Genomic DNA, 226,750 nt, shown 5'->3' on the forward strand with positions numbered 1-226,750 from the left:
ACGAGCTACCTGCCCACGTCGACATCCGCGACGTCTCACTGCGCGACGGGCTGCAGATCGAAGCGCCGATTCCGTTGGAGGCCAAGCTCGAACTGCTGGCGGCGGTCGCCGCGACGGGCGTGCGGGAGATGGAGGCGACGGCGTTCGTGTCGCCGACCAAGGTGCCCGCGCTGGCCGACGCGGCAGAGCTGGCCGCGCAGCTGCGCAACTTTCCCGGCATCGAGTTCTCCGCGCTGGTGGCCAGCCCCAACGGCGCCAAACGCGCGATCGGCGCGGGCCTGTCGTCGATCGAGTACGTGGTGTCGGCGGCCGACGGGCACAGCCGCGCCAACGTCGGGCGCAGCACGGCTGAGGCCACCGCGTTGATCCCCGAGATCGTCGCGATCGCCCACGACAGCGGGGCGTCGGTGGAGGTCATCATCGCCACCGCGTGGGACTGCCCGTTCGACGGGCCCACGCCGTCGCAGCGCGTCGTCGACATCGTGACCGCGGCAACCGACGCCGGGGCGGATCGGCTCGCCATCGCCGACACCATCGGCACGACCACGCCGCGGCGGGTCAGCGAGCTCATCGACCGGATCCGTCCATCGGTCGGTGACCGCCCCCTCGGGGCGCACTTCCACAACACCCGCGGCGCCGGGCTGGCCAGCGCCTATGCCGCGGTCAGCGCCGGTGTCACCAGGCTCGACGCCTCTTCCGGCGGGCTCGGCGGCTGCCCGTTCGCCCCGGGTGCGAGCGGCAACATCGCCACCGAGGATCTGGTGTACCTGTTGCGGGACAGCGGCATTTCCGTCGACGTCGACCTGCCGGCGGCGATCACCGCCGCGGAGGTGGCACAACGCGTCGTCGGCCATGAACTGCCCAGCTCGCTGCTGCGCGCCGGCGACCGGAAACTGAGCTGAGGCGCCGTGGCCACGGAACCGTCGGCGACGCTCAGCCCCAAGGGCCGCCAGACCCGTGAGGCCATCGAGCTGGCGGCCCGAAAGTTGTTCGCCGAACGTGGCTTTCACGGCACCACGCTGAGCGATATCACGTCGGCGGCGGGCAAGTCACCCGCGGCGTTCTACCGGTATTTCGCCGACAAGGAAGACTTGTTGGCCACGTTGGCGGAGTCGTTCCTGCACGACGTGGTGGCCCCGTCGGGATCCACCCTTGCGCTGCCCGAATCACCGGACGACGACGCGTTCTTTTCCTCGGTGGTCACCGGCTACTGGAACATGTTCAAGCAGAACATCGGCATCATGATCGCGGTCGCGCAGCTCGCCGCCACCCAACCGCGATTCGCCCACGTGCAGAACGAGTTTCGCCGCCTCGGTATGGACATCGTCGCGGCCTCCGTGCGCCACGCGCAAGAGCAGGGCTACGGCACCGACCTCAATCCCGAACACACCGCGGCGGCGATCGCGCTGCTGTTCGAGAACTTCACCACGGTCTTCGTCGGCACGTCGGGCCTGGACCTCGAGATCGGTGACGAGGACGCCATCGCGACCCTGTCGAAGATCTGGAAGAAGACGCTTTATGGCTCCTAGCAGTGGGCCGGGTGAACTACCGCGCGCTCGGCGACATAGTTGAAAGGAATCAGTGTGGATTTCGACCTGCCCGACCACCTACGGACACTGCTCGCCGAGATGGATGCGTTCATCGAAGCCGAGATCAAACCGCTGGAACGCGAGCACATCCAGTACTTCGACCATCGCCGCGAGCATGCCCGCACCGACTGGGACAACGGCGGCATACCCCGACGCGAGTGGGAGGATCTGCTCTCCGAGATGCGTCGTCGTGCCGACAAGGCAGGCTGGTTGCGGTACGGCCTGCCGTCGCGATTCGGCGGCCGCGACGGCACCAACCTCGACATGGCGGTCATCCGGGAACATCTGGCGCACAAGGGCCTTGGGCTGCACAATGACCTGCAAGACGAGTCGTCGATCGTCGGGAACTTCCCGCAGGTCATCATGATGGACCGGTTCGGCACCGCCGACCAGAAGAAGGAGTGGACCGAGGCGTTGATCACCGGTGAGCGGTCGATGGCCTTCGGGCTCACCGAGCCGAACCACGGCTCCGACGCCACGTGGCTGGAGACCCGCGCGGTGCGCGACGGCGACAGCTGGGTCATCAACGGCGCCAAGCGGTTCAACACCGGCGTGCATCGCGCCACCCACGACCTGGTCTTCGCGCGCACCTCGGGGGAAGACGGTCAGGCGCGCGGCATCACGGCGTTCCTGGTTCCGACCGACACGCCGGGCTTCACCGTGCCGTACTACTGGTGGACGTTCAACATGCCGACCGACCACGGCGAGGTCGAGCTCAAGGACGTGCGCGTGCCCGCCGACTCGGTTCTCGGCGAAGTGGACCGGGGACTCGAGGTGGGCCAGACCTTCCTGCACGAGAACAGGATTCGGCAAGCCGCCAGCAGCTTGGGCGCCGCACAGTACTGCATCGACCGTGCGGTGGCCTACGCGAACGAGCGCTCGGTCTTCGGCAAGCCGCTCGCGGTGAACCAGGCGGTGCAGTGGCCGCTGGTCGAGCTGCAGACCGAAGCGCAGATGGTGCGGCTGCTGGTCCGCTACGCCGCCACGGAGTTGGACCGCAACCACCACATGGAGGTCTCCGACAAGGTGTCGATGGCCAACTACCGCGCCAACCGGCTGGTGTGCGAGGCCGCCGACCGCGCGATGCAGGTGTTCGGCGGGGTCGGTTACAGCAGGCACGAACCGTTCGAACACATCTATCGCCATCACCGCCGCTACCGCATCACCGAAGGCGCCGAGGAGATTCAGATCCGCCGGGTGGCGCAGCGGATGTTCGGATTCGGTAAGCGTTGAGCGAGCCGCTGACCGACGCGCTGGCCGAGGTGCTCGAGCCGGTGCTCGGTGCGGGCGTCGTGGTGGCGAACCTGCGTCGGTTGACCGGCGGCGCGAGCCGCACAACATGGGCGTTCGACGCGGTCACCGACATCCGGTCGTCGCTCATCCTGCGCACCGGCCCACCCGACGACGTGCACGCCAGCATGGAGCTGGAGGCCACGGTGCAACAGCGCGCCGCGGCCGCGGGCGCGCCCGTTCCCCGCATCCTGGCCGCGGACAGTTCACCTGCCGCGCTGGGCAATCCGTATCTGATCTGCGACGCCATCGCCGGAGAGACGCTGGTACGCAGGATCCACCGCGCGCTCGACGACGCCGGCCGCAGCCGGCTGCTGCACCAGTGCGCACAGGCACTGGCCGCGATCCACCGCGCCGACCCCGACGGCATCGGCCTGGCCGCCGGTGACCAGCTCGCCGAATGGCGGGACCGGCTCGACGAGATGGGCGACCCCACCGCCCCGTTCGAATGGGCGTTTCGCCGGCTCCAGGCGCATCGTCCGCCGCCGTCGCGCCAGGTTCTCGTGCACGGCGACTTCCGGATGGGCAACCTCATCGTCGACGACGAAGGCCTGGCGGCCGTACTGGACTGGGAGCTGGTGCACCTCGGCGAGGTGTACGAGGATCTGGCCTGGTTCTGCATCCGGGCGTGGCGCTTCGGCGCCCCCGAGGAGCGCGGCGCCGGCGGGCTCGGCAGCGTGGAGACGTTTCTGGCCGCATACGAGGCCGCCGCCGACCTTACGCTGGACCGAAAGGCGTTTCGGTGGTGGCTGACCGTCGCGACGTTGCGCTGGGGCGTGATCTGCCGGTATCAAGCCGAGCGGCACCTGTCCGGCCAGACCCGGTCGGTGGAGTTGGCCGCGATCGGCCGCCGGGTCAGCGAAACCGAATGGGATGTACTGGATCTGCTGGCCGGAGGGGGGCCCAGATGACCGGCTACCACGGCCGTCCCACCGCGGCCGAACTCGTCGAAGCGGTGGCCGAGTTCCTCGAGGGCGACGTGCGCGCCGCGACGGCGCCGACCGAGCAGGCCGCCAACACCGCACAGGTCAACTTCCACGCCCGCGTCGCCGCCAACGTGCTGCGCATCGTCGAACGCGAGCTGCGCGACGAGTCGGCCGCCGAGGTCACCGACGCGCTTGCGGCGTTGGGTTATCGCGACGAACCCGCGCTGGCGGCCGCGATCCGCGCCGGCGAACTCGACGACCGGCCCGACGAGGTGCTGGCGGCGCTGCGCACCCTGGTGCGGCATCGGCTGACGATCGACCACCCCGGCTACGCCGAGGGGTGATTTGGGTGCGTTCAGGCGTGGTGAGCGCGCGTAACCGCACACAAATCGCTCAGAGCCGGCGTGCTCCTGGACTTGTAGATGTCCTCGAATAGGGACAAGGTTGGTGTCGTATCCATGCCGCCGAGTGTTTTACCTCAACAAATGTCGAGGTCAAGGGAGGACCGCGTATGGCCGTCGAGTCCGGCGTGATCACTACCGTCGCCGATCGCCTGTTCGACGCCATCGAGAAGGGCGACATCGCCACCGTGGAGCAACTGTGGAGCAATGACGTGGTGGTCTGGAAGGTCGCCGATCGTGACCGCGACAAGGACCGGGCGCTGCGGGTCATCGGCTGGTTCATGGACACCACCACGGCCCGTCGCTACGAGATCCTCGAGCGCAGGCTGTTCGACGGCGGGTTCGTCCAGCAGCACGTTCTGCACGCCGACGGCCGCAACGGAAAGACGATCGCGATGCGGGTCTGCATCGTGATCAAGGTGAACGCCGTCGGGCTGATCGACCGCATCGACGAGTACTTCGACCCGGCGGAGATCAGCCCGCTGCTGGACGGCTCGCGGACCACGGAGAAGGCGACATGACAGACGTTTCGGAGTTCCTCAGCGACCCGGCGTCGCTCGGCGAATGGCGCCTGGTGCCCGACAAGTCCACCGTCGCGGTCAACGTCAAGTCGATGTGGGGGCTGATGCCGGTCAAAGGCCGGTTCACCGAGCTGAGCGGCGAGGCGCAACTCACCGGCGGGCCAACGGTTTTCGGCCGCATGGTGATCAAGGCCGCGTCGCTGCGGACCGGGATCGGCAAGCGCGACAGGCATCTGCACTCGGCCGACTTCTTCGAGGCGGAGAGGTTTCCCGACATCACCGTGGAGGTCAACGGGCTGACGGCGACCGGTGCCGACACCGTCGACTTGGCTGCACAGCTGACGGTCAAGGACACCACCAAACCGCTGCCGCTGACCGCACAGGTCGCGGTGTTCAACGACGGGACGGTGCGGCTCACCACCAAATCCCTGGTGGACCGCCAAGAGTTCGGTGTCGACGGCAACCTGCTGGGGATGATCGTTGACACCGCAGCGATCTCGGGCGATGTCGTGTTCCGTCGCGTGAGCTAGCCGTACCATCGGCACATGGTCGAGTCATCGCGTCCGTTGCGGATCCTGGTTTACAGCGACAATCCACGGGTCAGGGAACAGGTCAAGCTGGCACTCGGCAAGCGGGTACACCCCGACCTGCCCGAACTGACCTACGTCGAGGTGGCCACCGGCCCGGTGGTGATCCGGCACATGGACAAGGGCGGGTTCGACCTCGTGATCCTGGACGGAGAGGCCTCCCCGGCAGGCGGCATGGGGATCGCCAAACAACTCAAGGACGAGATCGACGACTGCCCACCGATCCTGGTGTTGACGGGCCGCGAGGACGACGCCTGGCTGGCCCAGTGGTCGCGCGCGGAGGCCGCGGTTCCGCACCCGATCGATCCGATCCGTCTGGGCGACGCCGTGGTGTCGCTGCTGCGCACCCCCGTGCCATAGCCAGAAACGCCGAAATTTCCTGTCTCGCTTGCCGATTCAGGGCACGACAACATAGCCAGACCCGGCCAATAGCGATACTAACCAAAACTCGTGGTGCGGATCGCAAAGCCCGCTAGGCTGTGGGTAAGCTCACATCGACAGCCCACGAGGGAGCGAATTCGCGGTATGGATTTGTACACGCCAATCCTGGTGCTTGGCGCTATTGCGGCTGCGTTCGCGGTCGTCTCGGTAGGCATCGCTTTGGTTGTCGGCCCCCGGCGCTACAACCGGTCGAAGCTCGAGGCCTACGAGTGCGGCATCGAGCCGCTGCCGCCGGAGGACCTGTCGCGCCACGGCATCGGCCAACGGTTTCCGATCAAGTACTACCTGACCGCGATGTTGTTCATCATCTTCGACATCGAGATCGTGTTCCTGTACCCGTGGGCGGTGGCGTTCGACAGCCTGGGGCTGTTTGCGCTGGTAGAGATGCTTCTGTTCATGGCGGCGGTGTTTGTGGCCTACGCCTACGTGTGGCGGCGAGGAGGCCTGACGTGGGACTAGAGGAAAAGCTGCCCTCCGGGATTCTGCTGTCCACCGTCGAGACGGTGGCCGGCTACATCCGCAAGGGCTCGTTGTGGCCTGCGACCTTCGGCCTGGCCTGCTGCGCCATCGAGATGATGGCCACCGCGGGTCCGCGGTTCGACATCGCGCGGTTCGGCATGGAGCGGTTCTCCGCGACGCCGCGCCAGGCCGATCTGATGATCGTCGCAGGTCGGGTCAGCCAGAAGATGGCTCCGGTGCTGCGGCAGATCTACGACCAGATGGTCGAGCCCAAGTGGGTGCTGGCGATGGGGGTGTGCGCCTCGTCGGGCGGAATGTTCAACAATTACGCGATCGTGCAGGGCGTCGACCACGTCGTCCCGGTCGACATCTACCTGCCGGGCTGCCCGCCCCGCCCCGAGATGTTGCTGCACGCGATCCTCAAGCTGCACGACAAGATTCAGGAGATGCCGCTCGGGGTCAACCGCGAGCAAGCGATTCGCGAAGCCGAGGAGGCAGCACTGGCAGTGCCCCCGACCATCGAGCTCAAAGGGTTGTTGCGGTGAGCGAGAACGAAACCGACACCCCCGCAGACGAGCCCGAAATCATCGGCGTGCGCCGCGGCATGTTCGGTGTGCAGGACACCGGCGACACGTCCGGCTACGGGCGGCTGATCCAGCCGGTCGAACTGCCGGGCGGTTCACCTCGCCCCTACGGCGGGTATTTCGACGAGGTCGTCGACAAGCTGCACGCCGCGCTCGGCGCGGACACCTACGCCGAGTCGATCGAGCGGGTGGTGGTATATCGCGAGCAACTGACCCTGGAGGTGTTCCGCGGGAAGCTCCCCGTGGTGGCGCAGACGTTGCGTGACGATCCCGGTCTGCGCTTCGAGCTGTGCCTGGGTGTCAGCGGGGTGCACTACCCCGACGACGCCGGCCGCGAACTGCACGCCTTCTACCCGTTGATGTCGATCACGCACAACCGGCGGATCCATCTGGAGGTCGCCGCACCGGACGCCGATCCGCACATCCCATCGCTTTTCGGCGTGTACCCGACCGTGGACTGGCACGAGCGCGAGACCTACGACTTCTTCGGAATCATCTTCGATGGCCATCCGTCGTTGACCCGCATCGAAATGCCCGACGACTGGGTCGGGCATCCGCAACGCAAGGACTACCCGTTGGGCGGCATCCCGGTGGAGTTCCACGGGGCCGAGATCCCGCCGCCCGATCAGCGGAGGGCCTACAACTGATGAGCACATCCCCCACCCCGCCCGGACAGGGCGGTGCTGACCTCTCGGGCGCATCCGCGGACGGACCGGTTGTCCTTGTCGGCGGCCAGGATTGGGACCAGGTCGTGCAGGCCGCCAGGGAGGCGGCGACGCACGCCGACGAACGGATCGTCGTCAACATGGGCCCGCAGCACCCCTCCACGCACGGGGTGTTGCGGCTCATCCTCGAGATCGAGGGCGAGACCGTCGTTCAGGCCCGCTGCGGAATCGGCTACCTGCACACCGGGATCGAGAAGAACCTGGAGTTCCGCAATTGGACGCAAGGGGTCACCTTCGTGACCCGGATGGATTATCTCTCACCGTTTTTCAACGAGACCGCATACTGCCTCGCTGTCGAGAAGCTGCTCGGTGTCACCGACGAGATCCCCGAGCGGGCCAGCGTCATCCGGGTGATGATGATGGAGCTCAACCGGATCTCGTCACATCTGGTCGCGTTGGCCACCGGCGGCATGGAACTCGGCGCGATGAGCGCGATGTTCTACGGCTTCCGTGAACGCGAGTTGGTGCTGGACGTTTTCGAAGCGGTCAGCGGGCTGCGGATGAACCACGCCTACATCCGTCCCGGCGGGGTGGCCATGGACCTTCCGGACGACGCCATCCCCCAGATCCGCGATCTGCTCGAGCTGATGCCGAAGCGGGTGAAGGACCTCGAAGACCTGCTCAACGAGAACTACATCTGGAAAGCCCGCACGCAGGGCGTCGGCTACCTGGATCTGACCGGGTGTATGGCCCTTGGCATCACCGGGCCCTGCCTGCGGTCCACGGGTCTGCCCCACGATCTGCGAAAGGCCCAACCCTATTGCGGTTATGAGAATTACGAATTCGACGTCATCACCCATGAGGGTTGCGACTCCTACGGTCGCTATCTGATCAGGGTCAACGAGATGCACGAGTCGCTGAAGATCATCGAGCAGTGCTTGGACAAGCTCAAGCCGGGCCCGGTGATGTTGCAGGACAAGAAGTTGGCATGGCCGGCCGACCTGAAGGTCGGTCCCGACGGGCTCGGCAACTCGCCTGAGCACATCGCGCACATCATGGGACATTCGATGGAGGGGCTGATCCACCACTTCAAGCTCGTCACCGAGGGCATCCGGGTCCCGCCGGGCCAGGTGTACTCGGCCATCGAGTCGCCCCGCGGCGAGCTCGGCGTGCACATGGTGTCCGACGGCGGCACCCGCCCCTACCGGGTGCACTACCGCGACCCGTCGTTCAACAACCTGCAGGCGGTGGCGGCGATGTGCGAGGGCGGCATGGTGGCCGACTTGATCACCGCGGTGGCATCGATCGATCCGGTGATGGGCGGGGTGGACCGATGAGCGCTTGCGCGAAGTGGGGACGAGATAGATGAGCATCTTCTTCGAGCTTGGTCAGCGACCCGATGAACCGGGCCCACCGATAAGCGGACCCACGTCATATCCGGAGGACGTCACCGCCCGGCTTTCCGCTGACGCCGAGAAGATCATCGCGCGCTATCCGCAACCGCGCTCGGCCCTCTTGCCGCTGCTGCACCTCGTGCAGTCCGAGGACGGCTGCCTGACCAACGCGGGTATCGCGTTCTGTGCCAATCAGTTAGGGCTGACCAGCGCCGAAGTCACCGCGGTGGCCACGTTTTACACGATGTACCGACGCACCCCGACCGGCGACTATCTGGTCGGGGTGTGCACCAACACGTTGTGCGCGATCATGGGCGGCGACGCGATTCTGGACAGTCTTCAGGACCACCTTGGCATTTCCACGGGTGACACCACCGACGACGGCCGCGTCACGCTGGAGCACATCGAGTGCAACGCCGCATGCGACTACGCGCCGGTCGTGATGGTCAACTGGGAGTTCTTCGACAACCAGACGCCCGCCACAGCGCGGGACCTGGTCGACGGGTTACGCGTCGGCAACCCGCCGGAGCCCACCCGCGGTGCGCCGCTGTGCACGTTCCGTGAAACGGCGCGCACGCTGGCGGGGCTCCCCGATCCGCGCTCCGGCGGCGACCGGGTCGGTGACGCCACGCTCGTCGGCCTGCGGGTGGCACGTGAACGCGGCATGAGCGCTCCCGACCCGGACGCCGCAGCTGGATCCGACGACGGCGCGCCCGACGACCAGACGGTGGCGACGGAGGCGACGAAGGACGCCTCGGCGCCGGGGCCGTCAGCCACCGTCCCACCCGAGCCGAACACCGCTGAAACCAACCCAGACGCAACGGATTCGCATATATGACCGCACTGACCCCCGTACTGAGCAGGTTCTGGGACGAACCGGAGCCATGGTCAATGGACACCTACCGGCGGCACGGTGGATACCGCGCCCTCGAGAAGGCGTTGGCCATGTCCCCCGACGACGTCATCGCGCTCGTGAAGGATTCCGGCCTGCGGGGCCGCGGCGGTGCGGGCTTCCCGACCGGCACGAAATGGTCGTTCATCCCGCAGGACGACACCGGAGCGGGCGCTAAGCCGCACTACCTCGTCGTCAACGCCGACGAGTCGGAACCCGGTACCTGTAAAGACATTCCGCTGATGCTGACGACACCGCACTTCTTGATAGAAGGCGCGATCATCGCCTCGTATGCCATCCGGGCACATCACGCGTTCATCTATCTGCGCGGCGAAGTGGCCCCGGTGCTGCGACGGCTCAACGCCGCGGTGGCCGAGGCGTATGAGACCGGCTTCCTCGGGGACAACGTCGCGGGCTCCGGGTTCAGCCTGGAGCTGATCGTGCACGCAGGCGCGGGCGCCTACATCTGCGGCGAGGAGACCGCGCTGTTGGACTCGTTGGAAGGTCGACGCGGACAGCCCCGACTGCGTCCGCCGTTTCCGGCCGTCGCCGGGCTGTACTCCTGTCCGACGGTGGTCAACAACGTCGAGTCGATCGCCAGCGTGCCACCGATCGTGCTCAACGGGGTGGACTGGTTCCGGTCGATGGGCACGGAGAAATCTCCTGGCTTCACGCTGTATTCGCTGTCCGGGCATGTCGCCAAACCCGGACAGTACGAGGCGCCGCTCGGCATCACCTTGCGTGAGCTTCTCGAGTACGCCGGCGGTATCCGCGGCGGCCACAAGCTGAAGTTCTGGACGCCGGGCGGTTCGTCCACGCCCTTGTTGACCGATGAGCACCTCGACGTGCCACTGGATTACGAAGGCATGACGGGCGCCGGAACCATGCTCGGCACCAAGGCGCTGCAGATCTTCGATGAAACAACCTGCGTGGTGCGGGCCGTTCGTCGCTGGAGCGACTTCTACGCGCATGAATCGTGCGGTAAGTGCACCCCGTGCCGCGAGGGCACCTATTGGTACATCCAGATCTTCGAGCGCCTCGAGACAGGTCGCGGTACGGCCGCCGACCTTGACAAGCTTCTCGACATCTCCGACAACATCTTCGGTCGCGCGTTCTGCGCGTTGGGCGACGGGGCGACGGCACCGGTGGTGTCCTCGATCCAGTATTTCCGCGACGAGTACCTCGCTCATCTGGACGGCGGCTGCCCGTTCGACCCGCACGCCTCGACGTTGATGGCCACCGAAGGGGCGGGAGCATGACCATTCCGGCGAGCAGACGAGAAGACCCCCAGGACAGCAGGGCGAAGGACGGGGCGCCGACGCAGCCCCCGGTCGAGATGGTGACCCTCACCATCGACGACGTCGAGGTCAGCGTTCCTAAGGGCACCTTGGTGATTCGGGCCGCCGAGTTGATCGGCGTCGAGATTCCACGGTTCTGCGACCACCCGCTTCTTGACCCCGTCGGTGCGTGCAGGCAATGCCTGGTCGAGGTCGAAGGGCAGCGAAAGCCGATGGCGTCGTGCACGATCACGTGCACACCCGACATGGTGGTCCGCACCCAGTTCACCTCCGAGGTCGCCGACAAGGCGCAGGAGGGGATCATGGAGTTCCTGCTGATCAACCATCCCCTGGACTGCCCGGTGTGCGACAAGGGCGGCGAATGCCCGCTGCAGAACCAGGCCATGTCGGCCGGCCGCCCGGAAACCCGGTTCGAGGACGTCAAGCGGACCTTCCCCAAGCCGATCAACGTCTCCTCGCAGGTGCTGTTGGACCGTGAGCGCTGCATCATGTGCGCTCGCTGCACCCGGTTCTCCGAACAGATCGCCGGTGACCCGTTCATCGATCTGCTGGAACGCGGTGCACAGCAACAGGTCGGCATCGCACCGGGCGAACCGTTCGAATCGTATTTCTCCGGAAACACCGTCCAGATCTGCCCGGTCGGCGCGCTCACCGGCGCGGCGTACCGGTTCCGGGCCCGGCCGTTCGACCTGGTGTCCAGCCCCAGCGTGTGCGAGCACTGCGCGTCCGGATGTGCCCAGCGCACCGATCACCGGCGCGGAAAAGTGATGCGCCGCTTGGCCGGAGACGATCCACAGGTCAACGAGGAATGGAACTGCGACAAGGGGCGCTGGGCATTCACCTACGCCACCCAGGGTGATCGCATCACCAGCCCCTTGATCCGCGGCGAGGACGGCGAGCTACGGCCGGCGTCCTGGGCGGAGTCGCTCGCGGTGGCCGGTGCGCGCCTGGCGAAGGCCAACGGCCGCACGGGCCTGCTCGTGGGCGGAAGGGTGTCGGTGGAGGACGCCTACGCCTACGCCAAGTTCGCCCGGATCGCGCTGGACACCAACGACATCGACTTCCGCGCCCGCCCGCACAGCGCTGAGGAAACCGATTTCCTCGCCAGCCACGTCGCCGGCCATCCGATGACGGTCACCTACACCGACCTGGAGAACGCGCCCGCGGTGCTGCTCGTCGGGTTCGAACCCGAAGAGGAATCGCCGATCGTCTTCCTGCGGCTGCGCAAGGCCGCCCGCAAGAAGGGGCTGCAGGTGATCGGCGTCGCCCCGTTAGCCACCCGCGCCCTGACCAAGCTGCGCGGACGTCTCGTCAGGACGGCGCCGGGCGGCGAGGCCGCCGCGCTTGACGGGCTGGTCGACGACGAACAGCTGAAGCGGCCGGGAGCGATCATCCTCGCCGGCGAACGACTGGCCACCTCGCCCGGAGCCCTTTCCGCCGTAGGCAGATTGGCGGCACAGACCGGTGCCCGCCTGGCGTGGGTACCGCGACGCGCCGGCGAGCGGGGCGCCGCCGAGGCCGGTGCGCTGCCGAACCTGTTGCCCGGTGGCCGGCCGGTCGACGATGCGACCGCGCGTGCGCAGACCGCCGCGGCGTGGCATGTCGACGAGCTACCCAGCACACCGGGCCGTGACACCTCGGCGATTCTGGAAGCCGCCCGCAGCGGAGACTTGGACGCCCTGCTGGTCGGCGGTGTGGAACTCGCCGACCTGCCCGATCCCGACGCCGCACTGGCCGCGCTCGAAGCCGCCCCGTTCGTGGTGAGCCTCGAGCTTCGGGAAAGCGCGGTCACCGCGGTCGCCGATGTGGTCTTCCCCGTCGCACCCGTGGTGGAAAGGGGCGGCTCGTACATGAACTGGGAGGGACGGCTCCGCCCGTTCGAGCCCTCGTTGGAGACCAACGCCATTCCCGATTCTCGGGTGCTGAACTATCTGGCCGACGAACTCGGGGTCTCGTTGAACATGGCCGACCCGGGGATCGGCCGCGACGAGATGATCCGGTTGGGGGTCTGGGAGGGACCGCGACCCGCCGCACCGCAGGTGCCGGCCGCGGCGCCGACCGTGCCGGGCCCGGGTCAGGCGGTGCTGGCGAGCTGGCGTCTGCTGCTGGACGCGGGACGCCTGCAGGACGGCGAACCGCACCTGGCGGGTACCGCGCGTGACCCGATCGCGCGGCTCTCGGCGGCGACAGCCGCCGAGATCGGGGCCGCCGAAGGTGATTCGGTGACGGTTCGTACCGATCGCGGAGCCATCACGCTGCCACTGGTGATCACCGACATGGACGATCGCGTGGTCTGGCTGCCGTTGAACTCTCCGGGCTCCGCGGTACACCAGAGCCTGGGAGTGACGGCGGGAGCCGTGGTTTCGATAGAACGGGCAGAACAATGATCCATCCGGATCCGACGCTGTTCGGGCATGACCCGTTGTGGCTGATCATCGGGAAGGCGGTCGCGATCTTCGCGTTCCTGATGTTGACCGTCCTCGCGGCGATCCTCATCGAACGTAAGCTGTTGGGCCGCATGCAGATGCGGTTCGGCCCGAACCGAGTCGGGCCAGGCGGGCTCCTGCAGTCGCTGGTCGACGGCGTCAAGCTGGCGCTCAAAGAGGGCCTGATCCCCGCCGGCGCCGACAAGTTCATCTACCTGGCGGCGCCGGTGATCGCAGCGATCCCGGCGTTCATCGCGTTCGCGGTGATCCCGATGGGCGGCGAGGTGTCGATATTCGGGCACCGCACCGCGCTTCAGCTCACGGACATGCCCGTCGCGGTGCTCTACATCCTCGCCGCCACCTCGATCGGCGTGTACGGGATCGTGTTGGCCGGCTGGGCATCCGGTTCCACTTACCCGTTGCTGGGCGGGCTGCGTTCCACCGCACAGGTGATCTCGTACGAGATCGCGATGGGGCTGTCTTTCGTCGCGGTGTTCATCTACGCCGGCACGATGTCGACGTCGGGCATCATTGCCGCCCAGGACGGAACCTGGTTCATCTTCCTGCTGCTGCCGTCGTTCGTCATCTACGTGACGTCGATGGTCGGGGAGACCAACCGGGCGCCCTTCGACCTGCCCGAGGCCGAAGGTGAACTGGTCGGCGGATTCCACACCGAGTACTCGTCGATCAAGTTCGCGATGTTCATGCTCGCCGAGTACGTCAACATGACGACCGTGTCGGCGCTGGCCACCACGCTGTTCCTCGGCGGCTGGCACGCCCCGTGGCCGATCAACATGTGGGACGGCGCCAACACCGGTTGGTGGCCGCTGCTGTGGTTCACCCTCAAGGTGTGGGGCTTCTTGTTCCTGTACTTCTGGCTACGCGCCACGCTGCCGCGGATGCGTTACGACCAGTTCATGGCGATGGGCTGGAAGGTGCTGATCCCCATCTCGCTGGCATGGATCATGATCGTCGCCGTCGCCCGCGGTCTGCGCAACCAGGGTGTCGACGAGATGGCGACAGTGCTGTTCTCCGCGGGCGCGATCATCGCCCTGCTGATCCTCATCGCGCTGTGGCGATCTGCCCGAGGCAAGGAAACTCGCAAACCGCCCAGGCAGAAGCTGGATCCGGAAGTCTTCCCCACCCCGCCGCTGCCGACCGCAACCAAGGAGCGAGCCGATGCGTAAGTTCTTCGAGGCGATAGCGGGTTTCGCGGTCACGTTCGGGACCATGTTCAAAAAGCCCATCACCCAGGAGTATCCGGAGAAGCCGGGCCGAGTCGCACCCCGCTATCACGGCCGACACCAACTCAACCGCTACCCCGACGGGCTGGAGAAGTGCATCGGTTGCGAGCTGTGCGCATGGGCATGTCCGGCCGACGCCATCTACGTCGAGGGCGCCGACAACACCGACGAGGAACGGTACTCGCCGGGCGAACGTTACGGCCGCGTCTACCAGATCAACTACCTGCGCTGCATCGGTTGCGGCTACTGCGTCGAGGCCTGCCCGACCCGCGCGCTGACGATGACCAACGACTACGAGATGGCCGACGACAACCGCACCGACCTGATCCTCGGCAAGGACAAGCTGCTGGCCCCACTCGAGCCGGGGATGCTGCCGCCGCCGCACCCGATGGCCGAGGGCAGCACCGATGAGGACTACTACCTCGGGAACATCAAGCCCATCACCGAGGACATCCGATGACGCTCGAGCTGGTCGCCGCGATGGCCGCCGACACCGCCGGCCGCACGACAACCACCGAAGCGGTGCTGTTCTGGGTGCTCGGCGCTGTCGCGTTGATCGGCGCCCTGGGCGTGGTGGTCGCGCCCAAGGCGGTGTACTCCGCGATGTTCCTGGCGATGACGATGATCGTGCTGGCGATTTTCTACATCGCGCAGGACGCGCTGTTTCTCGGCGTCGTGCAGGTGGTGGTCTACACCGGCGCCGTGATGATGCTGTTCCTGTTCGTCATGATGCTCATCGGTGTCGACTCCTCGGAATCCCTGGTGGAAACCATTCGCGGACAACGTATCGCCGCGATCGTGTTCGGTATCGGCTTCGGCATCCTGATGATCGCCGGAATCGGCAACGTCTCGGCAGGCGGGTTCGTCGGGTTGGGGCAGGCCAACGCCGGTGGCAACGTCGAGGGGTTGGCGGCGTTGATCTTCATCCGCTACCTGTGGGCGTTCGAGTTGACCAGCGCACTGCTCATCACCGCGGCCCTGGGTGCCATGGTGCTGGCGCACCGGGAACGGTTCGCGCGCCGCAAGACCCAGCGTGAACTGGCCGAGGAGCGGTTCGAGCCGGGCGGCTATCCGACCACGCTGCCCAATCCCGGTGTCTACGCGCGTTATAACGCCGTCGACGTCCCCGCACGCCTGCCCGACGGGTCAGATTCCGAACTGTCGGTCAGCCCCATCCTGAAGAAGCGGTCCGTCACCTCGGCCAACGGTGGGAACAACGACACATGAACCCAGACAACTACCTGTACCTGTCGGCGCTGTTGTTCACGATCGGCGCCAGCGGTGTGCTGCTGCGCCGCAACGCCATCGTCATGTTCATGTCCGTCGAGTTGATGCTCAACGCCGCCAACCTGGCCCTGGTCGCGTTCTCGCGGATGCACGGCCAACTGGACGGCCAGGTGGTGGCGTTCTTCACCATGGTCGTCGCCGCATGCGAGGTGGTGGTTGGCCTCGCGATCATCATGACCATCTTCCGCACGCGCCGCTCGGCTTCCGTCGACGACGCCAATCTGCTGAAACACTAAGGGCACGATGACAACTCCGGTGTGGCTTACGATCGCCCTTCCGTTGGTGGGTGCCGCGATACTTCTGCTCGGCGGCCGACGCACCGACACCTGGGGCCATCTGTTGGGTTGTGCGGCGTCGATCGCGTCGTTCGTGGTCGGGGCGGTGCTGTTCACCGACATGCTCGGCCGCGACGCCGAACACCGCACGATCCACGAGAACCTGTTCTCCTGGGTCCCGGTGGCCGAGCTGCAGGTCGACTTCGGGCTGCAACTCGATCAACTCTCGATGTGCTTCGTGCTGTTGATCACCGGCGTCGGCTCACTGATCCACGTCTACTCGATCGGCTACATGGCCGAAGATCCCGATCGCCGACGGTTCTTCGCCTACCTGAACCTGTTTCTCGCGGCGATGCTGCTGCTGGTGCTCGCCGACAACTATCTCGGCCTCTACGTCGGATGGGAAGGCGTCGGTCTGGCGTCGTACCTGCTGATCGGTTTCTGGGCGCACAAACCCTCGGCGGCCACCGCGGCCAAGAAGGCATTCGTGGTCAACCGCGTTGGCGACATGGGGCTGGCCATCGCGATTTTCGCGATGTTCGCCAACATCGGCTCGATCTCCTACGAGGGCGTCTTCGCCGCAGCACCCCAGCTGAGCGATGGCGCCCTGACATTCATCGGCTTGCTGCTGCTGCTGGGAGCGTGCGCCAAGTCCGCGCAGGTGCCGCTGCAGTCCTGGCTCGGTGACGCGATGGAAGGCCCGACCCCGGTGTCGGCACTCATCCACGCCGCCACGATGGTGACGGCGGGTGTCTACCTGATCGTGCGCTCCGGGCCGGTGTTCGAGCTCTCCCCGACCGCGCAACTGGCCGTCGTCATCGTCGGCGCGGTCACCTTGATGTTCGGCGCGATCATCGGCTGCGCGAAGGACGACATCAAGAAAGCACTTGCGGCGTCGACGATGTCGCAGATCGGCTACATGGTGCTGGCCGCCGGCCTCGGCCCGGTCGGGTACGCGTTCGCGATCATGCACCTGCTGACCCACGGCTTCTTCAAGGCCGGGCTGTTCCTCGGCGCCGGGTCGGTGATGCACGCGATGAACGACGAGGTCGACATGCGCCGCTACGGCGGGCTGCGCAAGGCGCTGCCCATCACGTTCGCCACGTTCGGGCTCGGCTACCTCGCGATCATCGGTGTGCCGCCGCTGGCCGGCTTCTTCTCCAAGGACGGGATCATCGAAGCCGCGCTCGGCGCCGGCGGTGTCAAGGGTCCGATCCTCGGCGCCACCGCGATCCTCGGTGCGGGCATCACCGCGTTCTACATGACACGGGTGATGCTGATGACGTTCTTCGGTGAGAAGCGGTGGGCGCCCGAGGCGCACCCGCACGAGTCGCCGAAGGTGATGACCTGGCCGATGATCCTGCTGGCCGTCGGCTCGGTCGGGTCCGGCGCGGCGTTCGCGATCAACGGCACGCTCGAGCGCTGGCTGGAACCCGTTGTCGGAGCACACGAAGTGCACCACGTCGCGCCGGTATGGGTGGTCACGACGGTCATCCTCGCCGTGGTGGCGGTCGGCATCGTGATCGCCTACCGCATGTACGGCGTCCGGCCGGTGCCCGAAGAGGCGCCCGCCGGGTCGCTGCTGACCGTCGCGGCCCGCAGCGATCTGGGCGGCGACGCATTCAACGAAGAGGTCTTCATGGTGCCGGGACAGGCGCTCACCAGGGGGCTGGTCAAGATGGATGACGGAGCCATCGAAGGGGTGGCAGGCGGGCTCGCCTCCTTGGTGTCCCGAACCTCAAGGGGCCTGCGGCGACTGCAGACCGGGTTCGCCCGCTCGTATGCGTTGGCGATGCTGGCCGGCGCCGCACTGCTGGCCGGCGCGATCCTGGCGGTGCAGCTATGGTGACCTCGTTTCCCTGGTTGACGGTGCTGTGGGCGGTGCCGATCGTCGGCGCCGCCGTGGTGATCCTGCTACCGAGCGCACAACGGGTGCTGGCCAAGTGGGTGGCGCTGGTGGTCTCGCTCGTGGTGCTGGTCATCACTGTGTTCCTCGCGCTGCGCTTCGATCCCGGCGGCGAGCGGTACCAGTTCGTCGAATCCCACCGCTGGATACCGTCGTTCGGTACCGGATACATCCTGGGCCTGGACGGCATCGCGTTGGCGATCGTCGCACTGGCCGCGGTGCTGGTGCCGTTGCTGCTGATCGCCGGCTGGAACGACGTCAGCGATCACGCCGCATGGGGCGGCCGCTCCACGCACGCCTATTTCGCGTTGACGCTGGCCGTCGAGGGCATGGTGATCATGTCGCTCGTCTCGCTGGACGTGCTGCTGTTCTACGTGTTCTTCGAGGCGATGCTGATCCCGATGTACTTCCTCATCGGCGGCTTCGGCGGTGAGAACCGATCCAGGGCAGCCGTGAAGTTCTTGCTGTACAACCTTTTCGGCGGGCTGATCATGCTCGCGGCGGTGATCGGGTTGTACGTGGTCACCGCGCAGAGCGACGCGTTCGCCGCAGGCACGTTCGACTTCCGCGAGATCGTGGCCGCGGTGTCGAGCGGCGAATTCGTCGGCGACCCGGCCGTGATGAACCTGCTGTTCCTCGGGTTCATGTTCGCGTTCGCGATCAAGGCGCCGCTGTGGCCGTTCCACCGGTGGCTGCCCGACGCCGCCGTGGAGGCCACGCCCGCCAGCGCTGTGCTGATGATGGCCGTCATGGACAAGGTCGGTACGTTCGGCATGCTGCGGTACTGCCTGCAGTTGTTCCCGGAGTCCTCAACGGTTTTCCGACCGCTGATCATCACGCTCGCGGCAATCGGCGTCGTCTACGGCGCGATCGTGGCGATCGGCCAGAGCGACGTGATGCGGCTGATCGCCTACACGTCGATATCGCACTTCGGGTTCATCATCCTCGGCATCTTCGTGATGACCAGCCAGGGCCAGTCGGGTTCCACGCTGTACATGATCAACCACGGCCTTTCGACCGCCGCGCTGTTCTTGATCGCCGGATTCCTGGTGTCGCGCAGGGGCACTCGCCTGATCAACGCCTACGGCGGGGTGCAGAAGGTGGCGCCGGTGCTGGCGGGCACCTTCCTGGTGGCGGGGTTGGCCACTTTGTCGCTGCCCGGGCTCGCGCCGTTCATCAGCGAATTCCTGGTCCTGATCGGCACGTTCGCCCGCTACCCCGCGCTCGCGGTGTTCGCCTCGTCGGCGCTGGTGCTGTCCGCCATCTACATTCTGTGGACCTATCAGCGGATGATGACCGGGCCGGTGCCCGACGAGTTCATGGAGGGCAAGGACCGGCTGCGCGACCTGGTGCCGCGCGAGATCCTCGTCGTCACACCGCTCATCGCGCTGCTGCTGGTGTTGGGGGTCTATCCCAAACCCGCACTGGACGTGATCAACCCAGCGGTCACCCACACCCTGACCACCATCGATCAGCCTGATCCGGTACCCCAGATCGCGGAAGGGCCGACGCCATGACCCTCTCCCCGCCGGTCGTCGAATACGACCTGGTCTCCCCGATGCTCATCGTGTTCGGGGTGGCCATCGCCGGTGTCCTCATCGAAGCGTTGCTGCCGCGGCAGCGTCGGTACGCCATCCAACTCGCGCTCAGCCTCGGCGGCCTGATCGCCGCGCTGGTGGCGGTGGTGCTGGTCGCCCGCGACATCGGTGGCAGCGCCGGTCGGTCCGCGGTGATGGGCGCCGTCGTCATCGACGCGCCGGCCCTGTTCCTGCAGGGCACCATTCTGCTCGTCGGCGTGCTGGGCATCCTGGTGATCGCCGAACGCCGCCTCCCCGCGCTGGCCAACGCCGACAGCGACGGCCGCGGCCTGGACGGCTTCACACCGCAGGCATCCGCGGTGCCGGGCAGCGTCGCCGAGAAGCTGGCCACGAAGGCCGGTGTCATCCAGACCGAAGTGTTCCCGCTGACGATGTTCGCCATCGGCGGCATGCTGCTCTTCCCCGCGGCCGACGACCTGCTGAGCCTGTTCGTCGCGCTGGAAGTGCTCTCGCTGCCGCTGTACCTGTTGTGCGGGTTGGCTCGGCGTCGTCGCCTGCTGTCGCAGGAAGCGGCGCTGAAATACTTCCTGCTGGGCGCATTTTCGTCGGCGTTCTTCGTCTACGGCGTCGCGATGCTGTACGGCTACGCGGGCACGCTGGACCTGCGCGGCATCGCGGCGGTGGCCGAGGCCGGGACGGGCAAGACCTCGCTGGCGCTCATCGGCCTCGCCCTGGTGCTGGTCGGCGTGCTGTTCAAGATCGGTGCGGTGCCGTTCCATTCCTGGGTTCCCGACGTCTACCAGGGCGCGCCCACCCCGGTAACCGCGTTCATGGCCGCGGCCACCAAGATCGCCGCGTTCGGCGTGATGCTGCGGATCTTCTACGTCGCGTTCCCGCAACTGCACGAGTACTGGCGCCCAGCGCTGTGGGCGGTGGCGATCCTCACCATGGTGGTGGCGACGGTGGCCGCGATCACCCAGGCCGACGTCAAACGCATGCTGGCGTATTCGGCGGTGTCCCACACCGGTTTCATCCTCACCGGCGTGATCGCGGGCAACGAGGCCGGGGTGTCGTCGACGTTGTTCTACTTGTTCGCCTACGGTTTCAACACCGTCGGGGCGTTCGTCGTGGCGGGGCTGGTCCGCAACTCCGCCGACGAGGAGGACACCGCGATGGCCCGGTGGGCGGGCCTGGGCCGGCGTCATCCCGCTGTGGCGGTGGTGTTTTCGCTGTTTTTGCTCGCGTTCGCCGGTATTCCGCTGACCAGCGGCTTCGTCAGCAAGTTCGCGGTCTTCAAGGCGGCAGCCGAGGGCGGAGCGATGCCGCTGGTCATCGTGGGTGTCGTCGCCAGCGCCGTGGCCGCGTACTTCTACGTCCGGGTCATCGTGTTGATGTTCTTCACCGAACCGCCCGCGGATCCGCCGACGGTGGTGATCCCCAGCGCGTTGAGCACCGCTGTCGTCACGATCACCGCGGCCGTCACCTTCGCGCTCGGCGCGCTGCCGCAACCGCTGCTGGACCTCGCCAACAACGCCGACCAGTTCCTGACGTAGGGCACCGCGGCGCGTCAGGGCAATAGGCCGACCTGGCGGTAGGCGGCGGTCAGGTAGCGTTTCATCTGCCGGAAGTTGGGCGGATTCGGTTGCAGCACTCGGTATGTCACCGCACCCGCGAGCATGTCGACGATGACCTCGAGATCCGCGTCGGGTGCGACGGCGCTGTCGGCCTGAGCGTGCTGCAGCATGGCGATCGCGAGCTCGCGGCGCGGCGCGATGTAGTGCGTCCAGTAGGTCTGCATCAGCACGGGATGGGTGACGGCCGAGCCGTAGATCTGCGCGACCAGCGCCCGGAACTTAGGATCGGCCGCGGTACGGGCGGCCGCGTCGATGTTGCGCCTCACCAGCTGCTGCGGCGGCGTCGCGGCGATCTCCTCGGCGTCCGGCCAGCGGATGTCCGCACCGACCAGGTCCTCGATCGCGTCGGCGACCAACCGCTCCTTCGTCGGCCATCGACGGTAGATCGTCGGCTTGCCCACCCCGGCGCGTTTGGCGACCTGCTCGATGCTCATCGCCGAAATACCCTGCGCGATGAACAATTCCAGCGCCGCTGTCAGGATCGCCGTGTCCAGCGCCGGATCGCGTGGACGACCCCGGGCCGGCGTCGTCGTCACCGTGCGTCTCCCCTGCCCAGCGCCCGGCGCAGCCAGTCGGCCATTTCGTCCCCGGCACTGCCGCGCCAACCCAGGTGCCCGTCTGGCCGGATCAGCATCGCCTCGGCGTCGCCCGTGTCGTCGCAGCGCAGTTCTACCACGTGCTCGCCGAGATGGGCGCGTGCGGTCGCGGTCAGGGCGTCGTCGTCGCGGGACAGCAGCAGCGCCCATCCCTTGCCGAGTTCGGCGTACAACCGGGTCGGTGCGGCGTCGGCGACGCGTCGACAGGCCGTGTCGGCGACTCGGTCACCGGGTCGTGGTTTCTTTGCGCACAAACGCTTTTCGCCGAGCGGCCCGCGTCGGTAACTTACCCACAGCTGTGAGGTTCGGTACGTGACGGAGCGCTGCACCCGCGGCAGGTTGACCAACGGCACGATCACCCTGTCGCGCAGAAATCGGCCGACCGGTCCCTGGGCGATGTTGACCTTGGCGACGGTGCTGGTGTCGCGCAGCACCTCGGTGGCCAGGGGGCGTCGCTCGGCCTGGTAGGTGTCCAGCAGCGCGGTGTCGGCGCGCCCGCCGATTACCAGGGCCAGCTTCCAGGCGAGGTTTTCGACGTCGCCGAGCCCCGTCAGCATGCCCTGGCCACCGAACGGTGCGTGGGTGTGGGCGGCGTCGCCGGCGATCAGCACGCGATCGCGCCGATAGGTGTCGGCGAGCCTTCGATGTACTCGGAACATCGACAGCCACTCGGTGTCGGTGACCCGCACGTCGTGGCCGGTCCGCTCTGGCAGCATGCGTTCCAGCCGGGCCAGAAGCTCGGCATCCGTCGGCTTTTCGGCCGATAGTTCGGGGTCGTAGGCGATGACGCGCCACATGTCGCCCGGCATCGGCATCGCGCCGATCATCCCGTCCGGGTGGATCCAACCGGAGGTGCCCGAGCGATCGAGGTCCCAGTCCAGCCCGACGTCGGCGAGCAGAAAGCGTTCGGAGAGTTTGACTCCGGGAAACCCGATGTCGGCGAGACGGCGCGTCGCGCTGTTCGCGCCGTCACATCCGACCAGCCAGGGGACGCGCGCATCCTCACCGGTACCCAGCGTGGCAATCACACCGGCGTCGTGCTGGCGCAGGTTCACCAGCGGGGTGTTCCACTCGATATTTCCGCCGAGCCCGGCCAGCCGGTCCCGCAGCGCGGCTTCGACTTTGGCCTGCGAGATCACCATCGGCGGTGCGGCGGTGTCCATTCCGGGGTCGCCGAAGTGCAGCCGCATCACGGGCTTGCCGGCGAGGTAGGCGGTGATCCGCATGGCGCGAACCGAGCGCTCGGGCAGGTCGCCGAGCGCGCCGAGCCGATCGAGAACCTCGGAGCCACGAGCGTGCAGGAAGTTGGCCCGTGAGGTCGTCGCCGGTCCGGCCGCCTTGTCGACGACGCGCACGCCGACTCCCTGCGACAGCAGCCCACAGGCCAGCGCCAGCCCGGCGGGCCCCGCGCCCACCACCATCACATCCGGGTGCGCCATCCGACCTCCTTTATTACGAAACGGGTCCGTAACGTATACTAGGGGTTATGCCGGTCGAGGTCCAGCCCGCTACGTTCATGGAATGACCGCCGAACAGCTCGTCCTCGTCACCGACCACGGCCCGGTGCGCATGCTGACCATGAACCGGCCCGCTGCCCGCAACGCTCTGAGTCGCGAGTTGATTCGCGCCCTCTACGAGGCGTTGACGCGGGCCGATGCCGACGACGACGTCCGCGTCGTGGTCCTGACCGGCGCCGACCCTGCGTTCTGTGCCGGCGTGGATCTCAAGGAGGCCCAGCGCGACGGGTTGGCTTACTTCGAGGAGTTCCGGTCGCAGAGTTGTATCGCCGCGACCGCCAACATGCGCACCCCGATCATCGCCGCGATCAACGGCGCGACGTTCACCGGCGGCCTGGAGATGGCCCTCGGCTGCGACTTCCTCGTCGCGTCCGAGCGGGCGGTGTTCGCCGACACCCACGCCCGGGTCGGCATCCTGCCCGGCGGCGGGATGACGGCGCGGCTACCCCAGGTGGTCGGTTCGGCGATGGCGCGGCGGTTGTCGATGACCGGCGAGGTGATCGATGCGGCGCGCGCCGAGCGCATCGGGTTGGTGACCGAGGTCGTCGATCACGATCGCCTGCTGGACCGTGCTGTCGAGCTCGCGGCTCAGATCGCCGAGGTGCCCGGTCCGATCATGCGCGGGCTCAAGGAGATCTACACGACCGGGGCGGCGGCGGTCATCGACCCCGCGTTGGGCGCCGAGGAGCGGATCGCGTTCGCTCAGCATCGCGACTTCGAGGGGTTGGGCGATCAGTTCCGCGCGGTGAGCGAGCGCAACAAGCGGCAGATCGAGCGCTGAGTTCGACGGTGAGCGTGCGTAAACTCGCGCTCGAGCCCGGCGTGTCGCCCTCAGACCCGCACGCTCGCGGTCAAGCCGGGGGGCGCTTGAGGATGAAGCCGACCGTGGGAGCGCCACCGAAATCAGGGTGTGGCGGGGTGGCCATTTCCACCTGCTTGCGGGCCTGCTCGAGCACGGGTGTGTCGGGGTCGAGCACGCGCAGGTAGTTCTCGTGTGCGGCCAGCGAGGCGACGGCGTGGTCAAGGTAGCCGTCGACGGATTCGCCGTGGGTCATCTCCGGTCCGTTCTCGAACAGCCAGCGCGGCGGATCGGAAAGCGAATCGTATGCCTGCGCAACGGCTTTCGCGAACTCGATGTGATCGCGCTGGTTCGGGGCGCCCGGCCCCCACTCCGGGCCGCTGTAGATGGTGACCACCACGTCGGGTTTGACGCGGGTGATCGTGTCGACGATCGTGGCGCGCAGCGCCGGGGTGTTGCGGATCTCGCTGTCGGGAGAAGCCCAGAACTCCACCTCCTCGACGCCGACGATCGCCGCGGAGCGCCGCTGCTCGATCTCGCGCAGCGGGCCGGCCTGTTCGGGCATCATCCCGGCGATGCCCTGCTCGCCGCGGGAGGCCAGCGCGTAGTGCACCGTCTTGCCCTGCGACGTCCACTTGGCGACCGCCGCGCCGATGCCGTACTCGGGATCATCGGGGTGCGGCACCAGGACCAGGCAGCTACGCCAATCACGGGGAAACGGCTCGACTGCAGACACCGTCCTATGCCACCACACCGTGGCCCACGATGGCGGTGGTCTGCTCCACCCAGTCCTCGCCGAGGGGCTCATCGGGCTGCAGCAGCACGCGCAGCAGCGCGGCGCCACCGATCACCTCGAGCAGCCGGTCCGGGTCGACGTCGGGTTGCACCTTCCCGCGCTTGACGGCATCGGCCAACCGCATCCGAACCGCGATGAACAGTTCGCTGAACCGTTCCATCACCTTGGCGTTCAGCTCCGCGTCGGCAGCCATGTCGGCGATCAGCCCCGGTAGAGCCGCGCGCACCACAGGGCTGGTGAAGACGTCGCGCGCGGCGGCGATCATCGCGCGGATGTCGGCGGTGATGTCGCCCGGCGGCGTCTCGATCGCGGTGGGAGCGGCCGGAAACGCGGCCTCGTGAACCAGTTCGGCCTTGCTCGACCACCGGCGGTACAACGCGGTCTTCGTCGTTGCCGCCCGCTCGGCGACCGCGGCCATCGTGAGGTTCGAATAGCCGATTTCCACAAGTAGATCCGCGGTGGCGCGCAAGATGGCAGCGTCGATACGCGGATCCCGGGGCCTGCCGGCGCCGGAGGGCTTGTCAACCGATGACGGGTCTGCTTTCATAACGCTACCGACCGTATCGTATTTTGGGCCGACGAAGGAAGGGTTCAGATGGCTACCGAACCGGCTGTCGAAGACGTCAGCCGCCTCGAGCATTCCAGCCGAGACGTCAGCACCTTGCCCGGCGTGATGTCGCGGTGGTTGTCGACCGTGCTGCCGGGCGGCGCCACACCGGAGATCACCGTGGAGAGCGGCATAGACGCCAACGGCATGTCGTCGGAGACCATCATCCTGACCGGTCGTTGGGACGAAGACGGGCAACCCCGGGAACAGAAGTGGGTCGCCCGCATCGCGCCCGCCGCCCAGGACGTTCCGGTGTTCTCGTCCTACCGGATGGATCACCAGTTCGACGTCATCCGGTTGGTCGGCGAGAAGACGGATGTGCCGGTGCCGCCGGTGCGCTGGCTGGAGAACACCGGATCCGTGCTCGGCACACCGTTCTTCCTGATGGACTACGTCGACGGCCGGGTGCCGCCCGACGTCATGCCCTACACCTTCGGCGGCAACTGGCTCTTCGACTCCCCCGCCGAACAGCAACGGGAACTACAGGACGCCACCGTCGACGTGTTGGCCAAACTGCATTCGATCCCCGAGCCGCAGAAGACCTTCGGGTTTCTCGCCGACGGGTCCGACGACGACGCGTTGCGCCAGAACCTGAACTGGTTGAAGTCCTGGTATGAGTTCGCCGTCCCCGACATCGGGCGCTCGGCGCTGGTCGAACAAGCCCTCGACTGGCTGGAAGCCAACTGGCCCGCCGCGGCCGCGGCCCAGGACCCGGTGCTGGTGTGGGGCGACTCGCGCGTCGGCAACGTGCTCTACTCCGGATTCCGGCCCGTGGCCGTACTGGACTGGGAGATGGCCACGCTGGGGCCGCGCGAAATGGACGCCGCCTGGATGATGTTCGCGCACATGGTGTTTCAGGAGTTGGCGGGTCTGGGCGGACTGCCCGGGATGCCCGATTTCATGCGGGAAGAAGACGTCAAGGCCACCTACACCGCACGCACCGGCGTGGAACTCGGTGACCTGCACTGGTTTTACGTCTACTCCGGGGTGATCTGGGCGTGTGTGTTCATGCGGACCAGCGCCCGGCGGGTGCGCTTCGGTGAGATCGAACAACCCGAGGACGTCGAATCGCTGTTCTACCACGGGTCGTTGCTCAAGCGGCTCATAGGAGGAGAGGCCTGATGCTCGGACCGATCGACGAATTCCCCGTCCACCAGATCCCACAGCCGATCGCCTGGCCGGGGTCCTCGGACCGCAACTTCTATGACCGCTCGTACCTCAACGCCCACGACCGCACCGGTGACATCTTCCTGATCACCGGGATCGGCTACTACCCCAACCTCGGGGTGAAGGACGCCTTCGTGCTGATACGTCGGGCCGACGTCCAGACGGCCGTGCATCTGTCCGACGGTATCGACTCCGACCGGCTCAACCAGCACGTGATGGGCTACCGCGTCGAGGTCACCGAACCACTCAACAAGCTGCGGGTGGTGATGGAGGAGACCGAGGGCATCGCCGTCGACCTGACATGGGAGGGGTTGTTCCCCGTCGTGCAGGAACAACGGCATGTGCTGCGCACCGGCACCAGGATCACGCTGGACGCGCAGCGGTTCGCGCAGGTCGGCCGGTGGAGCGGGGTCATCGCGATCGACGGCGAGGAGATCACCGTCGATCCCTCGACGTGGATCGGCACCCGCGACCGCTCGTGGGGCATCCGCCCGATCGGAGAACCCGAGCCTCCTGGGCGCCCGGCAGATCCGCCGTTCGAGGGCATGTGGTGGCTGTATGTGCCGATGGCGTTCGACGACTTCGGGATCGTGCTCATCATCCAGGAGGAGCCCACCGGTTTCCGCAGCCTCAACGACTGCACGCGGGTGTGGCGCGACGGCCGGGTCGAGCAGCTCGGCTGGCCGCGGGTGAAGATCCACTACACCTCCGGCACGCGAATTCCACACGGCGCCACCATCGAAGCCACCACACCCGCGGGCGACCCGGTGCTGTTCGAGGTCGAGTCCAAGCTGGCGGTGCCCATCCACATCGGCGGCGGGTACGGCGGGGATTCGGACTGGCTGCACGGCATGTGGAAGGGCGAGAAGTTCACCGAGCGGCTCACCTACGACATGGCCGACCCGTCGGTCAACGGCCGCAGCATGTTCGGCGTGATCGACCATGTCGGGCGCGCGGTGTGCACGGAAGGCGGCAAGTCGGCAGAAGGGTGGGGGCTGTTCGAGCACGGCGCGCTGGGCCGCCACGACCCGTCGGGCTTCGCCGACTGGTTCACCGTCGCACCGTAATCAGCGATTTCGGCGCGCTGATGGACGCTGACGGGCCATAAGCGCGCCGAAATCGCAGATCAGCTGGCCGTCGCCTGTGGGACGCTGACCCTGCCGAACACCATCGACTCCTCGATCCGGTCGAAGCGGTGATCGATGGCGTCCAGCACGTAGTTGTGCCGCACGTTCCATGGCCGCTCGGTACCCGACTTCGGTAGCGCGTGGGCCGCGCGGTGCACGTAGCCGGCGTTGATGTTCCACGCCGGCTTCTCACCCATCGGGCGCTCACCGAGATGCGGATGGGCGTGCGTGTAGCCGTTCGCGTCCATGTAGGAGATCAGCTTGGCGAACGCGCGGGCGGTCAGGTCGGCGCGCAGCGTCCACGAGGCGTTGATGTAACCGACGCACCAGGCCAGGTTCGGCACATCTTCGAGCATGTGCTCTTTGTAGACGAACCGGTCCTGCGGCTTGAACTCCTCGCCGTCGATGCTCAACGCGACCCCGCCGAGCGCCTGCAGTTGGATGCCCGTCGCGGTGATGATCACGTCGGCGTCGATGCGCTCCCCCGACCGCAGCACGACGCCCTCGGCGTCGATGTGGTCGATGTGGTCGGTCACCACGTCCAGGCGGCCCTCACCGATCACCTTGTAGAAGTCGTAGTCCAGCATCGCGCACAACCGCTGGTCCCACGGGTCGTAGCGGGGGTTGAAGTGCACGTCGACCGGATAGCCTTCCGGCAGGTTCTGGATGGCCTTGCTGCGGATGAAACGCCTGGCGAGCTTCGGCGCCACCCGGGCGAAGCCGTAGACGAAGACCGTGAACAACGTGTTGTAGAAGCGGGCGACGTGGTAGCCGATCCGGCCGGGCAGCACCTTGCGGATCGCCTGCACGACGGGGTTGATCCGCTGGGTCGACAGCATGTAGGTCGGCGAGCGCTGCAGCATGGTGACATGACCGGCCTTCTCGGTCAGCGTCGGGATCATGCTGACCGCCGTTGCGCCGCTGCCGATCACCACGATCCGCTTGCCCTCGTAGTCCAGCGACTCCGGCCAGTGCTGCGGATGCACCACCTCGCCGGAGAACTCGTCGAGCCCGGGGAATTCCGGCTGGTAGGGCTCGTCGTAGTCGTAGTAGCCGGTGCCGAAGAACAGGAACCGCGCCCGAAAGGTCTTGGGCTTGCCCTCCTGCTCGGCCTGCACCGTCCACGTGTCGGTGGTCGAATCCCAATCCGCCGACAGGACATGGGTGTTGAACTGGATGTGCTTGTCGATGCCGTGCTTTTCGGCCGTCTGAACCAGGTAGTCGCGGATGTCGGGACCGTCGGCGACGTTCTCCGGGCGGGTCCACGGCTCGAAGGGGTAGCTCAGCGTGAAAATGTCGCTGTCGGAGCGGATCCCCGGATATCGGTGCAGGTCCCAGGTCCCGCCGATGCGGGCCCGCCGTTCCAGCACGGTGTAGGAGGTGTTCGGGTTCTTCTCCTGCACGCGGTACGCCGCACCGATCCCCGAAATTCCCGCGCCGATGATCAGCACGTCGGAGTAATCAGTCAGCTCGGCGGCGGCCTGTCCCTCGCTCGAGCGCCCATTGCCACTCATCGCAACCTCCCTTGGTCCTGCTGAGTACCAAGATATGTGTCAGCGGCCCAACGCGTCGACGATCTCGGCCAACGCCGAGGTCGCGATGGGTCCGGGCTGGTAGAGGCAGACCCGATCCGATACACCGGCCACGCGGTCGCGGATGTGCGCGGCGATCTGCGCGGGGCTGCCACAGGCGACGATGGTGTGCAGCATCTCGTCGTCGATCAACCCGCCCATCTCCTGCCAGCGGCCCTGCTTGGACAGCGCGTTGAGTTCCGGCTGCAACTCGCCCCAGCCGTGCACCTCCAGGACCGGGCGGTATGCCGGGGTGGACCCGTAGAAGGCCAGCAGCCGGCGCGCCGCCGCGTGGTCGTCGCTGCCCACCGACACGATGATCTCCGGGACGACGGCGAAGTCCTCGGCGCGGCGGCCCGCCACCGCCAGCCCCTCGCGCACCGCCGGCAGCGTCACCTCGTGTAAGAAGCGCTTCGAGCCGAACGGCATCACCAACAGGCCGTCGGCGACTTCGGCGGTGGCTCGGGTCAGCCGCGGACCCAGCGCGCCCAGATAGATCGGCGGCGGGCCGTACGGGTTGGGGCCCGGGTTGAAGGTCGGCGTCATCAGGGTGTGCCGGTAGAACTCCCCGCGAAAGTCCAGCCGCCGCCCGGTGCCCCAGGTGTCGAACACCGCCCGCAGTGCGCCGACCATCTCCTTCATCCGCGCCACCGGCCGGTCGAAGGCGGCGCCGTAGCGCTTCTCGACCTGAGCGCGCACCTGCGTGCCCAGGCCGAGGATGAAGCGCCCCTGTGCGAGCAGCTGCATGTCATTGGCCTGGTGCGCGAGCTGAACGGGGTTGCGCGGGAACGCGATCGCCACATTGGTCATCAGGTCCAGGCCGGGCACCGTGGACGCCAGCGTCAACGGCGCGAACACGTCGTGTGGCCCCTCGAAGGTGAAGACACCGCTGGCTCCGGCCTCACGCAGGGCGGTCGCCCGCTCGATCGCATCCGTTGGGCCGAACAGCGCTGTCATCACCTTCACGGCGTGAGAGCCTAATCGGGTGACTATCCCCGCCCTGCCCGCCGCCACCGATGTGGTGGTGGTCGGCGCCGGGTTCGCGGGGCTGACCGCGGCCCGCGAGCTGACCCGACTCGGGCACGACGTGCTGGTTCTCGAGGGCCGCGACCGCGTCGGAGGCCGGTCGATGACCGCGACGATCGCCGGTGTCCCCGTGGACCTCGGTGCGACGTTCGTCGGCCCGACGCAAGACTCCGTCGTCGCGCTCGCCGAAGAACTCGGCTGCCCGACCGAGCCGACCTACGTGCGCGGCAAGAACCTGATCCACTGGCGCGGCCGGGTGCGGTCGTACCGCAGCACGATTCCCCGGCTGTCGATCATCGAACTGCTCGACGTGTCGCGCATCCAGTGGCGGTTCGACCGCGCCTGCCGCCGGGTGCCGGTCGAGGAACCGTGGGCCTCACCCATCGCCGACATCCTGGACCACAAAACCCTCGACGAGTGGCTGCGCCACGTTCGCGCGAGCGCGTCCACCCGGGACCTGATGGCGATCATGTCGCGGGTGACGTGGGGAGCCGAACCCGACGAAGTCTCGATGTTGCACGCCGCGCGTTACGTCAAGGCCGCGGGCGGTATCGGCCGCATGCTCGACGTCGAGGGCGGCGCCCAGCAGGACCGCTTCCCCGGCGGCACCCAGCAGATCGCGCTGCGGATGGCCGAGGAACTGGGTTCACGGGTGGTGCTGGACGCCGCGGTGCGCCGCATCGAACGCCATCCCGACGGCACGCTGACCGTGAGTTGCGACCGCGGTGACGTCTCGGCGAAAGCCGTCGTCGTGGCTGTCCCGCCCGCGCACCGGGCCGGTATCGAGTTCCTGCCCGATCTTCCGCCCGAGCAGGGCAAGTTGGTGAACCATTGGCCCCAAGGCAATCTCAGCAAAGCCTATGTCGCCTACGAGACGCCGTTCTGGCGGGCCAACGGCTGCTCGGGTGAGGCGCTGTCCGACGAGGGCCCTGTCTTCATCACGTTCGACGTGAGCCCGAGCGACGACGGCCCCGGAATTCTGTTGGGGTTCACCGACGCCCGCACGTTCGACGCGCTGCCCGCCGCGCAACGCCGGGAGCGTGCGGTGGCCGGTTTCACGACGTTGTTCGGCAAGAAGGCCGCCAACCCGATCGATTATCTCGACCACCGTTGGAGCGCAGAGCAATTCGCTCCTGGCGGTCCGACGGCGGCGGTACCGACCGGATCGTGGACAACCTACGGTCCGTGGCTGCGCAAGCCGGTCGACAACATCTTCTGGGCAGGCACCGAAACCGCCGACCAGTGGACCGGGTTCCTCGACGGGGCGGTGCGGTCGGGTCAGCGGGCCGCTGATGAGGTGCACCGCGCGCTGACGCGCTAGGAGGTGACCCGGCGGGCCGGGCGGACCGACTCGACCAGCTGACGCAGGTGTTTGTTGACCTCGTCGGGACGTTCCAGGATCGCGCAGTGCCCGCCGGTCAGCTCGACGTATTGGGCGAGGTTGGGCACCTCCTCGGCGATGCGACGAGCCGAGGTGACCGGCAGCAGCCGATCCTTCTCGCTGCCTATCACCAGCGTCGGCACGACAAGGTTGTTGAGCCCGATGTGCTGCGGACCGAGGTGGTCGACGAGCGTGCGGGCCCAGCCGCCGCGGCCTGCGGGAGGCGTGGAGGCGAACAACTCGTGCACGAACGCCGCGATCGCGGGATCGGCGTCGCGGCCCACCGCCAGCATCGACAGGAAGCGCTGGTTCGGGCCGTAGATGACACGCGGCACCGGCGTCGCGCCGAATGTCTTGAGCAGCGTTCCCGCCGCGCGTACCCGCACGCCCGCAAGCGCCGGGGGCACCGGCAGCAACTGCACGTCGCGCAGCAGGTCACCGGTGGTGGTGTTGATCAGCGCCACCGCGGCCACGCGCTCGGGCACCCGGTCGGGATGACGCTCGGCCCAGGAGGTGATCGCGATGCCGCCCATCGAGTGGCCCGCGACCACCGCGCGTTCGCCGGGGGCCACCGTCGCATCGAGGACCGAGTCGAGGTCGGCAGCGAGGTGGTCGAGGCTGTAGCCGTCATGGCGCGGGGGAACTCCGCTGCGACCGTGGCCGCGGTGGTCGTAGGCGATCACCCGGTAGTCGCGGGACAGATCGGTGATCTGGTGGGCCCACACGCGGATGGCGCAGGTGATGCCGTGTGCGAGCACGATCGGCTGGCCGTGGTCGGGACCGAAGACCTCCGCGTGCAGCCGGGTGCCGTCCGCCGAGCGGACGGTGACCGGCCGTCCCGGCCGTAGTTCGTGGGCGGGGGCGAACGCCGGACCCCGCCTGACGGCGGTTTGACCACGTCTCATCAGCACTCCGATCGAACTCGGCAACGTTGCCGCATAAGTTAGCTTATCTTCCCGTCCGGGTCGGCGGTGGGACCGGCTCGCCCGACGCAGGGCGCCGCGGCTGACGGGGTTAAATGGGCGCCATGCGTGCGATACAGATAGCCAGCCTGGACGGGCCGCGGGCCGCCAAGCTCGTCGAGGTCGACGAGCCGGACGGTAAGGACGCCGTCGTTATCGACGTGCACGCGGCCGGCGTCGCGTTTCCCGACGTGCTGCAGTCCCGCGGGCTCTATCAGTACAAGCCGGACCTGCCCTACACCCCTGGCGGTGAGGTCGCGGGCGTGGTGCGCAGCGCGCCCGCCGACGCCCACGTGGCGGCGGGTGACCGGGTCGCCGGGCTGACCATGGTCTGCGGGGCGATGGCCGAGGTCGTCGCGCTGCCCGCGGAGCGGGTTTTCAAGCTGCCCGACAACGTGTCGTTCGAGGCGGGCGCCGGCCTGCTGTTCAACGACCTGACCATGCACCACGCGCTACGGACACGGGGCCGGCTGGCCGAGGGCGAAACGGTGCTGGTGCACGGGGCGGCCGGCGGCATCGGCACCTCGACGCTGCGGTTGGCGCCGGTGTGGGGCGCGTCGCGTGTGATCGCGGTGGTGAGCACCGAGGACAAGATGGAGGTGGCCAGGGCCGCCGGGGCGACCGACGTGGTGCTCGCCGACGGTTTCAAGGACGCGGCCAAGGAGCTCACGGGCGGGCGCGGTGTGGACATCGTGGTCGACCCGGTCGGCGGTGACCGGTTCACCGACTCGCTGCGCTCGCTGGCTCCTGGCGGGCGGCTGCTGGTCGTCGGGTTCACCGGCGGAGAGATTCCGACGGTCAAGGTGAACCGGCTGCTGCTGAACAATCTCGACGTGGTCGGAGTCGGTTGGGGCGCATGGACTTTCACCCATCCCAACTATCTTGCCGAGCAGTGGGCCGTACTCGAACCGTTGCTGGCGTCGGGCCGGGTGCCTGCCCCCGAGCCGGTGGTGTATCCGCTTGAGCGCGCCGCGGACGCGATCGCCGCGCTGGAGGACCGATCAGCCAAGGGCAAGGTCGTCATGAAAGTGCGCTGACTCGCGGTCCTTCGCGCGACATCTGCGCCGAAACTGCGCACAGATCGCCAGATTCGCCGAAATCGCGATCTGAGCACAGTCTCGGCGATCCAGTGCAGGCTCAAACGCCGCGCCCGGACGCGACTTCGCGTTTGACCTCCAGGCGGCGCAACTTGCCCGAAGTCGTCCTCGGCAGGGTGCCGGGACGAACGAAGATCACGTCGGAAGGGACGACGCCGCATGCCGACGCGACGCGCTTGACGACATCCGCGCGGGCGGCGTCCTCGTCGGGTCCGCGGTACTCGGCGACGATCGCCACACCGGGTCGCACCGAGCGTTCGCCGACACCGACGGCCACGACGGCGCCCTCCCGCATCCCGGGTGTCGTCGCGGCCACCTGTTCGACTTCCGCGGGAAAGACGTTTCGGCCCGCGACGGTGATCAGCTCCTTTGCGCGCCCACACACCACGAGGCCGCCGTCGACCAGATAGCCCAGATCGCCTGTGGCGAACCACTCTTCGGCGTCCAGCGGCTCCGATCCGCGGTAGCCCGTCATCATCGACGTGCCGCGGATCATCACCTCGCCGACATGAGACCCGTCGTCACGTGGCTCGATGCGCACCGACATCCCCGCTATCGGCTCGCCGAGGACCGCCTGGCCCGCGTTATCGATGACCAGGCCCCGGCCGGGCGCGGGAACGGTTACCGCACAGGTGGCTTCGGCCAACCCGTACGACGGGGCCAGCGCGCCGGCGTCGAACCCGAAGCGGGCCATCTCGTCGGCGAACCGCGCGGTGAGACCGCAATCGACGGGCTCACCGCCGTTCAGCGCGAAGCGCACGCTGCCCAGATCCACGTCGGCGACCCGCCGCGAGTACTTGCCGATCAGGCCGTAGGCCATGTTCGGCGCCGCGGTGATGGTGGCCCGGCTTTCGGTGAGCCAGCTCAGCCAACGAAAGGGCGACGCTTGAAACGCTGCGGTCGGCGCCTGCCACACGTCGGTGCCGCCGAGCGCGCCGGCGAGCAGAAAACTCAGCCCCATGTCGTGATACAACGGCAACCAGGAACAGCCGACGTCGGCCGGCGTCACACCGATGCGCGCGTTGAGGCCGTTGAGGTTGGCCAGCACCGCCTCCGGCGCCAACTGCACCGTCCGCGGAGTGCCCGTCGACCCGGCGGTGCCCTGCAGGATCGCCACCGGCGCCGGATCGTCCGGTGCGACGAACGTCGTCGAGCGGTGCACGGGTGCAACCGAGCCGAGTTCCTTGACGACAAGTGGCCCGTCGGCGACCGCCAGCCGTTCGAGGTGGGCACCGTGGCTGAGAACGTGGCTGACGCCCATGCCGGCAAACCGGGTCAGGGCCTGCTGCGCCCACTGGTCGGCGTCGGCGCCGCGCACCGGACCCGCGCCGATCGAGACCGCCGCGCCGGCCTGAAACGCACCCAGGATCGCGGCGATCAACTCGACAGTGGGCTCCCCGGTCACGCCCAGCGCGGCGACGTCGTCGTTGCGCAGCCACTCGGCGACGTTTTCGGCTCGCGCGTGCACCTCGGGCCACGGATGACGCGTCCACCGTCCGTCCTGCAGCACGGCCAGGAAGTTGTCGCTGTTCGATAGCCGCTCGGCAAGCGCGGCCGCCAACGAGTTCATCGCACCCTCGCACGTCTTGATCCAGGGAACCGGCAACCTCGACACGGTTCGCTCCCGCAAAATTAACGGATGCGCGTACGCGGTGGTCGGCTACGTCCGTAGGGCGGGCGGCCGCCGACGGGGTGGTTTGGGGTTGAGCCTCAGACAGGAGTTTTTCCGCTCGCGATGGACCGGGCGTCTGACGGCACCGGCTCGTCATCGGGCAACTCGACTCTGATCGCGCGTTCCGGACAGCCCTTCGCACCCTCGACGGCCTTCTCGAACAACTGCTCGTCGACATGGGGCCTGACGACGACGCAGTAGCCGTCGGCGTCGGGCTGATATATCTCCGGCGAATTCGTATAGCAGACGCCCCAGCCCATGCAGCGATTCCGGTTGACGACCACGCGCACCATTTCGCTTTCGTCCACCTCGGGCGCAGCGAAGCGGGCACGCAGGTCATCTTGCGTGGCGGGGCTGAACCCCCGCTTCGTGATGAGATGGACCGCCCGATCCACCATCTGGGCGTTGGTGACCCGCCGGTGGATGGCCGGGCAATCCCCGATGCCGACCCGAATGCCGAGCCCGCGGTCCAGCGCATGCTCCCAAAGTTCTTGGCAGCGTTCGGCAGAGCTCATCGCATACGGCACGACGACGATTTCGTGGTCGATCCACTTCGGGATTTGCGAGACCAGAAAGTCGAGTACGGCGGGGTCGGGATCGTTGTGGGACACCCACCGGTCGGAGAAGAACAGCTTGATCTTCAACGGTTGCCGCAAGATTCCGATGCGGGCCGCCAGCATCACCCAGCGTAGGTCGACGGCGTTGAACACCCCGATGCTCGGCACCAAACCGGCTTTCTTGAACCGATCGAGTTCAGGCGGGTATGCCGGATGTGAGCCGTTCGAGCGCTCGGTCGCTTCGAACCGACTCTCGTCTTCGTTCCACAGCGCGTGCGTTACGTGGCGGGCCGGATCGAAAGGCGCGAACAACAGCCCGGCACCGGCCGGTGGGTGCTCGGCCACCGCCCAGATGTGCTCGAGGCGACCGTCGTAGCCGGGATAGGCCAGCGGATCGACATCACGCGCCGCGGCGGCCAAGACGCTCCGCGAGATCTCGCCGTCGGACCAGGCCTGGCGGCCGTCGTCGAAGCGGGCGTGGTAGTGAACCACGGTGGCCCCGTGCTGAATGCACTCCACCACATCGCGAGCGGTCTCGTCAGCACCGTAGGGCACGTGCGGGTTCTCGTCCTTGCTGGCCTCCCCATTAACCCCGACTTCCAGGTACACCTTGCCGTCGTCGCGAAAACTCACTGCCTTCCGCCCTTTCTTCGCCGGTGTCCACAAGTGACGGACGCCGTCGCTCGGTTGCCGAAAAGTCGCTCTGGTCAATGCCTCCGGTGACGGTCTAGAGTTTACACAAGTATTACTTGTATAAATACCGGCCCTTGCCGGGGAGACGGCCTCATCAAGAACCAGAGGGTGCGTGGCAAAGGAGGAGCATCATGCGTGTTGTCGTGGACCTCGATCTGTGCGAGGGCAATGCGTTCTGCGTGAACATCGCGCCTGCCGTCTTCGAACTCAGCGATGACGAGTACTCCGTGGTGAAAGTCGACCCGATCCCCGTAGATCAGGAGGCACTCGTCACCAAGGCCATCGAAGCGTGCCCGCGCCAGGCGCTGTCACGCCGGGATTGACGCCATGCCACCTAGCAGCGCGCGGCCGCCCACATGTCGGTGCCGTGCACCGGCAGACCGTGCCCGGGTAGCAGATGCTCGACGGGCAGCGCCCGCAGGCGGTGCTCGCTGCGCGCCGCCGCGCCGCGATCCACGACCTCCGGAGTGAACCACGCCCGGGCCCGCGCACTGAGCACCGCGTCACCGGAGATCAGAGTCCGACTGTCGGCGTGCCAGAACGCGGCCGAGTCGTCGGTATGGCCCGGCACGTGCAGCACTTCCCAGCCGGTTGCGCCGGGCAGCGGCTGGCCGTCGGCCAACGGTTGGGCTCCGCTCAAGGCGTCCCCGACCATCCCCTTGCCTCCGCCGTATCCCGCGATGCGCTGGCCTTCGGCGAAGCCGCGCAACCCGGTCAGGTCCAGCGGCTGGCTGATCAGGGTGGGCCAGATCTTGGCGACCGCGCTGAGCGCCGGGGTGCGGGGCTTTCGGGTGCCGTCCAGATAGCTGAGCGTGACCTCGGGAAGATGCAGCGCCGCCCCGTGCTCGGCGGCCAACCGCGGCGCCCCGGAGACATGGTCGCTGTGACCGTGGGTGGCCACCACCGCGGCGACGGTGCCGCGGTGGACGGACAGCACGCCTGCGATGTCGTCGGCGCTGCCGGGCATACCCGCGTCGACCACCACGTAGGACCCGTCGCCGCGGATCAGGTAGCAGTTGAAGATCCACCGGGAGAGACGGATGACCCCGATGTCGTCGAGCGGCTCAACCACCAGCGCCATCGAGCCTCCTTCGTCGTGCAGGTTTGAAGCCGTCGCCCCGCCAGGCATCCTCGCAGGCGCATCGCCCAACAGAAAAGAAACGGCCCCCGGAGTCTTCTCCGGGGGCCGTTCCACCTAGTAGCGGGGGCAGGATTCGAACCTACGACCTCTGGGTTATGAGCCCAGCGAGCTACCGAGCTGCTCCACCCCGCGTCGGTAAACGCAAGGTTACCCAAGGGGCGGTGCACGGCCAAATCGCGCGGTCAGCAAGGGCGGTGAATCAGCTAACGGCTGAATTCTGCGGCGTGCCAACGGCCCGCGAGCGTGCGCGAACTCGCGCTCGAGCCCGGCGTGTCGGCCTCAGACTCGCACGCTCGCCGCAGGCTAGTTCGTGGTTTGGTACTTCTCCACCGCGTCGTCGAGGCGCTGCAGCGCCTGACCGAACTCGCCGAAGTCGCCGCTTCGCTGTGCCTGACGCAACGCGTCCAGGGCAGTGTTGACCTCGTCCAGCGCAGCGGCTTTGGCCGCCGACAACTGCGTTGGCACGCCGGGTGATGCCGCTGCGGGCGGCGGTGTCTGCGCCTCTCCAGGCGCGCTGCCCCGCTGGTTGGCCGGCGGCGGCTGGGCGGCCGGCGGCTCCCCGTCGGTGGTCGTCGCGGCCGGTGGCGTACCGCCGGGCATCGGCGCAGGCCCGGTCGCGGTGGCGTCGGCGCCGGGCCCGAACAGCTCGGTGAGCGCGTCACGCACGGTGGGGCCGTAGCCGACCTTGTCGTTGTACATCATCGCCACCCGGATGAGCCGGGGATACGTCGATGCGGCGTCGCTGGTGCCCGGCGAGGCGTAAACCGGCGCGACGTAGAGCAACCCGCCCTGAACCAACGGCAGTGTGAGCAGGTTGCCCCACCGGATGCGGTTCTGGTTATCGCGTCCGATGACGCCGAGGTCCTGGCTCACCGCGGTGTCGGTGCTGATCGCGTTGAACGCCAGCTTGGGACCGTTGACCTGGCCGGGAACGGTGAGCACCGTGAGCTTGCCGTAGGTCTCCGGGTCGGAGCTGGCGCTGATGTAGGCGGCCAGGAAGTCACGACGGAACCGGTTCATCGCGGTCGTCAACTGGAACGACGCCGTGCTGTCGTTGGCCGCAAGGTCCCTGGCCACGATGTAGTAGGGCGGCTGGAAGCTGCTGGCGGTCGGGTTGGGGTCCAGCGGGACGTCCCAGAAATCCGACGTCGAGAAGAACGTCACCGGGTCGTCGACGTGGTACTTGGCCAGCAATGCGCGCTGCACCTTGAACAGGTCTTCCGGATAGCGCAGGTGCTCGCGCAGCTCGTCGGAGATCTCGCTCTTCGGCTTCACCGTGTCCGGGAAGACCTTCATCCACGCTTGCAGCACCGGATCCTGCTCGTCCTGGGCGTACAACGTCACGGTGCCGTCGTAGGCGTCGACCGTGGCCTTGACGGAGTTGCGGATGTAAGACACCTGCTTGTCGGGTGGCAACCGGTTGAAGGCAACCTCGTTGGAATCCGCGGTGGCGCTCGACAGCACCGTGGACTCCGAGTACGGATAGTTGTCCAGCGTGGTGTAGCCGTCCACGATCCATACCAGGCGCTTGTTCACGATCGCCGGATACACGGTGGTGTCGGTGGTCAGCCACGGGGCGACCGCCTCGACCCGGTCGGCGGGATCACGGTTGAACAAAATCTTGCTGTTCTCACCGATCACGTTGGAGAACAGGAAGTTCCGCTCGGCGAACTTGGCGGCGAACAGCGACCGGGCCAGCCAGTTGCCGACCGGGACACCGCCGCGGCCGGTGTAGGTGTAGTTCCGCGTCTCGGTGCTGGTCTCGAAGTCGTACTCCCTAGGTGGGCCGTTCTCCCCCACGATCGCGTAATCGGCCGGGGTGTTGGCGATCACCGGGCCGTAGTAGATCCGCGGCTGCTCCAGCGGCGCAGGACCCTGGTTGATGATGCCGTCCGGTCCGACCGCGTTGACGAGAAACTCCGGATAGCCGCCGTTCTGGTTGGGGTCGTTGGCGATGCCGCGCACGGTGTTGGCCGGTGACGCGATGAAGCCGTTGCCGTGGGTGTAGACGGAGTGGCGGTTGATCCAGTCGCGCTGGTTGTCGATCAGCCGGTCGGGGTTGAGCTCCCGGGCGGCCACCACGTAGTCACGCAGGTTGCCGTCGGGCCCGGTGTAGCGGTCCATCGCCAGCTGGTCGGGGAAGTAGTAGAAGTTCTTGCCCTGCTGGAACTGGGTGAACGCGGGGCTGACGATGGTGGGGTCCAACAGCCGAATATTGGATGTGGTGGCCCGGTCGGCGGCCACCTGCTGCGCCGTCGCCTGCGCGTCGCCGCTGTAGCTGCGGTAGGTGACCACTTCATCGGTCAACCCGTAGGCATCCCTGGTGGCTTCGATGCTGCGGCCGATGTACTCGCTTTCCTTCTGCGCCGCATTGGGTTTGACGCTGAACTGTTCGACGATCAAGGGCCAGCCGGCTCCGACGATCAGCGAGGACAACAGCAGAAGCACCACACCGATGGCCGGAATCCGCAAGTCGCGCAGCACGATCGCGGAGAACACCGCCGCGGCGCAGATCACCGCGATCGCCATCAGGATCAGCTTGGCGGGCAGCACCGCGTTGATGTCGGTGTAGCCGGCGCCGGTGAACGGTTTTCCGGTGCGGGTGTGGCTCAGCAGCTCGTAGCGGTCGAACCAGTACGCGATCGCTTTGAGCAGCATCAGGGTGCCGACCAGCGAGATCAGCTGGATACGGGCCGGGCGGCTGAGCGCACCGGTCCGGCCGGAGAGCCGGATGCCGCCGAACAGGTAGTGGCCCAACAGGTTGGCGATGAATGCCAGGAACGTCGCGACGAACAGGTAGTTCAGCACGAGCCGGTAGAACGGCAGGTCGAAGGCGTAGAAGCCCATGTCCATGCCGAACTGGGGGTCGGTGATCCCGAAGTCACCGCCGTGCAGGAACAGCTGTACGGTCTGCCACTGTCCGAGGGCGAACAGCCCGGCGAACAGCCCGATGATCGCGGGCACGCCGATGCCGACGAGCTTCAGCCGCGTCATCACCGCGGTGCGGTAACGCGCCACCGGGTCGTTGGGCCCCTCGGTCGGCACGAACACCGGTCTGCTGCGGTATGCCAGCGCCAGCCCGGCGAACACGATCGCCCCGATCAGCAGGGTCACCACCAGGAACAGGATGATCTGGGTGAACAACACCGTCGTGAACACCGAGCGGTAGCCGAGTTCGCCGAACCACAGCCAATCGACATAGGCATCGATCAGCCGCGGGCCGATCAGCAGCAGGAGCACGAAGGCCACCCCGACCGCAATGAGAATCCGGCTACGTCGTGTCAGCGCTGGCATTCTTGCCGCGGGCCGCATACCCACTCGTCAACTCCAGTCTTACCGATCTCTGACATCGCCACCCGACGTCAGCACAACTGTACGCAAGCGCCGTGCGCTCGGAATTCAACAGTGGGGACGTTCGCCGTCAGCGGAAAGCGCCTTCAAGGCGTCCACCGCCGTGGCGAGGGTGTCCACCCTGATCAGTTCCAGGCCGTCCTGGGGCGCGGACTTCGCCTCTTCGCAGTTGTCGGCGGGTACCAGGAAGACCGTCGCACCGGATTCCCGGGCGGCCAGCATCTTGTGCGTGATGCCGCCGATCGCTCCGACATGTCCGTCGCCGCTGATGGTGCCCGACCCCGCGACGAGCTCGCCGGCGCTGAGGTCGCCGGGGGTGAGTTTGTCCACGACCGCGAGGCTGAAGATCATCCCGGCCGACGGGCCACCGATATTGGCCAGGTTGAAGTCGACGGAAAACGGCGCCCATGGCGCGTCGAGCACCCCGATCCCGAGGTACCCCTGCTCGCCTTCGGGGTGCTCGCCCAGCGTGATGGTCGCGACGCCCGGCGGACCGTCCTTGCGGCGGTAGTCGAGCACAATCGTGTCGCCCGGCCTGGTCTGCTTGACCAGGGCCTGAAACTCTTCGAGGTTGGCCACCGGCTTGCCGTTGACCCCGTCGATCGCGTCACCGTCCTGCAGCTTGCCCGCCGAGGGACCGGGGTCGTTGACGTTTTCCACGGTGACCGCCATCGGGTAATCCATGTAAAGCAGCGCGGCGTACTCGGCGCTGCGCTCGGATCGGCGGAAGTCGGTGGTGTTGGCCTCGTTGATCTCTTCTCGCGTCTTGTCGGGCGGGTAGACCAAGTCGCGGGGCATCAGCTGTTCACGCCCCGACAGCCACAGCACCAGCGCCTGCCCCAGGGTGAGGCCGTCGCGCTGGGAGACGGTGGTCATGTTCAGGTGCCCCGACGTGGGATACACGTCGGCGCCTTCGATCTGGACGACCTCCTTTCCGTCGACCTCGCCGAGGGTGTTGAACGTCGGCCCCGGGCCAAGCGACACGAAAGGCACGACCACCACCGACACCAGCACCCCGAAGGCCAGGATCGGTACGAGGGCGACGAGCAACGTGAGAGTTCGCCTGTTCACGCCGCCCAATCTAAAGGTTGCGGGATGGGCGTCCTGGACCGCGACCCGGCTGCGAAACGGTGTTCGCTCTGCGCGTGACCTGCCTGACCACACAACGCGACGCCGGTGAGTACGGTTGAAGGTATGGCTGACCCGCCTTTTGGCTTCTCTGCCGGCGACGACCCGGAGCGCGACAAGCGCAAGAACGACCCGGACGCGGGCGGCGCTGGCGATCCGTTCGGGTTCGGCGGAGCGGAGTTCGACATGTCTCAGCTCGGCCAGATCTTCACCCGGCTCGGCGAGATGTTCAGCGGCGCGGGTGGCGCGATGGCCGGCGGCAAGACGTCCGGCCCGGTGAACTACGACCTGGCCCGCAAGCTGGCGTCGAGCCAGATCGGCTTCGTCGCACCGGTTCCCGAATCGACCAGCGCCGCGGTGCGCGATGCTGTGCACCTCGCCGAGACCTGGCTCGACGGCGCGACCGCGCTGCCCGCCGGCACCACCACCGCGGTGGCGTGGACACCCGCCGAGTGGGTCGACAACACCCTGGAGACCTGGAAGCGGCTGTGCGATCCGGTGGCCGAACAGATCTCCACCGTGTGGGCGTCGGCGTTGCCCGAGGAGGCCAGGAGCATGGCCGGCCCGCTGCTGGCGATGATGACCCAGATGGGCGGCATGGCGTTCGGTTCACAGCTGGGTCAGGCGCTGGGCACGTTGTCGCGAGAAGTGTTGACGTCCACCGACATCGGACTGCCCCTGGGGCCCAAGGGCGTCGCCGCGCTGATGCCTGACGCGATCGAGGCGCTCACCGAGGGTCTCGAACAGTCCCGCGGCGAGGTCATGACGTTCCTGGCCGCGCGGGAGGCCGCGCACCACCGGTTGTTCAGCCACGTGCCGTGGTTGTCCAGCCAGCTGCTCAACGCCGTCGAGGCGTTCGCCAGGGGCATGAAGATCGACATGACCGGCATCGAGGAACTCGCGCAGGGCTTCAACCCGGCGTCGCTGACCGATCCGACCCAGCTCGAACAGCTGCTCAACCAGGGCATCTTCGAGCCGAAGGCAACCCCGGAGCAGACCGCGGCGTTGACCCGGCTGGAAACGCTGCTGGCGCTGATCGAGGGCTGGGTGGAAACCGTCGTCACCGATGCGCTGGGCGAGCGGCTGCCCGGGACGGCGGCGCTCTCCGAGATGCTGCGCAGGCGCCGCGCCACCGGCGGTCCGGCCGAACAGACCTTCGCCACCCTGGTCGGGCTCCAGCTGCGGCCCCGCAAGCTGCGCGAGGCCGCGGCGCTGTGGCAGCGGCTGACCCAGGCTGTGGGCGCCGACGCCCGCGACGCGGTGTGGCAGCACCCCGACCTGTTGCCAACCGCCGAGGACCTCGACGAACCGGCCGGCTTCATCGACCGGATCATCGGCGGCGACACCAGCGGCATCGACAGCGCCATCGCAGAAGCGATCGCCGATCTGGAACGGGGCGAACCAGGCCCCGAGGAAGACGGCGACACGCCCTGAGCCTGTGAATAACCGCCGGGAGGATGCTCCCGGTCGTGGCAGAGTCGTCGCATGCGCTACGCGCTCAATCCGGCCACACCGGTACTGCTGCGTCCCGACGGGGTGGTGCAGGTGGGCTGGGATCCGCGCCGTGCGGTCGTCGTGCGGCCCCCGTCGGGAATGACCGCCACCGCGCTGGCCGATCTGCTTCGACGTCTGCAGTCGGGTGCCACGCTGGCCGAAATCCAGTGTCACGCCGACGACGCCGATCCCGCGCTGGTGGCCGAACTGGTCACGATGTTGGTCGACGCCGGGGTCGTCACCGCCACCGCACGACGGCGGGCTCGAGCGGCGTCGGTTCGCATTCACGGCAGCGGACCCCTTTCCGAGCTGCTCGCCACGGCGCTGCGCTGCTCGGGGGCCCGGGTCACCCGCAGCACGCGCAACAACGCCGGCGCGCCATCCGAGCACACCGACCTGGCGGTGCTGTCCGACTACCTCGTCGCCGACCCGAGGGTGGTGCATGATCTGCAGGCCGCCGGGGTCGCGCATCTGCCGGTGCGGGTGCGCGACGGCACCGGCCTGGTCGGGCCGCTGGTGATTCCCGGCGTCACAAGCTGTCTGCGCTGCGCGGACCTGCACCGCAGCGACCGCGACGCCGCTTGGCCTGCCGTCGCGGCGCAGTTGCGCGACACCGTCGGCACCGCCGATCGGGCGACCGTGCTGGCGACCGCGGCGCTGGCACTGAACCAGGTCGACCGCGTGATCCGCGCCGTCCGCGAGGAACGCAGCACCGACGAGCCGTTGCCGACACTGGACACCACGCTGGAGTTCGACGTCAACGTCGGCTCGGTGGTCGCGCGCCGCTGGTCACGGCACCCGAGCTGCCCATGTTGAAAACGTCTGTTGCCAACTCGTTGCCGTGCGGTCAGCTCCGTCAGGGATGATGGTCTGGTGAGTGAGATCAAACGGGGCCGCGCAGCGCGCAACGTCAAGCTGGCGAGCCTTCCCGTCGGCATGGCCGGCCGGGCCGCCCTGGGCTTCGGCAAACGGCTGACCGGTAAGTCGAAAGACGAGGTCAACGCCGAGCTGATGGATAAGGCCGCCCAGCAGCTGTTCACCGTCCTCGGTGAGCTCAAGGGCGGGGCGATGAAGGTGGGTCAGGCGCTGTCGGTGATGGAGGCCGCGATCCCCGAGCAGTACGGCAAGCCGTACCGCGAGGCGCTGACCAAGCTGCAGCGGGAAGCCCCGCCGCTGCCCGCTGCCAAGGTGCACCGGGTGCTCGATTCGCAGTTGGGCACGAAGTGGCGGGAGCGGTTCGCGTCGTTCGACGACAAGCCCGTGGCCTCGGCCAGCATCGGGCAGGTGCACCAGGCGGTGTGGTCAGATGGCCGCGAGGTCGCGGTCAAGATCCAGTACCCGGGTGCCGACGAGGCGCTGCGCGCCGACCTGAAGACGATGCAGCGCCTGGTGGGCGTGTTCAAACAACTCGCCCCCGGCGCCGACGTCGACAGTGTGGTCGACGAGCTCATCGAGCGCACCGAGATGGAGCTTGACTACCGGCTCGAGGCCGACAACCAGCGCGCCTTCGCCAAAGCCTATGAAGGCCATCCGCGCTTCGTGGTTCCCCGCATCGTCGCCAGCGCGCCCAAGGTCGTGATCCAGGAGTGGATCGAGGGCGTGCCGATGTCGGTGATCATCCGCGAGGGCACTCAGGAACAACGAGACCTGATGGGCACCAGGCTGTTCGAGTTGACGTATGACGCGCCTCGCCGGCTGGAGATGATGCACGGTGACACCCATCCCGGCAACTTCATGCTGCTACCCGACGACAAGATGGGGGTCATCGACTTCGGCGCCGTCGCACCGATGCCCGGCGGAATCCCGGTCGAGATCGGTTTGGCGACGCGGTATGCCCTGAACGACGACTACGACAATCTGCTGATCACCATGCAGAAGATCGGCTTCGTCCAGAAGGGCGAGCAGGTGTCCAAGCGCGAAATGGACGACATGATGCGCCAGTACGTCGAACCCCTCCAGGCCGAGGCGTTCCACTACAACCGCAAGTGGCTGCAACGGATCACCACCTCGAACATCCGGCCCGAACGCGCCGCCGGACAGCTCAAGGCCGCCCGGCAGATGGACATCCCCGCCAAGCTCGCAATCCCGATGCGGGTGATCGCGTCCAACGTCGCGATCGCGTGCCAGCTCGACGCCCATGTCCCGGCCAGAAGGCTTGCCACGGAACTTATTCCGGGTTTCGCCGACGAAGCCGCCTGATGCCGGGACGCCCGGCAGCGCGGGCGAGCGCATCGAAACTGCTGTGAGATCGCAATTTTCGCCGATATTACGATCTGCGCGCAGTCTCGACGGCCGCTGGGCGAGCCCGGCAGCGTCTACGCCGCTGCCGGGCTGTCCTCGGTGTTCTTGCGTGGCCGGCCACGCGGACGCTTGCGCGCGATGACGGTGCCGCGGTCGAAGATCTCGCCGCCCCACACGCCCCACGGTTCCTGACGTTCCAACGCCGCGGCCAGGCAGTCGGCACGGATCGGGCACTGTGCGCACAGCCCCTTGGCGCGTTCGAGGTCGACGGGGTTGTCGGCGAACCACAGGTCGGGATCGCCGACATGGCACGGCACCGCCAGCATCGTCTTCGTCCGGCATGTCAGGGTCGACATGTCTGTCCTCTGCTTCCTGGTCGAGGGTTTCGCATCTGTCTTCTGATGGATCCGTGACCAGGTGTTCGGTGTCTGCGCGATTTCCGAAATAAAACTGGCCACGGATCCGGTGACTGCGGTTCCGTGGCCTCTCGGCGAAATCGTGGGCTCTCCTAGATGGGGCCCCAATCCACGGAAGATGCAGTCGCGGCGGCGGCGGCGCGGCGCTTACGCGGCGTGTTGCCGGCTGCGGCGGCCGCCGCGGCGTGCGCGGGAATGGCGGGATGCGCCGTGGTGACGGCGGTCGGGAGGGTCCGCGACATGCCGATAACGCCCGCGGCACGGCCTACGCCGGTGAACGCGTTGATGCTCGCCATGATCTCGGCACCCTCCTCTCGCACGATGAAATACACAGCAGGTGTGTGATCTTGAGGCTAAGCGTAACAGCGTGATCGCACAAACGAATTTTTGACCAGCGGTTTTGGCACGATCTTTACGACGATTGGCGGCCCTTGACCAGTGCGAGGACGTCGGGTCCGTACTGCTCAAGCTTGCGCGCCCCGATGCCGGGAATCGCCACCAACGCCGCGTCGTCGGCGGGCAGTGTCTCGGCGATCGCGATCAACGTGTTGTCGGTGAACACCACATAGGCAGGCACATTCATCTCCTTGGAGACGCGTAACCGCCAGTCCTTGAGCCGCCCCAACAACTCCTCGTCGATGTCGGACGAACAGGTTTCGCAGCGCCGCAACATGATTGCGGGTGGGGTGGTCAGCACGCTGTTGCAGACACGGCAACGCGGCGTGGCGCCGCGGGGCCGCCGCGGGCGAGACGGGGCAGCATCGGACGACGACTGCGGCGCGATGCCGTTGAGAAACCGTGACGGCTTGCGGCTCTGCCGTCCGCCCGGGCTGCGCGCCAACGCCCAGCTGAGCGCCAGATGTATTCGGGCTCTGGTGATTCCGACGTAGAGGAGGCGGCGTTCCTCTTCGACCGGTTCGCTGTCGGGGCCGTGGGCCAGCGCATGTGAGATGGGCAGCGTTCCGTCGGCCAGCCCGACCAGGAACACCGCGTCCCATTCCAACCCCTTGGCGGCGTGCAGCGACGCCAACGTCACCCCTTGCACCACGGGTGGGTGCCGAGCATCGGCGCGCTGGCGCAGTTCGGCGAGCAGCGCACGCAGATCCAGCGACGGGCGCTGTGCGACCTCCTCGTCGACGAGTTCGGCCAACGCCGTCAGCGCCTCCCACCGCTCCCGCGCCTTGGTGCCCGCGGGCGGCTCGGTGCTGAGCCCGAGCGGTCCGAGCACCGCGCGGACGGCGTCGGGCAACGGGCCGTCATCGTCGGTACCGCGTTCGGCCGCGCGCTGCAGCGCCACCAACGCCTGCCGGATCTCCTGACGGCTGAAGAATCCCTCGCCGCCGCGGACCTGGAACGGAATTCCGGCCTCGGTCAGCGCTTCCTCGTACACATCCGACTGGGCGTTGATGCGGTACAGCACGGCGATCTCCGCCGGTTCGGTACCCGCGTCGATGAGTCGCTTGATCTTCTTGGCGACGCCGTTGGCCTCGGCGACCTCGTCGGAGTATTCGGCGAAGGTCGGGTTCGGGCCGGGGGCACGCTGGCCGACGAGATGCAGCTTGCTGCCGGCCATCCGGCCGCGGGCGCCGGCGATGACCCGGTTGGCCAGCGACACCACCTGCGGGGTGGAGCGATAGTCGCGCTCCAGCCGGACCACCGCCGCGTCGGGGAAGCGTCGCGAGAAGTCCAGCAGATACCGGGGTGTGGCGCCGGTGAAGGAATAGATGGTCTGGTTGGCGTCGCCGACGACGGTGAGGTCGTCACGATCGCCGAGCCACGCGTCGAGCACCCGCTGCTGCAGCGGCGTGACGTCCTGGTATTCGTCGACGACAAAGCAGCGATACCGGTCGCGGAACTCCTGTGCCACCGCGGCGTCGTTCTCGATCGCCGCGGCGGTGTGCAGCAGCAGGTCGTCGAAGTCAAGCAGCAGAACGTCGGCGCGGCGGGACTTGATGGTCTCGTAGCCGGCGTAGACGGTCGCGACCTTGTCCGCATCGAACGGGATGTCGCGACCCGCGGCGGCCACCGCCGCGGCGTAGCCCTCCGGGCTGATCAACGACCCCTTGGCCCACTCGATTTCGCCGGCGAGATCGCGTACGTCGTCGGTGCTGGTCTGCAGTCCGGCACGGTTGGCGGCCTGGGCCACGACCGAGAACTTGGTGTCGAGCAGTTGCCAGGGTGAGTTGCCCACCACCCGCGGCCAGAAGTAGGACAGCTGGCGTCGTGCCGCGGCGTGAAACGTCATCGCCTGCACCGATTCGGCAGAGACGCCGGCCCAGTCATTGCTCAAGGCACGCAACCGGGCGCGCATCTCCCCCGCGGCCCGCTGCGTGAACGTCACCGCCAGCACCTGCGAGGCGGCCACATGTCCGCCCGCGACGAGGTGCGCGATGCGCCGGGTGATGGTGCGGGTCTTGCCGGTGCCCGCGCCGGCCAGCACGCAGACCGGACCACGAGCGGCGAGCACCGCTTCGCGCTGCTCCTCATCGAGGTCGTCGACGATGCGCAACGAATCGACCTCCACCGACATGCGGTCCATCTTGACAGCAGCCGGTGACAAAACCCGGGACGGCGTCGGGCATGTTGGGCGCATCGGCTACGTTGAAGGCGTTATGAGCGCTGCTGAGAACCCCGTGATCATGTACACCACGTCGTGGTGTGGTTACTGCTTTCGGCTGAAGAAGGTGTTGCAGGCCGAGGGCATCGAGTTCACCGAGGTCGACATCGAGTCCGACCCCGAGTCGGCCGAGTTCGTGGCGTCGGTCAACGGGGGCAATCAGACCGTGCCGACACTGAAGTTCGCCGACGGGTCCACGCTGACCAACCCGAGCGCCAAGGACATCAGGGCCAAGCTGGCGAGCTAGCGCTTCCGGGCTTTTCGCCGCCGCTTTCCGCGCCGAGATCGACGAAATGGCGCGATCTACTCGCACTTTCCCGCCCGTTTGTCCCTTTGGGCGACAAAGACGAACTAGTCTTGCGCGGCCCAGGATTCGATGATCTCCCTGGCGATCGAGATCGAACCGGGCAGCAGCAGCCGCGAGGACGAGTCGCTGCTCCAGTCGCCCGCATCGAGCGCTTCGCGAACCTCCGCGCGGGTGAACCAGGCCGCCTCGGCGATCTCGCCGTCGTTGAACGAGAACTCCTGTTCGGGGTCGCCGATCGCGTGAAACCCCACCATCAGCGACCGCGGAAATGGCCACGGCTGGCTGCCGAGGTACTGCACGTTGCTCACCGTCAGGCCGATCTCCTCGGCGATCTCGCGCACGACGCACGACTCGAACGACTCCCCGGCCTCCACGAACCCAGCCAGCAGCGAGAACAGCCGGGGTGGCCACACGGTCTGCCGGGCCAGCACCGCGCGGTCGTGGCCGTCGTGGACGAGGCAGATCACCGCCGGATCGATGCGGGGAAACTCCTCATAGCCGTTGAGCGGGTTGACCCGTGACCAGCCGGCCTTGGCCGGTTTGGTCGGGGCGCCGTCGCGTGCGCTGAACCGGGCGTTGTCGTGCCAGTTCAGCAGCGCGGTGGCCGTCGCAAGCAGCTGAGCGCTGACGTCGTCGAAGATCTGACCACCGCGGCGCAGGTCGAGCACCTCGGTTTTCAGGTCGGGATCCTCGGGTGCTTCCAGCGGCGCCCGGATCGCCCACACGTGCCTGCCGTCGTTGAGCCGGCCGAGAAAGACGGCGTCCTCCGGCGGCTTGTCACCCAGGCTGGCGGTGCTGCCTAGCACCACGCTGCCGCCGGAGATCAGCACCTGGTTGCGGCGGTCGACCCGCAGCAGCGCCGCATCGGCCCAGCCCGCGATGGCGGCGTCGACGTCGGTGCGCAGCGCGTCGGATCGGTCCGCGCCGACGCGGGACAGCAGCGGGACGTGGCGCAGCGAAAACCCGTAGGCCGTCATCGGTCGGCTTCCGCGTTGCGAATGTAGAGCAGCCGGTCGCCGAGTTCGAGCGCATCCACTTCCGGGTCGTCGACGCGGATCAGCTTGTCGTTGCGCACCACGCCGAGCACGATGTCGGTCTGATGCCGCGGTGATCCGCCGGCCTCTTTGGGGGTGACCTCGCGTTCGGCGATCGCGAAGCCGCGGTCCGGGGTGAGCAGATCCTCCATCATCTCGACGACGCTGGGCGTCTGTACCGCGACGCCCAGCAGCCGGCCCGCGGTCTCGGCGGTCACCACCGTGGAATCCGCACCGGACTGCTTGAGCAGGTGCTCGTTGTCGGTTTCCCGCACCGCGGCGATGATCTTGGCCTTCGGCGCCAGCTCGCGGGCGGTGAGCGTGACCAGCGCCGCGCTGGCGTCGCTGTCGGTCGCCACGATGATCGCCCTCGCGTGCTGCGCGCTGGCCAGCCGCAACACTTCCGAGTCGGTGGCGTTGCCGCGCACGGTGACCAGGCCGGCGCTCTTGGCGCGTTCCAGCGCGGTCGGGTCCTCGTCGACGACCACGATGTCAGCGGGCGCCACCTCGTCGCCGACCATCGCGGCCGCCGCGGTTCTGCCCTTCGTGCCGTAGCCGACGATCACGATGTGGTTGCGCACCTTGTTCCTCCATCGCTGGATTTGGTAGACCTGCCGCGACTGCGTGGTGAGCGTTTCGACCGTCGTACCGATCAGCACGATCAGGAACGCGACGCGCAGCGGGGTGATCACCAGGACGTTGATCAGCCGGGCACCGGGGGTGACCGGCGTGATGTCGCCGTACCCGGTGGTCGACAGCGACACCGTCGCGTAGTAGAGGCAGTCGAGGAACGACAGCCCGTCCCCCTGCACGTCGCGGTAGCCGTCGCGGTCGACGTACACGATCAGCACCGCCGCGAACAACGCCGCCACCGCATAGATGACCCGCACGGTGATGCGCCGCGCCGGGCTGACCGTCTCGGTCGGAATCTGCACCCTGTCGGTGAGGGCGTGCACCGGCCGATCGGCCAGCGATTCGTCGAACCTGCGGAGCCGACGCCGCAGTCTGCCTTCAGCCACGTGAATCGGTCACCGCTGCGAGTGAGCGCACGCCATTATGTAACCATGACCTCCTCGCCTCCCGAGCTGCAGCAGCTCACCAGCCCGGCCCCGGCCTACCGGCTGGCGGCGATGCTGCTCGGCGCGGGCAGCCTGCACTTTCTGGCTCCCAAGCCGTTCGACGCGATCGTCCCGGCCGAGCTGCCAGGCAGCGCGCGGTTCTACACCTATGCCTCCGGGGTGGCCGAACTCGCCACCGGCGCGCTGCTGCTGGTGCCGAGGACCCGTCGTCTGGGGGCGCTGGCCGCCGTCGTGCTGTTCGTCGCGGTGTTCCCCGCCAACGTGAACATGGTGCGGCTGTGGCGGAACAAGCCGCTGGTGATGCGGGCCGGCGCGCTGGCCCGGCTGCCGCTGCAGATCCCGATGGTCCTCGAGGCGCTCAAGATCTACCGCACCTCCCGCGACTCTTAGGCGGCGGGGGCCTCGAGCAGCTGCGTGAGCTCCTCGACGTCGGGTAGCCGCTCGGGTGCGACGGTGGTTCCGGTGCGCACATAGTGGAACGCGGCACGCACCGATTCCAGCGGGCACCCGTGCAGCTGCGCCCACGCCAGCCGATACACCGCCAGCTGGACGGCCGCGTGCCGCTTAACCTCCGGGGTCGCCGGCGGCTCGCCGGTCTTCCAGTCCACCACCGTCGCGCCGCCGTCAGGTTCGGCGAACACCGCGTCGATGCGGCCGCGCACCACCCGACCGCCGATCATCATGTCGAACGGCACCTCGACGTCCAGCGGGGTACGAGCGGCCCACGGCGACACTGCGAACGCGGCCTGCAGTTCGGCGAGTTCATCCATGACACCGGTGTCGCGGTCCACCGCACCGGGCAGGTCGTCCAGGTCGAACAGCCGCTCGGCGTGATAGAACCGCTGCACCCAGTCGTGGAATGCGGTGCCCAGCAACGCATGTGGATCGGGTCGCGTCGGCAGCCGGCGCCGCAGCCGCTGCGCCACCGTGTCGGGGTCGCGGCCGAGTTCGACCATGGTGCTCACCGAAATCTGCGCGGGCAGCGAGGGCGCGGGCCGGTCGGTCGCGCGGTCACGTTCGGCCAGCAGCGCGTCGACGTCTGCTGCCCAGCCCTCGTCAGCGTCGCCGGGAGCCGGCTGGACCGTTCCGGCCATCGCCTGCGCGACCAGCTCGGCGCCCCGGTCGACGTCGCCGCGCCGGTGCCCGGCAGGGCCAGCCGGCCACACCGCCTCGACCACCTTGTCCCGCAGCGGATTCGGCTCGCCGTCGGCGGGGGCGGGGGCCCAGTGCTCGATAACCCCGCACGGGTCGCCGGCGGCGCCCGACTGCTCGATGATGTCTTTGAGCTCACGCAGGAACTCCGACGGTCCGCGCGGCTTGGCCTCGGTGGGCCCCCAGTGATGAGCCGACAGCAGCAGTGTGTCCTCGGCTCTGGTCAGCGCCACATACAGCAGTCGGCGCTCCTCGTCGACGCGGCGCTGCTCGAGAAGCTTCTTGTGGTCGAAAATCTTGTCCGACAACTTCTTTCGGTCGTTCACGTCGGAGGTGTCCAGGACGGGCACACCGTGTTCAGACATGGTGGCGCGGTCGCCGCGCAGCAACGGCGGCAACTCACCTGCATCGGTGAGCCACGTGCGGGTGGTACCGGTCGACGGGAAAACCCGGCCGCTGAGGTGCGGCACCGCCACCACTTGCCACTCCAGCCCCTTGGCCGCGTGGACGGTGAGGATCTGCACCCTGTCGGGGGCGACGCCAACCTCCGCAGGCGCCAGCCCGTCCTCCACGTCCGCGGCCGCATCGAGGTAGGCCAGCAGCCCGGACAGCGTGGCTGCGGGGCGAGCGGCGAAGTCGGCGACCACGTCGGCGAACGCGTCGAGGTGCTCGGTGCCCGCCCATCCCGCGGAAACCGGCTGCCCCGCACGGGCCTCGACGTCGACACCGAGGGCCCGGCGCACCTCGGCGACCAGCTCGGGCAGCGGATGCGACAGATGCGCGCGCAACGCGGTCAGCTCGCGGCCCAGCGCCACGATTCGGGCGTACCCGGTCGTCGAGTACACCGTCGCCGGGCCTGGATCGCAGACGGCGTCGGCCAGGCACGCCGCGTCGGCGTCGGGGGCGGCCTGCGCCACGACCCGCGCGGCCACCCCGTCGTCGATGCCGGGGCCGACGTCGTCGAGGTCGACCGCGCGGCGCCACAGCGCGGCGATGTCGCGTCCCCCCAGCCGCCACCGCGGACCGGTGAGCACCCGCATGGCGGCGCTGCCGGCAGTGGGCTCGGCAAGCAACCGCAACATCGCCACCACGTCGGCGACCTCGGGCACGTCGAGCAGGCCGGCCAGGCCCACCACCTCGACCGGGACTCCGCGGGCGCTCAGCGCATCGGCCATCGGCGCGGCATCGGCGTTGCGGCGCACCAACACCGCGGCGGTCGGGGGCGCGCCGGCGTCGGTTCGCGCCCGGTGGTAGAGGCTCGCGATGTGGTCTGCCACCCAGTCCCGTTCGGACACCACGTCGTTGAGCAGCGCGCACCGGATGGTGCCTTGCTCGGCGTCGGGGCGGGGACGCAGGGTGCGCACCGCGACCGAGCGTCGACGCGCGTGCGCGGAGACCGCGTTGGCCAGGTACAGCGCGCGCGGCGGGTTACGCCAGCTGGTCCGCAGCTCCAGGGTGGGCGCCAGGGTGCCGTCCGAGCGTGGAAAGTCGGTGGTGAACCGCGGCAGGTTGGTGGCCGAGGCGCCGCGCCAGCCGTAGATCGACTGAATGGGGTCGCCGACCGCGGTCAACGCCAGCCCGTCGTCGACGCCACCGCCGAACAGCGCCGACAGCGCCACCCGCTGCGCATGGCCGGTGTCTTGGTACTCGTCGAGCAGCACCACCCGGTAGCGGCTGCGAAGTTGTTCCCCGACATGGGGAAACGACGAGGCCAGCCGGGCAGCAGCGGCCATCTGCATGCCGAAGTCCATGACCTTCTCGTCACGCATCCGCTGGTGCAGCGCGTCGATCAGCGGCACCAGCTCGGTGCGCTCGGTCTGGGTCGACAACAGCCGCAGCAGCCACTGGCTGGGCCCGCGGTCACGTTGATAGGGCCCGGCCGGCAGCGTGTGCACCAGCCGCTCCAGTTCGACATGGGTGTCACGCAGCTGATCGGTGTCGACCAAATGCTCGGCGAGTTGACCCGCCAGCCGCAACACCATCGAGGTGATGGCCGCCGGCGTCTTGTCCGTCTCCAGCTCGGGATGCTCGCACACCACCCGAAAGGCCAACTGCCACAACTCGGTTTCGCTGAGCAGACGGGTTTCGGGCTCGACCGGCAGGAGCAGTCCGTGCTCGCGCAGCAGGTTGCCGGCGAACGCGTGATAGGTGCTGATGGTGGCCGGCTCGTCACAGCCGGCGCAGGCGCCCGTCTCGGCGTCGGGCAACAGGCCGGCTCCGGCCAGCCGGGCCAGCCGGGTGCGGACCCGCCGCTGTAGCTGCGCGGCGGCCTTGCGGGTGAACGTCAGCCCGAGCACTTCGCCGGGCCTGGCATACCCGTTGGCGACCAACCACACCACCCGCGCGGCCATCGTCTCGGTCTTGCCCGCACCGGCGCCCGCGATGACCACCAGCGGCCCCGGTGGGGCGGCGATCACCGCGGCCTGCTCGTCGGTCGGCGGGAAAAGGCCGAGCCGATCGGCGAGTTCGGCGGGGCTGTAGCGCTGCGTCATGACCGGCCCCCGATCGCCGCCTGGGCCGGGCACATCGCCCGCACCGGGCAGTGGCTGCAGCCGTCGTTGATGCGCGCGACGAACTGCGGTCCCTGGGTGCCGGCGGCGGCGCGGCGCACAGTCTCACGCCATTGGGCATGCGCGTCGGCGGTCAACGCGTCCTGCTCCCGCTCGCACGCGCCCGAGGTGTTCGTCTTGCCGAGGTAGACCAGGCGTCCACCGCCCGGTGACTCCCCTTGGGACACCAGGCCTTCGGCGACGGCCAGTTGGTACATCGCCAGTTGGGCGTGACGCTGCGCGTCGTCTTTGGTGACCGGCCTCTTGCCGGTCTTGATGTCGATCGCCACCAGCCGGCCGGCGTTGTCGCGCTCGATGCGGTCCACCCGGCCCCGCACCCGCACCTGCGGCCCGCCGTCGACACCGGATGCGATGACCCCGTCGACGTCGACCTCGGTACCGACCTCGGTCAGCTCGCGGCGGCTCTGCGCCCGCCACTGCAGGAACGTGGACAGCATCACCCGGTGGCGGGCGAGTTCGTTGTCGGCATACCAGGCGGAGTCGAACGGCAGGTTGTCCCAGACTTTCTCCAGTTCGTTGAGCAGCTGGCTCTCGGACTTGCCGGGCTCGGCCACCAGCGCGTGCACCAACGAGCCGATCGCCGAGCGCACGTCGCGCCCGTCGGCGCCGCCGTGGCGTTCGAGCAGCCAGCGCAGCGGACAATCGGTCAGGATCTGCAGTGTCGACGGTGACAGCGTGACGGTGTGCTCCCCACACCACAGGGGTTCGTCGGTGGAGACCGGTGTCATGACGTACCACTGCGCGGGGTCCGCGCCGGGAACCCCGGCGGCAGCCAGCCGGGCCAGTTGCGTTGCCGCACAGGTGCGGACGCGGTCGTCGACGGCACCGTCGGGAGCGCACACCACCGCCCGCAGCCGGCCCACCAGCGCCGCGGGGGCCAACAGCCGCGGCGCCGTGACGGGTGCCGTCTCCGGGTCGGCGTCGGGGGCGATGCCGGCCAGCTCGTACCAGAACGAGGACGGCAGCATCGATTCAACGCCGTTGTCGCTGTCGACTGCGGTGACCAACAACCGGTGGCGAGCCCGCCCCATCGCGGCGATCAGCAGCCGGCGCTCCTCGGCCAGCAGGGGCGCCCGCGCCGACAACCCGCGGTCGTCGTGCGTCGCGACGCCGTCGAGGACGTCGACCAGCTGTTGGGTGCCCAGCACCCCGCCACGCGGAACGGTGTTGGGCCACAGCCCTTCCTGTACACCGGCGAGCACCACGAGATCCCATTCGCGGCCCAGTGCGGCATGCGCGCTGAGCACGGTGACCGCCTCGGTGTCGCGCTCGTCGCGTGGGGCGGCTGGCGTCCCGAGCCCCGAAACGTAGTCGACGAGACCCCGCAGCGACGCGCCCGCGGTGTGGTTGACGTACTGCTCCGCCGCGTCGAACAGCGCGGTGACCGCGTCGAGGTCGCGGTCGGCCTGGGCGCCTGTGCTGCCGCCGCGTTCACTGGCGGTCAGCCAGCGCCGCTGCAGACCGGACCGGTGCCACGCCTGCCAGAGGGTGTGGCGCGGGTCCTTGCCCTCGTCGACGGTGCGACGCGCGGCGGTCAACACCGCACGGACACGCCGGATCGGACGGTCCAGATGGCCGGGCAACGCGTCGGTGCCATCCTCGAGCGCCGCGACCAGCAGGTCGGAGAAGGCGCGCGGCGGTCGGCTGCCGTCGGCGCGGCGCAGGGTGCGACGCAGCTGCCGCAGCGACACCGGGTCCACCCTGCCGATGGGCCCGGTCACCAACGCAAGCGCGCGCTCACCGTCGAGGCCGTGCGCGGTGGCGTCGAGCACCGTCAACAAGGCCTGCACAGCGGGTTGATCGGCCAACGCGACGCCCGTGCCCGCCATCTCGACCGGCACGCCCGCCCCCTCCAGCGCCCGGGCCACCGCGGCTCCGAGCCGCGGCACCGACCGCACGATCACCGCCATCTGCGACCACGGCAGCCCGTCGACGAGGTGTGCGCGGCGCAGCGTGTCGGCGATGAGCGCCGATTCCGCGTGCGATGAGGCGGCGATGCGCACACGCAACGAGCCCTGCGCATCCGCGGCGCCGGTCAGGTTTCGGCCCGGGTCGGCGCCGGGCAGCCGCCGCGCTGTCGCCGTGATCGCCTCGGCGATCGCCGGTGCGCAGCGATGCGACCGGGTCAACGCGATCGCCGGCTCCTCGCCGCGCAGCAGCGCAGGGTCTGCGCCGCGGTAGCCGAACACCGCCTGGTTGGGATCTCCTGCGACGACCGTGAGTTCGGCCCCCTCGGCGAGCACCCGCACCAGCCGGGCCGCCTGCGGATCCAGCTGCTGGGCGTCGTCGACCAGAAGCAGCTTCACCCGCGCGCGTTCACCGGCGAGCAGGTCCGCGTCGGTGGCGAACGCTTCCAGCGCCGCCCCGACGAGTTCGGCAGCGCCCAGGGCTGGGATGGTGGCCTGCGGCGCGGCCATGCCGACCGCGGAGCGCAGCAGCATGATCTGTTCGTAGGCCTGCGCAAACTGGCCTGCGGCCAGCCACTCCGGACGACCTGCGCGACGGCCGATGCGTTGCAGCTCAACGGGATCCACCCCGCGTTCGGTGCAACGCGCCAGCAGGTCGCGCAGCTCGGTGGCGAACCCGGAGGTGCCCAGCGCCGGACGCAGATGGCCCGGCCAGGCAACCGCGGACGCGTCGCCGTCCTCGAGGTCGCCGGCGAGCAGTTCGCGGATGATGCCGTCCTGCTCGGCGCTGGTGATCAGCCGCGGCGGCGGGTCACCGTTGCGTTGGGCGGCCAGCCGCAGCACCGCGAAGGCGTAGGAGTGCACGGTGCGGACCAGCGGTTCCCGCACCACCGTGCGGTCACCTGCCTGCAGCAGCGTCGCCGTGACGGCGGCCCTGGCCTGAGCGCCGAGCCGGGCCGAACCCGTCAGCAGCAGAACCGATTCGGGGTCCCCCCCGGCGGCGATGTGCGCGGCGGCGGTCCGGATCAGCAGCGTGCTCTTTCCGGTGCCGGGGCCCCCGACGACGCGGAATCTCCCGCGCAGACCCGGTTCGGCAAGCGCGGCCGGCGTCAGTTCGGTGTGCGGTGCGGACATGAGGGCATGACATCACGGGGGTCTGACAAGTGGCCCCGACCGCTGATGGCAGCATCACGTCTGTGACCGCCAAGCTGCATGTACACCGGTACGGCCCGGACCAACCCGCCGACGTGTTGGCCATTCACGGCCTGACCGGACACGGTCAGCGGTGGCAGACGTTGGCGATGCGGCATCTGGCCGAGTTCGCCGTCGCGGCACCGGACCTGATCGGGCACGGCCGGTCGTCGTGGGCGGCGCCGTGGACGCTGGACGCCAACGTCGACGCGTTGGCGGCGCTGATCGAGGCGGACGCACCGGTGGTGGTGGTGGGGCATTCGTTCGGCGGCGCGGTGGCGCTCAACCTCGCTGCGGCCCGGCCCGACCTGGTCGCGGCGCTGGTGCTGCTCGACCCGGCCGTCGGCTTGGACGGGGAATGGATGCGCGACATCGCCGACGACATGCTGGCCTCCCCGGACTACACCGACCGCGCCGTAGCCCGCGCCGAGAAGGCCAACGGGTCCTGGGGTGAGGTGGATCCGGCCGAGTTGGACCGCGAACTCGACGAGCACCTGGTCGAGTTGCCCGACGGCCGGGTCGGTTGGCGGATCAGCATCCCGGCGATGATGTCGTATTGGAGCGAGCTGGCCCGCCCGATCACGTTGCCGCCCAAGGGCACGCCGACCACGCTGGTGCGCGCCGGGCGGACCCGGCCGGCCTACGCGTCCGATGAACTGATCGCGTCGCTGGGCGATCGGCTGGGAGCGCACTTCACGTTGGTGCAGTGGGATTGTGAACACATGGTCGCCCAGGCGCGGCCCGCCGACACCGCGGCGCTGATCCGTGACGCGTTGAAACGGCGTTAGCGATGGCGGCGGTCACCGACGAGCAGGTGGAGACCGTGCGTGCGTTGGTCGCCGCCATACCGCCCGGCCGGGTGTCGACCTACGGCGACATCGCCGAGGCCGCAGGGCTTTCCAGCCCACGCATCGTCGGCTGGATCATGCGCACGGACTCCTCGGATCTGCCGTGGCATCGGGTGATCCGGGCGTCGGGCCGGCCCGCCGCGCACCTGAAAAGCCGGCAACTCGAGTTGCTACGTGCCGAAGGCGTGCTGGCCGACGACGGGCGGGTGCGGCTGGCCGAAGTGCGCCACCGATTCTAGATGCCGAGCAGACGCGAAAACCCCCTCTGCCGTGCAAATTTGGGGGTTTTCACGTCTGCTCGCGCCCTAAATCACCAGCCGCACCAACGCGGCCGTGCGGGCCAGGCCGGGGAACGCCGCGGCCGTCGACCTCGGATGCAGCGCATGCACCGCGATGCGGAACATCAACGCGCGCAGCAGCATTTGCGGCCACTCCGGCAGTGCATTCCATCGTTCGATGAGTCCGTCGTCGGCCTCCCCCCACGACAGTGCATCGACGACGGCGACCCCGGCCCCCCACGACGCCGGGCGCCAGTACGGGGTGATGTCGGTGATGCCCGGAGCGGCGGTGCCCGCGAAAAGCACTGTGCCGTAGAGGTCGCCGTGGACCAACTGGCTCGGGCTCTTGGTCGGCCTGCGCAGGGTGGCGAGCTGGTTGAGCAGTTCGATCGAGCGCTGTCCGTCGGCCGACCCCGGCGCGACCCGGGCACCCGGCGGCAGCGAGTGCAGCGGGCGCTCCTCCCACGCGGCGCGATCGGCGGCGATGAACACGTCGACGTCGGTCCACGGCGCGACCGGCGGCTGGGTCAGAAAACGCGGCCGTTCGAGTTTGGCGGTCGCTTCGTGGAGCCGCACCGCGGCCGAAACCACCTCGTCGTGGCGGGGTTCGGGGCTTCCCGCGACGAACGTGTCGGCTCGCCAGCCGGCCACCACGTAACGACCGTCGGTCGAGCGGACCGGGCGGGCCAGCCGCACCCCGTCGACGAACAACGTCTCACGTACCTTTGCCGACCAAGCGGCGCGGGCGTGGTCGGCCACCATCGAGAGCACGACTTCGCCGCAGCGCCAGCCGCCCTCCCAACTCGATCCGAGCGGGACCGGCTGCACACCGGTCAGCCCGAACGCCGCCAGCACATGTTCCGGCGGACCATCGACTGTCACGAGCTCAGCCTAAGCCGGAAATGGGCAAACTCGGCGTTAGTACATCACCATGTCGGGTTCGAGTTGCTTGCCCCATGCCACAATTCCGCCCTGCACGTGCATGGCGTCGGAGAAGCCGGCCTTCTTCGCGATGGCCAGCACCTCGGCCGAGCGCACCCCGGTCTTGCAGTAGAACACCGGTGTCCGGTCGACGGGCAGTTTGGCCAGCGCCTCACCGGATTCGAAGGCCGACTTGGGGATCAGCTCCGCGCCGTCGATGCGGTTGATCTCCCACTCGACGGGTTCGCGCACGTCGATCAGGGCCAGCGGCTTGCCCGAATCCATCAACTCCCGAAGCTCCAGCGGGGTGATCGTGGAATCGGCGGCCGCCTCGGTGGCCACATCGGACACCACGCCGCAGAATTCCTCGTAGTCGATCAGCTCGGTGATCTTCGGGGTGGCGGGGTCCTTGCGGATCTTGATGGTACGGTAGCTCATCTCGAGCGCGTCGTAGACCATCAGCCGCCCCAGCAGCGGTTCACCGATACCGGTGATCAGCTTGATCGCCTCGGTTCCCATGACCGAGCCGACCGACGCGCACAGGATGCCCAGCACCCCGCCTTCGGCGCACGACGGCACCATCCCCGGCGGTGGCGGTTCGGGGTAGAGGTCGCGGTAGTTCAGGCCGGCCCCGTTGGGCGCGTCCTCCCAGAACACCGAGATCTGACCCTCGAAGCGGTAGATGGAGCCCCACACGTACGGCTTGCCGGCCAGCACCGCGGCGTCGTTGACCAGATAGCGGGTGGCGAAGTTGTCGGTGCCGTCCAGGATCAGGTCGTACTGCGCGAACAGGTCGACGGCGTTTTCCGGCTCCAGGCGGAACTCGTGCAGCCGCACGTCGATCAAGGGGTTGATCTCGAGGATGGAGTCGCGCGCGCTCTGCGCCTTGGGCCGGCCGATGTCGGCCTGGCCGTGGATGACCTGGCGTTGCAGGTTGGACTCGTCGACGACGTCGAAGTCGATGATGCCGATGGTGCCCACCCCGGCGGCGGCCAGGTACAACAACGCCGGGGATCCCAGCCCGCCGGCGCCGATGACCAGCACCCGGGCGTTTTTCAGGCGCTTCTGCCCGTCCACCCCGAGGTCGGGGATGATCAGATGACGGCTGTAGCGCGCAACCTCTTCGCGCGTGAGTTCGGCCGCCGGTTCAACCAGCGGCGGCAACGGCGTCGACACCGAATTACTCCTTGATTGGCTGTCCTACCTCAACAATAGGCACCATCCACAACGCCGAATCGACCGTGGGGCTTCCCGGCGTTGGCACGCACGTTCGCGGGGAACCACCCCGGGTTCAGGCGATCGGGTAGGGCCAGGGGTTGAAGCGGCAGGTCTTGCCGTCGGGGTTGACCGTGCCCGGGTCGAACCGGGCCGCGTCGTTGTTGTTGGTGGAGAACGTCTGCTGCATCATGATCGGCGCGAGCTCGCCGTTTTCCGGGCACTGCTCGTGACGCTGATAGCCGATGGCGTGGCCGACCTCATGGTTGATCAGGTACTGACGGTACGAGCCCACGTCACCCTGAAACGGCACCGCGCCGCGGACCCACCGGGCCTCGTTGACGAACACCCGCGGCTGTCCGTCGGCGTAGGCCGGGTTGTAGCAGGACGCCTCGAGCTGAATGTCGTAGCCGCAGCCCTCGCGGATCGTCATCGGTGTGGTCAACGACACCCGGAAATCGGGCTGGATCCCCGAGGTGTCGTCGACGCGGATGAACGCGAACTGCGGGTTGTGCGTCCAGCTCTTGGGATTGGCCAGGGTCTCGCTGACCATCCTGGCGAACCCGTCGTCACCGCCGAACGTCGTGGTGTCGATCCCGTCCTCCACCTCCACGGTGTAGGTGAACACCTTGGCGGTGCCCTCCCCCACCTGCGGGGCGGCGCCGGGAACGACGTGCCAGGTCTTGGCTCCGGCCTGTGTGAACGGCCCACCCGCCGGAAGGATCCCGGTTGGCAGGTTGGCGTCGAACTCGGTCAGCCCCTTGGGCGGGGCGCCGATGATCGCGGTGCTGGCCGCCCCGATGGTGGGCGGCCCCTGCACGGGGCCTTCGAGTTGCTCGGGCTCGGGGGCGCTGGTGCCGGTGATGGTCTGGTAGACGACGACGAGCGTCAGCACCATCAGAACGGGCAACGCATAGGCCCGCCAGCCGTAGGTGGACACGAAGCGGCCCAGCCAGGTCTGTTTGCGGACGCGACGGTGTTCGTCGCGATTGGACCTGATCCGCCCGGACCCCTCGGACAGGGGGTCGCGTTGCGCACGCAGCGGCTCGCGCCACTCGTTACGCAGCGCGGGCACGCGACTACCCACGCGACGCTCCGAGTCGTGAGTCACCGAATCAGGATGACACAGGCGCAGGCGCAGGCACTTCCGGCGCGCCATCGAAGACGATCTGACAACCGCCTACGGGTATGACTTTGCCGACGGTAGTAGTGTCATTGCCGAACTCGACCGGATGAAGGACATGATGAGCGATCTCGCGAACACCGCCGCGAGGAGGGGCGCGCCGCCGGGGAACGGTGACGGCTTGAACCGGCGCGGCAACAGGCTGCCTCGTGATGAACGTCGCGGGCAGTTGCTCGCTGCGGCAAGCGAAGTCTTCGTCTACCGCGGCTATCACGCGGCAGGCATGGATGAGATCGCCGATCGTGCCGGTGTAAGCAAACCGGTTCTCTACCAACACTTTTCATCGAAGCTGGAGCTTTACCTCGCGGTGCTGCAGCGGCACGTGGAGAACCTGGTTTCCGGTGTGCGCCAGGCGTTGCGCACCACCACCGACAACCGCCAGCGGGTGCGCGCCGCCGTGCAGGCGTTCTTCGACTTCATCGAGCACGACGGGCAGGGCTACCGGCTGATCTTCGAGAACGACTACGTCACCGAACCGCAGGTCGCCGCGCAGGTGAAGGTCGCCACCGAAGCCTGCACGGACGCGGTGTTCGACCTGATCAGCCACGATTCCGGGCTGGAGCCGCATCGGGCCAGGATGATCGCGGTCGGCCTGGTCGCCATCAGCGTCGACTCGGCGCGCTACTGGCTGAACAACGACCGCCCGATCTCCAAGGAAGACGCCGTGGAGGGCACCGTCCAGTTCATCTGGGGCGGCCTGTCACACGTGCCGCTCACCCGGTCTTAGCGGGCTCGATTCCGACCCCGAACCCGACGCGGCGCACGTCGGCCGCGCCGATCTCCACGTAGGCGATCTTGCTGGTCTGCACGAGAAAACGGCGGCCCTTCTCGTCGGTGAGGGCCAGCAGGCCCGACTGCCGGTCCAGCGCGTCGGTGATCACCTTCTCCACCTCGCTGGGCGTCTGCGCGCTGTTGAAGACCAGCTCACGCGGGCTGTCCATGACACCGATCTTGACCTCCACGCTGCGGACCCTTTCGTTCGTGGCACCTCTTGAAACACTTGAGCCAAGGCTAATGGACGGCGACGACGTCCCGGCGGGGCGGTGAGTTCGCGGTCAGCGAAGCCGAATCGCGACCGTCGTTCCGGCTGCTTGCAAACAGCGACCGAACCGAGTCCGGACCGTAACCAACACACCGGCCCACGGACCTCATCCGTCACTCCCGCATCGATAGCATCAGCCGGGTATTGCTCGATACGACTCGGGAAACCCATATGAACAGGCCTTATACCGGACATTCGCCGTATTCGCTGACCCCTACCGAACGACTCGGCACCTTTGACGAGTCATCTGTCGCCCAGCTCGACTACGACCCTCACTACGACGACTCTCACTACGACGCCGGCTACCGACCGGGCTACGACACCGAATACGACGCGAGGTATGACGAGACGTACGACGAGTACGCCGAGGAGTACGCCGATTTCGACGACGACGAGGCGCGCATCGACCGGCGCTGGATGTGGGTGGCCGGAATCGCCGGCATCATCCTGTTCGTCGCCGTCGGCACCACGGGCGTGATTCTCGGCGGCGGGGACAGCGGTTCGGTCACGGCCACCGCGACGTCGGCTGCGCCCAGCCCCAGCGCAACCGCGACGTCGTCCCCACGGGCAGGCAACACCGCCGCACCGCTGGTGCCCAGCCTGCCGCCGGAAACCATCACGACGGTGACCCCGACGGCCGAGGTGCCCCCGGCGGCCGAGGTGACGCCGAGCGCCCAGCCGGTCCCGCCACCCGCGCAAGCCGCGCCGCCGCCGCCCGCGCCCGCCCCGCGCACGGTGACCTACCGGGTGACCGGCAACCGGCAGCTGATCGACCTGGTGACGATCATCTACACCGATTCACGGGGCGCCTTGCGGACCGACGTCAACGTCGCGTTGCCGTGGGCCAAGACCGTCGCGCTCGACCCCGGCGTTGAGCTGGCCTCGGTGACCGCGACCAGCGTCGGCGGTCAACTCAACTGCAGCATCACCGACGCGTCCGGTGCGGTGGTCGCCGCGCAGAACAACAACACGATGATCGCCAACTGCACGAAGTAGGGCGTCAGGCCAGGCCCAGCTCCTGCATCCGGGAGGCATGGGTGCGCTGCAGCCGGTCGAAGAACTCGGTCATCTGGGTCAGGCCCTCGCCGCTGGCCATCACCAGGTCGACCAGCTCATCGTGATCGGCCAGCACAAACTGCGCCTGCGTGATCGCCTCGCCGAGCAGCCGGCGCGACCACAGCGCCAGCCGGTGGCGCTGCTTGTCGCTGGCGGTCACCGCGGACTGCACCTCGGCGACGACGAACTGGGAGTGCCCGGTTTCGGACAGCACCTGGCGCACCACATCGGCGACCTCATCGGGTAGCGCGTCGGCGATCTCCAGGTAAAAGTCTGCGGCCAGCGCGTCGCCGATGTAGGTCTTCACGAGCGCCTCCAGCCAGGTGCTCGGCGTGGTCAACCGGTGGTAGTTCTCCAGCGCCGACGCGTACTTCGTCATCGCGGGCACCACGTCGACTCCCCTGCGCTCCAACGCATCTCGAAGCACCAAGTAGTGGTTCATCTCGGCGGCGGCCATGATCGCCATGTTGATCCGGCCGCGCAGGTTGGGCGCCATCCTGGCCTCGTCGGTGAGCCGGTAGAACGCGGCGAGCTCTCCATAGGCCAGCAGTGCGAACAGTTCGTTCACCCCGGGATGATCGGGTGACACGCCTGACGTCACCGAGGTGGACCTGTGCTCGGATGGCGGCGTGGAATTCATGGGTCAAGATTAGACGCCGCCCGGCGCGCCGACGGCCGGGCGAGGGCCCACGGGTATGATGGGGAGCGGCAGTGGCACATGAACTCGCCGCTACCGAGAAATGTGCGTGCACGCAGTTGGTCCGCCTATCCAGTGCTGGGCCCCGGCAGTAGCTTCGTCGAACTCGTGCGCGCGTGTGGACGCCATGAGGAACGACAATTCGAAAGGCTGCTTTACCCGCGTATGACGCATCTCAACAAAACATTTGCTGAACTCGGAGTTCGTGACGAAATCGTCCGTGCACTCCGCGAGGACGGCAAGGAACATCCGTTTGCTATCCAAGAACTGACAATGCCGCTCGCGCTCGCGGGTGACGATCTCATCGGTCAGGCCCGCACCGGGATGGGCAAAACCCTCGCGTTCGGGGTGCCGCTGCTGCAGCGCATCACCACCGATTCCGACCGGCCGCTGACCGGTATTCCCCGCGCGCTGGTCGTCGTCCCGACCCGCGAGCTGTGCCTGCAGGTCTCCAACGACCTGGCCCTGGCCGCCAAACACCTGCGGGTGGGCGACCGCAAGCTGACCGTCACCTCGATCTACGGCGGACGCCCGTACGAGCCGCAGATCGAGGCGCTGCAAAAGGGCGTCGACGTCGTCGTCGGCACCCCCGGCCGGCTCCTCGACCTGGCCCAGCAGGGTCATCTGCAACTGGGCGGGCTGTCGGTACTAGTGCTCGATGAGGCCGACGAGATGCTCGATCTGGGCTTCCTGCCCGACATCGAGCGGATTCTCCGGCAGATCCCCGACAAGCGGCAGGCGATGCTGTTCTCGGCGACGATGCCCGACCCGATCATCACGCTGGCCCGCACGTTCATGACCCAGCCGACCCACATCCGGGCCGAGGCCCCGCATTCGGCGGCCATCCACGACACCACCGAGCAGTTCGTCTATCGTGCCCATGCGCTGGACAAAGTGGAGCTGGTCAGCCGGGTGCTGCAGGCCGAAGGCCGCGGCGCCACGATGATCTTCACCCGCACCAAGCGCACCGCCCAGAAAGTCGCCGACGAACTCGCCGAGCGTGGTTTCAGCGTCGGCGCGGTGCACGGCGACCTCGGTCAGGGCGCCCGGGAGAAGGCGCTCAAGGCGTTCCGCACCGGCGAGATCGACGTGCTGGTGGCGACCGACGTCGCCGCCCGCGGGATCGACATCGACGACGTCACCCACGTGATCAACTACCAGATTCCCGAGGATGAGCAGGCCTACGTGCACCGCATCGGGCGCACCGGTCGGGCGGGGAAGACCGGCGTCGCGGTGACCCTGGTGGACTGGGATGAGCTGCCCCGCTGGGAGATGATCGACAAGGCGCTGGGGTTGGGTTGCCCCGACCCGGCCGAGACCTACTCCAGTTCGCCGCACTTGTACGAGGAGCTGGGCATCCCGGCCGACGCCGGCGGCCGCGTCGGCGCGGCAGCCAAACCCAAGGCGAGGCGGGCGCCGGCCGACAGGTCCACCGACCGCCCCGCGCGCACCCGCAACCGCACGCGGCGTCGGACCCGGGGCGGCAAGCCGGTGACCGGGCCTCCCGCGTCGACGACTACCGAGCAGGCCAGCCCCGACGGCGAGGCCCCCGCGGCCGACGAGACCGCCAAACCCCGGCGTCGCCGTCGTCGCCGCCGGTCGCCTAAGGCGCCTGCCAGCGCCTCTTAGCGAGGCACTCGCCCGGCGATGGTCAGACCCGAACGCCGCACCAAGGCCGATGTGGCGGCGGCCCTGGCGATTGCCGTGGTGGTGGCCGTCGTCGCAGTGTTGGTCTGGTGGCACAGCGACGCGCGCGCCACGATCAGCAGGCCCGCCGCCGAGCCCGTGCCCAAGCTCACCCCCGCCAGGGACGTGCCTGCGGCGTTACGGCAGCTGTGGACGGCGCCCAGCCCGAAGACCGACACGCCGCTGGTGGTCGCGGGCAGCGTGGTCACCGGGGACGGCAACCTCGTGGAGGGCCGCGCCCCCGCGACCGGCGACGTGTTGTGGAGTTACGCCCGCGACCTGCCGCTGTGCGGGGTGACGTCCGTATACGAGTACGCGGTGGCGGTGTATCCCGACGGCCGCGGGTGCGGCCAGGTCAGCACGATCGACGCCGGCACCGGTGGGCGCGGCCCGGCCCGCACCGGCTACGCCGATCCCGAGGTGACGCTGTCGTCGGACGGCACCACGGTGCTGTCGGTCGGCGACACCCGACTCGAGCTGTGGCGCTCGGACATGGTCAGGATGCTCAGCTACGGGGCGATCGACGCCCCCATCAAACCCGACATCCCGGTGCTGCCGTTGTGCCGGCTTGTGTCCGCGGCGGCCAGCTCGAGCGCGGTATCGGTGCTGGAAGCCTGCCCGCACGAACCGGACCTGCGGCTGACCCTGTTGCGGCCCTCCGACGAGGAGGACACCCCGGAGTTGAAGTACGTGCCGTTGGAGGGTGTTGCCGAGGACTCGGGCGCGCGGGTCATCGCCGTCGCCGACACCACGACCGCGGTGTACCTGCCCGGTCCGAAGCCGACGGTGGACATCATCGACGAGACGGGCTCCACCATCGCCAGCACGGAGCTGGCCAGCCCGCCGGCGCCCGACGCGACGATGTCGCGTGTCGGTGACCTGATCACGTGGTGGACCGGCGACAGCGTAATGGTGTTCTCCGCCAACGGACTTCGCTACAAGTATTCGATCGCGCCCGCGGGCCCGGCCGCTCCGCTGGGGCCGGCCACGGTGATGGCCGGCCGGTTGCTGGTGCCGGTCACCGGAGGCTACGACGTGTTCGACTCGGCCACCGGGCAGGGCGAGCGTCATATCGCCGTGTCCCGGCCGACGGTGTCAGCGCCCGTCGTTCCGGCGGTCGCGGGTTCGCTGGTGATGGAGCAGCGCGGCGACGAGCTGGTCGCGCTGGGCCCCTGACCCGCCTGGCGCCGCGGCGCGGTAGCGCCCGAGATCGACGCAATAACGCGAACTACTCGCACTTTCCCGCCCGTTTGTCGCTTTGGGCGGGTTTAGAGCTCGGGGGCGAAGGTCGGCAGCTGTTTGCCGTTCTTCCAGTACTTCAGCAGCGCGTCGGCCAGCTCGCGATACGCGTGCGAGCCCTTGTTCTTCCGGCTGGCCAGCACCGAGGAGCCCGAGGCCGAGGCCTCGGCGAACCGCACCGTGCGCGGAATCGGCGGCGCCAGCACGGGCAGGTCGTATCGGTCGGCGATGTCGAGCAACACGTCGCGGCTGTGCGTGGTGCGCGAGTCATACAGCGTCGGCAACGCGCCCAGCAGCCGAAGGTCGGCGTTGGTGATCTGCTGGACGTCGGTGATGGTGCGCAGGAACTGGCCGACGCCGCGGTGCGCAAGCATTTCGCACTGCAGCGGCACGATCACGTCGTCGGCGGCGGTCAGCCCGTTCAGGGTCAGCACGCCCAGCGACGGCGGACAATCGATGATCACCACGTCGAATTGGTCGCCCAGCTTGGCCAGCGAACGTTTGAGCGCGTACTCCCGGCCGGCCCTCATCAGCAGCATCGCCTCGGCGCCGGCCAGGTCGATGTTGGCGGGCAGCAGGGTCATCCCCTCGGCGGTGTCGACCAGCGCCGCGTCGGGTTCCACCTCTCCGAGCAGCACCTCGTGGATCGAGACCGCCAACTTGTCGGGGTCGTGCCCGAGCGAGAACGTCAGACAACCCTGCGGGTCAAGATCGACCAGCAGTACCCGCTTGCCCCGCTCGACCATCGCCGCGCCCAAGGACGCGACCGTCGTCGTCTTGGCCACGCCACCTTTTTGGTTTGCGACCGCAAGAACCCGCGTCACACTGCCCATCCTGGCACGCCCCCGCATATTGCGACGCGACGTGGGGCAGAATTCGTGGGCGTGGGCGACGGGCCTCTTCGGCGAGGAGCAGACGGCGGTGTCGAACGGCACCGACTGCTCCTGATCCGCCACGGCGAGACCGAGTGGTCCCGCTCCGGTCAGCACACCGGAAGCACCGAGCTGGACCTCACCGACACCGGACGCGCGCAGGCCAAGCTGGCCGCCGACGCGCTCGCCGTCCTGGACCTCTACCACCCCCTGGTGGTGTCGAGCCCACGCACCCGCGCGCTGGTCACCGCAGAACTCGCCGGCTTGACCGTCGATGAGGTGTCCCCGCTTCTGGCCGAATGGGATTACGGCGATTACGAAGGCCTCACCACCCAAGAGATCCGCAAGAGCGTGCCCGACTGGCTGGTGTGGACCCACGGCTGCCCCGGCGGGGAGACCGTGCAGCAGGTCAGCGACCGCGCCGACCGCGCGATCGCCTACGCGTTGGAGCACATGCAATCTCGCGACGTGCTGTTCGTCGGGCACGGCCACTTCTCCCGCGCCGTGATGACGCGCTGGGTCGAACTTGCGTTGGCCGAAGGCAGCAGGTTCGCGATGGTCGCCGCGTCGATCGGGGTTTGCGGCCACGAGCACGGCGTGCGCCAGATCAGCGCACTGGGACTAACGGGCCATCGCCACCCGTGTCTGCCGACATGACCCGCGAACCGTCCTTCGTGCTCGTCTCCCGCGGCGCCGTCGTCGCCGAGGGGGTGCACACCCCCTTTCCCTCCGTCGCCGACGCGCGGGCGGCGCTCACCTCGCACAGCGCGCCGATCATCGTGGGCGCCTTGCCCTTTGACATGTCGAAGCCGGCGGCGCTGATCCGTCCGCAGGCCGTGCAGTTCCTCGACGCGCCGCCGCAGTGGCCGTTGCGTCCGTTGCCGTCGGTGCGCGTCGTCGAAACCCAGCCCGAGCCCGAACAACACCGGGCGCGCGTCGAAGCCGCGCTGCGGCGCCTGCGTGATCCCGCGAGCCCGCTGCGCAAAGTGGTGTTGGCCCGTGCGCTGCGACTGGCCGCCGACGGCCCGATCGACGCACGCACCGTCGTGGACCGCCTCGTCGCCGCCAATCCCACGGCCAACGCGTTTCTGACCGATCTGACCGCGGCCGGAGGAGGCTTCTCCGGTTCCGTCCTGGTCGGCGCGAGTCCCGAACTGCTGGTGGCGCGGCGCGGCGATCAGGTGGTGTGTGCGCCGTTCGCGGGTTCTGCGCCCCGACTGGCTGACCCGGACGCCGACGAGGCCAGCGGTGCCGCGTTGGCCGCATCAGCCAAGGACCGGCACGAGCACCAGCTGGTGGTGGACGCCATCGCCGACGCGCTCGGACCGCTGTGCGCCGATCTCGATGTCGCACCCGAGCCCAAACTGCGCAAGACCGACGCGGTCTGGCATCTCTACACCATGATCACCGGTCAGCTGCGCGACAAGTCAACCACCGCACTGGATCTGGCGATGCTGTTACATCCCACCCCGGCCGTGGGCGGGGTCCCCACGGACACGGCGGCTGAGCTGATCGCCGAGCTGGAGGGTGACCGAGGCTTCTACGCCGGCGCGGTGGGATGGTGCGACCAGCGGGGCGACGGCCGCTGGGTGGTGTCCATCCGGTGCGCCCAGCTCTCGCCCGACCGGCGAACCGCCACCGCCTATTCGGGCGGCGGGATCGTGGCAGAATCCGACCCCGACGACGAAGTCGCGGAAACGACAAGCAAATTCACGACGATAATGTCGGCCCTCGGGGCGCAACCGTGACCGATCTCATCCGTCGGGTCCGGCCGGGCGACGAGGCGGAGCTGACGGCGATGATTCACGAGCTCGCGCAGTTCGAACACGCCAGCGACGAGTGCGCGGTCACCGAAACCCAGTTGCGCCAGGCGCTTTTCGGTGACACCCCGACGGTGTACGGCCACCTCGCCGAGGTCGACGGCGAGGTGGCCGCCGGCGCCCTGTGGTTCCGCAACTTCTCGACGTGGGACGGCGTGGCCGGTATCTATCTGGAAGACCTCTACGTGCGCCCGCGGTTTCGCCGCCGCGGCCTGGCCCGCCGGTTCCTCGCGACGCTGGCGCGTGAGTGTGTCGACAACGGCTACACCCGGCTGTCGTGGGCGGTGCTGAACTGGAACGTCGACGCGATCGCGCTCTACGACGCGGTCGGCGGCACGCCGCAGACGGAGTGGACCACCTATCGAGTGTCGGGCCCGGAGTTGTCGGCCTTGGCCGCTGAACTCTGACCAGCGTCCTGAACCGCCAGCCACTGCAACGTCGACGGGCTGAACAGCAGACCGAGCGTGGCCAGCGCGACGACCGCCACGATGCCGCCGTAGACCCACTGATGGGAGCCCACTCCCATGTACCAGGCCACCGGCAACAACAGCAGCTGCGCGAACACCGCGATGCCGCGACCCCAGCGCCGGCCGCTCCACAACGCCCAACCCGCGGCGGCCACCCCACCGCCGATGATCGCGAACCAGGCGGCGGTGCCGAAGAAGTTCATGCCCGGCTGGTCGTTGCCCGACAACCCGCTGACCACGTATGCGACGGCGGCCACCAGACCGCTGACGCCTTCAAGGCCGACGAGCAGCGCGGCCAGACGGACGGTCGACGGTGAGGGAACGGTCACGCCCGTAGGTTACCGACCGACGCGGGGGCCGGCCCTCGCACCTATTTGGTGTAGGTGAAGAACCCGCGTCCGCTCTTGCGGCCGAGCTCGCCGGCCTCGACCTTGCGCAACAACAGCGCCGGCGGGGCGTACAACTGCTCTTTGGTCTCGGCGTACATCGACTCGGCCACCGCCATCGTGGTGTCGAGCCCGATGAGGTCGGTCAGCGCGAGCGGACCCATCGGGTGGTTGCAGCCGCCGACCATCGCCTTGTCGATGTCCTCTGGGCTGGCGAGACCGGCGTCGGCCATGCGGATCGCCGAGAGCAGGTAGGGAATCAGCAGCGCGTTGACGATGAAGCCGGCGCGATCCTTGGCCGTGACCACGGTCTTGCCCAATTGTTTGTCAGCGAACGCCTTTGCACGGCTTAGGCTTTCGTCCGATGTGACCTGACACGGAATGATCTCGACCAGCGGCATCACCGGCGCCGGGTTGAAGAAGTGAAGCCCGAGGACGCGTTCCGGACGGTCCGTGGCGGCGGCCAGCTGCATGATCGGAATCGAAGACGTGTTGCTGGTGATCAGCGCATCGGGCCGCACGATCTTGCCGAGCGCGGCGAAGATTTCGGTCTTCACCGCGGGGTCCTCGACCACGGCCTCGACCACCAGATCGCAATCGGCGAGGTCCTCGAGCCTCTCGGTGAATCGGATGCGTCTCCGGATGTCCTCGCGCTCGTTTTGGGTGAGTTTGTTCTTGCGCACCGCGGCGTCCAGCGAGGTGTCGAGCCGGCGAATGCTCGCGTCGATCAACTCTTTGTTGATCTCGCGCAGCACCACCTCGATGCCCGCACGAGCCGATACCTCCGCGATGCCGCAACCCATGATGCCGCCGCCGATGATCCCTACGGCTTTCTCCACGTTCGCTCCCTTCGGAGGGCATGCTCCGGCCGCAGCCGGGCCCTGACGTGGTCGTCATCGTAATCAAGCGCAGCCCGGCGGCTGACGCCCAGGCAGCGCCGGAGGTCGGCTCAGTCGCACATCGGCCGCGCCGGTCGTCCGGCTAGGCTCAGGCCTCGTGCGCGCCGTCCTGATCGTGAACCCGAATGCGACGTCGACGACTCCGGCCGGGCGCGACCTGTTGGCCCACGCGCTGGAAAGCCGGGTCAAGCTGACCGTTGCGCACACCGATCACCGCGGTCACGCCATCGAGATCGCCCGCGACAGCACCCGCGGCGGCGTCGACGTGCTGATCGTGCACGGTGGTGACGGCACGGTCAACGAGGTGGTCAACGGCATCCTCGAGGTCGGCGGCCCAGGGGCCGCCGCGCCGGCTGTCGGCGTCGTTCCCGGCGGCTCGGCCAATGTGTTCGCCCGGGCCTTGGGCATCAGCCCGGATCCGATCGAGGCGACCAATCAGCTCATCGACCTGCTGTCGAGCTACCGGCGTCGCAAGAGCTGGCGGCGGATCGGACTGATGGACTGTGGCGAACGCTGGGCGGTGTTCACCGCGGGCATGGGTGTCGACGGCGATGTCGTTGCCGCCGTCGAGGCGCAGCGCAGCAAGGGACGCAAGGTCACCGCGTCCCGCTACGTCCGTGTCGCGATTCGCGAGGTGCTGGCGAGCACCCGCAAGGAGCCGTCGCTGACGCTGCACCTTCCCGACCGGGCACCGGTTACCGGCGTGCATTTCGCTTTCGTGTCGAACGCCAGCCCGTGGACCTACGCCAACAGCCGGCCGGTCTGGACAAACCCGACGACAAGTTTCGAGACCGGCCTAGGTGTGTTCGCCACCACCAGCATGAACGTGTGGGCGAACCTGCGGCTGGTGCGACGGATGTTGTCGCGGCGGCCCCGCATCGAAGCCAAGCACCTGATCCGTGACGACGATCTGCCGTGGCTGCGTGTGACGAGCGACACGGCCGTCTCGTGCCAGATCGACGGCGATTATCTGGGTCCGCGCGATGCGATGACGTTCACCGCCGTTGCTGACGCGCTGGGCGTGCTGGCACCCCCGGCAAAAACTGCCTTTGACCTGCAGTAATTGGATTCTCCCTGCCGGATAAGGGCGCAGGTGGGTCCAGCTTAGTACAACCGATCGAAGGCTCTGCTAACGACCGCCCGTAGTGAGATTGCGCACTTGTTAACTCATGAGTATTGACATCTGTCCAGCCTGTGAAAGCATCGGATGCAACAGCAGTGCAGAAATATTTCCTGTGCACGCGTTGACAGCCGAAGAAAAGCTCGTGCGCCCCGCTGCGCACATGTAAGGAGAGTTATAACTATGGATTGGCGCCACAAGGCGGTCTGTCGGGACGAGGATCCGGAACTGTTCTTCCCGGTGGGAAACAGCGGGCCGGCGCTTGCACAGATCGCGGACGCGAAGCTCGTCTGCAATCGCTGCCCCGTCACGACAGAGTGCCTCACCTGGGCTTTGGAGTCCGGACAGGACGCCGGAGTGTGGGGTGGAATGAGCGAGGACGAGCGGCGCGCCCTCAAGCGACGTAATGCCCGCACCAGGGCCCGCAGCAGCGTCTAACCGCAGCACAAGATCAATTGATTTACGGCCCCGATGAAAATCGGGGCCGTAATTCGTGCGAATTCAATTAGGGTCCTTCGCGCTTTAAATAAACCATTTCGCGCAATAGCGAACTCTCATTGCGCGGCTCGGCCGCCCCACCTCATTGCGCGGCTCGGCCGCCCCACCTCATTGCGCGGCTCGGCCGCCCCACCTCATTGCGCGGCTCGGCCGCGGCGGCCGATCGGTACCCTCAGCACCGCCTCCGTCCCCCCGCCGGGCCCGTCGTGCATTTCCAACGAGCCATCCAGTTCCGCTGAGACCAGCGTCCGCACGATCTGCAGGCCCAGCCGGTCGGACTTCTCCAGGCTGAAGCCTTCGGGCAGACCACGACCGTCGTCGTGCACGATCACGTCGAGCCAGCGTGCCGAGCGTTCGGCGCGGATCGTCACGCAACCCTGCCCGGTGGACCCGTCGAAGGCATGCTCGATGGCATTCTGCACCAGCTCGGTGATGACCATGATCAGCGCCGTGGCTCGGTCGGCGTCGAGCACGCCGAGGTCGCCGACGCGGGTGATGCGCATCGGACTGTCCACTGTCGCAACGTCGTTCATGATCGGAAGGATCCGGTCCATGACCTCGTCGAGGTTGACCTCCTCGTCCACCGACATCGACAACGCGTCGTGCACCAGCGCGATCGACGACACCCGCCGCACCGATTCCATCAGCGCCTCGCGGCCCTCGACGTTGCTGGTGCGCCGGGCCTGCAGGCGCAGCAACGCCGCCACGGTCTGCAGGTTGTTCTTCACCCTGTGGTGGATCTCACGGATGGTGGCGTCCTTGGACAGCAGCGCGCGGTCGCGACGCTTGACCTCGGTGACGTCGCGGATCAACATTGCCGCGCCGACGGGCTTGCCGTGCACAACCAACGGCAGCGTGCGCACCAGGATCGCCGCCCCGCCCGCGTCGACCTCCATGCGCATGCTCGATCCGCCGCTCAGCGAGTCACGGACGTGCTCGGCGAGCTCCTCGGCCTCGAAGGGGTCTGAGATCAGCGGACGCGTCACCTCGACGAGGTCATGGCCTTCGAGGTCAGCGGGCAGCCCCATCCTGTGGTACGCCGATATCGCGTTGGGGCTGGCGAACACCACCACGCCGCCCTCGTCAAGGCGGATGAAGCCGTCCCCGACGCGCGGACTGGACCGCGACACCGCGAGATCACCGACGTTGGGAAAGGTGCCCTCGGACAACATGTGCAGCAGATCGCCCGCGCAGTCGAGGTAGGCGCTTTCCAACGGACTGGCTTTCCGCGAGGCCAACGCCGTCTGGTGGGTGAGCACAGCCACCACTTCGTTGTTGTACCGCACCGGCACCGCCTCGACGTTGAGGCCGGACGAAACTGGTTGTCCGGCACCGTCTCCCACGCCGATACTGCCCGAATCGAACGCTGCGGCGACCACGGGCATGTCCGAGGGTGCGGCCAATGTGCCGACCGCGTCGGCCAGCAGCACCGTCGGCGCCGTGTTGGGCCGCACCTGCGCCACGCAGACCAGCATGCCGTCGTCGCGGCGGACCCACATCAGGAAGTCGCCGAAGGACAGGTCGGCCAACAGCTGCCACTCACCCACCACCGCGTGCAGATGATCGACCGCGTTGCCGGGCAACACGGTGTGCTCGGCAAGCAGTTCACCGAGAGTCGACATCGGGGTTTACTCCGGCGGTGCGAACAGCCGACGTCGGCGTCAGCTGATCACCGCGATGAGATCGCCGGCCTGGATCACGTCGCCGACGGACACGTTGACCTTGCTGACCGTGCCCGCCACCTCGGCCAGCACGGGGATCTCCATTTTCATCGACTCCAGCAGCACCACGGTGTCGCCCTCGCCGATCTGATCGCCTTCGTTAACCACGACCTCGAGCACACTGGCCACGATTTCCGCGCGAACATCCTCGGCCATCTTCACCCCTTCGGAGTATGTCCTGGGCATCCCGTTTCGGCTGCCTGCCGGGTCCTATCGAACCACAACCCGCGCCGACGGCGGTGTCGGCGGGCCATGCCACAATGGCATGGCTGTGTCCGCCGGCGGCGGATCTCCCAGACCCCTGACCTACACGGAGGAACAATCATGGCCAAACGTGGCCGGAAGAAGCGTGACCGCAAGCACACGAAAGCCAACCACGGCAAGCGGCCCAACGCCGGCTCGAAGTCGGTGCGTTAACCCCGGCGGATGATGGTGGTGCGGCTGATCTCGATGCGCAGCCGCTCACGAAGGCTCTCGGGCGCCTTCTCACCCCCGCATTTCTTCGCGATCAATCGCTTGACGCGCTCCTCGACGCCGTAGTGCCGTAGACACGCGGGGCAGTCTTCGAGGTGCTGCTTGAGCTTGTCGCGGGTTTCGGGGGTGCATTCGCCGTCGAGCAGCATCCACACCTCGGCGATCACAGCGGCACACTCGGGATGGTCGGGGTCCACCGGACCCACGGGCGGCTTCCAGCGTTCGCTGGCATCCGAGCGTTCGCTCATGACGACACCTCCTCAGGTGTGTCCTGCTGTCCCCGGATGAAGCCGCGGTCGCGGGCCACGTCGGCCAGCAGTTCCCGAAGCTGACGCCTGCCCCGGTGCAACCGGGACATCACCGTGCCAATCGGCGTGTCCATGATTTCGGCGATCTCCTTGTATGGAAAGCCCTCCACGTCGGCGTAGTACACCGCCATCCTGAAGTCCTCCGGCAGGGCCTGCAACGCTTCCTTGATGTCGCTGTCGGGAAGCCCCTCCAGCGCCTCCACCTCGGCTGACCGCAGCCCTGTCGAGGAATGCGAGGCGGTCGCCGCCAGCTGCCAGTCGGTGATCTCCTCGGTCGGATACTCCGCCGGCTGGCGTTGCTTCTTGCGGTAGGTGTTGATGTAGGTGTTGGTCAGGATGCGGTACAGCCAGGCCTTCAGGTTCGTGCCCTCACGAAACGAGCGGAAGCCGGCGTAGGCCTTGACCATGGTTTCCTGCAACAGGTCCTCGGCGTCGGCGGGGTTGCGCGTCATCCGCAGCGCACCGCCGTACAGCTGGTCGAGCAGCGGAATCGCGTCGCGCTCGAACCGGGCCGTCAGCTCTTCATCGGTTTCTTGACGTTCGGGCGCCGACGTGTCGGGCGCGCCATCGCGCGCGGTGCCGTCGGAGTCGGTCATCGTGGGGAACACCGTCCCTTCTGTCGCGGTGCCGCCGAACAGGCTAGCCAAAAACTCGGGACGTATCCGCACGTCCACGGCCATCGTGGGCACCTAGACCCCCTTCATCCAATCCTAGAGGTACAGACCGACATCAGCCCGGCCGCCCAACAGCGCCGGGTCTGCTCCGAATAACAGCAGGACCACCCGCAGATGTTCCCAGCTCACACCCGCGATGTCCGCGCACGCACCGGCATTATTCTGGGCCGATGGCACGCGCAGCGACCCCGGCGATCACTGCCCTGCTGACCGCGGGGATCCCCCACGAGGTGCTTCAGTACGACCACGACCCCCGCCGCGAGTCCTACGGCGAGGAAGCGGTGCAAGAACTGGTTCGCGTGGAGGGGGCCGATCCCGACCAGGTGTTCAAGACCCTGGTGGTGGCCTCCGACGCGTTGCCCAAAGGGCTCGGGGTCGCGGTGCTGCCGGTGCCGTCGAAACTGTCGCTGAAGGCGGCCGCCGCGGCTCTGGGGGTGTCGAAGGTGACGATGGCCGAACCGGCCGCCGCCGAACGGGCGACCGGCTACGTCGTCGGGGGGCTATCGCCGTTCGGCCAGCGTAAGGCGCTGCCCACCGTGGTCGACGCCTCGGCGTTGCGGTGGAATCGGGTGTTGGTCAGCGCGGGCAAGCGCGGCTGGGAGGTCGCGGTGCATCCACAGGACCTCATCCGCCTGACCGGCGCCGTCATCGCCGACATCCAAGCGTGAGCACCCCGGCGCCTCCAACCCCGACCACCATCCCGGCGAACGTGGGTTACCCGCACGCGTCAAGCGCGAACGCGTGACGCAAGCCCACACTCGGCGGCCGGCCCCAGCGCGACGCGGGGCCGCCGGCTGACCACCGCAGGACGACGGCACGCCACCGGCGCGACGCGGGAGTTCTAAGGTGAGCCCATGGCACAAGCACCGTTGTCCGGGAAAACCATGTTCATCTCCGGGGCCAGTCGCGGGATCGGGCTGGCGATCGCCAAGCGCGCCGCCGCCGACGGCGCCAACATCGCGTTGATCGCCAAGACCGCCGAGCCGCACCCCAAGCTGCCCGGCACGGTCTACACCGCGGCCAAGGAACTCGAGGAGGCCGGCGGGCAGGCGCTGCCGATCGTGGGCGACATCCGCGACGGCGACGCGGTGACCGCCGCGGTCGCCAAAACGGTCGAGCAGTTCGGGGGCATCGACATCTGTGTGAACAACGCCTCGGCGATCAACCTGGGCTCGATCACCGAGGTGCCGCTCAAGCGGTTCGATCTGATGAACGGTATCCAGGTGCGCGGCACGTACGCGGTTTCCCAAGCCTGCATTCCGCACATGATCGGCCGCGACAACCCCCACATCCTGACGTTGTCGCCTCCGATCCGCCTTGAGCCCAAGTGGCTGAAACCGACCGCGTACATGATGGCCAAGTACGGGATGTCGTTGTGCGCGTTGGCGATCGCCGAAGAGATGCGCGAGCAGGGAATCGCGTCGAACACGCTGTGGCCGCGCACCATGGTGGCCACCGCCGCGGTGCAGAATTTGCTCGGCGGTGACGAGGCGATGGCCCGCGCCCGCAAGCCCGAGGTCTACGCCGACTCCGCCTACGTCGTGCTGACCAAGCCGTCCCGCGAGTACACCGGCAACAGCCTGCTGTGCGAGGACGTGCTGCTGGAATCCGGTGTCAGCGACCTGTCGGTGTACGACTGCGTTCCGGGGAGCGAACTGGGCGTCGACCTGTGGGTGGACACGCCCGACCCGCCGGGCTACACCGGCCCGTAAAAGTGTTGGACGGCAGCGATTTCGAGCTCGACGGCGGGCGACACGACGGGCAGACCAGCCGGTATTCGCGCGAACTGCCGGAGCACTGGTGTTTTGACGGCCGCGCGTTCGGCGGCTACACGTCGGCCCTGGCGCTCGCCGCGGTGGTCGCCCACAGCGGCAGACCCGCGGCGGCGTCGCTGTCGGTGACGTTCGTGGAGGGGGGCGTGCCCGGGCCGCTCGAGCTGTCCGCGCGAACGATCAGGGGCGGCAAGGCCGCGGAGGCGGTCGAGGTCACCATCAACCAGGCAGACCGCACCATCCTCATCGCCAGCAGCTGGTTGGCCGACGGGTGGCTCGGGCCGCCGTCGGTCGACGCTCCGGTTCCGTTCGAACGCTACGGAACCGCGACGACGCCGCTGCCGGATCCCGCCGAAGGCACGTCGCTGGAATGGCTGCGCGACCAGTGGGCGCCACTGCGGTTCGCGCACCGGCGCGGCGTGGATTACCCCGACAGCCTGAAGCGGTTCCATCGGGGTCGACCGGAGGTCGCACTGTGGGTGAAGGTCGACGACGGTGACGCCGACCAGGATCCGCTGCGTCATCCGCAGATCGGTGACGTGCTGCACGCCGACGCCCATCTGTTCGACTCCCCCGGCCAGGTCACCGGTTTCGTGGAGGCCTGGCTGTTGAGCCTTGATCTCAGCATCATCTGGCAGCCCGGCGCCCACCTGCTGCCGTCGACTAGCTGGCGGCTGTTCGAGGGCCGGGGATCCGCTGCCACCAGCGGTGTCTCGGCCTACGGCTCGCTGCGCGCAGACGACGGATCGCTGCTGGCGGTGATGACGTCGCAGGGCCTGGTCCGCTGACGGCCTCAATCGGCTTCCCGGTTCAGCATGCTGTGCACGCTGTCGGCGAACGCGGCCGTGGTGAAGCAGGTCGGCTCGGCGAACTCCTCGAGGGTGAGCGCGTCGGCCCAGTTCGCGTCCGACGCCGCGCGCAACAGCGGTTTCGCCATCGCGACCGCGTGCGGAGGCATTTCGCTGATGCGCGAACACCATTCGTCGGCCGCCTCCATCAGGCGGTCGTGGGTGACCACTTCCTGCACCAGCCCCATCCGGTACGCGGTGTGCGCGTCGATGTGTTCGCCGCGCAGGTAGTAGGCGAACGCCCCTTGATATCCCAGTCGCCGCGTCAACGCCCAACTGGCGCCGACTTCGGGGATGAGGCCCAGCCGCCCGAACGCCGGCACGATCTCCGCCCGCTCGCTGGCGATCACCAGATCGCACGTCAGCGCCCATGCCAGCCCGACGCCAGCCGCCGCCCCGTTGAGCGCGGCCACGAACACGGTCTCTGATCCGGCGATCAGCCGGGCGATGCCGCCGAACTCACGTCGAATCCAGCGCCACACGTCGGCCACGCCTTCGGGTGCGTCGAGCTGCTCCACGGCGGCGTCCATCATCTTCAGGTCACCGCCCGCGCTGAATCCAGGGTCCGCGCCCGTCAGCACCACCGAGCGGACATCCGGATCAGCATCGAGATCCCTGAGCGCACAACGCAGTTGGCGCACCAGCGGGGCGGATAACACGTTGAGCCGGTGGGGTTCGTCGAGCGTGACCACCGCCCTGTCATCGCGCCGCTCGACGCGCACACGCCGTGGCGCGTCGGGGTCATCACCGGAAGCGACCATCGTCTGGTACAACGAGCCTGACCGTGTCATCACGAATCCTTTCGTTGACTTTCCTTGCCGCGCAACGCCGCCCAGGCGGCATCGGCAAAGGCGCGGACCGCATCTTCGGGCATCGTCGGCTCGGTGCCCGAGATCCAGAAGCGGCTGAACTCCTGCGCCGGGCCCAACCACAGCGCGGCGGAGATGCCGATGCGCATCGGTTGCAACATTCCGTAGCGCTGATGGGGACGCCACCAGTCGCGCACCGAGCCGAAGAACGCCGCGTTGGCCTCGCGCAATTGTTGGCTGTCGAGGCGGTCTCCGAGCAGCAGCGCTGCTTCGCCCCGGTGCGTGGCGACCCAGTCCAGGTGGTAGGTCACCCCGCCGCGGATACCGCCTTCGGCGGTGTCGTGGGCGCGCAGCATTTCGATGAACCCGCCCTGGTACTGACCGATCAACTCCGCGTAGACAGCGGTGGCCAGCGAGAGCTTGTCCGGAAAGTGGTGATAGAGCGCGCCGACGCTGACGTCGGCCTCGCGTCGCACCTGATCCAGCGTGGCCGACAGGGTGCCCTCGGCCGCGAACCGCCGTCGCGCCACGGCGAGCAACCGGCTCCGCGCGTCCATCTTCCGGGGCACGAGGATTACTCTAGCTATACAGAGGAATCCTCTGTCAAGGTGTTCAGGCCATGCAGATGTCAGTACCGAGTAGCAGCAGTGGCCAGAGCAATGTGGTCTGCACAAACGCCGCGATGTCGGCGCCCGCGGGCAGCCGGGTCTGAAGCGCGGTCTCGATGGCGCGCACCTGCTCGGCGTCGAAGAACGCCCACACCAGCCCGATCAGCAGGTAGGGAATCGCGAGCCACATCGCAAGCTCGATCATCGCCTCGACACTCACCCGTCGGCTCAGCACCCGGCGCCACACGGTCACACCAGCGCGCGGTGCTGTCGGACCCGACGGCGGACGTCGGCGAGCAGGATGTAGCTGCCGCCCTGGCGGATGAACACCGGCAGGAACCGGTTGGCGAACGCGACGAGCAGAAACAGCCGTTCGAACTGGCGCTGCCGAAAGTCGCTCCACTTGATGCCCATCGCGTCCCGAAAGACCGGTGCGAGGAAACCGGCGGTGAGGAACTTCAACAGCGGCCGGAACGGAAGGCCCAGCAGCGGATTGATCATCCGCAGGTTCAGCATCTCGAGCAGATAGTCACGGACCCGGTCGTCGATCTGTACCTGCCGGCACGCCTCGTTCCAGTAGTCGTCGAATCCCGCGCGGGTGGGCGGCCATTGATCCTCGCTGACCTGCAGCGTGGTGCCCAGCGTCCATGCGGATCGGTAGAACTGCTCGGCCTGTTCGGGCGTCATCTCGCCGCGCAGCAGTTGGTAGGTGTCTTCCAGCCCGACGAAAAGGCATGCCGCCACCCACATTTGAAGATCACGGTCGAACGCGTTGTAGCGCACCGGGCTGTCGGAGGTGGACTTGACGTGCCGGTGTGACTCGTTGACCGCCTCCTGGAACGCCGCACGGTCCTCCGGTTTTCCGAGCACCGCGACCGCCAGGTACTGAAACGTCGTTCTGGCCCGCTTCCACGGATGTTTCAGCAGGTTTCCGGAGTCGACCTTGCTCTCGACGACGCCGTATCCCACCCCCGGCCGTGAGAGCTGCATGATCACGTTGGCAGCCCCCGCGGCGAACGCCCAGAAGTCCATCGCGTCGGCGGCGGTGACCGGTTCGGTGTCCCAGCGCGCGGTGCGTCTGGCGATGGTGATGCGATTGGCGGTCGTCATGTCATGCACACGGTGGAGAAGAGCAGCACCGGCCATGTCGCGACCGAGCCGAGGAGCGCGATCACCCGGTTCACGCCGGCGGGGTTGATGGCGTTGATGTAGTCGAGGTGAAAGGCCGTCCAGACCGCTCCGACGACGAGGTAGGGCACGGCGAGCATGATCGCCGTGCCGATCCACTCGGCGATGGTCATCTCGAAGGCCAACACCTTGCGAACTGCGGTGATCACGCCCATATGTTAATCGTCATTCATGTTCGGCAGGCCGGTTTCAGGCCGAAGGCTTGGTTCTGTTTCGCAGCGAAGTGAATGAAAGTTCCTACAGCAGCGTGGCCTGCTCGGGTTCGGGCTCGGCCGGCTCGATCAGCTCCGGGCCGTTGTTGCGGATGCTGTTGACCAGCCGGGAGACCTGACGAATTTCGATCCGGTCCAGGTCCCCGTGCCCACGCAGCAGGCCCTCGTCGATCGGGGCATCGGGATCCAGCCACCGATCCCAGTCGCTCTTGCTGATGCTCAGCGGCATGCGGTCATGGATCTCGGCCAGCGGCCCGGCAGCGTCGGTGGTGATGATCGTGCAGCTCAGCAGCGGCGCGGCCGAGGACGAACCCGCGGACTCGTCGCGCGGCCGCCACGTCGACCACAACCCCGCCATGAACAACGGCTCCCCGTCGGCGCCGTACATGTAGAACGGCGTCTTCGGCGCCTTCTTGCCCGACGCCAGCTCGCCGTTGGGCCGCCATTCGTACCAGCCGTCCATCGGTACCAGGCAGCGCTTGTTTTTCGCCGAGTTCCGAAACGCCGGCGACGTCGTCACCTTGTCGGCGCGCGCGTTGATCAGCAGCGGACCCTTGGTCTCCGGGCCGCCGTCCTTCGCCGCCTTGACCCACGGCGGCACCAGCCCCCAGCGCATCGACCGGATCCGGCGCATCGCCTCGTCGTCGGGGTCGGTGTGGCGCTTGACCACCGCGCTGATCGTGGTCGTCGGCGCGACGTTGTAGTTGGGCCCGGCGGCGTCTTTTTGGGCCGCCGTGGTCTCGTCGATCGCCTTGATCTTCTCGGCCAGCAGCGCCGGATCTGTGGTCACCGCGAATCGTCCGCACATAAGACCCATGGTGGCAGACAGGCGGGATCAGCGGGATCAGGCAGGGGTCGGGCGGGATCAGGCAGGATATAGCCGTGAGCACCTGGCAGGCACCCTCGACGTCGAGTCCCGTGCATGCCACCGTCGCCGTGCCGGGTTCGAAATCACTGACCAACCGGGCGCTGATCCTCGCGGCGCTGGCGACACGTCAGGGCTCGTCGACCATCCGCGGCGCGCTGCGCAGCCGTGACACCGACCTGATGATCGCTGCGCTGCAGGCGCTGGGCGTCACGATCGAGGGCACCAACGACGAGTTGACCGTCAGCGGCGCCATCGACCCACGCGAGGGCGCCCGCATCGACTGCGGCCTGGCGGGCACCGTGCTGCGCTTCGTCCCCCCGGTCGCCGCGCTGGGCACCGCGACGATCACCTTCGACGGTGACGCGCAGGCGCGCGTCCGCCCGATCGCTCCGCTGCTCGACGCGCTGCGCGGTCTCGGCGTGCAGATCGACGGCGACGGGCTGCCGTTCTCGGTGCGCGGCACCGGAGCGGTGGCCGGCGGCACGGTGCGGATCGACGCGTCGGCGTCGTCGCAGTTCGTCTCGGGGCTGTTGTTGTGCGGGGCGGCGTTCACCGAGGGTGTGACGGTCGTGCACACCGGTGAGACGGTGCCGTCGGCGCCGCATGTGGCGATGACGGTGACGATGCTGCGTTCTGCCGGGGTCGACGTCGACGACGGCGAGCCCAACCGGTGGCGGGTGTCCCCCGGCGCGGTCGCGGCGCGGCGCTGGGTGATCGAGCCCGACCTGTCCAACGCCGTGCCGTTTCTGGCGGCGGCGGTGGTCAGCGGCGGAACGGTGCGCATCACCGGGTGGCCGCGGGACAGCATCCAGCCCGCAGACACGATCATCAGGATTCTCGAGAAGCTGGGTTCGGTTGTACAGCACAGCGATTCGCACCTGGAGGTACGGGGTCCGCAGACGTTCGACGGCATCGACATCGACCTCAACGAAGTCGGCGAACTGACGCCGGCGGTGGCCGCGTTGGCGGCGCTGGCATCGGAAGGGTCGGTGTCGCGCCTTCGCGGTGTCGCACACCTGCGCGGTCACGAAACCGATCGGCTCGCGGCGCTTTCGGCGGAGATCAACGGCCTGGGCGGGCAGTGCGAGGAGACGCCGGACGGGCTGGTGATCACAGCTCGGCCGTTGCGCGGTGGGCTGTGGCGGTCCTATGCCGACCACCGGATGGCAACGGCCGGCGCCATCGTCGGGCTGCGGGTACCGGGCGTGCGGGTCGAGGACATCGAGACGACGTCGAAGACGTTGCCGGACTTCCCGAAACTGTGGGCCGACATGATGTCCGGTCAGGCACTGGATGCCGGGACGGGCGCTTGATCCATCGCGAGTACGACGAGTCCGACGTGCGGGTACGACCCGGTCGGGGCTCGCGACCGCGAACCAAGATCCGACCCGACCACGCCGACGCGCAGGAGGCGATGGTGGTGACGGTCGACCGCGGGCGCTGGGGTTGCGCGCTCGGCGGTGATCCGAACCGGCGCGTCACCGCGATGCGCGCCCGTGAACTCGGCCGCACCCCGATCGTCGTCGGCGACCAGGTCGGGGTCGTCGGCGATCTGTCGGGCAAGCCGGACACCCTGGCGCGCATCGTGCGTCGCGGAGAACGCCGAACGGTGTTGCGGCGCACCGCAGATGACACCGATCCCACCGAGCGTGTCATCGTCGCCAACGCGGATCAGCTGTTGATCGTGGTGGCGCTGGCCGACCCCCCGCCGCGCACCGGCCTGGTCGAACGCGCGCTCATCGCCGCCTATGCCGGCGGTGTGACGCCGATCCTGTGTCTGACCAAAACGGATCTGGCCCCACCGGAACCGTTCGCGGCGCAGTTCGCGGACCTCGACCTCACCGTGGTGACCGCCGGACGAGGCGACCCCCTCGACGACGTCGAGGCGCTGCTGGTCGACAAGGTGACGGTGCTGCTCGGACACTCCGGCGTCGGAAAGTCGACCCTGGTGAATCGCCTTGTGCCCGAGGCGGAACGGGCGACCGCCGAAGTGACCCACATCGGCAGGGGACGGCACACGTCGACCCAGTCGGTGGCGCTGCCGCTCAGCCGTGGCGGGTGGGTGATCGACACGCCGGGCATCCGCTCGTTCGGGCTTGCCCACATCGAGCCCGACGACGTGGTGCTGGCGTTCTCGGATCTGGCCGAGGCGGTCAAGGAGTGTCCGCGCGGCTGCGGTCACATGGGCCCGCCCGCGGACCCGGAGTGCGCGCTGGACACCTTGTCGGGACCGGCGGCCGGGCGGGCCGCGGCGGCTCGACGACTTCTTGCGGTCCTGCGCGAGAGATGACCCGGTGATCCTGGCGCGAGCGTGCGTGTCAGAGGACGACACGCCGTGCATTTCGCCGAGTTTGTGCACGCTCGCGCCCGCTGCGCGCCGTAGGGTTCGCGCGTGACCGAACCGGATTTCCTGCAACGCACGCGTCACGGTTACGACCTGACCGCCAAGCCGTACGCCGAGAACTTTCACGAGCATCTCCACGACAAGCCGCTCGACCGCGCGATGCTCGCCGGCTTCGCCGGGCTGGTCGACCGCGGCGGCGTCATTGCGGACGTAGGATGCGGCACCGGCGCCACCACCCGAATGCTCACCGACCACGGCTTGGATGCGGTGGGTATCGACCTGTCGCCCAACATGATTGCCGAGGCCCGACGGCGCAATCCCGGTCTGCCGTTTCACGTCGGTTCGATGACGAGCCTGGACTTCGACGACCATCAGGTGCACGGCGTCTGTGCGTGGTACTCGGTGATCCACATACCCGACGAGCTGTTGGCCCATGTCTTCACCGAGTTTCGCCGGGTGCTGTGCCCGAACGGCTGGCTGTTGCTCGCATTCCAAGTGGGCGAACAACCTCGCGAGCTCAGCGAGATGTTCGGCGAGCATGTGTCGTTGACGTTTTATCGCAGACAGCCCGACGCCGTCGCACTCCTGTTGGAGGAAATCGGCTTCATGCCCTACGCCGGTTTGGTGCGCGAACCCAACGACGACGGCTTCGAATCCACCCCACACGCGTTCCTGATGGCGCAGAACTGCGGGTGAGCCCTACGGCTGTACGGGCGCGAGCGTGCGTAAAGTTCGCCTGTTCGACGGCGTGTCGCCCTCAGACGCGCACGCTCGCGGCGAGGCGCCTTTCGCGACGGCGAGCCCTGACGGCGGCGATCGAGGACTTCAGCCCCCGACGCTGGGCCGGTTCCAGTTCCGCGAACATCCGCTCGCTACGCGTCTCGGGTGCGTCGTCAGCGGTGTCACGCAGGTACTTGTCCGGCAACGACAGTTTCGCGATGGTGCGCCACGCCTTGCCGTACTGGACCAGGAAAGAGCCCGTGGTGTACGGCAAGTCGTACTTGTCGCAGATCTGGCGCACCCGGATCGAGATCTCGTGGAGCCGGTTGCTCGGCAGATCCGGATACAGGTGATGCTCGATCTGGTGACACAGGTTGCCGCTCATGAACCGCAGCACCGGACCGTTCTCGAAGTTGGCGCTGCCGAGCATCTGCCTCAGGTACCACTGGCCCTTGCTCTCGCCCGCCATGTCCGTCTTGGTGAATTTCTCTGCGCCGTCGGGGAAATGGCCGCAGAAGATCACCGCATTGGACCACACGTTGCGGATGATGTTCGCAACGGCGTTGGCCTTCAGCGTCGACTTGAAAGTCGCACCCGGCGACAGCGACGTCACCGCTGGATACGCGACATAGTCCTTGACTACCTGGTTGCCTGCCTTGACGCCGAACTCCCGCAGCCGTTTCATCGTGGCTTTGCGGTCGTCGCGGCCCTTGGCGATCTTGCCGATCTCCAGGTGCTGCAGCGCCACGCCCCACTCGAACAACGTCGCCAGCATCGTGTTGAAGAACAGGTTGAAAACGTTGTGCGGCTTCCACTTCTGGTCGCGGGTCACCCGGAGCAGACCGTAGCCCACGTCGTCATCCATGCCGAGGATGTTCGTGTACTTGTGGTGCATGAAGTTATGGGTGAACCGCCAGTGCTTGGCGGCCCCGCTCATATCCCATTCCCAGGTCGAGGAATGGATCTCGGGATCGTTCATCCAATCCCATTGGCCGTGCATGACGTTGTGGCCGATCTCCATGTTCTCGATGATCTTGGCCACGCCGAGCGTCACGGTGCCTGCCCACCACGCCGATCGGCGCGAACTGGCGGCCAGAATGACCCGGCCCGCGATCTCGAGGGTGCGCTGCGCGGCAATGGTGCGCCGGATGTAGCGCGCATCGCGCTCGCCGCGGGAGTCTTCGATGTCTCTACGGATCGCGTCGAGCTCAAAGGCCAAGCTCTCGATGTCGGCATCGGTCAGATGCGCGAACTCCGGTACGTCGGTGATCGCCATATACCGCTATCCCTCCCTTCGTGGACCTACGCTACCGTAACCTACCCAACCGTAGGTTCGCACGCGGTGAATTCTAGACATCGAGCACACAATCTCCCGATGCCGCCGAGATGCAGGTCTGCACCCGGCTACCCGGTTCGTGTTCGACGCCCGAACGCAGGTCCCGCACGTGCCCGTCGAGCAGACCGACCACACAGGACTGGCAGATGCCCATCCGGCAGCCGAACGGCATCCGGATACCCACCTGCTCGCCGGCCTCCATCAACGGCGTCGCGGCGTCGACGGTGACCGACTTGCCGCTGCGGGCGAACTCCACCGTGCCGCCCTGCCCGTGCACCTGACCCTTCGACACCGCGAAACGCTCGAGATGCAGGCGCGAGCCCACCCCGGCGGCGTCCCAGACCCGCGCTGCCTCGTCCAGCATCCCCTCGGGCCCACAGGCCCACGTCTGGCGGTCCTGCCAGTCGGGAACCTCGTCGGCCAGCCGCGACAGATCCAGGCGCCCCTGCTTTCGGGTGGCGCGCAGCCGCAGCGAGTAGCCGGCGTGCGCGGCGCCCAACTTCTCCAGCTCGGTCGCGAACAGCACGTCTGATTCCGTTGGCGCCGAATGCAAGTGGACGATATCGGTGATCTGGTCGCGACGCACCAGCGTGCGCAGCATCGACATCACGGGGGTGATGCCCGAGCCTCCGGTGAGGAACAGCACTTTGGGCGGGGCGGGGTCGGGCATGACGAAATTGCCCTGCGGCGCGGCCAGTCGCACGATCGTGCCAGGCGCTACTCCGCTGACCAGATGGGTCGACAGAAACCCCTCGGGCATGGCTTTGACCGTGATCGTGATCGTCTTCTTCGCGGCAACCGGACTCGACGTCAACGAGTAGGACCGCCACCGCCAGCGGCCCTCGACCAGGACCCCGATGCCGATGTACTGGCCCGGTTCGTAGTCGAAGGAGAAGCCCCATCCGGGCTTGATGACCAAAGTCGCCGAGTCGACGGTCTCCCGGCGTACCCCGACCACCCGACCCCGCAGCTCTCGCGCTGACCACAGCGGGTTGGCGAGCTGAAGATAGTCGTCGGGCAGCAGCGGAAAGGTAACCCGCGCGGCAACCGTGCGCAGTGCATGCAGGACCGGATGCCGTTCAGCACCCGCGACAGTCGGTCGGACGGTGTCGGCGACGTTGGCCGAGACTTTGACGTAGTTCTTGGCCACGGCAACCTACGCTACCGTAACCTACGGTCCCGTATCTACTCCGAATTCGCGACAGTGCGGTTTCATACGCTCGCCGCGGCGAGTCGCGTATGAAACCGCACAACCGGCGGCCGGCTACAGCAGCTCGAGCAGGAACGGCAGCTCCTGCGATGCATACCAGGCCAGGTCGTGGTCCTGGGCGTCGCCGACGACGAGATCGGCGTCTTCGTCGCCGAGGTCGGCGGCGTCGACGGCCTCGATCGCCGCGCGCACGGCGTCCTCCGCGTCGGCGTTGTCGACGTAGGCGGCGACCACGTCGGCCAGCGCCACCGGGCCTGCCAACCGCACCACCGCGTCGTCGAGGTCGGGACGGGCGGTGGCCTCTTCGACGTCGGCGACCAACACCGCCCGTCGCGGCGGAAGATCACCCTCGTTCTCCCCGCCGAGCAGCCGCAGCGACGCCAGCGCAGCTTCCCGCAGCGCCACCTCGGCGAGTTCGTCGTCGTCGCCCTCGGAGTACGCCTCCCGGAGCGTGGGTGTCACCGCGAACGCAGTTCCGTTGCGGGCGTGCAGCATTTGGTCAGCGACGAGCCGCTGCAACATGGCGATGGTCGCCGGGACGTAGACACGCACCTGGTGAGGTTATCCCTTGTCGGCCGACGGGTCCTTCTGCACCGCGATGACGAAATCGTCGCCGTGCTGGGTGACGCCGCTGATCACGGCGTCGTTGACCGCTTCCATGGCGTAGCGCTGACGCACCATCATCGGATCCTTGCGCAGATCCTTGACCAGCGCGACGGCCAGCCCGACCATCACCACCACGAACGGCACCGCCGCGATGATCGTGATCGACTGCAGCCCGTTGAGGGCGTCGGCGCCACCGACCAGCAGCATCACCGCCGCGACCGCGCCGGTCGCGACACCCCAGAAGATGACCGTGGGCCGGGTCGGTTTGATCGTGCCCCGCTCGGACAGCGAGCCCATCACGACCGAGGCGGCGTCGGCCCCGGAGACGAAGAAGATCGCCACCAATGCCATCACCAGGATGCTGATCGCCGTCGCCCACGGGAACTGCTCGAGGGTGCTGAACAGCTGCTCTTCCAGGCTGCCCTCCCCGGCCAGGTCGACCCCCGATTGCTGCTGGCTGATCGCGGCACCGCCCAGCACGCAGAACCAGATCAGCGACACCACGCTCGGCACGAACAGCACGCCGGCGACGAACTGCCGAATGGTGCGCCCACGGGAGATCCGGGCGATGAACATGCCGACGAACGGCGTCCAGGAGATCCACCACGCCCAGTAGAAGACCGTCCACGACTGCAGCCAAGCGTTCACTTCGGCGCCCTCGGCGCCGGTGCGCGCCGACATCATCGCCAGGTCCTGCAGATAGCTGCCGACCGAGGTGGGCACCAGGTTCAAGATGAACACGGTCGGGCCGACGACGAACAGAAACGCCGCCAAGAAGAGAGCCAACACCATGTTGATGTTGGACAGCCACTGAATGCCTTTGGCCACACCCGAAACCGCGGACAGAACAAACCCACAGGTCAGGATCGCGATGATGATGATCAGCACGGCGTTGCCGATTTCGCCGATCCCGCTGACGATCTGCAGACCGCTGCGGATCTGCAGCGCACCCAGTCCGAGCGAGGCAGCCGAGCCGAACAGCGTGGCGAAGATCGCCAGCATGTCGATCAACTTGCCCCACCCGCCGTTGGCCCGCGACCCGAGCAGGGGTTCGAACGCCGCGCTGATCAGCTGCAGCCGGCCCTTGCGGTAGACGCCATAGGCGATCGCCAGACCGACCACCGCGTAGATGGCCCACGGGTGCAGTGTCCAGTGGAACAGCGTGGTGGCCATCGCGTTCTGCACGGCCTCGGGGTTGCCCGGCGGGCCGGTGCCGGGCGGCGGCGTCACGAAGTGCGACAGCGGTTCGCTGACGCCGAAGAACATCAGGCCGATACCCATCCCGGCGCTGAACATCATCGCGATCCACGACACCGTGCGGAATTCCGGCTCTTCGTCGTCGCGGCCGAGCGGGATGTTGCCGTACCGGCTGACCGCGATCCACAACACGAACAGCACGAACCCCGACGCGGTGAGCACGAACAACCAGCCGGTGTTGTTCATCACCCAACTCAGGGCGTTGTCGGATGCGGTGGCCAACGATTGCGTGTTGAGGAAGCCCCACAGCAAAAAGCTGACCGCGATGACGGCGGTGACGCCGAAGACGACCCAGTCCACCCCCCGCGAGCGCCGGTAGGCCGCGCCCTCGACGGGCACGTCGAGCACCGGGTGCGGCACCACTTCGTCGGTCGGCGACCTCAGGGGCGCGCCGACACGCTCAGCGGGTTTGCTTCGTTCTGGACTTGTCGTCATCGACGAACCATTCGACCGCGTAGCGGCCGCGAAATCAAATGTCCTGGTGAGCAACGGGGTTTACTGTGCGGCCTCACGCAACTCGTCGAGGGCCTCGGAGATCAGCGACGGCAGCACGCCGACGTCGCTCATCGCGTCGCGGTCGGCATTGATGCCGTAGTAGACCATGCCGTTGTACGACGTGACTCCGATGGCCAGCACCTGGTTGTGCAGCAACGGCGGCACCGCGTACGTCTCGAGCAGCTTTGCCCCCGCGATGTACATCTGGCTCTGCGCGCCGGGCACGTTGGTGATCAGCAGGTTGAACTGTCGCGCCGAGAAACTCGTCGCCACCCGAATTCCCATGGCGTGCAACGTCGGTGGGGCGAACCCCGACAACGTGACGATGGTTCTGGCGTCGACGAGGCTGGCCGCGGTCGGATGGGACTCGGTGGCGTGCGCGATCTGCGACAGCCGGATCACCGCGTTGCCCTCCCCGACGGGCAGATCCACCAGAAACGGCGACACCTCGCTGATCGCCTGTCCGGGCCCGCCGGTGTCCAGTTCGGCATCCGGATACACCGACATCGGCGCCATGGCCCGCACGGTGGTCGACGCGGTCACCGGCTCCCCACGCGACATCAACCAGTTACGCAACGCGCCGGCGATGACCGCGAGCACGACATCGTTGACGTCGCAGTCATAACGGGCCCGCACCATCCGGTAGTCCTCGAGCTTGCCGCTGGCCACGGTGATCCGCCGGTTGCGCGACACCGTGGTGTTGAGCGGACTGCTCGGCGCGTTACCGCGGGCGACGGTGCGCGCGACGTCGATGAACCGGCGGCCCACCTCGACCCATTGACCGGCGTTGGTGGCGGCCTCGGCCACCGCCGAACGCACCGCGCCGAGCTGCTCGGCGGGACGGGTGATCCACTCGCCCACCGCGCCGAGCAGCAGCTGACGGTCGCTGGGCTCGCGGGCCGGAATCCAGATGTCCTCGCCGAACTGCGGCGGCTTCTGCGTGCGGTCGGCGATGACGTGCCCGATCTCCAGCGCGGTCATCCCGTTCACCAGCGCCTGGTGCGACTTGGTGTAGAGCGCGATGCGGTTCTTGGCCAAGCCCTCGATGAGGTACATCTCCCACAGCGGCCTCGACTTGTCCAACGGCCGTGAGCCGAGCCGGGCGATGAGCTCGTGCAGCTGCGCGTCGCTGCCCGGCGACGGCAACGCCGAGCGGCGAATGTGGTAGGTGATGTCGAAATCGCGGTCGTCGACCCACACCGGCCGGGCCAGCCCCAACGTCACCTCACGCACCTTCTGGCGGTACCGCGGAATCTGCGGAAGGCGTTGCTCGACCGTGGCCAGCAGGGTCTCATAGCTCAGCCCGCTCCGCGGCTTGCGCAGGATCGCCAGCGACCCGACGTACATGGGGGTCGAACTGTTCTCGAGTTGGTAGAAGGCCGCGTCCGACGCCGACAACCTGGTCACCATCGCGACGCGGCTCCTCCCCGTGATGTGTGTGCGGTCAGCAGCGCTTCCGGCGCGGCCAGTATCGGATGTCGCAACGTTATCCGGCTGTGCGGCCATGTCGCATCACAGGTGCGTGGCGGCCCCCGTGAACCGTGCGATCATGAAGGAGTCTGCGACTCTCCGGCAGACGTGTCCTGTCACGTCCACCGTTGGAGAGCCTTTCGATGACAATCGCGCGCACGTCGTCCGTCACCGATACGGCGCTGGTTTCGCCGGTCATCGACTACGAGCCACCGCCCTCCGGCCGGTCTGCCTGTCCTGCCCCGAATCATGAAGCGCTGCGCCGCCACACGCCTCGACCCCTTCGCGCGGCACCCGGTTCCTCACGCGACTGCGCACCTCCCCGGGCCGCCGTCGTCTTCGCCGACGCGGCGTTGCGGCGACTGCTCGAAATCATCGACCGGCGCAGGCCCGTCGGGCAGCTGCGCCCGATCCTGGCACCAGAACTGACCGACATCGTCGTCGCCATGGCTCGGTCATCGCACGAGACCACCCGCCACGGCGGAAAAGGCACCGCTGCCCGCCTGCAGCGGATCCGGCTGCGGATGGTCGATGACGGCTCGAGCACCCCGGCCGCTGAGGTGTTCGGCACCTACACCCGCGGACAGCGGGTACGCGCACTCGCCGCGCGCATCGCTTTGATACAGGACCGATGGCGCATAGTCGCCATCCAGATCGGCTGAGCCGATAGGGTTTTTGCGAAGCTCGCCCAGCCCGGGGACGACGACGAGGAAGGACCCAGGGAATGCAGGGAAACGTTGTCAGCGTGGAACGCGTGATCCGGGCACCTGCCGAGTCGATCTTCGCATTGCTGGCCGACGCCGGTAAGCATTCCAGCTTCGACGGCTCGGGCACCGTCGACCACTCGGCGCAGCCTTCCCAATCGTTGTCGCTGGGCTCGCAGTTCGGCATGTCGATGCGCAGCCGACCTGAGTCGCTGTTCCTGCCATACCGCACCACCAACACCGTCATCGAGTTCGAACCCAACCGCCGCATCGCGTGGAAGACCACCATCGGGCCGGGCGGGCTGATCGGCGGCCGGATCTGGCGTTACGAACTCGAACCCGTGCCCGACGGCACCCTGGTGCGCGAGAGCTGGGACGTCTCCGAGGACCGGCAACGGCCGGTGCTCAAGTTGGGTTCGATGCCCAGGCAGGCCGAGGACGGGATGCGCGCCACGCTGGAACGCATCGCCGCCCTCGTGGAGCCCTAACGCCTGCGCGACGCCTTGGCCGCGCGGGCCTGCTTGCGCGCGGCCTCGCGGCGCTCACGCCGTGATCCGCCCCCGGCTGCGTGGCGCCCACCACCGCCACCGCCGCCGGAACGTTGCACCTGCGCGGAGCCGTCCTCTGACGGCCCGGTGTAGGTCAGCGGAGGTGACTCGTTCTCGATTCCCTTGGCGCGCAACGCCGCTGCCGGAGCCGGCCGCTCCTTCGTGGCGACCGCACCTTCCTCGCTGGCCTTGGCGGCGGCGGCCGCGGCGAACTGAGCCAACCCGCTCGGCGCGGCGACGGGTGCGACCGTGGGTGCGGGCGCCGGTTCCACCTGAACGTTGAACAGGAAGCCGACCGACTCCTCCTTGAGGCCCTCGAGCATGCCGACGAACATGTCGTAGCCCTCCCGCTGGTACTCGACCAGCGGGTCGCGCTGCGCCATCGCCCGCAGCCCGATGCCCTCCTTGAGATAGTCCATCTCGTAGAGGTGTTCGCGCCACTTACGGTCCAGCACGTTGAGCAACACGTTGCGTTCGAGCTGACGCATCGCGCCCTCGCCGGCGATCTCCTCGATCTGCTTCTCGCGTTCGGCGTACGCGCGCTCGGCATCGGCGATCAACGCCTCGAGCAGCTCCTCGCGGGTCAACTCGCCGGGCTCCCCGACGGCCTCGGAGTCCATGAGATCGCGGTGGTCGATACCCACCGGGTAGAGCTGACGCAACGCCGTCCACAGCTGCTCGAGATCCCAGTCCTCGCAATAACCTTCGGCGGTCGCACCGTCCACGTAGGCGGTGATGACGTCGACGAGCATCTGGTGCGCCTGCTCGGCGAGGTTCTCACCCTCGAGGATCCGGCGGCGTTCGTCGTAGATGACGACGCGCTGCTGGTTCATCACCTCGTCGTACTTGAGGACGTTCTTGCGGACCTCGAAGTTCTGCTGCTCGACCTGGGTCTGCGCGCTCTTGATCGCGCGGGTGACCATCTTGGCCTCGATCGGCACGTCGTCGGGCAGGTTCAGCCGGGTCAGCAGGCTCTCCAGCGTCGCGCCGTTGAACCGCCGCATCAGCTCGTCGCCGAGCGAGAGGTAGAACCGCGACTCACCCGGGTCGCCCTGACGGCCGGAGCGGCCACGCAGCTGGTTGTCGATGCGGCGCGACTCGTGCCGTTCGGTGCCCAGCACATACAGGCCGCCGGCCGCGATGACGTCCTCGGCCTCCTGCGCGCATTCGGCCTTGACCTGCGGCAGCAACTCGTGCCAGGCCTTCTCGTACTCATCCGGCGTCTCCACCGGGTCCAGGCCGCGCTCACGCAACCGCTTGTCGGTGAGGAAGTCCGGGTTGCCGCCGAGCACGATGTCGGTGCCGCGTCCGGCCATGTTCGTCGCGACGGTGACCGCGCCGAGCCGGCCGGCCTCGGCGATGATCGCCGCCTCCTGCTCGTGGTACTTGGCGTTGAGCACGTTGTGCGGGATGCGGCGCTTGGTCAGCAGCCGCGACAGGTACTCCGAGCGCTCCACGCTGGTGGTACCGATGAGCACCGGTTGGCCCTTCTCGTAGCGCTCGGCGATGTCGTCGGCCACCGCGAGGAACTTGGCCTCTTCGGTCTTGTAGATCAGATCCGACCTGTCTTCCCGGACCATCGGCTTGTTGGTCGGGATGGGCACCACCCCGAGCTTGTAGATCTCGTGCAGCTCGGCCGCCTCGGTCTGGGCGGTACCCGTCATGCCGGCGAGCTTGTCGTAAAGCCGGAAGTAGTTCTGCAGCGTGATGGTGGCCAGCGTCTGGTTCTCGGCCTTGATCTCGACGTGCTCCTTGGCCTCGATGGCCTGATGCATGCCCTCGTTGTAGCGACGGCCGTGCAGCACGCGGCCGGTGAACTCGTCGACGATGAGCACCTCGCCGTCGCGGACGATGTAGTCCTTGTCGCGCTGGAACAGCTCCTTGGCCTTGATCGCGTTGTTGAGATAGCTGACCAGCGGCGAGTTGGCCGCTTCGTAGAGGTTGTCGATGCCGAGCTGGTCCTCGACGAACTCGACGCCGAGTTCGTGCACGCCGACCGTGCGCTTGCGGATGTCGACCTCGTAGTGCACGTCCTTTTCCATCAGCGGCGCCAGCCGGGCGAACTCGGCGTACCAGTTCGACGCCCCGTCGGCCGGGCCCGAGATGATCAGCGGGGTGCGGGCCTCGTCGATGAGGATCGAGTCGACCTCGTCGACGATGGCGTAGTTGTGGCCGCGCTGCACCAGGTCGGCCAGCGAGTGCGCCATGTTGTCGCGCAGGTAGTCGAACCCGAACTCGTTGTTGGTGCCGTAGGTGATGTCGGCGGCGTAAGCGGCCCGGCGCTCGTCGGGGGTCAGCCCCGCCAGGATGACGCCGACGTTCAGCCCGAGGAACCGGTGCACGCGCCCCATCCACTCGGCGTCGCGTTTGGCGAGGTAGTCGTTGACGGTGACGATGTGCATGCCCTTGCCCGACAACGCGTTGAGGTAGGCGGGCAGCACCGCGGTCAGCGTCTTGCCTTCACCGGTCTTCATCTCGGCGACGTTGCCGAAGTGCAGCGCCGCACCACCCATCACCTGGACGTCGAAGTGCCGCTGGCCGAGCACGCGCCACGAGGCCTCACGCGCGACGGCGAAGGCCTCGGGCAGCAGATCGTCGAGGTCCTCGCCGTCGGTCACCCGCTTCCTGAACTCGTCGGTCTTGGCCCGCAGTTCGGCGTCGGAGAGCTTCGCGACGTCGTCGGACAGGGTGTTGACATAGTCAGCCACCCGCTTGAGGCGCTTGACCATGCGGCCTTCGCCGAGACGCAGCAATCTATCCAGCACGCGGTATCCCCTGTTGGTCGGAGTTTCGAGATCAACCCATGGTAGGGGAATGCGGGCCGCAGCCGCCCGAACAGCGCCGGTCCAGGCAAAACAGCGGGGTCAGGCCAGCCGGATCAGCCCGTAGTCGTAGGCGTGGCGGCGGTACACGACGCTGGGCCTGTCGCTTTCCTTGTCGTGGAACAGGAAGAAGTCGTGGCCCACGAGCTCCATCTGTGACAGCGCGTCGTCGACGGTCATCGGGGTGGCCGGGTGCTCCTTGACCCGCACGATGCGGCCGGGCTCGTAACCGTCGACCGCGGCGCCGTCGACCTGCTCCTCGGTCACGGGTTTCGGCAGCGGGGGCAGCGGCTGCGCCGCGGTCGCCTCGGCGACCGACAGCGGTGTCTTGTCGCCGTAGTGGATCTTGCGGCGGTCGTTGGCGCGACGGAGCCGTTCCTCGAGCTTGTCCACCGCGGCTTCCATCGCGCCGTAGAAGCTGTCGGCGCAGGCTTCGGCGCGGACCACCGGGCCGCGGCCGCGCGCGGTGATCTCGATATGTTGACAGTTCTTGCGTTGGCGCCGGTTGCGCTCGTGGTCGAGTTCCACGTCGAACAGGTAGATGGTGCGGTCGAGTCGTTCCAGGCGGCACAGCTTTTCTGAGACGTACACGCGGAAGTGGTCGGGAATCTCGACGTTGCGCCCCTTGAGGACGACCTCTGCGCGTGGTTCGGGCTTCTCGGACTCGACGGCCTTCGGTTGGGCTGATTCGACGGATTGGGTTGACATGCTAGGCAACTCGCTTCTCTTCACGTCCGCACGCGGCTGCGTGCCCGGGCTGTCTGAATTCGCGCCGACGTGGCATTGATCCTCTCGCCGCTCGCCGGTGCAAGGTGTCGACTACTCACCTCCTACCGCTGGTGGCGATGCTGGCGCCTCGTGCCGGGCGCCGCCGTGAGCATTCACGGATCGTTGATGCCGACGGTAGCCGTGTTCACCTCCCAGTGCCACCCAATTGGTCGACGTGTTCACCGTTCGTCACATTCCTTTGATCCCTGAGAAATTGCCCTCCCCGTCACGTGGGCGGGGTTCAGGCGTTGGCCACTGCGAGAACCGCCGCGACCCGGACCCCGCCCGCGTGCAGCACGCGAACGGATTCGCACGCGGTGGCACCGGTGGTGACGATGTCGTCGACGAGCAGGACCTCCCCCGCGACGGCGCGGACGGGCTTGACGCGACCCGCGATGTTGCGTTCGCGATCGGCTGTGGACAGGCCGACGGAGTCGACGACCAAGGCCCGGGTGCGCAGCGCCTGGGCGACGGTGACACCCGGGAGTCCGGCCGACGCGGTCCTTGCCATCCGGGTCACCGGGTCGCCGCCCCGTCGCCGGGCCGCCCAGCGCCGGGTCGGCGCGGGCACCACGGTCAGCGGTGTGTCGACGACGCCCCAAGTGAGCAGGTGCACCAGTCCCGTCCGCAGCGCGGCGGCCAACGGCGGGATGAGGTCGGCGCGGCCGCGCTCTTTGACCGCGACGATGGCCTCCCTTCGGGCCCCCGCGTAGCGACCCAGGGAGAACACGGGCACGCCCGGGTCGAGCCGTGCCGTGATGAGGTGCGGCTGATCGAGCCTGACCTGCAGCGTGCTCGCACACGCATCGCACCACCGCGACGACGGCGCACCGCAGCCCCCGCACTGCAGCGGCAGGACCAGGTCGAGCATGTCCGCAGTGTCTCGCTTGGCTGCGACATTCTTCGCTTCGGCGCCATCGTCAGCCCGGCAGCACCGGTTCGGCGCCGGGCACCATCAGCGGCCGCACATCGGCCCACGCCAGGTTGTCCTCCCCCGCGGTTCCGGACAGCTGGTGTACGCCGCGCGCGTCGGCGACGTACACCGTCGAGGGGTTGGCGGCCACGGTGGTGACCGGCATGACCAGGTTCTCGCTCGGCCCGTCGGAGTTGACGCCGTCGAGGTTGACGTAGGACACCGGATGCTGCGGGTCGGTGCGGGTGACGACGATGTCGTCGCCGGTGCGCCACGACAGCGAAACCACCGTGTCGCCGAGCCCGAAGCCCAGCCGGCGGGGGTAGGTCAACGCGTAGCCGCCGTCGGGGTTCTGCTCCACGCCCGCCAGGATCACCTGACCATCGACCACCATGGCGGCACGGGTGCCGTCGCGCGACAACTGCAGTTCGGCGATGACGCCGGGAAACTTCGTCGCCACCCGGGTGGCGTCCACGGGTATGCGGGCTGGTTGCCCCGAGGCGTCCTGGATGACGCGGATGATCGTGTTGCCGTCGACCACCACCCAGATCGCGTTGTCCAGCGACCAGCTGGGCCGGGTCAGGCTGCGGGCGTCAAGCACCTGCGACGCCGCGCCGCCGAGCCGGCCCACCCACAGCGACGACGCCATGTCCGGTGCGCCGGGCCGCGCGGTGACGACCGACGCGACGTCCTGGCCGCTACGCGACACCGCCGCCGCGGTCTGATCCGGCATCTGCCCGAACGAACCCGCCACCCGTGGCGCGCGTTGGCCGTCGAGCGCCACCAGCGAGCCGCCGACGAGCGCGTGCAGCCCCGCCGCCGCCCCGGACGCCGCGCCCGGGTCGGTGGCCGCCACGTCCGAGGTCTCCCAGCCGTCGGCGAACCGGTCGTCGAGCGCGGCGCCGTCGGCGTTGATCACGTACGGGCCGTTGATCCCGGCCCGCGACAGTGTCCAAATGATCTGCGCCGCAAGCAATTGCCGACTTTGCGGGTCGGTCATCGACAGGTTTTCCAGGTCGATGCGGGCACCGCCGTAGCCCCGGCCGACCCCGGTCTTGCCGCCGTCGGCCCGTGTCACCGGGCCGCGCAGCCGCAGTGGGGGGCCGAGGAGGTTGCGCACGGTGTTGGCCATCTCCGGGCGCGGTCCGGCGATCAGCTTGCTGACCAGCTCGGTGGCCAGCTGGTCGGAGTCCGACACCGCGACGTAGCGGGGGTCGGGCACCACGGTACTTCCCGTCGGGTCCGCGAAGTACAGCGTGTAGCGCTTGTAGGTGGCCTGAAACTGTTGCCAGTCAAGGAAAACCCCGTTGGGCAGTTTGTCGATGCGCCAGCCGTCCGGCGTCTTGACCAGCTCGATGGGCCCCGGGTCGGGCAGCGCGCCCTCGCCCGTCTCGAAGACGCCCATGTCCGACAGCGACCCGAGGATGTCGGCGCGCATGGTCACCGACACCCGATCGGGGCCACGAGTCTCGACGAACACCACGTTGTCGATGAGCAGCGCGCTGCCGGCGTCATCCCAACCGCGCGAGGCTGATTCGGTGAGGAACTGGCGGGCGGCCAAATGCCGGTTGGCGGGATCGGCGGTGGCCTTGAGGAACTCGCGCAACAACACGTCGGGGTCCATGCCCGGGGTGGGTTTGGGCAGGCTCGGCGGTGCCGGCCGGTCGACCGTGCCGATCGCTTGTGGCGCAGACGAACTCGGCACCCCGGCACAGCCCGTCAACACCAACACCAGCAGCCATACGGCCGCCAGCACCCGTTTCACACCTTCTCCTGCGCAGCTTCACGGTCCCGGCCGCTACGCGGCGGGCTCTCGGGCCCAATGGGTTTCATCGGCAGCGGGCTCGTGGTCACCTTGTGACCACGCACCAGCGGAAGGGTGAGCCGGAAGCAGGCGCCCTTGCCGGGCTCGCCCCAGGCCTCCAGCCGACCCTGGTGCAGCCGGGCGTCCTCGATGCTGATCGCCAGCCCGAGACCGGTTCCGCCCGAACGGCGCACCCGCGACGGATCCGACCGCCAGAACCGGCTGAACACCAGCTTCTCCTCACCCGGCCGCAGCCCGACACCGAAATCGCGGACGGTGACCGCGACGGTGTCCTCGTCGGCGGCCATCCGGATCTGCACGGGTTTGTGCTCGGCGTGGTCGATGGCGTTGGCGATCAGGTTGCGCAGGATGCGTTCCACCCGGCGCGGATCGACCTCGGCGATGACCTCCTCGGTCGGCATGTCCACGATCAGCTCGATGCCGGCGTCGGCGGCGAGGTGGCCCACGTTGTCCAGCGCGCTTCGCACCGTCGAGCGCAGATCCAGCGACTCGACCGACAGTTCGGCCACGCCCGCGTCGTGGCGCGAGATCTCGAGCAGATCGTTGAGCAGGGTCTCGAAGCGGTCCAGCTCGCTGACCATCAGCTCGATCGAGCGGCGCAACGCCGGGTCGAGGTCGTCGCTGTGGTCGTGGATCAGGTCGGCGGCCATCCGCACCGTCGTCAGCGGGGTGCGCAGCTCGTGGCTCACGTCGGAGGTGAACCGGCGCTGCAGGTTGCCGAACTCCTCGAGCTGGGTGATCTGGCGCGACAGGCTTTCGGCCATGTCGTTGAACGACACGGCCAGCCGGGCCATGTCGTCCTCGCCGCGCACCGGCATCCGCTCGGTGAGATGGCCCTCGGCGAATCGTTCGGCGATGCGCGACGCCGAGCGCACCGGAAGCACGATCTGGCGGGCCACCAGCAGCGCGATGGCGGCCAGCAGGCCCAGCAGGACGACGGCGCCGGTCGCCATGGTGCCGCGCACCAGCGCGATCGTGGACTCCTCGTTGTTCAGCGGAAAGATCAGGTACAGCTCGAGGTTGGCCACCGGCGACGACGTCGGGGTGCCGATGATCAGCGCGGGCCCGGAGAACGCGTCGGTGTGCACGGTGGCGTACTGGTAGCTGACCTGACCGGCCTTGACGAACTCGCGCAGCGCGTTGGGCACCTGCTGCACCGGTCCGGCCGCGGTGGCCGCCCGGGGCCCGTCGCCCGGCACCACCAGCACCGCGTCGAAGGTGCCCGCCAGGCCGGGCCCGTTGTCGGCGGTGCGGTCGATCAGCGTGTTGCGGGCCAGCTGCAGGCTGCTGTCCAACGAGCGGGTCTCCTCGCCGCCGACGATGCCGCTGACGGTGCTGCGGGCACGGTCGATCTCCTCGGTGCCCGCCTGCACCTTGCCTTCCAGGATCCGGTCGGTGATCTGGCTGGTGAGCACGAAGCCCAGCACCAGAATGACGGCCAGCGACAACCCGAGGGTCAGGGTCACCACGCGCAGCTGCAACGAGCGCCGCCAGGCCAGGCCCAGCGCGCGACCCAGCGCACCCAGTCCGCGAACCAGTGGTGCCGACGGCCCCCAGCGCCCGCGAATGCGTCGCCTGGAGCCAAAGATCATGGCCACCGCCGAAGCTTATGGATCATGGCGACCGAAGAGCGGTGACATCACGGCGGTCCGGCCTTGTACCCCACTCCTCGAATGGTCAACACCACCTGCGGGTTCTCCGGGTCCTTCTCGACCTTGGCGCGCAACCGCTGAACATGGACGTTCACCAGCCGGGTGTCGGCGGGGTGCCGGTAGCCCCACACCTGTTCGAGCAGCACGTCTCGAGTAAACACCTGCCGCGGTTTGCGCGCCAACGCCACCAACAGGTCGAACTCCAGCGGCGTCAGGGAGATCTGCTCGCCCTGCCGGGTCACCTTGTGAGCGGGCACATCGATGTCGACGTCGCCGATCGAGAGCATCTCGGCCGGCTCGTCCTCGTTGCGGCGCAACCGGGCGCGCACCCGGGCGACCAACTCCTTGGGCTTGAACGGCTTCATGACGTAGTCGTCGGCGCCCGACTCCAGGCCCAACACCACGTCCACGGTGTCCGTCTTGGCCGTCAGCATCACGATCGGCACGCCCGAATCCGCGCGCAGCACGCGGCACACGTCGATGCCGTTCATGCCGGGGAGCATCAAGTCCAGCAACACCAGATCGGGCCGTAGTTCACGGACCGCGGTGAGCGCCTGTGTGCCGTCACCGATGACCGCGGTGTCGAACCCCTCTCCGCGCAGCACGATGGTGAGCATCTCCGCCAGCGACGGATCGTCGTCGACAACCAGAATCCTTTGCCTCATGGTGTCCATGGTGTCACCAAATCGCGACAAAGCCCGGCTACCACGCGGGCGTTTTGCGCGTTGGCCAGGGGGCGCGAACCGCGAAACCGACGTTTTGGTGGATTTCCACCGGGGCCGAACCGCCAAAGCGTCGGTTTCGCGCGTTAGCCCAGTCCGTCAGCCAGGGCTGCCGCATCCACGTCGGGGCCGGCGACCAGCCACCGGCCGCACCAGTCCGTCGCGGCCAGCGCGGCGTACACATCGGAGGTGCGTTGCTGCAGCCCGCCGTCGCGCTCGTAGGCGTCCCTGGCGCGGTCGGCCTCGGTGTTGGCCCGGTGTTCCGCACGCTCGGCGGCCAGCTCGGTCGGCACGGCCAGCAGCACCTGCCAGTCCGGCGCGGGCAGCTTCAGCCGGCCGTACTCGAGCTCACGCACCCACGCGACGACGTCGCCGTCGACGCCCTGGTGCAGCCGCGCGGCGCTGTAGGCGGCGTTGGACGCCACGTAGCGGTCCAGGATCACCACGTCGTGGGCGGCGCGCAGGTCGGCGATCTCTGTGCGGGCGCCTGCGCGGTCCAGGGCGAACAGCACAGCCATCGCATAGACCGACTCCGCGAGATCGCCGTGGCCGCCGTGCAGCGCCTCGGCGGCCAGGTCGGCTTCCACCGACCGCCCGTAGCGGGGGAAGTCGAGGGTGGCGACCGTCCTGCCCGCGCCCTCGAACGCGGCGCGCAGCCCGTTGGTCAGGGTGCGTTTGCCCGCGCCGTCGACTCCCTCGATCACGATGAGCACGCGGCGAGCGTAACGGGCGCCGCCGCCGATGAGTTTGGCCGACACCGCGGGTCTGTCCCGGTGATGCCGTCGACCTCGAGGAGAACAACACCGATGACCACACATCCGGTCGGCACGCGAGAGCAGTGGCGCGTCGCCTACGAGCGGCAGCTGGCCAAGGAGAAGGAGCTGACCCGGCGCGCCACCGAGCTGGCCGCGGAGCGTCAGGCCCTGCCCTGGGTGCGGGTGGACAAGCAGTACGTGTTCGACACCACGGCCGGCCCGCGCACGCTGGCCGAGCTGTTCGACGGCCGCTCCCAACTGATCGTGCGGCATTTCATGCACGGCCCGAAGACGCCCGAGGGCTGCCCGGGCTGCACCTTCGAGACCGACAACCTGGTCGGCGCGGTGCCGCACCTGGCGCACCGCGACGTGACGTTTCTGCTGTCGTCACGCTCGCCGCTGCCGCTGCTCACCGCGTACAAGCAGCGGATGGGCTGGGACATCGAGTGGGTGTCGTCGGGCGGTAGCGACTTCGACGCCGACTTCTTCGAGTACATGCACGTTCCGACACCGCGCCGCGACTACGGGTCGGGCAGCGGCAGCATGCTCGACGTCATGGAGCTGATGGCGCTGAGTTGTTTCGCGCTGGAGGACGGGGTCGTCTACCACACGTATTCGACCTACGACCGCGGCACCGAGGCGCTCAACGCGACGTGGCAGCTGCTGGACCGGGCACCCAAAGGACGCGGCACCGACTTCTCCGACTGGCCCCGCAAACGCGACGAGTACCCCTAACCCGCGTCGCTGTTCAGCAGTCGGCGCAGCACGTACTGCATGATGCCGCCGTGGCGGTAGTAGTCTGCCTCGCCTGGGGTGTCGATGCGCACCACCGCGTCGAACTCGACGTCGCCGGCACGCACGTGCACGGTGTCCGGAATCGCATCGGACAGCGCGGTGACCCCGGTGATGTCGAACGTCTCCTCACCGGTCAGCCCCAGCGAATCGGCGTTCTGGCCCGCCGGGAACTGCAGCGGAAGCACGCCCATCCCAATGAGATTCGAGCGGTGGATGCGCTCGAAAGACTCGGCGATCACCGCCTTGATGCCAAGCGGCAACGTGCCCTTGGCGGCCCAGTCACGCGACGAGCCGGACCCGTACTCCTTGCCCGCGAGCACCACCAGCGGGGTGCCGGCGGCCGCGTAGTTGACCGACGCGTCGTAGATGGTGGTGACGGACGCGTCGGGTTGGCTGAAGTCGCGGGGTCCAGCCACCTTCGGTGTCGGGAGCCAGCTGGTTGCGTAACCGGATGTTGGCGAAGGTGCCGCGGATCATCACCTCGTGGTTGCCGCGCCGTGAGCCGTAAGAGTTGAAGTCCTTGCGTTCAATCCCGTGCTCCAGCAAGTACTTTCCGGCCGGTGTGTCGGGGATGATCGCCCCGGCCGGGCTGATGTGGTCGGTGGTGACCGAATCGCCGAGCTTGGCCAGCACCCGCGCATCGGTGATGTCGGCCACCGGTGGCGGCTCGACGGTCATGCCGTCGAAGTACGGCGGCTGGCGCACGTACGTCGAATCCGGCGCCCATTCGAAGGTGTCACCGCTCGGCACGTCGAGGTTGCGCCAATGCTCGTCGCCGGTGAACACGTCACTGTAGGACTTCGTGAACATCTCGGCCTTCAGATGCGCGCCGACGACATCGGTGATCTCGGCTTCGGTGGGCCAGATGTCGCGCAGGTAAACCGGTTGGCCGTCGGCGCCGGTGCCCAACGGGTCCTCCAGCAGGTTCACGTGCAAGCTGCCCGCCAACGCGTATGCGACCACCAACGGCGGGGAGGCGAGGAAGTTCATCTTGCACTCGGGGTGGATGCGACCCTCGAAGTTGCGGTTGCCTGACAACACCGAGCACACCGTCAGGTCGTTGTCGGTGACGGCCGTGCTCACCTCGGATGGTCGGCCGGTGGGGCATGTCCGAACGGATCGGACCGGTGTCGGTCTTTCCGAAGGAGGGCGATCCGCGCATGGCCGGCGTCTCGGACTCGATGCTGGGCGCGGTCGACCAGGAAGTCCGCCGGCTCATCGACGACTGCTACGCTGAAGCGCGAGAGTTGTTGCGTAACAACAGGGATCGACTTGACAGCATCGTCGCGGAGCTGCTCGTACACGAGACGCTCGACGAGAACGCGGTGTACGCGGCCGCGGGCATCTCCCGGGAGGCCGTCGTTCGGGCCTGACGCCGACGGTCACCCGCGCGCGGCGCCGACCAGCGCCCGCACGGCCGGCGCCACCTCGGCGGCGAAACGTTCGGTGGTGGCGGTGTCATCGGATGCCAGGATGAAGGCGCTGATGCCGTACGTGAGCGCGACGTCGGCGAGTTCCTCGGCCCACTGCTGCGGCGGCCCTTGCAGGAAGCCGGATCCGGTCGCGGTGAAGCGGCCGCCGATGTTGAGCATGCGACGGATCGCGTCGAGCGGGCGGCCCGCCCCTGCGGCGGCGGCGTCGATGTGCTCGTTCATCTCGCGCAGGTCGGCGACGCCGCCCGAGAGGTACTGGACCGAGGGCACCCAACCGTCGGCGTGGCACCCGATGAGGCGCAGCATCCGCGGCTTGTAGGCGCCAACCCAGATGCCGATGTCATGGGCGGGGGCGGGCCCGCGTTTGGCCCCCTCGACGCGGTAGTGCTCGCCCGTGACGATCAACGGACGCTTGGTGTCGACGTCCCAGATGCCGCGGACGACCGCGATGGCTTCCTCGAGCGCCTCGACCGATTCCGCGGGTGTCCGTCTCGGCCCACCCATGGCGACGACGCCGTCCCAGAACGCCCCGGCCCCGATGCCGAGTTCGACGCGTCCGCCGCTGAGCAGGTCCAGCGAGGCGACGGCACGGGCCAGCCCGGCCGGCGGGCGCAGCGGCAGGTTTGTCACGTTGAGGGCGAGCCGGACACGTTCGGTGCGTGCGGCGACGTAGGACATCAGGGTCCAGGCGTCATGGAACCTCGCGACGTAGGGGTGGTCCTGGAAGGTCACCAGGTCCAGGCCGGCGCGGTCGGCCACGACGACCTGCTCGACGGCTTGCCCGGCGGGGTTGTTCACCGGGGTGACGAAGGTGCCGAAGAGCAGGTCGTGTCCGTAATCGCCCATACCGCATTGTGTTCCTCAATCTCTCGCCGGTAAACGCATCTGCCGGTGACACGCCGAATCGGATCCGTCTGCGGCACATCGCGTCTGGACCACGCTGCGACGGAGGGGGAACCGCTCTGTTTGGTCGTTGCCCGTGCGGGTACCTCGGCAACATCCGGCCGGCCCCGGTGTTTGCCGATCGAACCCTAGGAGTGCCGCATGCTCGAATGGCAATCGATCTTCGTTCCCGCGCTGCCGTTGCTGGAGGGCGCCGTGCGGGGCACCGTCATGTTTTTTGCGCTGCTCGCCCTGATGCGCATCGCCGGACAGCGCGAGTCCGGCGGTCTCGGTGTCACCGACGTGCTGATCATCGTGCTGGTCGCCGAGGCCGCGGCGCCTGCGCTGTACACGCAGGATTCGACATTGACCGACAGCTTGATCGTCATCGTCACGATCGTGTTCTGGAGCGTCGCCGTCGACGCGATTTCCTATCGCCTTCCGGTCTTTTCCCATCTCGTGAAGGCACGCCCCAAACCGTTGATCCGTGACGGCCAGCTTTGTCGGCGCACCATGCATCGGGAGTTCCTGAGCCGCGAAGAGGTCGAGTCACAGCTGCGGCTACACGGCATCCAGGACATGTCCCGCGTTCAGCAGGCCTATCTCGAGCCGAACGGAATGATCAGCGTGCTCACCCGCGACGGCGAGGGAAACGCCCCGGTCGAAAAGCCCGAAGCGCTGTGAAAAGCACCTACCGGCTGAGCGTTTTGGCCTTCAGCGTTTCAAATTCGGCCTGGGTGATGGCCCCTGAGTCCAAAAGCGCTTTGGCATCGGCGATTTCCTGCGCCGGCGACCGACCGGCCACCTCACGGATGTAGTCGTCGGTCTCCGTCTTCGCGCGGGCCGCGGCCTCGCGTGCGCGTGCTGCCATGCCCTTGCCACGCGCGATCAGGTACACCAGTGCCGTCAGCCAGGGGAAGAGGATCAGGAAGAACACCCAGATCGCCTTGATCCAGCCCGAGGTGGTGTGGTCACGCCAGAAGAGGTCGACCAGTATCTGAAACAGCACGATCAAATACGCGATCCACGCGAAGATTACGAAAAAGTGCCACAAGAAATCCCAGGACGCGCCCCAGTCCATCGCCGCTCCTCGCTATCGGTTCGCGAACTCTGTTACGCAGGTAGTCAAGCACGCCGCCGTCGATAAGACGCCGATTTCCCGGCACAGTCGCTCCGTCGCGGCGATAATTCCCAGGTGCCCCGGGTGCGCGCACCTCGACGTATCGGCGTATTGATCGCCGCGACGGGCTTGGCGCTGGGCTCGGCGTGCGGGACGGCGCCGACCGAGCTCACCGACCCGTTCGAGGTGGCAGGCATGCGCGTCACCGATGGCCCCTCGGGGTTGAAAGCCGGGGCGCCGAAACCGTCGCGGTCGGTGACCAACACAGACCGCGGCCAGATCGATCTGCTTGCGGTCCAGGCGGTCAGCGATGTCGAGGACTACTGGGCCGGCGCCTTCGACGACACGTTCGGAACGGCGTTCACACCGGTGCGCCAGCTGGTGTCCTGGCACGCCGAACAACGCGGCGCCGCGGTGACGTTCTGTGGTCAGTCGACCTCGGGACTGGTGAACGCCGAGTTCTGTCCGCCGGACAGTTCAATCGGCTGAAACCGTGGTGTCCTGCTGCCATCGCTGAAGCAGTCCTACGGGGAGATGGCGGTCGCCATGGTGCTGGCGCACGAGTACGGCCATTCGGTGCAACACCAAGCCGAGCTGAACCCTCGGAACACCTCGACGCTGGTGGCCGAGCAACAGGCCGACTGCTTCGCAGGGGCCTACATGCGCTGGGTCGCCGCGGGCGATTCGCGTCGTTTCACGCTGTCCACCGGTAACGGCCTGAATGCCCTTCTGGCCAGCGTGATCTCGTTTCGGGACCCGCTGCTGAGAGGCAACACGGTGGTGTCTCGCGGCGGCGAGCACGGATCGGCGTTCGAACGAATCTCGGCTTTCCAGTTCGGGTTCACCGACGGACCGGCGACGTGTAAGGGCATCGACGAGGAGGAGATCGTCGAGCGACGCGGTGATCTGCCGGTTGTCCTGCAGCGCAACGAGACTGGGAACTGGCCGGTGTCGCGAGAGTCGGTGAGGTCGGTGATCGCCGCGATGAACATCTTGTTCCAGCCAGCGGTGCCACCGCGACTGACCCTCGATGCCGCCGCGGCGGCCAGGTGTCCCGACGCCCGGCCCACCCCGCCCGTCTCGTTCTGCCCCGACACCAACACCATCGCCGTCGACCTCGCCGGGTTGAAGAAGCTCGGCGCCGCCCGTACCGGCCCGACAGGCTTGACGGGCGACAACACCGCCTACTCCGTGTTGATCTCGCGCTACATGTTGGCGATGCAGCACGCCGTGGGCCTCCCGCTGGACACCCCCGAAGCGGGTTTGCGCACGGCGTGCCTGACCGGCGTGGCCACCAGAAAGCTTGCCCGCCAGGTGGACACACCGGACGGCAACACCGTCGCGTTGACTGCGGGCGATCTCGACGAAGCCGTCGCGGGTCTGCTCACCAACGGCCTGGCGGCCAGCGACGTCAACGGTCAGGCAGCGACAGCCGGGTTCGCCCGCATCGACGCGTTTCGCACCGGGGTGCTCGGCGACAACAAGGACGCCTGCTTCAACCGCTTCCCCTGACCCGCGGACCGGCGGGCCGGCCGAGAAGTCGTGAAGACCCCCGAAAACCGCTGAAATAGGGGGTTTTCGCGTCTGCTCGGCAGTATCAGGCGGGACTCAGTACCGGTAGTGCTCGGGCTTGTAGGGGCCCTCGACGTCGACGTTGATGTACTCGGCCTGCTCCTTGGTGAGCTTGGTCAGCGAACCACCAAGGGCCTCAACGTGAATGCGTGCGACCTTTTCGTCGAGGTGCTTGGCCAACCGGTACACCGCGTTGTCGTACTCGTCGTTCTTGGTCCACAGCTCGATCTGGGCGATCACCTGGTTGGAGAAGCTGTTGCTCATCACGAACGACGGGTGCCCGGTCGCGTTGCCCAGGTTGAGCAGCCGGCCCTCCGACAGCACGATGATCGACTTGCCGTCGTCGAACACCCACTGGTCGACCTGCGGCTTGATGTTGATCTTCTTGGCACCCGAACGCTCGAGCGCGGCCATGTCGATCTCGTTGTCGAAGTGCCCGATGTTGCCCAGGATCGCCTGGTCCTTCATCGCGCGCATGTGCTCGAGCGTGATGATGTCCTTGTTGCCGGTCGCGGTGATGACGATGTCGGCCTCGCCGATCGCCTGCTCGACCGTGCGCACGTCAAAGCCGTCCATCAGCGCCTGCAGCGCGTTGATCGGGTCGATCTCGGTGACCGACACCCGCGCGCCCTGGCCGGCCAGCGACTCGGCGCAGCCCTTGCCGACGTCGCCGTAGCCGCAGATCAGCACCTTCTTGCCGCCGATCAGCACGTCGGTGCCCCGGTTGATGCCGTCGATCAGCGAGTGCCGGGTCCCGTACTTGTTGTCGAACTTGGACTTGGTCACCGAGTCGTTGACGTTGATCGCCGGGAACGGCAGGTCGCCCGCGGCCTCGAACTGATACAGCCGCAGCACCCCGGTCGTCGTCTCCTCGGTGACCCCCTTGACGGACTCGGCGATCTTGGTCCACTTGTCCTTCTCGGTTTCGAAGCGCTCACGCAGCACCGAGAGGAAGACCTTCCACTCCGCCGGATCGTCGTCCTCGGCGGGCGGGACCACGCCGGCCTTCTCATACTGCGCGCCGCGCAGCACCATCATCGTGGCGTCGCCGCCGTCGTCGAGGATCATGTTGGCCGGCTCGCCCGGCCAGGTCAGCATCTGCTCGGCAGCCCACCAGTACTCCTCGAGCGTCTCGCCCTTCCACGCGAACACCGGGGTGCCCTCGGGCTTCTCGGGGGTGCCGTGCGGGCCGACGACCACGGCCGCGGCGGCGTGGTCCTGGGTGGAGAAGATGTTGCACGACGCCCAGCGCACTTCGGCGCCCAGCGCGGTCAAGGTCTCGATGAGCACCGCGGTCTGCACCGTCATGTGCAGCGAACCCGAGATGCGGGCGCCCTTGAGCGGCTGCACGTCGTGGTACTCCTGGCGCAGCGCCATCAGGCCCGGCATCTCCTTCTCGGCGAGCCGGATCTCCTTGCGACCGAATTCAGCAAGGGACAGATCGGCCACCTTGTACTCGATGCCGTTGCGGACATCCGGGGTCAGCCGCTGTTCAGTCGTCGTCATGGAGCTCTCTTCCTGGGCACGCAGTTATCTAGCGCTTGTACGTTAATCTGCCCGGCCAGCGTCGTCGCTATTCGGTTGCGATCACACCGTAGCGCTCAGCGGCAGGTGTAAGCAGCCTAGCCAAGTCGGCCGCGACGTCGCGATCTGCCTCCGGCGGCATGGAAATGTAGCTCATCGCCAGCCGGACGATCGCGCGCGCCAGAATGCCGGCGTCGTCCTCGCTGCACGTCACCCAGCTGTGCATGAGCGTCGCGGTCAGCCGCTCCGCGCAATGGCTGATGATCGGCCCGCTGTCGGTGGTGATGAGCTGCAGCAGATCGGGCTTGATGGCGCCGGTCAGCAGCGACATCACCAACGGGTCGGCGGCCGACTCGATGAAGAAGTCGCGGAACCCCTGCAGGAACGCGGCGTAGACGTCGCCGACGTTGCCCTCGACCGCGTAGTCGATCTGGTCGACGAGCCGGTCGGCCAACCGCAGCGCATAGGCCTGGGCCAGGCCCTGGCGCGAACCGAACTCGTTGTAGATGGTCTGACGGCTGATTCCGGCGGCGCTGGCCACGTGCGCCAGCGTGATCGCCGACCAGTCGCGGGTGAGCAGCAGGTCTCGCATGCCGTCCAGAATCGAGTCGCGCAGCAGCACCCGCGACGCTTCGGCGTACGGGACGCGCTGCTCGGGTCGCCTCGTGCGCGGTGCGTTCACACGCGCGAGACTATCCGTTTCCGTCGCCCCGCTGGTCCTGGTCACATTTTTCGCCGCGGCCGCGCCCGTGCGCAGCGCGGTCACGGACGTGACACTTCCACCATCTCGAAGTCGGACTTGGCCGCGCCGCAGTCAGGGCAACTCCAATCGTCGGGGATGTCGGCCCAGCGGGTGCCCGGGGCGATCCCGTCCTCGGGCCAGCCCTTGGCCTCGTCGTATTCGAACCCGCACTGTGCGCAGACGAACAGTTTGTAGTCCATTACCTCTCCCTTTGACTCCTTTGACGTCGTGCTCGCGCTGCATCAACCCACGGGTTCGAAGTCGACCTTCTCGCGCACCGCGCAGTCCGGGCAGCACCAGTCGTCGGGGACGTCGGTAAACGGTGTACCGGCCGGGAACCCTTCGCGCGGTTCGCCTTTGGCCTCGTCGTAGACGTAGTCGCACCCCGGGCACCGGTAGGCGCTCATACGGTGAGTCCGTACTTGGCCAGCACCTTGTCCCGCACTCGCGGATGGATGTTGACCCGGGTGAGGTCGCCGTCGTAGTGGGCGAGCACCCGGTGGTCCATCACCTTGCGCCACAGCGGCGGGAAGTACGTCAGCGCGATCATCGAGGCATAGCCGCTGGGCAGGTTCGGCGCCCCGTCCATGCTGCGCAGCGTCTGGTAGCGCCGGGTCGGGTTGGCGTGGTGATCGCTGTGCCGCTGCAGGTGGTACAGGAACAGGTTGGTGACGATGTGGTCGGAGTTCCAGCTGTGCTCCGGCGTGCAGCGCTCGTAGCGGCCGCTGTCGAGCTTCTGCCGCAGCAGGCCGTAATGCTCGAGATAGTTGACCGTCTCCAGCAGCGTGAACCCGAACACCGCCGAGATCACGATGTAGGGAATCAACCCCCAACCGAACACCGCGATCAACGCGCCGTAGAAGACGATCGACATCGCCCACGCGTTGAGCACGTCGTTGGACGGGTGCCACTTGCTCTTTCCGGCCCGCTCCAGCCGCTTGGCCTCCAGCTGCCACGCCGACTTCAGCGAACCGATGACGCTGCGCGGCAAGAACTCCCAGAACGTCTCACCGAATCGGGCCGACGCCGGATCCTCCGGGGTGGCGACCCGGACGTGGTGGCCGCGGTTGTGTTCGATGTAGAAGTGCCCGTAGCAGGTCTGGGCCAACGTGATCTTGCTCAGCCACCGCTCCAGCGAGTCCTTTTTGTGGCCCAGTTCGTGCGCGGTGTTGATGCCGACGCCGCCGAGGACGCCGACCGATAGGGCCAGGCCGATCTTGGCGGGCCAGCCCAGCCCGCCGTCGAATCCCAGCCAGCTCAGGTCGGTGGCGGTGAACAGGTACGCGCCGAAGATCACGCTGGCGTACTGGAACGGGATGTAGGCGTAGGTGCAGTAGCGGTAGTACTTGTCGTTCTCCAGCCGCTCCATCACCTCATCGGGCGGGTTCTGCCCGTCGGGCCCGAACTTGAGGTCCAACGCCGGCAGCAGAAGGTACAGCAGGATCGGGCCGATCCAGAACGGCACCTGCGCGGCGGCATGCCAACCCCACTGGTTGAACGCCCACACCAGCGGCAGCATGACGAACAGCGCCGTCGGCGCGATCAACCCCATCAGCCACAGGTAGCGCTTCTTGTCGCGCCACTCCTCGGCGCGCTGGGGGTGGGACATCTGTGTGGTCACTACGTGCCTCCTGAAGTGAGTGCCATCACGTCACTGCGCTTGACTATAGCGGTGCATTTGTCAGATGTCTAGACATATACGTGTTGTTTGTAAACTAACGCGGAGGTGGCATGTCTTAGCTGGTTGATCCCGCGCATCAGGTGAGGGCGATCAACCAGTTAGTGGCAACACGTCGCTGACTAGCGAATGTCGGCGGCCTCGCGGCGGCCCAGCACCGAATGGCGCCTGCCGTAGAGGAAGTAGACCGCCACGCCGATGGCCATCCAGACCAGGAACCGGATCCACGTCACCGCGGTCAGGTTGAGCATCAGCCACACGCACGCCACGATCGACGCGATCGGCAACAACGGCACCCCCGGCGCGCGGAAGCCCCGTTCCAGGTCCGGGCGGATGCGCCGCAGCACGATCACCCCCGCCGAGACCAGCACGAACGCGAACAGCGTGCCGATGTTGACCATCTCCTCGAGCTTGCCCATCGGGAACGCCGACGCCGTCACCGCCACCGCCGCGCCGACGATCAGCGTGATGCGCACCGGCGTGCCCCTGGCGCCGGTCCTGGCCAGCGAGCGTGGCAGCAGCCCGTCGCGCGACATCGCGAAGAGCACCCGGGTCTGCCCCAGCACCAACACGATCACCACGGTGGTCAGGCCGGCCAGCGCCCCGATGGAGATCACGTTGGCCGCCCAGTCCACCCCGTTGGCGGCGAACGCGGTGGCCAGGTTGGCGTCCTCCCCCGCCGCGCGCAGCTCGGTGTAATGCACCATGCCGGTCAACACGACCGAGACCGCCACGTAGAGCACGGTGACGATCGCCAGCGAGGCCAGGATGCCGCGCGAGACGTCGCGCTGCGGGTACTTGGTCTCCTCCGCGGTGGTCGCGATGATGTCGAACCCGATGAACGCGAAGAACACGATCGACGCGCCGGCCAGCAGTCCGTACCACCCGTAGCTGCTGCCCTCCGCGCCGGTCAGCAGCGAGAACAACGACTGCTCGGCGCCGGTGCCGCCGTGGCCGGGTTCCGCGGGCGGCAGGAACGGCGAGTAGTTCTCCACCTTGATGTAGAACGCCCCGACGGCCACCACCAGCAACACCACCCCGACCTTGATCGCGGTGATCGCCAGGCTCACCCCCGCCGAGAGCTTGGTGCCGTACACCAGGATCGCGGTGACGAACGCGATGATCAGCAGCGCACCCCAATCAAGTTGCAGACCAAGCAGATTCATGTTGCCGCCGCTGAAGCCGAACACCGTGCCGAGATAGCTCGACCAGCCCTTGGCGACCACGGCCGCCGCGACCGCGAACTCGAGGATCAGATCCCAGCCGATGATCCATGCGACGAACTCGCCGAAGGTCGCATACGAGAACGTGTAGGCGCTGCCCGCCACCGGCACCGTCGACGCGAACTCGGCGTAGCACAGCGCGGCCAGCCCGCAGGTGATCGCCGCGATCACGAAGGACACCGAAATCGCCGGGCCCGTCAGGTTTCCCGCTGTCGACGCGGTGATCGTGAAGATGCCTGCGCCGATCACCACCGAGACACCGAAGACCGTCAGGTCCCACCAGTTGAGGTCCTTGCGGAGCCGCTTTCCCGGTTCGTCGGTGTCGGCGATGGACTGTTCCACCGACTTGGTCCGCCGCGTCATAGGCATTCCTTCCTGATCCGCTGACCGCAATGTAGCGAGTAGCCTTTCGCCAATGGGCGAGACTGCCGAACACGCAGTGGTCATCGGGGCCAGCATCGGCGGCCTGTGCGCCGCGCGGGTGCTCTCGGACTTCTATGCCCGGGTGACGCTGTGTGAGCGCGACGAGCTGCCCGAGAACCCCGTCAACCGCGCGGCCGTCCCGCAGGGCAGGCACGTGCACATGCTGATGGCCCGGGGCGCCCAGGAGTTCGAAACCCACTTTCCCGGGCTACTCCAAGACATGGTCGCCAACGGTGTGCCGATCCTGCAGAACCGGCCCGACTGCATACACTTCGGCGCCGCCGGTCACGTCCTCGGCACGGCCCACCGGCTGCAGAGCGAGTTCACCGCCTACGTGCCCAGCCGCCCGCATCTGGAATGGCAGCTCCGCAAGCGCGTGCTGGCTCTGGACAACGTCGACATCATCGAAGCCGCGGTCTCCGAGCCGCGTTTCGAAACAACGCGCGAGCGGGTGACCGGGGTGCAGCTGGAGTCCGGCGCCGTGCTGCCCGCCGACCTGGTTGTCGACGCGACGGGCCGCGGCACCCGGCTTCCGGTGTGGCTGCAGAAGTGGGGGTACGAGCGTCCCCGCGAGGACGTCGTGTTCGTCGGGATCTCCTACGCCAGCCAGCGGGTGCGGGTCCCCGACGGCCTGCTCACCGAGAAGGTTGTGGTGGCGGGCGCATCGCGGGCGCAGCCCCGCGGAATCGGCATGCTGTTCTACGAGGACGGCATCTGGAACATCACCACATTCGGCGTCGGGAAGGTACCGCCGCCGCAGACCTTCGCGCAGATGTGTGGGCTGGCCGACGAGATCCTGCCCGCACATGTGGCGTCCGCGCTGCGCCAGGGCACCCCGGTCGACGAGGTGGCCCACCACAAGTTCCCCGCCAGCCGGTGGCGCCGCTACGACAAGCTCGACCGCCTTCCCCGCGGCATTCTGCCGTTCGGCGACGCCGTGGTGAGCTTCAATCCGACGTTCGGTCAGGGCATGTCGATGACGTCGCTGCAGGCCGGCCACCTGCGGCGGGCGCTGACGAGCCCCGGTGCCGACGTGGCCATGCAGTGCGTCCGCGCCACGGCGAAGACGACGTTTCCGGTGTGGACGATGAACGCGATCGGCGACCTGATCATGCACCGGGCTACCGGCCCGACACCGTGGTGGTACAAGCCGGTGGGCGCGCTGTTCGATCAATTTCTCGGCGCAGCGGAATCGGATCCCGTTCTGGCCGAATGGTTCCTGCGTCGGTTCAGCCTGCTCGACAGCCTCTACATGGTGCCGCCACCGCGCCTCGTCGGCCGGGCGATCCGGCAGAACATGCGGCTGTGGCTGGCCGAGCGGCGCGCGGCCAAACGCCCGGTAACCTTCGAAACGATGAGGGAACCAGGATGAGCGCGGGCCTGTTCGGGCTGCTCGACGACGTCGCTGTACTGGCCCGGATGGCAGCCGCATCCGTCGATGACATCGGCGCGGCGGCCGGACGCGCGACGGCCAAGGCGGCCGGCGTCGTGGTCGACGACACGGCGGTGACCCCCCAGTACGTGCACGGCATCGCCGCCGAGCGCGAGTTGCCGATGATCAAGCGGATCGCGATCGGGTCGCTGCGCAACAAGCTGTTGTTCATCCTGCCCGCGGCGCTGGTGCTCAGCGAGTTCCTGCCGTGGCTGTTGACGCCGCTGCTGATGCTCGGCGCGACCTACCTGTGCTTCGAGGGCGCGGAGAAGGTCTGGGGCAGGATGTTGGGTCACGAGTCTCATGCCGCGCCGACGGCGACGGCCGGCCCCGATGCTGAGAAGCAGTTGACCGCGGGCGCGATCCGCACGGACTTCATCCTGTCCGCGGAGATCATGGTGATCGCGCTGAACGAGGTTGCCAGCGAGCGGTTCTGGTCCCGGCTGATCATCCTCGTGGTGGTCGCGATCGTCATCACCGCCGCGGTGTACGGCGTGGTGGCGGCGATCGTGAAGATGGACGACGTGGGGCTGACCCTGGCCCAGCGGTCTTCGGCGGTCGCGCAGAAGGTCGGTCGCGGCCTGGTCATCGGCATGCCCAGACTGCTCACCGCGCTGTCGGTGATCGGCACGGTGGCAATGCTGTGGGTGGGCGGGCACATCCTGCTGATCGGCAGCGACGAGGTCGGCTGGCATGCCCCGTACGGGCTGGTGCACCACGCCGAGGAATTCGTTCATTCCGCGGTGCAAGGGGTAGGGGCGCTGTTGGGCTGGCTGCTCAATACCGCGGCGTCGGCGGCGATCGGGCTTGCGGTCGGCTCCGTGGTGGTCGGGATCGTGCACGTGCTGCCGTTCGGCCGCAAGGACGCGCACTGATCGCGTCAGATACCCACCGTCGACCGGAACAGCTTCGTCGGCTCTGAGGCAACCAACCGGATCGGCCCGTCGTCGGCCGACACCCACGCGGCCGAACCGCGCTCGAGCGTCACCTTGTTCGACTTGGCATGCACCACCGTGGAGCCCTGGGTGCACAGCAGGATCTGCGGGCCGTCGTGGCGGGTCGGCGCGTCGATCTCGTGGCCGAGTTGGTCCCCGTCGATGCACAGCACCGACACCGCGAACTCCGGTGCAGGCGTGTTGTACACCAATTCCATTCCGTCCGAGGCTATTTCGGGTCGAATGACCATGTCGGCAGCCGGCGTGAAGTCGAGTACCCGCAGCAGCTCGGGCACGTCGACGTGCTTGGGGGTCAGACCACCGCGCAGCACGTTGTCGGAGTTGGCCATCAGCTCGACACCCACGCCCTCCAGGTAGGCGTGCAGGTTGCCCGCGGGCAGGTAGATGGCCTCGCCCGGCGCGAGGCTGATCCGGTTCAACAGCAGCGAGGCCAGCACCCCCGCGTCGCCGGGATACCGCTCGCCGAGCTCGAGAAGGGTCTTGGCCTCGGCGGCGAACTTTCCCTTCCCCGAACGCACATAATTGATGGCGCCCTCGAGCACCGCGGGCACCAGCACGTCGATGTCCGGCTGAGGTGCGGTGATCCAGGTGGTGAACAAGGCGCGCAGCCCGTCGGCATCGGATTGGGCGTCGAGCAGGTTGATGAACGGGTCCAGGTCGCTGACGGTCAGCGCGCGCATCAGCTCGACAGTGCGTGCGGCCGGACGAAATCCGGCCAGGGCCTCGAATTGGCCTAGGGCGACGAGTATTTCGGGCTTGTGGCTGGGATCGCGGTAATTGCGGTTGGGTGCCGAGATCGGGATGCCCGCCCGCTCCTCGCGGTTGAACCCCTCCACCGCCTGTTCGGCGCTCGGATGCGCCTGCAGCGACAGCGGCTCGTCGGCCGCGAGCACCTTGACCAGAAACGGCAGGGCGTCGCCGAAGCGGCTGCACACCGCGGCGCCCAATTGCCCCTCCGGGTCTTCGCGCACCGTGTCCAGCAGCGACTGCTCCCCGTCGTCGGTCTGCAGCCACGCCGGATCGCCCGGATGCGCGCCGAACCACAGCTCCGCTTCGGGATGCATTGTAGGGCTTGGTCTTCCGGTGAAATCGGCAATCGCGGTCCGCGAACCCCACGCATAGGTTCGCACCGCTCCACGTAGCAAGTGCACTTGCTTAACCTCGAACCAGTTTCAGATAAGCGGCTGTCATCTCCAGCCGCACGGCCAGCATCGCCAGTTGCCGTTCCGGGCGTCCGTCGTCGATCGTCGGGGCAGCCTCGCCGTCCGGCACATCCTCGGCGTTGAGCACGTCGACGTCGTCGAGCCCGCCTACCCGTGCCAGGACCACCTGGCGTTCGGCGTCGGTGGTCAGCACGAAGGTGCGGACCCGTTCGGGCAGCGGACCGTCGATCTGCTCGTCGTGGAACAACCGGTCGTCACCGGGTGGTCCGCCGAACCCCGCGCGCAGCGCGGCGAGCGCATCCGCCAGCCCGACCGCGGCGACCACCCGGTGCGCGACGCGCAGCGTGATCGATGCCCCGTGCCGCGCCAACGTCAGCGTCGCCGGGTTGTCCCCCGCCAACACCACTTCGCGGTCGGACATCCGGTGGGCCAGCGTCTTGGCCGGGTTGGTGAACAGTTCGTGCGCGGCGCTGTTGCGGAACGCCTCGGCGTCCAGTTCGTCGGCCAGTGCGTCCAGGTTCACCTGCATACCCGGCGAAACGACGTTGAGAATCGCCAGCCCGGCGGCCAGATACCGGGTCAGGCTGAATTCGTCGGGCACCCACACCCGCGGCGCCAGCATGACCGCGCGGCCCGCGGCGACGTCGCGCAACGGGCCTTCGGCGGGCGCCACCACCACGACCCGGGCACCACGGTGCAGCGCGGTTGCCGCCGCCGACACCAGCACCGGATCGCCGGGGTCGTCGCCGGCGACCACCAGCACGTCCAGGGCGCCGATCCACGGCGGCACCTCCGCCGCGACGACGATCGGAGTTCCCACCGAGGCGCCGACGGCGGCGGCCAGCAGCGACCCGGCGGTCCGGCCGTTGCCCCGATCGGCCAGCCAGATCAGCGTCCGGGGCGGCTGGTCGGCACGCAGGGCGTCCAGCTCGCCCTCGGCGAGCGCGGCGGCGGTGGCCCGCACCTGGGCACCGGCCATCGACGCTCCGCGCAGCACACCGTCACGGTCGGCGGCCAGCAACCCGTCCACGTCGTCGAGGTCGACGGTCGCGCGCGTCACGTTCACGGCACCGCCCCCGACCTTTCGGACATGTGCGCGTCGACAGTTTCGGAGACCTGTCCGACGATGCTGTCGATCTCCTCGGGTGTGCGGGCCTCGACGTTGAGCCGCAACAGCGGCTCGGTGTTGGACATGCGCAGGTTGAACCAGTTCCCTTCGCCCAGATCGACGGTCACGCCGTCGAGATGGTCGATCGACTGGATCCGCGAGCCGAACACCCTGAGCACCTCGTCCACACAGGCCTCGGCGTCGGTGACCGTGAAGTTGATCTCGCCGGACGCCTCGTAGCGCTGGTAGTCCGACATCAGATCCGACAGCGGTCGCTGCTGTTCACCGAGCGCCGCCAGCACGTGCAGTGCCGCGAGCATGCCGGAGTCGGCGCCCCAGAAGTCGCGGAAGTAGTAGTGCGCGGAGTGCTCGCCGCCGAAGATGGCGCCGGTGTCGGCCATCAGCGCCTTGATATAGGAGTGTCCGACGCGCGAGCGCACCGGCGTGCCGCCGCGCTCGGTGACCAGTTCGGGCACCGCGCGCGAGGTGATCAGGTTGTGGATCACCGTCGCCCCGATCTCCCTACCCAGTTCGCGCGCGGCGACCAGCGCGGTCACCGCCGACGGCGACACCGGGTTGCCCAGTTCGTCGACGACGAAGCACCGGTCGGCGTCGCCGTCGAAGGCCAGCCCGATATCGGCGCCGGTCTTGACCACGTGCGTCTGCAGATCCCGCAGATTGACCGGATCCAGCGGGTTGGCCTCGTGGTTGGGAAAGGTGCCGTCGAGTTCGAAGTACAACGGTTCCACCCTGATCGCCGGTATCGGCCCGAGCACCGCGGGCGTGGTGTGCCCCGCCATCCCGTTGCCGGCGTCCACGGCGACCTTCAGCGGGCGCAGATCGCTCAGGTTCACCAACGACCGAAGGAACTCGCCGTACTCGTCGAGGACGTCGCGGTCGCTGCTGGTCCCGCGTGCGCCGTCATAGCCGGGCACCCCCGCGATGACCTCGTCGCTGATGGTCGACAACCCGGTGTCCCTGCCGACGGGCTTGGCGCCGGCCCGGCACAGCTTGATGCCGTTGTAGGCGGCCGGGTTGTGGCTGGCGGTGAACATGGCGCCCGGGCAGTCCAGCAGACCCGACGCGAAATAGAGCTGGTCGGTCGACGCCAGGCCGATGCGCACGACGTCGAGGCCCTGCGCCATCACCCCGTCGGCGAAGGCGGCCGCCAGCGACGGCGAGCTGGCCCGCATGTCGTGGCCGATCACCACGCGGGACGCCCCGTCACGGACCAGCCGGGCGAACGCGCCGCCGACGTCGGCCACGAAGCCGTCGTCGAGCTCCTCGCCGACCAGGCCGCGAACGTCATAGGCCTTGATGACGCGCTGAACGGCCGCGGCGGGCCGTGACTGCGATGAGCGCGAGGAGCGCATCAAGTAAGAACTCCTTGTGACGTGGACTACTGGCGCCAGCCTAGCCGTCGGACGGCGCCCGCACGGCCGCTACTACGACTAGTCGGTGGGGTCGGGCAACACCCGCAGGTGGCCCCGGCGACGTCCGTTCGATCCTGGCTTCGGCGGCGGCGCGACCAGCGTGCCGCCGGGCGCGCCGGGACTCGGGTCGGAGAAACTCGCGGCGACGCCGTTGATCGGCGGTGCGACGTCGCGTCCCTCACGGACCGCCTCGGCCAGCGCGACCAGGTCGTCTTCGTCCGGGTGCGACGGCAGCGGCCCGGCGTGGCGAACCAGTTCCCAGCCGCGCGGCGCGGTGATCCGCCCGGCGTGCACCACGCACAGGTCCCACGAGTGGGGCTCGGGTGCGGTCGCCAACGGGCCTACCACGGCCGTCGAGTCCGAGTAGACGAAGGTCAGCGTCGCGACCGCATAGTGAGGGCACCCGGGCCGGCAGCAGCGACGGGGAACGTTCACGCACGGAAGGCTATCGCGGACCCCCCCGGCGGGCTGCCGGACACGCGCAGTTCCCGGACGGCCGATCCCCAACCGTTACGATCGGGTTCGTGGCCGAACGGGCAACGCGGCGAGCACGCCGCGGCCGAGAGATGCGCGGGCCGCTGCTTCCCCCCACCGTCCCGGGCTGGCGCAGCCGGGCCGAGCGATTCGACATGGCGGTGCTGGAAGCCTACGAACCGATCGAGCGGCGCTGGCATGACCGGCTGTCCGCGCTCGATGTGGCCGTCGACGAGATACCGCGGATCTCGCTGAAGGATCCGGACACCATGCAGTGGCCGCCCGAAGTGGTCGCTGACGGGCCGATCGCGCTGGCCAGGCTGATTCCAGCGGGTGTGGATGTGCGGGGCAACGCGACGAGGGCGCGAATTGTGCTGTTTCGCAAGCCGATCGAGCGACGCGCCAAGGACACGGTCGAACTCGGTGATCTACTCCATGAAATCCTGGTGGCTCAGGTGGCCACCTATTTGGGGGTCGAACCTTCTGTCATCGACCCGACGATCGACGACGAATAACGCGCGCGGTCAGATGATCCCGCGCTTCAGGCGGCGGCGCTCGCGCTCGGACAAGCCGCCCCAGATGCCGAAGCGTTCGTCATTGGCCAGCGCGTACTCGAGGCAGGCGTCCTTGACCTCGCAGCCCTGGCAGATCCGCTTGGCCTCCCGCGTCGAGCCACCCTTCTCGGGGAAGAACGCCTCGGGATCGGTTTGAGCGCACAGCGCGCGCTCCTGCCATAGGTCGTCCTCAGGAGTCAACGGCGGCGCAACATCAATCGGATCGGGCACCAGGCTCAACTGAGGACGTGAAGGCGTCTCGATCGGTGCCGGTCCGGTATTGGTGTGCGGCGCGCTGCCTACTGAGCCGAAAAGCCGACCATCGAACGGAACCACACGATCGAAATCGCCTTGCTCAAAAGACATCTTCCCGCCTCCTCACCTGGTCTCGTGAATCCCCTGAAATGAACCCCGCTGTTGAGATGTCGGCCATCTCCATTCGAACATTTGATCGAATCTCGGTCTGCGACACCGGAACCGGCAGGGCCAACCGCGAAATGACACTGGTGTGATTACACACGCGTTAGATGCTGCGGTCAAGCGTTAGAACAGAAATTCATACCATTCCGTGACCGAATATCGGCGAGTCGTTGATCGGCGTGTCTGTCACACCACCCGCGACAGTGCTCCTGCCCGAGCCGGCCCGGCCCCGACGGCCTACGCTCGGTCGATGTGAAGGTCACGGTTCTGGTCGGCGGCGTCGGCGGAGCGCGGTTCCTATTGGGTGTACAGCATCTTCTCGGGCTTGGCCAATTCGGCGACAACACTGCCAACGAGTTGACCGCGGTCGTCAACGTCGGAGACGACGCATGGATGTTCGGTTTGCGGATCTGTCCCGACCTCGACACCTGCATGTACACGTTGGGTGGCGGTATCGACCCGGACCGCGGGTGGGGCCATCGCAACGAAACCTGGCATGCCAAGGAGGAACTCGCCGCCTACGGTGTGCAGCCGGACTGGTTCGGGCTCGGCGACCGCGACCTGGCCACCCACCTGGTGCGCAGCCAGATGCTGCGGGCGGGCTACCCGCTGTCACAGGTCTCCGAGGCGCTGTGCCAGCGATGGTCGCCCGGTGCCAGGCTGCTGCCGGTCACCGACGACCGCAGCGAAACCCACGTCGTGATCACCGATCCCAGCGACGGCGAGAAGCGCGCGATCCACTTCCAGGAGTGGTGGGTGCGCTATCGCGCGAAGGTGCCCACGCACAGCTTCGCGTTCGTCGGCGCCGACCAGGCGGCCGCGGGCCCCGGCGTCACCGAGGCGATCGAAACGGCCGACGTCGTGCTGCTGGCGCCGTCGAACCCGGTGGTGAGCATCGGTGCGATCCTCGCCGTGCCCGGTATCCGCGCCGCATTGCGCGCCACGCCGGCACGGGTCATCGGCTACTCCCCCGTCATCGGCGGGAAACCGTTGCGCGGCATGGCTGACGAATGCCTGTCGGTGATCGGGGTGCAGAGTACGTCCGAGGCGATCGGCCAATACTACGGTGCGCGTTCGAAAGTCGGCATCCTCGACGGCTGGCTGGTACACGAAGATGATCACGCCGAGATCGACGGCGTCGAGGTGCGCGCGGTGCCCCTGCTGATGAAAGATCCGGCGGCGACGGCCGAAATGGTGCGTGCCGGCCTCGATCTGGCCGGTGTGAAACCGTGACCGAGCACGGCTCCGCAGCCGCCGTCGAACTGCTGCCCGTGCCCGGGCTGCCGCAGTTCCGCCCCGGCGACGACCTGGCCGCGGCGATCGCCGCCGCCGCGCCGTGGTTGCGCGACAACGACATCGTCGTCGTCACCAGCAAGGTCGTCTCCAAGTGCGAAGGCCGCGTAGTCAGCGCACCGTCTGACCCCGAAGAACGTGATGCGTTGCGGCGCAAACTCATCGATGCCGAGGCCGTTCGAGTACTGGCCCGCAAGGGCAAGACCCTGATTACCGAGAACGCGTTGGGTCTGATCCAGGCGGCCGCGGGCGTGGACGGCTCCAACGTCGAAGCGACGGAGTTGGCGCTGTTGCCGGTCGACCCCGACGGCAGCGCGGCCGCATTGCGCACCGGGCTGCGCGACCGGCTCGGCGTCACTGTCGGGGTGGTGGTCACCGACACCATGGGACGCGCGTGGCGCACCGGTCAGATCGACGCCGCCATCGGCGCCGCGGGCCTCACCGTGCTGCACGGCTACGCCGGGGCACACGACCGCCACGGCAACGAGCTGATCGTCACCGAGATCGCCCTGGCCGACGAGATCGCCGCCGCAGCCGATCTGGTGAAGGGCAAGCTCACCGACATCCCCGTCGCGGTGGTGCGCGGCCTGGCGCTGCCCGACGACGGCTCCACCGCACGCACCCTGCTGCGGCCGGGGGACGAAGACCTGTTCTGGCTGGGCACCGAGGAGGCGATCGCGCTGGGCCGCACCCAGGCGCAACTGCTGCGCAGGTCGGTGCGCCGGTTCAGCGACGCGCCCGTGCCCGCCGAGCTGATCGAGGCCGCCGTCGGCGAGGCGCTCAGCGCACCCGCGCCCCATCACACCCGTCCCGTGCGGTTCGTCTGGCTGCAGGACCGCGACCGCCGAGTCGCGCTTCTGGACCGGATGAAAGACAAGTGGCGCGCGGACCTACGCGGTGACGGTCGCCCCACCGACGCCGTCGAGCGCCGCGTCGCCCGCGGCCAGATCCTTTACGACGCACCCGACGTGGTGATCCCGTTCATGGTGCCCGACGGCGCGCACAGCTATCCCGATGCTCGGCGCACCGCGGCCGAACACACCATGTTCACCGTCGCGGTCGGCGCCGCGGTGCAGGCGCTGCTGGTGGCGCTGGCAGTGCGTGGCGTGGGCAGCTGTTGGATCGGCTCGACGATCTTCGCACCCGACCTGGTGCGCGACGCGCTCGAGCTGTCTGACGATTGGGAACCGTTGGGCGCCATCGCCATCGGCTACCCCGAAGAGGGCTCGGCGCCGCCCGGCCCGCGTGATCCCGTGCCCACCGACGGACTGCTGGTGCGCAAGTGAGCCTGCATGCCTCGGCCGTAAAGACGCTGCGTGACTGGCGGGCGCCCGATCCCGGTCAGGACACGCTGCGCCACGCGGTGCTGGCGTTTCTGGCCGCCCGGCCGGACGGCTGTCTGCGCGAGTGCGTGCCCGGGCACGTCACCGGATCGGCGCTGGTCCTCGACCACACCGGAACCAAAGCGCTGCTGACACTGCACCCGCGGGTCGGCCGCTGGCTACAGCTGGGTGGGCACTGCGAGCCGACCGACGACACCATCGTCGCGGCCGCGCTGCGGGAGGCTCGCGAGGAATCCGGAATCGACGGGCTGCGTATCGATCCCATGCTGGCCGCGCTGCACGTGCACCCCGTCACCTGCTCGTTGGGTGTGCCGACCCGCCATCTCGACATGCAGTTCATCGTGCACGCACCGGAAGGCGCCGAAATCGCCTGCAGCGACGAGTCGTTGGACCTGCGCTGGTGGCCGCTTGACGCGTTGCCCGACAACTGCGACTTCGGGCTGCGTCAATTGGCCGCGACCGCAGCGATTTCGGCGTAGTTCGTCACGCTCAGCGTGACAAAACGCGCCGAAATCGCAGAGAGTGCTAGACGTCGGTCGAGTAGCGGATACCGCCGTCGGGGATCGTGACCCCCGGCCACACCCGCGCACCGCGCAACAGCTCACAGCGCGCACCGATGTCGGCGCCGTCGCCGATCACACCGTCGCGGATCAGCGCGCGCGGTCCGATACGGGCGCCGAACCCGATGATCGACCGTTCGATCACCGCGCCGGCCCCGACCTTCGCGCCGTCGAAGATCACCGCCCCGTCCAGCCGTGCGCCACCGGCGATCTCAGCGCCGCGGCCGACCACCGTGCCGCCGATCAGCAGCGCGCCGGGCGCCACGCTGGCGCCGTCGTGCACGAGTTCCTCGCCGCGGTGCCCGCCGAGCGCGGGCGACGGCGCGATGCCGCGGACCAAATCGGCCGACCCGCGCACGAAGTCCTCGGGGGTGCCCATGTCACGCCAGTAGGTGGAATCGACATAGCCCCAGATCCGCAGCCCGTCGGCCAGCAGCCCGGGAAACACTTCGCGCTCCACCGAGAGCGCCCGCCCCTTGGGGATGCGCTCGATCACCTCGCGCTTGAACACATAGGAGCCTGCGTTGATCTGGTCGGTCGGCGGATCCTGTGTCTTCTCCAGGAACGCGGTGACCCGTCCGTCGGCGTCGGTCGGCACACATCCGAACGCGCGCGGATCACCGACCCGCACCAGGTGCAGGGTGACGTCGGCGTTGTGCTCCTCGTGGCTGTCCAACAGCGCACGCAGATCGACGCCCGACAGCACATCGCCGTTGAAGACCAGGGCGGTGTCGTAGCGCAGCTTGGGCGCCACGTTGGCGATGCCGCCACCGGTGCCCAGCGGCTCATCCTCCACGACGTACTCGATCTGCAGGCCCAACTTGGAACCGTCGCCGAACTCCGATTCGAAGACCGCGGCCTTGTACGACGTGCCGAGCACGACGTGCTCGATGCCCGCCTGGGCGATTCGCGACAACAGGTGGGTCAGAAACGGCAGGCCCGCCGTGGGCAGCATCGGCTTGGGCGCCGAAAGCGTCAACGGCCGCAGCCGGGTACCGAGCCCGCCGACCAGGACGACGGCGTCCACCTCTGCGGGATTCAAGCTAACGCCGTCCTTTCCGCCGGTTGCGTTCAGAGTTGCGGACCACCAGCCCGCCGCGGGCCGCGAGCGCCCCTCGGATGGTCCAGCGCAGCGGCCCCTGCCACCATTTCGAATACCGATCCGCCAGGAAAGTGTAGGTGCTGGTGTGGTGGGCGGCCAAGTTGCGGGCCGGGTCCCGACCGGCCGCGTGGCCCTTGTCGTGCAAAATCTCGGCGGTGGGCACGTATACGTTCTGCCAGCCGGCCCTGCCGAGCCGATCACCCAGGTCGACGTCCTCCATGTACATGAAATAGCGCTCGTCGAACCCGGCGATCTCGTCGAAAGCCGCCCTCCTCAGCAACAGGCACGATCCCGACAGCCAGCCGACCGGACGTTCGCTGGGTTCCTGTCGCTCCTGCCGGTAGGCGGCCGTCCACGGATTGGACCGCCACACCGGGCCGACGACCGCGTGCATGCCCCCGCGGATCAGGCTCGGCAGGTGCCGCGCCGACGGGTACACCGACCCGTCGGGGTCGCGGATCAGCGGGCCCAGCGCACCGGCGCGCGGCCAGCGCGCGGCGGCGTCCAGCAGGATGTCGATGCTGCGCGGGCCCCATTGCACATCAGGGTTGGCGACCACGAAGAAGTCCGAATATGACGCCGCCGCAGCGTCTTTCAAATACTCGTCGACCGCGCGGTTGACTGCGCTGCCGTAGCCGAGGTTCGCGCCGGTGTACAGCAACCGCACGTTGGGGTAGCGCTCGAGCGCCTCTTCGGGGGCGCCGTCGGTGGAGCCATTGTCGGCCATGATGACCGTGACGGGCCGGTCGGTGGCATGCGACAGCGACGCCAGAAACCGGTCGAGGTGGGGGCCCGGTGAATATGTCACCGTGACGACCACCAGTTCGTCACTCACGGCTAGAGATTATCGGGCCGCCACACCGTGCTCCCCGAGCGCCCAGGTCAGCGCGTCACGCCACGGCCGCAGCGGGGTCAGCCCGGCTGCGGCCGACCGCCGTCCGGACAGCGCCGAGTACGCCGGGCGCGGCGCGGGGCGCGGGTGTTGATCCGATCCGACCGGTCGTACCCGGGCCGGATCGGCGCCGACGGCCTCGAACACGGCCTGGGCCTGTTCGAACCGGCTGGCCTCGCCTTCGTTGGCGGCGTGCAGCACCGGCGCGTCGATGTCGCCGTCGGCGACCTCAAGCAGCGCGGCGACCAGGTCACCGGCGTACGTCGGGGAGCCGACCTGATCGGCCACCGCCTCGACGGGCTGGTCGCCGGCGGCGCGTCGGCGCATCACGGCCACGAAGTCGCCGCCGTCGCCGCCTTCGTACACCCACGACGTCCGGACGACGTGGGCATCGGGCATGACCTCGAGCACGGCCCTCTCCCCGGCCAGCTTGGTGCGCCCGTACACGCTCAGTGGGCCGGTCTCGTCGTCGATCTCATAGGGGCGCCGCTGTGTGCCGGAAAACACATAGTCGGTGGAGATGTGGATGAGCCGGGCGCCCGCAGTCGCGCAGGCGCGTGCGAGGTTTCCCGGGCCGGTGGCGTTGACGGCCTGTGCGCGTTCGGGATCGGCTTCGGCGGCGTCGACCTTGGTGTAGGCGGCGCAGTTGATCACCACGTCACCGGGTGCGATGACACGCGCCACCGCGGCAGGGTCGGTGATGTCGCACTGCGACGACGTCAACGCCAGCACATCGCCGCCCTGAAGGCGGCCCTGAGCTGCCAAGACGCGACCCACCATGCCGCCGGCCCCGGGAATAACGATTCGGTGCGAGGTACGCTTCGCCACGGTCTCGAGTCTGGCGCGCCGACGCGCGCTACCGCGGTTGCGGCGGTCTCGCAAGTAGCCTGGGCTGATGCCCGCGCGCACGCTTCGTGTCATCGCCGTGTCTGCGGCATTGTTGATCGTGATCGGCACCGGCGCCGCCTGGGGCAAGATCCGCGCGTTCGAGGCGGGCATCAACCACATCTCCCCGATCGCGCTCGGCGAGGGCGGCGAAGACGGTGCGATCGACATCCTGCTGGTCGGTATGGACAGCCGCACCGACGCCCACGGCAACCCGTTGTCGCAGGAAGAGCTGGCCATGCTGCGCGCAGGCGACGACGAAGCCACCAACACCGACACCATCATCCTGGTGCGGGTGCCCAACAACGGTAAGTCCGCGACGGCGATCTCGATCCCTCGCGACTCCTACGTGGCCGCACCCGGGGTGGGCAAGATGAAGATCAACGGTGTGTACGGTTCGGTACATCTCGAAAAGTTGAAGGACCTCGTCGAGGTCAAGGGCATGGACCCCGCGGAGGCCGAGCCGCTGGCCGCGGAGGCCGGACGCGAGGCGCTGATCAAGACCGTCGCCAACCTCACCGGTGTCACCGTCGACCACTACGCCGAGATCGGGCTGCTCGGCTTCTCGTTGATCACCGACGCCCTGGGCGGTGTCGATGTCTGCCTGAAAGAAGCTGTGTACGAACCTCTCTCAGGTGCCGACTTTCCGGCGGGCTGGCAGAAGCTCAACGGCCCGCAGGCATTGAGCTTCGTCCGGCAGCGCCACGATCTGCCACGCGGCGACCTCGACCGGGTCACCCGCCAGCAGGCGGTCATGGCTTCGCTTGCGCACAAGGTGATCTCGGGTAAGACGTTGTCCAGCCCGGCGACGCTGAACCGGCTGGAGGATGCCGTGCAACGCTCGGTGGTGCTGTCCGACGGTTGGGACGTAATGGAATTCGCCGAGCAACTGCAGAACCTCGCGGCCGGCAACGTGGCCTTCGCCACCATCCCGTGGTTGCAGGAGAACGGGTGGAGCGACGACGGTATGCAGAGCGTGGTGCGGGTGGACCCGACCGCGGTCAAGGAGTGGGTGGCCGGCCTGCTGACCGAACAGGACGAGGGCAAGACCGAGGAGCTCGCGTACACCCCGGACAAGACCACCGTCGACGTCATCAACGCCACCGACGTAAACGGCCTGGCCGCGGCGGTCTCCCAGGTGCTGGCCAACAAGGGGTTCACCCGGGGCATCACCGGCAACCACGAAGGCGCCCCGCCGGCCAGCAGCCAGGTGCAGGCGGCGACCAGCGACGACCTTGGCGCCCAAGCGGTTTCCCGGGACCTCGGCGACCTGCCCGTCGTCGAGGATCCGTCGGTGGCGCCCGGCACCGTGCGGGTGGTGCTGGCCGACGACTACACCGGTCCCGGATCCGGCCTGGACGGCACCGATCCGTCGTTGAGCACTTTCGACACCCTCGCCGTCGGATCGACGGGCTCGACCGGCGCCACCCCGCCGTCCCCCACGATCATCACCGCGGGCTCCGACGACCCGCAGTGCGTCAACTAGCCGTGGCGACGGTCAGTTCGGCGATCCTCGATCCGCTGATGGCGGCCGATCCGGCGGGCCCGCGCATCACGTATTACGACGACGCGACCGGCGAGCGCATCGAATTGTCAACGGCCACATTGGCGAACTGGGCCGCCAAGACCGGCAACCTGCTGCGCGACGAGCTGGGGGCCGGATCCGCGAGCCGGGTCGCGGTGCTGTTGCCGCCGCACTGGCAGACCGCCGCGGTGCTGTTCGGCATCTGGTGGATCGGTGCGGAAGTGGTGCTGGGGCCCGGTGATGCCGACGTCGCGCTGTGTACCGGTGACCGGCTGTCCGAGGCCGACGCCGCCGTCGGTGTCGGCGAGGTCGTGGTGCTGTCGCTGGACCCGTTCGGCAAGCCGGCCGACGACGTTCCGGTCGGCGTGACCGACTACGCCACCGCGGTGCGGGTGCACGGCGACCAGATCGTCCCCGAGGCCGGCCCCGGCCCGGCGCTGAACGGGCGCCCGGTCGCCGACGTCCTGGGCGCGGCCCGGGCGTCGGCGCAAACGCAGGGACTGACCGCCCGCGACCGGGTGCTCTCCAGCGCCTCCTGGGACACCGCGGAGGCGCTGATCGACCACCTGCTGGCGCCGTTCGTGGTGGGGGCGTCGCTGGTGCAGGTGGCCAACCCGGATCCCGCCGCGCTCGACCGGCGCAGGCAGATGGAGAAGGTCACCAAGGGCTGACCGGTGCGGCCCGGGAAAATTTACGATTTCGCAAGCAACGATCGGCCGTCGGTGCCACGCTGGAACCCGTGATCGACAGGCGAGGGTTTCTCGTGCTGTCAGCCGGCGTCGCCGCCGGCGTCGTGGGCGCGTGCTCGTCACGGGCCGCCGCGCCTGCGCCGACCGAGCAAGCCGCAACCACGCCGGGCTTCGACATCGGCTTCACACCGGTGGAGACCGACGTCGACCTCGGCGGGGTTTCGGTGCGCACCTGGGCGTACGGCGATCGGGTGCCGGGGCCGGAGATCCGCATGCGCAAAGGGGAGCGGCTGCGCGCGCAGCTGACCAACAGGCTGCCCGCGCCCACCACCATCCACTGGCACGGCCTGGCCATTCCCAACCCGATGGACGGCGTCCCGGTGCTGACCCAGCCCGCGGTGCCGCCGGGCCAGGATTTCACCTACGAGTTCGTCGTGCCCGACGCGGGGACCTACTGGTACCACTCCCATGAAGGCACCCAGCTCGACCGCGGGCTCTACGGCCCCCTGATCATCGAGGATCCCGCCGACGGCGCCGACTACGACGACGAACTCGTCGTGGTCCTTGATGATTGGGTCGACGGCACCGGGCGCACCCCGGACCAGGTGCTGGCACAGCTGCGGAGCGCGGGCATGCCCGCCATGCCCGACCTGCCCGATGCGGGCATCACGCCGTCGACCCCGCTCGGCGACGACGGCGGCGACGTCACCTACCCGTACTACCTCATCAACGGCCGGGTGACAGCGGACCCGCAGGTAGTGGATTACCGTGCCGGACAACGGATCCGGTTGCGTGTCATCAACGCGGGCTCAGACACCGCGTTTCAGGTCGGGGTGCCCAACCACCGCATGCACGTCATCGCGACCGACGGGTTCCCGGTGCAGCCGGTCGACACCGACTCCGTGATCCTGGGGATGGGTGAGCGCGTCGACGCGATCGTCACGCTGCAGGAGTCGGTACCGGTGCTCGCGGCGGCCTACCGCAAGGACGGCTACGCCCGGCTCAACATGCGCGTCGACAACAAGACCGGGACCGGCAACGCCGACGAGTACATCGCGACGATGCGGACCCAGGCTCCGCTGGACACCGCGACGCTGACCGCCACGCCGGAGGTGAACCTGCCCGCGGGTGCCCCGGATCAGACCATCGACATGCGCCTGGCCGGCCCGGTCGACGGCTACAACTGGACGATCAACGGAAAGCGCTACGACCCGCCCAACGACGGCTACCCGGTCCAGCCCAACCAGCGCGTGCGGATCCGCTACGTCAACGAGTCGAAGATGTTTCACCCCATGCACTTGCACGGGCACACGTTCCAGGTGATGACCGCGTCGGGTCCGCTGGCCAGGAAGGACACCGTGCTGGTCGCGCCGCTGCGGACGGTCGAGATCGACTTCGACACCGACAACCCCGGGCGGTGGATCACCCACTGCCACAACACCTATCACCTCGAGGCCGGCATGGCCACGTTCGTCGAGTACGCCTGACCCCCGAGCGCGGTTGTGCGGTTTCATACGCAACGCGCCGGGAGGCGCGTATGAGGATGCACAGTCGCGGCTATTTCAGCAGGGCCCGCGACATCACCACCCGTTGAATCTGGTTGGTGCCCTCGTAGATCTGGGTGATCTTGGCGTCGCGCATGAACCGTTCGACGGGAAAGTCGGTGGTGTAGCCGTAGCCGCCGAACAACTGGACCGCGTCGGTGGTGACCTCCATCGCCACGTCGGAGGCAAAGCACTTCGACGCCGAGGAGATGAACCCGAGGTCGGGTTCGTTGCGTTCGGCGCGTGCGGCGGCGGTGTAGACCATCAGCCGGGCCGCTTCGATCTTCATCGCCATGTCGGCGAGCATGAACTGCACGGCCTGGAAGTCGGCGATCCGCTTGCCGAACTGCTTGCGCTCCTTGACATATCCGATCGAGGCGTCCAGGGCGCCCTGGGCGATGCCGACGGCCTGCGCCCCGATGGTCGGGCGGGTGTGGTCCAGGGTGGCCAACGCGGTCTTGAAGCCGGTGCCCTCCTCGCCGATGATGCGGTCGGCCGGAATGCGGCAGTCCTCGAAATACAGTTCGGTGGTGGGCGATCCCTTGATGCCCATCTTCTTCTCCTTGGCGCCGACGGAGAACCCCGGGTCGTCCTTGTGCACGACGAACGCCGAGATACCGTTGGCGCCCTTGTCCGGATCCGTCACCGCCATCACCGTGTACCACGTCGAGTGGCCACCGTTGGAGATCCAGCACTTGGCGCCGTTGAGCACCCACTCGTCGCCGTCACGACGCGCCCGCGTGCGAATGGACGCCGCATCACTGCCGGCCTCCCGCTCCGACAGCGCATACGACGCCACCGCATCACCGGAGGCGATCGAGGGCAGCACCTGCTTCTTGAGTTCCTCGCTGCCGCGCATCAACAAGCCCATCGTGCCCAGCTTGTTGCAGATCGGAATCAGTGACGACGACGCGCACACCCGCGCCACCTCCTCGATGACGATGCACGCCGCCACCGAGTCACCGCCCTGTCCGCCGTACTCCTCGGGGATGTGGATGGCCGCCATCCCGGAACCGGTCAGCGCCGCCAGCGCCTCGTCGGTGTAGCGGGCCTTCTCGTCGACGTCCGCGGCGTGCGGCGCGATCTCCTTCTCACACAGGTCACGAAGCACCGACCGCAACTCGTTGTGCTCGTCGGACAGCTTGAAAACGTCGAAAGACGGGTTGCCAATCGCCATCGAGAACTCCTTGCTACTCGCCGGTAACTTTACCCACGCCGCACCGGCGTGACGCTCACCGGGCCGATCCGCCCCGACCCGAGACGACCTGCAGGCCGCGCACCATTTCACGGTACGTGCGGTGATACAGCGACCGGATCGTCGCGCTGCGGCGCAACAGATCCACCGCGCCCTGCGGCGCGACCAGACCCACGTCGTGCCCGGCGAACACCGATTCGCCGGTCGCCAGCCGCAGCCTGCCACTGACGGCGGACTCCACCTCGGCCCGGTACAGCAGGCAGTAATCGGGCTGGGCGAAGAAGACCTTGTTGAACCCGATCAGAAACGGAGCCAGCTTGGCGCCCTGTTCCAGATAGCGCAGCGTTCCGACCGCGACACCGGGCCACTGCTGGTTGAAGACGTCGTCGGCGATGACGATGCCGCCGTCGGCGAGCGTGGCCTCGGCGAGTTTCATGTCGGAGAACACGATCTCGGCGGTGTGCCCGCCGTCGACGCTGAAGAGCCGGACGTCACCGCCCGCCAGCTCGCGCAGCCTCTCCGGCGGCAGCTTCGTCGAATCACCCTGATGGATCACGACGTCGTCCATCGACGACCACAAGTTCACGTTGCTGAGGAACTTCTGCAGATCACCGTGCCCCGACCCGTCGACGTTCAGCTCCTGATCGCCGAAGATGTCGATCGCGACCGCCTTCTCGCCGGAGCGCTGCAGCAACCGCAGGCCGATGAACAGCTTGCCGTGGTGCACACCGATCTCGGCGGCCGCACCCGAGACCTGCTTGGCCCGCTGCGCCGAGTTCAAGACGTCGAGCAGCAACAGCACCTCCGGCTGCAGAAAGCCGGTGACGATCCGATGCCCAATGGCCCGGTATCGTGCGAATTCACGTGACATCGGGTTGCAGCCTACTGCCCGAGCAGGCGCTCGCGAAGCGCTGCGTCCTTCTGCAGCACGCTGTCGTGCAACTGCGCCTGGAACCGCTCGACACGCTCACGCAGCGCCGCGTCGGATGCACCCAGAATCCGCACCGCCAGCAACCCCGCATTGCGGGCGCCGCCGATCGACACGGTGGCCACCGGCACGCCCGCGGGCATCTGCACGATCGACAGCAGCGAGTCCAGGCCGTCGAGCTTGGCCAGCGGCACCGGCACCCCGATCACCGGCAACGACGTCGCCGCGGCGACCATGCCGGGCAGATGCGCCGCTCCCCCCGCACCGGCGATGATCACCGCGATGCCGCGCCCCGCGGCGCTCTGCGCGTAGTCGAGCATGCGGGCCGGGGTGCGGTGTGCGGAGACGACGCCGACCTCGAACGGAACGTCGAACTCGGCGAGCGCCTCTGCGGCCTCCTGCATGACGGGCCAGTCGCTGTCGCTGCCCATGATCACACCGACCCGGGGTGCGGGGGTCGACCTCTGCTGCTCAGTGCGCGTCATGTGGGTCCCATCCGTCCGTCCATTCCGCATGCGACAACCAGTGCGCCGCCCTGGATGCGCGTTCCCGCACCTCGACGACGTACGCGTCGTCGTCCACCGAACCCGTGGCTTCGCCGATGATGTTGACATGACCGATCTTTCGGCCTGGCCGCTCCGACTTGCCGTAGAGGTGAACCTTGGCGTCGGGCATCCGCGCGAACAGGTGATGCAACCGCTCATCCATGCTTATCTGCGGGATCTGTTGTGCGCCAAGCACATTGGCCATCACGATAACCGGCGCGATCGGGGCGGTGTCGCCCAGCGGGTAGTCGAGCACCGCGCGCAGGTGTTGTTCGAACTGGCTGGTTCGGGCGCCGTCCATGGTCCAATGCCCGGAGTTGTGGGGGCGCATCGCGAGTTCGTTGACCAGCAGCCTGCCGTCGACCGTCTCGAAGAGTTCGACGGCCAACACCCCGACGACACCGAGTTCCTCGGCCAGTCGTAACCCCAATTGTGTTGCGGCGCTCTTGAGGTCATCGTCCAAATTAGGCGCGGGCGCGATCGCCTCGACGCAGATGCCGTCGCGTTGCACGGTCTGCACCACCGGCCACGCCGCCCCTTGACCGAACGGGGAGCGCGCCACCAACGCGGCCAGCTCGCGCCGCATCTCGACCTTTTCCTCGACGAGCACGGCCGCCCCGGCCGCCAGGTGCCGCTCTGCGGCGTCGCGCGCGTCGGCGACGTCACGCGCCAGCGTCACACCGCGGCCGTCGTAGCCGCCGCGTGCGGTCTTGACCACGAGCGGGGCACCGACACGGGCGGCGAACGCATCGACGTCGGCGGGCCCGGCGACGGCCGCGAACCGTGGCACCGGCGCGTCCAGCGCCTCCAACCGCCGGCGCATCACCAGTTTGTCCTGCGCGTGGATCAGCGCCGACGGCGGCGGCGCCACGTTCACCCCGTCGGCCAGCAGCTTCTCCAGCAGCTCGGTGGGCACGTGTTCGTGGTCGAAGGTCAGCACGTCGGCGCCGTCGGCCGCGCGGCGCAGCGCGTCGAGGTCGGTGTGCGCGCCGATCACCACATCGGGGCTGACCTGCGCGGCCGGGTCGTCGGCGGAGACGGCCAGCACCCGCAGCGTCTGGCCCAGCGCGATCGCGGCCTGATGGGTCATCCTGGCCAGTTGCCCGCCACCGATCATGGTCACCAGCGGGGGCCCGCTCGAGGTTCGCGACACGCCCTTATCGTGTCATGGCCCCGGTCGGCCGCCTCGCCTGCCTTACGGCCGCTAACCAGCGCGGCTACGCGTCGGTAGCGGGATTTCCGTAGACTGCCCTTTTGTGTCCTTTACCGATGCCACGATCGCGCGGCTGCCCCGCCCGATTCGCCCGTACCTGGAACGGCATCACGAACTGATCAAGTTCGCGATTGTGGGCGCGACCACATTCGTCATCGACTCCGCGGTGTTCTACACGCTCAAGCTGACCGTGCTGGAGCCCAAACCCGTCACGGCGAAGATCATCGCGGGCATCGTCGCGGTGATAGCGTCCTACATCCTCAACCGCGAATGGAGCTTCCGCGACCGGGGCGGCCGAGAACGCCACCACGAGGCGCTGATGTTCTTCGGAGTCAGCGGCGTCGGAGTGGTGCTGAGCATGGCGCCGCTGTGGTTCTCCAGTTACGTGCTGATGCTGCGGGTGCCCGAGGTCAGCCTGACCGTGGAGAACATCGCCGACTTCGTCTCCGCCTACATCATCGGCAACCTGTTGCAGATGGCGTTCCGGTTCTGGGCGTTCCGGCGCTGGGTCTTTCCTGACGAGTTCGGTCGCAACCCCGACAAGGCCATCGAATCGGCCCTCACCGACGGCGGGATCGCAGAGGCGCTGGAGGACCACGCGGAACACGTGCGCGGCATCGGCTCTGCGGCTGGCTCCCTCAACGGTTCTGCTACCGGCGCTGCTACCGGCAACGTCACCCCGTTGCGCCGCCCCAACCGGCGCGCCAGGCGGCTGGATCAGCTCGGCGACTCCTCCGAGCCCAGCGTGTCGAAGACTTCGTGATACAGCAGCGAGTGCACTCGTTCCACTCGCGGGATGTCGTAGAACTCCAGCGGATCCTGCGACGCTGACTCGATGATCAGCGTGCCGGTGCGCAGCATCCGGTCGACCAGCCCGTGCCGGAACTCGACGCTGTTGACCCGGGCCAGCGGGATGTCGATGCCCGACCGCGTCAACACGCCGTGACGAAACATCACCCGCCGGTCGGTGATGACGAAATGCGTTGTCCACCAGTTGAGGAACGGCCAGAGCGTCAGCCATCCGACGATCACCAGCCAGACGGCGGCGATCACGATGAGCACGACGTTGCGCGCGGTGGGGTCCCATCCGGTCTGGTTGACGTAGCCGGCGCCGAACGCCGCCAACGCGGTGGCCACCAGCAGGATCAGGATCGGCCCGATCAGCCGCTTCCAGTGCGGATGGCGGTGCAGCACCACCTGTTCGTCGGTGGCCAGCACGTTGTCCGGATATCCCATGACGAGAACCTTAAGGCGATTTGGGCGTGTTTTGTCCTGCTGAGCGTGACCAAACGCACCGAAATCGCTATGAGGCCGGGCGCAGGTGCACGATGTCGCCCGCGGACACCCGCGTCGGGCTCCCGTCGGCGTCGATGACCAACCTGCCCTGCTCGTCGATGTCGGCGGCCAGCCCGACGATCTCGGCGCCGCCCGGCAGCATCGCGCGCACGGTCATCCCGAGGGTCAGGCTGCGGGCTCGGTAGTCGGCGATCAGGCCGGGGTCGACGCCGCCGGAACGCCGCCACGAGTCGATGCGACGGCCCAGTTCGTGCAGTACGCGCCGGGTCAACTCCTGGCGGTCCGGCGCGGGCACCCCGAGTTCGACCAGCGAGGTGACGCCGGGCACCCCGATCTCGGCGCCGCGCAGCGAGACGTTGAGCCCGATGCCGACCACCACCGCATGGCGGGCCGGGGCGACCTCGGCGAGGATCCCCGCCAGCTTGCCGCCGTCGGCGAGCACGTCGTTGGGCCACTTCAGGCCCGCAGGCACACCGGTGTCGGCGACCGCGTCGACGATCGCCACGCCGGTCGCCAGCGGCAACCATCCCCAGGCTTGGCTGGGCACCGAGGCGGCGTCGACGCCGACGGACATGGTGATCTGCGCGTACGGCACCGCCGACCAGCTTCGGCCCTGCCTGCCGCGTCCGGCGGTCTGGTGCTCGGCGATCAGCACGGCGCCGTCGATGGCCTCGCCGCCGTCCGCGCGGGCGATCAGGTCGGCGTTGGTGGAGCCGGTTTCGGCCACCACGTCGATGCGACGCCACAGCGGCGATACGCCGATGACGCTGTCGCGCAGCGTCGCCTCGTCGAGCGGAACCCGGTCAGCAGTCATCGGGCGCTTGTCTGCCTGCGAACCGGTCACCGATCCAGTCGAGCATCTCGATCGCGTCGGCGGGGTTGTGTCCCCCTTCGGGATCGAACTCGATCGACACCACCCCACCGAGCGCGCATGCTTCCTCGATCGCAGCCCTGGTCCACTCGGCGTCGATGAACGGGTCCTTCCCGCCGTAGAACACGTAAAGCGGTGCCGACAAAGGCTTTTGGGGCAGCGCCCAGTCTTCGAGCAACCCCCGCAGCCGGTCGGCCGCCTGCGCGGTCTTGGGAATGAACTCTCGCGGCCCGATCCGTTGGATCGCCGCGGCGCGGCGGTAGGCGCCTTCTTCGGTGCAGTCCGACAGCGCGTCCCAGTGGCGCGCGGCCTCGAAGTGGCGGTAGTCGTCGCGGTTGAGATCGGGATGCAGCCGCGCCAGCGACTCGACCACCGCGTGCATGACGGGCCGCTGCTCGACGGTCAAAGTGCCCTCCTCGGCCTTCGCCACGATTCCGGAGATGTCGGCGGCCGGCGCCGACGCGACGGCCCCGACCAGGTTCAGTTCCGGCGCGTAACCCCGCGCCTGTTCGTCAGCGGCCCACGCTGCGGCGCCACCCTGGGAGTCGCCCAGCGCCGCCCATCGGTCGGACACGTCATCGAAGGTGTTGCGCAGGGCCCGCACCGCGTCGATCATGTTCAGCCCCGCCGTGCGGGCATCCGAATACGGGTGCACGCCCTTGACGCCGAGCCCTTGATAGTCGGGCAGCGCGACGGCGTAGCCCCGCTGGGTGAGCACCCGGACCACGTTGACGAGGTTCAGCAGGGACGGCGACAGCGACGGCCCGCATACCGGATCGATGCCCAGCGTGCCGTGCCCGAACGCCAGCACCGGCCACCCGCCCTCCGGCGCGTCGTCCAGCGGGGTGAAGACCGATCCCGACACCACGGTCGCCGCCCCGGTGTCCCCGGAGGTGGAGCGGTAGACCACCCGGGCCGCCCGCAGCCCTCGCCCCTCCACGGTGCGGGTGACGCCCGGCATCGTGGTCGCCGACACCAACGACCCCGCGCCGGTGGCTGAGGTGTCGGCAGAGTCGATCGGCACCGGAGGTCCGCCCGAGGACGGAAACTGGTTCAGCACGCGGATCGCGAGCATCGTGGCGATCGGCCGCAACGGCACGATGACCAGCGCACCCAGCACGACGGCCACCAGTGCGACGGCCACGACCAGCACCGCGGTGCGCGTCGGGCCGCTGCGTTGGCTCGGCATGGATCTCCTGCTCAGGTGGTCGTCGCGCGCCACGGATGGCGGCGGGACCATCCTATTCAGCGAACATCACCGCGACGGCTCCGGGCGACCCGGTGCGCGCGGGCCGCTTTTTGCAGCGACTCATTGCGTGCCGCGAATATTTTTGCGGTGAGGATCGCACCAATAATTATAAATGGGCGTCAATTATTTCTTTTGTGCGTTGCTGGATGCCGACAGCGCGGCGCGCGGATATTTCGGAATATGGATAGCTGACGGGCGTTGATCAGTACGCGCCGGAGCCGGCGGCGACCGTCCGGATGGTCTTGGCGGCGATCAGCAGGTCGTTGGTGATCGACCAGTTCTCCACGTAGGACAGATCCAGCCGCACCGAGTCCTCCCAGGACAGATCGGAGCGGCCGCTCACCTGCCACAGCCCGGTGATTCCCGGCAGCACCAGCAGGCGGCGGCGAACCTGGTCGGTGTAGGTGTCGACCTCCCGGCGCAACGGCGGGCGCGGCCCCACCACGCTCATGTCGCGGCGCAGCACGTTGATGAACTGGGGTAGCTCGTCGATGCTGTATCGACGCAGGAACCTGCCCACCTTGGTGACGCGCGGGTCTTCGCGGATCTTGAACAGCACACCGCCGACGCTCTCGTTGATGTCCAGCAGCCGCTCGAGTTCCTTGTCGGCCCCCTCGACCATGGTGCGGAACTTGAGCATCTGGAACGGCCGGCCGTCCAGGCCGATGCGCTCGGACCGGTAGATCACCGGACCCCTGCTGGTCAGTTTGATCGCCAGCGCGGCAAGCAGCATCACCGGCAGCGCGCAGGTCAGAACCGTGATCGACACGCAGACGTCGAAGGCCCGTTTCTGCAGTTTCTTGGTCCCGCTGTACTGGGGCTTCTCGACGTGGATCAACGGCAGCCCGGCCACCGGACGCATCGTCAGGCGAGGGCCTGCGACGTCGACAACGCCCGGCGAGACCACGAGGTCGACGCCGAGTTTGTCCATCTCCCAGGACAACTCGCGCACCCCTTCGGGGCCGAAGTGGTCGGTGGTGGTCAACGCCACGGTGTCGGCGTCGGTTTTCAGGATCGCGTCGTGCACGTGGTGTTCGTCGCCGAATACCGGCAGCGCGCCGACACCGGGCACCTCCAGCGTGCCGCCGCCTGTCCGGCCGGTCAGGCATACCCCGACCACCGCGAATCCGTAGGACCAACCGCGCGTGAGCGACTGCACCAGGCTGCGTACCGCCCGCACGTCGCCGACCGCGATCACGTTCTGCACGCACTTGCCCTGGCGACGTTGTCCGGCCAGCACCCGCCGACACAGGCTGCGGCTGCCCAACAGCGCGAGCAGACCGAGGGGAAGGGCCACCGCGAGGTAGCCACGCGCGTATTCCGGGCGAAAGATCATCAGCCCGACGGCGATCACGCCGACGGTTGCCAGCGTCGCGGAGAACACGCGGCGGTACTCCTCCACACCGGCACCGACGATGCGGGGTGAGCGGGTGCGGTAGGCCGCCAGCAAGGCCAGCCACGTCCCCCCGACGATGAACGAAAGCAGCGAGTAGTAGGAGAAGACCCAGAAGTACGCCCCGTGGGGCATCGCCTCGGGTGCGCCGAGCCTGACGAACTGGGCTGCGACGAGGGAGAGCCCGACGACGACGACGTCGCTGACGATCAGTGCGAGCCGGTAGGACTTCTGCCACGGCGCACGGGGCGCGGTACCGATCTTGGTCAAGCGAGGCTTAGCGGGGGTGTAAGCCTCTTCAGCCACGAACACGGCTAGGCATTCCTCCTAAGCTTTGCTGATGGCTATCGGCCCCCCGACCAATCGCGAGCGCGTATTTACTATGTCAAAGTTTGCCCGAGTCCGCTACCCATATGAGGAATTAGCTGGTCAGCGGCGAGTGTCTCGCCGCGCCGTCTTCGCGAAGCCGGCAAATCCATATGTACCCAAAACCGTGCCGCGCAAGCAGCGAAAACCGATGCGTCCCGGGCACCGGCGCGACACGTCCGCACCCCGGTGGGGCTCGCCGATGACGTCAGCCGGATGCGTACCGCGCCAGCTGGTCGGTTCGCATCCGGCGGTATTCGTGCCACATGTCGTGCCCCATCTGCCGCAACCCCGCGCCGTTGTAGTGCCGGTCGGTCTCGGAGTTGACCGACTTGCGCGGTCCGGGAATGAACGCCGTGCCGGGCACCCGGTCGGGCGTGTCGACGTGCACGGCATGGATCTTCGAATAATCGCGGCCGCTGAGCTCCATCTCCTCTGGCGCCATCCCGCCCAACAACACCGGCAGGTCCGCTCCGTAGCGCGCGCGCAGGTCCTCGATCAGGGAGTCGAGCTTGGCCTGATACACCGGGGCGGCGGTCAGCGGAACGTCGCTTTCGCCCTGATGCCACAGCACCGCGGCCACCTCGCTGCCCGGATGGGTCGTCAGCGCCTTGTCGATGGCGGCCACCGCGCGCCGGTAGAGGTTGACCCGGGTGCGGGTGTCGGCGGGATCCCAGGTGTAGCCGTTCTTCGGGGTGAACGACGTGTCACCGCGCGCGCCCGGGACGAGAAGCACCGTGCGTCCGGTCTCGTCGGCCAGATGCTTGGCGAACGTCAGCCCGAAACCCACACCCTTACCGGGGATCTCATGGATGAGCGGCTCAACGGCCAACACGGCCTCACCCTTGGACGGCCCGCACATCGCCCACTGATGGACGCGGGGATGCGGTCGGTCCTGGCCGTTCAGATCGAGCCCACGGCCCATGCCGAACGCGTTCGACTGGCCCAGCACCGGCACGATCAGGTAACCGCGCTCGGGGGGCGTGACGTCGATTCCCTTCGGGGCGAGCATGCGCAGCACCACGCATTTGGTCTCGGTCAGCGCCCGCCGCCACAGCGGCCAGTCGCCGTCAGGTCCCTGGTGCGGCAGAGGTGCACTCATTTGCCACCGGCTTTCCTGCGAATCTGTCTGTCAGCCAGGCATATTGGGAGCTGATGTCCACGTTGCCGTGTCCCGCTTGCGGCTGTAGGTCCCACACGACCGGGCCCCCGAGCGCGCAGGCCCGTGCGATCGCGTCGGTGATCCACTGGGCGTCGATGTATTCGTCGCGGCCGCCGTAGGAGACCGACAGCGGCGCCGTGAGCGGCTGCTGCGGCAGTGCCCACTGGCGCAGCAGCTCGCGCAACCGTTCGGCGGCCCGCGGTGTCTTCGGTGCCAAGTCGCCCGGCGCAAGCGCCTCCGCGGCCTCCTTGCGGTCCAGCCCCTTGGCGCCCGAACACGACGACAGCACGTCCCAGTATTCGGCGGCGGCGCCGCTGCGGAAGTCGTCCCGGTTGAGATCGGGGTGCAGCCGCGCCAGCGTCTCGACCACCGACTGAAACGCCGGACGTTGGTAGTACGTCAACGTGTGCTCCTGCGCCTTGTCGACGAGGCCGGTGACGTCGACGGCCGGAACCATCGCAACCACGCCGACCAGGTCGAGTTCGGGTGCGTAGGCGCCCGACTGCTCCCCTGCGGCCCAGACCGCACCGCCGCCCTGTGACCCGCCAAGCGCGGCCCACTTGTGGGAGATGTCGTCGAAGGTGTGGCGCAGTGCGCGCACCGAGTCGATGATGTTGAGCCCCGCGGTCTTGGCGTCGAGGTAGGGATGGATGCCCGGCGCGCCGAGCCCCTGGTAGTCGGCGAAGGCGACGGCGTAACCCTTCCGCACCAGCCCGACCACCATGGAGGACATGCCCAGCAGTGAGTCGGACAGCGACGGCGCGCAGGGCTCGTCGATACCAGTCGTGCCGTGCCCGAACGCCACCACCGGCCAGCCCTCTTGTGGGGCAGCGCCTTTGGGGGTGTACACCGATCCGGAGACGACGGTCGGCTCGCCGGTGTCGCCGTTGGTGGAGTGGTACACCACGCGGGCGGCGTTGAACTCGCTTCCCGCCTTGCTGCGGCTGAGACCCGGCATCGTCATGGCGCTGATCAGGTCACCGGGTGCCGACCCGCCGAGGTGCGCGGTCGGGATCGGCTCGGCGTCCGAGCGGGCGGCCGACGCGGCGCCACGGTCGAAGACGTCGGTGCCGACCGCCCACGCCACCGCCCCTGCGACCAGAACCACCGCTGCCGCGACGGCGAGCCCGACCCGCAGTCGGCCCATCAGCGCCACCTGTACCGGTACCGTCGGGCGATGTTCATCGCGGGCTTCTCCACGCTGTAGTAGGTGACGGCGGATACGGCCAGCGTAACCGCAAGCACCACAACGATGTTCAGGCACATCGCGCCCAGTGAGTCGCCTGCCAGCAGGCCGAACCGGTGCAGCATCAACATCGTCGGGAAGTGCAGCAGATACAGCGACAACGACACCTTACCGACGAACTGGAACGGAGCCAGTTCGAGGCCCTCGCCGATCCTCGAACGCTGGCCACACGACAGCGGTGCGACGATCACCAGAATCGCCAGCGCCGAGGCGATCGCTACTCCGCTGGTGCCGAACATGTTGCCGAGCGCGATCAGCGCGAACGACACACCCAGCACCACGGGCAGCGCCAGCGCCGACACCGGCCGGACCCGCCGCGCCGCCGCCTCCCGCACCGTGCCGTTTTCGATCGCCACGACGACGATCGCGGCCAGCATGCCGAACGCGAAGTTGTCGGCGTTGACCAGGAAACTCCTCAGATACACCGAAACCCAGTTCGGGCCCCACTGCATCATCTCCGGGTCGGCCACCCCGAAGTAGTTGCTCACCACGGGCAGCAACAGCTTTCCGACGAAACCGATGACGATAAAGAGCACCGGCAGGCTCGCGGCCAACAGCAAGGGACGCATGGCCGTTCGGCGGCGCATCGTGAACAACACCACGGCGGCCAGCGGCAGCGACGCATAGAAGGCGAACTCCAGGGTCAGCGACCACGACGGGTTCAGCCCGGTGAAGACATACTCGGGGATGTAGGTCTGCACCAGGGTCAGGTTGGCCAGCAGCTGCCAGGGATCGGTGATGGTGCCGGTGCCCGCGTCGGTGCCGAGAGCCTGCTCGGTCGGGTTCTCTACGTACACCACGCCGAAGACGTAGTTGCACAGCAAGAAGATGACGAGGTAGCCGGGCACGATGCGGGCGAACCGGTGGATCGCGAAGTTGCGTGCGCTGGGAGCTGTTGCCACCGCGGCGTCTTCGGTCAATCGCCGCACGTAGGGCAGGAACAACAGAAAGCCGCTGAGCACGAAGAAGAAGATCAGGCTCATGCCGACGATCCCGATCTTCGTCTGCGCTGCGGTGTTCGGCGAGAAGTTGCCCGCCACGTGCATGACGGCGACCCCGACGGCCGACAGTCCGCGTGCGCCGTCCAGGCCGATGATGCGCCCGGTGGTGCGGGCCGCCGGCTTCGATGACAACCGGTCCGCGGTGTCCCGTGGCTTGATCGTCATTGCGGCGCCCCCATCGGGGCCAGGCCGAGACAGCTGTCGGGTGCCGGCTCCCCGCGGAACCGCGCGTTGACCCAGCCGAAGGCCGAGGAGACGTCGATGGCGGCGTGGCCCTTGTCCGGTTGCAGCTGGATGTCGATCACATCGCCCATCCCGCAGGCCGCCCGCAACGCGTGCTCGGTCCATGCCTGCGGCACCAATGCATCCTCACCGCCGAAGAGGACCAGCATCGGAGCGCTCGTCGGGTGCTGGGGCAGGCTCATGCGCTGCAGATGCGCGCGCAGCGTGTCGAGCGCCTGCGGTGTGCTCGGCACAAGATCGGCACCCGACAGCTGCAGTGTCAGCCCGGCGCGCTCGGCCGCCTCCGGCCCGTCGCACGCAATCAATGTGTCCCAGTTGTCTTTTACGAACCCCCGCCGGTAGTCGTCGAGTGGGAAATCCGGATACGCCCGGTGCAGCGTTTCGAGGAGCACCACCAGCGCGGGCATCTGTTCGGCGGTCAGCTGCCCACCGGCCGCCGCGTCGGCGAAACCGGTGATGTCGGCCGCGGGCGACACGCTCACCGTGCCCAGCAGCGCGAGGCCGGCGCCGTAGCTTGCCGCCAGCTCGTTGGCCGCCCAGGTAGCCTGCCCGCCTTGGGACACCCCGATCGCCACCCAGCGTTCGGACGCCTCGGGAACCAGGTGGCGGGCGGCCTTCACCGAGTCGATCACGTTGTAGCCGGCCGTCGTCGAATCGAGGTAGGGGTGGTAGCCGCCGTCGTCACCGCTGTCGACGCCCAGACCCTGATAGTCCGGCACGGTGACGACGAACCCGGCGTTGACGAGCGCGGTCACCACGTTCGACGTGCCGAGCAGCGTCGGCGACAGCGACGGCGCACAGTCGGATTCGATGCCGGTGGTGGCGTGCGCGTACACGACGATCGGCCAACCACCTTCGGGCGGTTCGCCTTTCGGGACGAACACGCTGCCGCTGACCTGGGTGAGACCGCCGGTGATGCCCGAGGTCGACGTGTACTCGACGCGCGCGGCCAACGAGCTCAGAGCGCGCAGCCTGCGGTCGATGGTCGGGAAGGAGTGGGCCTCCGACAGCGCCCCCGGCGCTTCGCCTGCGGCGCTGTAGTCGGCGTCGAGGCGCATACCGGTCATCGCCGAGGGTGCCTGCGCGGAAGTGTGGTCGGCGCAACCCGATACGATGGCGCCCGCCGCGAAGACAAGGCCGGCCAGCGCGATGCCCGCAGTGTTGAGGTGCCCGCGGATCATCGATCTCGTCCCGTGAGCACCTCGTCGACGACATGGTCGAGTTGCCGGGCGCCGTGCATGCGGTCCCTGAGCAGTCCGTACGCCAGCACCAACAGGGCACTGAGCACGAACCCCAACGCGCCTGCGGCAATGACGAACTGCCACACCGAGCCCTGCCGGACCGCGGGTTCGGCCGCGTCGACGACGACCAGTTCGGCGCTCCCGGTGTCGACCGCGGCCATCTCCTTGGTCAGCGCGACGAGGTTGTGCGTGACGGTGTCGGCGGTCCGTTGGGTCAGGTCGGGGTCGCCGCCGGCCACCACCACCTCCAACAGCACGGAGTTCCTGCCCACCACGGTGATTCGAGACGCCAGCTCAGCCGGGCTGGTCTTCAGGTCCAACCGCTCGATGGTGCGCACCGTCACCTGCCGGCTGCGGGCCAGCTGCTGGGTGGTGACATTTCGGGAAAGCGAGTTCAGGTGACCGTAATAGGCATCCACCGGGGTGGCGCCGCCGGGCGTCACGGCGAAGACCCGTGCCGTCGAGGTGTACGCGGGCGGGGTGCTCTGCCAGGCGAGCCAACCGGCCCCCGCCGACAACGCGGTCGCGCACAGCAGCACGACCCAGCCGTTGGCGAGCAGTCTCAGATAGTCCCGTATCCGGGGCACGTTGGCGGGTGGCCTCACGTCGCACCCACGCAGATGTCGGCGGGCCGTTGTCCGTCGAATCGTGCTCTCAGCCAGTGCAGCGACGACTGAATGATCAGTTCGTTGGTGGTCGTCGTGTCCCCGATCCGGCGATTCACGACGATGGGATCGCCTTTGGCGCAGGCGTCTTTCACCGCGAGCGCGACGCCCGCCTGCGGCACCAGCGGATCATGGGTGCCATAGACCACCAGCACGGGGGCGGGGGGCGCCGGGGACGGCCCCGGCAGGGCCAGCGCGCTGAGCGCGTCACGCAACGCCGAGGCGGCGGCGTCGTCGCGTGGACGCAGATCCTGCGGGCCCAGCTGCGACGCGAGCCGCTGCGCCTCCGCGGGGTCCGCGGGCGCGCACGAGGTCAATTCATCCCAATGGTCGCTCGCCGGACCCGATCGGTAGGCGTCCAGGTCGAGGCTGGGCAGTTCCTGCGACAGGCCCTGCAGTATCACCATGAGCAGCCGGTACTGGTTCTGACTGAGGTTGCCGTTCATCGCGATGTCGACCAACGGCGAAAGGTCGGCGTACGGGGAGAGGGCCACGGCTCCGACAAGGTTGAGCCCCGCACCGTGGTCAACGGCTCGAATGGCCGAAGCCCAAGCCGCCAGTCCGCCTTGGCCACTGCCGTAGGCCGCCCAGTCGGTGCTGGCGTCGGGCAGCACCCGGCGCGCGGCTCGCACACCGTCGATCATGTTGTTGCCCAAGGCCACCCAGTCCAATGGGGCATGCTGGGGACCCGACACACCCAGCCCCTGAAAGTCGGGCATCATCACCATGTAGCCGCGGTTGAGCATCACCGTCATCGCGGACGCGTAGCCGCCGAGGCCCCTGGCCAGCGACGGCGCACAGTTCTGCGTCACGCCGGTCAGCGTGTGCCCGAACGCGATGATCGGCCATCCGCCCTTGGGGGCCTTGCCCGCCGGGACCGCGACCACACCGGAGACGTCGGCTGGTTGACCGGCGGTGGTGGTGGAGCGGTACACCACCCGGACGGCCGAAACTCCGGCGTCGGTGAAGTAGTCGTTGGCGGCCAGCGGTTTGACCTCCACGAGCGATCCGGGGCCGTCGTCGGTCATATCCGGCGGCGGCAACTCCGTCGCCCCGACGAACGGCGGTGTCAGCGTGCGCGGGGGCCGGTTGTAGTCGGCCGGCGGCTGCGGTGGGCTCGGCGCACAGCCGGCCAGGACCGACAGCACGCCGACGGCGGCCACCACAAGCCGCAAGCCCACTAGCCGCTGCCTCCGTGCCGAGACCGGCTGCTTGCTCCCATCGCGGCGTCGCCGTTGGCGCGGCGGGAGTCACCGGATCCGACGAGCTGACCCTTCTGGGGCGCCACGGTGTCGGTGTCCACGGAGCGGGCACCGGCGGCGCGCTCACGCCCGGCGGAACGCTGCGCCGAATCGCGCTGCGCCTGCTTGTGGTGTCGGCGCCTGAGGCGCCCGCCGACACGCTCGAACGTCGCCACCGTGCCGATCAGGGCGACGTTGGCGGTCTCGAGCGCTTGGATCGCTCGGCGCAGCGCCGAGCTGGTGGTGGATCCGATGCGCGCCAACAGGATCGCGCCGTCACACAACGCGCCGACGTTGGCGCCGTCGGCGTAGTGCTCCAGCGGCGGGGTGTCGACGACGATGTAGTCGAAGTTGCGGGCGAGTTCGTCGAACATGGCGGCCGCGCGGTCGTTGGCCCACATCTCGCCGGGCCGCGTCGCCTTGGGACCGGCGGGCAGCAGCGCGATGGCGTGCGCGCCGACCGGGATCTCGCCGATCACCGCTTCGGCCAGCGCGTGCTCCCCGGCGATCACCGTGCTCACTCCCCGGTTCATGGCGCGGGCGCGCCGCTGATCGTCGAGGCCCAACCGGTCGGCGAGGTCCCCGCCGCGCAGGTCACCGTCGACGACGACGACCGACCGCCCGGACTCTGCGAGCGCGGCCGCCAGGTCGATGGCGACCGTGGTGCGCCCGTCGCCGGTGGATGGGCTCGTCACCGCGATGCGGCGCGGTGGGGCGCCGCTGCCTGGCGGGACGGCGAACCGCAGGTTGGTGCGCAGTTCGCGCACCCGCTCGGCGTAGAGCTCGTTGCCGTCGAGATCGACGACGGTGGTCGTGGGCCGGGCCGGTTCGGCGGGCAGTGCCCCGAGCAGGTGGGTACCGACGGCTCCCTCCACCGAGTCACGGCCGCGCAACCGTTTGTCGACGATGCCTGCCAGCACGGCGACGACGATGCCGAGCACCAGACCGATGAGCGCGCCGAGCGCGATCATGGTGAGCAGCCCTAGGCCCGTCGGCGCCGTCGGGTAGGTGGCCTCGTCGACCACGACAAGGCCGGCGGCGGGGCTGCCGCCCCGGCGCGAGGTCTCCAGCTCGCTGACCAGGCCGACCAGTTGGTCAGCAACCGCGTTGGTGTAGGTCTGCGCCTGCGCGGGGTCGGGGTCGGTGACGCTCACATCGAGCAGCACGGTCTTCTCACCGGGCATCGCGGTGACCTTCGAGCGCAACTCCCCGGGTGAGATCGGGGCCTTCAACTGGTCCACCGCCCGCGCCGCTACTTGTTCGCTGGACGCCAGGTCGGCGTACGAGTAGACACGTTCCTGGGAGAAGAGGTTGTTCTGGTACGCCTCGGTGACCGAAGTCCCGTTCTGCGTTGCTACGAACAGGCGCGCGGTCGACTGATATTCGGGTGTCAGTAAAAGTGTGGCCGCGTAGCCGCCGGCGCCACCCACGAGCGTCAGGGCCACGATTAGCCACCAGTACCTGCGGAAAATGCGCAGGTATTCCATGATCTCCAAGATCGGCCCTTTCAAAAGCGCGCCGCAAACAAACCTTCAAACAAGCACAGAGTAGCGGTTGCTCCCGCGGTTCGCGCTATTGCACCTGAGGGGGCTGGCTGGTATCCCGCCGGCGAAGCTGTCACCATTGTCTGCGTGACGCCCCGTCAGAGTCTGATCGGCAAATCCATGTTAGCCCTTGCGGCGATCGCAATCTGTCCGCTCGTGGCGTGGGTCGCGTTCGGGCACGGCACGCTTGTCACGTACGCCGTGATCGGCCTGCTTGGCCTGATCATCGGGGTGTACATCGGTTTGCGGCATCCGTTGTGGCTGTTTTGGGCGACGGCCGCGGTGATCGGCGGATTGCCGTTCGGATACTTCCCCGGCGTGCATATCCCGCTGTACCTGCTGTTCGCGGCCGGGGCGGTGCTGGCGGCGATAATTCATCCCAGCCAGCGAACTCGACTCAGCACCCTCGAAATAACCATTTTGGCGTTGCTGGTTGCGTCGGCAATTTCCGTCGTCGGCACCGGGGTCAGCGTTCCGGCGGTGTTGCTGTATGCGAAGTGGGGGATCGCCACAGCGGCTGCAATAGCGTTGCTGAGACTGTCCCGCGAGAACCTGGCCAGGTTCGGCAGGATCTTCGTCTACGCCGCGTCGGCCAACGCCTTCGTGGGGATCCTCATGGCGACGGTGGACCAGCAGCAGCGCCTGCTGAAACCGCTGCAGATCTTCGGCTACGGCGTGGGCGCGGGGCTGCGCGAGCAGACTGCGCTGTACGTCTACTCCAACGAGGGCGGCACGATCGGCAGGACGCTGCGGCTGGGCGGCACCTGGGTGCTGCCCAACAGCGCCGGGCTGGCGTTGGCGACCGCGTTGATCATCTGCCTCGTCCTGTTCGCCGGCTGGCGCAGGGCCGTGATGTCGACCGTAATCGTGGTGGCGCTGCTGCTCACACTGAGCCGCAGCATGATCTTCTCCGTCGCGGTCGGGTTGCTGCTGGTGCTGCTCTTCCACAGCATGCGCGCCCGCGACCGTCAGATCGCGCTCGGGTTGATCGGTGTCGGCGCCGCGGCCGCCCTGCTGACCCCGATGATCCGCGACCGCATCTTCTCCACGTTCGCCGACGAGGACACCGGCCGGGAGGCCCGTGCCGACTCGATCGCGGACTTCCCGCATCGCATGTCGGGTCACTGGCTGTTCGGCCTCGGGTGGGACCGACCCGAGTTCCGCAGCGGCCAGCTGGCCCAGTCGCTCAACTACGTCTCCAACGCCCCGCTGTTGACGGTCTACCGCGGCGGCATCATCACGGGGCTGGTGTTCGTCACCGTCCTCGTCGTCGGCTGCGTGATGGCCTACCGGGCGCTGCGCTCGCCGTCGCTACCTCATGCCGTCTACGGCGGGGTGTTCATCGGCATCGCGGTGGTGTCGGCCAACCTGCAGCAGTCGGTCGTCGACATGCCGCAGATGACGCTGACCTTCTCGATCTTGCTGGCGTTCCTCGTCTACGTCGACCAGACCCGGCACGAGCCGCTCACCGACGCCCGCACATCACCCGAATTGGCAAGGTCGTTCACCTGACCGCGGGTCACGCCGCGACGGTCTCGGCGCGCAGCAGAGCCGCAACCGCGCGGTGGGGCCGCCGCTGTTGCCAGCGTTGCCTGTTGACGTCGTAGAGCCGGTCGCCGTCGGCCACGGCAGCGGGCCGGTCGAGAAGATAGCGACGGCACTCGGCGACGAAACTGTCCTCATCGTCGTGGGTTTGCAGTCCGTACATGGAGCCCAGGTCGCCGATCGCGGCGGTGGTGCCCACCACCGGCAGTCCCATCCGGATCGCGTCGAGGATCTTGACCCGCACGCCCCCTCCCGTCTTGATGGGGGCCACCAGCGCCCGGCAGGTTCCGAGGAACGCGGAGAGGTCCTCGACGAAGCCGAGATCGCGCACGCCGGCGGGGTAGACCGGATCGGGCGCACCCGGTTTCTTCTTGCCGATGACGCACAGCTCGGCATCGGAGATGCCCGCGCAGATCCTCGGCCACAAGGCCAGCGTGTGCAGGAACGCCTCCTGGTTGGGCGGCCAGTCCCGCAGCCCCATGAACACGAGCCGGCGCGGGGTCCGTGCCACGTCGACCTGGCGCACCGGCGGCAGGGACACGTCGAGCCATCGTGCCCCGAAAATCCCGTTGGCGCGGTAGAACTCGGCTTCCGGCGCGTCATAGGTGCCGACGGCATCGGCAGCCCTGGCGATCCGGATCTCGTCGCGGCGCAGCCGGGGTGCCTCGATCCGGCCCAGCACGCCGCGGCTGGCCCGCCACACCAGCGCCTCGGAGATATTGGTGTTGACGACCAGGCGCGCGCGACCGAACTTGGCGCTGCGCAGGAAGGATTCGGCCATGTAGCTGTGCTCCGCGACGAAGACGTCGGCGTCACACGCCTCGATCGCGGCGACCAGGTCGTCGGTGTCGAACCGGACGTGAACCAGGCTGCGCCGCTTGCGAATCGAATCCACCAGCAGTCGGGCCGGTCGGATCTTGGGCTTCGGCAGCCGTTTCAGCGGAAGGTCGCCTGGCAGCGTGGTCGAGCCCGTCTGCGCGGACAGGCACAGCCCGGACACCTCGAATTCGTCGGCGGCCAGCCCCATGAGCAGCTGCCCGAGCTCGACGTCACCCGCCCGCTCCGTCACCGGGTCTTTCGACAGCAGAAACGTCACCTTGGTCGTTGGCCGGCCGTCTGCCATGCCGTCCCTTTCCATAGATCGCCAGCGTGAAGATGAGCAGCAGCACCGCGTCGCTGACCGACGTCGTTATCGCGGCGCCCACCGCCCCGAGGTGGGCGAGCACCGCCAACAGCCCGAACTTGACCGGCACCAACCCGATCACCGCCGTCATCCGAACCATGTCGCGACGCTGGGCGTAGAGCACGAACTGAAAGACCATGATGATCGTGCGGAACGCGCAGTAGGCCGCCATGACGATCATCGCGACGGCCAGTTCGTTCGGTGCGGGCGAGATCAGCAGCACGATCCCGATGACCAGGACCAGCAGCCCGCCGCCCGCGCCGATCGCCAGGGTGTATTTGAGCGGCGGGCCGGTCGACAGCGCTCCGCCGCTGTCACGCAGCGTCTGCGCGTATGTGGTGCCGAACGCCTGCCCCACATAGCAGATCGCGGAAGCGACCACCCAGGTCAGGTTGTAGTAGCCGACGACCGTGGTGTCGGTGAGCCAGCCCAGCAGCAGCACATCGCCAGCGAGAAAGGCTGACGTGCCGAGCATTTCACCGGCAAGCACGAGAATGGTGCGCGGCGGACCGGGCAGCTGGGGCCGGTGGCCGCGCACGGTGAATGCCGCCAGCGCCGCGATCACCACGTAGGGCAGGCAGTACGCGATGCTGGCGCCCAGCAGCGTCGGATGCATGCCCATCACCGACGCGCCGAACAGATACGCGCAACCCGCCACCACGCTGCCGACCTGCCTGGTGGTGTCGATTCTCGACGTCACGTGCGGGTCGCCTTGACGCATGGCGCGCGCCTTGTACGCGCCGACGATCAGCTCGCCGCCGGCCACCGTGACGCCGAACCACGCGATGTAGTTGAGCGGCAGGAAGCACTGGCCCAGCACCATGAGCCCGAGACCGAGCAGGTACCGGCCGGCGCGCTCGCGCAGGAAGTCCTCCTCGGGTTCGCGCACCGCGCGCACCACGTAGGGGTTGCTCAGCGTCTGGCCGAGCACCGACATCAGCGCGAAACCCAGGCTGTACAGGCCGTAGTCGCTGATCCCGAGCTGATGGATCAACGCCACCGTCCACACCAGGCCGGTGCCGCGACCACCGTAGACGTACAGCATCGACACCACCGTCTTGGCGGATCGGCGGGGTGCGGCCCTTGGCATGGATTCGGGCATGGATTTGGGTGAAGTCAGCTCAGTGCCCCCCGTGGTGTCGGGCCAGCAGCTGCGCCCAGGTCGCCGCGTACGCCTGCGCGGTGGCGGCCCCCGAGCGGGCCTGGCGCGTCTTCTCCGCGTACTCCCCCAGCTCCGTCAACCGCCCGGTGTCGCCCAGCAGCGCCTCGATCGCCCGGGCGAGCCCGGCGGCGACGGCGGCCTGGTCGGTGCCGGATGTCCGCACCACGACGGCTCCGGTCTGCTCGTCCAGCTCGGCCAGCGAGCCGTACGCGGTGCACACCACCGGTGTGCGATACGCGGTGGCGTGGGCCACGACGCCCGACGCCGGATATGTCTCGTCGTACCAATGGCGCTTGCCGTAGGGCACCACAATCGCCCGCACCGAGCCGAAGAAGGCATCTTCGGCCGGCCCGTCGACGCCGCCGAGGATCTCGATGCCGTCCACCCGCGGCAGCGCTTCGGTGCCGCGCCCGGCCACCCGGATCGCGATGTCGTCGGGAAGCAGCTCGCGGATGCGGGCGATCTGCTCGAAGCCCTTGCCGCGGTACACGTGGCCGAAGAACCCGACGGCGTTCGCCCGTTCCTGCACGGGCTGGATAACGGGCCGGTCGCGCACGATGTGCGGCACGTACACCGCGGTGGTGTGCGGATACCGCTGTTCGATCGAGCGACGGCCGGTGTCGGTGAGCGCGAACAGCGTTCGCCGCCCGTTGACGATGCCTTCGACCTTGGTGGACAACGGCCGCAGCGGATAGTGCAGGCCGTGAAAGATCAGCTTGCGGGTCAGCGTGGGGCCGAACATGAACTTGGTCGCCGCGGGCCACCACACCCCTTGCGGCGGGTCGTGGATGGTGGCGGTCACCGGAGTGCCGGGCAGGCCGGCGATGGCCCAGAACGGTGCCGCTCCGCCCGCGGCCAGCTCACCGTGCACGAGCACCCGGTTCGGCGCCTCGGCAACCGCCGCGGCCACGCTCCGCCGATACCGGCGGATGTCGCGCACGGTGTCCCCGCCGGGGCCCCGGGTGCGGACCTCGGTGACGTCGCCGAAGTGCGGTCTGACGGCGGTGACGAAGTCCTGGGCATAGTCGCCCACCGCGGTCTGACCCTCGCCGGGACCGACGAAGACCAGCCGGTACTCGCGCAGGTTCGTCGTCACCTCGAATGCTCCCGTCCTCGATCGGAGCTAACGATACCCAAATGGCATTTTGACGCCCGTGAAGGGCTGTGCGAGGCCGGTACACAAGGGCTCCAGCAACGTCGCCGTGTTATGCTACGCCACGTTTTTTCGCCATTTGGCAGGAGTGGATCGTGGGTATAGCTGGGACCGTCAGATTCCTTGCAACACAACGCCTTATCGGCTTCGACGTACCCGATACGCCGGTCTTCTACGGGGCGGACGGCAGCTTCGACAAAGGGACCGATTGGTTCATTGACACGCTGCGCAGATCGAAGCGTTATCTGGAATTCGGAACCGGCGGGTCCACGTACCTGGCAGCAAAGTTCGGCATCGAGTTCGTCGCGGTCGATTCCGACCCGTTTTTCCTCAAGAGCGTGCAGAAGAAGATCCGCGACGACGGGCTGGCCCGACCGGTCGGGCAGAGCTTTCACTACGCCGACATCGGCCTGACCGCGCACTGGGGCCGCCCGATCGGGCCGGGGCTGAACTCGCCGAGACGGCTGGCGAAGTTCCGCCGCTATTCGGACCCGCCGCCGCAAAGTTTCGAGGGCGGGCGCGCGCCGGACCTCGTTCTGGTCGACGGCCGGTTCCGGGTCGCCTGCGTGCTCAAAACCCTTCGCGCGCTGCGCAATGAGCGCGGCTGGACGATCGCGATGGACGACTACGGGGACCGTCCACACTTCCATGTGGTGTCCGAGTTCGCCGAGATCGATCAATTGGTCAACGACCGGATGGCGGTCATCACGGCGGCCAAGCCGGTCAGTTCCGAACTGCTCGACAGCGCGATCCGCAAGTACGAAACCGAACTCGACTAACCGAACAGCGGTCGGTAGTACGCGCTGTACTGCAGCGCGTCGGGGTTGCGCTTGGAGATCACCTTCGCGGGCACTCCGCCGACCACCTCGAGTTCCCCGATGTCCTTGTACTGGTTGACCAGCGCCTGCGCCGCCACCACAGCGCCACGGCGGATGAGGCTGGGCAGGATCATCGCCCGGCTGGCGATCCACACGTAGTCCTCGATCACGGTCGGGACCGGCACCGGCAAGAAGTCCGGATGGTTGATGTCATGGCCGCCGCCGATGATGTGCACATCGCTGGCGATGGTGACGTTGTCACCGATCCACAACCCGGCGCGGGCGTCGAGCAGGCAGCGCTGCCCGACCGTGCTGTTGCGTCCGATGCGCAGGAACTCCGGATCCAGCACCTGCGTGGTCCGCATGATCGACGACCCCTCGCCGATCGTCGCACCCATCAACCGCAAGAAGCCCAACCGGACCGTGTGAGAGGGGATGTGGGTGACGACCATGTTGTACAGCAGCTGGGCGATCCGGTTGCGCGCCTTGCGCGCGAAGCCCATCGTCTGCATGCGGTAGTTGACGAGCTCACCGTCGGGGCCCACCTCCCACGACGGCGGCGGAGGTAGCTTGAGGTCGGGCGCGGCCGCGAGCTTGCGCGCGATGTCGTCGGGATCAGCTTTCGTCGGTTCCACGAACACCAAATCGCTCCTGTCAGAAGAAGAGTGGGCGGTAACTCGCGCTGTAACACAACGCGTCCGGGTCACGTTTACCGATCGGCTTGGCCGGGTTTCCGCCGACCACCGTCAGCTCCTCGACGTCCTTGGCCACCAACGCGTGTGCCGCCACCACAGCGCCGCGCTTGATGTGGCTGGGCAGCACCATGGCGCGGCTGGCGATCCACACGTAGTCCTCGATGACGGTGGGGTCGGGGCCGACGATCGGAAAGTCGGGGTGGTTGATGTCGTGACCACCGGCAAGAAGCTGCACGTCGCTGGCCAGCGTCACGTTGTCGCCGATGTAGATGCCGGCGCGGGCGTCGAGCACGCACCGCATCCCGACGGTGCTGTTCTCCCCGATCACCAGGTAGTGGGCGTTCTGGATCTGGGTGCCCCGCATGATCGAGGAGCCCTTGCCGATCTCCGCGCCGAACAACCGCAGCCAGCCCAGCCGGACGGTATGCGACGGGATGTAGGTGACGATGATGTTGAAGGCCAGCTGACCGATCCACTTGCGCAACTTGTCGGAGAACGCGACGCCTTGGGTCTCCACGTCGACGATCCGGCCGTTCTCGTCGGTGATGTAGTCGAACGGCGGGCTCATCTTCAACCGGGGTGCGGCGGCGCGCTTTCGCGCGACGACCTCGGGATCGATCTTCGCCGGTTCCAGACGCACCGTGTCACCCCCTCGCGGCAGCGAGGTTGTCGACCGCGGTGTGCAGTTTCTCGGTGAAGACCTCCTCGGTGAACTGCTCGACGTGGAGGCGGATCTTGTCCGCGTCGAATTCGGTGGCCTCGAACCGGTTCAGCGTGTCGACGATCGCATCGGGTTCGGGCTCGTCGAAATACATTCCGGTGACGCCCTCGTCAATGGTGTCGAGGAACCCGCCGAACCGTAACGCCACACTCGGGCGGCCCCAGACGCCGGCTTCGATGGGCGTCAAGCCGTAATCCTCGTAGCTCGCGGCCAACAGGGCGCGGCAGTTCTTGTAGAGCCAGGCCATCTGACCGTCAGTCAGATCCGAAAGCATTGTCACGTTGGGGGTTTTCATGCCGCGCAACCGGTCGGCGTCGGGGCCCTTGCCGACCACGACGAGCCTGCGGTCGCTTCCGGCGAACGCCCGCACGATGACGTCGACGTTCTTGTACGGCAGCAGCCGGGAGACCACCAGATAGAACCCGCCGTCCTCGCCGTTCAGGGTCGGGATCGGCTCGGGCTGCATCGACTGCGACATCGCGACCGGCGCGAACATCACCTCGGCGTCGATCCCGTAGGTGTCGGCGATCCGGTTCTGGATCAGCGTCGAGATCGCGTAGTACTTGTCGGCGCCCAGCGCCTGGCGGCGGTCCCATGCCTTGAGGTAGGGCTTGGACAGCGCCAGCCCCACGCGTTTGATCAGGTTGGTTTCGTCGCCGAGGTACTTGTCGGACAGGTACAGCCATCGCGCCGGTGAGTAGCAGTAGATGAGCTTGCGGCCGTTGGTGCGGAATCCATGTGCCCATCCGCTGGTGCTCGTCAGCACGATGTCGGCGTCCACGAACACCGACCGGGCGATCGCCGGATACAGCGGCAGCGCCGCACGGTGGTAGGTCCGCAACGGCGCGAACCTGTTGTACGGCGACACCCGGATGTCGCAGTCGGCAAACTCGGGGTAGGTCGTCTCCGGCTCGTAGAGCATCGTGTAAATAGGGGCGCCGGGAAACGCCTTGGCCATCGAAAGAACGATTTTCTCCGCTCCTCCGAGTTGGGTCAGGTAATCATGCGCAATCGCGACCTTCGGGCCGTCAACACCGTCGTATTTGCGGGCTCGTTGCACGCTTTAATCCCCTTCGCGAGGCTCCGTGGCATGTTTGCCGGCGTCTGGTAATCACGTAGATTCTGCATCCGCGGCCCCTATAGAACCGCAAACCAGCCACCATGACAAGCCGGACAGATGGAATTTGCTGATCTTGTCTCGTCGCTTGGGAGCCATCAAAGGTATGCTTTGCCGAGCCGCCGCCCCGAGAATTTCGGAGAACAACAATGACTAACTATGGCGTCAATTTATTGACGGCCCCGGCTGACGGCCGCGTTAGCTACCGCGATATCGAAACGCTGTGGAAAGGCTACGACGAATACGTACGTGAGCTGGCGTTGCGCGAGGACGCACAACACGTCGCCGAACTGGGTGGTGGCGCCAATCCGGTGCTGGCCGACAACAACCGGTGGGGGTTCGCCCCGCACCGAATCGTCATCGACATCTCGGCCGAGGAGCTGGCGAAGGCCGGGGGCGACGTTGAGACCCGCGTCCTGGACCTGTGCGAGCCCGTGCGCGACGGACGCGAAATGTATGACGTCGTCTTCTCCAAGATGCTGTGCGAGCACGTGCCCGACGGGCGGGCGTTCCATCAGAACTGCTTCGATCTGCTGCGCCCGGGCGGCCTGGCGGTGCACTACTTTCCGACCCTGTACACGCTGCCGTTCGTGTTGAACCGGCTGATCCCCGAGCAGGCCGCACGCTCGCTGCTGCGCAAGATCCAGCCCGGCCGCATCGACGATCCCAAGCACGAGAAGTTCCCGGCCTACTACCGCTGGACCACGGGCCCCACCAAGCGGGCGATCCGGCGCTTCGAGAGCGTGGGCTTCGAGCTGGAGCAGTGGCACGGCGCGTTCGGCCATCACTACTACCACCTGGTCAAACCGCTCGACGCGCTCGAGCAGGCCAAGTCGCGGTTCCTACTCAAACACCCGGTGCCGGCGCTGACCAGCTTCGCCGTCGTCACGCTGCGCAAGCCTGTTTAAGGAGACATTAAGGACGCGGCGGATCCGGCCCGTCAGTCGTTCGTTAGCATCGGACACCATGACAAGCGTTACGGGTTCGTCGCCACCGGACTCTGCACACGAGATCGATATCCACACCACGGCCGGCAAGCTGGCCGATCTGCGCAGGCGCGCGCAGGAGACGCTGCACCCCGTGGGTGAGGAGGCGGTGGAGAAGATCCACGCCAAGGGCAAACTGACCGCCCGCGAGCGCATTCTGGCGCTGCTTGACGAGGGGTCGTTCGTCGAACTCGACGCGTTGGCGCGACACCGCAGCACGAACTTCGGGCTGGAGAAGAAGCGCCCGCTCGGTGACGGGGTGGCGACGGGGTACGGCACCATCGAAGGCCGCGAAGTGTGCATCTTCAGCCAGGACGCCTCGGTGTTCGGCGGCAGCCTCGGTGAGGTGTACGGCGAGAAGATCGTCAAGGTCCAGGAACTGGCCCTCAAGACCGGCCGTCCGTTGATCGGCATCAACGACGGCGCGGGCGCGCGCATCCAGGAGGGCGTCGTCTCGCTGGGCCTGTACAGCAGGATCTTCCACAACAACATCAAGGCGTCCGGCGTGATCCCGCAGATCTCGCTGATCATGGGCGCCGCCGCGGGTGGGCATGTGTACTCCCCCGCGCTCACCGACTTCGTCATCATGGTCGACCAGACCAGCCAGATGTTCATCACCGGACCCGACGTGATCAAGACCGTCACCGGTGAGGACGTCACGATGGAGGAACTCGGCGGCGCGCACACCCATATGGCGAAATCGGGCACCGCGCATTACGTCGCCTCCGGTGAGCAGGACGCCTTCGAGTTCGTCCGCGACCTGATTTCGTATCTGCCGTCGAACAACTACGCGGATCCGCCGCGCTTCCCGGCGCCGATTCCCGAGGGCGCGATCGAGGACAACCTCGTCGATACGGACCTCGAGCTGGACACGCTGATCCCGGACTCCCCGAACCAGCCGTACGACATGCACGAGGTGATCACCCGGATCCTCGACGACGACGAGTTCCTGGAGATCCAGTCCGGCTACGCCACGAACATCGTCGTCGGCTACGGCCGCGTCGAGGGACGGCCGGTCGGCATCGTGGCCAACCAACCCACCCAGTTCGCCGGCTGCCTGGACATCAACGCATCGGAGAAGGCGGCGCGGTTCATCCGGACCTGCGACTGCTTCAATATTCCGATCGTGATGCTGGTCGACGTGCCGGGCTTCCTGCCGGGTACCGACCAGGAGTACAACGGCATCATCCGCCGCGGCGCCAAGCTGCTCTACGCCTACGGTGAGGCCACCGTCGCCAAGATCACCGTGATCACCCGCAAGGCCTACGGCGGCGCGTACTGCGTGATGGGTTCCAAGGACATGGGCGCCGACGTCTGCGTGGCCTGGCCGACGGCGCAGATCGCGGTGATGGGCGCCTCGGGCGCGGTCGGGTTCGTCTACCGCCAGGAACTGGCCGAGGCCGCCAAGAAGGGTGAGGACGTCGACGCCCTGCGCCTGCAGTTGCAGCAGCAGTACGAGGACACCTTGGTCAACCCGTACATCGCCGCCGAGCGGGGCTACGTCGACGCGGTCATCCCGCCGTCGCACACCCGCGGTTACGTGGGCACCGCGCTGCGGCTGCTGGAGCGCAAGATCACTCAGGTGCCGCCGAAGAAGCACGGGAACATTCCCCTGTGAGCGGGGCGAACAATTCAGCTGCCGTGAGCGGGGCACCCGTGAGCGAGGACCCGCACGCGCACGAGGCACACATCCAGGTGCTGACGGGCGAACCGACCGAAGAAGAGCTTGCCGCGCTGATGGCGGTGCTCGCCGGTCTGTCGGGTGCCCCCGCAGAGCCTCGGGAGCAGGAACAGAACTTGTGGGGCCATCCCGTCGACCGGCTGCGCTACTCCGTCTTCAGCTGGCAGCGGGTGACGTTGGTGGAACGGACCCACATGCGCAAATGACGCGGGTAGTCCTCGCGTCTGCCTCATCGGGTCGCCGAAAGGTCCTGCGTCAGGCGGGAATCGATCCGCTGGTCATCGTCTCGGGCGTCGACGAGGAGGCTGTGCTCGCCGGCCTGGGGCCCGAGAGCACCCCTCCGGATGTCACGGCCGCGCTGGCCACCGCCAAGGCCGAGGCGGTCATCGACGGCCTCGATGCGGCCGTGGCCGCCGATTGCGTTGTGATCGGCTGCGATTCGATGCTCTACCGCGACGGGGCGCTGGTCGGGAAACCGGCGACGGCCGCGGCCGCGCGCGCCGGCTGGCGGCAGATGGGCGGCACGTCGGGCCAGCTCTACACCGGGCATTGCGTTATTCGCTTACGGGACAGCGCTGTTGCGTATCGCGGGGCCGACAGCACGGTCACCACGGTCAGGTTCGGGGTGCCGTCACCCGCCGAGCTCGACGCGTACGTCGCCAGCGGTGAGCCGACGTCGGTGGCGGGCGGCTTCACCATCGACGGGCTGGGCGGGTGGTTCATCGAGGGCGTGGACGGCGACCCGTCGTCGGTGGTCGGCATCGGCCTGCCGCTGACCCGCCGCCTGCTGGCCGCCGCGGGCCTGAACCTCGCCGCCCTGTGGGCCGCCAACCCCCTCACCCCGTGACCGCGAGCAGACGCGAATACCCCCTAAAACACGTGAAATAAGGGGTTTTCGCGTCTGCTCGCCGGAAAAACTGCTACATCAGGTCGTTGGGTGGGGCATCGCCGCGGTGCGCGCGATACCACTCGACGGTGCGTTCCAACCCCTCATCGAGGCTGATCTCCGGCGACCAGCCGAGCGCGCGCATCTTGGCGATATCGGGACATCGCCGCTTCGCACCCCCTTTGGGGGCCGCGCCGGGCTGGATGTCCAGATCCACGCCGACGGTCTTGGCGATCCGGGTGGCCAGCTCACGAATGGTCAGCTCGTCGTCGCTGCCGATGTGGTAAATCTCGCGGTGCGCGCCCTTCGCATACATGGTGAGAATGCCGTCGACACAGTCGTCGACGTAGAGAAAAGACCGCGTTTCGCTTCCGTCACCCTGGATCGGGAGCACGTCGTCACCGGCCTCCTGCGCGGCCAGCGCCCGCATGATCAGCTGCGGCTCCACGTGCTTCCATCCCATGTCGGGCCCGAACACGTTGTGCGGCCGGAAGACCTGCACCTTGCGGTAGTGCTCCTGGCCGTAGTTGAACGCGATCAGCTCGCTGACGATCTTCGACCCGCCGTACGAGTAGCGCGGGTTGAGGCTGTCGGGCAGCATCAGCGGAACGGTTTCCGGGGTGGGAAACACCGGCGGCGTCTGGTAGACCTCGGCGGTCGACGCCACCACCAGGTCGGGGACGCCGGCATTGCGCCCGGCGTTGCTCACCGCCAGCGCGCCGCGCAGGCCCATGTCGAGCACCAGTTCCGGTCTCTTGTAGAAGTTTTCGGTGCCGTTGATGGCCGCCAGGTGCATCACCACGTCGGCGCCCTTGAACGCCCGCTCCAACGCGTCCTGGTCGCGCACATCGTTGGTGAACAGTTCGACGTCGTCGGCGACGTCGCCGAGCCGGCGCGCGTCGCCGCGGATCATCGAGTCGACGACGGCGACATTCCAGCCGTCGACGACCATCCGTCTCGCCAAGTACGCCCCGATGAACCCACAGCCACCGGTGATGACCACCCGTTCAGGCATCGCACACCACACGTCCACTCTTGCCGACCGCGAAGTACGAGTCACCCAGTTCCGACGCCGGGAGGTGGCTGAAGTGGTTCCAGTAGTCGAAGACGAACCCGTTGGGCTTGATGAACTCGCTGATGGTGCGCGGCGAGATGGTGCCGAGCGACGGATGGTTGTTGCCGATCACCACCACCGATGCACCGCTGACCGCGTCGCCGAACCGGTCGAACACCGTCTCGTCGGGAAACTCGGCCGACAGCAGATCGCTCGGCGCGACGGGATCGTAGATGCCGATCTCGGCGTTCGGGTGGGCCTTTTTCAGCGCGTCGAGCACCCGGATCGACATCGACCCGCGCAGATCGCTGGTCTCGGGTAGTCCCTTGAACGCCATTCCGAGCAGGCTGATCTTCATTGGCGCCGACGCATCCAGGTCGCGCCGCTGGATCTCACTGCTGATGAAACGCACCGTCTCCTCCGGTTGGCGCTCGTTGACCAACCGGCCGGCCGCGGTGATCTCCAGGGCGACGCCGCGGGTGCGCGCGCTTTCCATCAGGATGTGCGGGTCTTTCTCCAGGCACGGGCCGCCGACCAACCCAGGCAGCGGGATGTTCGTGCGGCTGTAGCCGAGCTTGCCCGACGAGATCACCTCATGTGCGCTGACGCCGAAGGCATCGCACACCCGGGCGACCTCGTTGGCGAACGCGAACTGCACATCGCGGTAGGTGTTGCTGACCAGTTTGATGATCTCGGCGGTCTCGATATCCGATACCGAGATGATGGATTTCGTTAGCCGGCGAAATATTGCCGCGGCACGATCGGCGACCTCAGAATTGTCGGCACCGACAATTTGCGGCAATTCGCGCAATTCCTGCAGCGCCTTGCCCTCGAGCGTCCTTTCCGGACACATCGCAATATCGAATTTCTTGCCGCTTGCGGCCAGGATCGGCGCGACCACCTGGCGCGTCGTGCCGACCTTGACCGTCGAACGCAGGAGCACCAGCGCCCCGTCGCGCATGTTCTCGGCGATGTCGCGGGCCGCCGCCTCGATCATGTCGACGCGCGCGACACCGGCCGCCGAAAGCGGTGTACCGACCGTAATGATGTAGGTATCACAGGTGAAACTGCTGTCGAAGCGCTCGGTCGCCACCAGCTTCTTCAGCCTGGTCGCCCCGGACAGCGCATCGGGCAGCCCCGTCTCCGTGAAGTGCGGAATGCCCTCGTTGGTCATCGCCACCAGATCGGGCCGCTTCTCCACCCCGATCACCGAGTACCCCGCTTCGGCGAGCACCGTGGCCAAGGTCAGCCCCACATAACCCAGTCCGACTATTCCGATGTCGTAATTTGCTGGACGAGCCATCATTCCTCGAGTTTGTAGCACAGGGATATTGCGACAACGAGAGCTCACAATACTTTGCCAGAACATTTTTTGCCCGGTGGGTGCATGTCGCGGGGCGAAGTCGCTGGGTACGCTCTGACTGTGCCTCTGCCACCCGACCCAGATCCCACGCTGCGGGCGTATGCCCACCCCGAACGTCTAGTCACCGCCGACTGGTTGTCGGCCAACCTCGGCAGGCCGGGATTGGCCATCGTCGAATCCGACGAGGACGTGCTGCTCTACGACACCGGCCACATCCCCGGCGCAGTCAAAATCGACTGGCATACCGACCTCAACGACCCCCACGTCCGCGACTACATCAACGGCGAACAGTTCGCAGACCTGATGAACCGCAAGGGCATCGCCCGCGACGACACGATCGTGATCTACGGCGACAAGAGCAACTGGTGGGCCGCCTACGCCCTGTGGGTCTTCACCTTGTTCGGCCACCCCGATGTCCGGTTGCTCAACGGCGGGCGCGATCTGTGGATCTCCGACGGCCGCGAAACCACCCTGGACGTGCCGAGCAAGCAGTCCAGCGGATATCCGGTCGTCGAACGCAACGACGCGCCGATCCGCGCCTTCAAGAACGACGTGCTGGCCATCCTCGGCAAAGAGCCGCTGATCGACGTGCGCTCGCCCCAGGAGTACACCGGCGAGCGCACCCACATGCCCGACTACCCCGAGGAAGGCGCGCTGCGCGGCGGCCACATCCCCACCGCCAAGTCGATCCCGTGGGCCAAGGCGGCCGACGACAGCGGCCGGTTCCGCGGCCGCGCCGAGCTCGAGGACCTCTACGGCTTCTTGACGCCCGACGACAGCACGGTGGTTTACTGCCGCATCGGTGAGCGCTCCAGCCATACCTGGTTCGTGCTGACCCATCTGCTGGGCCTGCCCAATGTGCGCAACTACGACGGCTCCTGGACCGAGTGGGGCAACGCCGTGCGGGTACCGGTGGCCGTCGGTGAAGAGCCCGGCGAGGCACCCTGATTCCATGAGCATGCCAGCGGCCCTGGCCGAAGTGGTGTCGGACTTCAAAGCGGTCAACGGCCAGGACAAACTACAGCTGCTGTTGGAGTTCGCCAACGAGCTGCCGCCGCTGCCCGCCGACCTCGAAGAGGCCGCGATGGAGCCGGTGCCCGAGTGCCAGTCTCCGCTGTTCCTACACGTCGACGCGCAGGACCGCGACCACGTCCGGTTGTATTTCAGCGCGCCCGCCGAAGCGCCGACCACCCGCGGCTTCGCCGCGATCCTGGCCGCGGGCCTCGACGAGCACCCCGCCGACACGATCTTGGCCGTGCCCGACGACTTCTACTCCGAACTCGGTCTGGCCACCCTGATCAGCCCCCTTCGGCTGCGGGGCATCTCGGCGATGTTGGCCCGTATCAAGCGTCGATTGCGCTAACCGGTGTGAAACTCTTGCCGCAGAACGCATTTGTCGAGCAGCCGGCCGGCTGGCGCGTCGACTCTGCGGTGAGAGTGCGGTCAGGCCGCCGGATCGCGCCCTGGGCGCAGGGTCGAAAAAACTGCTAGTCGAGTGCTCAGCGGGCGGGCGGGAGGAAGACTTACCGCACCGCGTCACCAGGTGCCCAGTTTCGCCCCTTAAACTGCCCCGGGATAGATTCTTAAAGACGTTTCTTAGAGATATGCCGTCAGGAGGCCCAGTGGCAAGTCACGCCAGCTCAAAGATCTCCAAGGTGCTCGTCGCCAATCGCGGGGAGATCGCGGTCCGGGTCATCCGGGCGGCCAGGGACGAGGGGCTGCAGAGCGTGGCCGTGTACGCCGAACCCGACGCCGACGCGCCCCATGTGCGGCTCGCCGACGAGGCATTCGCGCTCGGCGGTCAGACCTCGGCGGAGTCCTACCTCGACTTCGGCAAGATCCTGGACGCCGCCGCGAAGTCGGGCGCCAACGCGATCCACCCCGGCTACGGGTTCCTGTCCGAGAACGCCGACTTCGCGCAGGCCGTCATCGACGCCGGGCTGATCTGGATCGGCCCGAGCCCGCAGTCCATCCGCGACCTCGGCGACAAGGTCACCGCGCGTCACATCGCCGCGCGCGCCAAGGCGCCGCTGGTGCCCGGCACCGCCGACCCGGTCAAAGACGCCGACGAGGTGGTGGCGTTCGCCAAGGAGCACGGCGTGCCGATCGCGATCAAGGCGGCGTTCGGCGGCGGCGGCCGCGGCATGAAGGTGGCCCGCACCATCGAAGAGATCCCCGAGTTGTTCGAGTCGGCCACCCGCGAAGCCGTGGCGGCATTCGGCCGCGGTGAGTGCTTCGTCGAGCGCTACCTGGACAAGCCCCGCCACGTCGAGGCACAGGTCATCGCCGACCAGCACGGAAACGTCGTCGTCGCGGGCACCCGCGACTGCTCGCTGCAGCGGCGCTTCCAGAAACTCGTCGAAGAGGCGCCTGCACCCTTCCTCACCGACGCACAGCGCAAAGAGATTCACGAGTCGGCCAAGCGCATCTGCAAGGAGGCCGGCTACTACGGCGCCGGAACCGTCGAGTACCTCGTCGCCCAGGACGGCCTGATCTCGTTCCTCGAGGTCAACACCCGCCTGCAGGTGGAGCACCCGGTCACCGAGGAGACCGCAGGCATCGATCTGGTGCGCCAGCAGTTCCGCATCGCCAACGGCGAAATGCTCGAGATCACCGAGGACCCGGCCCCGCGCGGGCATTCCATCGAGTTCCGCATCAACGGCGAGGACGCCGGCCGCGGCTTTCTGCCCGCGCCCGGCCCGGTCACCAAGTTCGAGGCGCCGCAGGGTCCCGGTGTCCGGCTGGACTCCGGCGTTGAGACCGGATCGGTGATCGGCGGACAGTTCGACTCGATGCTGGCCAAGCTGATCGTCACCGGCGCCAACCGCAAAGAGGCTTTAGAACGCGCGCGCCGTGCCCTAGCAGAGTTCACGATCGAGGGCCTGGCCACCGTCCTCCCGTTCCACCGCGCGGTGGTGTCGGATCCGGCGTTCATCGGCGACGACAATGGTTTCGACGTGCATACCCGCTGGATCGAGACCGAATGGAACAACACCATCGAGCCGTTCACCGGCGGTGACCCGATCGAAGAGGAAGACACCATCCCGCGGCAGACCGTCGTCGTCGAGGTCGGCGGCCGCCGGTTGGAGGTGTCGCTGCCCGGCGACCTCGCGCTCGGCGGTGGCGGCGCCGCCGCGGCAGGCGGCAACATCGTGCGCAAGAAGCCCAAGGCGCGCAAGCGCGGCGCGAGCGGGGGTGCGGCCGCCTCCGGCGACGCGGTGACCGCGCCGATGCAGGGCACCGTGGTGAAGGTGGCCGTCGAGGAGGGCCAGCAGGTCTCGGCGGGCGACCTGGTGGTGGTCCTGGAGGCGATGAAGATGGAGAACCCGGTCACCGCGCACAAGGACGGCACCATCACCGGCCTCGCGGTGGAGGCCGGCGCGGCCATCACCCAGGGCACGGTCCTCGCCGAGATCAAGTGATTTCGGCGCGCCGACAACCCGTGAGCGACCTTTAGCGCGCCGAAATCGCATGGAGTCGGTGGAGATCAATGCTGGCGCGTGGTATCTGCGCGCCTTACGCGCCGATGAGCGCATCGACGATCGGCCCGCGCTGACCGAGTTGGGTGAGGCGGCGCCCGCCGACTACATCGAAGCTCGAACCGCCCAGTGGGCGTCCGACAGCGTCTATTCGTGGGCGGTCTGCGAGCCGACGACCGGTGAACTCGTCGCGGAGGTGACGTTGACGCCGGACACCGGGCTCATCGGCCTGCGGGCGCGCCCCGGCCACGCCGAGGCCGCGCAGGCCGCCGGCGACGTGGTGCGACGGTTCGCCGATTCGCTGAACTAGGTGTCGATGTCGGTCCCGGCGGCGAGGTCCCGGCACTGAACGGCGACGACGTCGTCGCGCTCTGCCAAGAACGGCCGCGCACCCTCGTCGCCGCGCAGCCGCCCGAGCAGCGCCGGCCAGTGCCTGCGCGCCACCACCACGGGGTGGCCGGGCGTGTCGGCGTAGTACGCCCGCGCCAGACCCGACGGCGACGTCGTCGCCGCCGAGAGCACCCGCGACACGACGTCGGGGCCGATATCGGGGGTGTCGATCGTGTGCACCACCGCGTAGTCGGCGTCGGCCGCGGTCAGACCTGCGCGCAGCGACGCCGACAGACCGGTTGACCAGTCCTCTGCGATGACGGCGCGGGCGGGAGCGGGCACGTCGACGATCGCGGCACCCAGCACCACCAGCACGTCATCGCATCCGCCGCCGTGCAGCGCGGAAACCGCCGACATCAACCATTGGCCTTGTAAGGCAAGCACTTTCGGCATCCCATAGCGACTGCCCGCTCCAGCGGCCAGCAATACCCCAGCGGCGAACGCCACGTTCTGCCTCTCAGACTCGCGATGCTTTGACCTGCGATTATAAGAAGGATGCCGTTGCAATTGTTTGTTGGCTGCCCACAGCGTAGGGTTCAGGACAGGTTGAGTTCACAGCCGAGCTGGGAACGTCATCGACGAGCAGGGCAGAGATCCTCTCCTGCAATTAGGGTTTTGAGTTAGCAAGGCCTTTTTCAATTGACGTGAACCTCAGTCCACCTTTTCTGACTGATGGAGTCACACACAATGTCCACCACATCTGATACCCAAGCAGCTTCGCAAGAGCCAACTGCCGACACAGTCACCTGCCGTACCGCGCGTTTCACCACCCAATGGCTGCGGACCGACACGGCTGTCATCAGCGCACACGGTGAGATCGACGCGGCGAACTCCCAAGAGTTCATCGAGTACGCACTGCGCCACGCCAACCGGATCAACCGTTTGATACTCGACCTGTCCGGTGTCGAATTCTTCGGCACCGCAGGGTTTTCCGCACTGCACACCTTCAACGTGCGCTGCGTGGGTGAACGCATCGAGTGGGCGCTGGCGCCCAGCTCCGGGATGGCCCGGATCCTGAAGATCTGCGATCCCGATCGGACACTGCCGACATACACCAACGTGGACGAAGCGATTTCAGCGGTGCAGCACCAAGAACAGCCGCTACTGCAGCTGGTCCCGAAGTCGCGCTAGCGATTTCGCCAGCAGCCTGGAAACGTGCATCTGGGAGATGCCTACTCGCTCGGCGATCTGAGTCTGGGTGAGCGATTCGAAGAACCGCAGCACCAGGACGGTTCTTTCCCGCTCCGGTAGCGCAGCGAGCAACGGGCGCAAGGCTTCTCGATTCTCGATCTGATCGAGACCGAAGTCGACGTCGCCGAGCGTGTCGGCGATGGCGGGGGCGTCGTCGTTGGCGCTGCCGCCGCTGTCTATCGACAGCGTGTTGTAGGAGCTGCCTGCCACCAGGCCCTCCACCACCTCGTCGCGGTCCATGTCCAGTTCGGCGGCCAGCTCCGACGCGGTCGGCGCGCGGCCGAGCCGCTGAGACAGTTCGGCGGTTGCGGCGCCGAGCCGCAGGTGCAGTTCCTTGAGCCGGCGCGGCACCTTGACCGACCAGCTGTTGTCCCGGAAGTGCCTGCGGACCTCGCCCATGATCGTGGGCACCGCGAACGAAACGAAGTCCGAACCCGTCTCGACGTCGAACCGGATCACCGCGTTCACCAACCCGACGCGGGCCACCTGAACCAGGTCTTCGCGGGGCTCGCCGCGCCCGTCGAAGCGACGGGCGATGTGGTCGGCCAGCGGCAGGCATCGCTCGACGATCCGGTCGCGTTGCCGCTGAAAGTTCGCCGAACCTTCCGGAACGGCCTTCAGCTCGCGGAACATGTCGGCAACATCCGCGTACTCAGAGTTCGATCGGGATGACGAACCCTGCGACGTCGGTGGTGTCACTGCAGCGAGCTCGCTCGTCTCGTCGTCATCGAGATCCCGAATACCCGCGCCTCGTCCGGGCCCTGCCCGTTCTCGAAGGTCCGGACCTCGTCGGTCAGCGAGCTGAGCACGTGCCAACTGAAGCTTCCCGGCGCCAGGATGTCGGGGCTCTTGCACGTCGTCGACGCGTCGATGACGACCGCATCCTGGCGCGGATCGATCACCACGAGAAGCGTGGAGCCGGGTACGGCCGACCGGATCAACCGGGTGCACGCTTCGTCGACGGCCAGCCGCAGGTCGGCGACCGCGTCGAAATCGAGGTCTTCGAAGGTCGCCACCGCGGCGACCAGAGTGCGCAACACCGCGAGGTTCTCCAGCTCGGCGGCGACGCGAAGTTCCACCGCCGAGCGCCCACGCTGGTGCCCGTTGTTCGTACTGGCGGCTTCGGCCATTTGCCCTCCCGGCGATGTCGAGCCGAGATTACCCCAGGTTGATTCCCAGCTAACCACTCGAGCTCCGATACCCCGTGCGGCCCGGCGTGTGACGTATGCGCCCGGCGGGTATGCCCGGGTCATGGACACTCGCTTGCGCAAAATCCTGGTGACCGCCGGGCTGGTGCTGTTGGCGTTGATCCTGATCGCGGTGGCGGTGTACGCCGCGGCGTTCATCATGCTCGCGCCGATGATGCAGTGACGCCGACAGTGGCGCCGACACCGATGTTGGGTCTTTCACGTTCTCTCTTTCCGCATGGTGCAGGTCCAATACCCCGACGTCCTGAGCCGCCAAACCTCCGGCCTTTCGCCGACCCGGTCAGCCCGGCGCACGGCTCGTCGCCGGTTCGCCGATCCGCCCGACGGGGACCGGGGCCAGGCGCCGGTAAATGTTGTTGGTGTCTCCTGCGATGCGGTCCCACGAGTAGCGGGCTCGGGCTCGATCGCGCCCGGCAGCTCCGAGGCTTTGGCGCAGGAAGTCGTCCCGCAACAACTGGTTGACGGCGTCGGCGACCTTGTCGGGCCGACTCGACCGCACCAATCGTCCGGTGACATCGTGCACGACGGTGTCGAGCAGGGCGCCGACCGCGGAGGCAATCACCGGCACGCCGCACGCCATCGCCTCCAGCGAGACGGCGCCCAACAGTTCGTTGCCCGGCGTACATGCAACGACGTCGGCCGATCGCAGGATCGACGGCAGGTCTTCGCGGGCCACCCGTTGGTACAGCCGCACCCGGTCGGCGACACCGAGCCGCTCGGCGAGCTCACGGAGCCGGTGCGCCTCCGGGTCGGAGTCCCTTCGCGTGATGTCCGGCCCACTCACGATCACCAGCTCGGTGTCGCGAATATACGGCAGTGCACGAACCAGAACATCAAACCCGTTATGCGGCACTAAGGTTCCGGTACTGACTATTCGCCGATACTTCCCGCGGCCGACCCTGGGTCCCTCGGGATTGAACAGATCGAGGTCGACACCGCAGGGTACGACGGACATCCGGCTGCGTGATCTTCCCATCCGCATGAGCTCGGAGATCTCGTCGGTACAGGTGGCGACGACCCAAGTGGCGGTCCGCGCGACCGTCGCCTCAAGGTGCCACCGGTCGGACGAGCCGGCTTCCTGAAGTCCCTGACGCCGCGGCTCGACGTAGCCCAGTGTGTGAAACGTCAGCACCGCAGGCAAATTCAGGTGGCGCGCGGCCAACTGCGTTGCGATACCGGACATCCAAGAGTGGGCGTGTGTGACATCTGGCCGGTCTACGGCCCACGCGGCGTCGAGAAACTGAGCGAACGGCCCCATGTGGGCGAGCAGTTCGTCGTCAGGTATCGGTTCAGGAGGTCCGGCAGGCACGTGCGCGACGGTGTAGCCGTGTGCGGTCTCGACGCGGTCGGGCAGGCCGGGGTCGTCTCGTCGGGTGTAGACGGTCACCTGATGACCGCGTCGGGCCAGCGCCGCCGACAGGTCGGCGATGTGCACGGTCTGCCGGTCCGCGCCGTCGGGACCGCCGGACACGGCGAGAGCGCCCGGGTACTCGGACACCATGGCGATCTTCATCGGTGCCCTCCTCTCGACCGGCCCACAGCGGCGGCGTACCCGGTTACTTCGCCGGCAAAACAGTCTCGGACCGCACTTGCGGGCTTGGTTTTTCCGTAGTCGGGTGCGGGGTAACCTTCGGCTATGCAGGACAGCGAAGAGGTTCCTTGGGACGTGCCGGTTGCCGACGCGGTGGATCAGCAACGTCCCGCCGAATCGACGCCCGACGACGAGGATGCGCTCGACGATCAAGATCGCAGCGTGCCGTTGGAGGCCAGCGTTTCCGACTGGCAGGAACAGCAGCAGATCGCTGACCTGGACCCGGACGTCGAAGGTTTCGACTACCGCGGGTAGGACCGGCTGACGGGAGCCGCGATGGCGAGCCAGGGTGAGCGCATCCGGCGTGCCCGTCCGATACTTCTGCTGACCGTGCTGGCCGTCGGCCTGGCCTTGCTGTTGACCCGTTGTCCCGCCAATCGGGACGGGATGCCGGGCCGACTCGCCCAGGCGATGCAGGAAACCACCTCGGCCGCACGCAGCGCCGTGTTGGCGTTGGATCTGTGGTCGCAGGGCCGCTCGACGACCCAGCTGGCCAGCGTGCAGATCACCGATGCCCGCGACGATGTGGCCAAGGCTTACAACGGAATTGTCGTCCTGCGGGCCCAAGATCCCGTTGATGTGCGACGTCAGCGGAAACTGGCCGAGTCGATGACGGCGATCATCGCTGAGCTCAACGCGGCTTCGGCCGTGCTGCGCGACGTCGGCGAGCGGTCCAGCCTGGCGGCCGTGCGCGCCGAGCTGGCGAGGTCGACGCAGGAGCTCGAAGCCGGATACGGCTGATGGCCAAGTTATTCGGGGTGGCGCTTGGCATCCTGACCGCGATCGGCGGGTTCCTCGACATCGGCGACCTGGTGATGAACGCGGTCGTCGGGTCGCGGTTCGGGTTGTCGCTGGCCTGGGTGGTGGTGGTCGGCGTCATCGGTATCTGCCTGTTCTCCGAGATGGCCGGCCGGGTGGCCGCGGTGAGCGGACGAGCCACCTTCGAGATCATCCGGGAACGGCTGGGGCCGCGAACCGCCGCGGCCAACCTGAGCGCATCGTTCTTCATCAACCTGATGACGTTGACCGCCGAGATCGGGGGCATTGCGCTGGCTTTGCAGCTGGCCACCGACGTCGGTCCGATGATGTGGTTCCCGGTCGCCGCGTTCGCGGTGTGGGTGGTGATCTGGCGCGTCAAGTTCAAGGTCATGGAGAACGTGGCCGGGCTGATGGGCCTGTGCCTGATCGTCTTCGCCGTCGCCGTGTTCATGCTGGGCCCGGACTGGTCGAACCTGGCCCATCAGGCGACGGCACCAAGCATTCCGGAATCGGAATCGGCGGCGAGGTACTGGTATTTCGCGATCGCACTGTTCGGAGCGGCGATGACGCCCTACGAGGTGTTCTTCTTCTCCTCGGGCGCCGTGGAAGAGCATTGGACTCCGAAAGACCTCGGGGTGGCACGCCTGAACGTCATGGTCGGCTTTCCTTTCGGCGGGGTGCTGTCGATCGCCATCGCCGCGGGCGCGGCGATCGTCCTGTTGCCCAACCAAATCGAGGTGACATCGCTGTCGCAGGTCGTCATGCCGGTGGTGGCGGCTGGCGGAAAGCTGGCGCTGGCCTTCGCCATCGCCGGCGTCGTCGCCGCCACCTTCGGCGCGGCGCTGGAGACAGCGTTGTCCGCCGGGTACACGGTCGCGCAGTATCTCGGCTGGCCATGGGGCAAGTTCCGCCGCCCCGCCGACGCGGCGCGCTTTCACGTTCTGATGTTCGTGTCCATCGTGGCAGCGGTGGCAGTGCTGTTCACCGGGGTGGACCCGATCCTGGTCACCGAGTACTCCGTGGTGTTCTCCGCGATCGCGCTGCCCCTGACCTACCTGCCGATCCTCGTCGTCGCCAACGACCCCGCCTACATGGGGGACCGGACCAACGGCAGGGTGCTCAACGCGCTGGGCTCCCTCTACCTCGTCATCATCCTGGCCGCGTCGTTGATGGCGATTCCACTGATGATCGTGACAGGAGCCGGACAATGACCACCGAACCCGTACTCAAGCCGCATCGCGGGCGTGCCCTCGATGCCCGTCTGCAACTGTTGGACCGGCAACTCGTCGACGCCGACGACGATCCGATCGGCATCGTCGACGATCTCGAGCTGACCGGGATCGACCTGGGCCAGGACATTCCGCAGGGTTCCCAACCACCCCGGTTGACCGCTCTGCTGTCCGGCAAGGTGGTGGCGACCCGCATCTTCGGAGGTACGCCGCCGCGGTCGCACCTGCAGGAAATCCCGTGGCGCCTGGTCCATTCCGTCGGCATCACGGTGAAGCTGAAGCCGACCGACATGCGCTTCGATGTCCAGTGGGTGGAGCGGTGGTTGCGCGACCGGATCGTCAAGCGCATACCGGGAGGACGTCATGCAGCTGAGTAGCCTGTTGGGGCTGCGGGTCATCGACGCGAGCTCTCAGCGGTTGGGCACCGTCATCGATGTGCGTCTCACCGTCGCCGGCGACCTCTCGGACAGCCCCCCGACCCCCCGGGTGCTCGGACTGGTGATCAGCCCGCACAGCAAGGGCTCGTTTCTCGGCTACGAGCGCATCGACATCAACGGCCCGAAAATGATTGCCGGACTGCTGCGTTGGGGACATCGGGGGACGTTCCTGGCTGCCTGGGGTGACATCGCCCGGGTCAGCACCGACCACGTCACGCTACGCCCCGGTTACACGCGGTACTCGGCAGCGCTGCAGGACCCACCGGCCGCTCACGGCCGCCGTTCGTGACCGGGACGACCGTCGGTGCGGCGCCGATCCTTCATCTCCTCCTCCCACACGTGACGGACTCCGCCTTGTAGTTCGTCACGCAGGGCGCGCTCGTGTTCACGGAAGACCGTCCAGTAGTTGTCGTCGAAGTCCTCGACGATCTGAAAGGTCCACCGGCCATGCAGAACGTTTCGGCCCACGACTTCGGTCTCGAGTCGGTCCGCCACGGCGCCATGGCCCGCCGCCCGCAACATGTCACACGCGTCGCCGAGCATCAGGTCAGCGTGTCCTATCAACTGGTGAAACGAATACAGGTCACCGCGGGCACGTTCGACACACTCCAACGCCTCCGACACCTTGCCGACGGCCTCGACCGTCGCGTCGTCGACCCCCTCGGGGCGCCGGGTCTTTTCTGCTTGCAGATCGGTCATGAGAAGTGTGATACCCAGTACGCGCCGGTTGCATCACAGCAAAGCCGGACCGTTTTCGCATTGATTTCGTATTGACCGGGAGCAGGACGGGTAGAAGGAGGGGGTGACGGAGATGACGGTCGCCGCCGGCGATGACCTCGTGGTGTTGGTGGACGACGCCGGCCGGCAGGTGGGGAGCGCGGCGAAGTCGGTGGTGCATCACCGCGCGACCCCGCTGCATCTCGGGTTCTCCTGTTATGTGTTCGACGCCGCCGGTCGGGTTCTGCTGACGCGGCGGGCGCTGGCCAAGCGGACGTGGCCGGGCGTGTGGTCGAACTCCTTCTGCGGTCATCCCGCCCCGGGTGAGCCGATCGCCGATGCGGTACGGCGCCGGGCGCGCCAGGAGCTCGGCCTTTCGCTCGGCGAGTTGCAATGCGTATTGCCGGAGTTTCGCTACCGGGCGGTGGCCGCCGACGGCACGGTCGAGAACGAGATCTGCCCGGTGTTCTACGCCCACAGCGAGGAGCCGCTGCAGGTCGACCCCGATGAGGTGATGGAGTGGCGGTGGGTGTCGTGGCGCGACCTGCGGTCGGCCGCCGCGCTGGGCTGGTCGATCAGCCCGTGGGCCGCCGAGCAGGTGCCCCTGCTGGATGCGGCTACCTCTCGGAACCGCCCCTGTTGAGCCCGGCGAACCGCAGCGCGAAAAGCCGCTCCGCGTAGGCCAGGTCGTCGCGCCACAGCCGGGTCGCCGCGCTGCGCATGAACGGGGCGATCAACGGTGCGCCCCGCACGGCGTGCACGAACCCCGGCCGATCGGAATGGGCGATGACGGCCTCGATGACCGCGGTGCGCGGTAACCCGTCCGGCCCGTTGCCCAGTGGTGTGGCGTGTGTCTCCACGGTGCTGCCGGAGCCCTCGCCGTCGATGATGCGCATCACGATGGTCCGCGGCTCGGGGCTGGTGAACTCGGCGACCACGGGAACGCCGAACCGTCCGATGCGGAAGGTCACCGCGACCAGGAAACGGTCCGCCGATTCGCAGACGTCCTCCCCCACAGGCGGGCTGGCGAGCACGTCGAGCCGGGTGAAGGAGTACGGGTGGAACCAGGAACCGTGCCACGGATCCATCCGGTTCGCGATGACATCGCGCGGCTCGCAGGTACCGTCCAGCCGGGTGACGGCATGCATCCGGGGGGCATCCGGACGCTCGGGAAGCACCGGTCGCTCGGTCGGCGTCTCCATGCCGACGTCATCGAGCCGCACCCACGCCAACACGCCGTCGTCGTAGGCGGGGAAAGGAGCCCAACCGGACCGGCGGCCGCCCGACAGTCGCAGCCCGTGCCAGGGACAGATCAGAACGCCGTCGTCGACCTTTCCGCTCGACAGGTCCGCCCCCAGGTGTGGGCAGGCGCCAGGACCCACATGCAGCGAACCGTCGGCGCCGCGCCATGCCACCAGCTCTTCACCCGCGACGACCGCGCGCTCCGGCCTGCTGCGGATGCTGTCGCTGGCGGCGAACACATACCAGTTGCCGCTGCGCCTGGCCTGCGACCGGCGCAGAGCGCCGTCGATGACGGCGGGTGAGGCATCGCGGTGGGTGGGCCGCTGCGCCGACCACCGGGACGGTGGAAGTACCTGAAACGGCCAGGTTTTCGACAGTTTCGATCGCATCTCAGCCAGCACGCTCATCGCCCGATGCGCCTTTCGCTCGTGGCAAGACGCCGCAGCACCGCTGAGCGGCCCTGCCTCGGGACGGTGTGCAGGGTGTGCCCCGTGATGCCGAAGCGCTCCAACAGCTGGTTGGCCGCGGTCCAGCCGGTCGTCGCGGCGCGCTCCATCAACGCCACCGGCAGGTCGATGCGGACGCCGTCCCCCGCCAGCACCAGCCCGTCGTGCGGGGTGGTGACGCCGGGTCGCTGGGCGAAGTCGCCGGGGCCAAAGCGCGGACAGTCGTTGTGGCACAGCACCCGTTCCCCGACCACCCGTGTCCGGGCCGTCTCCGGATAGAGCTCGTGCAGGCGCTTGACGAGCTGCTCGGTGACCTCGGTTTCACCGGTCGCGTAGGCGTGCAGTTCGACCACCGAACCGCCGCAGCGGGCACTCCAGTCGGCGGCCTCCCGTTCATACCGCTCGAGCACGCTCACATTGTCCAGCGGCGGCAGGCCGCCGGTGCCCAGAAACGGGGCGCGGTCGGGGTTGACCGGACCGTCCAGCCAGAGCCTATGCACCACGAACGGCGGTGCGGTGCGCAGCCCGGCGACCCGGTTGCGCCACGCCTGGTCGCCCAGGTGCGGCGAGTTCTCGACGATGCGTTGCAGCGCAGCGACATCTGTCGCCAACACCACGCCGTCGGCATGCAGCGTCGTATCGGAACCGCAGTGCACCGCGAACGGCGCGCCGGCGCGCACCTCGGTCACCGCCACCCCGGTGTGGAAGCGAACGCCCCGCGACTGCAAGTAGGCGCGCAGCGGGTTCCACAGCGCCACATCGAAGTTCGCGACGGCGACGTCGAAAACGAGACCTTCGCTGGAGCCCAGGAAGTAGATGTGGAACATGGTGGCCAGTTCGGCGGCCGACAGTTCGGCGGGCTTGGCGAAGAAGCTGCGGCTGAACACCTCGAAGGCCAGATGTCGTGCGGCCTCGGGAAAGTTGATCGCGCGCAGGAACGTCTCGGCGTCAACATGGTCGAGCCGGTGGTAGGTCTCGGGCACCGACACGGCGGCCAGCGGCGCGGCGGCGCGGGCGTTCAGGCGTACCAGATCGCGCAACCGGAATGTGGGGCTGCGCATCGCGAACGCCAGCGCGTTGAGCGGCGGGGTCCTCGGCAGTCCACGGAACGTGTCGCGGCGACCGTCCGCGTCAACCAGCGGATAGTCCTGCACGGGCGTCAACATCGTCAGCCTGGAATCTATGCGGCCCAGCAGTTTTCGAAGGTTGTAGTACTGGCGGAAGAACGCATGGAAGCCACGGTTCATCGCCACCGGTGTGCCGTCGTCAAGCGTGTCGGTCCAGCCGCCCACCCGACCGCCCAGATATGGCTCGCGTTCGACGACGTCGACGCTGACACCGCGTTCGGCCAACCCGGCCGCGGCGGCCAACCCGGCGATGCCGCCGCCGACGACCACGACGTGCGGTGTGGCGGCCAACGCGGCGGCGTTCGCGACGCCGGGTGTTGCGGTCAACGTGACCCGCCGCGGATCGGTCATGCCGAGGCCTTCGCGAGAAAGGTGTGCACGATGCCATGTTGCCACCCCGGCACGGTCTGGCTGTGCACATCGGTGAACCCGTTGGTGCGCAACCGGTTACAGAATGTCGCCACGCCGTCGAATCGATTCACGCTGCGACGGAGGTATCTGTAGAGCGACGCGTCGCCGCTGCGGAGCCGGCCTGCGGGGATGATGATCGTCGCGCACACCGTGTTCCACACCGCTGTGGCGAAGCGGGAGTCGATGACCGAGTACTCGTGTACGGCCAGCGTGCCGCCCGGCCGCAGCAGCGCGCGGAACGCCTGTAGTTGGGCGTCCGGGTCGGCCAGGTTGCGCAGCAGGTACGCCGCGAAGATCCCGTCGAACGGTCCTTCGACGCCGGTGTCGGCGAGGTTCTCGATGCGGCTGTGCACGAACCGCACCGCCCCCTGCCACCGTTTGGTCCGCGCCTCGGCCAGCATGCCCTCCGAGCCGTCCACGGCCACGATCTCCGCCTCCGGCGCGACACGCAGCAGCGCCGCGGTGGAAGCGCCTGTGCCGCACCCGGCGTCGAGCAGACGAAGCCCGCGGCCATTGTCGGGCAACATCATCCGCCGGGCCGACAACCGCAGGTGGCTGTGGTAGCCGGGGTTGGTGTCGACGAGTCTGTCGTAGGTGGGGGCCGCGGCGTCGAATGCGGCGGGCAGGTCGCCCGGCTCGCTGACCTTGCGGGTACTCACGACACGTCCTCCTGACCCTCACGCGACCGCTGACGTTCCCACAACAGCAGCACCGCGGTGACCAGCGCCCACCCGAACAGAAAGTCCTCGACCGGGATATCGAAGGGAAACCGGATGCCGCTGGTGTGGCGCTCGTCGTAGATGACGATCGGTGCGCTCAGTTTCGTCAGCCACCCGTCGACGGGCACCTGAAACGCCATCACGATCGCCATGGACAGCCAATAGGCGGGCCGCCGGAACAACCCGGTGCGCAGCATGACGACCTCCCACATGCACACCAGGACCACCGCCAGCACGGCGGGAAGCGTGTAGCCAAGGCCGGTCATCGCTGGCGCACCGACTTGCGTCGCGAGCGTTCGAGGATGGTGTCAACGGCGTTGTAGGTGAGCAGCCCGCACAGCGGTATCACGAAGAAGAACAGCAACTCCTCCACCGGCATGATGCCGGGCACGTCGACACCGGTCACATACAACGGGTTGTAGCTCCAGACGCCGGCGAAGATGGCCACGACGTCCCAGGTGATGAACACCGCGGCGACCGGGAGGATCGCCGCTGTCGCCCGCCACGCCCGCCGGTAGACCCCGGCACCGAACAGCTCGAGCGGAGCGGTGATCGCCAGGCAGGCGGCGAGCACGAGCAGGTAGTGCCAACGGTCCACGTCTAGAGCCTGCTCTCTCGCAGCCGGGTGCGCCACGCTTTGACCAGTCCGCCCGCGGCGACCCGCAGGCGCCGGCCGTTACCGACCGTGGCGCGTTGGCTGAAGATCGCGAAGTCGAGGTCTTCGATGCGGTCGAGGATCTGGGAGTACAGCGTCAGGGCCGCCGATATGCACGGCCTCGACCGGGGCGCCAGCAGCGCGATGCCCTGCTGGGCATATCCGTAGATGCGCCGGGTGGTGGCGTGCTGCTCGACCAGCGCGCGACGCACCCGCACATCGGTACGACGGTGATCGTGACACCACGACAGCACATCACGGTCGACGTGGTGGGCGGCCAACTCGTCCGCGGGCAGATACACGCGGCCACGCTGGAGGTCCTCGTCGACGTCACGTAGGAAATTGGTGAGCTGGAACGCTTTTCCGAGCGCGGCCGCATATGGCTCGGCGTCTTCTCTGGGCCCGACCGTGCCGAGAACCGGCAGCAGTTGCAGCCCGATGACCTCGGCCGAGCCGTGCATGTATCGGTCCAGGGCGGCACGGTTCGCATAGTCGGTGACGGTCAGGTCCATGCGCATCGAGCTCAGGAAGTCGTCGAACAGTTCCCAGGGGATGTCGTACTTTCTGGCGCTGTCCACGACCGCGGCCAGCGCGGGATCGTCGTCGTCGCCGCGGTCCGAGACCATGCGCGAGAACAGCCGAGTGCCCAGATGTTGCAGCTGGTTCGCCCGCTCGGCGGTGGTCAGGTTGGGGTCGAAGTCGTCGAGGATGTCGTCGGCGCGGCGGGCGAAGCCGTACAGGGCGTGCACCGCGGGACGTTGCTCGGGGGCCAGGAGCCTGGTGGCCAGATAGAACGTGCGGCCGTGTTCGGCGTTGAGCCGACGGCAGCACCGATAAGCTTCGCGCAGCGCCGGGTCTCGCACGCCGGCCGCATCCAGTTCGGAACTGATCATGTCTGCACCACCTGTGAATTCCTGGGCCGGGCCTGCGCTCCCGTGATCCGGTCGGCTGCCAACCGACCGGACAACAAAGCTGTCGGCACACCGACGCCGGGCACCGTTGACGATCCGGCGAGCACCACGTTGTCGATGCCCCGGACGATGTTGGCCGGGCGGAACGGCCCGGTTTGGCCGAAGGTGTGTGCGAGCGCGAACGGGGTGCCCGCGGCCATGCCCTGGCGCTCCCAACCGGCGGGATCCACCGCGTGCAAGAGTTCGGTGTCGACGCCCACGTGCGGGAGCCGGTCGACGACCCGGCCGAGCATGTGCTGCGTGTACGCGTCGCCACTGTTGGCCCAGTCGACCTTTCCCACAGCGGTATTCGGCGTCGGCGCAAGGATGTAGAGCAGGTCCCGGCCGGGCGGCGCCAAGCTCGGGTCGCTGACCGTCGGCCGGGTCACCAGCAGCGACGGGTCACCCATCACACGCCCGTCGTCGATGATGTCGCGGAACGTCTGATCCCACGCGTCGCCGAACACGATGGTGTGGTGACCGGTTTTTGTGGTACCACGCGGCCCGGCTCGACAGCCGACATGCGCGACGACCGCGGACGGGGCCGGGCGCAGCCGCAGCAACCGTCGCGGGGTACGGCCGAGCAGGCGGTAGGTGTCGGGGAGTTCGGTGGTCAGCACCACCGCGTCGGCCGGGATGCGTTCCCCGGTGTCGGTGTACGCCGCGGTCACTCGGTTTCCGCGGCGTTCCAGGCGGGAAACTGCACGGCCATAGCGGAATTCGACACCGGCAGCGGATGCCGCGGCGGCCAGCGCGTCGGGCAGCGCCCGTACCCCGCCGCGCGGGAAGAAGACGCCGGCGACGGTGTCCATGTAGGCGATGACGGCATACACCGCCAACGCGCGCTGCGGCGGGACACCGGCGTAGAGGGCTTGGAAGGTGAACACCCGTCTCAGCCGTTCGTCGGAGATGCACCGACGCACCATGCGGTCCCAGCGCCGGAACCCGCCGATGGCGGCCAGCCGCGCCAACTGCGGCGTCAACAGCGAAAGGGGTGAGTCGAAGTTGGCCGCAATGAACCCGTCGAACTCGACGCGGTACAGCCGCATGAGCCAATCGCGCAGCCGCAGATAACCGTCGGCTTCACCGGTGCCCGCCAACCGTTCGACCTCGCCGGCCATCGCGGCGGGGTCACTGTGCACGTCCAGACCCGACCCGTCTGCGAACGACGCGTGGTAGCAGGGCTGTAGCGGCATCAACTCGAGGCGGTCACCCATGGATTCGCCGACGGCGGCGAAGGCGTCCTCGATGATGTCGGGCATGGTCAGCACGGTAGGTCCGGTGTCCAGGCGGTATCCGTCGATATCCAGTCGGCCCACCCGGCCGCCAGGGTGGATCCCGCGCTCGACGACGGTCACCGCGCGCCCTCTGCCTGCCAGTTGCAGCGCCGCCGACAGGCCGGACAGTCCGGCGCCGACCACGACGACGCGAGAGCAGCTACCCTCGACGGTCCGCACGGCCACTCACCACCTTCACCCCGTCATGCCGCTCGTGTCGTGCACGTCGTGGCCATGTCCAGCAACGCTTTTCGCACAGGTACCCGGATCAACGGTGTTCGGATGCCCTCGATCGCCCGGCACACCCGCTCTTCGATCATCTGCTCGACCCACTGGACCGCTCCGGTAGCCGCGATCAGGTGACGCCACCGGTCGATGTCGGAGTGGTCGAGGTCTGCTGCGCCCATCAGCTCGGCCAGCTGGCAGCGCAGCGACGATCCCGCGAGGTGGTAAGCCGCGACCACGACGCTGGTGGCCTTGTGCTCGGACAGGTCGACGCCTGCCGGCTTTCCGGTGACCGCCGGGGATCCGAAAACCCCCAGCAAGTCGTCGCGCATCTGAAACGCTTCGCCGACCGCCTCGCCGTAGCCGCTCAGCGTGGCGAGCACGGCGTGGCCGCACCCGGCCAGCGCCGCGCCGATCTCCAGCGGGCGGCGCACCGTGTAATTGCCCGACTTGCGCCGTGACACGTCGAGCACCTCGTCCCAGGAGGGAAAGCCGCTCGAGTCGTTGACGAGGTCGGCGAATTGGCCGACGGCCAGCTCGGTGCGCATCGCGTCGTATCGGGGCCAGGCGCGCGACAGTGCCGCGGCCGGCACGCCGCTCTCGCGCAGCATCTGTTCGGCCCACACCAGGCACAGGTCGCCGAGCAGGACGGCGGCCGACTCACCGAAGCGGTCGGGCGAGCCGGTCAGCCCGCGCTCGCGGTGCCAGCGCGCGAAGGCGACGTGCGCGGCGGGCCGTCCGCGGCGCAGCGTGGCGCCGTCCATCACGTCGTCCTGCAGCAGCGCGAACGCGTGGAGCAGCTCCATGCTGGCGGCCGCCCGCAGCGCCGCGGGGTCCTCGTCCTGGCCGCACAGCCAGCCCAGGTACATGAACGTCGAGCGCAGGCATTTTCCGCCGGTCAGAAAGCTCAGCAGGATGTCGCCGGTGATCTCCACCCCGGTCTTGCCCAGCTGGTCGGCGCCGCGTTCGGCGACAAAGTCCATCACGGCATCGGAGACGGCGTCGCGGACACCTGCGCGCCACGAGGCAGACGACGGAGGCGCCGATACCAGAGCGCACGTTTGCCCGTCACCTGTATTCAACGTTCGTCCTTTTCTCGTCCGGCGTTGAGTTCACTACCCACTTCGAACGGAAATGAACCGCCGCACCGTTCGCCGCGCCTCCTTTCCACGCGGCCGCGGAATGCGGGACGAATGACGCTGTTGCGCAGCGGCTGTCACATCACGGATCGCTACCGGTGTCGATTCAGCAGCCAGATGTGCGTGGACAGGGCGGTCGCGAACGCGCACCACGCCGGGTAGGGCGCGAGCACCAGCGCGTTCTTCCCGCTGACCGCGGTGGCCCTTCGCGTCAGATCCACGCTGCTCGCGGTCAACGCGGCCGCGGTCACCGCGGCCAACCCGAGTCGTCGCTGGTTGAAGAAGACCCACGACCAGCCCGCGTTGAGGATCAGGTTGATCGACAACGCCGAGGCGAAGGCCGTGCGCCGGGCGTCGTCGGTGACGCCGCGGCTGTCATCGAGCGCCTGCGCGGAGACCAGGGCGATATCGGCGTAGAGCAACGGCCATACCACCGGGAACACGGTGCTCGGTGGTTGGTAGGGCGGTTTGCGCAGCTTCTTGAACCACGATGACCGGGGGGTGCGCCCCGTGGCCGCACCGCCGACGAGGGCGGTAGCGGTGACGGCGGCCGCAGCTGCCCCAAGTGTCTTGATACGCAAGGCAACTCCGTTCGACGGCGGATTTCGGTGGGCACGGCTTGCGGAGAATACCCGGGCGGTACGCCTTCGACTCCTTCTCGTCGTGTGCCGTCCAGCACAAACGTAGCCGTTTAGCCCGCCGGGCGCACGGGAACACCACGAATGCGTGGGGAGACTCCCCCGTTCGGCCCGTTCAAGCGGGCAAGACCGATCCACCGTTTGAGGGGAAAGGCGACCAATGACCGAGAAGAACAGCGGCCCTGAAGAAGGCATCAAGGGCGCCGTGGAAGACGTCAAGGGCAAGGCGAAGGAAGCGGTCGGCACCGTGACCGGTCGCGACGACATGGTGCGTGAGGGTAAGGCCCAGCAGGACAAGGCCGACGCCCAGCAGGACGCGGCGAAGAAGGAAGCCGAGGCCGAGTCGGCGCGCGGCGGTGCGAAGGCCGCCGAGGAGCGTCAGAAGTCCGAGCAGTAGGGCTCACGAGCCCCAACGGACGACCCGAACGAACCCGACAAAAGAGGCCCAGCCGATCGTCCGGCTGGGCCTCTTTTGTTCTGTCTACTGTCTTGCGGGTCTTCGACTAACTGCTGGGCCGCTGGCGCTGGGCATCGGGATGCTCTGAGTGCCAACGTTCTTCGATCTTTCGCACTCGCAAATGCTCGATCGCCAGCCAGCCGAGCGACACGATGAACAGGCCTGCAGAAATGCAGCCCAGCGTGACGCCCATGTTGTGGTGGGTGGTGGCGTGCGCGGCCAAGGCTGCAACGAAGGCGACCAGCGCCAGGCCGAGCACCACCAGCGCCGGCATGTTCTTGCTGTCCTTCATGGTCTCGCCGGCGTGCGGACGCGTCGTACGTGAATGATCGACAGGATCGTTCGGGCTTTTCATGACTTCTCCTCTCCCGCCTAGAACTACCCGACTACGCCGGTAAAGAAACCGCCGATTTCACTGGTAGCGCGGATATTGATCTTCACGCGGCAGCTCGCCGGCGCGCTCATAGGCCGAACACCGACGGCCCGGAAAGCGACGGAACGCTCATCGTCAGCACCAGCAACATCAGCGTCAGCAGCAACCAGCCCGCGCCCTGCCACGGCCAGAACGACTCGCGCCTGCGCCACGCCTGATGTGTGCGGAAAAACGCAAACAAGGCGCCGAACAGCAGGATGGCCGGCGCACCGAGCGTCAGCAGCGCGCGCTGCGGTGCGCCGCACGCCACGGTGTCAACGGTCGATCCCGAGCATGTGCTCAACCAGACGGCGGCGGTGACCAGAAACGCCACCCCGATCACGCCGACGACCACCGTGTAGCGGACCGCGTCGCGCACGGTCGAATCGACGTGCCGTAATTCGCCTTGGTTCTGACGCACTACCGTTCTCCCGGTTCGCTGTTCACGGGCGCCGTCCGACGACGACGCGAAAATTGTTCCCGGCCTCTTGACCAGCTAAACCTCAGGATTGGACGCGATAATGCGCGGTCAACAGCAATTTGTCGTAGGCGGACCGCGGCGGCAGTTCCTCGTCGTAGGTGAGCTCCAAAAAGTCCTTTGCGATTTGCTCGGCAAGGAGTCGCAGCTTCGTGTTGGTCTCCTGCGAGCGCCACTTGAGCAGCTCGAACGCCGACTCGGCGTTGATCCGGTACACGAGCATCAACATGCCCTTGACCTGTTCGATGACGCTGCGCGCCTCGGCGATCTCCGCGACCGCGGCGGTGACCATCTTGTTCTGACGCTCGGTCATCTCCGGCGTCACGTCCACGTAGAAGCCCTGGGTGCCGATCACTTCGCCGGCGTCGTCGAGGATCTGGTCGCCGACCACGACGACGTGATGTGTCTCGCCGTGGGTGTCGATGATCCGATGTCGGGTGGAGAAGACGCCGGCGGTGCGCTTGATCTCGTTCAGCGTCGCGGCCACCTGACCGTAGTCGTCTGGATGCTTGTGCGACAGCACCAGATCCGTCGTTGGCTCGACCGTGCCCGGCTCGTACCCGTGCATTCGCTGTACTTGCGGTGACCATTCCCACCGCTCGTCGGCGAAGTAGAAGCGGAACCAGCCGACCCGGTGCGGGTCTCCGCCACCAAGGGCGTGTTCGACGGACGTCTGCCCATCGAAGTCGACCAGGTCATCAGCCATGAATTGAAGGCTAACCCTGTCCAGGCAGATAGACATCGGGCCTGGTCAACACTTCGCGAACTGGATAGGCGCCGGGGCGAGCGCAACACTATCGCGAGCCCAGCCCGTGGTGCGATCATGGACCGTGGGCTTTGTCGGCGAGCTCGTCGCGTCCGTCTGATGCGCCCATACCGCGGAGAGGTGAGGCTCCTGGCGATCTTCGAGATCGCACCAGTCAAGGAGGTTCCTGATGCCTGTGGCACCGACGGATTCGCCGACGGCCGGACGCCGCTACCCCGACGAGTTCTTTTGGGGCACAGCCACAGCGGCCTTCCAGATCGAAGGCGCCTGGAACGAGGACGGCAAAGGCCCGTCGATCTGGGACACCTTCGGTCATGCCGGCAAGATCAGGGACGGTTCGACCGGCGACGTGACCGTCGACCACTATCACCGATACCAACAGGACGTCCAACTGATGAAGGCGATCGGCGCGACGGCCTACCGATTCTCGATCTCGTGGCCCCGCATCTTCCCCGACGGCACCGGGCAGCCGAACCCGAAAGGTCTGGACTTTTATCGCCGCCTGGTCGACGAGTTGCTCGAAAACGGCATCGAGCCGTTCGCGACGCTGTATCACTGGGATCTGCCGCAGGCGCTGCAGGACAAGGGCGGATGGCAGTCGCGCGACACCGCCAAGGCGTTCGGCGATTATGCCGGCTACCTCGCCGCGCAGCTCAGCGACCGGATGCGGCACGTCTTCACGATCAACGAGTTCTCCAGCTTCGTGGAACTCGGATACGGGAGGGGCATGCTCGCTCCCGGTCTGCAGCTGCCTCCCGCTGGGGTCAACCAAGTTCGTCACCATGCCGTTCTGGGCCACGGCCTTGCCGTCCAGGCGATTCGCGCTCAGGCCCGCGCCGGGACCAAAGTCGGGCCGGCGGAACAGATCATCGGCACAGCTCCCATCATCGAGACGCCCGAGAACATCCGGGCCGCCGCGACCGCATTGCGGGACTTCAACGCGGGCTACATGACCGTGATGATGGAGGGCCGTTACCCCGACGCGTTCCTCACCGGGCACGGGGCGGACGCGCCGAAGTTCACCTCCGAGGACCTGCAGATCATCGGTAGCCCGGTGGACTTCATCGGCACGAACATCTACATGGTCCACGCCTTCGTCCAGGCATCCGACTCCGAGCCCGGGTACGAAGTGGTCGCGGGAAGCTCCATGGTGCCTCCGCCGGCGCGGCCCTATCAGCCGGCACATGCCCGCGCCCAGTATCCGAACTCAGAAATCGCGTTGAGGCTCAGCCCGGAGTCGATGTACTGGGGGACGCGCCTGCTGGTCGACGTCTGGAACGCCAAGGAGATCTTTATCACCGAGAACGGCATGCCGACGACCGCCGAGGAGGACGCCGAGGGGTTCGACACCGGCCGCATCATCTGGCTGCGCGCTTACCTGACAGAGCTACAGCGGGCGACCGCCGACGGGGTGCCGGTGCGTGGCTACTTCCACTGGAGCCTGATGGACAACCTCGAGTGGGGCGCGGGCATGCAACCGAAGTTCGGGCTCTATCGCGTCGACCTTGCCACCCAGCAACGGATTCCGAAACTCAGCGCCACGTGGTTTCGCGAAGTCGCCCGCCACAACGCCGTCGTGTAGTCGTAGGGACTCGCCTCGACGCGTTGTCCGCTGATGTCGGCGCCCATGCTTACCATCCGGCTGTGAGGTTGCGGCTGTACTTGCTCACGGGTGTCGTCGCCGGCGTCGGCACATATCTGCTCGGCCTCGACGTCGGCTGGAGCGTGGCCGTCGGCGTGGCCGCACCGCTGGTCGTGGCGGCAGCGCCGGCGTTCCTCGCCGGTACCTTGGCCGGGCTGCGGACCCCGCACGATCCCGCCGAAGCCATGTCCGGCACCGAGTTCGAGGACCACGTCGCGCGGATCGCGCGGTCCTGCGGGCTGCCGGTCATCATGACGTCGCTGACCGGCGACTGGGGCGTCGACATCATCGCCGGCAAGCGCCCGAACCGGCTGGCCATCCAGTGCAAGCGTCAGTCGCGCCCGGTCGGCGCCGCCGCCGTCCAGGAGGTGGTGGCCGGCGCCCCCATGCAGGACTGCGCCAAGACCATGGTGGTCACCAACAACGACTTCACCCCTGCGGCAAGGAAACTCGCGGAGCTGCACGGCTGCGAACTGGTCAGCGGCACAGAGCTGCGCCGGTTGCCCGCGACGATCCGGCGGCTCACGCTGCCCGCGGCCCCGACCGAGATCAGCTGAGGGCGTCGCGCACAGCGCCGATCGCGGCGTCGATCTGCTCACGCGAAACGGTCAGTGCCGGGCGGAACCGCACTCCGGCCGGCCCGGTCGGCAACACGATCACCCGGCGGTCCCACAGTCCGCGGATCAGCGCGTCGCGCTGTGCCGCCGACGGCAGGCTGAACGCGCACATCAACCCGCGCCCCCGGACGTCGAGCACCCGACCGGGGAACTCGGCGGCCAGCTCCTCGAGCCGCGTGAGCAGGTATCGGCCCGTGTCGGCGGCCCGCGCGATCAACCCGTCGGTTTCGATGACCTCCAGGATGCGCCGCGCCCTCACCATGTCGGCAAGGTTGCCGCCCCAGGTGGAGTTGAGCCGGGAGCTGACCGCGAAGACGTTGTCGGCGACCTCGTCGACCCGACCGCCGGCCATGATCCCGCACACCTGCGTCTTCTTGCCGAACGCCACGACATCCGGCGTCACCCCCAATTGCTGGTAGGCCCAGGCCGTTCCGGTCAAGCCGCATCCGGTCTGCACTTCGTCGAAGATCAACAACGCGTCGAACTCGTCGCACAGCTGCCGCATCGCCGCGAAGAACTGGGGGCGCATGTGCCGGTCACCGCCCTCGCCCTGGATCGGCTCGACGATGAAACAGGCGATGTCGTGCGGGTTGGTCTCGAACGCCGCACGCGCCTGGGCGAGCGAACGGCCTTCTACCGCATCCATGTCCGCGCCCTTGCGCACGACGGGTGCGTCGATGCGGGGCCAGTCGAACTTCGGAAATCGGGCGACCTTGACCGGGTCGGTGTTGGTGAGCGAAAGCGTGTAGCCGCTGCGGCCGTGGAACGCGCCGGTGAGGTGTAACACCTTGGTGCCCAGGCTCGCATCGATGCCGCGTGCCTCGTTGAGCCGGCTCTTCCAGTCGAACGCCACCTTCAGTGCGTTCTCGACCGCCAGTGCGCCGCCGTCGACGAAGAACAAGTGCGGCAGCGCGGGGTCGCCGAGCACGCGGACGAACGTGTCGACGAACCGTGCCATCGGGACCGTGTAGATGTCGGAGTTGCTGGGCTTGTTGACCGCGGCCCGCGCCAGCTCCGCGCGGAACTGCTCGTTGGCCAGCGCCGGATGGTTCATGCCGAGCGCGGACGACCCGAAGAACGTGAACATGTCGAGGTAACGCGCACCGGTGCGGGCATCGACCAGATAGGAGCCCACCGAGCGGTCAAGGTCGAGCACCAGATCCAGACCGTCGGTCAGCATGCTGCGGGCCAGCACCTCGTGCACGTCGGACGCGGCGATGTCATGCCGCGCTAGAACAGCGGTCATACGGCGATTTTACTGTATATTTTCTGTTCTTACCGCTGTGACACCGGATATATTCCTGTCGTGTGGCTTACGGGACGTGCTGACGTCCGTCGTAGAAGGTCTGCAGGATGACGGTGCTTCTGGTGCGGACATTGGCCGCGGTGCGGATCTGTTGCAACAGGTCCTCGAGGGCGCGGGCCGAGCTGACCCGCACCAGCAGCACGTAGCTCTCCTCGCCGGCCACCGAGTGGCAGGCCTCGATTTCCGGTATGTGCTCCAGCCGGGCAGGCGCATCATCGGGTTGGGACGGATCGAGAGGGGTGATGGCGACGAACGCCGACAGCTGGTGCCCGATGGTTTCGGGGTCGATCCTGGCCTGGTATCCGGTGATGACGCCGCGGGCCTCCAGGCGGCGCACCCGCGACTGCACCGCCGACACCGACAAGCCGGCGCTGGCTGCCAGATGCGCCAGCGTCGCGCGGCCGTCGGCGACCAATTCGCGCGCCAGAATGCGATCGATTTCGTCCAACTGCACCGTTTCGTGCGGGTGTTCGTCGAGTTCACCCATGGCCGCACTGTATCCGAGGCGGTGTCGGCGATCTGCCAGCCGTTCCTACGACCTCGACCCGAAGGCGCCATCATGACCGACAGCCGAACCGTCCCGCTGCCCACCGCGGCCACGCTGAGCGCGAAAGTGCACGACGCGCTCAACGCCATGGGAGCATCCGTCGAACTCGGTGAGCCGACCGCACCGGGCCTGCACGCGAGCACCCCGATCACTGGAGACGTGCTCTACACCATCCCGGAGACGACGCCTGAAGAGGCCGACGCCGCCGTTACCCAGGCGGCGCGGGCGTTTACGACATGGCGCACCACGCCCGCCCCGGTGCGGGGCGCGCTGGTGGGTAGGCTCGCCGAACTGCTCGTCGAGCACAAGTCAGACCTGGCGACGCTGGTCACCGTGGAGGCCGGAAAGATCACCTCCGAGGCGCTCGGCGAGGTGCAGGAGATGATCGACATCTGCCAGTTCGCCGTCGGCCAGTCACGGCAGCTGTACGGCAAGACCATCGCTTCGGAGCGGCCGGGTCATCGGCTGATGGAGACCTGGCATCCGCTCGGGGTGGTCGGCGTGATCACGGCGTTCAACTTTCCCGTGGCGGTGTGGTCGTGGAACGCCGCGATCGCGCTGGTGTGCGGTGACACCGTGGTGTGGAAGCCTTCCGAGCTGACGCCGATGACCGCGGTCGCCTGCCAGGCGCTGCTGGAACGGGCGGCCGCCGACGTGGGCGCTCCCCAGGGGGTGAGCCGGCTGATAGTCGGCGGGCGGGAGATCGGCGAGCGGCTGGTCGACGATCCGCGGGTGGCGCTGTTGTCGGCCACCGGTTCGGTGCGGATGGGCCGACAGGTCGGCCCGCGGGTGGCGCAGCGGTTCGGCAAGGCGCTGCTGGAACTCGGCGGAAACAATGCCGCGATCGTGACGCCGTCGGCCGACCTCGAGCTCGCGGTACGCGCGATCGTGTTCTCGGCCGCGGGCACCGCCGGTCAACGGTGCACCACCCTCCGGCGTCTGATCGTGCACTCTTCGATCGCCGACGAGCTCGTCGACCGGATCGCTTCGGCCTTCCGGCAGCTGCCGGTCGGCGACCCGGCCGCCGACGGGACGCTGGTCGGCCCGCTGATCCACGAAACCGCCTACCGCAACATGTTCCGTGCGTTGGAGCAGGCGCGCAGCGACGGGGGCGAAGTCCTCGGCGGCGAGCGCCACAACTTCGGCGTGGGTTCGTACTACGTCTCCCCCGCGCTGGTGCGCATGCCCGCGCAGACGGAGTTGGTGCACACCGAGACGTTCGCCCCGATCCTCTACGTGCTCACCTACGACGAGCTCGACGAGGCGATCGCGTTGAACAACGCCGTACCGCAGGGGCTTTCGTCGTCGATTTTCACCACCGACCTCCGGGAGGCCGAGCGGTTCCTGGCCGCCGACGGTTCGGACTGCGGCATCGCCAACGTCAACATCGGCACCTCCGGCGCCGAGATCGGCGGCGCGTTCGGCGGTGAGAAGCACACGGGCGGCGGCCGGGAGTCCGGCTCGGACGCCTGGAAGGCGTACATGCGCAGGGCCACCAACACGATCAACTACTCGAGCGAACTACCGCTGGCCCAGGGCGTGCACTTCGGCTAGCGCGTTTCCAACGCCTTGGCGCAGCCGTCGAGGACGGCGAGGAAGCTCCACCGCAGCAGGCGCGAACTCACCGGTTCGAAGGCCTTTCCGCCCGACCAGACCGGGTGGGTGTACCTGGTCACCCAGTCGACGTGGGTGCCTGCGTCTGCGGGGCTGAACGTCAGCGTGCCCCCTTCGTGGACGAAACCCGGAACCGACCGCACGATGCGGTAGGAGTAGCTGCGCGGCGGGTCGAACGCCGTGTACTCCTCTTCGAACCAGATGCCCGCACCGGTCACGACACGCACCGCGCCCTTTCCCGGCTCCGACGACCCCTTCGCCATCCTGGCGCCGAAGACCAGCGGCGCCGCCGTCAGGCTCTTCGGGTCGGCCAGCCAGTCGAATACGCGCTCGGGCTGAGCCGCGATGGTGCGTTCGACGTGCAATTCGATCATCGCGCCATTCTAGGTCGAGTGCACATGCGGCCCAATGGGGTCAGTTCGGCGGCACCAGCATGCTCTGCCACGTGCGTTCCCCGTTGGCCGGGGCCAGGTCCTGCTGTGTGTAGACGTTGCCGTCCGGCGCCCGGTAGCTGCCGGTGGTGGGGTCGTAGAACGCGGTCGCGACCGGCGGCACCTCCGGCGGCGCCTGCGGGATGTCCTGCCCGGACAGGGTCGCGTTCGGATCGCCCTTCCAGTTGAACCCGTCGTTGAGCGGCACATACTCCTCGCCGCTCCGACACATCTTCGCGGTGGGCGCGCGCTTCCCCGGCTTCATCATGCAGGGTAGATTCCTGGCGCCGCGCACGGCATTCCACGAATTCTGAGGTATCCGGCAGTAGAGATCGTCGACCGGCCGATCCGGGGTGTCGGTCAGCGTCGGGATCCGCTGTTGCTGCGCGGGTAGGTATCCCGTGGTGCAGGGCGGGGGCAGGTTGAGGTTCAGGTTGAACGACAGGACCAGTCCGGGGTTCGGGGTGTTCTGGTTGGCGACGGTGCCGGCCTGCATGACCGCGACGCCCATGGGCAGCAGCACCAGCAGCTGTTCGATGCCCGGATGGTAGGTGAGGGCGAGTTCGCCGATGCCCAGCAGGTTGTTCATCAGCACGGGCACGGTCGGGTTCAGCCGTTCCATCAGTTGGCGGGCCTGGTCGGCGGCCGCAGCGCCGTGTTCGATCAGGCCGGCGACGGCGCTGTCGTGGGTCTTGAGCTGCCGGGTGAGGTCGGCGGCATTGGCCGCCCACGCCTTGATGGCGTCGGCGGTGTCGGCCTGCGAGTCCAGCACGGGTTGCGCCTGGTCGATCAGCGACACCATCGGTTCCAGGTTCGCGCGGGCGTCCATGGCCAGCTGGGTGGACCCCTGCACGATCCGGGAGAGTTCGGGCCCCAATCCGCCGACGGCGGCGTAGCTTTCGTCGACCACGGTCTTGACGTCGTCGCGCGGGATGGCCCGCAGTCCGCGGTTGGCCGCATCGAGCAGCGCGCCGATGTCGGGCGGGGTCGACGTGTCTTCGATCCCGATGACGTCGCCGTCGCGCAGCGGGCGTTCGTGGTCGCTGCGCGGCAGCAGCGCGACGTACTGTTCGCCGATCGCCGACGTGCTGTGCACCCTCGCTTCCAGGTCGGACGGGATCGCAACATCCGAGCGCAGCGAAAGCACCGCGTCCACCCCGGTTTCGGTGATGTTCACCGCGGTGACCCGGCCGACCTCGGTGCCGCGGTAGGTGACGTTCGCGGTCTCGTAGAGCCCGGCCGCCTCCGGCAGTTGCACCGTGACGGTGTAGCGGCCCAGCCCGATCATGGCGGGCAGCTTGATGTAGCCGAAGATCATCACCGCGCTCGCGATCACCGCGACGATGGTGAAGATCGACAGCTGCGTCTTCACGTGCCTCGTCAGCCGCATGTCACGGCCCCTGGTCGAGACGGTAGGGAACGACCAGCGGATTCGCCGCCGTGTAGGGGCTCGGTAGTTGGCCGATCGTGCGGCCCCACTGCATCTCCAGCTCGGTCAGATCGCCCTCCCACCGCGTGCCGGTGAACAGGTTGTTGTCGATGCGGCTGAGCGTCAGGTCGACGATCGCGGTGATGTTCGCGTAGTCGCCGCGAATCCAGTTGGCCAGCGGCCCTTTCGGCCACGGGAAGGTGCCCAGGAAGTCCAGCGAGCGGGTCAGGTCGGGGCCTGCGTCGGCCAGCGACTGCAGCACCGGTGCCACCGCTTCGAGTTCCTTGACCAGATTGTCCTTGCTCTGGTTGACGGTGTCGGTGGCCAGCGCGCTGAAGCGTCCGAGCGCGGTGACCGCGTCGGCGAGTTGATCCCGGCGGTCGGCGAGCACCTCCAGCGCGTCGGGGATGCTGTGGATCGCCTTGTCCAACACCGGCTTCTGGTCGGCGACTTGGCTCACCAGCCCGTTGAAGCTCTCGGTGGCGGAGATGATGTCACCGGTCTGGGTGTTGAGCCGGGCGGTGAACTGGTCGATCTGTTCGATCAGCCCGCGCAGGTCGGCTTCGCGCTGGTGAAAAGCGGTCGCGAAGGCCGCGGTGATGTCCTGCACCTGGCCGATTCCGCCGCCGTTGAGCAGGAGCGACAGCGCCGCCAGGGTCTGGTCGGTGCCCGGGTAGGCGCCCGCATTCCGCAGCGGGATCAAAGATCCGTTGCCCAGCTTGCCCTCCGGCGGAACCCCGACCGGAGGAGCCAGTTCGATGTGCAGCGAACCCAGCAGGCTCGTCTGCCCGACCTTGGCCGTGGCGTTGGCGGGCAAGTCGACATCCGGATTGAGGGTCATCGTCACCAGCGCGTGCCAACCCTGGCGCTCGATCTTGGTGATCGTACCGACGTTGGCGTCGCCCACCCGCACGCGCGAGTTCTGCTGGATGTAGCCGACGTCGGGCAGCTGCGCCTGCACGACGAAGGAGCCCGGGCCACCGCCCTCGGTGCCGGGCAGTGACAGCGAGTTCAGACCGTGCCACTCACAACCGCTGAGCACCATCGCGGCCATCGCCGCCAGCGCACCGGACGCGGAGCGGCGCAGCAGGTTTCGTCGGCTCACGGCTGGCCTCCGGGGACCATGATGCCCTCGAGCCCGGCGCTCGGATCGGTCGGTGTCGCAGGCACTTCCGCCGGAAGCGCTGGGCCATGCGTCTGCGCCGGTGGCGGGGGCGACGGTCGGTAATCGGGGCGCAGCCAGTCTTCGGAGTAGGTGAGCTCGTTCGGTCGGGCCGACTGACCGACGACGTAGTTGGCGCCGAGCGGCAGGAAGTTGTACTGGCGGTTCTTGATGATCGGGGCCAGGTACTGCACGCACAGCTTCGCGGACTCCTCGTTGTTCTTCCGCGACGCGGCTTGGATACCGCCGCACAAGAACGAGATCGGGTTCGCGAAGTTCTGCAGTGTGAGGGCTCCGGTGATGCCCTGCTGCGTGGGTTGGTAGATGTTGATGAAGTTCTGCAGGGTGTTCGGGAACAGGTGCAGCGATTGCTCGACGTCGTCGATGCTGTCGTGGACCGCGCTGGTGATCGACGCGAGCTTGTCGGCGGCGGTGCCGATCGCGTCCTGGTTCTCCGAGAGGAACGCGGTGGCCTCGGTGACCACGTGGTTGAGGTCGGCGATCGCGTCGCCGACACCGTCGGGAGCGCTGTTCAACGCCCCGGTCGCTGCGGCGAGGTTCCCGTTGAGCTGACGCAGCAGCGCCGAGCTGTCGTGCAGCGCGGAAACCACCACCGACAGGTTCTTCACGGTCGCGAACGTGTCGGCGCTGTGATCGCCGAGAATCGACAGTGCCCGTGCGAGTTTCACCACGGTGTCGTGGATGTTCACGCCCTCACCGCGCAGGTTGTTCGCGGCGGTGTCGACGAACGCGCCGAGGGTGCTCACGCCGCCGGGCTGCGTCGGCGCCAGCGCTTCGGTGAGCTTCTCCAGTTGCAACCGCAGGTCGTCCCACTCGAGGGGGACGGCGGTGCGGTCCTCGCCGATGACCGCACCGTCGGCCAGCTTCTCCCCACCCGTGTATGCGGGCGTGAGTTGGATCGCGCGGGCGGTGACGAGTTGCGGAGAGACGATCGCGGCCCTCGCGTCGGCGGGCACCGAGTATTTCCCGTCGACCCAGAACGTGATCTTCACGCGCTGCACCTGCGGTTCGATACTCGTTATCCGTCCCACCGGCACACCGAGGATGCGCACTTCGTCGTTGACGTAGAGCCCGTTGCTGTTCTCGAAGTAGGCGGTCAGATGAATTCGGTTGGCGGCAGCCACCGTTCGCCAGATCACCGCGGTGCTCGCGGCGAGTAGCAGCGCCAGCGTCACGGCGAGGCCGATGCGTAAGCGGCGCGACGTCATCGCTGGCCTCCCCTACTCGGCGGGCCGGGCGGCGGTCCTCCCGGCGGGGGTGCCTGCGGTGGCTCGCGGTGCGGATAACAGCCGGGTCCCGGCAACGGCAGGCCGGGCGGGCCGCAGCCCTGGTCGCCGGGATTGCCGGTGATCGCGTCGGGCACGGTCAGGCGTGGTTCGCCACCTTGGCCCGTGCGCGGGTACGGCACCGGCAGCGGCGGGGTGGCCCGCTGACCGACCTGCGGATCCGTGCGTTCGGAGGGCAACAGCACGTTGGGATCGAGCCCGAGGTCGGAGAACGCCGCGTCGACGAACGGCTGAATGAACTGTCCCGGCAGCAGGTTGGCGATGTAGGCCTTGAAGAACGGTCCCGAGGCCACCGACTCTCCCAGCGACATCGCGTACTGGTTCAGGTATTTGATCGCCTGCTGCAGACCCGCTTTCCGCGCATCGACGATGGCCAACGCCCCGTTGAGCTCGTCCAACGCGGGACGCAACCGGGCCTTGTTGTCGGCGATGAAGCCCGACAGCTGCTGGGCGAGGGCGGACAGATTGCCCGAAAGCTGCGCCAGGGCATCGCGTTGTGCCAGCAACTCGGCGAGAAGCGCGTTGCTGTTGGCGACCAGCTGGCCGACCTGGTCGGCGCGCTCTGACAGCACCGCACTCGCCTGGTTGGCGTTGGCGAGCAGGCTGCGCAGCGCCGTGTCCCGCTCGGCCAGCGTCTGGGAGAACCGGCCGACACCCTCTACGGCGTTGCGGACGTCCGGCGGCGTGTCCTTGAACGTTTCGGCCAGAGTGGCCAGCGACTCCGAAACTCCTGTGGTGTCGAGGCTTTCGATCGTGGCGGTCAGATCACCCAGGGCATCGGGCAGCTGGTAGGGCGACTGGGTGCGCTCGGCCGGGATGGCGCGGCTGAGCCGTCCCTCACCTCGCGGGGTGATCTCGAGCACCTTGGCGCCCAGCAGGCTCTTGGTTCGGATCTTCGCCTCGGTCTGCTCGCCGAGCCGCACGCCCGAATCGACCTTGAATTTCACCAGAACCTGTGCACCTTCGAGGTCCACCGACGACACCTCGCCGATGCGGTATCCCGCAACCTGTACGGGCGCACCCGCTTTCAGGCCACCGGACTCGACGAAGTAGGCGGAGTACTTGTCGGTGCTGTTGAGGAAGGGGAGTTTGTCGTACTGCAGCGCCAGCGCGACGATCGCGACCGTGACGGCGATTCCGATGATGCCGATGATCACCGGGTTGCGTTCCTGGAAGGATCTCATTTCGGCGCACACCGTCCCGTGCTCTGCCCGGCCAACTTGACGTACACCGGTTGACCGCCCTTCCCGTTGACCTTGAGCACCAGGTCGCAGAGGTAGAACGTGAAGAAGTCGCCCATGATGCCCAGCCGGCTGAGCACCTTGTAGGACTCCGGCAGCGTCTCGAGGTACTCGTCGAACCATTCGTGGTCGGCCGCGATGATGGCAGCGACGCGATCGGTTTGCGCCACGGTCTCGTTGGCCGCGGGCCGGGAGCGCACGAGCAGGTCGGCGAGGGTCGCCGACGCGGCATTGGTGTAGGCGACGGAGTTGGCGATCTCGGTCTTGCGATCCGCCAGCCCCTTCGTGAGTTCGGACAGCTTGTCGACGGCCTTGGCGAACTGCTCGCTCTCACCGGCGAACGAGCCCGTCACGGCGTTGAGGTTGATGATCACCTGCCCGATGAGCTCGTCGCGGTCGGCGAGCGTGCTGGTGATCTGCGCGGCCTGGCTCAGGAATGCGCTGACCGTGGCGCCTTCGCCTTGGAACACCGAAATCAACTGGGCCGACAGCATGTTAACCTGCTCCGGGTCGAGCGCGCGGAACAGCGGGCGGAAGCCTCCGAGAAGGGTGTCGAGGTCTAGCGCCGGTTCGGTCAGGTTCGCCGTGATCGTGCCGCGAGGGGGAAGGGGCCTGGTTGCGCCGGTGCCCTCCAGCAGGGCCAGGTACCGGTCACCGATGGGGTTCTCCCACCGGATCGCGGCCTTCGACGCGTCGGTGAGCTCCACGGTGGGGTCCGTCGAGAACTCCACCACGGCTTGGGAATTCTCGTTGATCGAGATGCCCTTCACCTTGCCGACCTCCACGCCGGCGATGCGGACGAAGTCGCCGGACTGCAACCCGCTGACATCGGTGAACTCGGCGCGGTAGAGCCGCTCGCTGGAGAACCGGAACTGCGAGAAGATCGCGAGCAGCCCCGCGGTGCCGAGCAGGCACACGACCACGAAGACGGTGAATCCGATCGCAGCGCGTCGCAGGCTGGTGTTCACGGGTTCGGCTTCCTAAGCTTTCGGGGGCTTTCGGGGCTCACGGCGCAGGCGGCGGGACGGGTGCGGGATCCACGGGCAGCCCGGGATACAGCGGCGTGCCGTCAGCGGCGTACCAGGGTGCGCCGTAGGGCGGCCCACCCGGGTACGGGGGCGGCGGGCCGGGCGCCGGGCCGGGCAGGCACTCGCCGACGTGCGGCGGTTCGGGGACGGCGCGGGTGACGGGGAAGTAATCGGCCGCGCAGGTGCGTCCGATCCCGGGATTCGGCCGCCAGTCCAAGCCGGTGCCGAAACCGGTGTTGGTCACCAGTTGGCGTACCGGGAAGTTCTTGGCGGCATCGGGCAGCGACCCGCAGCCGGGCTTACCACCGGGTCCGCCCTTGGCGGCCACGATCGGCAGGTTCTCCGGATACCGGTACAGATCGTCGCCGAACGAGATACCCGCATCGAGGAACACCGTCCGGCCGTCGCCGCCGAACCACTCGTTGCCGGCCTTGTCCAGAAAGACCTTCGCGCCCTGGATCGTGCAGGTGTATTCCGGGTTGTACTTGAGCAGCAGGCTGGTCGTCGGCTCGAGCACGTTGATGCCGTCGACGATGCTGTCCTTGTGGGGTGCCAGCAGCTCGGTTCCCCGGTTCGCGAAGCCGGCGGTGCTCAACAGCAACGCATCCAGATGTGCGGCGTGAGCGGTGATTGTGTCCGCCGTGGTGGACGCCGCGTCGATCGACGACAGGATGTTCGCCGCGGCGGAAGCGTAGGCGTCGCTGAAGGCCCCGAACGAGCGCCAGTCGGCGGCGACGGTGTCCATCCGCGGATTGACCGCCTGCAGCACCTGATACGCGTCGGTGGTGGCCCGCCCGATGCGTTCGCCTTGACCGCGCACGCTGTCGGCAACCGCGCTCAGAACGGAGTTCAGCTTCGCCACGTCGATTTGGTCGAGGAGTCCGACGAGGTTGTCGAATACGGTGTTGACCTCGGTGGTGACGTTGCGTGACCGCAGCACCTCACCGGCCGTCAACCGCTGTGGGCTCGGGTCCTCGGGATAGATCAGCTCGACGTACTTGGCACCGAATGCGGTGGTGGACTTGATTTCTGCTTCGACGTTCGCGGGAATGCGGTCGGCTTGCCGCGGGAAGATCTCGAGCTGGAGGCTGGTGGGCTGACCGCCGCCGTCGACCCCGGCGACGCGCCCCACCTCGACGCCGCGCAGTTTGACCTTGGCGCCGGATTCCATCACCAAACCGGTGCGCTCGGAGACGAGCGTGACGGCCAGGTAGCGGTTGAAAGTTCCTGCGAACAACGCCATGCACAGCCCCATCAAGCCGATGATGGCGCCGAACATCGCGATCGCCCACCAGACCGGGTGGATGCGCTGTGCCCGTTCCGCGAGTGTCATCGCGCTATCCCGCCAAGTGGAAATTGCCGGACTGACCGTAGATGGCCAGCGAGACGAACAGCACGACGAAGACCGCGGCGATCATGGACGTGCGGACCGCCCGTCCGACGGCCTCCCCCACCCCGGCCGGACCACCGGATGCGGTGAACCCGTAGTAGGTGTGCACCAGCATGATCACGACGGCCATCAGCACCGCCTGAAAGAAGGACCAGATGATGTCGGTCGGGTTCAAGAAGGTGTTGAAGTAGTGGTCGTACACGCCGGAGGACTGCCCGTAGACGACGGTCGTGCCGAATCGGGCCGCCAGAAACGCCGTCGTCATCGCGACGCAGTACAGCGGCATCACGACGACCACGCCTGCGATCAGGCGATTCGACGCCAGGTAGGCGACCGCCCGCACGCCGATCACCTCGAGCGCGTCGATCTCCTCGTTGATCCGCATCGCGCCCAACTGCGCGGTCGCCCCCGCGCCGATGGTGGCGGCCAGCGCGATCCCGGCGATCACGGGGGCGATCAGACGGACGTTGAAGAAGGCCGAGGCGAATCCCGTCAGCGCTTCGACTCCCACGTTGGCGAACTGGTTGTAGCCCTGGACGGCGACCAGCGCCCCGGTGGACAAGGTCAGAAATCCGACGATGACAACCGTTCCGCCGATCACCGCCAACGCGCCTGTGCCCAAGCTCATCTGGGCGATCAGCCGCACCGTCTCGCCCTTGTAGTGCACGATCGCGTCCCTGGTGGACACCAAGGTCTGGAAGTAGAACTGCGCCTGCCTGCCGACGCGGGTGAGCCCGGCCGTGAGGTCGTGGGTGAGCCGGTGCAGTCGCGGCATCCGCGTGCTGGGGACCGCGGCGGTCACAACGTCACCTTCACACCGACGGCGGTCGCGACGATGTTGATCGCGAACAGCGCCACGAAGGTGAACACGACCGTTTCGTTGACGGCGTTGCCGACGCCCGCGGGCCCGCCGCCCACGGAGACGCCTTTGTAGCAGGCGATCAGTCCGGCCGCCAGCCCGAACAGGCTCGACTTGATCAGCGCCACAACGACATCGGGCGCCTTGGTGATGACCGTCAGACCCCCGACGAACGAACCCGGCGTGACGTGCTGAACGAAGACCGAGAACGCGAAGCTGCCGACGAGACCGACCAAAATCACCACCGACGACAGCAGGGTCGCCACCACCGTGGCCGCGAGCACGCGCGGCACGACCAGCGCCTGGATCGGGTTGACGCCCATCACCCGCAACGCGTCGAGTTCCTCGCGAATGGTCCGTGCCCCCAGATCCGCACACATCGCCGTGGCGCCCGCTCCGGAGACGACCAGCACCGTGACGACCGGGCCGATCTGCGTCACCGTGCCGTACGCCGCTCCGGTTCCCGAGTAGTCGGCGGCGCCGAACTCGACCAGCAGGATGTTGAAGGTGAACACCAGCAGCACGGTGAACGGAATGGCCAGCATCAACGTGGGAACCAACGAGACCCGCGCGACGAACCACGACTGCAGGATGAACTCTCGCCAGGCGAAGGGACGGCGCGGAATCGACACCAGCACGTCGAGCGCCATGGCGAAGAAGCCGCCGACGGCACCGAGCGGCTTACCCGCTTTCGTCGCGCTCAGCTTCTCCAGCCGAACCCCCAGGCTACTCATCCCCGGTGTCCGACGCGCACTCGCCACCGAGCAAGTGAACTCATAGGCAACCCATCCTGACGTGCGGCGATCCCTAGCTAAACCTAATGACATGCGGTATTCTCCGCCGGGGTGACAATCTACTAGCAATAGGTTTAGTTGCCAAGCCCGAGTTACTGACCGGTTCCGTTCGCGCGCAACTCGCGGCGCGGTCAGGCCGACGGCTTCTCGGCGCCTCGCGCGTACTCGTCGCAGAAGATCAGGCCGTAGAGGAAACTGCGGATCCTGTTCGCGAACAGCTCCTTCACCGTGAACTCATTGGCCTCGAGTGCTGCGGTGAGGTTCGGATGCTCCTCGAAGCTCACCGCGGGGAAGAGGGCACCGCGCGTGCGGGGCTTGCGTACCGCCTCGCTCAACACCGCACCCACGCAGAGCGTTTCGACCCCGTCGAGGATCTGCACGTGCAGGTGCACCGGCACGCCGGAGTCGTGGAGGTAACGTGCCGCATCCTCGAATCCGGGCACGAGCAGTTCCCGGGGCAGGTGCTTGATGAGGACCGGCGCCGCGTTGCGGTGGCGCAGCACCGATTGCCGAAAATTCAGCCCGAGGCTGACGAAGTACTCCGGCCAGTCCGGACCCGGCGGGCGCCGCGGCCGGATCACCGACTTGCCGGCGATGTGGCGCGCCACCGCGATGAGGATGTCGTCCTTGCTTCCGAAGTGGTGGTAGAGCGAGGGCGCCCGCACACCCAGATGCTGCGCGAGTCGGGGCAGGCTGAACGCGTCGAGTCCCTCTTCGTCGATGATCTCGATCGACGCCTCGACGGCGGCCGTGCGGCTGATCAAGGGCTTTGACGGCCGGGCCATGTCAGTGAGTTCCTAAACCTCGGGGCGGCGCACCGCCGGGTGTCTCGGCTAGCCAGTATAGGTAGCGCGGGCGCGAAAAACGGGTCTCGACTGTGCGTTTCGTCGAGTCGTTCGACCTGGAAAGCGATGATTCCATGTAGCTCACGCAGCTCAGTTGCGCGGGGTCCGGCCCAGTCGGCGCCGCCAGTCATGGGCGCCGAGAAGGCGTACCGCCCGCCCCATCAACCGGGACCGCCACGGCGCCACCGGGTACCACAGCGGCTCGGACTTCAGAGCGAACCGCTCTTCGACCACGGACTGCTGACGACAGTACTTCAGGACGCCCGCAGCCCCGCCGAACCGTGTGCCGAGCCCGGAGTTCTTCCAGCCGCCCATCGGAATCGGCATCTGAAAGGTCGCCACCAGCGCATTGTTGACCGACACCGATCCGGCCTCGATGCGTCGCGAAAGCTGTTCGGCCTTGCGACGATTCCGCGTCCACAAGCTGGAGCTGAGACCGTAGTCGGAGTCGTTGGCCAGCGCGACGGCTTCGTTCTCGTCGGCCACGCGCATGATCGCCAGCGTCGGGCCGAAGGTCTCTTCGCGCATGCACCGCATCGAGTGATCGACGTCGACCAGCACCGTCGGCGCGAAGCCGTTGCCCGGCCTGCGCTGCCCGCCGGTGAGGACCCTGGCTCCCTTGGCGACGGCATCTTTCACATGCTCTTCGACGATGTCGGTCTGGGCGGGGGTGACCATCGCCCCGATATCGGTGGCGAAGCTTCCCGGTGCGTCCATGCCCTGGCGCAGCGCGGCGACCCGCGAGGTCACCAGCGCGACGAAGTCGTCATAGACCGGCGCCTCGACGTACACCCGCTCGACTCCCACGCATGCCTGCCCCGCGTTCGTCATCCCGCCCCACACCGCGGCGCCGGCGGCCCTGTCGAGGTCCGCGTCGGCCAGCACGATCATCGCGTCCTTGCCGCCCAACTCGAGGCTGCACGGGATCAGGCGCTCGGCGCAGCGCACCGCGATGGCCCGGCCGGTGCGCACCGAGCCGGTGAACATCACCATGTCCACCTGGTCCACCACGGCGGCGCCGGCCTCCTGGTCGCCGTTCACCGCCGCAAGGACCGGGGGCGCGCCGATGTCCTCCCGCCAGCCACGCACGACCTCGGTCCAGGTCAGCGGCGTCACCTCAGAGGGCTTGGAGACCACGGCCGCACCGGCGACCAACGCCCCCACCGCGTCCATCATCGGGCCGGCCAACGGGCCGTTCCACGGCGTGATGAGGCCGACGAGTTGGTGCGGGCGGACCTGCACGCGCAACCGGCGGACCGCGTTCGCCGCACCGGCGGGCTTGACCTTGCGGTCGGCGAGGAAGCCCTCGGCGTTGGCGGTGAAATAGTTGATGACGTCCAAGGCGACCGACATCTCGAGAGACGCGTCGGCCCACGACTTTCCGGTCTCCTGCTGCACCAGTTCGAGCAGTCGTCGCTCGTTGTCGAGCAGCCAATCCAGCCAGCGCAGCAGGTGCTCGCTGCGCCCCCGTGGCCCCAATGCCTCCCACTGCGGCTGAGCGCGACGCAAATCGTCGCAGACCGTGGCGATCTCGTCGGCGCCGAAAGCCGGCACCTCCCCGACTTCACGTCCGTCCACCGGACACCTGACGGAGAGCACCGGCCGCCCGGAACGTCCGTCCGGTCGTCCCGTCACTGCAGCCGGACCTGACATCGTGTGACTCCCTCGGATGATCGGAGGCGATTTACCTAACATCGTAAGTTTTGTCGGCGCCGAAACGCAATGTGACACCGCTATGGACTCGCCTTCAACCTAACGCCTATAGTTTTAGGTGTCGTCGCAGGCCCTCGAGGAGAAGTGCCACATGAGAGTTCGCCTTGACCGCTCCAAGTGCGCTGGGCACGCGCAGTGCTTCGCCGTCGATGCCGACCTCTTTCCGATCGACGACGACGGTTACTCCATCCTGGAAGCGCGCGAGGTCGCGCCCGGCGACGAAGAGGTCACCCGCGCAGGCGTCGCGGCATGCCCGGAACTGGCGCTGATCCTCGAAGAGGACTGAGCGCATCCTTCGTTTACAACTGACAAATGACGTATGATGTCAGCATTGGCTCGGTGATCAAGGGAGGCGAATGCCTCGACGCAGAGACGGCTCCGGTCTCAGCAAGGACGTCGACGAGGCGCGCGAGCAGATTCTGGCCGCCGCGGAAGCGGTCATTTTGCGCTACGGCATCCCCAAGACCACGATGGACGACATCGGCAAAGAGGCCGGTGTATCGCGGCCGACGGTCTATCGCTACTTCGGCGATCGGGACGCGCTGGTCGCTGCCCTCATCGAGCGACGCGCACGCATGCTCTTCGAGCGGGCACGAAAATTCATCTTGAGCCATGACACGTTCGCCGAGCAGTTGGTGGAGGGCCTGGTCTACCTCGTGGATCGCGGCCGGAAGGACCCGATCGTGCGCATCCTGGTCAGCCCGGAGCACATGGGCATGACCACCCCCATCGTCGGCGGAACGAACCTGGCCACGAACCTCACGGCGGAGATGTGGGAGCCGATCTTTCGCCGCGCGATGGAACGCGGTGAGATCCGCGACGACTTCGATCTGGGGGCCGTCGCGGAGTGGCTCGCGCTGGTGCAGTACATGATGGTGGGACGGCTGGATTTCGCCCGTTCGAAAGACCCCGATCACCGCGACATGCTGCGCACGTTCGTGCTGCCGGCGTTTCTTTCGTCCGAGGCCGGCTGAGCACAGCGCCGACCCTTGCCGCACTGCCGATTCCCCACCTCGAAGGAGCATCCCGGATGACGTCGCACCCCGAAGCCCCGAGCTTGTTCATCGACGGCCGGTTTCGCCCGGCCGCCAAGACGATTCCGATAATCGAGGCGGCTACCGGCGCGCTGCTGGCCGACGGGCCCTGCGCCACGGAAGCCGACGTCGACGACGCCGTCGCCGCCGCCAACGGGACCGCAGCCCAGGCTTGGCGTGCGTCGGATCCGCGCGACCGCGCGGACGTCCTGAGGCGGTTCGGCAAGGCGCTTCGGTCGCGGGCCGAGCACACCTCGGTGCTCGTCTCCCGCGAGAACGGCATGCCGATCACCTTGTCGCGCAGCGTCAACGGCGCATTCCCCGCTGTGCTCGTCGGGTACTACGCGAAGATGATCGCCGCGTGGGAGGCCGAGGAGGTCCGGCCCGCGCTGATCGGCCACACCATCGTGCGGCGGGAACCCGTCGGTGTCGTCGGTGCGATCACCCCGTGGAACTACCCGCAGGCGTTGGCCGTCATGAAGATCGCGCCGGCGCTGGCCGCCGGCTGCTCGGTCGTCCTCAAGGCAGCTCCCGAAACAGCCCTTGATGCAATGGTTTTCGGTGAGTCCGCCGCTGAAGTAGGCATACCGCCGGGCGTGCTCAACATCGTGCCCGGCGACGCCGCCGCCGGCAGCCGCCTGGTCTCGCACCCCGATGTCGACAAGATCGCCTTCACCGGCTCCACCGCAGCCGGCCGAGCCATCGCAGCCGAATGCGGCCGGCTGATCCGTCCGGTCACGCTGGAGCTCGGCGGCAAGTCCGCCGCGATCATCCTCGACGACGCCGACCTGACGGCCACGGTCAACGGACTGCGCACGGCCTCATTCGTCAACAACGGACAGACCTGTCACCTGAGTTCGCGCATCCTGGTACCCGAATCCCGCTACGCCGAGTTCGTCGAGGCGATCGCGCAGCTGGCGAGCGACCTGGTCGTCGGTGACCCGCTGCAGGAGAGCACCGAGATCGGTCCGCTGGTCAGCCAGCGACAGCGGGAGCGGGTGCTGGAGTACATCCAGCTCGGCATCGACAGCGGCGCCAAACTCGTTGCCGGCGGCGACGTTCCGCAGGACCAGCCGAAGGGCTGGTACGTCTCGCCGACCGTGTTCGCCGATGTCGACAACGCCGACCGGATCGCGCAGGAGGAGATTTTCGGCCCGGTCCTGACGATCACCCCCTACACCGACGACGCCGAGGCGGTGCGCATCGCCAACGACAGCGAGTTCGGGCTTGCCGGGACCGTGTGGTCGCAAGACACCGCGCGCGCCACCGACATCGCACGTGCCATCGACACGGGTTCGATCGGGGTCAACGACTACCAGCTCGACATCCAGTCACCGTTCGGCGGCGTCAAGGCGAGCGGGTTGGGCCGCGAACTCGGTCCCGAAGGCCTGGCGGCCTATCACCGCATCAAGTCGATCTACCGGGCGGGCCCCGCCTGAGCGAATCGTCCGCTCAGCGGACCCTACTGAACTTGTCCGCGATGTCCCGATACGCATCGCGGAGCTCGCGTTTCGCGATCTTGCCACTGGGCAAGCGCGGCAACGGATCCGAGTTCAAGACCACGTAGCGTGGCACCTTGTAGTCCGAGAGCACCCGCTCGCAGTGCGCGACGACGGCCGCCTCGTCAAGGTGGTGTCCCGCGGCGACCGAGATGATCGCCGCGGGAGTCTCCCCGAACCGGGGATCGGGCGCGGGGATGACCGCGACCTCGGCGACACCGTCGAGCGCGGCGATCGCGGCCTCCAGCTCGACCGGCGAGATGTTGATTCCGCCCGAGATGATCAGGTCCTTCATCCGGTCCACGAAGGTGATCCGGCCCTCGGCATCGCTGACGCCGACGTCGCCGCTGTGTAGCCACCCGTCCCGGATCGCCGCCGCCGTGGACACCGGGTCGTTCCAGTAGCCGGGTGTCACGCCGGGGCCGCGCACCACGATCTCACCCTGCTCGCCGGGTTCGGCGAACGAGCCGTCGGAGTTCATGACCCGGACCTCGGTGAAGATCGAACCGCTGCCACACGAGTCCGGCTGCTGCAGCGCCTCGGCTTTCAGGGTCGCCGTGGCGACCCCGCCCGATTCGGTCATGCCGTAGATCTGGCGCAGCAGCACGCCTTTGGCGGCCCACCGCCGCAGCAGATCCGGTGGCACCGCAGCACCTCCGACGATGGCGGTCTGCAGGCTGGAAAGGTCAGCAGCCTCGAATTCGGGTGCCCTCGAGAGGCTTTCGAAGATCACCGGCACACCGAACAGCGTCCGCACCTTGTGCTGCTCGATGAGTCGCACCGCGCGCGAGGGGTTGAGCTCGGGCTCGACGATCAGGGCGCCGCCCAGCACGGTGGTCAGCAGCAGCCCGTACACCAGGCCGGGGGTGAACGCGAGCGGCAGCACGAGCAGGCTCACGGTGCCGGGGCGGAAGCCCTCCTCGGTCAGCGTGTTCTCCAGCACGATGGAAAGCAGCGTCTGGTTCGTGAGGATGACGCCCTTGGACAGCCCGGTCGACCCGCTGGTGAAGATCACGGCGATCGGGTCGTCGAGTGTGCGCTCGACGCGGAAGTCGTCCCGATCGCCCACGCGCAGCGCGTCGACGACGTCGAAACCGAGCACGGTGAAACCACCGTCGCCCCCTTTGGCCTCCTCGGCGGCGGCGAGGGTCTCGGGTGCGCAGATCAACAGGCTCAAGCCGGCGTCGTCGGCCACCTTGCGGATCTCGGCGGGCTTGAGCCGCGCATTGAAGGGCACCAGCACTGCTCCGGACTTGATGACGGCGAGCGCGACCACCGGCCACTGCAGCACGTTGGGTGCCAGCAGGCCCACCCGGTCTCCGGGCGCGACGCCGGCGTCGACCAGCGTGCGTGCCAGCCGGCCGGACCAGTCGTGCAGTTCTCGGTACGTCAGTTTCTCGGGGCCGACGCGGATCGCGACGTCGTCGCCTTTGGTCTTGGCCCACCAGTTCAGCGCGGACCCCACGGTCGCGGCCATGTCCCTCCTTCACGATCCCGGCGGTGGTGCACCGGGTTCACACCGTCTGTAGCGATCCAAACACCGTCGAGCTCACCATGGGTGCCATGGGGCCACCGATCAGCAGGGAGATGTCGGCATCGGCAACGGGGTTCGGCGAGCCGCCACGGATCTGCCGGACCGCCTCCAGCACGAGGCCGATGCCGTGGACGAAGCCCTCGGCGATGTTGCCGCCCGCGGTGTTGATCGGCAGCGCGCCCCCGGGCACCGTCAGGTTGTCCACCGTCATGAACTCGCCGGCCTCGGGACCGGGCGGGCAGAGCCCGTGGTCGATCATCGCGGCCACCGCCGGGCCGGTGAAGTTCTCGTAGACCTGCGCGACGTCGACATCGGCGGCGCTGATACCCGCGCCCTGCCACAGCCGCCGCACCATTGCCGGGTGGAAGCCCGCCGAGGTGTAGCGCTCCTCGTTCTCGACCGACTCGTTCCATCCCGCCGCCGCCCCCTGCACACCGGACAGGATGACGGCGGGGGCACCGGCATACTCGTCGTGGCGGTCGGTCGCGGCGACGAGAATGGCTGCGGCACCGTCGTTCTCGCGTGAGCAGTCGTAGAGCCGAAGCGGCTCGGAGATCAGTCGGCTGCTTGCGTAGAGCTCATGGTCGAGCGGCTTGCCGTATGCCACGGCCCGCGGGTTGTTCTGGGCGTGGTGGTAGCCGGCCATCGCGACCGCCTCCAGCGCCGACGGCGGCACCCCGTCGACCTCGAGGAGCCGCTGTGTGCGCAACGCGCAGATCTGGGCGGGTGTGACGACACCGTGCGCGGTGTAGAGCGTGCCCAGGTGGCCCTTGGCGAACGCGCGCCGGCCGTCCACCGCCTCGGACAGCCCGCGGTACACGGCCACGCAGTTCGCTTGGCCGCTGTAGACCGCCGCGGCCGCACAGTTGACGGCGGCCGCGAGCCCGCCGCCCCCGCCGCCCCAGATCTGCGTCGACCACCGCACCTCGTGCACGCCGAGTGCCGCACCGATCGCCAACCCCTCCGAGGAGTCCTCGGAGTAGGACACGAACCCGTCGATGCTGCGGGGATCGCAACCCGCGTCCGCGCAGGCCGCCAGGATCGCCTGCAGTACCAGTTGAGCCGAGGTGCGTTCGCTGGTGCCGCGCCGCAGGTACTCGGTGGCGGCGGCCCCGACCACCGCGGTCGCACCCCGGAAGCCGTCGCTCACGGCCGCGCTCCGTCCTGGTGCCACCGGACCAGCGGCCAGTGCCGGTCGTCGGGCGGTTGTTGGATCGTTCCGCGGACCGCGGCTCCGATGGTCGGGGTGATCCCGTCGGCATTCTCCAGCACGCCCAGCAGCCGGCACCCCCCAGCGGCCGGCAGCTCGACGAGCACCACGACGTAGGGCAGGTGCCCGGTGGCCTCCGGGGTGAAGGCCTGCCAGGTGCGCGTCCACGCGTAGATGGTGCCGACGGGATCAACGGGCTCCCAGGCGGTTTCAAAGCCATGGCACTTCGGGCAGACCGGCCGGGGCGCCCAGATCCAGATCGCACAGTGCGGGCACCGTTGCAGCAGCAGACGGCCTTCGCGCAGCCCGTCCCAGTGCGGGGCGTCCACGCCGTCCCAGGCCGGACCGGTCGCGTCGATCCACGGCGGGGTTTCGGGAATGTTGCGAACGCTGAACACCCGCCAAGTGCCGTCGTGGAATCTCACCCAGCGACTGCGCAATTCGAACCAGGTGTCGTCGGCTTGGGTGTAGCGGATCACCGCATCGAAGCGCGCGTCGCCGGCGTCGGCGATCCGGCGCACCTCGGCCGACTTCAGCTGGGCGGGGACGTCGGCCGAGCCGATCAGCTGTCCGATCCGGTCGGGGAGGAAATCGGCCAGCACCGCGGGATTATCCCCAGCGGCAACCGCTTTGCCGTGGGCCTTTACGGTGCTGACCAAGTCTGCGGGCACGGCGGCGTCGAGTTCGATGGTCATCGGCGACCGCGAAGCTGGAAGCACACGTCGGTGCGGTCGTGCTGGAACCCGGCCGCCCGGCAGGCGTTGACCCATGCGGCGTCGGCGGAGTCGACGTACACGATCACGCCGCTGCGCCCGGCCTCGTGGGCGAGCGCCGCGGCACCGTCGAGCAGTCGCCGGCGTGCCTGCGTCGGCGCGTTCGGCGCCGCGCTGACGGCGGTGATGGTCACGCACACCCCGAATTCCTCTGAGCTGACGGGACGGTCGTCGACGGCGACCACGCCGACCACTCGGCCCGCCTCGCGCAGCGCGAACAGCTCGTCTGTCGTCGTGATGTCGACCCACTCGGGCGTGTCGTCGACCGTCGAAGCCACGAAAGGCTCCAGCACGGGTGCGGCGGTGGCCTCCTGCGCGGACTCCGTCGACCGGATCAGCTTCCACACCCGTCGCGTCCGGGGAATCAGGAACCGGTCGCCCAACCGTCCCGCGGCGGGATGGTTGCCCTGCGCCCAGGCGGTGATCGTGTGCGCCCCGGTGCCCAGCCACCCGTCGGGCCCGGCGGTGTCCAGGCCCACCTGCTCGAGCAGCAGGGTGGTGATCCCGATCGAGCGCAGCCGCGGGTCGATCACGATGGCGCCCTGCGCGCTGCCGTCGGGGTCGACCACGAGCCGGAGCAGCCCGGCGATCCGTTCCGGTTCCTCCGCCGCGCCCAACGCGGTGCTGTACGGCAGCATCCAGATCAGCAGGTGCTTGACCCGGCTGTCCGTGGTCTGCATCGCGCGTTCGACGTCACCGAAGTCGATGGTGCTGTACTCCGGTTCGGCATCGTATGTCGCGGCCCGATCGAGTAGGTCGGCCAGTTGCGCTGCTTCGTCGGCGTCGAGCCGGGTCCGCCATTCGTACTTGATCATCGCGACGACGACGCCGCGCCCGCGGCGAGCAGCTTGCGGGTCTCCCTCCGGAACACCTGGTTGGCGGTTTCGTTGCGGCCCAACAGCATTTCGCCCGCATCGGCGCTGGCCATCCCGCGCTGTGCGTTGCGCAGCAAGGGGAAGTCCTCGTTGTGCAGCACCGCCAGCAGGATCTCCCAGTTCTTGTCCCACCGCTTGTTCCAGTGCTCCTCCTCGAGGCCCGAGGCCTCCAGGGTCGGCACGATGAGCCGCTGCTCCATCCGCGAGCGGGTCGGGTCATTCTGGTCCGGCCGGAAGGTGAGCAGCTGGAAGTGATCGGGTTGGCGCAGCAGCGTGCTGTTGGGCAGCAGGAAGTGCGTCTCGGTGACGTAGGCTCCGAGGTCGCGGTCGCCGGGATCCTCTTCGAGCCAACGGTCGATCGACTTGCGGGGCGCGATGAAGCGGCAGTGCCTGCCGAAGTCCTCGAACGCCATCACGTTGGTGTGGATCACCTTGCCCGCCGTGTTCGGGTGCGCGTACTGGATGTGATACCCGTCCAGGAAGGCGTCCTGCATGATCTTCCAGTTGGTGGGTTCCTGGAAGCCTGCGGAGCGCACGCACATCAGCGTGTCGAGCCGGTATCCGGCGAGGATCGCGTCCATCTCGGGACCGAGCCAGGCGGCGACGTCGATTTCGGCGTTGGCATTGTCGACAACCCAGATGAACCCGTGCCGCTCCTCGCACGGCACCTCGACCAACCCGTGGTTCTCTTTGTCGATCTCACCGAAGGTGGCATCCCGGGTGATCATCCGCAGTGAGCCGTCGGGGTCGTAGGACCACCGGTGATAAGGGCAGGAGAAGAAGCGGCAGCGGCCCTTCTCGCTCTCCTCCAGCAGCGCACCGCGGTGCCGGCACAGGTTGACGAAAGCCTTTACCCCGCCGTCTTTCTGACGAACGACGATGAGGTTGTTGCGCGGCATCGTGACGGTCAGGAAATCGTACGGCTTGGCGATCTCCGAACCGTGCGCCACGATCGACGGCACGACGCCGAAGATGAGATCGCGTTCCGCCTGGGCCAGCACCGGGTCGGTGAACTCGTCGGCGCTGAACCTCACCACCTCGTCGAACTTGTCGGTGGTCTCGTTGCGGAGCAGCTCCAGTGCGCGACGGATGCGATCCTGACGTGGCAGTGACGTGGTCATATCGGCCTTCTACTTCTCGCTACTTCTCGGGGGTGAACGTGATCGGCATGCGCATGCAGCCGCGCACCTGGCTGGAGTGGAAGACCGGCGGGTCGGCCTCCACCAGTTGGTAGTCGGGGATGCGACGGTGCAGCTCCTCCAGCGCGATGCGCAGCTCGAGGCGCCCCAGGTGAGACCCGAGGCAACGGTGCGCGCCCGCCCCGAAGGACAGGTGCCGGTTCGGGTGCCGGGTGACAGTGAACTCGGTCGGGTCGGGGAACTCGCGGGGATCACGGTTCGCCCCGCACAGCATCAGGATCAGTTGATCGCCCTCGGCGATGTGCACCCCACCGAGTTCGACGTCTCGGGTGGCCCGGCGGCCGGGGATGACGGCCGCCTCGATCCGCAGGATCTCCTCGACCGCCTTGGGGATCAGCGTCGGATCCGCGATGATCGCCGCGCGCTGGTCGGGGTTCTTCGACAGGTGCAGGATCGTCCAGGCCAACGAGCCCCGCACGGTGTGCAGGCCGCCGATCAGCAGCAGGAAGAACATCCGGTTGAGCTCTTCGTCGGTGAGCAGACGGGTGCCGTCGGGCAGCGCCACCTCGGTGTGGACCAGCGTGGAGGTGATGTCGTTTCCGGGATTGGCGCGGCGGTCCTCGACGATCTTCTGGAAGTACCCGAACATCGTGAAGCCGGCCATCATTCGGGCCTGGTTGGACTCCTCCTCGGTGCCGCCGGGCTTGCCGACCAGGATCGTGTCGGTCGCCTCGGTGAACAAGGGGGCATCGGACAGCGGCCAGTCCATCAGTGCGAGGAAGACCCGCGCGGGCAGCTCGTGGGCGAACTGCGAGATCCACTCGGCCTCACCTTTGTCGGCGAACGCGTCGAGCAGTTCGTTGACGACGGCGCGGATGTCGCCGTCGAGCTTCTTCATCCGCTGCGGGCTGAACAGCGGCTGCAACGCCTGGCGGTACGCCGTGTGCTCGGGCGGGTCGAGCTCCAGCGGGATGAACTTGCCGATGTCGCTGGTGACGAGGTTGTTCGGATAGCTCGAGAACGTCTCGGGGTCGACAAAGACCTGGTGAATCTCCTTGTAGTGGGTGACGATCCAGTGACCGCCGTAGGCCGAGGAGTACACCACCGGCCCCTTGGCGGCCAGCTCGGCGACCCGCTCCTGCATCACGTCGACCGGCGCGGCCAGGCTCGGGTCGTAGACGTCGAAGTCCACGATGAGTTCAGCGGGCACCTTTTCAACAGTGGTCATCTGATCTCCGATCGAAAGTTGTTGCCGCGATGCGTTTCTCAGGACGCCGGTTCGGGGTTGAGGTCCTCCGGGAACCACATGCCCACCCGGGCCAGGGTGCCGCCGTCGGTCGCACCGATCGTGGCGCCCGAAATGTAGCCGGAGTCATCGGACGCCAGGAACAGGGCGACCTTCGCGTTGTCGCGCAGTGACGGCGGCCGCGGAACCTTGAGCGGGATCGGCGAAGCGGTCGGGTTCCACGGACCCGCTGTCTCCTCGTAGGACTGCCCGACCACCGGCGCGCCCGGCGGCATCAGGAAGTTGGGTGACATGCCATGCGTGGGAGCGATCGCGTTGACCCGGATGCCGTACCGGCCGAGATCGAGGCTCAGCGCGCGGACCAGGCCGTTGACGCCTGCCTTGGTCGCGCAGTAGAGGGCGATCTTGGGGTAGGCCACCAGGGACGCGGCCGACGAGGTGGCGAGAATGACGCCACCGCCGTTGGCCTTCAGGTGCGGAACCGCGGCCTGTGCGGTGAACACCACGCCGCTGAGGTTCACCCCGAGCACGTGCTGCCAGTCCGCCTCGGTGAGATCCTCGAACTGGACCGGGTCCTCGAGACCCAACGCCGCGCCGCCGCCGCGGGACACGATTCCCGCGTTCGCCCACGCGATGTCGAGCCGACCGTAGTGCTCGACGGCCGCGTTGACGGCATCGGTGATCTGACGCTTGTCGGCGACATCGGCGGTGATGGAGACGGCGTCGCCACCGGACTGCTCGACGAGCTTGCGCGTCTGCTCGGCGCGCTCGGCGTCGATGTCCACGACGGCGATCCTGGCGCCCTCGCCGCTGAACAGCACCGCGCTCTCACGGCCCAGCCCCGAGCCGGCGCCCGTGATCAACGCAACTTTGCCTTGCAGTCTCATGACCCTCCTCCGGGTGTCCGCGGCGGTTCGCATCGAGGTGTCGGCAGGAAGCCCGACCGTGAGCGAAAACGGCTGGTTGTGACCCCCACCACTGGTACGCCGAAAACCTTACGACAATAGGTATAAGACGTCAATCAAGAAATGTCAGCTGATATCGTCCTCGAGTGAATCCGCAGTTCAGCGGCGTTTTGCCGTGCTCTACCGCCAAGCGCTCGGTGCTCATGCCTAACCGATTTTGGCGTCGCCGACAGGGCGCTACAGGATGGGTCTGCCGCCGGTCACCGCGATGCGCGCACCGGTCACGTAGCTGGCTTCGTCGGAGGCCAGCATCACGTAGACCGGTGCCAGCTCGACCGGTTGCCCGGCGCGGCCCAGCGGGGTGTTCTCCCCGAACTGCTTGACCTTCTCTGGCGGCATCGTCGATGGGATCAGCGGCGTCCAGATGGGGCCCGGCGCGACGCTATTAGCACGAATACCCTTCTCGCCCAACATCTCCGCCAGGCTTGCCGAGAAGTTCGCGATCGCGGCCTTGGTCGCCGCGTACGGCGCGAGCTTCGGGTTGGGCATATCGGAATTCACCGAGGAGCTGCCGATGATCGACGCTCCGGCGCCCATGTGCGGCAGCGCCGCCTTGACGAGGTAGAAGTAGGCGCCCACGTTGAGCCGGAAGGTGTAATCCCACTCCTCGTCGCTGATCTCGTCGAGGGCGTCGTGCGTCATCTGGTAGGCGGCGTTGTTGACGAGCACATCGATGCCGCCGAACTCCGCCACTGCCCTGTCGACCACCGCACGGCAGTGCGCGGGGTCGGAAAGGTCCCCGGCCATCAACACGCACCTGCGGCCGGCCTCGCGCACGTAGCGCTCGACCTCCTTGGCGTCCTCGTCCTCGTTCAGGTACGCGATCAGCACGTCGGCGCCCTCGCGCGCGTAGGCGATCGCCACCGCGCGACCGATTCCGCTGTCCCCTCCGGTGATGATCGCGCGCTTTCCGGCGAGCCGGCCAGCACCGCGGTAGCTGGTCTCACCGCAGTCCGGAACGGGATCCATCTGCGTTTGCACACCGGGCGGTGATTGTTGTTGTTCAGGGAAGCCCATCTGTGTTCGCCTTCCTCGACGGCTGCTCGACACGCGGGTGATTACCCTGATCGACGCCGTCGAATCGGGTTGAGGTCACGGCATCACCAGGTTGTTGCACATGTGCCAATTAAGATGTCCGTATGTCTGAACCCAGGCGGCGGCTATCTCCCGACGACCGGCGCAACGAACTGTTGGCGCTCGGCGCCGAGGTGTTCGGGCAGCGGCCCTACGACGAGGTCCGCATCGACGAGATCGCCGAACGTGCAGGCGTTTCCCGCGCCTTGATGTATCACTACTTCCCCGACAAGCGGGCGTTCTTCGCCGCGGTCGTGCGCGCCGAGGGCGAACGGCTGTTCAAAGCCACCAACACCCCGCCGAAACCCGGGCAGAGCCTGTTCGACCAGCTGCGCGAGGGCGTGCTGGCCTATCTGCGCTACGACGAGGAGCACCCGTACGGCGCATGGGCGGCCTACGTGGGGATGGGCCGCCAAGACCCCGTGCTGCGCGGCATCGAGGACGTCGACAACGTCCGCCAGGCAGACCGCATCGTCGCGCGGATTCACGCCGCGGCCGGCGAAGAGCTGGACTCCAAGGTGGAGCGAGACCTGCGTATCACGGTCTACGGCTGGCTGGCGTTCACGTTCGAGATGTGCCGTCAGCGCCTGATGGAGCCCTCGATCGACGTCGACCAGGTGGCTGCGGCGTGTGCGCACGCCCTGCTCGACGCGATCGCGCGGGTGCCGGGGATTCCCGCGCCGTTGGCCGCTGCGGTGGCCGGCGAGCACCGATGACCGCCGAGCGCGCGGAAAATGTCGGACCCGGTTGGCACGATGACTAGATGAGCTCCACCACGCTGTCCCGGTTCAGCGAGCTGACCAGGGAGTGGTTCGCGGGCACGTTCGCCGAGCCGACGCCCGCTCAAACCGAGGCGTGGGCGGCGATCGCCGACGGCGACAACACGCTGGTCATCGCGCCGACCGGGTCGGGCAAGACGCTCGCGGCGTTCCTGTGGGCGATCGACCGGCTGGCGGTGGCCGAACCGCGCCCCGCAGGCGCGGGCACGCGAGTGCTGTACGTGTCCCCGCTCAAGGCGCTGGCCGTCGACGTCGAGCGCAACCTGCGCACCCCGCTGACCGGCATCGCCCGCGTCGCCGAACGACGCGGGGTGCCCGCCCCCGACATCACCGTCGGCGTGCGCTCCGGGGACACCCCGCCCAAACAGCGCCGTGAGCTGATCCTCAAGCCCCCGGACATCCTCATCACCACGCCCGAGTCGCTGTTTTTGATGCTGACCTCATCTGCCCGCGAGACCCTGGCCGAGGTGCAGACCGTGATCGTCGACGAGGTGCACGCCGTCGCAGGCACCAAGCGGGGGGCCCATCTGGCGTTGTCGCTGGAACGCCTCGATCAGCTCAACGACAGGCCCGCGCAGCGAATCGGGCTGTCGGCCACCGTGCGGCCTCCCGAGGAGGTGGCGCGGTTCCTGTCCGGGCAGCAGCGCACGCGGATCGTCGCCCCACCCGCGGCCAAGACGTTCGACCTGTCGGTGCAGGTGCCGGTCCCCGACATGGCCAACCTGGAGAACAACACCATCTGGCCCGACGTCGAACACCGCATCGTCGACCTGATCGAGGCGCACAACAGCTCGATCGTGTTCGCCAACTCGCGTCGGCTGGCCGAGCGACTGACCTCGCGGCTCAACGAGATCCACGCCGAACGGCTCGGCGTCGAGCTGCCCGAGGAACACAATCCCAAGGTCGGTGGCGGCGCACCCGCGCAGCTGATGGCCAGCGGCGCTTCCTACGGCGCCCCGACGCTGCTGGCCCGCGCCCATCACGGATCGGTCAGCAAGGAGCAGCGCGCGCAGGTCGAGGACGACCTCAAGAGCGGCCGGCTCAAGGCCGTCGTCGCGACCTCCAGCCTGGAGTTGGGCATCGACATGGGCGCGGTCGATCTGGTGATCCAGGTCGAGGCCCCGCCGTCCGTGGCCAGCGGTCTGCAGCGCATCGGACGCGCGGGCCACCAGGTCGGCGAGATTTCGCAAGGCGTGTTGTTTCCCAAGCACCGCACGGACCTGATCGGCTGCGCGGTCACGGTCAAGCGCATGCTGTCCGGCGAGATCGAGAGCATGCACGTACCGACCAACCCGCTCGACGTGCTGGCGCAGCACACCGTGGCCGCGTGCGCGCTCGAACCGCTCGACGCCGATCACTGGTTCGACACCGTGCGGCGCAGCGGCCCGTTCACGACGTTGCCGCGCAGTGCTTTTGAGGCGACGCTGGACCTGCTGTCCGGCAAGTACCCGTCCACCGAGTTCGCCGAGCTGCGCCCGCGGCTGGTCTACGACCGCAACACGGGCACGCTCACCGCCCGGCCGGGTGCGCAGCGCCTCGCGGTGACGTCGGGCGGTGCCATCCCCGACCGCGGCCTGTTCACCGTCTACCTCGCCACCGATACCGACAAGCCCTCGCGCGTCGGCGAACTCGACGAGGAGATGGTCTACGAGTCGCGGCCCGGTGACGTGATCTCGTTGGGCGCGACGAGCTGGCGCATCACCGAGATCACCCACGACCGGGTGCTCGTCATTCCGGCGCCGGGACAGCCTGCGCGGCTTCCGTTCTGGCGTGGCGACGGGGTGGGCAGGCCCGCCGAACTCGGGGCCGCGGTCGGCGCCGTCACCGGCGAGCTGGCTCAGCTGAGCCGCGGCGAGTTCGACGCACACTGCCGCGCAACGGGGTTGGACGAGTTCGCGACGGACAACCTGTGGCGTCTCCTCGATGACCAACGTCAGGCCACCGGGGTGGTGCCCTCGGATGCGACGCTGGTCGTCGAGCGGTTCCGCGACGAGCTCGGCGACTGGCGGGTGATCCTGCACTCCCCCTACGGTCTTCGGGTGCACGGCCCGCTGGCGTTGGCGGTCACCCGCCGGCTGCGGGACCGCTACGGAATCGAGGAGAAGCCGACAGCCTCCGATGACGGCATCATCGTGCGACTGCCCGACACCGACGAGGCCGCCCCCGGCGCCGACCTGTTCGTGTTCGAACCCGACGAGATCGAGCCCATCGTCACCGCCGAGGTGGGTGGCTCGGCGCTGTTCGCGTCCCGGTTCCGCGAATGTGCCGCCCGCGCACTGCTTTTGCCTCGCCGCCATCCAGGAAAGCGCTCGCCGCTGTGGCATCAGCGCCAGCGCGCCGCGCAGCTGTTGGACGTCGCCCACAAGTATCCGGACTTTCCGATCGTGCTGGAGGCCGTACGCGAATGCCTCCAGGACGTGTACGACGTGCCTGCGCTGACCGAGTTGATGCGCCGGATCGGGCAGCGCCGGCTGCGGGTGGTGGAGGTGCAGACCGCGAGCCCGTCGCCGTTCGCGGCGTCGCTGCTGTTCGGTTACGTCGGCGCGTTCATGTACGAGGGCGACAGCCCGCTGGCCGAGCGGCGCGCGGCCGCGCTGTCGTTGGACAGCGTGCTGCTGGCCGAACTGCTGGGCCGGGTGGAGCTGCGCGAGCTGCTCGATGCGCAGGTCATCGCGACCACGACCCGGCAGCTGCAGCACCTGGCCGCGGACCGGCTGGCACGCGACGCCGAGGCGGTCGCCGACCTGCTGCGGCTGCTGGGCCCGCTCACCGAACGCGAGATCGCCGAGCGCGCAACGACGGACGAGGTGGGTCCCTGGCTGGACGGGCTGCGCGCCGCCAAGCGCGCGTTGACGGTCACGTTCGCCGACAAAACCTGGTGGGTGGCCGTCGAGGACATCGGCCTGCTGCGCGACGGCGTCGGGGTGGCGGTGCCGATCGGCGTGCCCGCGGCCTTCACCGAGTCGGTCGCCGACCCGCTCGACGAACTGCTCGGCCGCTACGCGCGCACCCACGGACCGTTCACCACACACGACGCCGCCAGCCGGTTCGGCCTGGGGTTGCGGGTGACCGCCGACGTCCTGGGCAGGATGGCGATCGACGGCAAGGTGATCCGCGGCGAGTTCACCTCCCAAGCCGACGGCGAACAATGGTGTGACGCCGACGTCCTGAAGATCCTGCGGCGCCGGTCGCTGGCCGCGCTGCGGGCGCAGGTCGAGCCGGTCAGCACCGCCGCATACGGCCGGTTTCTGCCGTCGTGGCATCAGGTCGGCTCGCACAACGCGGGCATCGACGGGCTGGCCGCCGTCATCGAACAACTCGCCGGAGTGCCGCTGCCGGCCTCGGCGGTCGAACCGCTGGTGTTCGGGCAACGGGTGCGCGACTACCAACCGGCGATGCTCGACGAGCTACTGGCCTCCGGCGAGGTCATCTGGTCCGGTGCCGGCCAGATCGGTTCCGGCGACGGATGGGTGGCCTTCCACCTCGCCGACTCGGCGCCGATGACGCTCAATCCGCCCGCGGAGATCGAGTTCACCGACGCCCACCGGGCGATCATGCGGACGCTGGAGGGCGGCGGTGCTTATTTTTTCCGTCAGCTCGCCGACAACCCGACCGACGAGCTCAAACAGGCGCTGTGGGAGCTGGTTTGGGCAGGCTGGATCACCGGCGACACGTTCGCCCCCGTGCGGGCGGTGCTGGCCGGGTCACGGAGCCCCACCGGCGGGCGCGGCGCCCCGGCGCATCGGCAGCGGCCGCGGCCACCCCGGCTGAGCCGCTACAGCGTCGCCCATGCCCAGACCCGCAGCGCCGATCCCACGGTGGCGGGTCGGTGGTCGGCGCTGCCCACTGCGGAACCGGAATCGACGGTGCGGGCGCATTTTCGCGCCGAGCAGCTGCTGAGCCGCCACGGAGTGCTGACCAAGGGCGCGGTGGCCGCCGAGCAGGTGCCCGGCGGGTTCGCGATGCTCTACAAGGTGCTGACGGCGTTCGAGGAAGCCGGCCGGTGCCAGCGCGGTTACTTCGTGGAATCGTTGGGCGGGGCCCAGTTCGCCGTGGCCTCGACGGTGGACCGGCTGCGCAGTTACCTCGACGGGGTGGACCCCGAACGCCGCGAGTATCACGCCGTCGTGCTGGCCGCCGCCGACCCGGCCAACCCGTACGGGGCGGCGCTGCCATGGCCGGGTCAGGGGCCGGGCCGCAAAGCCGGTGCGCTGGTCGCGATCGTCGACGGGGAGCTCGTGTGGTTCCTCGAACGGGGCGGCCGCACGCTGCTGAGCTTCAGCGACGACGCTGATGCCCACGCCGCGGCCGCGGCGGCGCTGGCCGAACTCGTCGGCAGTGGGCGGGTGCGGTCGCTGCTCGTGGAGAAGGTCAACGGTGTCTCCGTGCTGGAGCCCGGCGCCGAGGGACAGCGCGCGGTGGTGCACGACGCGCTGACGGCCGCGGGCTTCTCCCGCACGCCTCGCGGGTTGAGGCTGCGGTAACGATGCCCGAGGGCGACACCGTCTGGCACACCGCGGTCCTCCTGCGCGAGGCGCTCGCCGGAAAGACGTTGACCCGCTGCGATGTCCGCGTTCCGCGCTATGCCACCGTCGACCTCAGCGGCCAAGTGGTCGACGACGTGATCAGCCGTGGCAAGCACTTGTTCATCCGCGTCGGCGACGCCAGCATCCACTCCCACCTGAAGATGGAGGGCAGCTGGAAGGTCAATCCGCTCAGCAAGCCGAGCAGGGCAGGCCATCGGATCCGAATCATCCTGGAAACCGAGGACATTCAGGCGGCGGGCATCGACCTCGGTGTGCTCGAGGTGCTCGACCGTGCGCACGACGCCGACGTCGTCGCCCATCTCGGCCCGGATCTGCTCGGCGACGACTGGGACCCCCAGGTGGCCAGAAGGAACCTACTCGCCGATCCCGAGCGTCGGCTGGCCGAGGCGCTGCTGGACCAACGGGTGATGGCCGGCGTCGGCAACGTGTACTGCAACGAGTTGTGTTTCATCGCGGGCCACCTGCCGACCACGCCCGTCGGCACCATCAACGATCCGCTGCGGATGGTGCAGCGGGCGAGGGACATGTTGTGGCTCAACCGGTCCCGGTGGAACCGCACCACGACCGGCGACACCCGACGCGGCAACCAGCTGTGGGTGTACGGCCGCCGCGGCGAGCCGTGCCGTCGCTGCGGCACCCGCATCGAGTTCGACCAGGGCGGCGACCGGGTCACCTACTGGTGCCCGGTCTGCCAGACCTGACCGCCACGGACTCAACGCGGCAACGCCAGCCTGACGATCTTGCGCACGACCGTCGCGAACTGACGCGGCAGCGACCCCGTGTTGTAGGGAATGCCGTAGCGCTGGCAGATGTCTTGCACGTCCGACGCGATCTCGGCGAGCCGGTGCGCCGGAATGTCGGGGAACAGATGGTGTTCGATCTGAAACGACAGGTTGCCTGACAGAACGTGAAACAGCTTGCCGCCGGTGAGATTCGCCGAGCCGAGGATCTGTCGGAAGTACCACTGCCCGCGGGTCTCGGCCTTGGTCTCCTCGACGGAGAACTCCTGGACATCGTCCGGGAAGTGACCGCAGAAGATGATCATGTACGACCACACGTTGCGCACCAAGTTGGCCGTCAGGTTGCCCGCCAACACCCACGGGGCGAAGGGCCCGGCCAGCAGCGGAAACGCGACGTAGTCCTTGAGCGTCTGCCGCTTGGTCTTGCGCCAGATGCCCTCGAGGATCTCGCGTTTGTCGGCCAGCGTGATCTCTCCGGCCCTGATGCGTTCGGTCTCCAGCTCGTGCAGCGCGACGCCGTACTGGAACAGCACCATCAGCAAGAACGCGTACACGGGGTTTCCGAGGAAGTAGGGCCGCCATTTCTGGTCCGGGCTCATCCGCAGGATGCCGTAGCCGACGTCGCGGTCCATGCCGACGATGTTGGTGTAGGTGTGGTGCATGTAGTTGTGCGAGTGCCGCCACTGGTCGGCCGGACAGGCGGTGTCCCACTCGAACCCGCGGCTGGAGATCGCCGGATCGCCCATCCAGTCGTACTGGCCGTGCATGACGTTGTGGCCGATCTCCATGTTGTCCAGGATCTTCGACAGGCTCAGCATCGCGGTGCCCACCAGCCACAACGGCGGCAGGATGCCGCCGAACAACAGCGCGCGGCCGGTGATCTCCAGCGTGCGCTGCGCCTTGATGACGCGTCGGATGTAGTCGGCGTCGCGTTCGCCGAGATCGGCGATCACGCGCTCTTTGAGAGCGTCGAGCTCGCGGCCAAAAGCCTCGGTTTGCTCGGGGGTCAGGCGGATCGTTTTGCCGCGCACGACCTTCTCGACGGTCCGGGGTTCTGTGATGGTGACAGTCATGTCGCCTCCTTTGGGGTCTACAGCGCCAGATCGACGTCGCCGACGGGGACCGACACGCAGATCTGCACGTCTTCCTCGTCGACGCCCGACACCGCGCCGGTGATGAGGTTCTTGACCGCGCCGCGGGTCTTGCGGCGGGTACAGCTGTGACAGATGCCCATTCGGCATCCGCTTTCGGGGGTCAAACCGGCGGCCTCGGCCTGTTCGAGCAACGGACGTCCGTCGTCGGTCACGGTCAGCCCGCTGTCGGCGAAACTGACCTCCCCACCGGAGCTTTCGGCCTGCGCCGCGAAAACCGGCGGAACGAAGCTCTCCGAGCGCGCGTCGGGGCACAGCGCGCGGACGGCCTCGGCGAGCCCTGGCGGCCCGCACACGAAGACCGCGTCGGGATCGGGCATCGCGGCGGCCAGGTGCTCGGCGCCGAACCGGCCGTGCAGATCGGAACCCACCGCCGAACGGGTGTAGCCGTACAGCACCGTGACGCCGGGCATCGCATCCAGCTCGGCGCGGTAGCAGACGTCCTCGGCGGTGCGCGCGTAATGCACGAACGCGACGTCGCCCGCGAAGCCCTCGGCCCGCAGCGTGCGCAGCATCGACATCACCGGGGTGATGCCGCTGCCGCCGGAGACGAACAGGATGCGGCGCGGACGCCGGGCGGGCAGCGTGAAGTCGCCGCCGACGCCGTCGAGCCCGACCACCATGCCCGGGCGCGCATGCTCGTTGAGGTAGGTCGACACCAGGCCGCCGTCGTGGCGGCCGATCGTGAGCTCGAGGTACGGCGCCCCGGCCGCGTTCGCCGGCGAGTACGGGCGGCTTCGTCGACGGCCGTCGATCTCGACCGTCAGGTTGACGTGCTGGCCGGCGCGAAATCCGGTGAACGCCTGATTCGGCTCCAGGGTGAGCGTGACGCTGCGCGCGGTCTGTCGCCGCACCGCGACCACCTTCGCCCGGGCCTCCCGACGCGTCCAGGTCGGGGCGACGAGCTCGGTGTATCGGTCGACGCCGTGCGGCCCGGTCAGCAGGTCCGCCAGCGATGACCGCAGCACCCGGTCCCGCAGCCCCCGCGTCAAAGATTGAGTGAACATATGTATACCGTGCGTGCCGCTGCACGCATCGGTCAAGAGATCGGCCCAGCTTGTGGTACGTTTCACAGAGTGAACAGTCGTACGCCTAGTTCACGAACGAGCCGTTCGGGCAGGTCAACCAAGGCCAAGACGCGTTCTCGGGACACCCTGTCCAGGGAGGAACGCAAGGAGGCCACCCGGCGGGCGATCGTCGCCGCCGCGCTTCGGCTGCTGGAAGATCGCAGCTTCGCGGCGCTGAGCCTGCGTGAGGTCACCAGGGAGGCCGGCATCGTGCCCGCCGCGTTCTACCGGCACTTCGAGTCGATGGAGGCGCTGGGCCTGGTGCTCATCGACGAATCGTTCCGCGCGCTTCGCGACATGCTGCGCGGCGCACGCGCAGGCAAGCTCGACCCGAACCGGGTCATCGAGTCCTCGGTGGACATCCTCATCGACGGCGTGAACGAACGCCGCGAGCACTGGCGCTTCATCGGACGCGAACGCTCCAGCGGGCTCACCGTGTTGCGCTATGCGATCCGCACCGAGATCCGCCTGATCACCTCGGAACTGGCGATCGACCTCGCCCGCTTCCCCGGGCTCAACACGTGGAGCAGCGAGGACCTCAACATCCTCGCAACCCTGTTCGTCAACGCGATGATCTCGATCGCCGAGGCCATCGAGGACGCACACGATCCGCAAGCCCAAGAGGAGATCCGGCGCATCGCGATCAAGCAGCTGCGGATGATCGTGGTCGGCGTCACGGGGTGGCGCAGCGAGGGTTAGCGTGTGGCGCATGCCGCACCTGGAACTGACCCGCCCGCGCCCCGAGATCGCCGTGCTGACGCTGAACCGGCCGGAGAAGCTCAACGCGCTCGACTACGACCTCGTCGAGGACCTGCACAGCGCGCTCGCCGAGCTCGACGCCGACAACGAGTGCCGCGTTGTCGTGCTCACCGGCGCCGGGCGCGGCTTCTGCTCCGGACTCGACCTGACCGATCCGAGCCCCGAGAAGGCGAAAGGCGGCGTCGAGTTCCCCCGATCGGGCATGCGCTGGCAGGAACGCATCGCCGACCTGACCGCCCGGCTGCACCGGCTGCGGCAACCGGTGATCGCCGCGGTCAACGGCGTCGCCTACGGCGGCGGCATGGGCATCGCGCTGGCCTGCGACATCCGGATCGCCGCGCAGTCGGCCCGGTTCTGCACCCAGTTCATCAAGCTCGGTCTCGGTGGCTGCGACATCGGGGTCAGCTACACGCTGCCGCGGATCGTTGGGGCGGGCCCGGCGTTCGACCTGATCCTCACCGCGCGCGCCGTCGACGCCGACGAGGCCCTGCGGCTCGGCATGGTCTCGCGGGTCACCGCCGACGACGAGGTGCTCGACACCGCGCTGTCGATCGCCGAAACGCTGTGCGGGTACGGCAAATTCGGCGTGGAGTCGACCAAGCAGGTGCTGTGGGCCAACCTCGAAGCCACCAGCCTGGAGGCCGCGCTGCATCTGGAGAACCGCAGCCAGATCCTGTCGTCGACCAGTGGCGATATGCGAGCTGCTAGCGCGGAGTTCCGCCGCCGTCGACAATGAACACCTGCCCGGTGATGTAGCTGCCGGCGTCGGAGGCCAACAGCAGTGCGGTGCCGACCATTTCGTCCGGTGAGGCCAGCCGCTTGAGGAAGGTGCTGTTGGCCATCATGTCGACGACCTCCTGCGGGTTGTTGCGCATCATGTCGGTGTCGACGGGCCCCGGCGCGATGGCGTTCACCCGGATCCCCGACGAGGCGAACTCGACGGCCATCGAGCGGGTGAACGACATCAGCGCGGCCTTGTTGGCGGAATAGATCGACGTCATCGCCGAGAAGTTGAACGCGCCGACCGACACCATGTTGACCACCGCGGCGTGCGCGCTGGCTTTGAGATGGGGCAACGCCGACTGCACGAGGAACACCGGGCCGCGCAGGTTGACCTCGTGGGACTTGGCGAACGCCTCGGGCGTCATCTGCCCCAGCGGCTGGGCCAGCGCGTTGGCGGCGTTGTTGACCAGAACGTCGATGCCGCCGAACTCGTCAACGGTGCGCTGCACCATGGCGTCGAGGGCATCCAGGTCGCCGAGGTGGGTCGGCACCCCGATGGCCTGGCCGCCGAGGTCGCGCAGGTGTTGCGCTGCCTGCTCGCAGGCGTCGGGTTTGCGGCTGGCCACCACCACGCGGGCGCCCGCCAGGACGAAGCCCTCGGCCAGCGCCAGCCCGATGCCCCTGGTGCCGCCGGTGACGATCACGGTGCGGTCCGTCATGTCGAACAGACGGTCAAACGAAGTGCGGTCCACGCGGTCATCCAAGCAGACCGCGGTCAGCGGATCGCTAGGCCATGGCCCACGTCGACGTGGCGATCAGATCGCCGCGTT

The 226,750-nt window shown here is 67.9% G+C and carries 225 protein-coding genes, 1 tRNA gene and 2 pseudogenes (2 of these 228 only partly in view); 96 read left to right on the forward strand and 132 right to left on the reverse strand.

Translation table 11 applies throughout. The annotated features are described in order from the left end of the window. The 22 genes from G6N28_RS03510 to nuoN form a co-directional block, all read left to right on the forward strand. Nucleotides 1–902 carry the 3' portion of a hydroxymethylglutaryl-CoA lyase gene (locus G6N28_RS03510; RefSeq protein WP_163897062.1) on the forward strand. 4 nt of this gene lie to the left of the window's left edge, so the window shows 902 of its 906 coding nt (coding positions 5–906); its start codon lies off the left edge, out of view; it ends in the stop codon at nt 900–902. 6 nt (nt 903–908) lie between these two features. After that, nucleotides 909–1,529 (forward strand): TetR/AcrR family transcriptional regulator, encoded by a 621-nt coding sequence (locus G6N28_RS03515; RefSeq protein WP_163897063.1) that lies wholly within the window; start codon nt 909–911, stop codon nt 1,527–1,529. Nucleotides 1,530–1,583: 54 nt separating this feature from the next. Beyond that, the gene (locus tag G6N28_RS03520) at nt 1,584–2,822 is read left to right on the forward strand and encodes an acyl-CoA dehydrogenase family protein (protein WP_163897064.1); all 1,239 of its coding nucleotides are present in this window, start codon (nt 1,584–1,586) and stop codon (nt 2,820–2,822) included. Next, a complete protein-coding gene (locus tag G6N28_RS03525) occupies nt 2,819–3,790 on the forward strand; it encodes a phosphotransferase family protein (protein ID WP_163897065.1) in 972 nt (323 codons plus the stop codon). Before G6N28_RS03520 ends, G6N28_RS03525 begins: the two co-directional genes overlap by 4 nt. Further along, nucleotides 3,787–4,149 carry a DUF6285 domain-containing protein gene (locus tag G6N28_RS26920; RefSeq protein ID WP_163897066.1) on the forward strand — a complete coding sequence of 121 codons (363 nt, stop codon included), beginning with the start codon at nt 3,787–3,789 and terminating at the stop codon, nt 4,147–4,149. The genes G6N28_RS03525 and G6N28_RS26920 overlap by 4 nt, the downstream gene beginning before the upstream one ends. 167 nt (nt 4,150–4,316) lie before the next feature. Further along, the gene (locus tag G6N28_RS03535) at nt 4,317–4,727 is read left to right on the forward strand and encodes a nuclear transport factor 2 family protein (RefSeq protein ID WP_163897067.1); all 411 of its coding nucleotides are present in this window, start codon (nt 4,317–4,319) and stop codon (nt 4,725–4,727) included. Further along, nucleotides 4,724–5,257, forward strand: a complete 534-nt coding sequence (locus tag G6N28_RS03540; RefSeq protein ID WP_163897068.1) for a YceI family protein — start codon at nt 4,724–4,726, stop codon at nt 5,255–5,257. The genes G6N28_RS03535 and G6N28_RS03540 overlap by 4 nt, the downstream gene beginning before the upstream one ends. Nucleotides 5,258–5,272: 15 nt before the next feature. Continuing rightward, nucleotides 5,273–5,674, forward strand: coding sequence for an Rv3143 family two-component system response regulator (locus G6N28_RS03545; protein WP_163897069.1), 402 nt, complete (start codon nt 5,273–5,275; stop codon nt 5,672–5,674). Nucleotides 5,675–5,839: 165 nt separating this feature from the next. Next, entirely contained in the window at nt 5,840–6,214 is a 375-nt protein-coding gene (locus G6N28_RS03550) for an NADH-quinone oxidoreductase subunit A (RefSeq protein WP_163897070.1), read from the forward strand. Then, nucleotides 6,205–6,759 carry a NuoB/complex I 20 kDa subunit family protein gene (locus tag G6N28_RS03555; RefSeq protein ID WP_163897071.1) on the forward strand — a complete coding sequence of 185 codons (555 nt, stop codon included), beginning with the start codon at nt 6,205–6,207 and terminating at the stop codon, nt 6,757–6,759. The genes G6N28_RS03550 and G6N28_RS03555 overlap by 10 nt, the downstream gene beginning before the upstream one ends. Then, nucleotides 6,756–7,445 (forward strand): NADH-quinone oxidoreductase subunit C, encoded by a 690-nt coding sequence (locus G6N28_RS03560; protein WP_163897072.1) that lies wholly within the window; start codon nt 6,756–6,758, stop codon nt 7,443–7,445. The genes G6N28_RS03555 and G6N28_RS03560 overlap by 4 nt, the downstream gene beginning before the upstream one ends. Then, a complete protein-coding gene (gene nuoD / locus G6N28_RS03565) occupies nt 7,445–8,800 on the forward strand; it encodes an NADH dehydrogenase (quinone) subunit D (RefSeq protein WP_163897073.1) in 1,356 nt (451 codons plus the stop codon). The genes G6N28_RS03560 and nuoD overlap by 1 nt, the downstream gene beginning before the upstream one ends. A 28-nt stretch (nt 8,801–8,828) precedes the next feature. Continuing rightward, complete coding sequence (gene nuoE / locus G6N28_RS03570; RefSeq protein ID WP_163897074.1) at nt 8,829–9,695, forward strand: NADH-quinone oxidoreductase subunit NuoE; 867 nt, start codon at nt 8,829–8,831, stop codon at nt 9,693–9,695. Beyond that, nucleotides 9,692–11,008, forward strand: a complete 1,317-nt coding sequence (gene nuoF, locus G6N28_RS03575; RefSeq protein WP_163897075.1) for an NADH-quinone oxidoreductase subunit NuoF — start codon at nt 9,692–9,694, stop codon at nt 11,006–11,008. Before nuoE ends, nuoF begins: the two co-directional genes overlap by 4 nt. 77 nt (nt 11,009–11,085) lie before the next feature. Then, nucleotides 11,086–13,434, forward strand: coding sequence for an NADH-quinone oxidoreductase subunit G (locus G6N28_RS03580; protein ID WP_235674714.1), 2,349 nt, complete (start codon nt 11,086–11,088; stop codon nt 13,432–13,434). Next, complete coding sequence (nuoH, locus tag G6N28_RS03585; protein WP_163897077.1) at nt 13,431–14,660, forward strand: NADH-quinone oxidoreductase subunit NuoH; 1,230 nt, start codon at nt 13,431–13,433, stop codon at nt 14,658–14,660. Before G6N28_RS03580 ends, nuoH begins: the two co-directional genes overlap by 4 nt. After that, complete coding sequence (gene nuoI / locus G6N28_RS03590) at nt 14,653–15,177, forward strand: NADH-quinone oxidoreductase subunit NuoI (RefSeq protein WP_163897078.1); 525 nt, start codon at nt 14,653–14,655, stop codon at nt 15,175–15,177. The genes nuoH and nuoI overlap by 8 nt, the downstream gene beginning before the upstream one ends. Further along, a complete protein-coding gene (locus tag G6N28_RS03595) occupies nt 15,174–15,944 on the forward strand; it encodes an NADH-quinone oxidoreductase subunit J (protein WP_163897079.1) in 771 nt (256 codons plus the stop codon). Before nuoI ends, G6N28_RS03595 begins: the two co-directional genes overlap by 4 nt. Then, nucleotides 15,941–16,240, forward strand: coding sequence for an NADH-quinone oxidoreductase subunit NuoK (gene nuoK, locus G6N28_RS03600; protein WP_128107902.1), 300 nt, complete (start codon nt 15,941–15,943; stop codon nt 16,238–16,240). Before G6N28_RS03595 ends, nuoK begins: the two co-directional genes overlap by 4 nt. Before the next feature lie 7 nt (nt 16,241–16,247). Then, complete coding sequence (gene nuoL / locus G6N28_RS03605) at nt 16,248–18,128, forward strand: NADH-quinone oxidoreductase subunit L (RefSeq protein ID WP_163897080.1); 1,881 nt, start codon at nt 16,248–16,250, stop codon at nt 18,126–18,128. After that, on the forward strand, nt 18,122–19,702 hold the full coding sequence (locus G6N28_RS03610) for an NADH-quinone oxidoreductase subunit M (RefSeq protein WP_163897081.1): 1,581 nt from the start codon (nt 18,122–18,124) through the stop codon (nt 19,700–19,702). Before nuoL ends, G6N28_RS03610 begins: the two co-directional genes overlap by 7 nt. Next, entirely contained in the window at nt 19,699–21,276 is a 1,578-nt protein-coding gene (gene nuoN / locus G6N28_RS03615) for an NADH-quinone oxidoreductase subunit NuoN (protein ID WP_163897082.1), read from the forward strand. Before G6N28_RS03610 ends, nuoN begins: the two co-directional genes overlap by 4 nt. A 14-nt stretch (nt 21,277–21,290) precedes the next feature. Here nuoN and G6N28_RS03620 read toward each other — a convergent pair whose 3' ends face one another. Then, nucleotides 21,291–21,893: a TetR/AcrR family transcriptional regulator gene (locus G6N28_RS03620; RefSeq protein WP_163897083.1), complete on the reverse strand. Its 603-nt coding sequence runs from the start codon at nt 21,891–21,893 to the stop codon at nt 21,291–21,293. Further along, on the reverse strand, nt 21,890–23,392 hold the full coding sequence (locus G6N28_RS03625) for an FAD-dependent monooxygenase (protein WP_163897084.1): 1,503 nt from the start codon (nt 23,390–23,392) through the stop codon (nt 21,890–21,892). The genes G6N28_RS03620 and G6N28_RS03625 overlap by 4 nt, the downstream gene beginning before the upstream one ends. Before the next feature lie 82 nt (nt 23,393–23,474). On the opposite strand from G6N28_RS03625, the gene G6N28_RS03630 reads away from it, so the two are divergent. Beyond that, a complete protein-coding gene (locus tag G6N28_RS03630) occupies nt 23,475–24,251 on the forward strand; it encodes an enoyl-CoA hydratase (protein WP_163897085.1) in 777 nt (258 codons plus the stop codon). 70 nt (nt 24,252–24,321) lie between these two features. Here the strand turns inward: G6N28_RS03630 and G6N28_RS03635 are convergent, their stop codons facing one another. Further along, nucleotides 24,322–25,005 carry a PIG-L deacetylase family protein gene (locus G6N28_RS03635; protein WP_235674452.1) on the reverse strand — a complete coding sequence of 228 codons (684 nt, stop codon included), beginning with the start codon at nt 25,003–25,005 and terminating at the stop codon, nt 24,322–24,324. 4 nt (nt 25,006–25,009) lie between these two features. Then, nucleotides 25,010–25,612, reverse strand: a complete 603-nt coding sequence (locus G6N28_RS03640) for a TetR/AcrR family transcriptional regulator (RefSeq protein ID WP_163897087.1) — start codon at nt 25,610–25,612, stop codon at nt 25,010–25,012. Between the two features lie 48 nt (nt 25,613–25,660). Here G6N28_RS03640 and G6N28_RS03645 point away from each other — a divergent pair, with 48 nt between their 5' ends. Beyond that, complete coding sequence (locus G6N28_RS03645) at nt 25,661–26,794, forward strand: phosphotransferase family protein (protein WP_163897088.1); 1,134 nt, start codon at nt 25,661–25,663, stop codon at nt 26,792–26,794. Next, complete coding sequence (locus G6N28_RS03650) at nt 26,794–27,906, forward strand: Rv3169 family protein (RefSeq protein ID WP_163897089.1); 1,113 nt, start codon at nt 26,794–26,796, stop codon at nt 27,904–27,906. The genes G6N28_RS03645 and G6N28_RS03650 overlap by 1 nt, the downstream gene beginning before the upstream one ends. A gap of 59 nt (nt 27,907–27,965) precedes the next feature. Here G6N28_RS03650 and G6N28_RS03655 read toward each other — a convergent pair whose 3' ends face one another. Both G6N28_RS03655 and G6N28_RS03660 read right to left on the reverse strand, forming a co-directional pair. Next, nucleotides 27,966–29,480: a flavin-containing monooxygenase gene (locus G6N28_RS03655; RefSeq protein WP_163897090.1), complete on the reverse strand. Its 1,515-nt coding sequence runs from the start codon at nt 29,478–29,480 to the stop codon at nt 27,966–27,968. Between the two features lie 39 nt (nt 29,481–29,519). Next, nucleotides 29,520–30,503, reverse strand: coding sequence for a TIGR03617 family F420-dependent LLM class oxidoreductase (locus tag G6N28_RS03660; RefSeq protein ID WP_163897091.1), 984 nt, complete (start codon nt 30,501–30,503; stop codon nt 29,520–29,522). A 19-nt stretch (nt 30,504–30,522) separates the two neighbouring features. On the opposite strand from G6N28_RS03660, the gene G6N28_RS03665 reads away from it, so the two are divergent. Further along, nucleotides 30,523–31,884 carry a flavin monoamine oxidase family protein gene (locus tag G6N28_RS03665; RefSeq protein WP_235674453.1) on the forward strand — a complete coding sequence of 454 codons (1,362 nt, stop codon included), beginning with the start codon at nt 30,523–30,525 and terminating at the stop codon, nt 31,882–31,884. On the opposite strand, the gene G6N28_RS03670 is transcribed toward G6N28_RS03665, so the two are convergent. Further along, entirely contained in the window at nt 31,881–32,849 is a 969-nt protein-coding gene (locus G6N28_RS03670; RefSeq protein WP_163897092.1) for an alpha/beta fold hydrolase, read from the reverse strand. The two genes, G6N28_RS03665 and G6N28_RS03670, sit on opposite strands and share 4 nt — an antisense overlap. 122 nt (nt 32,850–32,971) lie before the next feature. Here G6N28_RS03670 and G6N28_RS03675 point away from each other — a divergent pair, with 122 nt between their 5' ends. Further along, nucleotides 32,972–33,943: an NADPH:quinone oxidoreductase family protein gene (locus G6N28_RS03675; protein ID WP_163897093.1), complete on the forward strand. Its 972-nt coding sequence runs from the start codon at nt 32,972–32,974 to the stop codon at nt 33,941–33,943. 100 nt (nt 33,944–34,043) lie between these two features. Here G6N28_RS03675 and mbtM read toward each other — a convergent pair whose 3' ends face one another. Further along, the gene (gene mbtM / locus G6N28_RS03680; protein WP_163905790.1) at nt 34,044–35,573 is read right to left on the reverse strand and encodes a long-chain-fatty acid--ACP ligase MbtM; all 1,530 of its coding nucleotides are present in this window, start codon (nt 35,571–35,573) and stop codon (nt 34,044–34,046) included. 140 nt (nt 35,574–35,713) lie between these two features. Further along, a complete protein-coding gene (locus G6N28_RS03685) occupies nt 35,714–36,865 on the reverse strand; it encodes a 3-keto-5-aminohexanoate cleavage protein (RefSeq protein ID WP_163897094.1) in 1,152 nt (383 codons plus the stop codon). A gap of 191 nt (nt 36,866–37,056) precedes the next feature. Between G6N28_RS03685 and G6N28_RS03690 the strand changes: the two genes are divergently transcribed. Further along, nucleotides 37,057–37,248 (forward strand): ferredoxin, encoded by a 192-nt coding sequence (locus G6N28_RS03690; RefSeq protein ID WP_163897095.1) that lies wholly within the window; start codon nt 37,057–37,059, stop codon nt 37,246–37,248. A gap of 11 nt (nt 37,249–37,259) precedes the next feature. Here the strand turns inward: G6N28_RS03690 and G6N28_RS03695 are convergent, their stop codons facing one another. The 4 genes from G6N28_RS03695 to G6N28_RS03710 form a co-directional block, all read right to left on the reverse strand. Then, on the reverse strand, nt 37,260–38,006 hold the full coding sequence (locus tag G6N28_RS03695; RefSeq protein WP_163897096.1) for an MBL fold metallo-hydrolase: 747 nt from the start codon (nt 38,004–38,006) through the stop codon (nt 37,260–37,262). A 118-nt stretch (nt 38,007–38,124) separates the two neighbouring features. Then, a tRNA-Met gene (locus G6N28_RS03700) sits at nt 38,125–38,198 on the reverse strand. A 171-nt stretch (nt 38,199–38,369) separates the two neighbouring features. Continuing rightward, nucleotides 38,370–41,384: a UPF0182 family protein gene (locus G6N28_RS03705; RefSeq protein WP_163897097.1), complete on the reverse strand. Its 3,015-nt coding sequence runs from the start codon at nt 41,382–41,384 to the stop codon at nt 38,370–38,372. Nucleotides 41,385–41,465: 81 nt separating this feature from the next. Then, nucleotides 41,466–42,488 carry a YlbL family protein gene (locus G6N28_RS03710; protein WP_163897098.1) on the reverse strand — a complete coding sequence of 341 codons (1,023 nt, stop codon included), beginning with the start codon at nt 42,486–42,488 and terminating at the stop codon, nt 41,466–41,468. 123 nt (nt 42,489–42,611) lie between these two features. Between G6N28_RS03710 and G6N28_RS03715 the strand changes: the two genes are divergently transcribed. The 3 genes from G6N28_RS03715 to G6N28_RS03725 are packed head-to-tail and all read left to right on the forward strand — an operon-like array spanning nt 42,612 to nt 46,238. Then, a complete protein-coding gene (locus G6N28_RS03715; protein WP_163897100.1) occupies nt 42,612–43,979 on the forward strand; it encodes a zinc-dependent metalloprotease in 1,368 nt (455 codons plus the stop codon). Between the two features lie 51 nt (nt 43,980–44,030). Next, nucleotides 44,031–44,855, forward strand: coding sequence for a bacteriocin biosynthesis cyclodehydratase domain-containing protein (locus tag G6N28_RS03720; RefSeq protein ID WP_163897102.1), 825 nt, complete (start codon nt 44,031–44,033; stop codon nt 44,853–44,855). Nucleotides 44,856–44,912: 57 nt separating this feature from the next. Beyond that, entirely contained in the window at nt 44,913–46,238 is a 1,326-nt protein-coding gene (locus tag G6N28_RS03725) for a macrolide-binding ATPase MABP-1 (RefSeq protein ID WP_179962012.1), read from the forward strand. Between the two features lie 116 nt (nt 46,239–46,354). On the opposite strand, the gene G6N28_RS03730 is transcribed toward G6N28_RS03725, so the two are convergent. The 3 genes from G6N28_RS03730 to G6N28_RS03740 all read right to left on the reverse strand — a co-directional run bounded on the left by G6N28_RS03730 (nt 46,355) and on the right by G6N28_RS03740 (nt 49,226). After that, nucleotides 46,355–46,636, reverse strand: coding sequence for a WhiB family transcriptional regulator (locus G6N28_RS03730; RefSeq protein ID WP_163897106.1), 282 nt, complete (start codon nt 46,634–46,636; stop codon nt 46,355–46,357). A 152-nt stretch (nt 46,637–46,788) separates the two neighbouring features. After that, nucleotides 46,789–47,016: a hypothetical protein gene (locus G6N28_RS03735; protein WP_163897107.1), complete on the reverse strand. Its 228-nt coding sequence runs from the start codon at nt 47,014–47,016 to the stop codon at nt 46,789–46,791. Between the two features lie 92 nt (nt 47,017–47,108). Next, nucleotides 47,109–49,226, reverse strand: coding sequence for an ATP-dependent DNA helicase UvrD2 (locus G6N28_RS03740; RefSeq protein WP_163897109.1), 2,118 nt, complete (start codon nt 49,224–49,226; stop codon nt 47,109–47,111). 82 nt (nt 49,227–49,308) lie between these two features. On the opposite strand from G6N28_RS03740, the gene G6N28_RS03745 reads away from it, so the two are divergent. Beyond that, complete coding sequence (locus G6N28_RS03745) at nt 49,309–49,560, forward strand: mycoredoxin (RefSeq protein WP_163897111.1); 252 nt, start codon at nt 49,309–49,311, stop codon at nt 49,558–49,560. Nucleotides 49,561–49,664: 104 nt separating this feature from the next. On the opposite strand, the gene nudC is transcribed toward G6N28_RS03745, so the two are convergent. Both nudC and G6N28_RS03755 read right to left on the reverse strand, forming a co-directional pair. Further along, entirely contained in the window at nt 49,665–50,597 is a 933-nt protein-coding gene (nudC, locus tag G6N28_RS03750; RefSeq protein WP_163897113.1) for an NAD(+) diphosphatase, read from the reverse strand. Next, a complete protein-coding gene (locus tag G6N28_RS03755; protein ID WP_163897115.1) occupies nt 50,594–51,673 on the reverse strand; it encodes a potassium channel family protein in 1,080 nt (359 codons plus the stop codon). The genes nudC and G6N28_RS03755 overlap by 4 nt, the downstream gene beginning before the upstream one ends. 45 nt (nt 51,674–51,718) lie before the next feature. Here G6N28_RS03755 and G6N28_RS03760 point away from each other — a divergent pair, with 45 nt between their 5' ends. Next, complete coding sequence (locus G6N28_RS03760; RefSeq protein ID WP_163897117.1) at nt 51,719–52,123, forward strand: DoxX family protein; 405 nt, start codon at nt 51,719–51,721, stop codon at nt 52,121–52,123. Here the strand turns inward: G6N28_RS03760 and G6N28_RS03765 are convergent. Then, entirely contained in the window at nt 52,120–55,377 is a 3,258-nt protein-coding gene (locus G6N28_RS03765) for an ATP-dependent helicase (RefSeq protein WP_163897119.1), read from the reverse strand. The genes G6N28_RS03760 and G6N28_RS03765 overlap by 4 nt on opposite strands. Then, complete coding sequence (locus tag G6N28_RS03770; RefSeq protein ID WP_163897121.1) at nt 55,374–58,496, reverse strand: ATP-dependent helicase; 3,123 nt, start codon at nt 58,494–58,496, stop codon at nt 55,374–55,376. Before G6N28_RS03770 ends, G6N28_RS03765 begins: the two co-directional genes overlap by 4 nt. A 62-nt stretch (nt 58,497–58,558) precedes the next feature. Here G6N28_RS03770 and G6N28_RS03775 point away from each other — a divergent pair, with 62 nt between their 5' ends. Together G6N28_RS03775 and G6N28_RS03780 are read left to right on the forward strand one after the other, a co-directional pair. Next, entirely contained in the window at nt 58,559–59,341 is a 783-nt protein-coding gene (locus G6N28_RS03775) for an alpha/beta hydrolase (RefSeq protein WP_163897123.1), read from the forward strand. Between the two features lie 2 nt (nt 59,342–59,343). Continuing rightward, nucleotides 59,344–59,640, forward strand: a complete 297-nt coding sequence (locus G6N28_RS03780; protein WP_163897125.1) for an MGMT family protein — start codon at nt 59,344–59,346, stop codon at nt 59,638–59,640. A gap of 66 nt (nt 59,641–59,706) precedes the next feature. Here G6N28_RS03780 and G6N28_RS03785 read toward each other — a convergent pair whose 3' ends face one another. The 3 genes from G6N28_RS03785 to G6N28_RS03795 all read right to left on the reverse strand — a co-directional run bounded on the left by G6N28_RS03785 (nt 59,707) and on the right by G6N28_RS03795 (nt 62,926). After that, nucleotides 59,707–60,561 (reverse strand): TIGR02569 family protein, encoded by an 855-nt coding sequence (locus tag G6N28_RS03785; protein ID WP_163897128.1) that lies wholly within the window; start codon nt 60,559–60,561, stop codon nt 59,707–59,709. Nucleotides 60,562–60,597: 36 nt separating this feature from the next. Further along, complete coding sequence (gene moeZ / locus G6N28_RS03790) at nt 60,598–61,776, reverse strand: adenylyltransferase/sulfurtransferase MoeZ (RefSeq protein ID WP_163897130.1); 1,179 nt, start codon at nt 61,774–61,776, stop codon at nt 60,598–60,600. Nucleotides 61,777–61,891: 115 nt separating this feature from the next. Next, the gene (locus G6N28_RS03795; RefSeq protein WP_163897132.1) at nt 61,892–62,926 is read right to left on the reverse strand and encodes a DUF3152 domain-containing protein; all 1,035 of its coding nucleotides are present in this window, start codon (nt 62,924–62,926) and stop codon (nt 61,892–61,894) included. 133 nt (nt 62,927–63,059) lie between these two features. Between G6N28_RS03795 and G6N28_RS03800 the strand changes: the two genes are divergently transcribed. Continuing rightward, nucleotides 63,060–63,725, forward strand: coding sequence for an HTH-type transcriptional activator FasR (locus G6N28_RS03800; RefSeq protein WP_046754113.1), 666 nt, complete (start codon nt 63,060–63,062; stop codon nt 63,723–63,725). Here G6N28_RS03800 and G6N28_RS03805 read toward each other — a convergent pair. Next, nucleotides 63,712–63,960 carry a DUF3107 domain-containing protein gene (locus G6N28_RS03805; RefSeq protein WP_163897134.1) on the reverse strand — a complete coding sequence of 83 codons (249 nt, stop codon included), beginning with the start codon at nt 63,958–63,960 and terminating at the stop codon, nt 63,712–63,714. The two genes, G6N28_RS03800 and G6N28_RS03805, sit on opposite strands and share 14 nt — an antisense overlap. 251 nt (nt 63,961–64,211) lie before the next feature. Here G6N28_RS03805 and G6N28_RS03810 point away from each other — a divergent pair, with 251 nt between their 5' ends. Further along, entirely contained in the window at nt 64,212–65,036 is an 825-nt protein-coding gene (locus G6N28_RS03810; protein ID WP_163897136.1) for a hypothetical protein, read from the forward strand. 4 nt (nt 65,037–65,040) lie between these two features. Here G6N28_RS03810 and G6N28_RS03815 read toward each other — a convergent pair whose 3' ends face one another. Further along, nucleotides 65,041–65,736, reverse strand: coding sequence for a ferritin-like fold-containing protein (locus G6N28_RS03815; protein ID WP_163897138.1), 696 nt, complete (start codon nt 65,734–65,736; stop codon nt 65,041–65,043). Between the two features lie 222 nt (nt 65,737–65,958). Between G6N28_RS03815 and G6N28_RS03820 the strand changes: the two genes are divergently transcribed. Further along, the gene (locus G6N28_RS03820; RefSeq protein WP_163897140.1) at nt 65,959–67,422 is read left to right on the forward strand and encodes a DEAD/DEAH box helicase; all 1,464 of its coding nucleotides are present in this window, start codon (nt 65,959–65,961) and stop codon (nt 67,420–67,422) included. 18 nt (nt 67,423–67,440) lie between these two features. Then, nucleotides 67,441–68,655: an Rv3212 family protein gene (locus tag G6N28_RS03825; RefSeq protein ID WP_163897142.1), complete on the forward strand. Its 1,215-nt coding sequence runs from the start codon at nt 67,441–67,443 to the stop codon at nt 68,653–68,655. A 92-nt stretch (nt 68,656–68,747) separates the two neighbouring features. Here the strand turns inward: G6N28_RS03825 and G6N28_RS03830 are convergent, their stop codons facing one another. Beyond that, complete coding sequence (locus G6N28_RS03830) at nt 68,748–69,551, reverse strand: ParA family protein (RefSeq protein WP_163897144.1); 804 nt, start codon at nt 69,549–69,551, stop codon at nt 68,748–68,750. A 51-nt stretch (nt 69,552–69,602) separates the two neighbouring features. On the opposite strand from G6N28_RS03830, the gene G6N28_RS03835 reads away from it, so the two are divergent. From G6N28_RS03835 to G6N28_RS03845, 3 genes are read left to right on the forward strand one after another with little or no spacing between them, the layout of a single operon-like run. Continuing rightward, on the forward strand, nt 69,603–70,247 hold the full coding sequence (locus tag G6N28_RS03835; protein WP_163897146.1) for an acid phosphatase: 645 nt from the start codon (nt 69,603–69,605) through the stop codon (nt 70,245–70,247). Continuing rightward, entirely contained in the window at nt 70,244–71,338 is a 1,095-nt protein-coding gene (locus tag G6N28_RS03840; protein WP_163905792.1) for an isochorismate synthase, read from the forward strand. The genes G6N28_RS03835 and G6N28_RS03840 overlap by 4 nt, the downstream gene beginning before the upstream one ends. Then, the gene (locus G6N28_RS03845; RefSeq protein WP_163897148.1) at nt 71,335–71,817 is read left to right on the forward strand and encodes a GNAT family N-acetyltransferase; all 483 of its coding nucleotides are present in this window, start codon (nt 71,335–71,337) and stop codon (nt 71,815–71,817) included. Before G6N28_RS03840 ends, G6N28_RS03845 begins: the two co-directional genes overlap by 4 nt. Here the strand turns inward: G6N28_RS03845 and G6N28_RS03850 are convergent. Then, nucleotides 71,769–72,206: a hypothetical protein gene (locus tag G6N28_RS03850; RefSeq protein WP_163897150.1), complete on the reverse strand. Its 438-nt coding sequence runs from the start codon at nt 72,204–72,206 to the stop codon at nt 71,769–71,771. The genes G6N28_RS03845 and G6N28_RS03850 overlap by 49 nt on opposite strands. Before the next feature lie 41 nt (nt 72,207–72,247). Beyond that, on the reverse strand, nt 72,248–73,102 hold the full coding sequence (locus G6N28_RS03855) for a 3-hydroxybutyryl-CoA dehydrogenase (RefSeq protein ID WP_264072552.1): 855 nt from the start codon (nt 73,100–73,102) through the stop codon (nt 72,248–72,250). A gap of 157 nt (nt 73,103–73,259) precedes the next feature. Here G6N28_RS03855 and G6N28_RS03860 point away from each other — a divergent pair, with 157 nt between their 5' ends. Both G6N28_RS03860 and G6N28_RS03865 read left to right on the forward strand, forming a co-directional pair. Then, on the forward strand, nt 73,260–74,225 hold the full coding sequence (locus G6N28_RS03860; RefSeq protein WP_163897151.1) for a diacylglycerol/lipid kinase family protein: 966 nt from the start codon (nt 73,260–73,262) through the stop codon (nt 74,223–74,225). A 240-nt stretch (nt 74,226–74,465) separates the two neighbouring features. Beyond that, nucleotides 74,466–74,720 (forward strand): WhiB family transcriptional regulator, encoded by a 255-nt coding sequence (locus G6N28_RS03865; RefSeq protein ID WP_046753276.1) that lies wholly within the window; start codon nt 74,466–74,468, stop codon nt 74,718–74,720. 194 nt (nt 74,721–74,914) lie between these two features. Here the strand turns inward: G6N28_RS03865 and G6N28_RS03870 are convergent, their stop codons facing one another. Together G6N28_RS03870 and G6N28_RS03875 are read right to left on the reverse strand one after the other, a co-directional pair. Further along, entirely contained in the window at nt 74,915–76,402 is a 1,488-nt protein-coding gene (locus tag G6N28_RS03870) for a two-component system sensor histidine kinase PdtaS (protein ID WP_163897154.1), read from the reverse strand. A gap of 39 nt (nt 76,403–76,441) precedes the next feature. Continuing rightward, nucleotides 76,442–76,657, reverse strand: a complete 216-nt coding sequence (locus G6N28_RS03875; protein ID WP_163897156.1) for a biotin/lipoyl-binding carrier protein — start codon at nt 76,655–76,657, stop codon at nt 76,442–76,444. A gap of 168 nt (nt 76,658–76,825) precedes the next feature. Between G6N28_RS03875 and G6N28_RS27400 the strand changes: the two genes are divergently transcribed. After that, nucleotides 76,826–76,918 (forward strand): 50S ribosomal protein bL37, encoded by a 93-nt coding sequence (locus G6N28_RS27400; protein WP_090355725.1) that lies wholly within the window; start codon nt 76,826–76,828, stop codon nt 76,916–76,918. Here the strand turns inward: G6N28_RS27400 and rsrA are convergent. Beyond that, complete coding sequence (gene rsrA, locus G6N28_RS03880; RefSeq protein ID WP_163897158.1) at nt 76,915–77,223, reverse strand: mycothiol system anti-sigma-R factor; 309 nt, start codon at nt 77,221–77,223, stop codon at nt 76,915–76,917. The two genes, G6N28_RS27400 and rsrA, sit on opposite strands and share 4 nt — an antisense overlap. Continuing rightward, nucleotides 77,220–77,879 carry a sigma-70 family RNA polymerase sigma factor gene (locus G6N28_RS03885; protein ID WP_179962164.1) on the reverse strand — a complete coding sequence of 220 codons (660 nt, stop codon included), beginning with the start codon at nt 77,877–77,879 and terminating at the stop codon, nt 77,220–77,222. Before G6N28_RS03885 ends, rsrA begins: the two co-directional genes overlap by 4 nt. Before the next feature lie 248 nt (nt 77,880–78,127). Here G6N28_RS03885 and ybaK point away from each other — a divergent pair, with 248 nt between their 5' ends. The 3 genes from ybaK (at nt 78,128) to G6N28_RS03900 (ending at nt 80,517) form a co-directional block, all read left to right on the forward strand. Then, on the forward strand, nt 78,128–78,625 hold the full coding sequence (gene ybaK, locus G6N28_RS03890; protein WP_163897162.1) for a Cys-tRNA(Pro) deacylase: 498 nt from the start codon (nt 78,128–78,130) through the stop codon (nt 78,623–78,625). 186 nt (nt 78,626–78,811) lie between these two features. After that, nucleotides 78,812–79,669: an SDR family oxidoreductase gene (locus tag G6N28_RS03895; RefSeq protein ID WP_163897164.1), complete on the forward strand. Its 858-nt coding sequence runs from the start codon at nt 78,812–78,814 to the stop codon at nt 79,667–79,669. A gap of 2 nt (nt 79,670–79,671) precedes the next feature. Continuing rightward, nucleotides 79,672–80,517 (forward strand): acyl-CoA thioesterase domain-containing protein, encoded by an 846-nt coding sequence (locus tag G6N28_RS03900; RefSeq protein WP_235674454.1) that lies wholly within the window; start codon nt 79,672–79,674, stop codon nt 80,515–80,517. Nucleotides 80,518–80,522: 5 nt separating this feature from the next. On the opposite strand, the gene G6N28_RS03905 is transcribed toward G6N28_RS03900, so the two are convergent. The 6 genes from G6N28_RS03905 to G6N28_RS03930 all read right to left on the reverse strand — a co-directional run bounded on the left by G6N28_RS03905 (nt 80,523) and on the right by G6N28_RS03930 (nt 84,202). After that, nucleotides 80,523–81,368: an enoyl-CoA hydratase/isomerase family protein gene (locus G6N28_RS03905; protein ID WP_163897168.1), complete on the reverse strand. Its 846-nt coding sequence runs from the start codon at nt 81,366–81,368 to the stop codon at nt 80,523–80,525. After that, complete coding sequence (locus tag G6N28_RS03910) at nt 81,368–81,943, reverse strand: TetR/AcrR family transcriptional regulator (protein WP_179962165.1); 576 nt, start codon at nt 81,941–81,943, stop codon at nt 81,368–81,370. The genes G6N28_RS03905 and G6N28_RS03910 overlap by 1 nt, the downstream gene beginning before the upstream one ends. A 55-nt stretch (nt 81,944–81,998) precedes the next feature. After that, nucleotides 81,999–82,247, reverse strand: coding sequence for a hypothetical protein (locus G6N28_RS03915; protein WP_163897172.1), 249 nt, complete (start codon nt 82,245–82,247; stop codon nt 81,999–82,001). Continuing rightward, on the reverse strand, nt 82,244–83,104 hold the full coding sequence (locus G6N28_RS03920) for an oxygenase MpaB family protein (protein ID WP_163897174.1): 861 nt from the start codon (nt 83,102–83,104) through the stop codon (nt 82,244–82,246). Before G6N28_RS03920 ends, G6N28_RS03915 begins: the two co-directional genes overlap by 4 nt. Continuing rightward, nucleotides 83,101–83,337, reverse strand: coding sequence for a hypothetical protein (locus G6N28_RS03925; RefSeq protein ID WP_163897176.1), 237 nt, complete (start codon nt 83,335–83,337; stop codon nt 83,101–83,103). The genes G6N28_RS03920 and G6N28_RS03925 overlap by 4 nt, the downstream gene beginning before the upstream one ends. A gap of 82 nt (nt 83,338–83,419) precedes the next feature. Then, nucleotides 83,420–84,202: an SOS response-associated peptidase gene (locus tag G6N28_RS03930; RefSeq protein ID WP_163897178.1), complete on the reverse strand. Its 783-nt coding sequence runs from the start codon at nt 84,200–84,202 to the stop codon at nt 83,420–83,422. 68 nt (nt 84,203–84,270) lie between these two features. On the opposite strand from G6N28_RS03930, the gene aroA reads away from it, so the two are divergent. The 3 genes from aroA (at nt 84,271) to G6N28_RS03945 (ending at nt 87,302) form a co-directional block, all read left to right on the forward strand. After that, nucleotides 84,271–85,575 carry a 3-phosphoshikimate 1-carboxyvinyltransferase gene (gene aroA, locus G6N28_RS03935; RefSeq protein ID WP_235674715.1) on the forward strand — a complete coding sequence of 435 codons (1,305 nt, stop codon included), beginning with the start codon at nt 84,271–84,273 and terminating at the stop codon, nt 85,573–85,575. Continuing rightward, entirely contained in the window at nt 85,572–86,552 is a 981-nt protein-coding gene (gene rsgA / locus G6N28_RS03940) for a ribosome small subunit-dependent GTPase A (RefSeq protein WP_163897182.1), read from the forward strand. Before aroA ends, rsgA begins: the two co-directional genes overlap by 4 nt. Nucleotides 86,553–86,654: 102 nt before the next feature. Further along, a complete protein-coding gene (locus tag G6N28_RS03945; protein ID WP_163897185.1) occupies nt 86,655–87,302 on the forward strand; it encodes a class I SAM-dependent methyltransferase in 648 nt (215 codons plus the stop codon). 61 nt (nt 87,303–87,363) lie between these two features. Here the strand turns inward: G6N28_RS03945 and G6N28_RS03950 are convergent, their stop codons facing one another. The 5 genes from G6N28_RS03950 to G6N28_RS03970 form a co-directional block, all read right to left on the reverse strand. After that, nucleotides 87,364–88,602 carry a fatty acid desaturase family protein gene (locus G6N28_RS03950; protein ID WP_163897187.1) on the reverse strand — a complete coding sequence of 413 codons (1,239 nt, stop codon included), beginning with the start codon at nt 88,600–88,602 and terminating at the stop codon, nt 87,364–87,366. 73 nt (nt 88,603–88,675) lie between these two features. Next, on the reverse strand, nt 88,676–89,812 hold the full coding sequence (locus tag G6N28_RS03955; protein WP_163897189.1) for a ferredoxin reductase: 1,137 nt from the start codon (nt 89,810–89,812) through the stop codon (nt 88,676–88,678). Between the two features lie 114 nt (nt 89,813–89,926). After that, complete coding sequence (locus tag G6N28_RS03960; RefSeq protein ID WP_163897191.1) at nt 89,927–90,424, reverse strand: DUF6912 family protein; 498 nt, start codon at nt 90,422–90,424, stop codon at nt 89,927–89,929. Nucleotides 90,425–90,433: 9 nt separating this feature from the next. Further along, complete coding sequence (locus G6N28_RS03965; RefSeq protein WP_163897194.1) at nt 90,434–92,170, reverse strand: BCCT family transporter; 1,737 nt, start codon at nt 92,168–92,170, stop codon at nt 90,434–90,436. Between the two features lie 60 nt (nt 92,171–92,230). Continuing rightward, nucleotides 92,231–93,640, reverse strand: coding sequence for a WS/DGAT/MGAT family O-acyltransferase (locus G6N28_RS03970; RefSeq protein WP_163897196.1), 1,410 nt, complete (start codon nt 93,638–93,640; stop codon nt 92,231–92,233). A gap of 203 nt (nt 93,641–93,843) precedes the next feature. On the opposite strand from G6N28_RS03970, the gene G6N28_RS03975 reads away from it, so the two are divergent. Continuing rightward, nucleotides 93,844–94,362 (forward strand): Rv3235 family protein, encoded by a 519-nt coding sequence (locus G6N28_RS03975; protein ID WP_163897198.1) that lies wholly within the window; start codon nt 93,844–93,846, stop codon nt 94,360–94,362. A gap of 62 nt (nt 94,363–94,424) precedes the next feature. After that, nucleotides 94,425–94,892 (forward strand): SRPBCC family protein, encoded by a 468-nt coding sequence (locus G6N28_RS03980; protein WP_163897200.1) that lies wholly within the window; start codon nt 94,425–94,427, stop codon nt 94,890–94,892. Here the strand turns inward: G6N28_RS03980 and secA are convergent. From secA to G6N28_RS04015, 7 genes are all read right to left on the reverse strand, one after another. Next, nucleotides 94,889–97,717, reverse strand: a complete 2,829-nt coding sequence (gene secA / locus G6N28_RS03985) for a preprotein translocase subunit SecA (RefSeq protein ID WP_163897202.1) — start codon at nt 97,715–97,717, stop codon at nt 94,889–94,891. The genes G6N28_RS03980 and secA overlap by 4 nt on opposite strands. A gap of 99 nt (nt 97,718–97,816) precedes the next feature. Then, the gene (gene hpf / locus G6N28_RS03990) at nt 97,817–98,482 is read right to left on the reverse strand and encodes a ribosome hibernation-promoting factor, HPF/YfiA family (RefSeq protein ID WP_163897204.1); all 666 of its coding nucleotides are present in this window, start codon (nt 98,480–98,482) and stop codon (nt 97,817–97,819) included. A gap of 301 nt (nt 98,483–98,783) precedes the next feature. Further along, nucleotides 98,784–99,413 carry a ComF family protein gene (locus G6N28_RS03995; protein ID WP_163897206.1) on the reverse strand — a complete coding sequence of 210 codons (630 nt, stop codon included), beginning with the start codon at nt 99,411–99,413 and terminating at the stop codon, nt 98,784–98,786. A 49-nt stretch (nt 99,414–99,462) separates the two neighbouring features. Next, nucleotides 99,463–101,220 (reverse strand): MtrAB system accessory lipoprotein LpqB, encoded by a 1,758-nt coding sequence (gene lpqB / locus G6N28_RS04000; RefSeq protein WP_163897208.1) that lies wholly within the window; start codon nt 101,218–101,220, stop codon nt 99,463–99,465. After that, the gene (gene mtrB, locus G6N28_RS04005; protein WP_163905796.1) at nt 101,217–102,872 is read right to left on the reverse strand and encodes an MtrAB system histidine kinase MtrB; all 1,656 of its coding nucleotides are present in this window, start codon (nt 102,870–102,872) and stop codon (nt 101,217–101,219) included. Before mtrB ends, lpqB begins: the two co-directional genes overlap by 4 nt. 47 nt (nt 102,873–102,919) lie before the next feature. After that, nucleotides 102,920–103,606: a two-component system response regulator MtrA gene (gene mtrA, locus G6N28_RS04010; RefSeq protein ID WP_163897210.1), complete on the reverse strand. Its 687-nt coding sequence runs from the start codon at nt 103,604–103,606 to the stop codon at nt 102,920–102,922. Nucleotides 103,607–103,740: 134 nt separating this feature from the next. Further along, nucleotides 103,741–104,367, reverse strand: a complete 627-nt coding sequence (locus G6N28_RS04015) for a dTMP kinase (protein ID WP_163897212.1) — start codon at nt 104,365–104,367, stop codon at nt 103,741–103,743. A 93-nt stretch (nt 104,368–104,460) separates the two neighbouring features. Here G6N28_RS04015 and G6N28_RS04020 point away from each other — a divergent pair, with 93 nt between their 5' ends. Further along, nucleotides 104,461–105,144 carry a DUF899 domain-containing protein gene (locus G6N28_RS04020; protein WP_163897214.1) on the forward strand — a complete coding sequence of 228 codons (684 nt, stop codon included), beginning with the start codon at nt 104,461–104,463 and terminating at the stop codon, nt 105,142–105,144. Here the strand turns inward: G6N28_RS04020 and G6N28_RS04025 are convergent. Continuing rightward, nucleotides 105,141–106,296 (reverse strand): annotated as a pseudogene (locus G6N28_RS04025) (aconitase family protein); the annotation flags it as partial. The gene G6N28_RS04020 and the pseudogene G6N28_RS04025 overlap by 4 nt on opposite strands. A gap of 14 nt (nt 106,297–106,310) precedes the next feature. Between G6N28_RS04025 and G6N28_RS04030 the strand changes: the two are divergent. After that, a complete protein-coding gene (locus G6N28_RS04030; protein ID WP_235674455.1) occupies nt 106,311–106,577 on the forward strand; it encodes a hypothetical protein in 267 nt (88 codons plus the stop codon). A gap of 9 nt (nt 106,578–106,586) precedes the next feature. On the opposite strand, the gene G6N28_RS04035 is transcribed toward G6N28_RS04030, so the two are convergent. Then, nucleotides 106,587–107,483: an LLM class flavin-dependent oxidoreductase gene (locus G6N28_RS04035; RefSeq protein WP_163897216.1), complete on the reverse strand. Its 897-nt coding sequence runs from the start codon at nt 107,481–107,483 to the stop codon at nt 106,587–106,589. 198 nt (nt 107,484–107,681) lie between these two features. Between G6N28_RS04035 and G6N28_RS04040 the strand changes: the two genes are divergently transcribed. Continuing rightward, nucleotides 107,682–108,203, forward strand: a complete 522-nt coding sequence (locus G6N28_RS04040) for a DUF421 domain-containing protein (RefSeq protein ID WP_163897218.1) — start codon at nt 107,682–107,684, stop codon at nt 108,201–108,203. Between the two features lie 7 nt (nt 108,204–108,210). Here the strand turns inward: G6N28_RS04040 and G6N28_RS04045 are convergent, their stop codons facing one another. Beyond that, a complete protein-coding gene (locus G6N28_RS04045; protein ID WP_163897220.1) occupies nt 108,211–108,600 on the reverse strand; it encodes an SHOCT domain-containing protein in 390 nt (129 codons plus the stop codon). A gap of 123 nt (nt 108,601–108,723) precedes the next feature. Here G6N28_RS04045 and G6N28_RS04050 point away from each other — a divergent pair. Continuing rightward, nucleotides 108,724–110,151: pseudogene (locus G6N28_RS04050) on the forward strand (neutral zinc metallopeptidase). 96 nt (nt 110,152–110,247) lie between these two features. On the opposite strand, the gene ahcY reads toward G6N28_RS04050, so the two are convergent. The 6 genes from ahcY to G6N28_RS04080 form a co-directional block, all read right to left on the reverse strand. Beyond that, nucleotides 110,248–111,717 (reverse strand): adenosylhomocysteinase, encoded by a 1,470-nt coding sequence (gene ahcY / locus G6N28_RS04055; protein ID WP_163897222.1) that lies wholly within the window; start codon nt 111,715–111,717, stop codon nt 110,248–110,250. A 67-nt stretch (nt 111,718–111,784) separates the two neighbouring features. Beyond that, nucleotides 111,785–112,462, reverse strand: coding sequence for a TetR/AcrR family transcriptional regulator (locus G6N28_RS04060; RefSeq protein ID WP_163905798.1), 678 nt, complete (start codon nt 112,460–112,462; stop codon nt 111,785–111,787). 35 nt (nt 112,463–112,497) lie between these two features. Then, the gene (locus tag G6N28_RS04065; RefSeq protein ID WP_163897224.1) at nt 112,498–112,677 is read right to left on the reverse strand and encodes a rubredoxin; all 180 of its coding nucleotides are present in this window, start codon (nt 112,675–112,677) and stop codon (nt 112,498–112,500) included. Between the two features lie 42 nt (nt 112,678–112,719). Continuing rightward, the gene (locus G6N28_RS04070) at nt 112,720–112,884 is read right to left on the reverse strand and encodes a rubredoxin (RefSeq protein ID WP_163897226.1); all 165 of its coding nucleotides are present in this window, start codon (nt 112,882–112,884) and stop codon (nt 112,720–112,722) included. After that, complete coding sequence (locus G6N28_RS04075; RefSeq protein ID WP_163905800.1) at nt 112,881–114,086, reverse strand: alkane 1-monooxygenase; 1,206 nt, start codon at nt 114,084–114,086, stop codon at nt 112,881–112,883. The genes G6N28_RS04070 and G6N28_RS04075 overlap by 4 nt, the downstream gene beginning before the upstream one ends. Before the next feature lie 191 nt (nt 114,087–114,277). Continuing rightward, complete coding sequence (locus tag G6N28_RS04080) at nt 114,278–115,741, reverse strand: amino acid permease (RefSeq protein WP_163897228.1); 1,464 nt, start codon at nt 115,739–115,741, stop codon at nt 114,278–114,280. Nucleotides 115,742–115,793: 52 nt separating this feature from the next. Here G6N28_RS04080 and G6N28_RS04085 point away from each other — a divergent pair, with 52 nt between their 5' ends. After that, complete coding sequence (locus G6N28_RS04085; protein ID WP_163897230.1) at nt 115,794–117,173, forward strand: FAD-dependent oxidoreductase; 1,380 nt, start codon at nt 115,794–115,796, stop codon at nt 117,171–117,173. Beyond that, a complete protein-coding gene (locus G6N28_RS04090) occupies nt 117,170–118,108 on the forward strand; it encodes a DUF808 domain-containing protein (protein WP_163897232.1) in 939 nt (312 codons plus the stop codon). Before G6N28_RS04085 ends, G6N28_RS04090 begins: the two co-directional genes overlap by 4 nt. Before the next feature lie 5 nt (nt 118,109–118,113). Here G6N28_RS04090 and manA read toward each other — a convergent pair whose 3' ends face one another. The 4 genes from manA to G6N28_RS04110 all read right to left on the reverse strand — a co-directional run bounded on the left by manA (nt 118,114) and on the right by G6N28_RS04110 (nt 122,328). Beyond that, nucleotides 118,114–119,340 (reverse strand): mannose-6-phosphate isomerase, class I, encoded by a 1,227-nt coding sequence (gene manA / locus G6N28_RS04095; protein WP_163897234.1) that lies wholly within the window; start codon nt 119,338–119,340, stop codon nt 118,114–118,116. A gap of 4 nt (nt 119,341–119,344) precedes the next feature. Continuing rightward, complete coding sequence (locus tag G6N28_RS04100; RefSeq protein ID WP_163897236.1) at nt 119,345–120,418, reverse strand: TobH protein; 1,074 nt, start codon at nt 120,416–120,418, stop codon at nt 119,345–119,347. Next, nucleotides 120,415–121,833: a phosphomannomutase/phosphoglucomutase gene (locus G6N28_RS04105; protein ID WP_163897238.1), complete on the reverse strand. Its 1,419-nt coding sequence runs from the start codon at nt 121,831–121,833 to the stop codon at nt 120,415–120,417. The genes G6N28_RS04100 and G6N28_RS04105 overlap by 4 nt, the downstream gene beginning before the upstream one ends. A gap of 78 nt (nt 121,834–121,911) precedes the next feature. Beyond that, the gene (locus G6N28_RS04110; RefSeq protein ID WP_163897240.1) at nt 121,912–122,328 is read right to left on the reverse strand and encodes a DUF3499 domain-containing protein; all 417 of its coding nucleotides are present in this window, start codon (nt 122,326–122,328) and stop codon (nt 121,912–121,914) included. 131 nt (nt 122,329–122,459) lie between these two features. Between G6N28_RS04110 and G6N28_RS04115 the strand changes: the two genes are divergently transcribed. Beyond that, nucleotides 122,460–122,882, forward strand: coding sequence for a metallopeptidase family protein (locus G6N28_RS04115; RefSeq protein ID WP_163905802.1), 423 nt, complete (start codon nt 122,460–122,462; stop codon nt 122,880–122,882). Between the two features lie 9 nt (nt 122,883–122,891). Here the strand turns inward: G6N28_RS04115 and G6N28_RS04120 are convergent, their stop codons facing one another. After that, nucleotides 122,892–123,287 carry a WhiB family transcriptional regulator gene (locus G6N28_RS04120; protein WP_163897242.1) on the reverse strand — a complete coding sequence of 132 codons (396 nt, stop codon included), beginning with the start codon at nt 123,285–123,287 and terminating at the stop codon, nt 122,892–122,894. Nucleotides 123,288–123,593: 306 nt separating this feature from the next. On the opposite strand from G6N28_RS04120, the gene cofD reads away from it, so the two are divergent. From cofD to G6N28_RS04135, 3 genes are read left to right on the forward strand one after another with little or no spacing between them, the layout of a single operon-like run. Continuing rightward, entirely contained in the window at nt 123,594–124,574 is a 981-nt protein-coding gene (cofD, locus tag G6N28_RS04125; protein WP_163897244.1) for a 2-phospho-L-lactate transferase, read from the forward strand. Next, a complete protein-coding gene (locus G6N28_RS04130) occupies nt 124,571–125,920 on the forward strand; it encodes a coenzyme F420-0:L-glutamate ligase (protein ID WP_163897246.1) in 1,350 nt (449 codons plus the stop codon). Before cofD ends, G6N28_RS04130 begins: the two co-directional genes overlap by 4 nt. Then, the gene (locus tag G6N28_RS04135; protein WP_163897248.1) at nt 125,917–126,456 is read left to right on the forward strand and encodes an NUDIX hydrolase; all 540 of its coding nucleotides are present in this window, start codon (nt 125,917–125,919) and stop codon (nt 126,454–126,456) included. The genes G6N28_RS04130 and G6N28_RS04135 overlap by 4 nt, the downstream gene beginning before the upstream one ends. A 46-nt stretch (nt 126,457–126,502) precedes the next feature. Here the strand turns inward: G6N28_RS04135 and manB are convergent, their stop codons facing one another. Genes manB through rfbD form a run of 3 tightly spaced genes read right to left on the reverse strand, consistent with a single transcriptional unit; the run spans nt 126,503 to nt 129,359 of the window. Then, nucleotides 126,503–127,579 (reverse strand): mannose-1-phosphate guanylyltransferase ManB, encoded by a 1,077-nt coding sequence (manB, locus tag G6N28_RS04140; protein ID WP_179962015.1) that lies wholly within the window; start codon nt 127,577–127,579, stop codon nt 126,503–126,505. 1 nt (nt 127,580) lies between these two features. Further along, nucleotides 127,581–128,474, reverse strand: coding sequence for a glycosyltransferase family 2 protein (locus G6N28_RS04145; protein ID WP_163897251.1), 894 nt, complete (start codon nt 128,472–128,474; stop codon nt 127,581–127,583). Nucleotides 128,475–128,483: 9 nt separating this feature from the next. Beyond that, nucleotides 128,484–129,359: a dTDP-4-dehydrorhamnose reductase gene (gene rfbD, locus G6N28_RS04150; RefSeq protein ID WP_264072548.1), complete on the reverse strand. Its 876-nt coding sequence runs from the start codon at nt 129,357–129,359 to the stop codon at nt 128,484–128,486. 67 nt (nt 129,360–129,426) lie between these two features. Here rfbD and G6N28_RS04155 point away from each other — a divergent pair, with 67 nt between their 5' ends. The 3 genes from G6N28_RS04155 to G6N28_RS04165 are packed head-to-tail and all read left to right on the forward strand — an operon-like array spanning nt 129,427 to nt 133,117. Continuing rightward, nucleotides 129,427–130,902, forward strand: a complete 1,476-nt coding sequence (locus G6N28_RS04155) for an LCP family protein (RefSeq protein WP_163897255.1) — start codon at nt 129,427–129,429, stop codon at nt 130,900–130,902. Nucleotides 130,903–130,904: 2 nt separating this feature from the next. Then, the gene (locus tag G6N28_RS04160; protein ID WP_179962167.1) at nt 130,905–131,612 is read left to right on the forward strand and encodes a TIGR03089 family protein; all 708 of its coding nucleotides are present in this window, start codon (nt 130,905–130,907) and stop codon (nt 131,610–131,612) included. Between the two features lie 59 nt (nt 131,613–131,671). Further along, nucleotides 131,672–133,117, forward strand: coding sequence for a multicopper oxidase family protein (locus G6N28_RS04165; protein WP_276000959.1), 1,446 nt, complete (start codon nt 131,672–131,674; stop codon nt 133,115–133,117). 70 nt (nt 133,118–133,187) lie between these two features. Here G6N28_RS04165 and G6N28_RS04170 read toward each other — a convergent pair whose 3' ends face one another. From G6N28_RS04170 to G6N28_RS04185, 4 genes are read right to left on the reverse strand one after another with little or no spacing between them, the layout of a single operon-like run. Continuing rightward, nucleotides 133,188–134,351 (reverse strand): acyl-CoA dehydrogenase, encoded by a 1,164-nt coding sequence (locus tag G6N28_RS04170; protein WP_163897261.1) that lies wholly within the window; start codon nt 134,349–134,351, stop codon nt 133,188–133,190. A gap of 55 nt (nt 134,352–134,406) precedes the next feature. Continuing rightward, on the reverse strand, nt 134,407–135,240 hold the full coding sequence (locus tag G6N28_RS04175) for a class I SAM-dependent methyltransferase (RefSeq protein ID WP_163897263.1): 834 nt from the start codon (nt 135,238–135,240) through the stop codon (nt 134,407–134,409). An 11-nt stretch (nt 135,241–135,251) separates the two neighbouring features. Then, complete coding sequence (gene purE / locus G6N28_RS04180) at nt 135,252–135,782, reverse strand: 5-(carboxyamino)imidazole ribonucleotide mutase (RefSeq protein ID WP_163897265.1); 531 nt, start codon at nt 135,780–135,782, stop codon at nt 135,252–135,254. Beyond that, nucleotides 135,769–136,995: a 5-(carboxyamino)imidazole ribonucleotide synthase gene (locus G6N28_RS04185; protein ID WP_264072546.1), complete on the reverse strand. Its 1,227-nt coding sequence runs from the start codon at nt 136,993–136,995 to the stop codon at nt 135,769–135,771. The genes purE and G6N28_RS04185 overlap by 14 nt, the downstream gene beginning before the upstream one ends. A 103-nt stretch (nt 136,996–137,098) precedes the next feature. Between G6N28_RS04185 and G6N28_RS04190 the strand changes: the two genes are divergently transcribed. Further along, nucleotides 137,099–137,818, forward strand: a complete 720-nt coding sequence (locus G6N28_RS04190; protein ID WP_163897267.1) for a GtrA family protein — start codon at nt 137,099–137,101, stop codon at nt 137,816–137,818. Here the strand turns inward: G6N28_RS04190 and G6N28_RS04195 are convergent. The 11 genes from G6N28_RS04195 to G6N28_RS04245 form a co-directional block, all read right to left on the reverse strand. Then, entirely contained in the window at nt 137,773–138,291 is a 519-nt protein-coding gene (locus G6N28_RS04195) for a PH domain-containing protein (RefSeq protein WP_163897269.1), read from the reverse strand. The two genes, G6N28_RS04190 and G6N28_RS04195, sit on opposite strands and share 46 nt — an antisense overlap. A 67-nt stretch (nt 138,292–138,358) precedes the next feature. Then, nucleotides 138,359–139,165 (reverse strand): biotin--[acetyl-CoA-carboxylase] ligase, encoded by an 807-nt coding sequence (locus G6N28_RS04200; RefSeq protein ID WP_163897271.1) that lies wholly within the window; start codon nt 139,163–139,165, stop codon nt 138,359–138,361. Continuing rightward, nucleotides 139,155–140,411 carry a lipase family protein gene (locus tag G6N28_RS04205; protein WP_163897273.1) on the reverse strand — a complete coding sequence of 419 codons (1,257 nt, stop codon included), beginning with the start codon at nt 140,409–140,411 and terminating at the stop codon, nt 139,155–139,157. Before G6N28_RS04205 ends, G6N28_RS04200 begins: the two co-directional genes overlap by 11 nt. A gap of 262 nt (nt 140,412–140,673) precedes the next feature. After that, nucleotides 140,674–142,134: a sugar transferase gene (locus tag G6N28_RS04210; RefSeq protein ID WP_163897275.1), complete on the reverse strand. Its 1,461-nt coding sequence runs from the start codon at nt 142,132–142,134 to the stop codon at nt 140,674–140,676. A gap of 304 nt (nt 142,135–142,438) precedes the next feature. Further along, the gene (locus tag G6N28_RS04215) at nt 142,439–143,332 is read right to left on the reverse strand and encodes a sialate O-acetylesterase (RefSeq protein WP_163897277.1); all 894 of its coding nucleotides are present in this window, start codon (nt 143,330–143,332) and stop codon (nt 142,439–142,441) included. Continuing rightward, entirely contained in the window at nt 143,301–144,539 is a 1,239-nt protein-coding gene (locus G6N28_RS04220) for a lipase family protein (RefSeq protein WP_235674457.1), read from the reverse strand. The genes G6N28_RS04215 and G6N28_RS04220 overlap by 32 nt, the downstream gene beginning before the upstream one ends. Next, the gene (locus G6N28_RS04225; protein WP_163897280.1) at nt 144,539–145,804 is read right to left on the reverse strand and encodes an acyltransferase family protein; all 1,266 of its coding nucleotides are present in this window, start codon (nt 145,802–145,804) and stop codon (nt 144,539–144,541) included. The genes G6N28_RS04220 and G6N28_RS04225 overlap by 1 nt, the downstream gene beginning before the upstream one ends. Next, the gene (locus G6N28_RS04230) at nt 145,801–147,063 is read right to left on the reverse strand and encodes an alpha/beta fold hydrolase (protein WP_235674458.1); all 1,263 of its coding nucleotides are present in this window, start codon (nt 147,061–147,063) and stop codon (nt 145,801–145,803) included. Before G6N28_RS04230 ends, G6N28_RS04225 begins: the two co-directional genes overlap by 4 nt. After that, nucleotides 147,060–147,728: a YveK family protein gene (locus tag G6N28_RS04235; RefSeq protein WP_163897281.1), complete on the reverse strand. Its 669-nt coding sequence runs from the start codon at nt 147,726–147,728 to the stop codon at nt 147,060–147,062. Before G6N28_RS04235 ends, G6N28_RS04230 begins: the two co-directional genes overlap by 4 nt. Next, on the reverse strand, nt 147,725–148,969 hold the full coding sequence (locus G6N28_RS04240) for a lipase family protein (protein WP_163897284.1): 1,245 nt from the start codon (nt 148,967–148,969) through the stop codon (nt 147,725–147,727). Before G6N28_RS04240 ends, G6N28_RS04235 begins: the two co-directional genes overlap by 4 nt. After that, nucleotides 148,969–150,516, reverse strand: a complete 1,548-nt coding sequence (locus G6N28_RS04245) for a tyrosine-protein kinase domain-containing protein (protein WP_264072574.1) — start codon at nt 150,514–150,516, stop codon at nt 148,969–148,971. Before G6N28_RS04245 ends, G6N28_RS04240 begins: the two co-directional genes overlap by 1 nt. Nucleotides 150,517–150,729: 213 nt before the next feature. Between G6N28_RS04245 and G6N28_RS04250 the strand changes: the two genes are divergently transcribed. Continuing rightward, complete coding sequence (locus tag G6N28_RS04250) at nt 150,730–152,085, forward strand: O-antigen ligase family protein (RefSeq protein ID WP_163897288.1); 1,356 nt, start codon at nt 150,730–150,732, stop codon at nt 152,083–152,085. Nucleotides 152,086–152,092: 7 nt separating this feature from the next. Here the strand turns inward: G6N28_RS04250 and G6N28_RS04255 are convergent, their stop codons facing one another. From G6N28_RS04255 to G6N28_RS04265, 3 genes are read right to left on the reverse strand one after another with little or no spacing between them, the layout of a single operon-like run. Further along, nucleotides 152,093–153,241: a glycosyltransferase gene (locus tag G6N28_RS04255; protein ID WP_163897290.1), complete on the reverse strand. Its 1,149-nt coding sequence runs from the start codon at nt 153,239–153,241 to the stop codon at nt 152,093–152,095. Next, nucleotides 153,168–154,391, reverse strand: a complete 1,224-nt coding sequence (locus G6N28_RS04260; RefSeq protein ID WP_163897292.1) for a lipopolysaccharide biosynthesis protein — start codon at nt 154,389–154,391, stop codon at nt 153,168–153,170. The genes G6N28_RS04255 and G6N28_RS04260 overlap by 74 nt, the downstream gene beginning before the upstream one ends. Nucleotides 154,392–154,422: 31 nt before the next feature. Continuing rightward, nucleotides 154,423–155,559: a glycosyltransferase gene (locus G6N28_RS04265; RefSeq protein ID WP_163897294.1), complete on the reverse strand. Its 1,137-nt coding sequence runs from the start codon at nt 155,557–155,559 to the stop codon at nt 154,423–154,425. A 152-nt stretch (nt 155,560–155,711) separates the two neighbouring features. Here G6N28_RS04265 and G6N28_RS04270 point away from each other — a divergent pair, with 152 nt between their 5' ends. After that, entirely contained in the window at nt 155,712–156,395 is a 684-nt protein-coding gene (locus G6N28_RS04270; protein WP_163897296.1) for a class I SAM-dependent methyltransferase, read from the forward strand. On the opposite strand, the gene G6N28_RS04275 is transcribed toward G6N28_RS04270, so the two are convergent. Genes G6N28_RS04275 through G6N28_RS04285 form a run of 3 tightly spaced genes read right to left on the reverse strand, consistent with a single transcriptional unit; the run spans nt 156,392 to nt 158,808 of the window. After that, the gene (locus G6N28_RS04275; protein WP_170307881.1) at nt 156,392–157,075 is read right to left on the reverse strand and encodes an acyltransferase; all 684 of its coding nucleotides are present in this window, start codon (nt 157,073–157,075) and stop codon (nt 156,392–156,394) included. The genes G6N28_RS04270 and G6N28_RS04275 overlap by 4 nt on opposite strands. 13 nt (nt 157,076–157,088) lie before the next feature. Then, nucleotides 157,089–157,769 carry an acyltransferase gene (locus G6N28_RS04280; protein ID WP_163897298.1) on the reverse strand — a complete coding sequence of 227 codons (681 nt, stop codon included), beginning with the start codon at nt 157,767–157,769 and terminating at the stop codon, nt 157,089–157,091. Between the two features lie 4 nt (nt 157,770–157,773). Then, the gene (locus G6N28_RS04285; RefSeq protein WP_235674460.1) at nt 157,774–158,808 is read right to left on the reverse strand and encodes a glycosyltransferase; all 1,035 of its coding nucleotides are present in this window, start codon (nt 158,806–158,808) and stop codon (nt 157,774–157,776) included. A gap of 332 nt (nt 158,809–159,140) precedes the next feature. On the opposite strand from G6N28_RS04285, the gene G6N28_RS04290 reads away from it, so the two are divergent. Genes G6N28_RS04290 through G6N28_RS04305 form a run of 4 tightly spaced genes read left to right on the forward strand, consistent with a single transcriptional unit; the run spans nt 159,141 to nt 162,481 of the window. Beyond that, nucleotides 159,141–159,875, forward strand: a complete 735-nt coding sequence (locus G6N28_RS04290; RefSeq protein ID WP_235674461.1) for a class I SAM-dependent methyltransferase — start codon at nt 159,141–159,143, stop codon at nt 159,873–159,875. A 58-nt stretch (nt 159,876–159,933) separates the two neighbouring features. Further along, nucleotides 159,934–161,571 (forward strand): acyl-CoA carboxylase subunit beta, encoded by a 1,638-nt coding sequence (locus G6N28_RS04295; RefSeq protein WP_163897304.1) that lies wholly within the window; start codon nt 159,934–159,936, stop codon nt 161,569–161,571. After that, a complete protein-coding gene (locus tag G6N28_RS04300) occupies nt 161,568–161,840 on the forward strand; it encodes an acyl-CoA carboxylase subunit epsilon (protein ID WP_163897306.1) in 273 nt (90 codons plus the stop codon). The genes G6N28_RS04295 and G6N28_RS04300 overlap by 4 nt, the downstream gene beginning before the upstream one ends. Next, nucleotides 161,837–162,481: a Maf family nucleotide pyrophosphatase gene (locus G6N28_RS04305; RefSeq protein WP_163897308.1), complete on the forward strand. Its 645-nt coding sequence runs from the start codon at nt 161,837–161,839 to the stop codon at nt 162,479–162,481. The genes G6N28_RS04300 and G6N28_RS04305 overlap by 4 nt, the downstream gene beginning before the upstream one ends. 73 nt (nt 162,482–162,554) lie before the next feature. Here G6N28_RS04305 and G6N28_RS04310 read toward each other — a convergent pair whose 3' ends face one another. Further along, a complete protein-coding gene (locus G6N28_RS04310; protein ID WP_163897310.1) occupies nt 162,555–163,535 on the reverse strand; it encodes an NAD-dependent epimerase/dehydratase family protein in 981 nt (326 codons plus the stop codon). Further along, complete coding sequence (locus tag G6N28_RS04315) at nt 163,528–164,877, reverse strand: nucleotide sugar dehydrogenase (RefSeq protein ID WP_235674462.1); 1,350 nt, start codon at nt 164,875–164,877, stop codon at nt 163,528–163,530. Before G6N28_RS04315 ends, G6N28_RS04310 begins: the two co-directional genes overlap by 8 nt. 120 nt (nt 164,878–164,997) lie before the next feature. Between G6N28_RS04315 and G6N28_RS04320 the strand changes: the two genes are divergently transcribed. The 4 genes from G6N28_RS04320 (at nt 164,998) to G6N28_RS04335 (ending at nt 168,726) form a co-directional block, all read left to right on the forward strand. Further along, the gene (locus tag G6N28_RS04320; RefSeq protein ID WP_163897315.1) at nt 164,998–165,885 is read left to right on the forward strand and encodes a sulfurtransferase; all 888 of its coding nucleotides are present in this window, start codon (nt 164,998–165,000) and stop codon (nt 165,883–165,885) included. 4 nt (nt 165,886–165,889) lie between these two features. Then, nucleotides 165,890–166,300 (forward strand): SufE family protein, encoded by a 411-nt coding sequence (locus G6N28_RS04325; RefSeq protein WP_163897317.1) that lies wholly within the window; start codon nt 165,890–165,892, stop codon nt 166,298–166,300. A gap of 259 nt (nt 166,301–166,559) precedes the next feature. Continuing rightward, nucleotides 166,560–168,359 carry an acetyl-CoA carboxylase biotin carboxylase subunit gene (locus G6N28_RS04330; protein WP_163897319.1) on the forward strand — a complete coding sequence of 600 codons (1,800 nt, stop codon included), beginning with the start codon at nt 166,560–166,562 and terminating at the stop codon, nt 168,357–168,359. Nucleotides 168,360–168,408: 49 nt separating this feature from the next. Next, nucleotides 168,409–168,726: a GNAT family N-acetyltransferase gene (locus G6N28_RS04335; protein ID WP_163897321.1), complete on the forward strand. Its 318-nt coding sequence runs from the start codon at nt 168,409–168,411 to the stop codon at nt 168,724–168,726. Here G6N28_RS04335 and G6N28_RS04340 read toward each other — a convergent pair. Then, on the reverse strand, nt 168,723–169,253 hold the full coding sequence (locus G6N28_RS04340) for a nucleotidyltransferase family protein (protein ID WP_264072543.1): 531 nt from the start codon (nt 169,251–169,253) through the stop codon (nt 168,723–168,725). The genes G6N28_RS04335 and G6N28_RS04340 overlap by 4 nt on opposite strands. Nucleotides 169,254–169,493: 240 nt before the next feature. Here G6N28_RS04340 and G6N28_RS04345 point away from each other — a divergent pair, with 240 nt between their 5' ends. Further along, nucleotides 169,494–169,937, forward strand: coding sequence for an STAS domain-containing protein (locus G6N28_RS04345; RefSeq protein ID WP_163897323.1), 444 nt, complete (start codon nt 169,494–169,496; stop codon nt 169,935–169,937). Here G6N28_RS04345 and G6N28_RS04350 read toward each other — a convergent pair. The 3 genes from G6N28_RS04350 to G6N28_RS04360 all read right to left on the reverse strand — a co-directional run bounded on the left by G6N28_RS04350 (nt 169,908) and on the right by G6N28_RS04360 (nt 172,718). Next, nucleotides 169,908–170,630, reverse strand: a complete 723-nt coding sequence (locus G6N28_RS04350) for an RNA polymerase sigma factor SigF (RefSeq protein ID WP_276000876.1) — start codon at nt 170,628–170,630, stop codon at nt 169,908–169,910. The two genes, G6N28_RS04345 and G6N28_RS04350, sit on opposite strands and share 30 nt — an antisense overlap. A 62-nt stretch (nt 170,631–170,692) precedes the next feature. Beyond that, on the reverse strand, nt 170,693–171,127 hold the full coding sequence (locus G6N28_RS04355) for an ATP-binding protein (RefSeq protein WP_163897327.1): 435 nt from the start codon (nt 171,125–171,127) through the stop codon (nt 170,693–170,695). A gap of 358 nt (nt 171,128–171,485) precedes the next feature. Continuing rightward, nucleotides 171,486–172,718, reverse strand: a complete 1,233-nt coding sequence (locus tag G6N28_RS04360; protein WP_163897329.1) for a glycosyltransferase — start codon at nt 172,716–172,718, stop codon at nt 171,486–171,488. 123 nt (nt 172,719–172,841) lie between these two features. Here G6N28_RS04360 and G6N28_RS04365 point away from each other — a divergent pair, with 123 nt between their 5' ends. From G6N28_RS04365 to G6N28_RS04385, 5 genes are read left to right on the forward strand one after another with little or no spacing between them, the layout of a single operon-like run. Beyond that, nucleotides 172,842–173,051: a hypothetical protein gene (locus G6N28_RS04365; RefSeq protein ID WP_163897331.1), complete on the forward strand. Its 210-nt coding sequence runs from the start codon at nt 172,842–172,844 to the stop codon at nt 173,049–173,051. A 21-nt stretch (nt 173,052–173,072) separates the two neighbouring features. Further along, nucleotides 173,073–173,537 carry a hypothetical protein gene (locus G6N28_RS04370; RefSeq protein WP_163897333.1) on the forward strand — a complete coding sequence of 155 codons (465 nt, stop codon included), beginning with the start codon at nt 173,073–173,075 and terminating at the stop codon, nt 173,535–173,537. Continuing rightward, on the forward strand, nt 173,537–174,766 hold the full coding sequence (locus tag G6N28_RS04375) for an Nramp family divalent metal transporter (protein ID WP_163897335.1): 1,230 nt from the start codon (nt 173,537–173,539) through the stop codon (nt 174,764–174,766). The genes G6N28_RS04370 and G6N28_RS04375 overlap by 1 nt, the downstream gene beginning before the upstream one ends. Beyond that, nucleotides 174,763–175,161: a hypothetical protein gene (locus G6N28_RS04380; RefSeq protein WP_163897337.1), complete on the forward strand. Its 399-nt coding sequence runs from the start codon at nt 174,763–174,765 to the stop codon at nt 175,159–175,161. The genes G6N28_RS04375 and G6N28_RS04380 overlap by 4 nt, the downstream gene beginning before the upstream one ends. Continuing rightward, complete coding sequence (locus G6N28_RS04385; protein ID WP_163897339.1) at nt 175,148–175,510, forward strand: PRC-barrel domain-containing protein; 363 nt, start codon at nt 175,148–175,150, stop codon at nt 175,508–175,510. The genes G6N28_RS04380 and G6N28_RS04385 overlap by 14 nt, the downstream gene beginning before the upstream one ends. On the opposite strand, the gene G6N28_RS04390 is transcribed toward G6N28_RS04385, so the two are convergent. Further along, a complete protein-coding gene (locus G6N28_RS04390) occupies nt 175,492–175,920 on the reverse strand; it encodes a hypothetical protein (protein WP_163897341.1) in 429 nt (142 codons plus the stop codon). The two genes, G6N28_RS04385 and G6N28_RS04390, sit on opposite strands and share 19 nt — an antisense overlap. Nucleotides 175,921–176,032: 112 nt before the next feature. Here G6N28_RS04390 and idi point away from each other — a divergent pair, with 112 nt between their 5' ends. After that, nucleotides 176,033–176,581 (forward strand): isopentenyl-diphosphate Delta-isomerase, encoded by a 549-nt coding sequence (gene idi, locus G6N28_RS04395; RefSeq protein WP_163905818.1) that lies wholly within the window; start codon nt 176,033–176,035, stop codon nt 176,579–176,581. Here the strand turns inward: idi and G6N28_RS04400 are convergent. The 9 genes from G6N28_RS04400 to G6N28_RS04440 all read right to left on the reverse strand — a co-directional run bounded on the left by G6N28_RS04400 (nt 176,556) and on the right by G6N28_RS04440 (nt 184,710). Next, complete coding sequence (locus G6N28_RS04400) at nt 176,556–177,587, reverse strand: Rieske (2Fe-2S) protein (protein ID WP_163897343.1); 1,032 nt, start codon at nt 177,585–177,587, stop codon at nt 176,556–176,558. The genes idi and G6N28_RS04400 overlap by 26 nt on opposite strands. Then, entirely contained in the window at nt 177,584–179,104 is a 1,521-nt protein-coding gene (locus G6N28_RS04405) for an FAD-dependent oxidoreductase (RefSeq protein WP_163897345.1), read from the reverse strand. The genes G6N28_RS04400 and G6N28_RS04405 overlap by 4 nt, the downstream gene beginning before the upstream one ends. Further along, a complete protein-coding gene (locus G6N28_RS04410; RefSeq protein WP_163897347.1) occupies nt 179,101–179,823 on the reverse strand; it encodes a class I SAM-dependent methyltransferase in 723 nt (240 codons plus the stop codon). Before G6N28_RS04410 ends, G6N28_RS04405 begins: the two co-directional genes overlap by 4 nt. Further along, a complete protein-coding gene (locus G6N28_RS04415) occupies nt 179,820–180,149 on the reverse strand; it encodes a lycopene cyclase domain-containing protein (RefSeq protein WP_163897349.1) in 330 nt (109 codons plus the stop codon). Before G6N28_RS04415 ends, G6N28_RS04410 begins: the two co-directional genes overlap by 4 nt. Continuing rightward, entirely contained in the window at nt 180,146–180,481 is a 336-nt protein-coding gene (locus G6N28_RS04420) for a lycopene cyclase domain-containing protein (protein WP_163897351.1), read from the reverse strand. The genes G6N28_RS04415 and G6N28_RS04420 overlap by 4 nt, the downstream gene beginning before the upstream one ends. A 2-nt stretch (nt 180,482–180,483) precedes the next feature. Next, nucleotides 180,484–181,431, reverse strand: a complete 948-nt coding sequence (locus tag G6N28_RS04425) for a phytoene/squalene synthase family protein (RefSeq protein ID WP_163897353.1) — start codon at nt 181,429–181,431, stop codon at nt 180,484–180,486. Beyond that, complete coding sequence (gene crtI, locus G6N28_RS04430) at nt 181,428–182,945, reverse strand: phytoene desaturase family protein (RefSeq protein WP_163905820.1); 1,518 nt, start codon at nt 182,943–182,945, stop codon at nt 181,428–181,430. Before crtI ends, G6N28_RS04425 begins: the two co-directional genes overlap by 4 nt. Nucleotides 182,946–182,968: 23 nt before the next feature. Further along, nucleotides 182,969–184,072 carry a polyprenyl synthetase family protein gene (locus G6N28_RS04435; protein ID WP_235674463.1) on the reverse strand — a complete coding sequence of 368 codons (1,104 nt, stop codon included), beginning with the start codon at nt 184,070–184,072 and terminating at the stop codon, nt 182,969–182,971. 149 nt (nt 184,073–184,221) lie between these two features. Continuing rightward, nucleotides 184,222–184,710: a TspO/MBR family protein gene (locus tag G6N28_RS04440; RefSeq protein ID WP_163897357.1), complete on the reverse strand. Its 489-nt coding sequence runs from the start codon at nt 184,708–184,710 to the stop codon at nt 184,222–184,224. Between the two features lie 217 nt (nt 184,711–184,927). Here G6N28_RS04440 and mbp1 point away from each other — a divergent pair, with 217 nt between their 5' ends. Then, entirely contained in the window at nt 184,928–185,164 is a 237-nt protein-coding gene (mbp1, locus tag G6N28_RS04445; protein WP_163897360.1) for a microaggregate-binding protein 1, read from the forward strand. Nucleotides 185,165–185,270: 106 nt separating this feature from the next. Here mbp1 and usfY read toward each other — a convergent pair whose 3' ends face one another. From usfY to G6N28_RS04460, 3 genes are all read right to left on the reverse strand, one after another. Continuing rightward, nucleotides 185,271–185,579, reverse strand: coding sequence for a protein UsfY (gene usfY / locus G6N28_RS04450; RefSeq protein WP_163897362.1), 309 nt, complete (start codon nt 185,577–185,579; stop codon nt 185,271–185,273). A 106-nt stretch (nt 185,580–185,685) separates the two neighbouring features. Further along, nucleotides 185,686–186,057, reverse strand: a complete 372-nt coding sequence (locus G6N28_RS04455) for a hypothetical protein (protein WP_163897364.1) — start codon at nt 186,055–186,057, stop codon at nt 185,686–185,688. 82 nt (nt 186,058–186,139) lie between these two features. Further along, on the reverse strand, nt 186,140–186,820 hold the full coding sequence (locus G6N28_RS04460; protein ID WP_163897366.1) for a PAS and ANTAR domain-containing protein: 681 nt from the start codon (nt 186,818–186,820) through the stop codon (nt 186,140–186,142). Nucleotides 186,821–187,049: 229 nt separating this feature from the next. Between G6N28_RS04460 and G6N28_RS04465 the strand changes: the two genes are divergently transcribed. Both G6N28_RS04465 and G6N28_RS04470 read left to right on the forward strand, forming a co-directional pair. Further along, nucleotides 187,050–188,462, forward strand: a complete 1,413-nt coding sequence (locus G6N28_RS04465) for a GH1 family beta-glucosidase (protein WP_163897368.1) — start codon at nt 187,050–187,052, stop codon at nt 188,460–188,462. Nucleotides 188,463–188,524: 62 nt separating this feature from the next. Next, complete coding sequence (locus G6N28_RS04470) at nt 188,525–189,079, forward strand: restriction endonuclease (RefSeq protein ID WP_163897370.1); 555 nt, start codon at nt 188,525–188,527, stop codon at nt 189,077–189,079. On the opposite strand, the gene lat is transcribed toward G6N28_RS04470, so the two are convergent. Then, nucleotides 189,072–190,385, reverse strand: a complete 1,314-nt coding sequence (gene lat, locus G6N28_RS04475; RefSeq protein ID WP_163897372.1) for an L-lysine 6-transaminase — start codon at nt 190,383–190,385, stop codon at nt 189,072–189,074. The two genes, G6N28_RS04470 and lat, sit on opposite strands and share 8 nt — an antisense overlap. A gap of 67 nt (nt 190,386–190,452) precedes the next feature. After that, a complete protein-coding gene (locus tag G6N28_RS04480; RefSeq protein WP_163897374.1) occupies nt 190,453–190,932 on the reverse strand; it encodes an Lrp/AsnC family transcriptional regulator in 480 nt (159 codons plus the stop codon). Nucleotides 190,933–191,004: 72 nt separating this feature from the next. Here G6N28_RS04480 and amaB point away from each other — a divergent pair, with 72 nt between their 5' ends. Next, the gene (amaB, locus tag G6N28_RS04485; protein WP_163897376.1) at nt 191,005–192,546 is read left to right on the forward strand and encodes an L-piperidine-6-carboxylate dehydrogenase; all 1,542 of its coding nucleotides are present in this window, start codon (nt 191,005–191,007) and stop codon (nt 192,544–192,546) included. Here amaB and G6N28_RS04490 read toward each other — a convergent pair. From G6N28_RS04490 to G6N28_RS04540, 11 genes are all read right to left on the reverse strand, one after another. After that, a complete protein-coding gene (locus G6N28_RS04490; RefSeq protein ID WP_163897383.1) occupies nt 192,543–192,980 on the reverse strand; it encodes an SRPBCC family protein in 438 nt (145 codons plus the stop codon). The genes amaB and G6N28_RS04490 overlap by 4 nt on opposite strands. 40 nt (nt 192,981–193,020) lie before the next feature. Next, on the reverse strand, nt 193,021–194,427 hold the full coding sequence (locus G6N28_RS04495) for an MCE family protein (RefSeq protein WP_163897386.1): 1,407 nt from the start codon (nt 194,425–194,427) through the stop codon (nt 193,021–193,023). Nucleotide 194,428: 1 nt separating this feature from the next. Next, nucleotides 194,429–195,520, reverse strand: coding sequence for a virulence factor Mce family protein (locus G6N28_RS04500; RefSeq protein WP_163905822.1), 1,092 nt, complete (start codon nt 195,518–195,520; stop codon nt 194,429–194,431). A 47-nt stretch (nt 195,521–195,567) separates the two neighbouring features. After that, nucleotides 195,568–196,857, reverse strand: a complete 1,290-nt coding sequence (locus G6N28_RS04505) for an MCE family protein (protein WP_163897388.1) — start codon at nt 196,855–196,857, stop codon at nt 195,568–195,570. Next, the gene (locus tag G6N28_RS04510) at nt 196,854–198,119 is read right to left on the reverse strand and encodes an MCE family protein (RefSeq protein ID WP_163897390.1); all 1,266 of its coding nucleotides are present in this window, start codon (nt 198,117–198,119) and stop codon (nt 196,854–196,856) included. The genes G6N28_RS04505 and G6N28_RS04510 overlap by 4 nt, the downstream gene beginning before the upstream one ends. Further along, nucleotides 198,116–199,144 carry an MCE family protein gene (locus tag G6N28_RS04515; protein WP_163897392.1) on the reverse strand — a complete coding sequence of 343 codons (1,029 nt, stop codon included), beginning with the start codon at nt 199,142–199,144 and terminating at the stop codon, nt 198,116–198,118. The genes G6N28_RS04510 and G6N28_RS04515 overlap by 4 nt, the downstream gene beginning before the upstream one ends. Before the next feature lie 37 nt (nt 199,145–199,181). After that, nucleotides 199,182–200,537 carry an MCE family protein gene (locus tag G6N28_RS04520; protein WP_163897394.1) on the reverse strand — a complete coding sequence of 452 codons (1,356 nt, stop codon included), beginning with the start codon at nt 200,535–200,537 and terminating at the stop codon, nt 199,182–199,184. Between the two features lie 4 nt (nt 200,538–200,541). After that, nucleotides 200,542–201,396 (reverse strand): ABC transporter permease, encoded by an 855-nt coding sequence (locus G6N28_RS04525; protein WP_456093975.1) that lies wholly within the window; start codon nt 201,394–201,396, stop codon nt 200,542–200,544. Then, entirely contained in the window at nt 201,393–202,187 is a 795-nt protein-coding gene (locus G6N28_RS04530) for an MlaE family ABC transporter permease (protein ID WP_170307882.1), read from the reverse strand. Before G6N28_RS04530 ends, G6N28_RS04525 begins: the two co-directional genes overlap by 4 nt. 191 nt (nt 202,188–202,378) lie before the next feature. Continuing rightward, entirely contained in the window at nt 202,379–203,032 is a 654-nt protein-coding gene (locus G6N28_RS04535; protein WP_163897396.1) for a TetR family transcriptional regulator, read from the reverse strand. A gap of 150 nt (nt 203,033–203,182) precedes the next feature. Next, nucleotides 203,183–204,745, reverse strand: a complete 1,563-nt coding sequence (locus G6N28_RS04540) for an aldehyde dehydrogenase family protein (protein WP_163897398.1) — start codon at nt 204,743–204,745, stop codon at nt 203,183–203,185. A 151-nt stretch (nt 204,746–204,896) separates the two neighbouring features. Here G6N28_RS04540 and G6N28_RS04545 point away from each other — a divergent pair, with 151 nt between their 5' ends. The 3 genes from G6N28_RS04545 to G6N28_RS04555 all read left to right on the forward strand — a co-directional run bounded on the left by G6N28_RS04545 (nt 204,897) and on the right by G6N28_RS04555 (nt 207,278). Continuing rightward, the gene (locus tag G6N28_RS04545) at nt 204,897–205,091 is read left to right on the forward strand and encodes a ferredoxin FdxE (protein ID WP_163897399.1); all 195 of its coding nucleotides are present in this window, start codon (nt 204,897–204,899) and stop codon (nt 205,089–205,091) included. Between the two features lie 70 nt (nt 205,092–205,161). Next, nucleotides 205,162–205,779: a TetR/AcrR family transcriptional regulator gene (locus G6N28_RS04550; protein ID WP_163897401.1), complete on the forward strand. Its 618-nt coding sequence runs from the start codon at nt 205,162–205,164 to the stop codon at nt 205,777–205,779. 56 nt (nt 205,780–205,835) lie between these two features. After that, on the forward strand, nt 205,836–207,278 hold the full coding sequence (locus G6N28_RS04555) for an aldehyde dehydrogenase (protein WP_163897403.1): 1,443 nt from the start codon (nt 205,836–205,838) through the stop codon (nt 207,276–207,278). Between the two features lie 13 nt (nt 207,279–207,291). On the opposite strand, the gene G6N28_RS04560 is transcribed toward G6N28_RS04555, so the two are convergent. The 8 genes from G6N28_RS04560 to G6N28_RS04595 form a co-directional block, all read right to left on the reverse strand. Then, a complete protein-coding gene (locus G6N28_RS04560; RefSeq protein ID WP_163897405.1) occupies nt 207,292–208,815 on the reverse strand; it encodes a class I adenylate-forming enzyme family protein in 1,524 nt (507 codons plus the stop codon). 37 nt (nt 208,816–208,852) lie between these two features. Next, nucleotides 208,853–210,022, reverse strand: a complete 1,170-nt coding sequence (locus tag G6N28_RS04565) for a thiolase C-terminal domain-containing protein (RefSeq protein WP_163897407.1) — start codon at nt 210,020–210,022, stop codon at nt 208,853–208,855. Further along, on the reverse strand, nt 210,019–210,777 hold the full coding sequence (locus tag G6N28_RS04570; RefSeq protein ID WP_163897409.1) for a Zn-ribbon domain-containing OB-fold protein: 759 nt from the start codon (nt 210,775–210,777) through the stop codon (nt 210,019–210,021). The genes G6N28_RS04565 and G6N28_RS04570 overlap by 4 nt, the downstream gene beginning before the upstream one ends. Next, on the reverse strand, nt 210,774–211,670 hold the full coding sequence (locus G6N28_RS04575; protein ID WP_163897412.1) for a hypothetical protein: 897 nt from the start codon (nt 211,668–211,670) through the stop codon (nt 210,774–210,776). Before G6N28_RS04575 ends, G6N28_RS04570 begins: the two co-directional genes overlap by 4 nt. After that, the gene (locus G6N28_RS04580) at nt 211,667–212,851 is read right to left on the reverse strand and encodes an aromatic ring-hydroxylating oxygenase subunit alpha (protein WP_163897414.1); all 1,185 of its coding nucleotides are present in this window, start codon (nt 212,849–212,851) and stop codon (nt 211,667–211,669) included. The genes G6N28_RS04575 and G6N28_RS04580 overlap by 4 nt, the downstream gene beginning before the upstream one ends. Nucleotides 212,852–212,870: 19 nt before the next feature. Then, nucleotides 212,871–214,097, reverse strand: coding sequence for a cytochrome P450 (locus G6N28_RS04585; protein ID WP_163897417.1), 1,227 nt, complete (start codon nt 214,095–214,097; stop codon nt 212,871–212,873). 38 nt (nt 214,098–214,135) lie between these two features. After that, the gene (locus G6N28_RS04590) at nt 214,136–215,002 is read right to left on the reverse strand and encodes an SDR family NAD(P)-dependent oxidoreductase (protein ID WP_163897419.1); all 867 of its coding nucleotides are present in this window, start codon (nt 215,000–215,002) and stop codon (nt 214,136–214,138) included. Between the two features lie 255 nt (nt 215,003–215,257). Continuing rightward, entirely contained in the window at nt 215,258–216,097 is an 840-nt protein-coding gene (locus tag G6N28_RS04595) for an SDR family oxidoreductase (RefSeq protein WP_163897421.1), read from the reverse strand. Between the two features lie 122 nt (nt 216,098–216,219). Between G6N28_RS04595 and G6N28_RS04600 the strand changes: the two genes are divergently transcribed. Genes G6N28_RS04600 through nei2 form a run of 3 tightly spaced genes read left to right on the forward strand, consistent with a single transcriptional unit; the run spans nt 216,220 to nt 222,181 of the window. After that, on the forward strand, nt 216,220–216,870 hold the full coding sequence (locus tag G6N28_RS04600) for a TetR/AcrR family transcriptional regulator (protein ID WP_163897423.1): 651 nt from the start codon (nt 216,220–216,222) through the stop codon (nt 216,868–216,870). A 47-nt stretch (nt 216,871–216,917) separates the two neighbouring features. Then, nucleotides 216,918–221,417 (forward strand): ATP-dependent helicase, encoded by a 4,500-nt coding sequence (locus tag G6N28_RS04605; RefSeq protein WP_163897425.1) that lies wholly within the window; start codon nt 216,918–216,920, stop codon nt 221,415–221,417. A 2-nt stretch (nt 221,418–221,419) separates the two neighbouring features. Further along, nucleotides 221,420–222,181: an endonuclease VIII Nei2 gene (gene nei2 / locus G6N28_RS04610; protein ID WP_163897427.1), complete on the forward strand. Its 762-nt coding sequence runs from the start codon at nt 221,420–221,422 to the stop codon at nt 222,179–222,181. An 11-nt stretch (nt 222,182–222,192) separates the two neighbouring features. Here the strand turns inward: nei2 and G6N28_RS04615 are convergent, their stop codons facing one another. Both G6N28_RS04615 and G6N28_RS04620 read right to left on the reverse strand, forming a co-directional pair. Further along, nucleotides 222,193–223,293, reverse strand: a complete 1,101-nt coding sequence (locus tag G6N28_RS04615; RefSeq protein WP_163897429.1) for a fatty acid desaturase family protein — start codon at nt 223,291–223,293, stop codon at nt 222,193–222,195. 17 nt (nt 223,294–223,310) lie between these two features. Next, nucleotides 223,311–224,378, reverse strand: coding sequence for a ferredoxin reductase (locus G6N28_RS04620; protein WP_163897431.1), 1,068 nt, complete (start codon nt 224,376–224,378; stop codon nt 223,311–223,313). 69 nt (nt 224,379–224,447) lie between these two features. Here G6N28_RS04620 and G6N28_RS04625 point away from each other — a divergent pair, with 69 nt between their 5' ends. Further along, complete coding sequence (locus G6N28_RS04625) at nt 224,448–225,137, forward strand: TetR family transcriptional regulator (protein ID WP_163897433.1); 690 nt, start codon at nt 224,448–224,450, stop codon at nt 225,135–225,137. A 10-nt stretch (nt 225,138–225,147) separates the two neighbouring features. Then, a complete protein-coding gene (locus G6N28_RS04630) occupies nt 225,148–225,933 on the forward strand; it encodes an enoyl-CoA hydratase/isomerase family protein (protein ID WP_163897435.1) in 786 nt (261 codons plus the stop codon). Here G6N28_RS04630 and G6N28_RS04635 read toward each other — a convergent pair. Beyond that, a complete protein-coding gene (locus G6N28_RS04635) occupies nt 225,902–226,672 on the reverse strand; it encodes an SDR family NAD(P)-dependent oxidoreductase (protein ID WP_163897438.1) in 771 nt (256 codons plus the stop codon). The genes G6N28_RS04630 and G6N28_RS04635 overlap by 32 nt on opposite strands. Nucleotides 226,673–226,706: 34 nt before the next feature. Next, nucleotides 226,707–226,750, reverse strand: partial view of a DUF1330 domain-containing protein gene (locus G6N28_RS04640; RefSeq protein ID WP_235674464.1) — the final stretch only. The gene runs 334 nt beyond the window's last position; the window shows 44 of its 378 coding nt (coding positions 335–378); the start codon falls outside the window, past its right edge; the stop codon is at nt 226,707–226,709.

The sequence above is a fragment of the Mycolicibacterium pulveris genome, assembly GCF_010725725.1.
Classification (GTDB): Bacteria; Actinomycetota; Actinomycetes; order Mycobacteriales; family Mycobacteriaceae; genus Mycobacterium; species Mycobacterium pulveris.

Excerpts from the sequence above, each read along its gene's own strand:
- G6N28_RS26920 (WP_163897066.1), top strand. The coding sequence starts at position 3,787 with ATGACCGGCTACCACGGCCGTCCCACCGCGGCCGAACTCGTCGAAGCG.
- G6N28_RS03535 (WP_163897067.1), top strand. The coding sequence starts at position 4,317 with ATGGCCGTCGAGTCCGGCGTGATCACTACCGTCGCCGATCGCCTGTTC.
- G6N28_RS03540 (WP_163897068.1), top strand. The coding sequence starts at position 4,724 with ATGACAGACGTTTCGGAGTTCCTCAGCGACCCGGCGTCGCTCGGCGAA.
- G6N28_RS03545 (WP_163897069.1), top strand. The coding sequence starts at position 5,273 with ATGGTCGAGTCATCGCGTCCGTTGCGGATCCTGGTTTACAGCGACAAT.
- G6N28_RS03550 (WP_163897070.1), top strand. The coding sequence starts at position 5,840 with ATGGATTTGTACACGCCAATCCTGGTGCTTGGCGCTATTGCGGCTGCG.
- nuoD (WP_163897073.1), top strand. The coding sequence starts at position 7,445 with ATGAGCACATCCCCCACCCCGCCCGGACAGGGCGGTGCTGACCTCTCG.
- nuoE (WP_163897074.1), top strand. The coding sequence starts at position 8,829 with ATGAGCATCTTCTTCGAGCTTGGTCAGCGACCCGATGAACCGGGCCCA.
- nuoF (WP_163897075.1), top strand. The coding sequence starts at position 9,692 with ATGACCGCACTGACCCCCGTACTGAGCAGGTTCTGGGACGAACCGGAG.
- G6N28_RS03580 (WP_235674714.1), top strand. The coding sequence starts at position 11,086 with ATGGTGACCCTCACCATCGACGACGTCGAGGTCAGCGTTCCTAAGGGC.
- nuoH (WP_163897077.1), top strand. The coding sequence starts at position 13,431 with ATGATCCATCCGGATCCGACGCTGTTCGGGCATGACCCGTTGTGGCTG.
- nuoI (WP_163897078.1), top strand. The coding sequence starts at position 14,653 with ATGCGTAAGTTCTTCGAGGCGATAGCGGGTTTCGCGGTCACGTTCGGG.
- G6N28_RS03595 (WP_163897079.1), top strand. The coding sequence starts at position 15,174 with ATGACGCTCGAGCTGGTCGCCGCGATGGCCGCCGACACCGCCGGCCGC.
- nuoK (WP_128107902.1), top strand. The coding sequence starts at position 15,941 with ATGAACCCAGACAACTACCTGTACCTGTCGGCGCTGTTGTTCACGATC.
- nuoL (WP_163897080.1), top strand. The coding sequence starts at position 16,248 with ATGACAACTCCGGTGTGGCTTACGATCGCCCTTCCGTTGGTGGGTGCC.
- G6N28_RS03610 (WP_163897081.1), top strand. The coding sequence starts at position 18,122 with ATGGTGACCTCGTTTCCCTGGTTGACGGTGCTGTGGGCGGTGCCGATC.
- nuoN (WP_163897082.1), top strand. The coding sequence starts at position 19,699 with ATGACCCTCTCCCCGCCGGTCGTCGAATACGACCTGGTCTCCCCGATG.
- G6N28_RS03625 (WP_163897084.1), bottom strand. The coding sequence starts at position 23,392 with ATGGCGCACCCGGATGTGATGGTGGTGGGCGCGGGGCCCGCCGGGCTG.
- G6N28_RS03630 (WP_163897085.1), top strand. The coding sequence starts at position 23,475 with ATGACCGCCGAACAGCTCGTCCTCGTCACCGACCACGGCCCGGTGCGC.
- G6N28_RS03640 (WP_163897087.1), bottom strand. The coding sequence starts at position 25,612 with ATGAAAGCAGACCCGTCATCGGTTGACAAGCCCTCCGGCGCCGGCAGG.
- G6N28_RS03645 (WP_163897088.1), top strand. The coding sequence starts at position 25,661 with ATGGCTACCGAACCGGCTGTCGAAGACGTCAGCCGCCTCGAGCATTCC.
- G6N28_RS03650 (WP_163897089.1), top strand. The coding sequence starts at position 26,794 with ATGCTCGGACCGATCGACGAATTCCCCGTCCACCAGATCCCACAGCCG.
- G6N28_RS03655 (WP_163897090.1), bottom strand. The coding sequence starts at position 29,480 with ATGAGTGGCAATGGGCGCTCGAGCGAGGGACAGGCCGCCGCCGAGCTG.
- G6N28_RS03670 (WP_163897092.1), bottom strand. The coding sequence starts at position 32,849 with ATGAGACGTGGTCAAACCGCCGTCAGGCGGGGTCCGGCGTTCGCCCCC.
- G6N28_RS03675 (WP_163897093.1), top strand. The coding sequence starts at position 32,972 with ATGCGTGCGATACAGATAGCCAGCCTGGACGGGCCGCGGGCCGCCAAG.
- mbtM (WP_163905790.1), bottom strand. The coding sequence starts at position 35,573 with ATGAACTCGTTGGCGGCCGCGCTTGCCGAGCGGCTATCGAACAGCGAC.
- G6N28_RS03690 (WP_163897095.1), top strand. The coding sequence starts at position 37,057 with ATGCGTGTTGTCGTGGACCTCGATCTGTGCGAGGGCAATGCGTTCTGC.
- G6N28_RS03695 (WP_163897096.1), bottom strand. The coding sequence starts at position 38,006 with ATGGCGCTGGTGGTTGAGCCGCTCGACGACATCGGGGTCATCCGTCTC.
- G6N28_RS03715 (WP_163897100.1), top strand. The coding sequence starts at position 42,612 with ATGGCTGACCCGCCTTTTGGCTTCTCTGCCGGCGACGACCCGGAGCGC.
- G6N28_RS03720 (WP_163897102.1), top strand. The coding sequence starts at position 44,031 with ATGCGCTACGCGCTCAATCCGGCCACACCGGTACTGCTGCGTCCCGAC.
- G6N28_RS03730 (WP_163897106.1), bottom strand. The coding sequence starts at position 46,636 with ATGTCGACCCTGACATGCCGGACGAAGACGATGCTGGCGGTGCCGTGC.
- G6N28_RS03740 (WP_163897109.1), bottom strand. The coding sequence starts at position 49,226 with ATGTCGGTGGAGGTCGATTCGTTGCGCATCGTCGACGACCTCGATGAG.
- G6N28_RS03745 (WP_163897111.1), top strand. The coding sequence starts at position 49,309 with ATGAGCGCTGCTGAGAACCCCGTGATCATGTACACCACGTCGTGGTGT.
- nudC (WP_163897113.1), bottom strand. The coding sequence starts at position 50,597 with ATGACGGCCTACGGGTTTTCGCTGCGCCACGTCCCGCTGCTGTCCCGC.
- G6N28_RS03760 (WP_163897117.1), top strand. The coding sequence starts at position 51,719 with ATGACCTCCTCGCCTCCCGAGCTGCAGCAGCTCACCAGCCCGGCCCCG.
- G6N28_RS03765 (WP_163897119.1), bottom strand. The coding sequence starts at position 55,377 with ATGACGCAGCGCTACAGCCCCGCCGAACTCGCCGATCGGCTCGGCCTT.
- G6N28_RS03770 (WP_163897121.1), bottom strand. The coding sequence starts at position 58,496 with ATGTCCGCACCGCACACCGAACTGACGCCGGCCGCGCTTGCCGAACCG.
- G6N28_RS03780 (WP_163897125.1), top strand. The coding sequence starts at position 59,344 with ATGGCGGCGGTCACCGACGAGCAGGTGGAGACCGTGCGTGCGTTGGTC.
- G6N28_RS03800 (WP_046754113.1), top strand. The coding sequence starts at position 63,060 with ATGAGCGATCTCGCGAACACCGCCGCGAGGAGGGGCGCGCCGCCGGGG.
- G6N28_RS03810 (WP_163897136.1), top strand. The coding sequence starts at position 64,212 with ATGAACAGGCCTTATACCGGACATTCGCCGTATTCGCTGACCCCTACC.
- G6N28_RS03815 (WP_163897138.1), bottom strand. The coding sequence starts at position 65,736 with ATGAATTCCACGCCGCCATCCGAGCACAGGTCCACCTCGGTGACGTCA.
- G6N28_RS03820 (WP_163897140.1), top strand. The coding sequence starts at position 65,959 with ATGACGCATCTCAACAAAACATTTGCTGAACTCGGAGTTCGTGACGAA.
- G6N28_RS03825 (WP_163897142.1), top strand. The coding sequence starts at position 67,441 with ATGGTCAGACCCGAACGCCGCACCAAGGCCGATGTGGCGGCGGCCCTG.
- G6N28_RS03830 (WP_163897144.1), bottom strand. The coding sequence starts at position 69,551 with ATGGGCAGTGTGACGCGGGTTCTTGCGGTCGCAAACCAAAAAGGTGGC.
- G6N28_RS03840 (WP_163905792.1), top strand. The coding sequence starts at position 70,244 with ATGACCCGCGAACCGTCCTTCGTGCTCGTCTCCCGCGGCGCCGTCGTC.
- G6N28_RS03865 (WP_046753276.1), top strand. The coding sequence starts at position 74,466 with ATGGATTGGCGCCACAAGGCGGTCTGTCGGGACGAGGATCCGGAACTG.
- G6N28_RS03870 (WP_163897154.1), bottom strand. The coding sequence starts at position 76,402 with ATGTCGACTCTCGGTGAACTGCTTGCCGAGCACACCGTGTTGCCCGGC.
- G6N28_RS03875 (WP_163897156.1), bottom strand. The coding sequence starts at position 76,657 with ATGGCCGAGGATGTTCGCGCGGAAATCGTGGCCAGTGTGCTCGAGGTC.
- G6N28_RS27400 (WP_090355725.1), top strand. The coding sequence starts at position 76,826 with ATGGCCAAACGTGGCCGGAAGAAGCGTGACCGCAAGCACACGAAAGCC.
- rsrA (WP_163897158.1), bottom strand. The coding sequence starts at position 77,223 with ATGAGCGAACGCTCGGATGCCAGCGAACGCTGGAAGCCGCCCGTGGGT.
- G6N28_RS03885 (WP_179962164.1), bottom strand. The coding sequence starts at position 77,879 with ATGACCGACTCCGACGGCACCGCGCGCGATGGCGCGCCCGACACGTCG.
- ybaK (WP_163897162.1), top strand. The coding sequence starts at position 78,128 with ATGGCACGCGCAGCGACCCCGGCGATCACTGCCCTGCTGACCGCGGGG.
- G6N28_RS03895 (WP_163897164.1), top strand. The coding sequence starts at position 78,812 with ATGGCACAAGCACCGTTGTCCGGGAAAACCATGTTCATCTCCGGGGCC.
- G6N28_RS03905 (WP_163897168.1), bottom strand. The coding sequence starts at position 81,368 with ATGACACGGTCAGGCTCGTTGTACCAGACGATGGTCGCTTCCGGTGAT.
- G6N28_RS03910 (WP_179962165.1), bottom strand. The coding sequence starts at position 81,943 with ATGGACGCGCGGAGCCGGTTGCTCGCCGTGGCGCGACGGCGGTTCGCG.
- G6N28_RS03920 (WP_163897174.1), bottom strand. The coding sequence starts at position 83,104 with ATGACGACCGCCAATCGCATCACCATCGCCAGACGCACCGCGCGCTGG.
- G6N28_RS03925 (WP_163897176.1), bottom strand. The coding sequence starts at position 83,337 with ATGGGCGTGATCACCGCAGTTCGCAAGGTGTTGGCCTTCGAGATGACC.
- G6N28_RS03930 (WP_163897178.1), bottom strand. The coding sequence starts at position 84,202 with ATGTGCGGACGATTCGCGGTGACCACAGATCCGGCGCTGCTGGCCGAG.
- G6N28_RS03950 (WP_163897187.1), bottom strand. The coding sequence starts at position 88,602 with ATGGCGATCACCGACGTACCGGAGTTCGCGCATCTGACCGATGCCGAC.
- G6N28_RS03965 (WP_163897194.1), bottom strand. The coding sequence starts at position 92,170 with ATGACGACAAGTCCAGAACGAAGCAAACCCGCTGAGCGTGTCGGCGCG.
- G6N28_RS03970 (WP_163897196.1), bottom strand. The coding sequence starts at position 93,640 with ATGGTGACCAGGTTGTCGGCGTCGGACGCGGCCTTCTACCAACTCGAG.
- G6N28_RS03975 (WP_163897198.1), top strand. The coding sequence starts at position 93,844 with ATGACAATCGCGCGCACGTCGTCCGTCACCGATACGGCGCTGGTTTCG.
- G6N28_RS03980 (WP_163897200.1), top strand. The coding sequence starts at position 94,425 with ATGCAGGGAAACGTTGTCAGCGTGGAACGCGTGATCCGGGCACCTGCC.
- hpf (WP_163897204.1), bottom strand. The coding sequence starts at position 98,482 with ATGTCAACCCAATCCGTCGAATCAGCCCAACCGAAGGCCGTCGAGTCC.
- G6N28_RS03995 (WP_163897206.1), bottom strand. The coding sequence starts at position 99,413 with ATGCTCGACCTGGTCCTGCCGCTGCAGTGCGGGGGCTGCGGTGCGCCG.
- mtrB (WP_163905796.1), bottom strand. The coding sequence starts at position 102,872 with ATGATCTTTGGCTCCAGGCGACGCATTCGCGGGCGCTGGGGGCCGTCG.
- mtrA (WP_163897210.1), bottom strand. The coding sequence starts at position 103,606 with ATGGACACCATGAGGCAAAGGATTCTGGTTGTCGACGACGATCCGTCG.
- G6N28_RS04020 (WP_163897214.1), top strand. The coding sequence starts at position 104,461 with ATGACCACACATCCGGTCGGCACGCGAGAGCAGTGGCGCGTCGCCTAC.
- G6N28_RS04030 (WP_235674455.1), top strand. The coding sequence starts at position 106,311 with ATGTCCGAACGGATCGGACCGGTGTCGGTCTTTCCGAAGGAGGGCGAT.
- G6N28_RS04035 (WP_163897216.1), bottom strand. The coding sequence starts at position 107,483 with ATGGGCGATTACGGACACGACCTGCTCTTCGGCACCTTCGTCACCCCG.
- G6N28_RS04040 (WP_163897218.1), top strand. The coding sequence starts at position 107,682 with ATGCTCGAATGGCAATCGATCTTCGTTCCCGCGCTGCCGTTGCTGGAG.
- G6N28_RS04045 (WP_163897220.1), bottom strand. The coding sequence starts at position 108,600 with ATGGACTGGGGCGCGTCCTGGGATTTCTTGTGGCACTTTTTCGTAATC.
- ahcY (WP_163897222.1), bottom strand. The coding sequence starts at position 111,717 with ATGACGACGACTGAACAGCGGCTGACCCCGGATGTCCGCAACGGCATC.
- G6N28_RS04065 (WP_163897224.1), bottom strand. The coding sequence starts at position 112,677 with ATGGACTACAAACTGTTCGTCTGCGCACAGTGCGGGTTCGAATACGAC.
- G6N28_RS04070 (WP_163897226.1), bottom strand. The coding sequence starts at position 112,884 with ATGAGCGCCTACCGGTGCCCGGGGTGCGACTACGTCTACGACGAGGCC.
- G6N28_RS04075 (WP_163905800.1), bottom strand. The coding sequence starts at position 114,086 with ATGTCCCACCCCCAGCGCGCCGAGGAGTGGCGCGACAAGAAGCGCTAC.
- G6N28_RS04080 (WP_163897228.1), bottom strand. The coding sequence starts at position 115,741 with ATGACGCGGCGGACCAAGTCGGTGGAACAGTCCATCGCCGACACCGAC.
- G6N28_RS04085 (WP_163897230.1), top strand. The coding sequence starts at position 115,794 with ATGGGCGAGACTGCCGAACACGCAGTGGTCATCGGGGCCAGCATCGGC.
- G6N28_RS04090 (WP_163897232.1), top strand. The coding sequence starts at position 117,170 with ATGAGCGCGGGCCTGTTCGGGCTGCTCGACGACGTCGCTGTACTGGCC.
- G6N28_RS04105 (WP_163897238.1), bottom strand. The coding sequence starts at position 121,833 with ATGCGCTCCTCGCGCTCATCGCAGTCACGGCCCGCCGCGGCCGTTCAG.
- G6N28_RS04115 (WP_163905802.1), top strand. The coding sequence starts at position 122,460 with ATGCGCGGGCCGCTGCTTCCCCCCACCGTCCCGGGCTGGCGCAGCCGG.
- G6N28_RS04120 (WP_163897242.1), bottom strand. The coding sequence starts at position 123,287 with ATGTCTTTTGAGCAAGGCGATTTCGATCGTGTGGTTCCGTTCGATGGT.
- G6N28_RS04155 (WP_163897255.1), top strand. The coding sequence starts at position 129,427 with ATGCCCGCGCGCACGCTTCGTGTCATCGCCGTGTCTGCGGCATTGTTG.
- G6N28_RS04170 (WP_163897261.1), bottom strand. The coding sequence starts at position 134,351 with ATGGCGATTGGCAACCCGTCTTTCGACGTTTTCAAGCTGTCCGACGAG.
- G6N28_RS04175 (WP_163897263.1), bottom strand. The coding sequence starts at position 135,240 with ATGTCACGTGAATTCGCACGATACCGGGCCATTGGGCATCGGATCGTC.
- purE (WP_163897265.1), bottom strand. The coding sequence starts at position 135,782 with ATGACGCGCACTGAGCAGCAGAGGTCGACCCCCGCACCCCGGGTCGGT.
- G6N28_RS04195 (WP_163897269.1), bottom strand. The coding sequence starts at position 138,291 with ATGGGATATCCGGACAACGTGCTGGCCACCGACGAACAGGTGGTGCTG.
- G6N28_RS04200 (WP_163897271.1), bottom strand. The coding sequence starts at position 139,165 with ATGACTGCTGACCGGGTTCCGCTCGACGAGGCGACGCTGCGCGACAGC.
- G6N28_RS04205 (WP_163897273.1), bottom strand. The coding sequence starts at position 140,411 with ATGCCGAGCCAACGCAGCGGCCCGACGCGCACCGCGGTGCTGGTCGTG.
- G6N28_RS04215 (WP_163897277.1), bottom strand. The coding sequence starts at position 143,332 with ATGAGTGCACCTCTGCCGCACCAGGGACCTGACGGCGACTGGCCGCTG.
- G6N28_RS04220 (WP_235674457.1), bottom strand. The coding sequence starts at position 144,539 with ATGGGCCGACTGCGGGTCGGGCTCGCCGTCGCGGCAGCGGTGGTTCTG.
- G6N28_RS04225 (WP_163897280.1), bottom strand. The coding sequence starts at position 145,804 with ATGACGATCAAGCCACGGGACACCGCGGACCGGTTGTCATCGAAGCCG.
- G6N28_RS04230 (WP_235674458.1), bottom strand. The coding sequence starts at position 147,063 with ATGATCCGCGGGCACCTCAACACTGCGGGCATCGCGCTGGCCGGCCTT.
- G6N28_RS04245 (WP_264072574.1), bottom strand. The coding sequence starts at position 150,516 with ATGGAATACCTGCGCATTTTCCGCAGGTACTGGTGGCTAATCGTGGCC.
- G6N28_RS04255 (WP_163897290.1), bottom strand. The coding sequence starts at position 153,241 with ATGGCAGACGGCCGGCCAACGACCAAGGTGACGTTTCTGCTGTCGAAA.
- G6N28_RS04260 (WP_163897292.1), bottom strand. The coding sequence starts at position 154,391 with ATGCCAAGGGCCGCACCCCGCCGATCCGCCAAGACGGTGGTGTCGATG.
- G6N28_RS04285 (WP_235674460.1), bottom strand. The coding sequence starts at position 158,808 with ATGGCCAAGGCGTTTCCCGGCGCCCCTATTTACACGATGCTCTACGAG.
- G6N28_RS04295 (WP_163897304.1), top strand. The coding sequence starts at position 159,934 with ATGACAAGCGTTACGGGTTCGTCGCCACCGGACTCTGCACACGAGATC.
- G6N28_RS04305 (WP_163897308.1), top strand. The coding sequence starts at position 161,837 with ATGACGCGGGTAGTCCTCGCGTCTGCCTCATCGGGTCGCCGAAAGGTC.
- G6N28_RS04310 (WP_163897310.1), bottom strand. The coding sequence starts at position 163,535 with ATGCCTGAACGGGTGGTCATCACCGGTGGCTGTGGGTTCATCGGGGCG.
- G6N28_RS04315 (WP_235674462.1), bottom strand. The coding sequence starts at position 164,877 with ATGGCTCGTCCAGCAAATTACGACATCGGAATAGTCGGACTGGGTTAT.
- G6N28_RS04325 (WP_163897317.1), top strand. The coding sequence starts at position 165,890 with ATGAGCATGCCAGCGGCCCTGGCCGAAGTGGTGTCGGACTTCAAAGCG.
- G6N28_RS04335 (WP_163897321.1), top strand. The coding sequence starts at position 168,409 with ATGGAGTCGGTGGAGATCAATGCTGGCGCGTGGTATCTGCGCGCCTTA.
- G6N28_RS04345 (WP_163897323.1), top strand. The coding sequence starts at position 169,494 with ATGTCCACCACATCTGATACCCAAGCAGCTTCGCAAGAGCCAACTGCC.
- G6N28_RS04350 (WP_276000876.1), bottom strand. The coding sequence starts at position 170,630 with ATGTTCCGCGAGCTGAAGGCCGTTCCGGAAGGTTCGGCGAACTTTCAG.
- G6N28_RS04355 (WP_163897327.1), bottom strand. The coding sequence starts at position 171,127 with ATGGCCGAAGCCGCCAGTACGAACAACGGGCACCAGCGTGGGCGCTCG.
- G6N28_RS04360 (WP_163897329.1), bottom strand. The coding sequence starts at position 172,718 with ATGAAGATCGCCATGGTGTCCGAGTACCCGGGCGCTCTCGCCGTGTCC.
- G6N28_RS04365 (WP_163897331.1), top strand. The coding sequence starts at position 172,842 with ATGCAGGACAGCGAAGAGGTTCCTTGGGACGTGCCGGTTGCCGACGCG.
- G6N28_RS04370 (WP_163897333.1), top strand. The coding sequence starts at position 173,073 with ATGGCGAGCCAGGGTGAGCGCATCCGGCGTGCCCGTCCGATACTTCTG.
- G6N28_RS04375 (WP_163897335.1), top strand. The coding sequence starts at position 173,537 with ATGGCCAAGTTATTCGGGGTGGCGCTTGGCATCCTGACCGCGATCGGC.
- G6N28_RS04380 (WP_163897337.1), top strand. The coding sequence starts at position 174,763 with ATGACCACCGAACCCGTACTCAAGCCGCATCGCGGGCGTGCCCTCGAT.
- G6N28_RS04385 (WP_163897339.1), top strand. The coding sequence starts at position 175,148 with ATGCAGCTGAGTAGCCTGTTGGGGCTGCGGGTCATCGACGCGAGCTCT.
- G6N28_RS04390 (WP_163897341.1), bottom strand. The coding sequence starts at position 175,920 with ATGACCGATCTGCAAGCAGAAAAGACCCGGCGCCCCGAGGGGGTCGAC.
- idi (WP_163905818.1), top strand. The coding sequence starts at position 176,033 with ATGACGGTCGCCGCCGGCGATGACCTCGTGGTGTTGGTGGACGACGCC.
- G6N28_RS04400 (WP_163897343.1), bottom strand. The coding sequence starts at position 177,587 with ATGAGCGTGCTGGCTGAGATGCGATCGAAACTGTCGAAAACCTGGCCG.
- G6N28_RS04405 (WP_163897345.1), bottom strand. The coding sequence starts at position 179,104 with ATGACCGATCCGCGGCGGGTCACGTTGACCGCAACACCCGGCGTCGCG.
- G6N28_RS04415 (WP_163897349.1), bottom strand. The coding sequence starts at position 180,149 with ATGACCGGCCTTGGCTACACGCTTCCCGCCGTGCTGGCGGTGGTCCTG.
- G6N28_RS04425 (WP_163897353.1), bottom strand. The coding sequence starts at position 181,431 with ATGATCAGTTCCGAACTGGATGCGGCCGGCGTGCGAGACCCGGCGCTG.
- mbp1 (WP_163897360.1), top strand. The coding sequence starts at position 184,928 with ATGACCGAGAAGAACAGCGGCCCTGAAGAAGGCATCAAGGGCGCCGTG.
- usfY (WP_163897362.1), bottom strand. The coding sequence starts at position 185,579 with ATGAAAAGCCCGAACGATCCTGTCGATCATTCACGTACGACGCGTCCG.
- G6N28_RS04460 (WP_163897366.1), bottom strand. The coding sequence starts at position 186,820 with ATGGCTGATGACCTGGTCGACTTCGATGGGCAGACGTCCGTCGAACAC.
- G6N28_RS04465 (WP_163897368.1), top strand. The coding sequence starts at position 187,050 with ATGCCTGTGGCACCGACGGATTCGCCGACGGCCGGACGCCGCTACCCC.
- lat (WP_163897372.1), bottom strand. The coding sequence starts at position 190,385 with ATGACCGCTGTTCTAGCGCGGCATGACATCGCCGCGTCCGACGTGCAC.
- G6N28_RS04480 (WP_163897374.1), bottom strand. The coding sequence starts at position 190,932 with ATGGGTGAACTCGACGAACACCCGCACGAAACGGTGCAGTTGGACGAA.
- amaB (WP_163897376.1), top strand. The coding sequence starts at position 191,005 with ATGACCGACAGCCGAACCGTCCCGCTGCCCACCGCGGCCACGCTGAGC.
- G6N28_RS04490 (WP_163897383.1), bottom strand. The coding sequence starts at position 192,980 with ATGATCGAATTGCACGTCGAACGCACCATCGCGGCTCAGCCCGAGCGC.
- G6N28_RS04495 (WP_163897386.1), bottom strand. The coding sequence starts at position 194,427 with ATGCGGCTGACGAGGCACGTGAAGACGCAGCTGTCGATCTTCACCATC.
- G6N28_RS04500 (WP_163905822.1), bottom strand. The coding sequence starts at position 195,520 with ATGGCCGCGATGGTGCTCAGCGGTTGTGAGTGGCACGGTCTGAACTCG.
- G6N28_RS04505 (WP_163897388.1), bottom strand. The coding sequence starts at position 196,857 with ATGACGTCGCGCCGCTTACGCATCGGCCTCGCCGTGACGCTGGCGCTG.
- G6N28_RS04510 (WP_163897390.1), bottom strand. The coding sequence starts at position 198,119 with ATGAGATCCTTCCAGGAACGCAACCCGGTGATCATCGGCATCATCGGA.
- G6N28_RS04520 (WP_163897394.1), bottom strand. The coding sequence starts at position 200,537 with ATGACACTCGCGGAACGGGCACAGCGCATCCACCCGGTCTGGTGGGCG.
- G6N28_RS04530 (WP_170307882.1), bottom strand. The coding sequence starts at position 202,187 with ATGAGTAGCCTGGGGGTTCGGCTGGAGAAGCTGAGCGCGACGAAAGCG.
- G6N28_RS04535 (WP_163897396.1), bottom strand. The coding sequence starts at position 203,032 with ATGGCCCGGCCGTCAAAGCCCTTGATCAGCCGCACGGCCGCCGTCGAG.
- G6N28_RS04540 (WP_163897398.1), bottom strand. The coding sequence starts at position 204,745 with ATGTCAGGTCCGGCTGCAGTGACGGGACGACCGGACGGACGTTCCGGG.
- G6N28_RS04545 (WP_163897399.1), top strand. The coding sequence starts at position 204,897 with ATGAGAGTTCGCCTTGACCGCTCCAAGTGCGCTGGGCACGCGCAGTGC.
- G6N28_RS04550 (WP_163897401.1), top strand. The coding sequence starts at position 205,162 with ATGCCTCGACGCAGAGACGGCTCCGGTCTCAGCAAGGACGTCGACGAG.
- G6N28_RS04555 (WP_163897403.1), top strand. The coding sequence starts at position 205,836 with ATGACGTCGCACCCCGAAGCCCCGAGCTTGTTCATCGACGGCCGGTTT.
- G6N28_RS04560 (WP_163897405.1), bottom strand. The coding sequence starts at position 208,815 with ATGGCCGCGACCGTGGGGTCCGCGCTGAACTGGTGGGCCAAGACCAAA.
- G6N28_RS04570 (WP_163897409.1), bottom strand. The coding sequence starts at position 210,777 with ATGACCATCGAACTCGACGCCGCCGTGCCCGCAGACTTGGTCAGCACC.
- G6N28_RS04575 (WP_163897412.1), bottom strand. The coding sequence starts at position 211,670 with ATGATCAAGTACGAATGGCGGACCCGGCTCGACGCCGACGAAGCAGCG.
- G6N28_RS04580 (WP_163897414.1), bottom strand. The coding sequence starts at position 212,851 with ATGACCACGTCACTGCCACGTCAGGATCGCATCCGTCGCGCACTGGAG.
- G6N28_RS04585 (WP_163897417.1), bottom strand. The coding sequence starts at position 214,097 with ATGACCACTGTTGAAAAGGTGCCCGCTGAACTCATCGTGGACTTCGAC.
- G6N28_RS04590 (WP_163897419.1), bottom strand. The coding sequence starts at position 215,002 with ATGAGACTGCAAGGCAAAGTTGCGTTGATCACGGGCGCCGGCTCGGGG.
- G6N28_RS04595 (WP_163897421.1), bottom strand. The coding sequence starts at position 216,097 with ATGGGCTTCCCTGAACAACAACAATCACCGCCCGGTGTGCAAACGCAG.
- G6N28_RS04600 (WP_163897423.1), top strand. The coding sequence starts at position 216,220 with ATGTCTGAACCCAGGCGGCGGCTATCTCCCGACGACCGGCGCAACGAA.
- G6N28_RS04605 (WP_163897425.1), top strand. The coding sequence starts at position 216,918 with ATGAGCTCCACCACGCTGTCCCGGTTCAGCGAGCTGACCAGGGAGTGG.
- nei2 (WP_163897427.1), top strand. The coding sequence starts at position 221,420 with ATGCCCGAGGGCGACACCGTCTGGCACACCGCGGTCCTCCTGCGCGAG.
- G6N28_RS04615 (WP_163897429.1), bottom strand. The coding sequence starts at position 223,293 with ATGACTGTCACCATCACAGAACCCCGGACCGTCGAGAAGGTCGTGCGC.
- G6N28_RS04620 (WP_163897431.1), bottom strand. The coding sequence starts at position 224,378 with ATGTTCACTCAATCTTTGACGCGGGGGCTGCGGGACCGGGTGCTGCGG.
- G6N28_RS04630 (WP_163897435.1), top strand. The coding sequence starts at position 225,148 with ATGCCGCACCTGGAACTGACCCGCCCGCGCCCCGAGATCGCCGTGCTG.